This is a genomic window from Epilithonimonas sp. KH_059 (genome assembly GCF_057838485.1).
In genome coordinates this window covers 1324173-1554080 of the sequence record NZ_CM174468.1, presented here as the reverse complement: position 1 = coordinate 1554080, position 229908 = coordinate 1324173, and the positions used below count along the sequence as shown (strand labels likewise).

The window sequence follows — 229908 nt, the reverse complement described above, 5'->3', positions numbered from 1 at the left end:
TGAACCGATCTTTTTAATGTATAACTCATTGCCATTGGTGGCATTGGCAGCGGAAAGAATTAAATACTGTTGGTCATCTGAGACCCCTACATTCATGTAGCGTCTTTTAAAATCCTCACCTCCAATAATCAGTTCGTCCTTTTTTTGCTCGGTACCTAGTTTATGAAAATAAACTTTGTGCGTGTCTGTCTTCGCTGATAGTGCACTTCCTTCAGGCTTATCATAGCTAGAGTAGAAAAATCCTTCTTCTCCAAGCCAAGAAGCTCCACTAAATTTCACATCTTGAATCGTTTGATCGATCACCTGGTTTTTATCTACATCAAGAATAATGATTTTGTTCCAATCACTACCTCCTTCCGAGATAGAATAAGCGGCAAGTTTCCCGCTCTTATTAAAGGAAAGACCTGCAAGTGAAGTCGTTCCGTCTTTCGAAAACGTATTCGGGTCTAGAAAGACCTCGGTCTTCCCATTCTTATCGGTACGATAAATCACGGACTGCGCTTGAAGTCCATCATTTTTTGAAAAGTAAGTGTAATCACCCTCCTTATACGGAGCTCCTACCCTTTCATAGTTCCAAATTTCTTTTAATTGGTTTTTTATTTCCTGGCGGAAAGGTATTTTCGATAAATAATTATCGGTATACGCAGCCTGAGATTTCACCCAAGCTTGGGTGTCAGTAGCCATATCATCTTCTAACCATCGGTAGGGATCGGCAACGTTTTGCCCAAAATAAACGTCTACCACATCGGTTTTCTTAGTTTCTGGATACATACTCGTGTTTTCTCCTGATGAAGTTTGTGCTGTACAGGAAGCAAGGAATGCAACTCCTGAAGTCATAAACAGTGATTTTAAGTTCATTATTATACAATTTGACCAAAAATACATTTTTTTTAACAAATTTTATACGTTCCATGGAATAGAAAGGAACATAATTTGCAAGTTAGTCAAGAGATAAATCTCACGAAAATGAAAATCGAAACAAAAGTATTAATTGCAAGCACACTAGGATTAGCCGCTGTATTCGGAATTACCTTCTTTAAAAAGTTATTTACAACGGAGATGGAATCGAATTGCTATTACGACGAATTTCATAAACAGTTTTCGAAAACAGAACCTAAAGAAGAACTCCAACACGGTGTGGAGTATCTCTCCGTGCGTTAGTTCGAAGTGGAATTAGATCACTTCAACCCCTACCCTTTTAAAGTCCAATAATCACTCCAACCGTGGGCGAAAACCCACTGGAGAACACAGAACTATTCTTCTTGTAGAGCACGTTATACATTCCTCCGATTTGAAGGTAGGAACCTCTTGCTATGGGCTGAGCATACCCTAATCCAAACCAAAGGGAGGGCTCAGAGTCCGATATTTTTTGAGAAGTCGCTTTGTCCTTCTGACTCACAAAATAATGTTCGTACTTGGACGAAAGATAAAAATTAGGAAGCACAAAATAATTTAAAAAGGGTCCAACGCCGGCAATCGAGGTTGAGAAATACTTTGAGTTCTGCCACATAAAATTCGTACCTAATCCACCCTGCAATGCGGGGGTTAGCCAATACCCAACTTTGGGGGAAAGGGATAATGCCGTGCTGGAGCTTCCGCTTCCAAAGGATCCCCCGAGACCCACAGATCCACCAAGTGTCCATCGAGAAGGAGCTTGCTCCTGCTCTTGGGAGTAAGACTCTTGGGCAAGGCTGTACGCAAACAGATGCACCAAAACCAAAAGAGATATTTTCTGTAAATTTTTCATTTGTTGTTTTTTAAATTGTCTATTCCTGTCTTTCGTTCCATGAATCACAAAACCGACCTTTTGAATAATTAAGTCGTAAATTTGCAAAAATATTTTTTAGTATTCACATGAAAATAGTAGTTGGACTTTCTGGAGGTGTAGACTCATCCGTTGCCGCTTACCTGCTTCAGCAGCAAGGGCACGACGTGGTGGGGTTATTCATGCGCAATTGGAACGATGCTTCCGTTACCTTAGAGGATGAATGTCCTTGGATTGAGGACAGCAATGACGCTCTGCTTGTAGCACAAAAACTAGGAATTCCATTCCAAGTGATTGACATGAGTGACTTGTACAAAGAGCGCATCGTGGACTACATGTTTGAAGAATACCAAAAAGGTCGTACTCCCAACCCAGACATTCTGTGCAACCGTGAAGTAAAATTCGATGTCTTTCTAGATACCGCTTTGTCTCTTGGTGCAGACAAAGTCGCGACGGGCCATTATGCACGGTTAGACTTCACAAAGGATGCGGAAGGAAATGAAATTTACAGACTTTTAGAAGGAATAGACGCCAACAAGGACCAAAGCTATTTCTTATGCCAGCTTAACCAAGACCAGCTTTCTAAAGCCGTTTTTCCCATTGGAGAATTGACCAAACCTCAAGTGCGTGAAATTGCTAAAAAATTAGATTTGGTCACTGCAGAAAAAAAAGATTCACAAGGTTTGTGTTTCATTGGCAAAGTGAGCCTACCTGAATTTTTAAAGCAGCAGCTAGAGCCAAAAGAAGGGGAGATCGTGGAGATTTTCAAAGACCATCCCATTTTTCAGAAAGAACTTCCTTCGTTTGAAAAGAAAACGCAGGAGCTCGAATATTTATCCGAGAAAATCACCTATCAGAAACCGGAAGGGAAAGTCATTGGAAAACACCAAGGTGCTCAGTACTATACGATCGGACAAAGCAAAGGTTTAGGGATTGGCGGACACAAAGAAAGTTGTTTTATCCTCTCTCGCGATATGGAAAACAACATACTCTATGTGGGAGAAGGAAAAGACTTCCCTGGCCTATTTCAAAAAGTGATTAAAGTGACTCCTCAAGAAATTCACTGGATTCGTCCAGACTTAAGTTTAAATGTAGGAGAATCTATGGAGGTAATGGCTAGAATCCGATACCGTCAACCCTTAAGTAAAGCCACGCTTTACCAAGAGGAGTCAGGACTGTATGTTGAATTTGAAACCCCTCAATCTGCTGTAGCGGAAGGTCAATTCGTGGCATGGTATCAAGGAGAGGAGCTTATTGGAAGTGGTGTTATAAATTAAAAAGCTTACGCTTCCAGCCAAGCTTTAAAATCCTTTACCCGTTCCCTACTCACAATGATTTCTTCATGCGATTGAGCCTGCATTTCTACTTTGAATTGGGGTGAGGTATGAATGTTTTGAATCGCTTCCAATCGAATGATTGTTTGTCTATTGACCCGAAAAAAAACGGCGGGATCTAAATTCTCTTGCAGTTCCTCAAGTGTAAAATCAGTAGGAAAAGTCCTCTCTAACGTTTGGGCATAGACCGTCTTATTTTCGCTATAAAAATAACCTATCTCTTCCACAGGGATGACCTTTAAATTGTATCCTATTTTTACTAAAATTCTGGAGAGTGAGGCTCTTGGAGTACTAATTAATTCGCGGAAATTTAAATCCGCATAATGCTGCTCTTGGGGTGCAAATTTTCGATACTTTTCAATAGCACATTCTAATTCGAGTTTTCCAATGGGTTTAAGCAAATAATCAATCGAATTGAGTTTGAATGCTCGTAAGGTATAATTATCAAAGGCGGTCGTGTAAATAATAAAACTCTGGGTGGGTATTTGATCAAAGATGTCAAACGAGACGCCATCTCCCAGTACAATGTCTGAAAAGATCAGATCGGGATGTGGGTTATTTTTAAAATAATCCACTCCCTCCTCCACAGAGTGCAGCACTGCAACCAGCTCCAAATCAGGAAACAAGCTAATAAGTCTTTCTAGCTTTCGTGCGGCTGGTTTTTCGTCTTCAATAATGAGCGTTTTGGTCTTACGTTGCATCTTTCCTAGCTTTTTCCTTTCGTATCAATTCTTCAATTTTCCTCTCCTCCCATTTGCTTCCCAGGATAAATTTAGGAATAAATACGGAACAGCCATGGGCAAGCAGGCCAATTCCCCAAAATCCTAGTCCCCAAAAGGCACTGAAATCTTCCTCACCCTCATGAATCAAATAAGGAAGAAGGGTCAAAAACACCAAAACGGTTAAATAGACCTGCAAATGAATGTAGAAGCCTTTTATTTTCCGTACTTGTCTTTTCGCAGTTTGGTAGCTTTGATCTGAACTCATCATCCTTGTTTGTTTTTAGTAGTGTATTTCTCTATTCGTTTTAGTTCCTTTTCTAGCTGCCTATCTTCCCAATGACGGAAAAAAGGAATGTAAAGAAAAAGTCCAAACAAAATCAAAAATAGTCCCCATACGGTCAGAAGCCAACCGTTTAAAAAGGGGCCCAGTGTAAAAAAGGGTTCACCATTTCTATTGAAAAGGTACACTAAAACGATAATCACGTACCCTAAGAGCATAAAATAGTAAGTCTTTAGATTCTTTACTCGCGTCTTTGCTTTGCGGTATTCGAGCGACTTCTGCGGTTGTTGATTCGTTATTTCCATTGGTTCGTATTTTCATTATCTTTTTTCATATACTTTTTAATCTGTCGCTCTTCCCAATCGCGTCCAATCCAAAAAATGTGGATCGCATGGGATACCACGCCGATTCCCCACCCTAGCATGGGCCAAAATGCCCACCAGTAGTTAGGCGAGGTTCTCCAATTGATAAAAAACAAAAAAGGAATGAAAATGCAGTAGGATATTAGATTTCCATAGAACCCTTTCAGTTCTTCCACTCGTTTTTTAGCTTGTTTGTAGGAAGTATCTTCCGTATATTCATAGGTTTGCATTGCTGTAATTTTTTTAGTTAATAAGGGTATTTTTACTTTAAACTTTTCTTCCGATTTTTCAATGTATACATTCCGTGAGGTTAAAAGTGCGTAGCGCTGGACTATATTGCTCAGCCCGATTCCTTGGCGCTCTTTCGATTGTTCTCTAGGCTGATAATTATTCTCGACGCATAAGAACCCCTCCTCTGAATAGATTCTTATACGTAGCGGTCGAGTTTCCGTTGCAAAATTGTGCTTGATGCTATTCTCTAACAAAAGTTGCAAAGAGAGTGGGACTACAAAGGCTTCTAAAGTTTTTTCGTTCACGTCAAATTCAAATTGCACACTGTCTTCAAAACGCGTTTTAAGAAGCTCACAATACGTTTTCGCAAATTCAATTTCCTCCTGTGTGCTTACTAATTCTTTGTCCTTTTGCTCCAAAACATACCGGTATACTTTCGACATCGAATCCGTGAACTTTTGTGCCGATTCAGCGTTTTCTTCAATAAGGGCGCTCAATACATTTAGAGAATTGAAAAGAAAATGAGGATCTAACTGGTTTTTCAAACTCTCAAATTGTGCATTGGCCGCTGAGGCAATGATTTTTTGCTCCACAACCTCACTCCGAGTATTTCTTTTGAGGGCCTTGACAAATCCATTAATATGCAATACGGCGGTAACTAGCAGTGCTATATTGATGATAAACCAGTGTCGAACATTCATTTCCCCATTGAAAAAATGGGAAGGATCCTCTCCTTGAATCACAATGAAATTCAGATAATTGCAAAGCAGAACAAGGACTATATTAACCACAAGGGTCAAAAGTATACCAAGGGTTACTCGCTTCCCTGTATTTTTTGCCCATGAAAACTTCTGATTCAAAAACGTATTTAAAACAGCGTTACTTACGCCAAGTATTACGGTATACATTAAACATACGCCAAGGGTAAGTCCAAGATTCGCAACGGTCCTGTCAGGAGTAAGAAACCCAAACAAGAGGCTCGAGAGTATCAGAGTAATAAGGAGTATGTTACGAAGGGTTTTAGACATTTTAAATAGCGTTTAAGTAAAGATACATTTTAATTGGAATTGGTTTTTAGGGTATCGTTGGATTGTAACCAGGGTTTTAGACTCGCGTGATAGAACAAATGAAAAATCACAAAATGTCCGTAGACGGTGAGAAGGTAGACCGAGATGAGAAATTTTTCTTGTGAGGGCTCATGCGTTCTGCAGAGCAGAATCAGAAGCACAAGTACGACACTGTGAACCCATACCCTACTCGAGAATCTCCGAGTCCATGTATTTGCTTTCCTAATAATGACTTGTTCTAGCATACAATATAGGTTTTGGTTCGTACTTCGCTACTTTAAGGTTTCGAATTTAAGAAATGCTGAGCCTCAGACTTACCCCAATTTGGAGCGTTCTTTCCTTTTGCCTGATAGGAATCAAACTGTTCTATGGATTTTGCAAAGAGCTCAAGTCCTTTTGATTTGCTGCCCCCATACTCCTCTGGAGTATAATACAAATCTTCGGCACGCAAGAGCGTAATCCTAGGATTGGTCGGATCGATTTTTTCTGCCTTTTCTAAAGACTGGTCACCGAGCATACTCTCGCTTGCATATCTCTCCATGGGATTAACCATTAACCTAAGTCCATGAATCATCTTTTTCAAAATATAGAGTTCAGGATTTTCAGGCTGTAGGTCCATTGCTTTCGTTACATAGCTCTCTGCTTTGTCTGCATAGGGGTCTAATTCTCCAATCTTACCCTCCATCATAAGGCTTCTACCCATACGTATTTGTGCCAAGGCGGCATAATAGTTGGGAAGCCAATTCGAATGGTCTTGGTTAGCCAGAGAAGCAAACTCACTGGATAACTTCTGTAAGTCCTCAAAGGAAGGACGCTGCTCTAATTGTTCGATTTTCTCTTGCATATTGATTTGTTCTCCTTGTTGAGCAGAAACAAAATTTAGAGAAAATAAAATTCCGGTAATAAGTAGTACATTTTTCATATTCGTCATATTTATAGAACAAAGGTATTCGCTCGAAGCTTTTTATCAAAAGCGAACCGACCGAACCGTATATTTTGTATTCTGAACCGTAAAAAATTTGTACCTGTTTTGGAAAAAGAACGCAAAGGGAGCATTTTTATATGGAAAAACCTTGTTTCCATCTGGATTTCAAACTTCTTTGAAATGGCAAAACCTCCTTTTCCCAGTATACCCCACTTACATTTATTCAAAAAACCCTTCTAAAATATCGACATCTTACTACTACTTCGCTTAATAATCAGTAAATTTAGGCTCGAGTTAATCTAATCTTAAATTTGATATTATGAAAAATTCTTCATTCCTCTTAATCGGTGCTGTACTAGCCACTGCCGTTTCTTGCGGGACGACAAAGACCTATGCAATTCAGTCTAAAAGCGATACGAATACGCAAGGTACCGTAAGCTTTACACAAAAAGCAGGCGAAGTAGAGCTAGATATGAATGTCTATAATTTGAATCCGAACAGTACGCACGCGGCTCATATTCACGAAACAGGGGATTGTTCTGCTGCGGACGGAAGCTCTGCAGGTGGACACTGGAATCCTCTTGCTAAGGACCATGGGAAATGGGGTGATTCCGATCATCATGCAGGCGATATAGGAAATTTAAACACCAATCAGGACGGGACCGCCCGTTTGGTCATGAAAACCGACAAATGGTGTGTGGGATGTGACGATCCAAGTAAAAATGTAATTGGAAAAGCGATCATTATTCACGCGAAAGCAGATGACTTCAAAACGCAACCGACTGGAAATGCAGGAGGTAGAGTTGGATGTGTCGAAATTAAATAAGACAAAGCACTTCAGGGGAACATTAGACAAAATCTGTGTTCCTCTTTTTTTTATAAGAACTCAATCTTGCATTTGGAATCGACCTTGAGTTTCACTTCGGACCCAATAATTAACGGTCTGTTATCGAAAATATGTCCGTTTGGAAAACCAAAGAGCATAGGAATGTCATAAGATTCTAATCTGCTTGCGATGAGCTCGTAGGAATATGGATCGTAGAACGATTCGTAATTCTTGTTTTGATCTTTCTTCCCCATGCTGGTCATCCCTCCTACAATCAGTCCTTTAATTTGACCAAATGCACCGGCAAGTTCTAAGCTCGTAATCATACGATCTAAAGCATAGTACTCCTCTCCTATTTCCTCTAAAAAGAGAATCTTATCTTGAAAATCAAAACTATAAGGGCTTCCAAGCAAAGCATAAACCAAGGCTAAATTACCTCCAACGATTACTCCTTCGACTTCTCCCTTTTTATTGAGTTCATGTCCTTCAACTAAATAATTAGGTTTAATGCCTTTGAAGACATCAAATATGAGCTGGTAGGACTTAGGATCTACTTGGAAACTTGAGGTCTTAATCGTTTGTCCATTGATGGAATTCCATCCCTTTTTTAGCAAATAGCTATGAATCGCGGTATTGTCAGAATACCCTACATACCATTTTGGTGTTCTAAGCGATGGGTCCAACTGAATTCCTTTGAGCAAATGCTGACAACCGTATCCTCCTCGAGTAGCCCATACCGCATCAATCGACTCCTCATTTAACGCCCAATTCAGGTCTTCTAATCGATTTTTAATGCTACCAGAATATAAGTAGCCCTCTTCATGCTCACCGAGCGCATATTGACCCAGAACAGGCTCAAACCCTTCCTCTCTTAGTAAATCTAACGTTCCTTCTAAATCCGAGGCTTTAACAGCTCCAGCGGGAGATATAATTGCGATTCGACTATTTTTACCAAGCGGCTTGTGAGCTAATTTTGACTTCATAATTTTCATTTGATTTCTCTTCCCTCCTTCCAATTTTCTCGTCTTATTTAGGGCTGCTGTTTTTGTAGCTTAATTTCCTTTTTTTGTGCTTCTTCAATCTGAGTGTCTAAACGATTAAACTTCTTGAAACTTTGTAGGAATACAACCAGACTAAAGAGTAATAATATGATTCCAACGACACGTCGTATCGTATTTGCAATGTTTTGATTTAGTTTATAGTGAAATTGCTTTGCTAGGAATATTTTCACCATATCCACACACAAATACGTTATAATGACGAGTGAAAGATAGAGTATAAAATTGTTTTGTTCAGGATATTGATTGCGTACAGAGACCACGGTGACCAACCAAAAAAGAATGACTCCAATGTTTAATAGATTGAAAATAAACCCATTAATAAAGGTCTTAAAATAATTTTGAGAAATTAAGTTTCCCTCTCCTTTGATGTGCATCTTTGTTTTGGTCAGCATCATGAAAAGACCATAGATGAATAATAGCAGCGCTGTTATTCGATAAAAACTAGGGTGTTTATCAATGAGATGGACTATATCTGAACTGGCGAAATAGGCGGCGACAATACATAGTATATCTGCGGCAATCACGCCCAAATCTAACGCTAACGCATGCCTTGGTCCTCGTAAAAAACTAGTTTCAATTAATAGAAAGAAAATAGGTCCTATGAAAACTAAACTTAGCATTATACCAAGTCCAACCGCTGATAGTATGAGTTCTATCATGAAGTAAGTCTTATATTATCAAAAGATTCTGGATGTTAATCTACAATTTTAAAATCAAGTTGTTTTCGAACTAAATTGGCTTTCATTACTTTGATTTTCACTTTATCTCCCAATTGAAATTGACGTCCATGTCTAGACCCATGAACGGAATGCGTTTTCGCATCGTATTGGTAGCTATCGTCCGTCAAATCTCTAAGTTTAATGAGTCCTTCCGCACCATTTTCTGGTATTTGAACCCAAAATCCAAAGTCTGCAACTCCAGAGATCACACCTTCGAACACTTGCCCGACATGTTTATCCATGAATTTCACTTGCATATATTTGATGCTATCACGTTCTGCATCAGCCGCTAATCGCTCTCTTGCGGAACAGTGTTTCGCTTTCTCTTCAATCTCTTCGCTATTCACAGATTTCCCGCCATCTAAATAATGCTGCAATAATCGATGGGCAATCAAATCAGGATAGCGTCGAATAGGAGACGTAAAATGAGAATAATAGGAAAAACCTAACCCGTAATGCCCAATCGGATCGGTTGAGTATATTGCCTTGCTCATGGAGCGCATGGCCAAGGTTTCGATCATATTTTCCTCCGGTTTCCCTTTCACATCTTGCAAAAGAGTATTCATACTTTCGGTGGTTTGCTTCGAATTCGAAATGTTCATTTTGTAACCAAAAGTTGAAACAAAATCACGCAAAGCTTCCAGCTTCGTAGGATCAGGATCGTCATGGATCCTGTATATAAAGGTCTTATTCGATATTTCTCCTTTCGAATTGAGTGAAATAAATTCCGATACTTTACGATTGGCAAGTAGCATGAATTCTTCAATTAAATGGTTACTATCCTTGCTTACCTTAAAGTAAACCCCAATTGGTTCGTTATTCTCATCTAAATTAAATCGCACTTCGCTTCGATCAAAGGTAATTGCACCGTTTTTAATACGCGCATCCCTTAAAATTTTAGCAAGCCTATTTAAGGTGTTGATTTCTTCATGTAAATCACCCTCTCCACTTTCAATTCGTTCTTGGGCTTCTTCATAGGAGAATCTACGGTCTGAATGGGTTACCGTTCGACCAAACCACTGGCTTTGTATTTTCGACTGATCGTCTAGCTCGAAAACAGCCGAAAAGGTATATTTATCTTCATTAGGACGAAGGGAGCAAACATCGTTGCTGAGCACCTCGGGTAGCATGGGAACGACCCGGTCAACTAAGTAGACTGAAGTGGCACGTTCATAAGCTTCCTGGTCAATTATCCCCTCGGGTTGTACATAATGGGATACATCCGCAATATGCACGCCTATTTCCCAATTTCCATTTTCTAATTTTTGAATCGAAAGTGCATCATCAAAATCCTTTGCATCTTTCGGGTCAATGGTAAAGGTCAAAACAGAGCGCATATCTCTACGCTTTGCAACTTCTTCATTTCGAATTTCTCGATCTATATGATCTGCTGCGTTTTGGACTTCAGGCGGAAACTCATAAGGGAGTCCATATTCCGCTAAGATGGAGTGGATTTCGGTCTCGTGTTCCCCAGGTGCCCCTAGAATCTGAATTACTTCTCCTTGAGGGTTTTTGTCCCCTTTGTTCCAACCTAGCATTCGAACGACCACCTTATCTCCGGAGGTCGCACCGCCAAAGTGCTCTTTCTTAATAAAAATATCGGTATTAATCACCTTTCGATCGGCGACCACAAAAGCAAAATCCTTAAGTGGGATATGTTCGAAAGTTCCAACAAACTCGGTCTTGTTCCTTTCAAGTACTTCCAGTACAGAGCCCTCAAGCTTTTTGCCTTTGTAATTGTAGGTGACAATCATTACTTTATCTCCTTGAAACGCATCTTTTACATTCTTGGAATGGATGAAGATATCGTCTTCAAACCCCTCCACTTTCACAAATGCATTTCCGGCTTGATTGAAATCAATGATACCTGTTAGCGTTCCTTGGATCTTAAGATTGACAATGTATTTTCCCTTTTCAACCTCCTTTATTCTATCTTGAGAAAGAAGTTGATGCAGAGCTTGTATTACGAGTTCTCTCTGTCTAGGGTTTTTATAGTCAATACCGTCTGAAATCTGTTTGTAATTGTAGATTTTAGAGGTTTCCCTATTCATGAATTCGAGAACTTTTTTACCAATATCTCGTAATTTCTGATTGTTCTTTTGACTAATGTATTTTGATTTTTTTGCCATTGACACGGTGGGTTATTTGCTTAACAAGAAATTTTATTGACGCGGGTTTGGTGTCTTCCGCCTTCGAATTCCGTTGTTAAAAAGGTTTCTGCGATTTCTAGAGCAAGCTCTTTTGCAATAAAACGAGCTGGAATAGCTACCATATTGCAATTATTATGCTGCTTTGCTAAACTTCCTAATGCGGGCATCCAGCAAAGAGCACATCGCACTCCTTTATGTTTGTTTGCTGTAAGTTGAACTCCTTGTCCACTTCCACAGATTAAAATACCCATTTCATTGATGCCATCTTCTACAGAACTGGCAGCGGGATGGACAAAGTCAGGATAGTCTACACTCTCCAAACCGTCTGTACCATAATCTGTAATCTGGTAACGATCTTTAAGCATCGTTTTTAAATATTCTTTGTATTCAAAACCGGCATGGTCACAAGCAATGGCAATTTTCTTCATTGTTTTCTTTTTTAATCTTCCAAATTTACAATTTTATATTCAGTCCGATATTTATCCCCACTCTAAAATTGGGCTCAATACTTTTACTAAAATATAACTATTTGATTAAATATAAGTTAAAAATCAAGGATAGATTATAAACCCCTGATAGAAACCCTTTTAACATTTTATTAGGAACTGTGTTAATAAATCATAAGAAACGTGTGAATAACTATCCAAAACTTGCTCTTGTTTTATTAGTCTAAATTGTCTACGACAGAATTAAAAAAGGATAAAGGCAATTACTTTTCCAAAATTTGACAGGAGTTATACAACGTTTGTCCATACAGATATTATCCATAGAATAAAGGACTGAAAAATTCGAGTAAATTGTGTATAACCTCGTATTTATCTAATTTTTAGATATATAAATTGTGAATTACTTGCTAGTTAGTTCCCTATAGTACGAGGTAAACTTTTTCTATAAAACTTATCCCCACAACTAACAAGACATAACAACATACAACACTTTTCTTTTTATATAAATAAAAAAATAGTGAAATACTGTTAGGTAATGTGAAGAAAGGTCTGTGATTAATTTTAGTGAGTTTGATTTTTTTTAAGACGGTGAATTGATTAGATTTGTTTTCAATTAAGCAATGAATAAAAAGCAATATGAAAACAATTAAAGATTTTGATTTTAATAACAAAAGAGCTCTAGTCCGAGTGGATTTTAACGTTCCACAGAGTGCCGATTTAAAAGTAACCGATTTAAGCCGAATTGAGGCTGCAAAACCTACGATTGATAAAATACTTAGCGATGGGGGTTCGGTTGTGCTTATGACGCATTTGGGGCGACCTAAAGGAAAGGTGAGTGAAGAGTTTTCGCTTAAAAATATTGTAAAAGATATTGAAGGAGTTTTAGGGCATAAAGTTGAATTTTGCCCCGATTGCCTTGGAGACCAAGCTGTAGAAATGACTTCGGGCTTAAAGGCCGGCGAGATTCTATTGCTTGAAAATTTAAGGTTTTATACGGAAGAAGAAAAGGGCGATGAAAATTTTGCTGAAAAGCTTTCTAAGTATGGAGACGCCTACGTAAATGATGCCTTTGGAACAGCACATCGTAACCATGCATCTACGGCTGTAATTGCGAAGTTTTTTCCTAAAACTAAATTTTTCGGTTTATTAATGGCAAAAGAATTAGAAGCTATTGATCAAGTACTCGGAAAAGGGGAAAGACCGGTGACAGCAGTTATTGGGGGATCTAAAGTTTCTTCTAAAATTACTATCATTGAAAATATGCTTGGTGCAATAGACAATCTCATTATTGGAGGAGGAATGGCCTTCACCTTTATTAAGGCTTTGGGAGGTACTATTGGAAATTCCTTAGTAGAAGAGGATAAGATGGATTTGGCTTTAGATATTTTGAAAAAGGCTAGGGCTAATAACGTTGAAGTTTGTCTTCCCATGGATGTAGTGATTGCGGATGATTTCAATAACGATGCAAACACGAAAGTGGTCGATATATATGATATTCCAGAAGGATGGATGGGACTTGATTCCGGACCTAAATCTCGAGTATTAGTACATGACACGATTGTGAATTCTAGAACCATCCTTTGGAATGGCCCACTGGGTGTTTTTGAAATGCCTTCCTTTGCAGAAGGAACGATTGCGCTAGGGGACAGTATTGCTGAAGCAACAAAGCTTGGTGCTTTTTCTCTCGTGGGAGGAGGGGATAGTGTAGCGTTTGTTAAGCAAAATAACTACGAGGATAAAGTTTCTTATGTTTCAACAGGTGGAGGAGCGATGCTAGAAAGTTTGGAAGGTTTAGAATTGCCTGGAGTAGCTGCGATCATGCATTAAAAAATTTTACATAGAAAAGGTAAGGCCGGAGACATTTAAATAATCTCCGGCCTTCTTTTTTTCTTTTTTCTTAAAAATTCACTAAAAATTCGCTTTCAGAAATAGGTCAAATTTAAACGTTCTCTGTTTTTTCGATAATATATATCAGACTGGAATAATCGTTTGTTTTTAAGGCTTTAAAATTAGAAATTACTCCAATAAGACCTCCCGAAAGGATTGCAAATGGATTTTTTTTGTATTTTTCACTCAGAATCGAAATATAAATGGAATCGAGTAGGAGAGGTTTGATTTGTTTTAGTTTCCAAGAGTTTGAATTAAATTTGGATTCGATCCCAGTTTTTGAAAAATGGTAAAGATGTCTTGGTACATCGTATGCAGCCCAATAGGATTTGTAATGCTGCGCATCGTACGATTTGTAATTGGGAAGTGCTAAGATTAGTAAACCGTTTGGTTTCAGTTTGTTATACAATTTATTTATTATATCCTCCTGATTTTCAATATGTTCTAGTACATGCCATAAAGTAATGACATCCAAAGAAGAATTTGGTAAATCTTCGAGGTCTGTAACGAGATGGGTTTTCTTAAGTTTATTTTTCGCTGCTTCACTTGCTACTTTCGAGGGTTCATAGCCATACGTTATAAAATCCTCTTCAATGGTTTTTAGAAACTCACCTGCACCGCATCCATAATCGAGTACACTTGCATTTTTAAAACTAAGCGAGGCAACTATATTTCGCTTGTAATTGAGATTAAAGGATTGAACGAATTTGTAGATTCTTTCTTTTAAGCTTCCGTTATCTTGGTGATGCGATATGTATTTTGGACTTTGGTAATATCTATTTAATTGAGAGGGGATAGGCCACGTCTTTTTGATACCACAGGTATCCGTATCTTTTATTTCAAATTCCTCTTGAGTAAGAAAATGATCTTTAACCTGCATTTGTTTTGTTTTTCAATTTCAAATGAATTGTTTCACGTGAAACAATTTAATTATCTTCCTAAATAAATAAGCAGCACATTAATGTCGGCAGGGGAGACTCCACTGATTCTAGAAGCTTGAGCAATGGTACGGGGTTGTACCGCTTGTAGCTTAATTTTTGCTTCTGCAGAGAGAGAGGCTATTTTAGTATAGTCGAAGTCTTCATGGATTTTGATGTTTTCCATTCGGGAAAGCTTCGCTACATTTTCGCGTTCCTTGTCTATATACCCTTTGTATTTTATATTGATTTCTGCTTGCTCACGAACTTCCTGCTGAAAGTCTCTTGAGAACTCTTGAATGAAATCGATTTCATCAAGTTTTTCTAAACTCATATTGGGTCTCGTAAGGATCTGTGCAGCCTTGTAGGCTTGATCCACAGGAGACGATTCGATCGATTCTAAAATAGGGTTGATCACACCTGGTTTAAGGGATGTTTCCCGTAAAAAGGCTTCTAGTTCTTGGGATTTCTCTATTTTTTCTTGAACTCTTTCGAGACGCTCTTGTGAAGCTAATCCAAAGTCAAATGATTTTTGTGTTAGTCTAATATCTGCGTTGTCTTGACGAAGCAGAAGTCTGTATTCTGCTCTCGAAGTAAACATTCTGTAGGGTTCTTCTGTTCCTTTTGTGATAAGGTCGTCGATAAGTACACCTATGTAGGCCTCGTTTCTGTTAAGAATTACTTCTGGTTTACCATGCACCTTGTTGTGTGCATTGATTCCAGCCATTAGTCCTTGTCCCGCGGCTTCTTCGTAGCCTGTGGTTCCGTTGATTTGACCTGCAAAATAGAGGTTTTCTACTAATTTGGTTTCTAAGGTATGCTGGAGTTGAGTAGGAGGGAAGTAATCGTATTCGATGGCATATCCGGGACGGAATACTTTTACGTTTTCAAAACCTGGAATGTGCTTCATTGCCTTCACTTGAATGTCTTCGGGGAGAGAGGAACTGAATCCATTTACATACACTTCAACCGTTTTCCAACCTTCAGGTTCTACGAATAGTTGATGCCTTGTACGTTCGGCAAATCTGTTGATTTTATCTTCAATACTCGGACAATATCTTGGGCCAATGCTTTGGATGGTTCCGTTAAACATGGGACTTCTATCAAAGCCTTCACGTAGTATTTCATGTACTTTTTCGTTGGTATACGTAATGTGGCAGCTTCTTTGGGTTGTCAAAGGATCACTAGGCAAGTAGGAGAATTTCTGTGGATTTGGATCTCCCGGCTGTTCTTCCATTTTGCTATAATCTAGACTTCTTCCGTCTACTCGAGGAGGAGTTCCGGTTTTCATTCGACCGCTTGTAAAGCCTAAGGATACGAGCTGTTCTGTGATACCAAATGCTTTGGGTTCACCCATACGTCCACCTCCGAGCTGTTTATCCCCTACGTGGATAAGTCCGTTTAGGAAGGTACCGTTGGTAAGTACAACCGATTTTGATTTGATTTCAATACCAAGAGATGTAATGACTCCAGATACTTTGTTATTTTCTATCAAGAGGCTTTTCACCATGTCTTGAAAGAAGTCTAGGTTCGGCGTATTCTCCAAAGCCAGTCTCCATTCCTGGGCAAAAAGCATGCGGTCATTCTGGGTTCTAGGAGACCACATTGCAGGACCCTTTGATAGGTTTAGCATCTTAAATTGGATGGCAGACTTATCCGCTATGATACCGGAGTAACCACCCATGGCATCGATTTCACGTACGATTTGTCCTTTTGCAATACCTCCCATTGCTGGGTTGCAGCTCATTTGACCTATCGTTTGCATATTCATGGTAACCAGTAGCGTTTTGGACCCCATGTTTGCTGCAGCCGCTGCCGCTTCGCATCCAGCATGACCTCCGCCCACTACTATTACATCGTATATTTCACTAATCATAATTTCCAATCTATTGGATTAAATATCTAATGTTTCACGTGAAACATTAGATTCTAACTTTGAGAAGTGCAGGTATAAATGCAGAGATTCAGGAGTACAAAATTTCCTAAATATAAATACAATCCTTATCGCTTCTCAAGATAGAAGTTTTCTTTAGCGCGCATTTGAGCTTCCTCTTCTTCGGTTTTGTCCTTATATCCACAAAGGTGGAGTAGGCCGTGAGCAAGCACTCTGTGCAATTCTTGGTCGTAAGTTGTTGATAATGACTTTGAATTTTCTAAAACGCGGGGCAAAGATACGAAAATATCTGCGTTTATAAGGCTACCCTTTACATAGTCAAAGGTTATGATATCCGTGTAATAATCGTGTTGCAAATAGGTTTTGTTAATAGAGAGTAGGTATTCATCGTCACAGAATATGTACGATATTTCGCCAACTTTTTTGCCTTCTTGCTCAACTAATGACGTTAACCACTCAGTTGTGGAGTTCTCGATATCCAAAGAAGGGATCTGTTCAAAAAAATAGTTTATCATATTAAAACCAGTGTCCTAGGATTACGGTGAATAACCCTTCATTATTAATTGTAAGTGATTTGCTGTAATTTAGTTTTATCTGTCCAAAGGGAGAGCGATAGCCTGCGGTTAACCCTACAGAGGAGTGCATGATATCAAAAAATTGGGTATCTTCCAAAGAATCGAAAGCAGTGGCAACGGAGACACTCGGAGTTAGAAATAGATTTTTATTTACCTTGAATTGGAAATCATTGGAAACCATAAGCACATTGTTTCCGCCTTCTTGTCCCAGCTCGTATCCATTAAAAGGTATCAAATTACCCATGTTTTGTCCAAAAATCCCACCGAGCTTATATTCATAGAAAGGATTAAGCTGTTCTCCGAGAGAAAGGCCCACCATCATTTGGAGTCTATTGGTGTAATAGGAGGTTATAGGAATGTTGATTTTAACATTTGCCTTTGCTTGGAAGATAGAATTATCCGTCTCCTTATCTAGTACGTCTATTAATTTTCCCTCGACGGATAAATAGATGCCTCTCGTTGCAAAATCTCGATCGTCCTGGGTGTCGCTTTTAATAAAGGCATAGGGGTTCAAAAACTGGTCTTTCGTCGAAACTGTGGCACTCGGAATTTGGGATTCAAAATGATCATGACTAAGTCCGCCACCAATTGCGTAACGGTCTTGCCAAACCGACTGGATGAATATATCATTTCGATACCAGGTCTGTTTTTGGTACGTAATTGAATTTTTATCTTTTAAATCGTAAGACATGCGTGAGGAATAGAGTCCAAATCCGGGGATATACCCATTGTCAATAAAATAATTGAAGTAATACCGCGGCGCATCGCCTATAATGATATCCGCAGAAATGGTCGAGTTCCGAAATAACAATCTTTTGGCTGTAAAGTTAATCAGTAAACCCGTTTTAAAGATCTCGTCATAATGGAGCCCAAATTTCAAAAAGAACCGAGTTTCATCCTCATTTACAGTTAGTTTCAAATAGGTTTTGTCCTCTTCTTGGACCAGATCGTAATTGATTAGTTTGTAGTGATTCGTAGCGTACAATTTATCAATCATCTTGTTGATGGATGTGTAGCTCTGAAGAGAGGGTAGAGTCAAATTCATTTTCCCTTGTACGTAATCACTACTAAAGATTTTGTTATTCTCAAGTTTAATTCCTTCAATTTTGTAAAGGTTGTTAAATACGGGGTTTGTTGGGGCCCGTAATAGACTTTCGGTTGATTTTGGAAGTGAATCCAATACGGAACTGTACTTTAGCGCTTCTTGATAGCCTTTCGATAGAATGTTTTGTTTATCTCCATAACTGGTAGCACTAAGTCCCTCCAGATTCGGATGGATATTGATATCTGTATATTGGTATTGATTCTTGGTCTCTTTTTGAATCGAGTAGTCGGTTACTTGGTTAAGGATCGCGATTAAGCTATTTAACTGCTCTCTAGTGGCCAAACCCTGACTTAAATCTACTCCAATGACAATGTCAATCCCTTTGTCTTTCAAAGGTTTTGAAGGATAGTTCACCGTCATCGCTCCGTCAATGTAAAGAGAATCCCCAATCTGTACAGGGTCCATTAAGGAGGGGAACGCGGAACTTGCCATAATTGCATTGACGAGATCTCCTTTTTCGAAGAGTTCCATTTTACCGGTCTCTAAATTGGTAGCCACACACATAAAGGGAATCGGAAGCTTAGAAAAATCATTTACGTTGGATACGTTCTTAAATAATTCTTTTAGCATGTATATGTTCTTCTGACCTGATGAAATCGCAGTTGGCAGGACATTTACCTTTCCATCTTTAATGGGAATATTGAGCAAGTATTTATCCACTGATTTGTTGAAGAACGAAGTTTCTTGCCGCGTCTTTTCATTTGCGATGAGCGTATAGAAATCCGTTTTTAAGACGATCTGCTCAATGTCAGCCGCACGATAGCCTGAGGCGTATAGGCCTCCTACTATGGCGCCCATACTGGTCCCTGAAATGTAATCGATTTTAACTCCTAAAGAGTCTATTACTTTAAGTACTCCAATGTGGGCAAACCCTTTGGCTCCTCCTCCGGATAGAGAGAGCCCAACTTTTGCATTTTTAGGGATGACAAGGTCTTTTTTAACCTGGGCTTGAATGCTTAGGCACAGAGAGAAGACGAGTAGGAGACTTAGTAACTTCTTCATTAGGTTTTAATATAAATTCGTTTAACGCGATGTGAAATGGAAGTAAGAACCTCATAAGGAATCGTTTCGCAATACACGGCAAACTCTTCAAGTGAAGGACTACCGTTAAAAATAGTGACGGAATCTCCTTCCTGCACATTTAAAGTTCCAATATCAAGCATGAGCATATCCATACAAATGTTCCCAACAACAGGCACTAAAGTCCCTTTTACGCTTACAAATGCTTTCTTATTACCAATGCGTCGAGGAATACCATCTGCATATCCCACAGGTAGGGTTGCAATGCGAGTATCATGGGAGGCAATATAGCTGCGGTTATACCCAACAGAATCACCCTCTTTAATCTCAGAGATTTGAGAAATGACGGTTTTGAAACGGACTGCGTTTTGTAGAGAGTCCTTAATGGGCTGGGAAGAACTGACGCCCACCATACCAATTCCGATACGCACCATGTCAAATTGATATTCGGGATAATTTGCAATTCCCGATGAGTTTAAGATATGACGTAGGGGCGAGTACCCTAGTAGAGTGGTAAAGGAAGTCGTAATCCGATCAAAGGTTTCTACTTGGCTTATTACGTAGGATTTTTCTTCGGGTATATCGGAGGTAGATAAGTGAGAGAAAATGGATTTTACATTCACATTTAGCTGCTTAATTTTTAGCGCAAGGGCCTTCATCTCCGATTCTTTAAATCCGAGTCTGTGCATACCCGTTTCGACCTTAATATGAATGGGATAAGATCCCAAATACCCTTTTTGCTCTAGTTGCTCGCAAAAAAGCGCGAGAACTCGAAAGCTATAGATTTCAGGCTCTAGATTGTAGTCAATGATTGTAGCATAACTATGCTGTTCCGGATTCATGACCATAATGGGAGTGGTAATTCCATTTTTTCGAAGTTCCACCCCTTCATCTGCATAAGCAACCCCCAAGTAATCAATATGGTGGTGCTGTAAAAATTCGGCTATCTCGTACCCTCCTAAGCCATAGGCGTAGGCCTTTACCATGGCCATCATTTTCGTTTGTGGCTTGAGTAGAGATTTATGCACATTAATATTATGCAGAATGGAATTGAGGTCTATTTCTAGTACAGTGTCGTGCTTTTGCAGCTCTAGTTGGTTTTTTAAGCGCTCGATTTCAAATCGACGAGCTCCTTTCAACAAGATTAGAGAATCTTCTATTCGTTGAAGAATAGGACTGGACATAAGCTGTTGCGTATGCTCAAAAGTGTAAGTTTTCGAATCAAATAGAGAGGCATATTGCGATATTTCTTCCCCGACTAGAAAAACGGTATCGAATTCTTGTTCATTGGTTAGCTTTGCCACTCTCTCATAGAGCTCTTTCGAGTTTTGTCCTTCGAAAAAATCGGTGAGAACTAAGTTTTTTTCTTGTTTTTGGTATTCTTTTATAAACTGGAACGCCGTAATCAATGAATCGAGATCTAAATTGAAAGAATCATTGATAATTAGGTTTCCTTTTTGACCGTTCACACTCTCAAGTCGCATTTCGACCCCTTTTAGCGCATTGATTTTTGCGATAGCTTCCGAAGCGGAATATCCTAAATAGGTAAGTGTCGTTAAAACACAGAGCGCATTGTTTAATGTAGCGTGATCCCGTTGTTGGACCGGAAGCTGAATTTGCTCTCCCTTAAGTTGAATCTGAACGTCTTTTTGAACGTTTTGCCAATCGCCTATAATGTGTACATCATTATGCGATTTAAAACCAAAACTGAGCAGTTCTCGATCTGCATACTCAGAATTTATCTTTCTGTAAACCTCTAGGTTGTCTCCAGAAAAAATAACCGTATGAGAATGCTTGAAGAGTTTAAGTTTCTCTTCGATTAATTGACTTTCTTCCTTAAAATGATATAAATGTGCAGATCCAATATGGGTCAAGATGCCTATTTCTGGTGAAAGAATGGCTTCCAGCCTCTCCATTTCGCCAGGTTTTGAAATCCCCACTTCAAAAAGACCTAAACGATCCTCGGGTCCAAGTTGTAGGATGGATAGAGGTAAGCCAATTTGAGAATTAAAGCTCTTTGGACTTTTTACCGTCTTTTGACGGTCCCAAAGGCTTTGGTATAGCCATTCTTTAACGACCGTTTTTCCATTACTTCCGGTGATTCCAATGGTTTTTAAGTTCTCAATCTGTCGCAAGTGATAGGAAGCAAGTTGTTGTAAAAAATCTTGCGCATCCTTCACAATTATCCAGGTAAGATCCTCATAATTGGGTAAATATTGCTCTGCAATAATCACATCAATGCCTTTCTCCTTTGCTTCACTAATGTATTTAATCCCACTACTTTTAGGCGTGGTTATCGCGATAAAAGCCGTGTCTTCGGTGGAATAGATGATTCGACTGTCAAACGCGATTTTTTGTACGCGGCGATTTTTGTCACCAATCAGCTCGGAGTTGGTAATATCTGCAATCTGTTGAGCAGTGTAATTCATTGGTTTTTTAATTATGAAACTATCGTTTACGATTGGAGAGCTCTTCCACAAATACGTTGCGGCTCACCGCCTCGTAGCTTTGGGTTTCTCCGAGCTCAACCAAATCTTTACTTTCGGTAATACGTAGGGAGTAGTTGGCTAGATTCCCTGTTCTTTTGCAAATCGCATGTACTTTGGTCACGTATTCTGCGGTCGCCATCAAATCGGGCATCGGACCAAAAGGACGTCCTAAGAAGTCCATATCAAGACCTGCAATAACCACACGAACTCCGTTGTTGGCCAGTGTATTGGCAACTTCAACGATCCCGTGATCAAAAAATTGAGCCTCGTCAATTCCCACGACCGCACAATTAGAGCCTAGCAATAAAATTTCACTTGAACTCTCCACGGGTGTACTACGGATCTTATTGTCGTTATGCGAAACAACTTGCGTTTCGTCATAACGTATGTCTAATTTTGGCTTGAAGATCTCCACGGCTTGCCCTGCCATTTCTGCACGTCGAAGCCTACGAATTAATTCCTCTGTTTTCCCTGAAAACATAGATCCGCAAATGACTTCCATCCATCCACTCTGCTTGGCGTGATTAATTGTATTTTCTAAAAACATTTGTTAAATTAGCCGTAGTTTTGAAGCATCAAAAATAACGAAAATTTAATAAGGTTAGCTATGACTACGATCGAAGATTTAAGATTACAGTATTTTGAGGATTGCAAGGAGATTATCGCAGATTTACAAGAGATTGATAGCGAAATGGAATTGATCGATCAGAAAGCGAATCTTGATATATTGGTGGAGAAAATAGCTTTTTTAAAACATTGTGAGGAAAATTCGCTTTATTTTTCTGCACCAGAACCTGTTTTAGAAGAGGAGGAGACGGAAAGTGAGCAAGAACTAGAAGAGGAGATCGAAGAGGAAAAACCGGCCTTCAATTTTGAAATTGCAGGACCGAGTATTGAAGAGGAATCAGAAACTCCAAATTTAGAGCCTGAGCCCAATCCAGAGCCAGAGGTAGGAGAAAGCATTGAAGCCGAACTCGCGGAAGAGACTACTGAGAATAGAATAGAAAGCGAAGATTTACAAACAGATTTTGAACTTGCAGAGGACTTTGAAGCGCCTACAGCTTGGGAAGAAACGCAGGAAACCATTGCGGAAAGTATACCCGTAACAGCGGAACTAGAAGTAGAGGTGGAAAATCAAACCGAAGAGCTTTTGGAGTCCACTGCAGAGGAAATTGAAATGGAAGAATCGGTGGAAGCTCAAAAGGTTGAAAGTAAGGAGGTAGAAGAGCTAGAAGTTCTAAACCCAACCCAAACCCAGCAGCAAGCACAAGCGCATCGAAACGAGAAAAAGATTAAACTTGCGCATATCAAAGGCTTATCGGGATCCGTCCGGTCTTTATTTGATGAGGAAGTCCTCGAAACCACGGCTTCTTCTCTTCAAAGTCACGTGCCAAGCAAAGATTTTTCAGATACAGAGAGCCAAAACAAGTCCAAGGAACGAACTCATTTTAAATTGGATTTGAACGATCGAATTGCGTTTTCTAAAATCTTATTCGACGGAAGTCAATCGGAATTAAACCACACAGTCAATGAACTTAATGAGTTTCGGGATTTAGCGGAGGCAAAAGACTATTTAAGCCAGGTATACCACAAAAGAGATTGGAAAAAAGTGGATGAGTATGCCCAGAGGCTATGGATGCTAGTAGAGAATAAATTTCAATAGCCGAACCTATTTCCAAAACAAAATATAGAATTTAAAAGCGTATGATTAAAGATATTTCCCAGTTCAATACTGTTTTTTTTATCGGAGTTGCTGGAGTGGGCATGAGTGCTATCGCTCAGTATCTTAGCGGAGTAGGGAAACAGGTTGCAGGCAGCGATCGGTTTTTTAATTCCCTAGAGTACAATCGAACCAAAGAACAACTTGAAGAGGAAGGTATTCAATGTTTTGCGCAGGACGGATCTGGAATTTCTGCTGCAACCGAGCTAATCGTAGTTTCAAGTGCCATTGAAGACACAGTTGCAGAAGTAAAAAAGGCAAAGGAATTAGGAATTCCTATTATCAAAAGAAGTGAGCTTTTAGCCCTGATCGCTAAAAGTAAGCGAACAGTAGCGGTTGCGGGCACTTCCGGAAAAAGTACCACCGCTGCCATGCTTTTCCAAATCCTAAGGGATGGGAACATGGACCCAAGCATTATTACAGGTGCAGGGTTAACAAGTATAATTAAAGAAGGTAAGCTTGGGAATGCCTACGTCGGAAAAGGCGAATGGCTCATTATTGAAGCAGATGAGAGTGATGGGTCCGTGATACAATACACACCCGAGATTGGGCTACTACTCAATATTGACAAAGACCATCAAGAAATTGAGGAATTGATTTCTCTTTTTCAACAATTTAAATCCAATACAACGGGTAGCTTCGTGGTGAACTTGGGTCATGAACTCACACAGAAGCTTTCTGACCATAAAAATGAAGATTTTGGATTCGAAACTCCAGAAGCTCATTACAATGTAACGAATTATGTTCAGAATGAATTTGAGATTCGTTTTGAGCTGCTTGCGCAAGGATTTGAAATGAATGCCCTAGGACAGCATAGTGCAGAGAATGCAGCGGCGGCCGTAGCCGTAGCCCATAAAATTGGAGTCGATTTAAAAACCTGCGCAGAGAGCTTAAAATCTTACGAAGGGATTTTTCGACGCCACCAGATCGTAGGAGAAAAAAACGGAATATGGGTAATTGATGATTACGCTCACAATCCTGCAAAGTGTGCCGCGTCTATCCGTGCAGTTCAAGCTGTAAGACCTAAGGTGATTGCCTGGTTTCAGCCCCATGGATTTGGTCCCACACGCTTTTTAAAAGACGATTTCATTCAAGAAATTTCATCAGCTCTACGTGAGAAGGATGAGATATGGATGAGCGAGATTTACTACGCTGGCGGGAGCGCCACAAAGGATATTTCTGCAAACGATTTAGTAAAAGGAATTCAGAATGCAGGAAAGCAAGCTTTTTTTGTAGAGGATCGAAAAGATCTTTTGAAAAGCATGCGTTCTCATTTAGATTCTCAAAGCGTGCTCTTGTTAATGGGGGCGCGAGATCCTAGTCTAGAATCCTTTGCAAATGAATTTTTTGAAGAGTTATGAGTGGAATCTTGTATTTTGTACCCACGCCCATCGGGAATCTTGAAGACATGAGTTTTCGAGCGGTTCGTATTTTAAAAGAAGTCGATTATATCCTGTGCGAAGACACTCGGACTTCAGGTATCTTACTCAAACATTATGAGATAAGTAAACCTACACGATCCTACCATCTTCATAACGAGCATCATGCGACGGACAAAATCGTGGAAGACCTGCAAAACGGTTCAAACATCGCAATTATCACTGACGCAGGAACGCCTGGGATTTCAGATCCTGGATATTTACTTGCACGCGCCTGTAGTGATGCAAATATAGAGATGATCTGTTTGCCCGGTGCCACCGCTTTTGTACCGGCATTGGTAGTCTCAGGGATTCCGAACAATGAGTTTTTCTTCGCAGGCTTTCTACCCGCCAAGAAAGGGAGACAAACGAAATTAAAGGAACTTGCCGCCTTAGGAAAAACCATAATATTGTACGAGAGTCCGCACAAAATCAATACTGCACTTGAACAGATTTTAGAATTTTTTGGTCCGGAAACTCGCGTGAGTTTAAGTCGGGAAATATCAAAAAAATTCGAAGAAACAAAGCGCGGAAGCATTCTGGAATTGATTGCGTTTTCAAAAAGCAAAACCTTAAAAGGAGAAATCGTTCTCATTATAAACAATACAAAGAATTAACCAACGAAAAAGGAGAGCGTCCTTTTTTACTTATTTGATATATATGAAATTACTAGAAGGAAAAGTGGCCCTTGTTACGGGCGGCACAAGAGGAATTGGGAAAGGAATTGTAGAAGGATTTGTCGCACAAGGTGCACAAGTAGCTTTTACCTATGCAGGATCCGTGGAGAAAGCAAAAGAACTTGAAACGACACTAGGTTCCGATACAAAAGTAAAAGCGTATCAATCAGACGCTTCTGATTTTGATGCGGCCCAGCAACTGATCGACGAAGTAATGGCTGAGTTTGGAAAAATTGACATTCTAGTCAATAACGCCGGGATTACAAAAGACAACCTAATGCTTCGTATGTCAAAGGAGGATTGGGATACGATTATTCGTGTGAATTTAGATTCCGTCTTTAATCTTACCAAAGCGGTCATTAAGCCGATGATGAAAGCAAAATCTGGATCGATCATCAATATGACTTCTGTTGTCGGGGTTAAGGGAAATGCAGGACAAGCAAATTACGCAGCTTCGAAGGCGGGTGTGATTGGCTTTACAAAATCCATTGCACTTGAGCTAGGTTCCCGAAATATCCGTTGCAACGCAATTGCTCCAGGGTTTATCGAAACGGAAATGACCGGTGCACTCGATCAAAAGACAGTTCAAGGGTGGAGAGAAGCCATTCCTTTGAAACGTGGAGGACAACCTAAAGACGTAGCAAATGCCTGTGTATTTCTAGGAAGTGAGTTATCAGGGTACGTTACAGGACAAGTTCTTAACGTGGACGGTGGAATGCTAACGTAGGTCATGGCAATTTGTATTGACGGCACGACGTATCATCAACCGCTTCTGGTTTTTGCTATGGAAGCAGAAGCAGGACAAGAATTCAAAGAATTTGAAACCCTTTTTACGGGTGTTGGCAAAGTGAACGCAGCGTACCATTTGACAAAACGGTTAATGAGTGGACCCAAACCCGATCTCGTTTTGAATCTAGGCACGGCAGGAAGTAGCTTTTTTAACCGAGGTGAAATTGTGGTCAGTGAAGCTTTTGTTCAAAGAGATATGGATGTGAGTGGACTTGGACTTCCCAAGTACAAAACCCCCTTTATCGACGAGCCTGAAGTTTTAGCTTATGGTCTGGTTCCAAATGGGTTTGAGAAGGGAATATGCGGTTCAGGGGACAATTTTGAAACCACGATGAAGAAAGATATTTTTAACTTAATCGATATGGAGGCTTATGCGTTTGCCTTTCTATGCAAACGCGAAGATTTACCTTTCGTTTGCTTAAAGTATGTTTCAGACGGTGCAGATGAGTCCGCGGCAGAGGACTGGAGCACGCAATTAAAAGTAGCTGCAAATGCTCTTAGGGGCGCAGTGAAAAGATTGGAGCTATAGTCGATTAAGAATTCGTTCGACAAAAACCCTTCAGGGGATTTTTAAGTACTATAAAAAAACGGGAGGCTAATTAAAGGCCCTCCCGTTTTGGTTATTAGTAGTGATAGAGTCTACCCTTGATTTTTTAATTAGGTGTTTAGCACCTCTCCGAGATCTTTAATGTACTCGTGAGCAGTTAGGTCGAATTTGACGGGAACCACAGAGATATATCCTTCAGAGAGAGCTACTTCATCTGCATCTTTCCCTTCATCCATATTGTTGAAATATCCGCTTAACCAATAGTATTTTTTACCGTGTGGGTTTACTCTTTCGTCAAAACTTTCTTCCCATTTTGCATCTGCTTGTCGACAGACACGAATTCCTTTAAGCTCCTCTTTTTCTAACTTAGGAATGTTTACATTTAAGACGATCCCTTTCGGAAGAGGGTTGGCTAATGTTTTTCTTACGATTTGTTGAATGTACTCCTTTGCTTGTTTGAAGTCAGCCTCCCAGCTGAAATCAAGAAGTGAAAAGCCTATGGCTTGTAGGCCTTCAACGCCTGCTTCCACTGCAGCGGACATGGTCCCTGAGTAAATGACATTAATTGAAGAGTTAGCTCCATGGTTTATACCTGAAACCACTAAATCGGGTTTTCGAGTGAGAATCTGGTTCAATGCGAATTTTATGCAGTCTACAGGCGTACCGCTAAGAGAATAGTCCTTTTGCGGCCCTTCGAGATTTATTTCTTCAAAGGTAAGCGTAGAGTTTATCGTGATGGCGTGACCTTTGCCACTTTGAGGAGAATTGGGTGCGACCACCACCACTTCTCCAATTTCGTTCATAAATTCAACCAGGTTACGAATTCCGGGTGCTGTAATGCCGTCATCATTGGTTACCAAAATGAGCGGTTTTTGAGTTGTCGTATTCATTTTCACAAAATTAATCAAAAATTAGATGACATTTTGTAAATAAGGTATTAAATTTGATTCCTTGTTTCGGTCATGTAACAAATGACAAGGCCATTCAACCAATTATACAAACGAACGTTCAATATGTTTAAAAATTTCAAGTTCAATACTTTACTTCTTTTTATCCCTTTGACTTCTTTGGTGTTTTGTTTTAACTCACCCAAGAATGACGATGAAAAGATGCAAACGATAATGGTAAGTGTAAAAAATACACTTAGCTATTTACACTATACCCCAACGCCGATTAACGATGCGTATTCCCAAAACGTTTACGATACCTACATAGGTATGATTGACCCTGCAAAACGTTACTTTTTGAAGTCGGATACGGAAGAGTTCGCAAAGCATAGAACGCTACTCGATGACTATTTGAATCAAGGGGATCTTACTTTCTATAATTTGACTTATAATCGATTGTTTCAACGAATCGACAAAATTGATCAAGCGACGCAGGAAATCTTCAAGAACCCGATCAACCTGAAAGAAGATGAGGTTCTGATCCTTGAACCTGAAAAGAAAGAGTTTCCAGAAACAGAAAAAGATCTCTATAACGAATGGAAAAAGTACATCAAGTACAATATTTTACAAGAAATAGAATCTCTTAATGCAAAAGAGGAGTCTCAGAAAAAGAAGAAAGATTCGGTGATCAAACACAAATTAGTGGATACGATCAAAGTTGAGATTTTAACTCCAGAACAAAAGCAGGTAAAAGCGACTGAGGAGGTAAAAGACCTAGTGACGGAATCCTTTAAGCGATTTAAGAAAAGGAAAAAAATGGATTGGTTTACGGTGTATATGAATGCATATACAGAAGTATTTGATCCTCATACGAACTATTACTCTCCAAAGGACAAAGACGATTTTGATCTGATGTTTAAAGGAAAAGTGATTGGAATTGGAGCTCTAATTCAAGAAAAGAAAGGCTATTTATACCTTGGACAATTAACCATAGGGGCACCGGCGTGGAAATCGAAACAACTAAGCGACGGAGATAAAATTCTTAAAGTTAGATCCAAACCAAGCGAAGAGCCTGTTAATGTAGTTGGAATGCTTGCAGATGAAGCGGTACGCCTAATTCGCGGGGAGAAAGGAACAAAAGTGACCCTTACCGTGGAGAAGAAGGACAAAACCATTAAAGAAGTAACCATGGTTCGGGAAGAAGTAGCTATTGAAGATACCTTTGCTCGTAGTATTGTTGTGGATGCACCGGACGGTAAGAAATATGGATTTATAAACTTACCTAGTTTCAATGCAGATTTCGAGGATGCAAAAGGACGAAATGCTTCAGACGACATCAAGAACGAGATCCTAAAACTTAAAGCCCAAGGCATCTCGGGGATCATTCTTGATTTAAGAAATAACGGGGGTGGATCGCTTACAGAAGTAGGGGATATCATGAGCTTGTTTATGAAGGAGGGAGCCTATGTTCAGGTGAAAAATGGAAATGGAAAGATTCAAACGCTAACCACCAAAGCAAACGATCCCATTTGGACCGGTCCGCTAGTAATCATGCAAAATGAACTATCCGCTTCCGCTTCTGAAATTTTATCAGGTGTAATGCAGGATTACGGTAGAGCCGTACTTGTGGGTTCGCCACAAACCTATGGTAAGGGTACCGTACAGACCTTTGTCGATCTCAACCGATTTTTAAGTACGAACGATGATTTTGGATCTTTAAAGCTGACCATTCAGAAGTTTTATAGAGTAACAGGAGAGTCCACGCAGAAGAAAGGGATTGAATCCGACATCGTAATGAACGATTTCTTTACCCACGCTGAAATTGGGGAACGGTATGAAGATTTTGTTCTCGCCTGGGATAAGATTCCAGCGGCCCAAAACATTAAACAAGAGAATCGATTTGACCTTGTAAAATTGAAGCAAAATAGTGCTTCGCGTTTAGCGAAGGATGACATATACCAACTCGTTCAAGAGTCTGCGAAATGGAAGGAAAAATTAGACAAGGAGGATACAATTACCTTGAATATTGATAAGTTCAGCGCCCTTATGCAAGAGCGAAAAGCTCAGATTAAGCGTTTTGAAGCCCTTGATAAAAGCGAAAATGGATTGAAATTCATTCGCTATGAAGACGAGTTAAAACGTGAAAAAACAGATGATGCGTTTCAGAAGAAATCAGAAAACTGGATTAAGAACTTGCAACGTGATATTTATTTAAAAGAAGCAGTTCATGTAATCTCTGAACTCCCGTCCTAAACTACCGCACGAATTTTTAATCGTCATTAACAAAGCGACAAGCTCAGTTGATGACGATTTTTTTAATGAGATAAGGAAATGAAAACAATTTTTATAACGGGCGCAAGCTCTGGAATAGGCAAAGCAGTGGCTACTTATTTTGCACAGAAAAAGCATCGATTAATCCTCTGTGGGAGACGAGAAGAGAAGCTACGAGAATTAGAAAAACAGTTTTCTGAGTGTGAAGTGCATGTCCTTGTGTTTGACGTTAGGGATCGTGAGAGTGTTCAAAAGGCTGTAGACTCGATTCCGGAGGCGTTCCAAAAGATTGATGTTCTAGTGAACAATGCGGGAAATGCGCATGGAACAGACAGTCTACTCACGGCGAGCCTAGATGACTGGGACGCGATGCTGGATGGCAACGTGAAGGGTCTACTGTACGTTTCTAAAGTGATTCTTCCTTTATTGACAGAGAAAGGACATATTGTGAATGTAAGTTCTGTAGCGGCAAGACAAACCTATGCAGGTGGAGTCGTATACTGTGCAAGCAAACGAGCAGTGGATGTGATTTCAGAAGGTATGCGCCTTGAATTAACCCAAATGGGGATCAAAGTAACCAATATTCAGCCTGGGGCGGTAGAGACTGAATTCTCAGACGTCCGATTTAAAGGGGATAGAGATAGAGCTAGCAAAGTTTATCAGGGTTTTCAGGCCCTAAAGGCCGAAGATGTCGCGGATGCGATTGGGTATTGCGTGGAAGCTCCCGCGCATGTCACCATTTCTGATCTCACGATCTATCCCTCCGCACAGAGTGAACCAAGGACTATCCACAAAAATGAGTAATTTTGCAGCATGACGATTTTACACATTGAATCTTCTTCAAAAAATTGTTCCGTGGCCGTTTCCAAAGGCGAGGAGCTCTTATGTTTATGTGAAGAGCGATCTGAGAATTATAAGCAAAGTGAAAATTTGCACCCATTCGTTTCGTGGGCGCTTGAAGGAGCGGGTCTTACACTAGAGGATATAGAGGCAGTTTGTTTGGGTATGGGACCGGGATCCTACACAGGTCTAAGAATTGGTGCTTCCAGTGCAAAAGGATTTTGCTTTGCACTTAACATTCCGCTAATTGCTATCAATTCGATGGATACCCTCGTAGAACCCTTTTTAAACAGCGGTTACGAGGTTATTATACCTCTAATTGATGCAAGACGAATGGAAGTATATACCGCAGCGTATGACGGTGCTACAGGAGAACTGCTCGAGGAGAGTCAGAATCTTATTTTAGAAGAGGACAGCTTTTCAAAATACGAAGGAAAGAAGGTTCTTTTTGTAGGAGACGGTGCACTTAAAGCCCAGTCTCTCCTGACGCTATCCAATGCCAATTACAAGAATGAAATTCTTCCTTCTGCGCAGTACCTAATTCGGAAAGCAAAAGCAAAATTTGAAGCAAAAATGTTTGAAGACATTGCCTATTTTGAACCGCTTTATCTGAAAGACTTCCAGGGAGTTAAAAAATCAGACATAAAAAAATAGCCTTCAGGAATTGAAGGCTATAGGATCGTTTGTAAAAAAGGATTCTTATTTTTTCGAGACTCTAAAGAGTTTTCCACTATCGGTCACCGCATAAAGATGGCCGTCTTGTCCACTAAGGACATCTCTAAATCTTTCACCGTACTCCGTGAGTAGCCATTCTTCTCCAATTACCTTATTATTTTCAATCACTAATCGGATGATTTTTTGTCCGCTTAAGCTTCCAATAAACAGATTGTTTTTCCATTCATCAATCGAACCCGTGTAGAAATCAATTCCACTGGGAGAAATTGAGGGATCCCAATAATAGACAGGCTGCTCATACCCTTCTTTTTGCCCAATTCCTTCTCCAATGACAGCGCCACTGTATTCTCTTCCGTAGGTAATAATGGGCCAGCCGTAATTAATTCCCGGTTTTATTAAATTGACTTCATCTCCCCCTCGAGGTCCGAATTCCGTTTCCCAAAGCTCTTTTGTTTCAGGATGAAACACGAGGCCTTGTGGATTCCGATGCCCGATGGAATAGATCTCAGGTTTCCAGCCCAAGGTATTCGTGGAGGCTGCTTTCCCCTCTTTCGTTAGTTTAAGAATTTTGCCAAGATAGGCATTGCCGTCTTGTGCGAGTGGCCGTGTAGGTAGATCAGATCGTTCCCCGGTCGTCACATAAAGAGATCCGCTTGCGTCAAAGGCAAGACGACTCCCATAATGCAGTTTGCCATCGTATACAGGAGTAGCCCTGAAAATGACTTGTATGTTTTCAATTGATTTTTCATCCGTGGAGAGGACTCCTTTAGCCACCGAGGTATGGTTTCCGCCTTTAACGGGTTCCGAATAAGACCAGTATAATGTTTTGTTGTTTTTGAAATCTGGATCCAGTGCCACATCTAAAAGACCGCCTTGTGCTTTAGAATCCACAGCCGGAAGTCCCTGAATTTTATGACTAGATTTACCATCTTTACTCACGAGATTCATCCATCCGTTCTTATCTGTGGTTAAAAACCGAGAGTCAGGTAGTTGAATTACTGCCCAAGGGCTACCTAGGTTTTCATTGAGAATTTCAACGGAATAAGGAGTGGAAGTATGGACACCTTTGATTCGGGTTTGACCTTCAAAAGCAGCTGCAATATCTGTGTTGGGCTTTTCCGTTTCCGGATTCGCGCCCTCAGTTGTGGTTGCATTTGAATTACTCGAAGTTGTTGAAGTGCCGTTTTGGCAGGAAAATAGAAGTGTACCCAATAGAGGTAAACACAAAATTGCTAACTTTTTCATAGGATTGGAGATTAAACACTCTAAATTTAAGAAAAAATAAATTAGCAAATTACATTCACCTAGAGACTTGTAAAAAGGGTATGGGACTACATTTTACACGAGAACTCCACGGGCAATTCTTCGTTTAAAAGCTTCCTATTTCTTGAGTCGGATCAAAAGGATTACTTTTCGATTAATTGAAAGGGAACCTCCTTGAAAATTTCGGTAGAGTCCTTTTGGAACAGAATACCGTTGGGCTTTTCGACCGTTTTAGGCCTAAATCCTAACAATGTACGGGATTCTGCTAAGATTCTAAGGTGGTAAACAAGACCTTTTTTATCGCTCGGAAGCACTTGGTGCTGTAGACGATTAATGACCACTGCACTGGGCAATGCGTTCTCGTTAGATAATTCAAAATCAACAAGATATCCCTTCTCGTTTCCTTCGTTAAAAGATTGGTACGTCGGGTTTTTCACCTCTGGAATATCTGAGGTTTTACAAGCGATGCTCACGAGTGATAGAATAATTAGTAGAAAAGACTTCTTTATTTTAGTTATTTTCATATTTTTACGATCTAGCTTTTGACATTTCACAAAACTAGTAAAAATAAGATATGAAAACTATGAAATTTAGAAAAATTGCATTAACCTCCTTAACAGCGCTTGCTCTCTTAGCAAGTTGCTCAAGAGATGAAGATCCAGCGCCTAAACCAGATCCTAAACCAGAACCCCCGGTAACCAATATCACGCCCGATAAAGTAAATGACTTTGTATGGAAGGCGATGAACTCATGGTATTACTGGCAGAAAGAGGCCCCTAATTTGGGCGATACTAAATTTGCGACTCCAAACGAATATGCCACTTTCATTAATGGAAAAAGTCCAGACAAATTATTTTACGAGTTGTTGTTTGAATATGAGGTAACAGACTTTTTCTCTTGGATTGAAAACGACAATGCGATTGTTTCAAAAGCGCAATATGTGGCAGAAGAGCAGTCTACGACAGGATTGGAACTTGCTGTCTTAGGAAAAGGGGATAACACCGGAAGATATGTGGCATTAGTGAATTATATCGTTCCAAACTCAAGTGCCGATAAGGCGGGACTTAAAAGGGGGGACGTCATCACAAAGGTGAATGGGCAGTACCTTATGGGTTCTAATTATTCGCAGCTATTCGGAGGCTCGTTTAACCTCACAAGAGCGAATACAGCCTCTTACAATGACGAAACGGGTGTGATTTCCACGACCGACAAGGACGAATCCATTGCGATCGCTAAAACCATGGTGGAAGAAAACCCGATTGCGCACTATGAAGTGTTTAAAGAAGGTGGAAGAACGATTGGATACCTTGTGTTCAACGGGTTTAAAATTGATTATAATGACGAGTTAAACGCACAGTTTGCTCAAATGAAAGCAGACGGAGTAAACGAACTTATTTTAGATTTACGTTACAATGGAGGAGGCTCTCTTGACACAGCTGTAGGACTTGCACAGATGATTAATGGCTCGTTTACGGGAGGAGATTATGTCTACCTAGATTTTAACGACAAACACAATCAATACGATGAGTTTGATAAACTTAGTGACAAGATCGAAATCTACAACATAGTAGACGGTCATCAAGAAAAAACAGGAGAAGTACAGCAAATTAATAGCTTAACCCTACCGAAAATTTATGCTCTGGTTTCTTTCCAAACCGCATCCGCAAGTGAGCTTACGGTCACGAGTTTAAAGAAGTACATCGATGTGGAGGTAATTGGATATCTAACCGTAGGGAAGTTTGTGGGATCGCATACTCTTTATGATTCTCCTACTTCTGACTTCTTAAACTACGACAACCGAAACAAAGATCACAAATGGCAATTGCAACCGATCACCTTTGCTTATTACAACAAAGACATGGATCCCCATCCAATGGTAAGACTAAACGACGGAAGCATTGTACCTGGAATCATTCCAAGCAAACAAGAAAATTTCATTTCTCCTTTTCAGTGGGTTGGAAAGGTTAAAGAGTTTGGGAATCCAAGCGATCCTGAATTAGGGCGCGCTTTAGATATCATCAAAGGAAATAATGTAAGTACAACGGCAACGATGAGAAATCGTGCTATTTTAAGCAATAGAGGCGGGGCTAAAATGTTGTCCAAGCCGATGAGTGCAGCAAAAGGATTGTATATCTCTGATGTGACTCAATTCCGTAAACCTTCAAATTAAGGTTAAACCTATTTTTAGCAAAGAGGAGCATCCCTATCCAGGTTTGCTCCTCTTTGCCGTTTCAAAGGGGCTTTAGGCTAGTGCAAGAGTTCCTTTTTCACTTCTCAAAAATACAAAGCAGCCGCTTTCTTTTTTCGTACTTTTGTAGGGAAGAGGGAGTATCCTCTTCTTATTAAAATCGATAGCGAACCATTATATGAACTTTCAACTACAATCCGAATTTAAACCCACGGGCGATCAGCCGCAGGCCATTGAGAAATTAACAAAGGGTTTAGAGGAGGGTGAAAAATACCAAACGCTGCTAGGGGTTACCGGTTCTGGAAAAACGTTTACCATAGCCAATCTTGTGCAGAACGTACAAAGGCCAACCATCGTTCTTGCCCATAACAAAACTTTGGCTGCACAGCTCTACATGGAGTTTAAGGAATTTTTTCCTGAAAATGCAGTCGAATACTTTGTCTCTTACTATGACTACTACCAGCCTGAGGCTTATATCGCAAGGACAGGAACCTATATTGAGAAAGATTTAAGCATAAATGAAGAAGTGGAGAAGCTTCGACTTGCGGCGACAGCCAGCCTATTGTCGGGACGAAGAGACGTGCTCATTGTGGCTTCGGTTTCGTGTATCTACGGGATTGGAAATCCAAGTGAATTTCACAAATCCTTAATTACCCTAGCCGTCGGTGAGAAATTAACCCGTACCTCACTCCTTCATTCCTTAGTGAATGCACTTTATGCCAGAACGCTTAACGAGTTTCAAAGAGGAATGTTCCGTGTAAAAGGAGATGTCGTCGATGTGTTTCCTGCGTACGCAGACAATGGAATTCGAATTCAATTTTACGGAGATGAAATTGAGAAAATTCAAGCCTTTGATCCGGTTACGGGAAGCGTGACTTCTAATTTTGAAAAAGTTCAGATTTATCCAGCCAACTTATTTGTCACCTCAAAAGAAACGCTCAATGGAGCCGTACGACAAATACAGGATGACCTTGTCGACCAAGTCAGTTTCTTTGAGAAAATTGATAAGCCCCTTGAGGCCAAAAGGCTAAAAGAAAGAACTGAACTAGATCTTGAGATGATTAAAGAACTCGGGTATTGCTCGGGTATTGAAAACTATTCTCGGTATTTAGACGGCAGGCTTCCGGGCACTCGGCCCTTCTGTTTGCTCGATTATTTCCCTGAGGACTATTTAATGGTCATTGATGAAAGTCATGCTACGATTCCCCAAGTGCATGCAATGTTTGGAGGAGATAGGAGCCGTAAAGAATCGCTTGTAGAGTTCGGTTTTCGACTTCCTGCTGCGATGGACAACAGACCTCTAAAATTTGAAGAGTTTGAAGGAATGCAGAATCAGGTGGTCTATGTCTCAGCCACACCGGCGGATTACGAACTAGAGAGAACCGGGGGAGAGTATATCGAACAAATTATTCGCCCGACGGGCCTATTAGATCCTATTATTGAAGTGAGACCTACAGAGAATCAGATTGACGATTTGATGGAGGAGATTCACAAGAGAACGGAACTAGACGAACGAGTACTAGTTACCACACTTACCAAGAAAATGGCGGAGGAGTTAAGTAAGTACTTCACGAAATTTGGAGTCCGATGCCGTTACATTCATTCCGATGTAGAAACCTTGGAGAGAATTCAAATAATGCAGGATCTACGAACAGGCGTTTTTGATGTGTTAATTGGCGTGAATTTGCTGAGAGAAGGTCTCGATCTACCTGAAGTATCGCTTGTGGCTATTTTGGACGCAGACAAAGAAGGAATGCTTCGTTCACGTCGCTCCATGATCCAAACCGTAGGAAGGGCTGCCCGAAACTTAAATGGGATGGCAATTCTCTATGCCGACAAGATGACTAAGAGTATGCAAGCTACGATTGACGAGACGAATTACCGCCGTGAAAAGCAAAGGCATTACAATGAAATCAACGGTTTAGAGCCTAAACAGATCAACAAAAAGATTTCGTCTGCACTCGTCGGTAGTGCTCGTGATTTCCCAGAGGAAAAATACACGCAACGTGAAGTGTTGAAGCAAGTCGAGAAAATCAAGACAAACTTAACGAAGGACGAACTACGTGAACTACTCGATCGCAAACAAACGGAAATGGAATCAGCAGCCAAGAATCTAGATTTCATTCTAGCCGCCTCGATTCGAGACGAGATTAAAGCTTTGAAAGGGGAATAGTACTTAAGAGAACTCGCCCGACTTCACTTTTGCCTTAATAGGAATTAATAGTTCTGAGAGGCCATTTAGCTTGATTTCATAAATGGTTGAAAGTTGCATCCCTAGTTTTCCAGGGGGCATTCCCTTGCGCTGAAACCATTCCAAATACGAGATAGGCAAATCGCAAATAAGGCTTTCTTTGTATTTACCGAAAGGCATTTTCGTATGACAAATTTCAATAAGTATAGTAGGGTCCATAAAGGTCTAAATGCTTAAATCAATTTTCTTTTCAAGCTCTTCATCGTCGTCGAGGATGAGCTCGTTGTCATCTTCGCTAAATTCATTGTGGTAAACTTGGATGAGTAATACAGTCATGGAGACTAAGATCGGTCCAAAAACAAGACCCATGAATCCAAAAAGATTCATCCCCATAATGATTCCAAATACCGTGTTAAGAGGGTGAATGTTTTCAAGTCTTCGAAGCAGAGTGAAACGCAGAATGTTATCTGTGAGACCCACTGCGATCAAACAGTACAAAAGAATTCCAATTCCTCCTGTACTATCGCCCTCCGCAATCATGAAAATACCGACCGGTACATAGATGATAGCAGCCCCAACAATCGGGATCATCGAGGCAATGGCGGTTAGTGCAAAGAGCAAAATAGGACTTGGTGCCCCGAAAATAAAATACCCTATTAGGGCCACGATCCCTTGACCTAATGCTACCACAGGAATTCCCACAGCATTGGCAACGACTAGTTTTCTGAATTTTTCTCCAATTAAATCAATGTTAGCACGCTTTAGAGGTACTGCATTTCGTACGATTTTTTCAAATCGACGTGGCTGTTCTAGCATGAAATAGAGCATGAAAAAGAGCGAAGCTACCACTGAAAGGGTGTTGAATGTACCACTTAATGCGGAGGTTGAAAACTTCGCAGCACTGGCTTTAATTCCATCCAAATTGCTGGAACTGAGTAAATCAATCTTCGTTTTGGATAAAACAAATGTGTGAATTTTGTCAACAAAGACATTGAATTTTTCCAAATATACTTCTGAATCCCCAAGCTTCGCGATCAGCATATCCCCAAGCAAGTAAATGGGAATAATAAGAATAATTAACGATAAAAAGATAATCAAAAAGGAAGACCACATCGGTTTCCAGCCTCTTTCTTCTTGAAGGTGAAAATTAAACTCTCTGCAGACGATATACAAAGTGAGTGCCCCTAATAGAGCAGGAATAAAAAGAGCAAGATTAAAAACGATGAGGGCAACTAAGGCCGTGATAAGCAGAATTAAAAATGCCTGCTTAATTTTGACTCCGCTAATGATTTGATTGCGATTCGGCATAGTAAACAATTTAAAATCCTCTTAATAGGACTGTCGAGAGTTGTGGGTTAGAAATTAATTTTCAATTAATTCTCTTGGCTTCCCTAAATAAGCACAGTAAGTGCTGTACATGACCACATAAATGAAAGGCAGCGTAATTAAAATACCTATACCACAAAAGATAACACCTGCAATGCAAATAAGTCCTCCCAGAAGAGTAGTTCCTAAGAAAGTGCCATAATTATCTTTTGCAATCGAATAGCTTTTTTTGATAGCCTGTATTGCATTTGCATTTTCAAAGAGCAAAATTGGATATCCTAGTAAAAATAGGGGTGCAACAAAAAGTCCCGGTAAAAAACAAAGTGCGAATGCAATCCCAACGATTAGGGAAGAAAGGATTGAGTATAAAAATATGTTTAGGAAATTCTGTCTGTACGCAATGAAAAGATCGCTGAAGCGAAGAGGTTTTTGGTTGTCGTACCGGCTGGTGATGTAGATGAGTCCTACAAAGAGGGGCGCCGCAAGCCAGCTAAAAATTCCTGAGAAAGCATAGTAGGACTTTACTCCTTCCATTTCAAATAGGTCTTGGGCCCTAAAATCATCGCCTGCCTCCACCATTTGTGTATAAATCGCTTGGGAATCAAAACTAAAAAGGGCTTCAAGTAATAGATTTCCTGCAATATATACCGCCATGGCGAGCAAGGCAAACCAAAATACGCCCTTATACATGTCAAATGCGTGGGAGATAAGGCTACTTGTGTTCTTTTCGGGAGGTGTAGAATTTCTGAATTCGCTTAGATTTTCCATAGTTTAATGTATAAATCAAAAATAGCCTATTTCACCGAAACTATCATTAATTTATCGATAAATTTAATGAACTTCATTAAAAACTCTACGATATAGGGCATAAATCATTGCATTCCAAAATGGATATGTGAAAACCGCTCCGACGATCGTAAAAAGGCCTATGTACTTAAAAAGGAGGGCCACTATGCAGCATACAAAGATCTCGAGGGGGTATCGCTTTAATCCCTTAAAATTCAAAGGGATGGTTTCAAAGAGCTTTCGGCTCATGAAAAACATCAGTGGTGCGGTAAACAGTGTTAGTAGTACCCAAGCAAACCCTAAGATCACGGTTGGAATTGTATAGAGATAGATTAGAATCCAAAAAAGGAAATAACTCGTGAAAATAAAGAAATTGATTCCCTGGTAGCCTGCGAATAAATCTTGCAGTACAGGTTTTTCTCCTAAGTCCATTTTTCGGTACATTTTGAAAAATCCGAGGTTTAAGGGATATAAGAAAACAGCCGTGGCAATCATGATCCAATAAAAAGTCATGAAATTCGGAAGTAAAATCATTTCTTGAACCCCCTGTTGATAGGACTCCATGCTTTCTGAAAGTCGGGCAGAAAGAGACAAGTAATGATCCATAATGCCATACTTAACGGCAAAATAATATCCAACAACAATATAGACACTAAACGTAATCAAACTGAAAAGCACCTGGTATAAAAGAGTGCGACTCCAGTAGGAAAATGCTTGCTTTAAGATCGATTCAATCCCTGGTTTTTGAGGGTACAATTCGGGCATTTAAAATGTTTTTGCAAAAATAGGGTTAAATAATTTACTTTTGTGCGATGAGTCAAAATTTCGAAGCGAAATTTAATTGGATGGATACTCTATCTCTACGAAAGGAGCCTTTTTTCTTTATGGTCGATTTCGAAGGGACAGAGATTGTGGTGCATCCTTTAGAGGAAGTTGTAGAGAATGGGATTTTCTTTGATTTCCCCACTTTGAAATTGGAGAAAGTTCAAAAAGAGGCTTTAAAAGATCTCACCCTCAAAGCGATGCCAGAATCGATTCAGTCCTACAAAGTAGGTTTCGATCTTGTTCACGAAAATTTGATGCTTGGAAACTCATACTTAGCTAATTACACCTGTAAAACCCCCGTAGAAAGCACTTCGAATTTGGAGGATTTCTACTACGGATCGAAAGCGAAATATAAAGTGTATTACCAGAATCAGTTTTGCTCGTTCTCCCCCGAAACCTTTGTTGAGATCTCGGGAGATAAAATGTACACCTATCCCATGAAGGGGACCATTGAAGCCTCGGTAGAGAATGCTGAGGAAATACTTAGAGAAGATCCGAAGGAAAAAGCAGAGCATTACACGGTAGTCGATCTACTTCGCAATGACTTAAGTAGGGTTTGTGATGAAGTAGAGGTGGATGAGTTCCAAAGAATTGATTATTTAAAAACGAATCAGAAGGATTTACTGGCCATGAGTTCTCAAATATCGGGTCGGATTAAACCGGAGTTTTCCGGCAAAATTGGCAGTATAATGAAAACATTGCTACCGGCAGGCTCCATTTTAGGTGCGCCTAAGGCAAAAACGATGGAAATTATTCACGAAGCGGAAAAGCAGCCTCGAGGTTGGTATACCGGGGTGGCAGGTGTCTTTGACGGTGAATCTCTCGACTCGTGCGTTTTAATTCGGTTTATCGAACAAGAGGAGAATTCACTTTTTTTCCGGAGCGGAGGTGGAATCACGCATCAAAGCGTGATGGAGCAGGAATACCAAGAAATGATAAATAAGATTTATGTCCCGATTCATTGAAAGTATAAAGGTTACGGAGAGGGGAGCCTCCCTTCTCTCTTATCATCAAAAGAGGGTAGAGGACACTTTTCAATTTTTTGGCAAAATCTGTCTTATAAATCTTGAGCAAATCGCTTCTTCGCATGGGAGAGTCGATTCAGGCGTACATAAATTGAGGGTAGTCTATGATTTAGAAGGTAAATTCGAATCGACGCTTACCCCTTACGTTTCCCCAGCCATTCCTTCCTTTCAACTGGTTGAAAGCCCAATGATTTCCTATCGTTTCAAAAAAGAAGACCGTGGAGAATTAGAGCAAACCCTTCAAAACATTCATCCTTCGCAAGCTTTAATCACACAAAACGGCCTTTTAACCGATTCCACATTTTCCAACTTAGTGTTTTTGAAAGAAGATTCCTGGTATACGCCAGAGAGCTATTTACTGAATGGAGTTCAACGCCAATCTTTGTTAGACCGCAAAAGAATACAAGAGGTTCGCATAGGGGTAAATGATCTTCAGAACTATAGTCATTTTGCACTAATCAATGCATTAAACTCCTTAGAGGATTCCACTCGATACCCGCTTGATTTTATTCAAAATCTTCCGGTTTAATTTTTAGTTTATCTACTTAAAATCACTTAGTTGTGTCGTTCTTTGGGTCACTCGCTAAGGAAGTGAAGTAATTTCTTAAGATCTGCGCATTTGCAATTTCTTTCGTGTTTACTTCTAAGATTTTAGGTTTTGTCGAAGGGGCAAAAAACAGATCTAGTACTCTTACGAGGGTTTGGTCGTCATCCACTTCCGTATAGTCCATTTCAAAATGAGCCGCAAGGTGCTCTGCGGTCTTGGTGTGGCGTGTAGAGATGAACTCCTCTAATATATCGGTGTTTGCTCTGTCGGGTCCTGGAATGATCTTGAAAATGCTCCCTTCCCCATTATTGAAAATTAGGATTCGTGTGTAGGGAGGGATGTATTGGTTCCAAAGTGCATTAATATCGTAGAAGAATCCTAAGTCTCCGGTGACAAGAAGGGTCGGGTTTTCAGACTTCATAGCATATCCCATCGCAGTAGAAGTACAGCCGTCGATCCCACTGGTTCCCCGGTTGCAATGCACACGATGCGCACTGAAATCGAACAACTGCGCATACCGAATGGCGGAACTATTGGAAAAATGAATGTCGTAATGGGTGGGCACTTTTTGCGCTAACAGCGAAAAAAGTCGAAAATCCGAGTAGCCTGTGGCAAGTTCGTAGCTCTCATGTTTAATGTCCTTCTTCCTTCTTAAATGATCCCATAGATTGTAATAGGCACTAGGCTCTAAGTTCACCACATTTAATAGTTTTTGAAGGAATTTTTCAGGGGCTACCTTCAGATACTCAGTAAGAGAGAAATAGGTGTCTGGATGCCAAAATTCATCCACGTGCCAATGGTGAGCTATGCTGGCTTGTCGAAGGAACTGTTTGACTCGTTTTGACACGACATTTTGTCCAAGCGTAATTAGTAGATCGGGTGCAAATGTTTGGTAATCTTGCGCATCAAAATTGTAAAGATAACGGTCGATATGGTGGAAGAATTTGGGGTTTTCTAGATTTGAGTTCACTTCACATAGAACCACAACCGAATGATTTTTAACCAATTGGGAAAGGCTGCTCTCAAGCGATTCACTAAAAGGTTGGGTGCCTACCAAGATCATAATTCGTTTTGAAGTGTTCCACTCGGCCACTAGGGGCGAAGACAATTCGAATTTTCGGGCAGGAGCAAGTTTCTCGACGGAAGGGAACACAGGAATTTCTCCCACGAGATCGTATAGAGGTTCGTTTAAAGGGATGTTGAGGTGTACAGGACCTTGCTTTTCAAAGCAAAGTTCAATGGCCGTTTTGATCGTGGCAAAATTTTGTTCCTCAGAACCCTCGACTTCGTCTTCAAGAAGTTGAAAGTCACCATAAGAATGGGAAGAAAACAAATCCTTTTGTCGAATGGTTTGGCCGTCAAAAAGATCCACGTAATCCGAAGGACGATCCGCAGAAAGGATGAGGAGGGGAACGTTTTGATAAAAGGCCTCCGTGACTGCAGGGTAATAATTGGCTGCTGCGGAACCCGAAGTGCATGTAATTGCTACAGGCTTTTGCTGCACTTTTGCCATGCCTAGCGCAACGAATGCAGCGCTTCGTTCGTCCACAATGCTATAGGAATTAAACTCCTCAATTTCTCCGAAATGAATCGCAAGGGGTGCGTTACGTGACCCCGGGGAGACCACGACGTCTAAAATTCCATATTCCTTTAGTAAATGGGCTAATAACTGAACACTGCGTTTCGAAGAATACTTTTTCATGGAGGCAAAGGTAGGCGTTTTTGTGAATTGAAAAAATTATTTTCCAACCGTGAGTAAGCCCTTTGGTTCTCGTTTTTATACAAATAGAGCTGCCTTTAAAAAAGACAGCTCTATACTATTCCATGGAAAAAGGATTATACTTTTTGCTTTTTCGATTTGGATTCGGGAAGCTTTTTGACTAATCCATCGCCAGTCTCGTTTAATTCTAAAACAAGCGTTTCGTTGTCTTTAATTTGCTTGTTAACCAGCAGATCCGCAAGCAAATCTTCAATATACTTTTGAATGGCTCTTTTCAGCGGTCTTGCGCCAAAGTCTTTGTCCCATCCCTTTTCGGCGATAAAATCTTTCGCTTCTTGGGTGAGTTCTACTTTGTACCCAAGTTTTTCTATTCGCACGTAAAGTTTTCCTAATTCAAGATCAATGATCTTCGCAATGTCTTCTTTTTGTAGAGAGTTGAATACTACGATGTCATCAATTCGGTTTAGGAATTCAGGGGCGAATGCTTTTTTAAGGGCGCTTTCGATTGTAGACCGAGCTCTCGCATCCGAGTTGGACTTCTTCGCAGAGGTTCCAAACCCAACACCATCCCCAAAATCTTTAAGGTCTCTTGTTCCAATGTTGGAAGTGAGAATGATAATGGTATTTCTAAAGTCTATTTTTCGTCCTAAACTGTCCGTAACGTGTCCTTCGTCTAAAATTTGAAGTAAGATGTTAAACACATCGGGATGTGCTTTTTCAATTTCATCTAGAAGCAGAACCGCATAAGGTTTACGACGAACGGCTTCGGTCAATTGACCGCCTTCTTCGTACCCTACATAGCCTGGAGGCGCTCCCACAAGTCGAGATACCGCGAATTTTTCCATGTATTCACTCATGTCAATTCGAATAAGCGCTTCGTCGGAATCAAATAATTCACGAGCCATCACTTTGGCTAGTTCCGTTTTCCCAACTCCCGTGGTACCTAAGAAAATAAAAGTTCCAATGGGTCTGTTCGGATCTTTTAGCCCGGTTCGGTTCCTTTGAATGGCTTTCACCACTTTTTGTACCGCCTCGTGCTGTCCAATCACTTTTCCATTGAGCTTCTCGTCCATATGAGCCAATTTGTCAAGCTCATTTTTTCCTACTTTGGTCACAGGAATACCGCTCATCATGGAGACTACCTCGGCTACATTTTCTTCAGTAACGACTTCTTTTTTCTCCTTGACATCTTTGTCCCATTGGTCCTGCGCAGCGGCAAGCTCCATGGTTAGGCGCTCTTCCTCGTCTTTCAATTTTCTTGCTTCAAGATAGTCCTGCGCTTGAACGGCCTTTTGTTTCAGAACTTTAATCTCTTCGATTTTTTCTTCGTTTTGAATGATGGCAGTAGGCACTTTCATGTTCTTGATGTAAACCCTTGATCCCGCTTCGTCCATTGCATCGATGGCTTTGTCCGGTAGGAAACGATCCGTGATGTAGCGCGCACTTAAATTGACACAAGCGTTAATGGCTTCGTCCGTATAGGTAACGTTATGGTGGTCTTCGTATTTGTCTTTAATCTGATTTAAGATTAAAATCGTCTCTTCAATTGAGGTCGGTTCAACCATTACTTTCTGGAATCTACGTTCCAGAGCGCCATCTTTTTCTATGTATTGACGGTACTCATCAAGTGTAGTGGCTCCAATGCATTGGATCTCTCCTCGAGCTAAGGCCGGTTTAAACATGTTCGAAGCATCCAAACTTCCTGTAGAACTACCCGCTCCTACAATGGTATGCAGCTCGTCGATGAATAAGATGACATCGCGATTCTTTTCCAGTTCGGTCATAATCGCTTTCATTCTTTCTTCAAATTGGCCACGGTATTTGGTTCCTGCAACTAAACTTGCAAGATCAAGTGTGATGACCCGTTTTCCGTAAAGAACTCGAGAAACTTTTTTCTGGTGGATCCGAAGGGCAAGTCCTTCTGCAATGGCAGATTTACCCACTCCAGGTTCACCAATTAGCAAAGGGTTGTTCTTTTTGCGTCGAGAGAGAATCTGAGAGACTCTTTCAATTTCTTTTTCCCTTCCAATCACGGGGTCTAATTTCCCGTCTCTTGCCAAGGAGGTTAAATCCCGTCCAAAGTTATCAAGAGTAGGCGTTTTGCTTTTGCCACTTCCTAGGTTTCCGGTAGGCTTACGCATTTGGCCGTATTCTTCTCTTTCTTCATCGTCTTCGTAAGCACTCATTTTGGGAGCCTGACCCGAATTTTTCAATAGGGTTTGGTACTCACGCGATACTCTTTCATAGTCGACGTCGTATGCCTGCAAAATGCTACTAGTGGGGTCTTCGAATTTATAAAGAATACCCAGCAGTAAATGCACGCTGTTGATTTCTGCACTTTTATACTGTCTACATTCAAGTTCCGCTCTTTTAAGAGCTTGATCTGCCATTTTTGTAAACGATATTTGCTTAACCTCTTCTGCAAGTGGACTTACAGAGGCTAGGTTCATTGTTTCGATTTTCCTTCTAATTTGAGCTAAATCGGCATCCAAATTCTGAAGAATTTGTCTCGCAGAACTATCTGTTTTTAGAATGCCAAGTAAAAGATGCTCGGTGTTGAGGAATTCACTTTTCAGTCTTCGTGTTTCACTTTTGCTCTGTTTGAACACTTTATCCAAACCGGCTGAAAATTTATAATCCATAATTTGGTCTCGTATTAATTAAAGGAGGTCTTTTCCTCCTAGGTCAAGTAAAGTTACAAATACTTTACCAAAAATGGTTTAATGACTTTCTGTCAGTGCGATAAATTTTTTACGGGGGAAAATATATACCTTTGTATACAGATTAAAAAACTATGAGCCCAGAGATTGCAACTTATATCGGCTATGCCGCGTCCGTTTTCATTGTCCTTAGTTTTGTTTTAAAAGAGCTTCGAAAGATTCGGTTTGTAAACCTATTTGGTTGCATCTGTTTTGTAATTTATGGTGTTTATAGCGGTATGCTATGGCCCATTATTATCCCGAATTTACTACTGTGTTTCATCCAAATTTACCATTTGGTTAAGAAGGACTAACCTATAGGGAAGAGAGAAAAGCATCTATTTCTCAAACTTTGCTTAATTTTGCCATATGACCATTAAAGAGAAACAACAAGAAATTGTTAATGATTTCGATTTCCTAGAGGATTGGGAACAGAAATACGAGTATATAATTGACCTGGGAAAAGAATTAAAAGGACTTCCAGAGGATAAAAAGACGCCCGATAATTTAATTAAGGGTTGTCAAAGTCAGGTTTGGATCGATGCCAGTTATAAAAATGGGATCTTAACTTTTAATGCAGACAGTGATGGTATCCTTCCTAAGGGTATTGTTTCCTTGCTTGTCTCAATTTACAGTGGGCACAGTACCCAAGAGATCTTAGATTCAGATTTTGACTTCATCTCTCAAATTGGTTTGCAAGAATTTTTGTCACCCTCTCGAGCAAACGGTTTGATGGCAATGACTAAACAAATCAAATTTTATGCGGTGGCATTTCAATTAAAATCTTGATACGAATTCTCGCATATCGATTTTCTGCCTTCGGGGATGTCGCCATGTGCGTGCCTGTGGTTAGAGAATTTCTAGAACAAAATCCAGAAGTGGAGGTCATCTTTGTTTCTAGACAAAACTTTAAACCCTTGTTTTTCGATTTGCCACGTTTCACTTTTGTGGGGGTGAATTTCGAAGAGTACAAAGGCGTCTTTGGACTAAGGAAACTCGCAAAACAATTAAGACTTGACTATAGCCCAGATTTTGTCGCAGATCTTCACGATGTACTGCGAAGTAAATTACTTGATCGGTACTTTCGTGCAAAACGATATAAAATTGCGGTATTAGACAAAGGGAAGGAGGAAAAGGAACGATTAACGGATGTTTGGCAGTTAGACAAAAAACCGTTGAAACGAACCGTGGAGAGGTATGCCGATGTCTTTAGAGCCTTAGGTTTCCCCCTTACGCTTTCCCATAAGTACCGAGGTATAAATCACCCTAGAGAAGGCATTGGAATTGCCCCCTTTGCTCAGCATCATGGAAAGATGCTCCCGCTAGAGAAATGCTATGAACTTGCACGCCTTTTGTCGGCTCACCATAAAGTTTATTTTTTTGGAGGAGGAAAGAAAGAGGTAGAGATATTGGAACAGTGGGAATCCAAGATTCCCAATTCTAAATCCCTAGCCGGTAAATTTTCTCTTGAACAGGAGCTTGAGGCGATTTCAGGTCTTTCTGTCATGGTTTCGATGGATTCGGCAAACATGCACCTCGCAAGTCTAATGGGAACACGCTGCGTTTCAATTTGGGGATCTACTCATCCCTATGCGGGCTTTTTAGGCTATGGACAAAGTCCATTGGATGTAGTTCAAGTCGACGATCTTACTTGCAGACCTTGTTCTGTCTTTGGAGACAAAACCTGTTATCGCGGAGATTACGCCTGTCTAGAAGAATTGCAAATTCAAAAGGTGTATGATAAAGTGATGGAGGTATTTGATAATGCGTAATCGAAATTCACTTTTTTATAAAAAACGAAAAACTTCTCAATTCCTTGAGAAGTTTTTTAGTGGGCGGTACTGGGCTCGAACCAGCGACCTCTGCGATGTCAACGCAACGCTCTGAACCAACTGAGCTAACCGCCCAAAAAAAAACTTCAACATTTGTTGAAGTTTTGTGGGTCCTGAGGGATTCGAACCCCCGACCCTCTGGGTGTAAACCAGATGCTCTGAACCAACTGAGCTAAGAACCCTTATTTTTGGTTCGGCAAATATACGACCTTTTTTTATTTCTCCAAATTTATTTCTAAAAATTCTCCCACTACAAAGTTGCTACCGCCGATGAATACAATATCAGAATTTTTAACATTTTGTTTTGCAGCGAGATATCCCTCTTGAACGGAGTTAAAAATTTTGTAATTTATTTTCGCTTTTTTTAGCAAGGGCTCGTATTCTTCGGGGTTTCGACCTCTTTCGATGGCGGGCTTTACAAAATAGTACTGGGCATTCGAAGGAAGGATTTCCATGACCTGTTCGATCTTTTTATCCTTGACAAAGCCAAGCACGATATGCTTATAGGGCGCTAAGGATTCAAGTTGGGCAAATACTTCGATTAAACCTGCATGATTATGCGCTGTATCGCACAAAACGAGTGGATCGTGAGAAAACTCATACCAGCGGCCTAGAAACTGCGTATTTTCTTGGACCTTGAGTAGGCCTTGTTCTATTTGGTCAGCAGAAATCTGAACGCCTATTTTTAGCAGCTCATTTAGAACGCTAAGCGCGACTTTGCTATTCTTTTTTTGATAGTTTCCTTTTAAGTCTGAAGCTAGGTTTGTTTTAAGTTCCGTAGCGTTTATAAAAGGGGAATTTAATTCGATCGCTTTGTTCCGAAGGACTGAGACGATGGCGGGGTTTTCTTCTCCGGATACAATCGGAACCCCAGGTTTTATGATGCCCGCTTTTTCCCCGGCAATTTCTTCTAGGGTCTCGCCTAGAAGATCGGTATGATCCAGGGCGATGTTGGTGATGGCGCTCACTAGAGGGGTGATCGTATTTGTCGAATCTAGCCTTCCTCCTAAACCTACTTCAATCAGAGCATAGTCCACTTTGGAATGTGCAAAATAGCAATAGGCTAAAAGTGTGGTATATTCAAAGAAAGAGGGCTGAAAATCAAGGGGTAAGGTTTGTATTTTTTTCAGGAATTGAAAGACAAAGCCTTTGTCAACATTTTCCCCATTGAGTTTAATTCGCTCTGTAAAATCAATAAGATGAGGGGAGGTGTAAAGCCCTACTTTGTACCCCGCTTCTTGCAAAACGGAGGCGATCATACTGCTTGTAGATCCTTTTCCGTTTGTGCCTCCCACGTGGATGCATTTTAATTTTTTCTCAGGGTTTCCAAATAGTTGAGTGAGTGTTTTGATGGACTCTAGCCCAGGTTTGTACGCGCTCTTGCCCTGTTTCTGATAGTTCGGAATTTGACTAAATAGCCATTGAAGTAAATCCTCATACTCCTCCTTGTTAAAATTAGCTTGGTCTGAGGAAGAAAAGTTTGTTTCCATTAGAAGGTGATGCGATAGGTTCCCGTGGATGAGCTTGTGCTTTTTTCGGCCTTAACATACTTTTTGACCCAAGACACTGAAGTCGAACTAACACAAGGGTCAGAAACGCCTCCTGTGCGTCGTGCGCTCGTTACGTTACCCGATTTGTCTACGGAATAACTGATGGTGATGGTTCCTGAGGCACTGCACTGATGCGAGGGCTGGTTTCCGCCTCGTCCCATGGTGCCTGGAATGTAGGCGATTAACTTACGATCCACCCCGATTTTGCTATCTCCATTTGAGCTGCCTCCCAGTGGGTCGCCTTGGTTCCCAGAACCGGTTGTGCTTCCTTGAGAGCCGTTTGCGGTACCGCGTCCTCGGATTAAATTTCCAATGGCAGCGGTTCCTTTTGCATCTCCTTTTGCATTTGTGGCCGCTTTCTTCTTCGGCGTGGAACTGGATTTAGTTGGCGTTGTCTTTGCCGGTGTTTTTGATTTGGTCGCTGTGTTTTTCTCCACTTTTGCCACCGCCACATTTTTATTGGTTCCCACAATTACTTTTTGTTCTACAGGAATTGCAGGCTCTACTTTAGGCTGAGGATCTTCCGTTGGCTCTTGAATGCTGCTAGACTCTGACCCGTCTTGTGTTGCAGGTTCCTCTAGAGATTCTCCTGTGGTGTTGTCCCCAAAATTCATAAGCATTGTGGTAAAGACCTGTTCGTGGGGAATAAGTTTCGAGAATTTGTAGAAATAAAGCGCAATGAGTGTTCCTACGGAAAGAAGTACCGTAAGAATTATACTTTTAAGTCTGTCTTGCTTTTCTTTATTACTATGTTCTAGCGTCCTGTTCATTATTCTTTTTGAAGCGTGGCAATGGCCAAATTAAATTTATGTTTTTCTGCAATCTCCATGGCATATACCACGTCTCCATGCTTTGTGTTTTGATCTGCTCTAATGGTAAACGTAGGATTTTCTTGTCCTTTTAATGCGTTTACAAGAAGAGGCTCTAGTTCTTCTTTTTGAATGACCTTGTCATTTACATAATAGTTTCCATCCGCGTTAATGGTGACCGTGGTGGGGTCTTGAGCAGAGGTATTCTGGGTAGAGGCCTGCGGCAGTTTTACCTCGATCGAACTCTGGGCAATGGCCGAGCTGGTGATCATAAAAAATATGAGCAAAAGGAAAATGATGTCCGTCATCGAGGCCATGCTGAATTCGGCACTGACACGATTTCTTCTTTTTAGTTCCATTAGATCGGTTGGTTTAAGGTGTCAAGAAAATCATTGACATGCGTTTGAATTTTTAATACCATACGGTCAACTTGCGTGACTAAAAAATTGTAGAAAAAGTAGGCGGGTATTCCTATGAATAAACCGGCTGCTGTGGTTGCCATTGCGGTATAAATACCTGAGGCAAGTAGTTTTGGACTTACGGCTCCAGTCACGGTTGATATTTCAAAGAATGCCATAATCATTCCAATTACAGTTCCAAGGAATCCTAGCATTGGGGCGGCCCCCGCAGCTGAAGCAAGCAGGTTTAAATTCTTTTCAAATTTAGAAACCTCTAGTTGTCCTTGATTTTGCATTGCATTGGAAATGTCAGAAATGGGTCTTCCCACACGGGCAAGTCCTTTTTCAATCATGCGAGACTCAGGCGAGTCAATGGATTTGCAATAGTCGATTGCCGTTTGAATCTTACCTTCCTGAACAAAGTCCTTGATGTTCTCAAGAAAATTGGGTGTCGTTTTGGAAGATCTTTTCAAAAAGAAGTATCTCTCTAAAAAGATATAAAGAGCAAGAACCCCTAGTAGGAAGATCAGAACCATAATTAAGTTTCCGATAAACCCTCCTGAGGTTAATATCTCCCATAATGAAAACACGTGTACTTCGCTTGGAGCGGGTTGAATCAACTGGGTGGTAGGCTCTACGGGAGCGCTGGTGACGGTTTGTACAAGGGTAGTGCTGTCCTGCATGTTATTTTTCTTTTAATTACCACCTGAATTTCTGTATTCACGGGTGGAAAGGGTGTAAGTTAATAAATTAAAAAAAGACCTATGGTTCCTCGATGAACTCAGGTTCGAGTTCTTCAAAATGACATTTGAGTTTAAAGGGAATAGGTTCGCCTGAGTCCGTATAAAAATCATCAATTTCTCCTGACCATATGAGTTCCATGCGCTCGGCGGGATCCGAGGTGAATTCGAGACGATTTTTATAAAGGAAAGCGTCCTGATCTGTATATAGATCTACTTCACTATAAACAAGTTCCTCATTTTCTTCTATTTCAAACGTTTGTCCTGAAAGTTCATTCTGCTCTAAAGGGTAATCAAAAATACGAAGTGCAATCTGAGGAAATGGGTATTGAAGGGAATCATCCTCCACATGATCTTGGTTCTCGTCTGTAATGATTTCAACTTCTAAGAAATGTTCATTGTTGAGGTAGACCGCTTTGGAATAGGAATTTTTAATATGGTACTTTAAGGTCTCCTCCGGATGGTAAATTTTTAGAACCCCTTTCATGGCTTTGATGTCACAATTAATTTGTTAAAGATTATTTTTATACGATTGACAAAGATAGAAAATTGATTGAAAGACCGAAGTGTTTTGTTTTAATATTTAAAAGGTAAAAAATCCTAATCTGGTATCGGTTAGCAATCGATTTCAAGTAAATAATTGTTAAATTAGCCTCTCGAAATTGACTTATGAAAACTCTATATCTAAAAATCTTCGTGTCGTTCCTTTTCCTCGTCTTTATGGGAAGTTGCAAGAAGAAAGACATGCCATTAACCAAAAGCACTCCTGTGGAAATTGATTCCATTGCGGCGCATTATTATGAGCAGTACCTTAAAATGTACCCACTAGAGGCTACCCTGCAAGGAGACTCGAGGTACAACGATCTTCTACCGATTGACATCGACAAAGATTTTATTTCAGGGGAGGTTGCATTCTATAACGATGTGCAAATGCAGCTTGATCAGGTTTCGTATGAAGACCTTTCGGAGGAAAAGAAAGTCATATTTGATGTACTGGATACGCTTTTGAAAGATAAGATTGAACGCTATGCCTACCATCCGGAATACATTCCCTTTACACAGTTTTCAGGTCTTCCTTTGGATTTTCCTATGCTAGGAAGCGGGCAGGGCGCTCAGCCCTTTGAAACGCAAAAAGATTACGAAAACTGGTTAAAAAGAATGAATCAGTTTCCCAATTGGATGGACGCTGCAGAGGAGAACTTTAGATTGGGAATGAAGTCGGGAATGGTTTTGCCAAAAGTTCTGGTTTTAAGAATGATTCCACAGCTCCGTGCCGCAGAGATCACCTCTACGGACTTCTCCACCAATATTTTCTATGGTCCACTGCGCGATATGCCTAAGTCGTTCTCCGAAAAGGAGGCTGCCAAATGGCGCAAGGCCTACAAAAGCGTGATCAATGGAAAAATAATTCCTGCTTATATCCGTATGGCTGAGTTCTTAGAAAAAGAGTATCTTCCAAAAGCAAGACTCACCGATGGATACAATTCCCTTGCGAAAGGAAATGACATTTACTCCTATTATGTAAAGAGCTGGACTACGACCGACAAGACTCCGAATGAAATTCATGAGATTGGACTTAAAGAAGTAAGCAGACTTCGCTCTGAGATGGAAAAAGTGAAAGCAAGCGTGGGATTCGAAGGAAGTTTAGAGGAGTTTTTGACGTTTGTGAAAACGGATAAGAAAGCAATGCCTTACACCAGCGCAGAGGAAATTCTAAAAGGGTTTAATTCCATTTTGGAGAAAATCACTCCTAAATTAGGTACGATGTTTCATCACACGCCCAAGACCCCTTTCGAGATTCGTCAAACGGAAAAGTATCGAGAGGCATCCGCGAGTGCTGAATATAGACAAGGAACCCCGGACGGAGAAAGACCTGGAATCTTTTATATTCCTATTCCCGATCCCACTCGATTTAATGTGACCTCAGGGATGGAGTCCCTCTTTTTGCACGAAGCGATTCCAGGGCACCACTACCAGGTTTCTCTACAGCAAGAAAACGAATCCCTTCCAAAATTCATGCGCTTTGGATGGTTGGGTGCGTACGGAGAAGGTTGGGCCCTCTATACAGAGTCTTTAGGTCCTGAGTTGGGACTTTATACGGACCCCTATCAAAAGTTAGGTTCATTAAGCGATGAGATGCTTCGGGCCGTACGACTTGTCATTGATACGGGGCTGCATACAGGGACCTTGAATCGGGAAGAGGCGATCAAATACTTCTTAAGCAATGTGGCTTACGATGCTGCCGGCGCGACGGCAGAAGTGGAGCGCTACATGGCAATGCCAGGTCAAGCACTCAGTTATAAAATGGGATCTATGAAGATTCAAGAACTACGTGCCCGTTTTGAAAAAGAGTTAGGAGCCAAATTCAATCTGGCCGATTTCCATGATCAGATTTTGAATCAAGGTTGTCTCCCTTTGAATGTATTAGAAAGAAAACTAGAATCGTATTATTCGAATCTTTAACGAGAAAGTGTAGCCACTAGGCAGTTTTTTCAACATGAATATATTTCGGTTCAATTCCAGATATATTTTTTGATTGACATCCATAATAAATAAATCTTTAGTTATATATAATTATTTCAATCATTCGTAAAAAAGTGTAAATTTGTAATCTTAACACTATTGCGGGAATTTTGCCGGCAAGTTGTAAAAACAAATGAGAAAATGAGTATAATTGTCGTAGATGATAACGTAGAGATTTGTTCGATGATAGAGGAAGTTCTACGTGAGGAAGGGCATAAGGTTAGAAGCTGCACCAATCCAATGATCGTCTTTGAGATGATTAAACAAATGAAACCTAAGTTAATTGTCACCGATATGCTAATGTCGGGAATCGACGGTCGTGAGATCTGCCGACAACTTAAATCGAATCCAGAAACGAGATCGATAAAAATCCTTTTAATGTCTGCTCATCCGAATTCCTTTGCGCTAAGTGAGGCGGTAGAGGCAGATGCGCACATTTCCAAACCTTTTGAAATTGACGAATTTGCCGCACTCGTGAAGCAAATGCTCGCTTAAGATTCGAACAGCAATTTCGTTAAAAAATCTTTTTCTAAACTTCCTCTTGCAGGGGAATATTCTCTGCCGTAATAAATGATTTGAAGGTGCAGTTTGTTCCAAGTGTGCTTTGGGAAGAGACTTTTTGCATCTTTCTCCGTTTGAACGACATTGATTCCTGAACTTAATTTCCAACGGAATAAGAGACGGTGAATGTGCGTATCTACTGGAAAAGCAGGGACGCCAAAAGCTTGACTCATCACCACAGAAGCGGTTTTATGACCTACGCCAGCTAAAGCTTCTAATGCCTCGAAGGAGTCGGGAACCGTACCCTCATGACGTTCGAGGAGCTGCTCTGCCATTAAGCGCAGATTTTTTGCTTTCGTATTGGAGAGTCCGATTTGTTTTATGTATTCTTTGATTTCCCAAACCTCTAATTGAGCCATTTTCTCTGGCGTGTCTGCGACCTCAAATAAGGCGGGAGTAATTTGATTTACTTTTTTATCTGTACTCTGTGCGGATAGGGCTACCGCAACAAGCAATGTATAGGGGTCTTTGTGGTCTAATGCGATGGGTGGATTTGGGTAGAGCTTTTCCAATTCTTGCTGGATCAGAAGTGCTCTTTGCTTTTTTGTCATAATAGCGCTAAATTTGAACAAATTTAAGAATTATGCTGCAAGTAGGAGATAAGTTTCCTTTATTAGAAGGGAAAAACCAAGAAGGGGAAATCGTAAAATTGAAAAACTTTTTAGGCGGGCCGTTTGTGGTGTTCTTTTATCCTCGAGCAAGCACACCGACGTGTACCGTGGAGGCGAAAAACCTTCGGGATGGATATAGTGATTTGAAAGCCCATGGGTACGAAGTGATTGGTGTTTCCGCCGACAGCGTGGCAAAGCAAAAGAACTTCCATTCAAAAAATGAATTGCCCTACGATTTGATTGCCGACGAAAATAAGGAGTTTGTCGAGGCCTTTGGTGTTTGGAAAGAGAAAAAGAATTTTGGAAAAACCTACATGGGCATTGTTCGTACGACTTTTGTTTTCGATAAATCGGGCGTGTGTATTCGGGTGATCGAAAAAGTGAAAAGTCAGGAAGCAGCAGCTCAAATACTTGAAAATTCTTAACTCTCGTAATACAGAAGTTCTTCCTCTTCGTCAGGTAAGACGACAATCTTTTTGAATTTTAATCCCAGTTTTTGAATTAACTTCTGAGAAGGTAGATTGGTTTTTGACGTGATGGCAGAGACTTTTTCGATATCAAACTCCTGAGAAAGTTTTTCAATTAAGTACTTTGCGGATTCGTATCCAAAACCTTGATTTTCGTAAGACTCAAAAAGAGCAAAACCAATATCGGGAACCTCTAACCCCGGACGAACATACAGTCCACAGGTGCCTATTTTTTCCTGTGTATCCTTTTCAATTAACGTATAATTACCGAAACCGTATTGACTGTATTGCGGCTCTATTCTCTCGCGTATATAGCGCACCGCTTCTTCACGGGTCTTTACACCCCGATCCCCAATGTTCTGAATGAACTTAGGTGAGTTCAATAGGTTAAGCATCATATCGGCATCGTCAATGCTTGTGGGGCGCAGGATGAGTCGCTCTGTTGTGTATTCTTTCATACTTTCATTTCCTATTTGGCCTTAGGGCCAGTTGCAATCTTTCGCTCTAAATCCTTAGAAAAAGACAATAGCCGACTCTAGGAGGCGGCTATTGTGGTTTTAGTAAGGCGTAGAAAAACTCTACGTTTCTATTTTACAATCGTCATTTCCTTAATAAGGTGACCTGCACCTGCATATTTGTCAATGATCCAAAGTACGTAACGTACGTCAACGCTAATGGTTTTTTGCCATTCTTTCTCGAAAACGATGTCCCCAGAAAGGGCTTCTGAGTTTCCGTCAAAGGCAAGTCCAATTAACTCTCCGTTCCCGTTTAGCACAGGTGAACCTGAATTCCCCCCTGTGATGTCATGGTCAGATAGGAAGTTCACAGGTAAGTATCCTGCAGGATCTGCATACTGCCCGTAATCTTTTTGTGCATTTAGATCAATCAGTCTTTGTGGAAGATCGAACTCTTCATCTCCTTTTTTGTATTTCGCAACGGTACCGTCAAGATCTGTATAGAAGTTGTTCGTGATTCCGTTGTAGTTACGATCGTCTCTCATAGGAAGAGTTGAGATTTTACCAAAGGTAATTCTCATGGTCGAGTTTGCATCAGGATAGAATTCTTTTCCTGGGTGCGATTTTCTAAGACCATCAAAATAAAGTCGGTTGCTGTCTGCAAACTTATCGTCTTGTTCTGTGTATTTTGCGGCACTTTCTCTTGAACTTTCAAGATAAGCGTTTACCAATCGGTAAACCGGATCTTGATCTAATCTAGGGCCGTATGCGAATGTAAGGAAGTGCATAGCGGATTCTTTAGAAGCAAAAATTGAATTCTTTGCAAGCTCGTCTAGGATCGAAGTGTTTAGGTTTCTAAATACAGGAGAAGAAGCTGCGAAAGGAACTTTTTTCTTGTAAAGGGTAATCATGTCTTCAAACATTTGTTGTTCAAGTTCAGGATTAAATTTCTCGTACATAGATTCAATACGCTCAGCAGTCGTTTTCTTAATTTCTGCTTTCTTTGCAGGATCGGTTTCTGCAAGATAAGCTTTGTACATAGAACCTAAGGTTACGGCATAACGGAAGTATTTCGCATTACGAGTCATTTGCGAGGCATAGTTTCTTTCAATACCACGGGCAGCCGTTGCATTGTAATAACTTTGCATGTTGCTTAGGACATCTCCATAAAGAGCCTTGTTTGCTTCTTGGTTAGCCCAAGTTTGGAACACTTGCTCTACTTTTTGTTTGTCTTCAATGGTACCGTTCTTTTTTACAGACTCAATGGTACCTTGTCTGTTTTTCCAGTAGTTCGCTACGCTCGCGTACTGAGATGCGTAGTTCAGTTTGGTTGCTTGGTCTTTGTCCATGTATGATTTCATTACATCCATGGCAACTTTGGAAGCATCCACCCAGGCTGGATAGTCTTTGTTAACCAATTGGTCAATCCCGTAAGAGGTCATGTAACGATTAGTACGTCCCGGATATCCAACGATCATTGAAAAATCACCGGGCTTAAAGGATTTAAGAGAAACCGGTAAGTGGTGCTTAGGTTTCAAAGGAACATTCTTTGCTGAAAAATCAGCTGGATTGTTGGTTTTATCTGCATAAACTCTGAAGACAGAAAAGTCACCGGTATGTCTTGGCCATTCCCAGTTGTCTGTGTCTCCTCCGAATTTACCGATGGAGTTTGGAGGGGTACCCACCAAACGAACGTCGTTATAGTCTTGGTAAACGAAATAGTAAAATTCATTTCCATTGTAGAAATCTTTAACAGACACGACATATTTCCCGTTTTCGGAGTTTTCCGCTTGAATAGCTTTGTATTCCGCGTTAATAATAGTCTGTCTTTCCTCTTGAGACATCTGGTTGTTTAGCTTGGAATTGATTCGTTCTGTCACGTCATCCATTCTTACTAAGAATCGAACCGAAAGTCCTTTTGCAGGAAGCTCATCGCCTCTTTTCATGGCCCAGAAACCGTTTGTGAGGTAATCGTGTTCAGGGGTCGATAGAGCTGCAATTTGTCCATATCCACAGTGGTGGTTGGTGAACAAAAGCCCTTCTTGGGAGACCATCTCTGCAGTACAACCTCCGCCGAATTGAACAATCGCATCTTTAAGGCTTGAATTGTTTACAGAGTAAATTTCCTCTGGAGTTAATTTTAGTCCTTGCTTTTGAAGATCCTGACCGTTTAATCTTTTTACAAGCATCATTAGCCACATTCCTTCGTCCGCTCTCATTTGAACGAAACTTAGAAGAAATGTACATAGTAAAAATAGTTTTTTCATTTCTAGATTTAATTTTTAATTGGACGCAATTTAAGTATTTTTTGTGGGAATCAAAATGGGATTTAAGGAGAATTATACGTTGAGAGCCTTAAAATGGATAGAATCCGTGAGAACAAAGTCCAGTTTTGAGTTCTTTTGCCTCTTAACTTCGCAAAGGAATGAAGCTGTGTCTTTTAGAATGGCAAGGGTGCAAACGAAGAGAACTAAGGTAAAAGATCCGGAAGCGCATTTTTGTTTTTTCCTCCAGTCCCATGAATTTGCTGGGGCTAGGTAGAAGGTGGATAGCGATTTGAATCAACAAATCCTAGGGACGGAATAGAGAGGCCAAAGGATTTTTCAGTAAATTTGTACTCGACGAGAATATATTATGCTTGAAAAAAAAGAACATACGTATGAACAGGCCGTTTTGGTCGGTTTAGTGACGAAAGATCAGGACGAAGAGAAGTTGGCTGAATACATGGATGAGTTAGAGTTTTTAGCGTATACCGCGGGAGCCACCATCGAAAAGCGATTCACTCAAAAACTTGCAAAGCCCGATCCGAAAACCTTTGTGGGTTCCGGAAAGGCGGAGGAGATTAAGGAATTTATCAAAGAGCATGAGATTGGAACTGTGATTTTTGATGATGAACTCTCCCCTTCCCAATTAAAAAACTTGGAAAGAGATTTAGAGGTTAAGATCTTAGATAGAACCAATCTTATCCTTGATATTTTTGCGCAACGAGCGCAGACTTCCTACGCAAGAACGCAGGTGGAATTAGCTCAGTATGAATATTTACTTCCTCGATTGACCCGAATGTGGACTCACCTCGAGAGGCAGCGTGGGGGTATTGGGATGAGAGGACCAGGGGAGACCGAAATTGAAACCGATAGAAGGATTATCCGCGATCGAATTTCCCTTTTGAAAGAGAAATTAAAAACGATCGATAAACAAATGCATACGCAACGTCAGAATCGTGGAAAAACGGTTAGAGTTGCACTTGTAGGGTACACCAATGTTGGGAAATCTACCTTAATGAACGCCCTTTCTAAATCCGAAGTTTTTGCAGAAAATAAACTTTTTGCAACGCTTGATACAACGGTACGAAAGGTGGTCATTGGAAACCTTCCTTTCTTACTAACCGATACCGTTGGGTTTATTAGAAAACTACCGACGCAACTGGTGGAGAGTTTTAAATCCACGCTCGACGAAGTACGAGAAGCGGACCTTCTTGTGCATGTGGTGGACATATCACACGAAAGTTTTGAAGACCATATTGATTCGGTCAATAAAACTCTTACCGAAATTGGAGCTAGGCAAAAGCCCACAATTATGGTGTTTAATAAAATAGATGCCTTTGCTTACGAACCGAAAGAAGGAGACGATTTAACTCCATCCTCCAGGAAAAACATTTCCCTTGAAGAATGGAAAAAGACGTGGATGGCAAAATCGGAGGTTCCTACGGTCTTTATTTCTGCGCTCAACAAAGAAAACTTCCCAGAACTTAAAAAGCTTCTTTATGACGAAGTGTACCGATTGCATATCGCTCGTTTTCCATACAATGATTTGCTCTTTGAATATTTCGAAGACGATGAGTCACTTGAGGATTAAAGTTTGAAAATGTGGAGTATACCGCTGAGGATTTGCAGGAGGGTTTAGCCCTGCTGGCACAAGAGGATCGAAGAGTACAAAATACTCGATTTTTTAAAACGGGGATAGGGGACTATGGTTTCGGTGATGAATTTTTGGGAGTGTCGGTTCCCGACCAACGAAAAGTAGCGAGCTCTCTTTATTTCCACATTTCCCTAGAGGAGCTTGAGAAGGTTCTGCACTCTCCCATTCACGAACACCGAAGCTGCACACTGTTTATTCTTGTGCTAAAATTCGAAAAAGAAAAAAAGAGTGAACAGCGAAGGGAGATCGTTAGGTTCTACTTAAAGAATCTCTCCTGGGTCAATAATTGGGATTTGGTGGATAGTTCATGCTATAAGATCTTAGGCAGACATTGTTACGATACGAACTCGCCAGAGATCCTGTTTGAGCTTGCCGATCGGAATAATCTTTGGGCTAATCGCATTGCCATTGTTTCTACTATGTATCATCTGAAGAAAGACGTGTATGCATTAACCAAAGAACTTGTGCTAAAGAATAGAAATCATTCTCATGATTTGATGCACAAAGCCAATGGATGGCTTTTGCGTGAAATGGGCAAACGTAACGAGGGTGAACTAATTGATTTTTTGAAATTGCATTCGAAGGGAATGCCTCGAACCACCCTTCGGTATGCTATTGAAAAATTGGATCCTATCTGCAGAGCAAATTTTCTTAACGCACAATTTTGATGGAAGCACTGCCAATTGTAAAGAGTTTTGTTCATTATTTCCTTCATTTTGGACTTCCCCTTCTCATCGCATTTTTCTTCTATCGTTCTGAATGGAAAAAAGCGTACATCGTATTACTTTTAAGTATGCTAGTGGATTTAGACCATCTGCTTGCCACACCTATGTTCGATCCTAACCGAAATAGCATTGGGTTTCATCTGCTTCATTCGTATCCTATGATTGTACTATATGGATTATGCGCTCTTTTTTTTAAAGGATATTATCGACTTTTCTTTTTAGGCCTTTTGCTTCATATGGGCACCGACTTTCAAGATTTTTATTTCTGGAAATAGGCCAAAAAGATTATTAGTTTTTTAGATTGAATACCGGTTTTTAATAGATTATTTGTATTTTGCAAAAAATTTCAAATGAAGCTCAAAAGACTCCTGAAATGGTATACTTTAGTCCCAATAATAGCCTCCGTATTTTATTTATGTGGAGGGATAAACGGTACTACTATAATGAATGTCATAGGGGCTGCACTCCTATTTATCTGTGTTTTAGCGGCTGTTCACCACGCTGAGGTTATCGCTCATAAAGTGGGAGAACCTTACGGTACCATCATTCTTGCTATCTGTATTACGATCTTGGAAGTGGGTCTGATTATTTCATTTATGCTCAGTGGAGGAGAAGGAGCGCTTACCTATGCAAGGGACACTGTTTTTGCAGCGGTTATGCTTATTTTAAATGGAATCTTGGGAGTCTGTATTTTGATTGGAGGAGTGAGGTTCAAAGAACAAAACTTTATGCAAAGTTCCGCGACTACCTACCTCGTGAGTTTGGTCGCAATTATTGTTCTTACTTTGATCCTACCGAACTTCACTTCCAGTGTGAGAGGTCCCTTTTATACGAACGCTCAACTTATTTTTGTAGCCATTGCTTGTCTTGTGATTTACGGTACTTTTTTGATGGTACAAACCGTACGACACAGAAACTTTTTTATTGTGGAAGGCGAAGGAGAAATCATTCATGAAGCAGATCCTCCTACCCTAGGGACTACGCTCAGAAGCCTTGTTTTGTTATTAATATGCCTATCCGTTGTGATTTTCATGGCGAAAGGACTTTCCCCTGTCATTGAATCGTTTGTTCAATCCGTAGGGGCTCCTCATGCGCTGGTCGGAGTAATTATCGCAACTGTGGTACTCCTCCCGGAATGTGTGGCGGCCATTCGTGCGGCGAAGAACAATCAAATACAGTCGTCTATTAATTTGGGATTAGGTTCTGCGCTTGCCAGTGTAGGGCTCACCATTCCTGCTGTGTCGATTGTGTGTATTCTATACGATATTCCCTTCGTACTTGGACTGGACCTCAAATCGATCATCCTACTCGCTCTTTCGTTTTGTGTGGTCATGCTCTCCCTTAGTAGAGGGAAAACAAATATCTTGTACGGAACCGTTTTGCTTGTGATCCTAGCCGCTTATGTTTTCACAGTAATCGTCCCTTAAGACTTTAACGAAGCTTTCTGGCAGTCTCCATTTTGTGGGCCATTAATCGCGCAATGTTGGTTGCCTTGTAGATGGCTTGATCTGCCATTTCACCTGCAAAGAGCCCGTTCACGGTTTCCGTCCATAATTTTAGCCAATGTTCAAAGTGATCCTTTTCGATGGCCACAATCTCATTGATTGGGAAGTGTTTAGCCATAGGATTTCCTTTGTAGGAAGCTTGTCCGAAAAGCAGAGTTTCCCAAAAACTATACATTTTGGGTAAGTGGTACTCCCAGTCTACTTTCGCAATGTCGGTGAAGAAATACCCAATGGTGGGATCCACAGCTACTTTTTTATAGAATGTATTGACGAGAAGTTCAATGTCTCCTCTGGTTTCTAGCTTGTTCATATGTGCAAAATTAGGCAATCGCAAGGAGATAGGAAATTTTGACGGTTCTATGACGAACTAAATAGGTTGACCTCTAAGTGGAATCCCATGAGAATGCCTTATTTTTGCAACTGTAGTTTACTAGTCATAATTTTCAATGGATATAGAGCAAAATCGAAAAGCCGCACTTTTAAAATCCAAGGACCATAAAAAGTTCTTGGAGGGACTTAAGCGCAAACCTCCGAAAGATTTAGACTATCAGGTTCAGGAAGTTCATGGTGAGGTCTTTTCAAAAATTGATTGCCTGAGTTGTGCAAACTGTTGCAAGACCACAGGACCACTTTTCACTTCGAAAGATGTAGAGCGCATATCCAAGCATCTGCGCATGAAAGAATCGGACTTTGAAGCCAAATACCTACGGGTTGATGAAGACGAGGACTTGGTTCTACAAAATTTGCCTTGTCATTTTCTAGCGGATGACAATACATGTTCGATCTATGAAGTTCGTCCAAAAGCGTGTCGTGAGTTTCCCCACACGGACCGAAAGAAGATCTACCAAATCAATTCTCTTACTTTGCAAAATACACTGATTTGTCCTGCGGCCTTCGCCTTTGTGGAACGGCTCAGTAGCAAATTGAAAAAATAGGTTTAGCACTTAGCATGTTTTGTTTCTTAGAAACAGGTAGAGAATTTACTACTTGATATTTGTAAAAATTGAGATAAAAAAAGGAGCGCCACGTGGGCGCTCCTACTCTTTAAAGGTTTTTTTACGTCCTGTTAGACGATTCCTTGGGCAAGCATGGCTTCTGCTACTTTTACAAAGCCAGCAATGTTTGCTCCTTTGACATAATTCACATATCCATTTTCTTCTTTCCCATAATCACGGCAAGCCTTGTGGATTCCGATCATAATTTCTTTTAATCTCGCATCGACTTCTTCTGAAGTCCAATTTAAGCGAATTGAATTTTGAGTCATCTCTAACCCGGATGTTGCGACTCCACCTGCGTTGGACGCTTTCCCTGGACTAAAGAGAATTTTATTTTCAACGAAATGGTTGATTGCCTCAAGCGTGGAAGGCATGTTTGCAGCCTCTGTAATGCATAGTACACCGTTGGAAACCAAAAGTTCCGCGTCTTCTAATAAGAGTTCATTCTGGGTGGCTGCAGGAATTGCGACATCGCATTTTACTTCCCATGGTCGTTTCCCCGCATGAAATTCAGCGGACGGAAATTGAGTAGCAAAGTCCTCTGCACGGTTCGTTCCTGAAGCTCTCATGGAGAGCATGAAATCTACTTTTTCTCCAGAAATTCCATCTTTATCGTAAATATATCCATCCGGTCCTGAAATCGTGAGTACTTTTCCGCCTAATTCATTAATCTTTTTCACGACTCCCCATGCCACGTTTCCAAATCCAGAAACAGCAAAGGTTTTTCCCGGAATGGTTTCGCCGATCGTTTTAAGCATCTGTTCACAAAAATAAACGACCCCATATCCGGTTGCTTCCGGTCTAATTAAGGAACCTCCATAGGCTAGTCCTTTTCCCGTAAGCACTCCACTAAATTCATTTCTGATTTTTTTGTATTGTCCGAATAGGTATCCAATTTCTCTTGCTCCCACTCCAATGTCTCCCGCAGGAACGTCGGTTTCTGGGCCTATGTGTTTGCACATTTCCGTCATAAAGGCCTGGCAGAATCTCATGATTTCCATGTCGGTTTTGCCTTGTGGATCAAAATCTGCACCTCCCTTGCCTCCTCCCATAGGAAGGGTTGTCAGCGAATTCTTAAAAACCTGTTCAAAGGCTAAGAATTTAAGTACGGAAAGATTTACAGTGGGATGGAAGCGAATTCCTCCTTTGTAAGGGCCAATAGCAGAATTCATTTGAATTCGATAGCCTCTGTTCACATGGATCTCCCCTTTATCGTCCATCCATGGGACCCTGAAAATTATGATGCGCTCTGCTTCCGCCATGCGCTCTAAAAGCTTTTTGCCGCTGTATTCCTTTCGGGTTTCGATAAAAGGTAGAACCGTGATGGCTACCTCTTTAACCGCCTGTAGGAATTCAGGTTCGTTCGGGTTTCTGGCTTCTATTCTCGCAATAAAGTCTTGGATTTTTTGCTCAATGTTAGGGTTCTCCATAATGATGAAAATTATAATAAACAAATTTAATTTTATTTTTAAACCTCACAAGCAATCAATTTCTATTTGCAAAAAATTCATTCAAATGAGGTTAAGGACTCGATTGTGTGCGATATTAGGCATCGGTTCCTTCTATTTATTTTGGTTTTCGCTGTAATTCGTGCAGAGTCAAAAATCGCAATCTGAAAGAAGCAGCCAAAGTAAGCCCCAAAACGTATTGCGAAAATCGCAATCTGAATCTAGATTTGAGTAAAACCTAAAATTTTCAGTCCGATTCAGCGCTTTTCGAATGAGTTCACTATTTTAATTGAATTCTTTCTTGTTGCTTTCTAAAAAGTAGCCACAAAAGCTATTTGTTGCGAAGTTCTTCTAGCCGATCCCATACAGGGTCTTTCTTTTTTTGAGGCATTTCATTAAAGTCCTCTGGATGATTTAGGATGTATTCTTGCCAGAGTCGATCGTCCTTCTCACTGTAATAATTAGGGTATTGCCATAAGAACTTCTTTTTTCTTTCGCCCGATCGTCTCATGAGGAATGCAAGAACGAGGCCCACGACCGCACCTGCTAAGTGAGATTGCCAAGAAACGCGGCTAGGAGCTTCTAGCTGTTGGAAATATTCCTCGGGAAATATTCCCCAAATAAGACTTCCGTAATAAAATGCAACGGCAAGACTCACGGCCAATAATTTTAAATCCCAACGAAAAACGCCGCTAAAAAAGAGGAAGAACGCAAGTAAATAGACAAGTCCACTCGCTCCAATAATACAGGCATAGGTTGAGCGCATTCCTGTATAAAAATCAATTGGGGGCAAGAGCCATACCACAAGACCTGTCGTAATCCATCCTATAAGCAGAGTACGGTTTGCAATTTTTGGGTAAAATTGATAGAGTAAAAAGCTGAGAATTAGAATGGGAAAAGAGTTGCTCAGCAAGTGGTCCAAGCTTCCGTGTAGCAAAGGACTAAGGAAAACTCCCTTTAAGCCTTCAGGCAAGAGAGGGATAATTGCCCCAAAACAATCCGGTACAAGATTTAAGTATTGAAATAAATAGCCCACCCACATCCCAAGGAGCAGTAACACTGGAAACACCAACGCATCGATTTGAAGGGGAGAGTTATTTTGCATGAAGGGATCTAGTCAAAAAGAGTGCTAAATTTATTTCCTGACTAATTTACGACTAAAAATCAGTTCAATTTCATTAAAATTGAGACAAAAAGGCAATATTTTTTATTTTTCTTAAGATTTTCAATAAATTGCAGGCTCAAAGTATATAATTTCTAACAACCGTACCCTTGAAGCGAATAGTTTTATTGGTGATTCTTTTCACTACCACAGGTTTTCACGCACAACGCACCGAAACACAGAAGAAATTGGATTCCATTTCCCACTCGAACTGGTTAAAGATGCAACCGAATTTAGATTCTCTCGCCAATCCCGTGCTGGAAGGCATTGAGGTCATTGAAACCGATACTCTGGTCATTCGTGATGAGATTGTTATTCCTCAAGTTTCCACAGAAATCCCAATGACTCCCTTTAATTTGATTAATTATGAGCAGGAAAAGCGCTGGTTCTTCTTTGGGCAAAACAATTTGCACTTTAACCAAGCCTCTTTTTCAAATTGGAATTCAGGAGGGAATAACAACATGGGAGTACTTGGAAAAGTGAATTATAATCTCAGTTATAAAAACAACCGACATTATTTGGAGAATTTATTTTCCTTCGGTTTCGGATTTGTCGCAACGGACGGACAAAGTACTCGCAAGACGGAAGACTTTATCAACATCGCCTCCAATTATGGATATGAATTAGGACGGAACTACTACCTTTCTGCAGGGTATCAACTACTTTCTCAATTTACACCAGGGTATAATTATTCTGCCACGCCGGATCCAAATTACGAGGATCGAATCTCTCGCTTCATGGCACCAGGCTATTTAAACCTAGGGATCGGGATCTCCTACAATCCTAGTGAAAATTTCCAAGTAATTGTAAGACCCATCAATGGCAAGTTTACGTTCGTTCTGGATCCTGATTTGCAAGTGGCTGGAAAATACGGTTTAGAGGAAGACGGCCAGAGTGTACGTAGTGAGCTTGGGACCAACGTCAACTTTCTATACCGACTTAAGATTTACAAGGACATATACCTAAACAACCAACTAAATTTCTTTGCTAATTATCTTAGTCATTTTGAGAGGGTCGATGTGAATTATTCAGGGGTACTAAATCTAAAGTTCAATCAATTCGTTTCCGCCATTGTAGGACTCGATATCCTTTACGACCATGACCAAATTCAAAAAACCCAGCTTAAACAAACCTTGGGAATTGGATTCACTTACAGTTTGGGAGAGAAAGGAGTTCCAAAGAACACAAGTAAAAAACAGATTAAGCCTTTTGTTAATTAGGAAAAGCTTTACATAAACCGATCTCCCTTTTTCAGATTTTTCAGGTCCTGAACGTAATCTTTGATTAACTGATCGTGGTCTCGAGGACATATAAGAAGGGCTTTGTCGGTATCCACCACAATGTAATTTTTTAGTCCGTCAATGATGGCAGCTTTGTTTTTGCTTTTTAGGCGTACCACATTGCCTTTGGAATTGTAGCTAAGGATATTCTTCGAATTCACCGCATTGTTTTGATCGTCCTTTGCTGCATTTTGGTAGACGGACGTCCATGTACCCAGATCACTCCATCCGAGATCGGCAGGGATCACATGCACATTTTGTGCTTTTTCTAAAATTCCATTGTCAATGGAAATTTTCGTCAGTTTTGGATAGATTTCCTCAATGCAATGTTCCTCCTTTTGTGAGTTGTACTCACAATAATTGAACTGCTGAACCATCTCGGGTAGATACTTTTCAAAGGCATTGATAATGGACTTGACGCTCCAAATAAAGATTCCCGCATTCCATAGAAAATCACCACTTTCAAGAAAAGTTTTTGCTATTTCCAAATTGGGTTTTTCTGTGAAAGTTTTTACTTTGAAAATCGATTTGTTTTCTTCGCTTAGGTATTGAATATATCCATAGCCTGTATCAGGCCGTGTTGGCTTAATTCCTAGGGTGATAAGGTAATCGTTCTGCTCCACTAGGGAAAGAGCCAGATTGATTTTTTCTTGGAAACGAGCTTCCTTTAAGATTAAGTGATCCGCTGGAAGGACTACAAGTTTAGCCTCGGGATTGATCTCTGAAATTTTGTTAGCCATGTAAAGATTACACGCGGCGGTATTTTTCATCATAGGCTCTCCCACAATATGCTCGGGGTTAATCTCCGGCAATTGAGAGTAGGTGAGCTCTAGGTATTCCTTACTGGTGACAACAAATATATTTTCTGCAGGAAATAGTTCACAAATTCGGTCATAGGTCTGTTGAATCATCGTTCGACCTGTTCCTAGAATGTCTTGAAATTGTTTTGGATATTTGGATGTACTCATAGGCCAGAATCGACTTCCGATTCCTCCTGCCATAATCACGCAGTACAAGTTTGACTTATTCATGTATTTTTAATTTTTCCACCTTGGCCAGGGCGCTGAAATTATAGAGTCGTCCCGTGCCAAGTTGTTCACAAAGATAATTCTTTTTCATCTTCTTCTTAAGAAGGTAGGTCTGACCTTTAAATTCAAACTGATCTTGAGGCTGAAGGTTTTCAATATACGTTTTTGTACTGGTAGGATCCGGGGTTTCAAAATACTTCACTAAATCGGGTGAGGCCATGAAATTTGCTCTCGGGCTCCTTGAAAAGGGAAGGAGAATCCGCTGAAGATCGAGAGGGTAGAGATCAATGGATTCCAAAATCATTTGACCAAATGTGATTTTCCATTCGATGCCGTGGGGTGCGATCCGTCGAGAATAGCGTTCAAAAGCGAGCAAGTGCGCAATTTCATGAGTGAGTACCAGAAAAAAGAGGTTCGGCTCTAGGTTCCCATTTATGGAAATTTGATGTTGTCCATTTTGAATCTTACGGTAATCTCCTAGTTTCGTTAATCGCTTTTTTGTCACTGTGAGGAGAAGCGGATATCCGTCAAGCCACTTTTGTAGAATGGGAATGGCCCCTAAAGGAAGTCTGGGTTGTAAAGTATCAAGCCACATTTCTTATTGTTTCGTTTTAACAAATTTAGGAATTGTTTTGCAGTCTCTAAATCTTTGTTTGAAACGGCATAAATACGGGTTTAGTTCTCTATTTCAAAGGGGATTAGAGAACTAAACTAGTCTTAAGGAAATAAGGTTTTATGCAACCTTCAAAGTACGAAATATGTCGAATCTTAAAGGGTGATAGGAATCCCTTGGTAGAAATTCAGAAGTTTAAGGCTAAATAAGTAATTGTATTTGGCTTGAGCTACCGATCCTTTTGCATTAGCACTGCTGTTTCTTGCATTGTTCAGATCGTAAATGGTGCTTTTCCCTGCTTCATAGCTTTTTTCTGCAAAATCCAAAGCGAGTGTAGAGCTTCTTTCCGCTTCTAAAGCTGCCAGGTAACTTTCGTAATTGCTTTCTGCATCAAATTGCGCAAGTTGCACATTTTGTTTTACCGTTTGCTTTTGTTGTAAAAGCGTGTTTTGAGCAATGCTTTCGTTTATTTTGGCTTGTTCTACTTGCAATTTGGTAATCCCTTTGTTAAAGATTGGGATGTTTGCGGAAAGGCCAATCTGTTGTCCAAAGTTTTCTGAATATTGCTTGAAGAAAGTCGTATCTCTTCCTTGGTTTAACTGATTGAAATAAAAGGTACCCACTCCCGCACTTAGACTTACAGTAGGATAGAATGCGGTTTTTGTTATTTCGGTTTGTTCCTCCGCTGCCTGGATTCTGTACTGAGCTGCTTTGATCTCAGGTTGATTTTCATAAGCCGTTTGAACAATCGTCTCTCCTGCAATCAAAGGTGCATTTAAATCGCTGTCTAAAATCACATTCTCAATGTCAAAATCTTTATAGTTTTCTAACTGTAGGAGCTGAGCCAGATTAAATAACCCGCGATCCACGTTTACTTCGGCAGTAATTACATTTTGCTTTTCCCTTGCCATGGAAGCTTGGGCTTCGGCAAGAACGATTTGCGCCGTCGTACCGACTTCCGTGGTTATTTTTGCGCGGTCGAACAAGTACGTTGCGTTCTCAAGTGCACTTTGGTTAATGGCTACAATTTCCTTGTTTAGAAGGATGGTTAAGTATTGCTCTGCGATTTGCAAAGCGATGTTGTTCTTGATGGTTTCTACATCGTAACGACTAGCATCGAGTTCATAGGAAGCTTTCTGCACGGCTTTCTCGAGTCGATTGTGATTGTACAAAAGAACATCAGCACTAAGGTTCGCACTGTTGTTAAAGTTATCATTTCTCTGCACTAAATTCACATAACGTTGCTGACCAAAACTAAGATTGTTTGAAAGCGAACCCGAAACTCCAGGAAGCTTTTGCTTTTTTGTGGTTTCTAATGTAAGCGCCTGAATATCTTGGTTGTATTGGTTGCTGAGTACTTGCAGATTATTCTCCAAGGCATACGTGACGCACTCTTGTAGAGACCATTTTTTTTGGCCAAAACTATAGGTTGCGATAAGGGCCATGGTGGCGAGGAGCAGTTTTCTCATGTTTGCTTTTATACAAATTAGACGCATAGTTCTTTTTTTTGTTACAAATTTCGTTTAAGGATTTCATTAGACTTAAAAATTTTCTATTTTTGTTACCTATGGCAACCAAGGCTTTATTCAATTCTTTAGTGAACTGGTTCATTAAACAAAGAATTGATAACATTCAAAATTTCATTAAGGATCCCATTGAAACTCAAAGTGGAGTTTTGTTTTCTCAGCTGTATTTAGCTGAGGACACGGTCTATGGAAAAGAATATGGATTTAACCGAATTGGAAGTATTGAAGATTTTCAAAAACGAGTTCCTATTGTATCCTATGAAGAAATAGAACCTTATATTGAAAGAGCAAGAAGAGGAGAAAAGAATGTGCTATGGCCCGGTGGAGTAAGGCATTTTGCCAAGTCTTCTGGGACCACCAATGCAAAGAGTAAATACATCCCTATTACAGAGGAAAGTTTAGAGCATTGCCATTTTAAAGCCGGAAAGGATTTGATTTCAATTTATGCGAATAACCATCCTGAAAACCAACTCTTTTCCAACAAAAATCTAAAACTTGGAGGAAGTGCCGAGCGGTACGAAGATTTTAACTCGAAGTACGGAGATCTTTCGGCAATCTTAATTGAGAATTTACCTATGTGGGTGGATATCACCACTGTACCGAGTCGAAAGGTTTCGTTAATGTCCGAATGGGAAACGAAATTGGAAGCGATCATTTCGGAAGTAAAACATCAAGATGTGGGTAGCCTCACAGGGGTTCCTAGTTGGATGATGGTGCTTCTAAAACGAATTTTGAAAGAAACGGGCGCACAAAACATGGCAGAGTTATGGCCCAACTTGGAAGTCTTTTTTCACGGAGGAATTAGTTTTAAACCGTATCGTGAGCAGTACAATCAGATTGTAGGGCGCCAAGTGAATTACTACGAAATATACAATGCCTCCGAAGGGTTTTTTGCTATTCAAGACCGTCCCAATAGCGACGAAATGCTCCTCATGCTCGATTACGGCATATTCTATGAGTTTATTCCCATGGAGGAGTTTGGAAAACCAGATCCGGTGGTGCTAACCCTTTCTCAGGTCGAGATCGGAAAGAATTATGCATTAGTGATTTCAACCAATGGAGGGCTTTGGCGCTATTTAATTGGAGATACGGTTCGATTCACCTCTTTAAGTCCATTTCGAATTCAAGTTTCGGGAAGAACCAAGCACTATATCAATGCCTTTGGGGAAGAGCTAATGATCGATAACGTGGAGACGGCATTAAGCCGTGTTTGCGAGGCTTGTGGAGCCCAAGTGAAGGAATTCACTGGAGCGCCCATCTATATGACAGATCAGGGGTCAGGAGCCCACGAATGGATTATTGAGTTTGCGGTAAAACCAGCAGATTTGTCTTACTTCACAGACTATTTTGATAAACAATTGCAGTCGTTAAATTCAGATTATGAAGCGAAACGCTACAAAGACATTACCCTAAAAGCTCCCGTAGTTCACGTGGCAAAGGAGGGACTCTTTTATGAGTGGATGTCCAACCGTGGCAAATTGGGAGGTCAGAACAAAGTGCCTCGTTTAAGTAATGAGAGAGAGTATATAGAAACTTTACTAGAACTCAACGTGTAGATTTCTTAAAAACAGACCTAATAAAAAGGGCGACTTTGAATAATCAAAGTCGCCTTTTTTAACTTATAGGAAGATTTACTTGTTGTAAAGTTCCTCTACTTTGTCCCAATTGATCACATTGAAGAATGCAGATACATAATCAGGTCTCTTGTTTTGGTAGTTAAGGTAATAGGCATGTTCCCAAACGTCTAATCCTAACACAGGCGTCCCTTTGCAGTCAGCTTGTGGCATTAATGGATTGTCTTGGTTCGGAGTAGAGCACACTTGAAGTGATCCGTCCTCTTTTTTGCATACCCAAGCCCAACCTGATCCGAATCTAGTTTTAGCAGCTTCTGAAAAATCAGTTTTTAATTTTTCAAATCCACCGTAAGCTTCGATTTGACTTTTTACGTTTCCAACAGGCTCACTGCTTCCACCAGGAGTAAGAACTTCCCAGAATAAAGAGTGGTTAAAATGACCACCTCCGTTATTTCTAACCGCGGTTTTATCAGATCCTGTTTTGCAAACTTCCTCTATTGTCTTTCCTTCCAAGTCGGTTCCGGCAATGGCTTTGTTTAAGTTGTCCACATACCCTTGGTGGTGTTTCGTATAGTGAATTTCCATTGTTTTTGCATCAATGGTAGGTTCTAAAGCATCGTAAGCATAGCTTAATTTTGGTAACTCGAATGACATAATTGTATTTTTTAGTTAATGGTCTAATTTATGCAAAAATTATGCAGATCCCTAATCTATGCTATGATTTTAATAAATCTTTAACATCGAAAAGATGGATAATGACAGTCAGAAAGATGGCTCGCCTTCGTCTTAACGATTCATTGACATTAAAAACTCTTCGTTCGATAGGGTGCCTTTGATGTTTTTTTCAACAAAGTCCATTGCTTCTAGAGGGTTCATATCAGACAAGTATTTTCTTAAAATCCACATACGCTGAGTGGTGGTTTCTGATAAGAGTAAATCGTCTTTTCTCGTACTAGAGGAAACCAAATCAATGGCAGGGTAAATTCTCTTGTTCGCAATTTTACGATCCAGTTGCAGTTCCATATTCCCTGTTCCTTTGAATTCCTCAAAAATAACTTCGTCCATTTTTGAACCGGTATCAATAAGTGCCGTTGCAATGATGGTTAGCGAACCGCCTCCCTCAATGTTTCTAGCCGCTCCGAAGAATCGTTTAGGTTTGTGAAGCGCATTGGCATCCACACCACCAGAGAGAACTTTACCGGAAGCAGGCGTCACCGTATTGTACGCTCTTGCAAGCCTAGTGATAGAGTCTAAAAGAATCACGACATCGTGTCCGCATTCGACTAGTCTTTGAGCTTTTGCAAGAACAAGGTTGGCTACTTTCACGTGTTTGTCTGCAGCTTCGTCAAAGGTCGAGGCAATCACTTCTGCATTGACGCTACGCTCCATGTCAGTCACTTCTTCAGGACGCTCATCAATTAAAAGAACCATCATGTAGGCCTCCGGGTGATTTGCTGAAATTGCATTTGCAATGTCCTTTAAAAGCATGGTTTTACCGGTTTTAGGTTGTGCGACAATCATCGCTCTTTGGCCTTTTCCGATCGGGGCAAAAAGGTCTACAATTCGAGTAGATATGGTCGATCCTTTTCCCGCCAAATTGAATTTCTCTTCTGGAAATAAAGGAGTTAAATATTCAAAAGCAACACGGTCTTTGATGAAATCTAGATCTCTACCGTTCACTTCTAAAGGCTTTTTCAAAGAGAAATACTTTTCTCCTTCCTTAGGAAGTCTAACAATCCCTTTCACCGTATCTCCCGTCTTTAAACCGTAGTTACGAATTTGAGTCGTAGATACGTAAACATCGTCTGGAGAAGAAATGTAGGAGAAATCTGAAGAGCGAAGGAATCCGTAGTTGTCTGGAAGAATCTCAAGAACTCCTTCAATAGTAACGAGTCCGTCGAAATTAAATTCTTTTTTAGATTCCGCCGGTTCCTGCGTGCCTCTGTTGGAATGGTTATTACTATTGTTGTTGTTGTTGTTGTTGTTGTTGGCTCTTTGAGAGTTTCCTGGGTGTGCCGGTCTTTTCTGACCTTGTTGAGTAGCAGAGTTCTGTGGTCTTCTCTCTCTAGCCTCTTCCTGGTTTTGAGGAGCGTCAGCCTTCACAGGGTTCGATTTCTCAACAGATTTCACCGTATTAGTTTCCATTGCCGTTTCTCCCTCGATCGCGGGTTCAGAGGAAGAAGTGGTCACTTCTTCTGTCTTACGCTTTGCTTTGGGTTGATTAGCCGGTTTTCTTACCGCCTTGTTTTGCTTTGCGGCGGGAATTTCTTTCGCCTCTGTCGCAGACGTTTCGTCTAGGACGGCTACAGCCTCTTGAGGGGTCTCTTCGACTTGGGCTGGTTTTTTCGCGGCCGGTGCCTTTTTCGCTGTTCTTGCCGGTGCCTTCTTTGCAGCGGGTTTTTCAGCTACGGTTTGGGTCGTATCGCTAGGTTCTTTCGCAGGTTGTGAAGGTGTAGTAGTCGTGTAATAGTCTTTTGCAATTTTAGGATTAGAAGCCTGGAAGTCAAGTATTGCAAATATTTTGTCGTTTTCGGTTGCAGCTTTGGCAATTTTAATACCGAATTCTTTTAGTATAAGAGCCAATTCCGAGTCGGATTTTGACCTTAACATTTCAATGTTGAACATAAAGTGTTGAGTAAAATGTGTTTGTAAGTGGGTTTGTGTATAAAAGAATAAAGCCAGGATGGCTTAGAAATAGAATCAATTATTGTGCAAATCTACATTTTTTTTTAAAAAATGCAAAAAAAATTACTATTTTTGCCATATGTTACAGCGAATTCAATCGGTTTGGATGGTACTCTCGGTACTTGGCAGCGTGTTTTTATACGTAACTAGCCAAGATTTGAATACTTTGTTATTTGAGGGGTTTGTTAGTGGGGCTGCCATTGTGCTAGTTCTTCTAGGAGCATTTTCAATCTTTAATTTTAAGTCGAGATTAAGACAATTGCTGCTGAATTATATCAGCGTCATTATAAACGTTTTGTTGATCGGTGTACTTGTGTACGGTTTACTCAATTTATCTGGAGGAATTTCATTTCCTGAGAAAGGTATTGAGCCTATTTTCCCTTTACTGAGTTTAATTTGTTTGCTTATTGCAAACCATTACATCCGTAAAGACGAGAAGCTCGTAAAATCTGTAGATCGACTTAGGTAGCCAAACAACGATTTTTTTTAGAGTGTAAGAAGCTGTCTCCAATGTGGAGGCAGCTTTTTTCATTGCAATTTGTGGGGACTTTCTCCTTTTTCTTTGTGAGAAACTAAACTCCTTAGAATTGTGTATTTTTGTAGCTTAATTTCAAGTATGAAGCCACTCCAAAGAATCTTGTATTTCGCAGGTCCGCATAAGCGTTTTCTATACCTAAGTATCTTCTTTAACATCCTTTATTCGGTTCTGAATATTTTTTCGGTGGCCACGATGCTTCCTATTTTAGGCCTTATGTTTGGCACAATGGACCGTGTGGATGTGAGTACAAAGCCTGTATACAGCGGAGAATTTGGAGATTACTTCAGTTATTTAAAAGATCTAGCGTATTACCATATTCAAGTGCAGATCGACCAAAATGGAGCCGTCCAAGTGCTAGCCATTCTTTGCGCCGTAACCGCATTTGCATTTTTACTTCGTAATATTTTCCGCTACTTAGGGGCTTTTTTACTAGTAAATTATAGGGTAGGGATCACGAAAGATTTGCGCTCAGCGATGTATCGTAAATTTTTGAAACTTCCTGTTTCTTTCTTTACGGAAAAAAGAAGAGGGGATATGATGTCCCGAATATCGAATGACATTGGAGCTGTAGAGAGTGGAGTGATGGGTAGTTTAGTAGACGTGGTGAACGCTCCTTTTATGATCATTACTTCCCTTATCACCTTGTTTTTACTTTCTCCCAATTTGACCCTGTTCTCTCTTTTGGTTTTTCCAATCATGGGCTGGATTATCTCTAGTGTGGGAAAAAGTTTGAAAAGGAAGGCGACCGCAGCTCAAGAAGAGCTGGGAAATCTGTTTTCTTTGGTCGATGAGACGCTCAAATCTTCCAAAGTGATTAAAATTTTCAATGCGGATAAAATTTTAAATCGACGCTTTGATAAAACGACACTCAACTGGCAGACGCATACCATTGGAATGAGTCGAAGAAGAGAACTTGCCTCTCCGATGAGTGAATTTTTAGGCTCGGTAACCATCTTACTTATTACCTGGTTTGCAGGGTATCAAATTCTAAATCAGGACTCAATGGATCCGGAAACCTTTTTGGTTTTCATTGCGATTTTTTTCCAGATTTTAGAACCTGCTAAAAAGCTTTCGAATGCGTATTCTAACATCCAAGGGGGAATGGCCAGTTTGGATCGTGTCTCGGAGGTTCTCGATTACGATTTGAGAGTGGAAGAGTCTGTGAATGCACAACCTATTGAGGAGTTGAAAGACAAAATTGAGTTTCAAAATGTATCCTTTTATTACGATTCAATTCATCCCATCTTAGAAGACTTTAACTTAGTACTAGAAAAAGGGAGTACTGTAGCCCTTGTGGGGCAGTCCGGAAGCGGGAAAACGACCGTTGCGAATCTACTTGCGCGTTTCTACGACGTGCAAGAAGGCTCTATTCTAGTGGATGGAGTGAATGTGAAGGAACTTCAGTTAGAACCCTTCCGCAACTTGCTAGGAATGGTCACTCAAGAATCGGTTCTTTTCAATGATAGCGTGTACAATAATATTCTAATGGGAAAACCGGAGGCAAGTGAGCAGGAGGTTATTGCGGCGGCAAAAATTGCCAATGCGGATTCTTTCATTACTCAATTTGCCGACGGCTATCAAACCAATATTGGAGACGACGGATCGAAACTCTCTGGAGGGCAGAAGCAAAGAGTATCCATTGCTAGGGCTGTGCTGAAAAATCCACCAATTATGATCCTTGATGAGGCAACCAGTGCACTAGATACCGAAAGCGAGCGTATGGTTCAAGATGCGCTTGACAAAATGATGGAGAACAGAACCTCGCTTATTATTGCCCATCGACTTTCCACCATCCAAAAAGCAGACTCCATTGTGGTAATGGAAAAAGGCCGGATTGTGGAAACAGGGACTCACCAGGAATTACTAGAAAAGAAAGGGGTTTATTACAAACTGGTAGAATTGCAGAATTTTACGAGTTAAAAATGCTTTACTTAAATAGTTTTCCAATCAAATTCCCAATCTCACTATAATCTTCTAAATTGTTATGGCTTCTACGATTCGTGTACGATCGAAGTGTAGTGGGCTGATCGGATTCCGTGGAAGGGTAAAGCACGAGGTAATTCGTCTTCGTGAAGTTCTCATGAAGAAAGTTTGGTACCTTGGCCATTTCCTTGATATAAGAAGCCTGTCCTCTTTTGCTCATCATTAGAATAAGTCCTTCGTCCGCCTTCATTTTTTCTGCTATTTTAGGCAGGTCATTCCAATTGGTAAAGATGATAAACTCGGATTCAATCGTTGCTTTTTTCTGAATCTTTTCTAGAAGTTTGATCGTGCTCTCACTGGTGTAGAAAACCACTTGTGCACCAGAATGTCGAGCTAAGTTCCATATTTTGAGCAAAGATTTGAAAAAGCCGGGTTCCTTGGGAGCTTGGTCTGGAATCACCGTGTGGTACGTATGAATGGTGGCAGTAGGCTGCGCACTATGGTACACCAAAACATTGGTGGTGGAATTGCTTAAATACCCGTTGTAAAGATTGTAAACGAAAGACGAACTAAATCCTTTCGCCTTGTCCACACCGATTAGTAGATCCGTAATCTTATGCTCTTTTATTTCATTGTTAATCCCATTGATTACATCCGAGTCGTGCCTCTTTAAAGTGGTAATTAGAATCTCTGCCCCGGCTGCAATGTTTGCCGCTGTATGCAAAAGCTTGTCTGCATTTTTGTCAGAGGATTCATTCATACCTTCATTAATCACATTAAGTGCATAGAGATGGTCTTTGTTAGAGCTCGATTTTACGAGCAGAGCTAGGTTGGTCATAGGTTCAACCGTTTCTGGATAATTAAGCGCGAGGAGAATTCTCTCTTCGCCTGCATTTTCATCTGAAATGTTTTCCTCGCTTTCGCGTTCAAAGATATTGGTGGCGCTTTTAAGCGACACAAAAGAAGAAACGGTACAAGAAATTAGAATCAGTAGAATACTTCCGTTCAGTATGCTTTCGTTCAAAAGTCGAATTGGTTCCCCAGAATCCGTTTCGCCTAAGATTACATTGTATCCTACCATGACGGCGGCCAGTGTTGCCGCTGCAGAGGCCGTGGAAAGGCCGAAAACCAATTTTCCCTCATCGTCGGTCATCTTGAACGTTTTTTTCGTAGCCATTGCAGCTAGGTATTTTCCACCGATGGCAAGTATGGTCATAACCAGAGCGACTTTTATCGTTTCAAAGTCTTTAATAAAGGCTTGGAAATCGATAATCATACCCACAGAAATAAGGAAAAAAGGAATAAATAAAGCGTTTCCGACAAAGTCGATACGATTCATAAGGGTTGAGGTATGTGGAATCAAGCGATTTAGTGCGAGTCCAGCCAAGAAAGCACCAATGATCGCTTCTACCCCGGCTAGTTCAGCGAACAGCCCTGCTAGATAAATCATCACCATGACGAAAATGAAATGGGAGACCTTGTCATCTACTTTTTTGAAGAACCAACGGCCGATAATCGGGAATCCAATTAGAACCACGGCACCGAACACGGCGATCGAGATTCCGAGTCGCATCCAAAAGGCGTTGTTTACTTCGCCTTGAGACATGCCTACAATAACCGCAAGCACTAAGAGGGCAAGCACGTCCGTAATCATCGTTCCACCAACGGTAATGTTGACGGCTTTGTTTTTTGTAATCCCTAATTTACTGACAATAGGATAGGATATAAGGGTATGAGAGGAGAATATACTCGCAAATAAGATGGAAGTAATCCAATCAAAACCAAGAAAATAATGGCCAGCAATCATTCCAAGAGTAAGAGGGATGACGAATGTGTATCCACCAAACCCTAGACTTTTCCATTTGTTTTTTTTGAATTCTGTGAGGTCGATTTCAAGACCGGCCATAAACATAATAAATAGAAGACCTGTGGTTCCTATTACCACGACGCTAGCGTCCCGGGGTAGCACCCCAAATCCATTGGGACCTATGAGAGCTCCCGCTATAATAAGTCCTATTAAATGGGGCACCTTGATCTTATTTAAAAGAAGAGGCGCAGCCAATATAATGACAAGAATTACTAAAAACTTGAGTAGTGGGTCCTCAATGGGAATACTGAAGTGTCCTGCACTTAAAATTGTGAGCATAAAAAATCAGCTTATCGTGAAAGTTCAATGGTGTATATACTTTGGCATTTCCCGTCGATTTGAACGCTGCGAGAACCCGAAAGTTTGTTTGCGGAAAGATCCGGAAATACGATTCCTATGTTTAAGACCTTAGTCGCATGTGCAGGACTGTTGTAATAGAGTTTTAATTGGTTGTTTTCGATGGCTCCTTTATAAACCCGAATAAAGCCCGATTTATTCAAGTTCTTAGCCGTCACAATTCCGGCAACGACCTCTAGTTGCCAATCGTCAATTCGCGTGTCTCCCACAACGTACTCAGGACAGCTGCTTTCGGTACAAACAATCTTACCTTTCCATTTTCCTGCAATGAGTTCTAATTTAGGGTGAATGTCAAGAGAATCCACGGAGCTCACAATAGAGTCTCTCATTTTGGAAAGGAGTTGGTAATCCGCTTGTTTTAAAGCAAATGCGCTTTCTTTTTCCTGCAAAGCAGCTTCGCGCTTTTGAAGCTCGATTTTTTGCTGGTTAATATCCTGTGTACAGGAAACAAGTAGAAAAAGAAGGGCGGCGCTGAAGCCAAAAAGTCGTAGCAAGGTCATAAAGGAAGAATTTTGGTTTAAAAGGTACAAAAAAAAACTAAAATAATTTTTTGCAAAGCCAAAATTTGACTTTTAGGTGGGTAGACTTTTGTCGAGATTAAAAAGGAGCTTGGGGCAAAGACCCAAGAAATTGTCTAGTTAGAGTCGGATTTGGATAGTTGTGCAATTAGATCCACCCCGCCTTTGGTTTTGTCTCCAATTTTACAGAGGATTTCCGAGTCTAAGGGTAAAAATACGTCCATTCTTGATCCGAATTTGATGAACCCAAATTCTTCTCCCGCTTTCGCCTCGTCACCGGGCTGACAATAGAAGACAATTCTTCGAGCTACATACCCTGCAATTTGTCGAAATACAATCTGATGCTTTGCCGGAGTTTCCACTGCAACGGTGGTTCTTTCGTTTTCGGTCGATGATTTCTCATGCCATGCGACGAGGTATTTTCCAGGATGGTACTTTTTATAAATCACCTTTCCAGAAACAGGATAGCGGCATATATGCACATTAAGAGGAGACATGAAAATGGAGATTTGAATCGCTTTTTGCTTCAAAAACTCGGATTCGTCCACTTCTTTAATCATGACCACTTTTCCATCGACAGGAGCTACAATGGATAGTTCCTGCTCCGATAAAATACGATGGGGTACTCGGAAGAACCAAAACACCAGCCCATAGAGAATGAGAAGGGGAATGATAATAAGCAGGGACCACTGCTTTAGAAAATAAATCGCGAGGATCGCGACGATCACGAAAAGTAACGTGGCAACAAGCAGAGTGCCTTTAGATTCTTTATGCAGTTTCATAGTCGATTTTATAAAAGTTGATTGAATAGGAAGTAAAGATACACAACGGGAGCACAAATAATAAAGCTATCGAGCCTATCGAGCACTCCTCCATGCCCTGGAATAAGGAATCCACTATCCTTGACATTGAAATTTCGTTTTAATTGGCTTTCTACGAGATCCCCTAAAGGGGCGAAGATAGAAACCAAAAGACCGACTATAATCCAGTTTCCTCTTAGTTGAGGCAAATTAGATTCAATGAAGTAGGCTAAAATCAAAGTAAGAAGGACTCCTCCTGCAAACCCCTCCCAGGTCTTCTTAGGAGAGATCGTGGGAGCCATTTTATGTTTACCAAAGAGTTTACCTGAAAAGTAAGCAAAGGAATCGCTAGACCAAATCAGTACAAAAAGCCAAAACGCCTCCCATGTAAACGGATCGTTTTCGAATTGAACGAGACCCAAAGCAAACCCAAAGGGAAGTGCCGTGTAAAGAACGGTAAAAACTAATTTTCCAGAATTGTTGCTAAGTTCTTTCTTGAAAAAGAACAGGGTAAGACAAGCGACTAGGATCAGAAAGAGAGCCATCCATTCCGAGGAATTCGCCTCATAAGAGAACCCTTGTTCAAAATATCTTTTTGCAAAGATGTAAAAGACCGCTAAGCTTAACGGAAGGGCAAAAATTCGTTGCCATCCTTCTGTGATTTTGAGAATTCGGATGCATTCCCAAACACTGGCTAATAAAAGAAAGGCAATAAGACCAAAATACAAATGATGTTGACGAGTTTTAGGGGCGATGGGCTCTAATAGACTCTGCCCAAGAGAGGTTGTGCAGAGTATGATTATTAAGCCGTATACGAGTCCTGAGATTAGCCTTTGAATTAAATTTTTATCCAATTTTGTTCTGATTAGAGAGTAAACATTAAAAGGTTTTAATCTTCGAGTAAAAGTAAGAAAAGTTTTGTATTGTCTTTTCCTGTATGATCTAGTTTCGAGTGCCCGCCACTAATAGAGGTAAGATTCTTAAGGGTGCCTCTTCTTTTTACCTTCATCATGGCATCTCCTAAATTGGTCACAATTTGCGAGACGTTTGCCATAATAATAATCTTTTCCGGAAGTCGAGAGGAATGGTAATGAAGAATGTTGTTGTGTGAGAGCATAATTCGACCGTCGTAAGCAATGAGATACTCACAAGTGATAAAGGCCGCATCGTGGAACGATTCCAGCGTTTTGTCATAAGGGATCTTTACAACATCCAAAAAATTCTTTAGGTCCTGATCACAGCAAAAAACGGATTGGATATCCTCAAGTTTTAAAATCTGGTTGAGAACTTGCAAGGCTTCCGCTTCGTCTTGGCAATAATTAAAGTAGCCTCCCGAGTGCGTGAAAAGCTGGGCGAACTTGTAATCCAAATCCGCATGCTTTAACTGGTCTCCTAATTTTACCAGATCGTTCTCGTCATCAACTTCAGGCTGATTAAGAATTTTTCCTACAAATTTCCTAAATAAGCTCACGTATACAGTATGGATTTATCAATTATAGAATACAAAAATAGAAATTATATTTTATTGAATCGCATAAATAGCAAAATCCTGACCGAAAGTAAATTCTTAGGTCAGGATTTTGTATTTAATTAAGAGGGCAGCTCCGAGGAGGGAGCCTCTGGTTGCAGCGGCTCTGGTTCGCTAGGAGGGGTAGATACGGGCTCTACATCCTCTTTCTTATTTTCTTCTGCAACCTGCAGGGGTTGTTCCGTGAGTTCTGGATCCCAGGCTCTTTTGCCAAAAATCTCTTCTAAATCTTCGCGGAAAATAACCTCCTTCTCTAACAGCTTTCCAGCAAGTGCATCTAGCTTATCGCGGTTGTCAGTTAAGATCTGGAGTGCACGGGTGTACTGAAGTTCAATGATTTTAGAAATTTCTTCGTCAATGGTTTTTGCGGTGTGTTCTGAGTAAGGTTTCCCAAGGGAATATTCACTCTGTCCTGAACTATCGTAATAAGAGATGTTTCCTACTCTATCGTTAAGACCATATACCGTTACCATTGCTTGTGCTTGCTTGGTTACTCTTTCTAGGTCGGAGAGGGCTCCGGTAGAAATGTTTCCAAACACGGTTTGCTCTGCAGCTCTACCCCCCAGGGTTGCACAAATCTCGTCGTACATCTGCTCGGTTGTGGTAAGGGAACGTTCTTCAGGCAAGTACCATGCAGCTCCTAAGGATCTACCTCTTGGTACAATAGTCACTTTAAGAAGAGGCGCTGCGTGCTCTACGAGCCATGAAATGGCAGCATGTCCTGCTTCGTGGAAGGCCACTCGCTTCTTTTCGGAAGGTTTAATGGCTTTGTTTTTCTTTTCTAGTCCTCCAATAATTCGGTCTACTGCATCAAGGAAGTCTTGTTTGGTTACGGTATCGTGGTTGTTTCTCGCAGCAATTAGGGCCGCTTCGTTACAAACGTTTGCAATGTCTGCACCGCTAAACCCAGGGGTTTGTTTTGCTAAGAAATCACGATCTACGTTCGGGTCCAGTTTGATTTTCGCTAAATGGACATCAAAGATTTGTCTTCTTTCGTGAAGTTCGGGAAGGTCTACATAGATGGAACGGTCAAAACGTCCCGCTCTCATAAGCGCTTTGTCTAGAATGTCCGCACGGTTGGTTGCCGCCATCACGATTACGTTTGTGTCGGTTCCAAAACCATCCATCTCCGTAAGGAGTTGGTTCAGGGTGTTTTCCCTTTCGTCGTTTCCTCCTGTAATGTTTCCTTTTCCTCTCGCACGTCCAATCGCATCAATTTCATCAATGAAGATAATGGCGGGTGATTTTGCTTTGGCTTGCGCAAACAGGTCTCTCACTCTAGAGGCTCCTACTCCTACAAACATCTCGACAAAGTCAGAACCTGATAGGGAGAAAAAAGGAACTTTTGCTTCGCCAGCCACGGCTTTTGCAAGAAGGGTTTTCCCTGTTCCTGGAGGACCTACTAAAAGGACTCCTTTTGGGATTTTCCCACCTAATCTTGTGTATTTATCAGAGTTCTTTAAGAAGTCTACAACTTCTTGAACTTCTTCTTTTGCTCCCTCTAATCCGGCTACGTCTTTAAAGGTAACTTGCACTTTGTCTTTTTCGTCGAAAAGCTTGGCTTTCGATTTGCCAATGGAGAAGATCTGACCCCCAGGTCCTCCGCCTCCGCCTCCCATTCTTCTGAAGAGGAAGAAGTAGAACAAACCAAGTACGGCAACCCAAATTAGGATGGTTACAAATAAATCCGAAATCGGGTTTTTAGCGGTGGTGTAATCCATTGTGGTAGCAATGGCAGGGTTGGTCTTTTTAAGGTCTCGGTACGTTTCTAAAAGAATCGTTTTGTCCCCGTACGCAAATGTATAGTCGGGTCCTGTTTGAGGACTTAGCATTTCAAAAGGGCTCGGAGTCTGTTCTTTGCCGTTTTTTGCCAATTCTGCTTTGGCCTCTTTGGTTAAAAAGACATCGGCTTTGCTGATGTCCGTGTAGACTAAGACATCTTTTACCTTGCCTTGTTCTACGAGCTCATAAAATCGCTCTTCGTCTAGTTTCGATCCTTCGCTAGAGCTAAACATGGGCTGCAAAAAGAGAAACAGCACCACCGCTATGGCGATCGGAAAAAACCAGTTAAATCCTTTATTTTTCATTTTTAATGGTCTTCTATGTAGGAAACGAATTCCTTTTTAATAATTAATCTTCGATGCTTGTAATCTTTGCATCCCCCCATAGTTCTTCTATTTCATAGTATTCACGGGTTTGTCTTTGGAATACATGCACGACAACAGAGACATAGTCCATAAGCACCCACAGTGCATTGTCGGTTCCTTCCACGTGCCATGGACGTTCGCCTAGCTCGTTTCGAACTTTCTTTTCTACATTGCCAGAAATGGCGTTCACTTGGGTATTGGAATTCGCACTACAGAGAATGAAGGTTTCTGCGACAGAGTTTTCGATGCCCGTAAGGTCAAAGATTTTGATATCTTCCCCTTTGGTATCTTGAATCGCCTCGACGATTTTGTCTATAAGTTGTTGCTTTTGTGTATTTTTACTCATTCAAAAATTGGTCTAATTTGCAAATTTATTGTTTTTTGTTTACTTTCTGCGCTCCAAGGAGGGTTTTAATCTCATAAAGTTTCATAAATGTTTCCTCTCTACTACTTGACTTCCTGCCTTTCTACGAATGATGCCATCGTAAATTTCCTTTCGGAGCCTTCTCGCTCCCTCTGTGTTTATACCTTTAATCAAACTAAGGGGCGCGGTCAGTACGGCAATTCGTGGGAAACTCAAGAGAACCAAAACCTGGCGTTTTCTCTCGCACTTCCCGAGGAGATGCTCGCACTTAGTGAAAATTTGCTCAATTATCATACCGCGGAAACCTTTCGAGAGTTTCTTGCCAAATTGACCCAATCGGAAGCTTTAATCAAATGGCCGAACGACTTAATCCTCCACAAGAAAAAAGTAGGGGGAATGCTCATTGAAAAGCGGCGAATTGGTAAGAATTGGTATTATATACTGGGTGTGGGAATCAATGTTCGCCAAAGAGATTTTGCGGCCTTGCCGTCGGCAGGCTCCTTATGGACGCAATCTGGGCAAGAGTTCGACTTGCATGAGACCGCGCAATTGCTAAATGAGTACCTTTTTCAGAACTTACGAAAGTGGCCCAGTAACGAGGCCATTCTTGAGTCGTACAATGCTCATTTGTTCAAAAAAGAGGAGGTTAGTGTTTTTGAAATTCAAGGCTTGCGCCAAAATGGCATAATCAAAGAGGCAGACCTCGAGGGAGGGCTCCTAGTGGATTTAGAAAAGGACGGAAGGAAGCGGTTTTACCACAAAGAAATCAAAATGCTTTATTGATTTGCTCTTCTAAAATAGAGGATAAGGGCCATCGGGCCAAAGAGTAGGTTCGGAAGCCACATGGCAACCACGGGAGGAAGCACATTGTTTTGAGAAACGACCTTCAACGCTTCAAAGGAGAACACAAAAGCAAATGCCAAGGAGATTCCAATAGCTAGATTGACACCAAGGCCTCCTCTTTTCTTCTGCGAGGAGAGTGAAAGAGCAAGAATCGTCAGAATGATAATAGAAACGGGCATGGAAGTTCTTAGGTAGAGTTCGTTTAGAAAGTAATTTAAATTTTTGTTTCCTTTGTTTTTCTCCTGCTCAATTAGTTTTAAAAGTTTGGGCGTGGTTTTGGTTTGCCCTAAGTATTCGTCCGGAAACAATTCTTCCGGAGGATAGCCGAAATTCAGGTCTTTCAAATCCCCGTTCGCTATTTTTTCGGTCTGGTTTGCACCGCTTTTCCTCTGCAGATAACTCGTAATCGTGAATTTGTTCTTTTTGGCATCCCAATAGATCTCATTCGCTGAAATTTCTTCAATCAATTTGCGGTTTTTATCAAATTTTTGATACAAAAAGCTAGACCCTCGTTTTTCTTTCCGGTTGTAATTGTGAATAAAGATAAAGGTGGTCGGGGAGAGCTGAGTAGCGATTTCCACGTTGCCAAGGATTTTCTCTTTAGAAGTGTCCCCCATGGTATACACTTCCAATTTGTTTTTTTGAATGTTTGCCCAAGGCAAAACAAAATGGTTTGTCGCTAAGGAAAAAATGGCAATCACCCCTGAGGCAATAAAGTAAGGACGAGCAAACCGGTGGAAACTTGCACCACTGCTTATGATCGCTACGATTTCGGTGTTGTTGGCCAGTCGAGAGGTAAAGTAAATTACGGAGATGAACACGAGAATGGACATGAACGTAATGACCAAATAGATCATCCAAAATGGATAGAAATTAAGTAGAAAGTATCCTACGGTAAATCCATTTCCTTCGATTCTTGGAGATTTAGATTGCACATCGATTACCACTACAATTAAGGAGAGTAGTAAAAGCATGAACCCTAACGTCCCTAAGTACTTTTTGATGATATATTTGTCTAGTATGGTCATAAATAAACTAGAGTCTTTGTTTTAAATTAGGAAGTACGGAATCTTTCCACGAATAAAAGTCTCCTTTCACAATGTGTTCTCTTGCCACACGAACGAGATCAAGGTAGAATGCGAGGTTGTGAATCGAAGCAATCTGTTTGCCTAAGTATTCTTTCGAAACAAAGAGATGTCTTACGTAGGCTTTAGAGTATTCCTTATCGACAAAGCTAGTTCCAAAAGCATCAAGGGGTGAAAAATCGTCCTTCCATTTTTGGTTTTTCATGTTCATCACACCGTTCCACGTAAAGAGCATAGCGTTTCGAGCATTCCGAGTCGGCATGACGCAGTCCATCATGTCAATTCCTAGGCCGATGGCCTCAAGAATGTTCCATGGTGTGCCTACACCCATTAGGTAGCGGGGTTTCTCTATAGGAAGGATGTCCGTCACTTCGTTTGTAATGCGGTACATTTCCTCCTCAGGTTCCCCAACGGAGAGTCCTCCGATGGCATTTCCTTCGGCTCCCTGCTCTGAAATAAATTCGGCTGAAGCTTTTCTTAGGTCTGAGTAGGTAGATCCCTGAACAATTGGGAAAAGTCTTTGTTTGTGGTCGTAAATTTCTTTGTTTTGATCCACCCATTGGATGCATCGCTTTAACCAGCGGTGGGTCATTTCCATCGATTCCTTCGCTTGGTTATACTCGCAAGGATACGGAGTACACTCATCAAAGGCCATAAAGATATCTCCTCCAATTTGTCGCTGGATTTCCATTGATTTTTCAGGGGATATGAAATGAAGGCTTCCGTCAATATGCGATTTAAATTGCACCCCTTCTTCCGTCATTTTTCTACTTTTGGACAAAGAAAAAACTTGATAGCCTCCGGAATCGGTAAGAATGGGACCTTGCCAATTCATAAACTGATGCAGACCTCCTGCTTTTTGCATGATGTCCATCGTAGGACGAAGGTATAAATGGTAGGTATTGCCCAGGATGATCTGCGCTTTAATGTCGTCTTTAAGTTCTCTTTGGTGCACCGTCTTCACGGAGGCCACTGTGCCTACAGGCATGAATATAGGCGTTTGGATTTCGCCATGGTCTGTGGAAAGAAGGCCCGCTCGAGCTTTGCTTTCTGATTTTTTCTCAATTTGAAAAAAAGGTTTTCCCATAATTTATCTTGCAAAAATAGGCACTGAGCCTACTTCTTTTAATTTTTTCTCAATATAGCTTTTCGCTTTGGGGTCTTTTTCCGCCACGATTTGCTGCGCTTGCACTAGGATTTTTTCAAGTACCCTAGGGGAAGCAATATAATAATTATAACTTTCTTGAAATTCTGTGGCCGTTACTTTTTGAGAAGCCAGCACATAGCGTGAGGTGGTTTCTAAATCCCCACCTTTGCTTTGGTAATTTACTTGTTCGCTGACCGCAAACTCGGCAATAATTGTGGCCATCTGATCCGGTTCAATCAGATTCTTTGGCTTATCGACGGCGCCCGATTTTTGACAAGAAACGGCAAACAGCAGTATGAAAAGGAGTCCTAGTTTTTTCATAACCTTCCTAAAATTGATTTCCAACGCAAATTAAGAATTCCGAAAATAGCCTCTCCAATAATCCCTCCGTTCATTTTGCTTTCCCCGAGAAGTCGATTGGTGAATATAATAGGGACTTCTTTAATTTTAAGTCCTTTTTTAAAAACACGGTATTTCATTTCCACTTGAAAACCGTAGCCTTTTAATTTAATACGGTCTAAATCAATTGCACGAAGTGTGCTTTCTTTAAAGCATACAAACCCAGCCGTTGTATCGTGCACAGGAATACCCAGAACGATTTGAACGTACTTGGAGGCGAAATAAGAAAGAAGAACTCGTCCCATCGGCCAATTCACTACGTTTACCCCTTGAGAATACCGACTGCCCACACTCATGTCCGCATTTTTACATCCTTCCCATAGGGGAATGAGGTCGTTTGGATTGTGCGAAAAATCAGCATCCATTTCAAAGATATAGGAATACTTCCTTTCTAGAGCCCATCTAAATCCGTGGATGTAGGCTTTTCCAAGTCCGTCTTTTACCTTTCGAACGGTTAAATGGAGCGTAAGAGGAAATTCCTTTTGCAAGGATTCCACAATTTGAGCGGTTCCATCGGGAGAGGAATCGTCTACCACTAAAACGTCAAACTTCTCTTCCAAAGCAAAGACGGCGCGAACGATGGATTCGATGTTTTCCTTCTCATTGTAAGTCGGAATAATGACTAGTTTTTCCATATTAATTTGCAAAGATAATGTATTTTTCAAATGCGTTTTTTCGGATTTAAAAATAGTCTTACTTTTGCAAAAACAATGTGGGCTTGGTAAGAATTATAGAAAACAGGGACTGGGTAGTCGGGGTTCTTTTAGCCTCTGTGCTTGTGATGATTGTCGTGTTGCAGTATTTGCAACGCGAACGCGGTCTCAAAGGGTTTTTTACCGCGGCGTACAGTGATTCTGGAAATATATTTCCCACCTGGATTCTAATCTCCGTTGTGTACGTCCTCTTGTTATCCACATTGTTTACTTCTTACGTTCCCATGGTGCCCCTCGAAATCGAGCGGCTCTCTCTTTTTGGGTTTTCTTTGAATCGATTTGGCTATACACTTCTTGTTTTTAGTTTGTTTTATTTCTCGCGGTTTTTTCTCACCTTCTTTTTTTACAGTAGCGTAGGTCAGGATCGCAAATGGGGTCGCTTGTACTTTGTAACTTCCAAATTTTATATGGCGCTTTGTTTTGTGCTGATTGGAGCGGTGGTCTTGAACTATTACTTTCCAGTAGAGCGATTGGAGTTTCTCCAAGTGACACTTTTGGTGGCGGTTGGACTGTTTTTATTTAAAATTTTGTTCTACGCCTTCAACCCTAACTACATTCTTCCAAAAGAGTGGTATTATAAAATTTTGTATATTTGCACGCTGCAATTTATACCCATACTTGCCCTATGGAAGTTGCTTTTTTTATAAACGAAAATCAATGATGAAAGTAAAGTCTATATTGGTGTCGCAACCAGAACCAAACGAATCTTCTCCTTATTTGGAAATCGCCAAAAAAGAGAAAATTAAAATCGACTTCAAACCCTTTATTTTGGTGGAAGGTGTGGATGCAAAAGAGCTCCGGACACAAAAAATTGATTTGAGTCAGTATACAGGGATTGTATTTACGAGCAAGAATGCAATTGATCATTATTTTAGATTGGCAGAAGAAATGCGTTTTTCCGTACCGGATACCATGCGCTACATCTGTCAAAGTGAAGCGGTAGCCAATTACTTGCAAAAGCACATTGTCTATAGAAAACGAAAAATCAGTTTTGGGGAAAAACTCTTTTCGGATCTAGCTCCACTGTTCAAAAAATACCCAAATGAGAAATATCTCCTTCCGTCCTCTGATGTTTTGAACGCAGACGTTCCTAGCACCCTAGACAAGGCAGGAGTGGATTGGACTAGAGCAATTATGTACCGTACCGTGTATGCGGATCTATCGGAGACTCCCGTAAACGACTACGATATGCTTGTCTTTTTCTCCCCACAAGGAATTCGTTCTTTGTTTGAAAACTATAAAGATTTTAAGCAAAATAACACGCACATTGCCGTGTTTGGAACTACGACGCAACTGGCGGCTGAAGAATTAGGCCTCGTGGTCAACTTAATGGCGCCTTCTAAGGAAACCCCGTCCATGACCATGGCCATCGAAAAATACATTCGTAGCGGAAAGTAGAGTCCTTAAAACCCAAAAATAAAATAAGCCGTCTTTTCCCTTTGGATAAGATGGTTTTTTGTTACTTTTAGACCATAAATAAGATGATGGCACCTAGGGCCCAAAGAATAGAGAAAAATTTGAAGAAGCATGGCGATTTACGAATCGATGCCTATTATTGGATGAACGATCGGGATTCTAAAGAGGTAAAGGCCTATTTAGAACAGGAGAATGCCTATTGTGAAAAGGTGATGTCCTCAACGGAAGACTTACAAAATGAGCTTTACGAGGAGATGAAGAGTCGCTACAAAAAGGACGATGAATCGGTGCCTTATTTTTTCAATGGATACTGGTACATCGTTCATTACTTTGAGGGAAAGGAGCATCCCGTTTTTGTTCGCAGAAAAGGATCTCTTGAGTCGGAGAGTGAAACGATCGTAGATGTGAACTCTCTTGCTCTTGGATATGAGTTCTTTGAGATAGGAAGCGTCGCAGTAAGTCCTGACAACGAGCTAGTAAGCTATGCTTGGGATACAGCCGGAGACCGTAGTTATTCCATTTCTATTAAGAACTTACGTACGGGGGAAGTCCTTAAGGAGGAGTTTTTGAGCACCACCGGAAAACTCGTGTGGGCCGAGGACAATACCCATGTTTTTTATGTGAAACTGGACGAGCAGCTTCGTGCAAGTCGAGTGTATCGACATCAGTTAGGTACAGATCCCTCTGAGGATGTACTGGTATTCCTGGAAGAGGATGAAGCCTTTGATGTGCATGTGCAAAAATCCAAATCGCAAGAATATATTTTATTAGGGATTTCAAGTACCCTTTCGGATGAGTGTTGGTTTTTAAGATCCGATGAGCCTCTTGGCCATTGGAACTTAATTCAGCCGCGTGAAGACGGTTTAGAGTACTGCGTTGAACCTTATAAGCAGGAGTGGATTATTTTAACCAATGAAGGAGGGGCTACCAACTTTAAGTTAATGAAAACAAGTGTTTTAACTCCCACGAAAGAACATTGGCAAGAGTTACTTCCCTACGATTCTGATGCGCTTTTAGAAGGGTTTGAAGTGTTTGAAAACTACCTCGTGGTGGAAGAACGGCGCAGAGGGCTTCTTTTCATACGAATTGTGGATAGAAGAACGGGCGAGTCTCATTATCTTCCTTTTCAAGATCCTACCTACAGTGCTTATATAGGTCTTAATTTAGATTTTGAGACCGACCAACTTCAGTACGGGTACAGTTCTCTTACCCATCCGAACCGAGTCTGCAATTACGATATGGCTCTTCGAGAGAGCACAGTGCTGAAGGAGCAGCAAATCATGGATCCTACGTTTAAGATTGAAAACTATACGTCTAGTCGACTTTGGGTAAAGGCACGAGATGGAAAAGAAATTCCAGTTTCGTTGGTGCACCATAAGAATACAGAGATTTCTCCCAAAACTCCCTTACTTTTGTATGCCTATGGCAGTTATGGGAGTACGGTCGATGCGCACTTTTCAAGTGTAAGACTTTCCCTATTAGACCGAGGATTTGTCTATGCCATTGCCCATGTACGTGGAGGAGAATATCTAGGTAGGGAATGGTATTTAGACGGAATGATGCTCAACAAGAAGAACACCTTCTACGATTTCATTGACGTAAGCAAGGAATTGATTGCACGTGAAATGACCTCTTCAAGTCATTTGTACGCGATGGGCGGCAGCGCGGGAGGTCTTTTGATGGGAGTCGTGATGAATTTAGAACCGACGCTTTATCATGGAATTGTTGCTCAAGTGCCGTTTGTCGATGTTGTGACTACGATGCTAGACTCTTCTATTCCACTGACCACAGGGGAATATGACGAGTGGGGGAATCCAAACGATAAGGAGTATTATGAGTATATGAAATCTTATTCCCCTTACGACAATGTGACGGATCTTCCTTATCCAAACCTTTTGGTGACCACGGGATTTAATGATTCTCAAGTGCAATACTGGGAACCCGCGAAATGGGTTGCGAAGCTAAGAGAACACACTCAATCTGAGAATCTAATTTTGCTAAAAACAGACATGGATTCTGGACATGGAGGTGCTGCAGGACGCTTTGAGTCCTTAAAAGAAGAAGCTTTAGAATTTGCTTTTTTATTAAAATTAGAACAAACCACATGAAAGAAAACGAATTATGGAGCGAAGTAGAACGCTTCTTTGAAACCAATTTTGATACAGAACCGCATGTAGCCATTGAAACGGTCCTGTTTTTAATAGGAGTCCAGGAACTAGGCAGCGGCAAACAAAAATACACCAAGGAGGACAAACTAAATTTGATTCACATTGCCGTGTGTCGACTGCTTCAGCCTTATGGATTTTACGAGTTCTCGCACTATGATGATGAGGGCTATCCCCATTTTAATGTAAAAGAAGAAATGCCTGAGCTTAAGCCAAATGAACAAACAATTTTGATGAAAAAGGCAGTCGTTCAGTATTTTATAGATGAAAATCTCTTTTCTCAGGAAGTTCTTGAGGCTATTTCCAAGTCATAATTGAAACAATTGTGTTAAAAGCCAATGTTTTAAGAGTGTTTGCTTAATTTACTGGCCTATTTTTTGTATTTATATTGTTAAATGGTTTAATTTTAACAATTGAAACTTAAAAAGAGCTCATGAATCAACGGTTTATTCCTATCATCTCCATCTTGATGTCAATTTCTGTGGTGGTTTTTGTGACGCTTCAAATTAAATGGCTGAAAGAATACTACGGTGCGTTAGATCAGGATTTTTCGAACAAAGTTGAAGCCTCCCTTGTGAGTTCTGTCAGAGAGCTTAATGATTTGGAGGTAGATAAATATTTGAACGAGACGAATAAAAATTTCGGGAATACAGTGGTTGCGAATAGCAAGCAGCCCAGCTCTACCATTATACAACAAACAGAAGATTCTGCAACAAGGAGAACCATCACGTATCAACAAAGTATTATTGAGCGGGAAAATTTACCGATTGCCAATACAGGCGATAGTTTAAACCGTATCAAGATGTGGACTGACGAGGTTCTCGTCAAGCAAACCAAAGATTCCTCGCATGCCGAGCCTTTAACTGCGGCGCTGAATAGTTCCATTAATTCAGGAGAATACAATCTAAAAGAATTTTATCGCATTGTTGGGAATAACCGTCCTATCGAAAAAAGGGTAGAACCCAGGGCGATCGATTCGCTCGTTCGAAAGTCTTTAAAAAACCACGGAATCGGAACCGATTTTGGCTATGGAATTTTTGATAAAAACGGAAACGTGACGAGCATAGCCAATGTAAACTATGAAACGCAAACGCAAAATGCAAAGTACGAAGAAGTGCTTTTCCGCGATGCGGATGACCAACCTTTATATACACTTTCCCTTGTGTTTCCTAGGCAGAACTTTTCGCTAGTGAAAAACAATCTTCCTATGCTTTTAGGTACCTTTTTGTCCCTTCTGACCATCTTAGGAATCTATATAACCTCCATCAATTATATGATGCAGCAAAAGAAGATTGCGGACATTAAAACGGATTTCATTAACAATATGTCGCATGAGTTTAAAACTCCACTTGCGACGATTTCTGTGGCCACAGACTCTCTAGCAAATGATAAAATTGCAAGTGTTCCCGAGAAAGTAAAATACTATTCGCAGCTTATAAAGCAGGAGAATTTGCGCATGAAAAAGCAGGTGGAAAACGTGCTAAATATGTCTAAATTAGAACGTAACGAAGTTCAATTGTTCCTTAAGGAAACCAACGTAAGAAGTCTAATCCAAAAGATCACTCAATCGTTTGAACTCATTGTGCATGAAAGAGGAGGAGAGCTGATTCAGGAATTTGAAGCCACCGAATATACTTTTAAAATTGATGAGTTTCACCTTTCGAACATGCTCGTGAATTTACTTGACAATGCAAATAAATATTCTCCCGAGGCCCCTAAAATTAAAGTTCGGACCCGAAACGAAGGCTCCTTTTATGTCATAGAAATCCAAGACAAAGGAATGGGCATGGAAACAGTGAATAGAGTAAAAATCTTTGAAAAGTTCTTCCGCGAAGAAACGGGAAACATTCATAATGTCAAAGGGCAGGGACTAGGGCTTTCGTATGTAAAGAAAATTGTAGAGCTTCACAAAGGAAGTATTCACGTGGAATCCACGATCGGAAAAGGATCTAGCTTTACGGTAAAGCTGCCCATGGTTTAATAGAAAATCAATTTATAATCAAACAATCACAAAATAGTAAGAATATGAGCAATAGAATTTTATTAGTAGAAGACGACCAAAGTTTTGGTGCCGTACTAAAGGATTACCTGACGATTAATAACTTCGAAGTTACGCTCGCTACGGACGGAGAGCAGGGGTTAAAAGAGTTCACGGAGAATGAATTTGACATTTGCATATTTGATGTCATGATGCCAAAGAAAGATGGATTTAGTTTAGCGGAAGACGTCAAGAAAATTGATAAGTCTACGCCCATTATTTTTCTGACCGCAAGAAATTTAAGAGAAGATATTTTAAAAGGATACCAAATCGGCGCAGACGATTACATTACAAAGCCTTTCGATACCGAACTGCTTCTTTACAAGATTAAAGCGATCTTACAACGTTCTTCTACCATTGAGAATGAAGAACAGGAGCAGTTTAAAATTAGCAATACGTACTTCGACTCAATGCTAAGACAATTGAAAGTAGGAGATTTAGAATATAAGTTGTCCCCTAAGGAAAATGACTTATTGAAGCTTTTGTGTATTCATAGAAATGACTTTATGCCGAGAGACTTGGCGCTTCGAAAAATCTGGAAAAAGGAAAACTATTTCACAGCCCGAAGTATGGACGTCTACATTGCAAAACTGAGAAAGTTACTGCGCGATGATGAAGGCTTAGAAATCATTAACGTACACGGAGAAGGGTTCCGTTTGCTTGTGAAAAATTAAATTTTGAATAAATTTGTAATTCATCCTGTCTTCCAAAGAAGACAGGATATTTTTTGCTTTATTTTAAATGAGTTTAAATCTAGATTAATAGGTTACTATACCAAACTATTCTTATCCGCGTAATTCAATTTAAAAAAGATAGCCGTCATAATGGAAAAGGCGAGTAGTGAACTGCCTCCATAACTAAAGTAAGGAAGCGGAATCCCCACAGTCGGAAAGAGTCCCATCACCATACCGATGTTGATTGCGTAGTGAATTAATAGGATGGAAGCAAAGCTATATCCAAAGATTCGGTTAAAGTGGTTTTTTTGTCTCTCTGAGAGGTAGTAGATCCTAGCAATGTAGATGGCGTATGCGATGAGCAAAAGTGCACTTCCAAAGAATCCCCATTCTTCTCCAACCGTACAAAAAATATAATCGGTTTCTTGTTCCGGTACAAATTTGCCTTGCGTGACTGACCCTTGCTTGTAGCCTTTCCCCCAAAATCCGCCCGACCCAATGGCTGTTTTTGAATAGAGTAAGTTGTACCCTGAAGTATCGCGAAACGCTCTTTCCCCTTTGTAGAGTACTTCAATTCTTTCCCGTTGGTGCTTCGGTAGTTTTTCTAAAACGGTAGGTGTGGCGAAGGCCAAACCGCAAAGAACCGCAAGAGAGCCGCCAATGTTTGCAAAGGTGTAAATGTTCCACCGAATTTTACCGTAGTAGCGCATGATTAAAATGGCTGTTAATAGGAATAGACCTAAAACCACATAGAGAGGATTAACCGCGATAGAAACTAAAAAGACGGCCGCTAGAATACCAACAACACCAAAGAGCCAACCGCTTAGCCCTTCTCGATAGAGCGCGATGAAAAAGGCGCCAAAGACGAGAAGTGAACCGACGTCTGGTATTGCGAGTACAACAAGGGCTGGTATTGCCACAATCGCAATGGCGGTTCGAAGGCTTTTGCCGTACTTGATATTGAAATTGGGTCCAGAAACGTAATGAGCAAGCATAAGGGCGGTGCCTATCTTTGAAAATTCGACAGGCTGCATGGTAAAGCTTCCGAATCGATACCAGTTTTTCTGTCCAAGAATCTCGGTTCCAAAAGGGAAAAGTCCTACGAGCAGAACAAGTCCAAGCAGGTAGAAAACACTTGACATATTTTCGAAGAACTTGGTTCGGGTAATGAAAATCAAGATTCCCACAAAAAGGGAAATGCAAAAGAAAAAGAACTGCTTTTTACCTAATGCGGGATCCACGCTGTAGATATTCGCAATGGCAAAGGAGCTGATTAAAAGATACAGCGTAATTCCGAGTTTGTCTAATCCTTGAGTCCACTTCATAACCTACTTTTTAGAAGTTTTGCGTTCGTTGAATCGGGTGAGTAGGGAATCTCGACGGTAGAGTAGTCTCTCACGATGCGCTTTGTTTTTGATAAAACGAAGACTGTCCTGAATCTGGACAATTTGCAGAGAGTCTTTGCTCGGTTCTTTGTAGAGACCTTTGCGCTTTTGCTCTTCAACCCATTGTCTTCGGTATTCCCCCATAAAGCTCGCGTTGATCATGCGGTCGTAGAGGTATTCTCTTTTAATGGTACCTGTCAAATATTTTTCTGCAATGATCGTACTGGCAGGACCTGCCCACGTGGAGCCAAAGCCCGCATGTTCTATAAGAGCAATCACCACAATTTGCGGCTTTTCTTTGGGAGCAATTAACACGTATACGGAATTGTCTTTCCCTTGTGGTACTTGGGCCGTTCCCGTTTTTGCGAGCTGAGTAAATTCATTTGTCTTTAGTCCTCGTCCGGTACCGGCTAAAACCACTTGTTCCATTCCTTTTAAAATCGGATCGTAATGTTTGGGATCCACTAGGGTCTTATGTTTTACCTTAAATCGGGGATCCGGATTTGGTTTGCCGTCAATGGACTTGACGATATGGGGCGTGTAATAGAATCCCTTGTTCGCAATCGCTGCAATTCCGTTGGCCAATTGAAGGGGAGTAAGCATGACATCGCCCTGTCCCATTCCATTAAAGACGGCTCCTGTGGAAAGAGGACTCCAAACTTTCGTTTTTGCTCGTTTTTCGTAAAATTCACCGCTAGGAATTTGTCCCTTGGCTCCTGTGGCTAAATCGTTGTTAAGGTATTGTCCAAAACCAAAACTTTCCATTATTTTCTTCCATTCGTTTACGCCTTTTGAAGGGTTGCCAGGGTATTTGTTGATAATGGCGAGATAAGCATAAGAAAAATAGCAGTTGCTGGAGACCTGAATGGAGGGGATTAAGGGATCGGCTCCCCCGTGACCTCGAATTCGAAGACCTTTGTAATTGAATCCTCCCCCGCATGGAAAAATTGTATTTTCATCCATTACTCCCATTTGCATAGCAGCGAGCGCGGTAAACATTTTGAAAGTAGAGCCGGGCATGTGGGCAGACTGGGTGGAGCGGTCAAACATGGGCTTGTTAAACGTGTCGTTTAGTAGCGCATTAATCTGTTTGGATTTGCCAGGTCCAGTGAAAGAATTCGGGTTGATATCCGGACCCGTTGCAAGGGCTAAAATCTCTCCAGTGTTTGGATCTAAGGCCACAATGGCCCCTCTTTTATTGACCAGCATTTCTTCTGCAATTCGTTGCAAGTCGTAATCGATGGTGAGAGTTAAGTCTTTTCCGGTCACGACATCGACATCTAGATCTCCGTCTTTGTAGGGACCGATGTTTCGAAGTCGAATGTCTTTTTGAATGTAGTGGATCCCTTTGGTTCCTCTGAGTTCCTTTTCATACGATTTTTCAACCCCTGATTTTCCGATATTGTCTCCGGGCAAATAATAAAGAGAGTCTTTCTTAATGTCATTGTCATTAACCTCGTTGGTGTACCCTAACAAGTTTCCGGAAGTACCCACTTCATACTGTCTCTGAGGCCTTTCTATAATGCTAAAGGCAGGGTATTTAAAAATGATTTCTTGAATTCTAGCAATTTCGTCCCGACTAATGTTTTTCTTAAAGGTGATAGGAGTCATTCGAGAATAGTAGCGCTCTTTTTTGACTGAATCTAGAATTGAAATAAATCGAGGCTTACTGATTTTCATTAGCTGGCAGAACCCAAGGGTATCAAAATCAGGTTTTAAAAGAGCTTGAGTAAAGGAGATTTCGTAAGAAGGTTGATTGCCCACGAGTATTTTCCCATTGCGATCAAAAATAACCCCCCTTTGAGGAATAATGTATTCCTTTTTAATCGAAGTATTGGCCGCATTTAGGGCGTAACGATCGGTGAAAAGTTGTAAGTACGCGAGCCTCGCTATAAAGGCAATAACGAGAAAAAGGAGAAAAAGAGAAATTTTTAAATACTGGGACCTCACACTTTTTGTTTGATTCTAAAAGCCAAAGCGTATATCAATATAAAGACAAACGAAATGCAGCTACTTGCTAAAATGTTTAATAAAATTTCTATCGTTCGAGAGAATTTAAAGAATTCAATAGTTTGAACGGTAAATTGATGAACAAAGATACTTGAAAAAATAAAGAAGAGGAATTGACTCCATTGCAAGGTTTGAAAGGAGAAGAAATCTGTTGAGGTATCTGTTGAGGTTCGAAAGATGATTGTCCTAAAATAGGCGATCAGCGTGGTGGCAAAGGCATTAATTCCCCAAGTGCCTAAAAAGGCGTCAATGCAAAGACCTAGGATAAAACTTGAAACCAGAAAAAGGTACTTGTTTCGAAAGAAAGGATAAAACATGACAAAGACCGGATATAGGACAGGGGTATATTTTCCGGCCAGCGTAATTCGGTTTAGCACGAAGATTTGAAGTGCGACGAGCACCACAATGGAAAGAATGTCGGTGAAAATACTTCTACTAATCATCTCTTGACATTTGTACTTTTAGTGTGTCCTGAATTTTTGCAACTTCTACTTTCTTTAAATTTTCAACGACATAGATCTTATTTAGATTCCCCATGGTTTCGCTGAGTTCCACGGCGATGTCCCAAAACCCTGTCTTGCGATCTACTTGGTAACCGGCCACGGTGCCAATCATAACCCCTTGAGGGAAGATCGCGGATTTTCCGTCGGTTACTACGGTATCTCCCACGAGCAAAGGAACGTATTTCGGGACGTCTTGCAAATGCATGATTCTAGAATCTTCACCTCTCCAGGTAAGGGTTCCGAAATACTGTGAGTTTTTCAGTGCCGCATTAATTTTGATCTTGTTTGTGCTTAAAACAGATTGAACCAAAGCGTAGTGATCTGTCGTATTCACGACGATCCCTGCAATCCCTTTGGGAGCAATGACTCCCATTTTAGGTTTAACCCCATGAAGTTTGCCTCGGTTGATCGTGAAATAGTTATCCTGTCGATTGATGCTATTGTATACGATATCCCCGTCCACAATGGTGTATGCTTGGGCAATTCCAGTCGTATCTCGGATCGTTTTGAGAATCGCAGGGTCGGCGTTTTGGTTCCCATAAAGCTCTTGGAGTAGGGACTTGTTCTGCGCGACAAGGCGATCGTTAATTTGCTTTAGTTTCAAATAGGAAGTCCCTTCGTCGACAAATCCAGAGACCGTCGAATTGAATGCTGTGGTTTGACCGGCAATCCAGCTTTGTTGCATAGAATTGCGGGTAAACACTAGGACAAGTGCGATTACTTGCAAGACCAGAAAAAAGAAGAACAGTGCATTCTTCGAAATTAATCTTAACAAAAATCCCATCCCCAAAAAGTCAAATTAGTATGATTAGCGAATCAAAAAGTTGAATTTATCCATGTTTTTCAGTGCAATCCCAGTTCCTCTTACTACGGCTCTTAAAGGATCTTCTGCTACGAAAACAGGCAGGCCTGTTTTGCGGTGCAAACGGTCTGCAAGGCCTCTTAAGAGAGCACCTCCTCCTGCAAGATAAATACCTGTTTTGTAAATATCGGCTGCAAGTTCTGGTGGCGTTAAGGAAAGCGTTTCCATCACGGCATCTTCAATACGAACAATAGATTTGTCAAGCGCTCTTGCAATTTCTTTGTACCCGACCATGATTTCTTTTGGTTTCCCTGTAATAAGGTCACGCCCTTGAACTGGAATATCATCGATGTCTACATCAAGTTCTTCCACGGCAGATCCTACCTCGATTTTAACACGTTCAGCCGTTCTTTCTCCAATGTAAAGATTATGGTGTGTTCTAAGATAGTAAGCAATGTCACTAGTAAAGACATCTCCTGCGATTTTTACGGATTTATCACAAACAATCCCTCCTAAGGCGACTACTGCGATTTCCGTCGTTCCACCGCCTATGTCGATAATCATGTTTCCTTCCGGCTTTTGAACATCAATTCCTACACCGATGGCGGCAGCCATGGGTTCGTAAATCAAACGAACTTCTTTTGCATTTACTTTTTGCGCAGAATCTCGTACGGCTCTTTTCTCTACCTCTGTAATCCCTGAAGGAATACAAATTACAATTTTAAGCGCAGGTTGTATAAGCTTGCCTTTGATGGCAGGAATTTTTTTAATGAATTCTTTTATCATATGCTCAGAGGCATGGAAGTCTGCAATAACCCCGTCCTTTAGTGGACGAATCGTGCGGATGTCCTCGTGCGTTTTCCCCTGCATGTGTTTGGCCTGTTCCCCTACGGCAATTGGCTTCCCGGATTGACGCTCGATAGCGACAATCGAAGGTTGGTCCACAACAATTTTGTTGTTATGGATAATCAGTGTGTTAGCTGTTCCTAAATCGATTGCGATTTCTTGTGTGAACATATCAAATAAACCCATCTTCTTCGATAAAAATATTAAGGTTACAAAGATATAAATTTAGACCCATTATAAGAATCGATACAATCAATATTTGGTTAAAGTTTTATTAAAGTTTACTCAGGGCAAAGAGTCCTAGCAATATCCACGAATCGGAATTTCGGAGTGACTTTCGTCATGGGTTTATTAATTAAAAAAGCCCTAAATTTGCCTTTGTTTACTATGCCACAAAATAATAACATACATCAGACCTCTAATTTTGCGGTGTTAAGTGTCAGTTTTGAAAAAGCCGATGCGAAAACCAGGGGTAAATTTGCTTTTTTTGACCAGCATGTCAAAGAATTTGTTGACCGAATTCATTCGGAAAACCTTGGCGATGCTTTCGTGGTATCTACCTGCAACCGAACCGAAATCTATACCACCACTCCTAACTACCTTTTAATTGCGGAGCAATATTGCAAATCAGTCGACGTAGAATTGACGGATTTTATGAAATATGCAGAAGTTCTAAAAGAGAAGCATGCGCTCAACCACCTCTTTCGTGTAGCGGCGGGTCTAGAAAGTCAGATTCTGGGAGACTTTGAGATTATTGGTCAAATCAAAAACGCATACAACCGATTCAAAAAAGAGAAATCGAAATCAAATCCGTATCTTGAACGAGCGATTAATTCGGCGATTCAGATTTCGAAGCGAATAAAAAACGAAACCGGAATTTCCAATGGTGCCGCAAGTGTATCCTACGCAGCGGTCCATTATATTTTGAATTCCCAAACCCAGCTCTCTGGAAAAAACATCCTTTTGCTAGGGGTTGGAGAGATTGGACAGAATACCGTAGAGAATTTGGTAAAGCACATTTACCAACCTAAAGTAAAGATTGCCAACCGTACCAACGAGATTGCAGAGAAAATAGCGCAAAAATACCAGATTCCTTATGTGGAATTTGAGGATTTTTCCAAAGAGCTTCTTGAAACAGACATTTTAATTGTCGCCACGAGCGCAAAAACGCCGATTATTAAGAAGTCTCATTTTTCTGGAAACAAACCTATGCTCGTGATCGATCTTTCGATTCCAAACAATGTGGATTCGGAAGTCAAAGAAATTAAGGGAGTAGAACTTGTGGATGTGGATATTCTTTCAAACCATATACAAGAAACCATGGAGCAGCGAAAGAAAGAAATTCCAAAGGCTGAAGAAATTATTAAAGGAATGACGAGTGATTTCATTGATTGGGAGAAGAAGCGGACGCTTGCTCCCACCATTCATGACTTTAAAGCCATGTTGAAAAACATGGAACGCCATGAGATGCACAGCATCCATAAAAAGCATCGGTACATTGCCGTAGACGATATGGAGCTCACAGATAAGATGATTCAAAAGATCACGAATCGTTTTGCAAAGTACATCATAGACAACCCGTCTCGGGCGAGCGAAGTAAGTGATCTTATGCACGAAATGTTTGTGGAACAACCAAATAAAGAATTCAATGAAAAGCATTAAAATTGGCACACGTAAATCTCCACTGGCTCTTTGGCAAGCGAGAGAAGTGGCGAGGCATTTGCAGAATCGGAATTTTAAAACAGACATTACTCCGATTCTCTCGAAGGGCGATAAGCAATTAACTCAACCTCTGTATCAAATGGGCATTACAGGCGTGTTTACACGCGATCTTGATACCGCCCTTTTGAATAAAGAAATTGATATTGCGGTGCACTCTTTAAAAGATGTACCCACTTTACTTCCAGAGGGACTAGAGCTTGTAGCTTTCTTAAAGAGAGATTATCATCAAGATGTTTTGGTGAGGAGTCAAAATGCAAAAAGCAAACGGTTGGAAGAGTTGACCCTTGCCACGAGCAGTCTTAGAAGACGAGCCTTTTGGTTGGCAGAATTCTCCGACACGAGCTTTGTTGATATTCGCGGAAATGTTCAGACACGACTGGATAAAATTGAAGGCGGTCTGGCGGATGCCACGCTTTTCTCAAAAGCCGGTCTCGCAAGGCTGGATCTAAAAGTAGAATTTGAAGAGCTGCCTTTCATGCTAAGCGCACCCTCACAAGGTGTAGTCGTAGTCACTGCTCGCAAGGAGGATTTAGAAATAAAAGAAATTCTACAGGGAATAAACGATCCCGACACCCAAATTTGCGTTGAAATAGAAAGAGCCTTTCTTCAAACTTTAGAAGGTGGGTGTACAGCACCGATTGGTGCGTACGCAGAGATCATTGAAGAAGACGTTCGTTTTCAAGGGAGAATATGCACCCTTAACGGACGCAATTGCATCGATATCGAAGAGACCTTGTCCAAGGAAAACCCAAGAGAGCAGGGGGTTAAGCTGGCGCAAACCTTCCTTAATGCGGGTGCAAAAGAAATTATGGAAGAAGTGAAACCAAGATTGGGTGGAACTTTATAAATAGGGATAAGGAGTTTTTAGAATGAACATACTTTTTACAAAAAAAAATCTAGATCGAAAACTGATCGCCAAGTCTCTTGGGGATCAGTTTTCCTATGATTTTGTAGAAGTAATTAAAACGACGCCTCTTAAAGTCGAACCCTTTGACTTGAAAGATTACTCCCTAATATTTACGAGTGTGAACGGCGTAGATTCCTTTTTTGAAAATGGTTTTAAACCCAATGAAGTGTTCACAAATCGTTGGTACAATCGTATTTACACCGTAGGTCCTAAGACGAAAAATGCACTTCGCAAATATGGATTTGGTACCTACAAAGTAAAGCGCCATGCGCAAGAACTTCGAGAGTTTCTAGTCGAGAACGCTCAAGGGGAAAAGTTTTTGCATTTTTGCGGAACCTTATCCCTAACGATTTTAGATTCCTCATTACCCCTACAAAATTTTAGCTACCGACAAATTCCGGTGTACCAAACCGAACTCCTACATCCAAAAGTAGAAAAGGAGTACCAAGTGCTAGTCTTTTTTTCACCCAGTGGGGTGCGAAGTTTTGTGGAGCACAATAGTCTTGAAAACAAGAAATTGTTTTCAATCGGTCTCACCACCGAAAAAGAATTAAGAAAATATACTCAAAACAAGATAAATACAAGTATGGAAAGCAATTTCGAAGACCTGATGAAGGTTTTAGTTCGAGAACTTTCGCATACGAAATAAGCCCATTATGATTAAAAATGATTTGTTCCTTAAGGCCCTAAGGGGTGAACAGGTGGAGAGACCGCCGGTTTGGATGATGAGACAGGCAGGACGCTATTTGCCTGAGTTCATTGCGCTACGGGAGAAATACGATTTCTTTACACGCTGTCAACGTCCAGAGCTTGCCTCTGAAATTACGGTTCAACCGATTCGTAGGTTTCCACTTGATGCTGCGATTTTGTTTTCCGATATTTTGGTTGTGCCTCAAGCGATGGGGATTAATTTTGAAATGAAAGAATCAGTGGGTCCTTGGTTAGAGAACCCGATTCGCACGATGGCACAAGTAGAAGCGGTTCAAGTACCCGATGTGGATGAAAGCTTAGGGTATGTCTTTGATGCGATCGAGATGACCTTAGAGAAATTAGACAATGAAGTTCCACTGATTGGATTTGCGGGATCGCCTTGGACTATTTTATGCTACTGTGTGGAAGGAAAAGGTTCCAAAGCCTTTGATATTGCAAAATCTTTTTGTTTTCAACACCCTGAGGCAGCTCACCTATTGTTAGAGAAAATTACGCAAACAACGATTAAGTATCTCAAGAGAAAAGTAGAGAAAGGAGTTTCTGCGGTTCAAATTTTTGATTCTTGGGGAGGGATGTTGTCGCCGACTGATTATCAGGAGTTTTCATGGAAATACATCAACCGTATTGTAGAGGCACTTAGTGAGGTGACCCAGGTGATTGTTTTTGGAAAAGGATGTTGGTTCGCCCTAGAAGAAATGGCGCTTTCAAAAGCTTCTGCCCTAGGTGTCGATTGGACGCTAACTCCTGAGCACGCTAGAGCTTTGGTGGGCCCAAATATGACGCTCCAAGGGAACTTTGATCCTGCTAGACTTCACTCCTCACCTGAGATGATCCGAAAAATGGTTCATGAAATGATTGATCGCTTCGGAACACAGAGGTATATCGCGAATCTAGGTCATGGTATTCTGCCAAATATTCCAGTGGAAAATGCAGAAGCTTTCATACGTGCAGTAGTAGAGTACGAAAAGAAATAGAATCCTTTTCTTGAAGATAAAAAAGCGGCCTCTTGTTTAAAGAAGCCGCTTTTTATATGGAGTTTCTGAATCTGATTACTTAATGTCAAATGTAGCAATGACCGGAAAGTGATCCGAGATGTGAACACTTCGATCCACCTTATAACTTCTTGCTTTTACAGAGTTCGAGTGAAATAGATAATCGATTCGAATTGGAAATTTATAATCGTGAAAACTGGTGGCACTTCCATGTCCTACTTCTAAGAAGGGATCGAGCAGGCCTTCGACCAAATGATAGTATTCCCATGAATTTGGAACGGAGTTGAAATCTCCTCCTATAATGACAGGGTAGGGAGACTCATCAATCGCTCGACGAATTTGCTGTACTTGGCTTTGGTGCGCTTTAAAGGTAGGGACGAGGCGGAAAATGAGTTTTTTTGCCTTCGCTTGATCTACAGCTGCATCCCCCGAGGGTTTTACCATCGATTTTTGAAGTTGAAAGGGTTGAAGATAAACATTAACAATACGTACGATTTTCCCCTCTATATCAAGGTCAGCGTAAAAAGCGTGAGAATTTGATCCGTCTGTAATTAAGGTTTCCTGATTTACAATTTTGTACTTAGAAAATAGTTGAGTACCTCCTTGAGTGATTAGGTTTTCTGAATCGAATTTCGTGTGATCTTCCTGCACGATGACAATGTCTGCATTTTGACTATTCAGATAGTCTTTGACGCTTGTTTTGGGGTTGTCCGTGGCTTCTATTCCATTTTTAGTGTTAAAGGTGATAATCTTGATTTCTCCTTCAGCAGAAACCGACGGGTTGTAATTTACAATACGCTGAGCCGGTTTTAGAAAGAATAGCGAAAGAAGAATAAAAACAACCGCCCTTTTTTTCCAGAGTACGATCCAAAAGAGCGTGAGCACTACATGGAAAATCAAAAGAATAGGGAAGGACAGAGATAACAAGTTTAAATAGCCTAACGTTTTAGGAGCTATATAGTCATTTAATAGCGTACCTAGCATCAAAACGACAATGCAGAAATGGACAAAGGTGAGGGCCGCTCGAATTAATGCCATCTTTGAATGTGGTTTTTTCTAAAGTACAAGGCAAGCAAGAATCCGACGATTGCACCTCCAATGTGAGCAAAATGGGCAACTCCTCCCATGGATCCACTAAATCCTAAATAGAGTGAAACGACTAAGATAATGGGGAATAAATATTTTGCTTTTATAGGAAAAGGGATAAACAAGAAGACCAATTTCGCATCCGGAAACATGGTCGAAAATGCAGCGACTACGCCAAAAATAGCACCGGATGCACCAAGCATTTTCCCATTCAGCATTTGGCCTAGAAGCAGGGCGTCAGGATTGTTAAACACACTCATATCTCCACGATACCCTTGGGCGCTTTTTCGAAACACCTCAGCTACGTCGACTCCCTGTGTTTGCAATTGGGTTACTACTGTGTTTACTTCATAAAAATTCCATACGTTGAAGAGAATAAAAGCACCTAGTCCACTTACGAAGTAAAGGATTAGGAATTTTTTCTCTCCCAAGACTTGTTCTAATACGGGACCAAAGCTCCAAAGAGTGAACATGTTAAAGAGAATGTGGGTAAGGCCAATTCCTTCTCCCATGGGTGCGTGCATGAACATGTGGGTTACGATTTGCCACGAATGGAAATTAGGAGAAAAAGGATAGTAGGCCGAGAGTAAGTCGTAAAGTTTTCCGCCGAAAAGTAAATTACTAAGGAGATAAACAACGATATTGATTATAATGATGCTTCTTGTAAGGGGCGGGATGTTTTTAAACATGCTTTAAAATTTAGTTTTTAACTCATCAAGAGGGAGCTCAATGTAACATTTTTTACCTCCTGGAGTATAGGTTGGGAATCCAATCGCAATGTATTCCTTGATTAGTGCTTCTGCTTCGTATTTATATAGGAAATCAAAACGAGATTTGGAATGGATCTTATCCCATTGGTATTGGTACTGAGAGAGGAACTCTTCCTCACTTTTGTATTCCAATTTTTCAAATAAGTTTTCTAGAAATTTGATGACCATACTTTCTTTTAAACCCTCTGGCACAGCATCAATTCGAAGCGTGTTTTCATGGGCAAGGGTCATCTCAAATCCTAAGGAAGGCAAATGCTTTTTAAAGGATTTGTATTTGAGTTTCTCAATCTCATTCATCAAATATTCTAAGGAAAATAACAGCGGTTGACTGACCGAGCTTCTTTTTTTGCCTTGGTTTTTGTGAGCAATAAGAATTCGATGCATTCTTCCAAGGTCTAGCATCAAGGTTTTGTCTCCTTGATTGAAAAGCCAGTACCCATTAGGAAGTCGCATTAAGTCTTCATCAAATTCTTCGTCCTCGAATAAGTTGATTTTTGAAGGTTTTGCCTCCAGAGGTGTGTCGTACATTTCTTGCAGATTGACGATCTCGCCGGAAGTAGCAGCATCTGTTGTACGGAATGGATTGAAATCGCGAGGTACCGAAATGTGACCTGGCTTTTCGTTCATAGCACTAGCAGACGATCCATTAGAGCCTCCCTTATTTTGGAAATCAAGAAATGTATCTAGGTTGGGGTCTCGGTCAAAATCTAGGCTAGGGGCAATGTTGTAAATGCCAAGAGCTTTTTTGATTGTGGAACGAATTAAAGCAAAGATGAGGTTTTCATCTTCAAATTTGACCTCTGTTTTTTGAGGGTGAATGTTAATGTCAATCTTCTCAGGATCAATTTCCAGGAAGAGAAAAAAGGAGGGAAGGTAACCAGGCATTAATAACCCTTCAAAAGCATCTTGTACTGCCCGATTAAGATAAGGGCTCTTGAAAAACCGATGGTTAACAAAAAGAAACTGTTCTCCTCTTACCTTTTTTGCACCTTCAGGTTTCGAAACGAACCCACTAAGCTTGATCCAATCTAAATCTTCTTTGATGGGAATCAAAACGGGCTGTAATTTTCGACCAAAAATCTCAATGATCCGTTGAAGCATGGTGCCCTTACGCAATCTGAAAATAATTTCGTCGTTGTGATACAGTTCGAATTCTATGTCTTGATGGGCAAGTGCAACCCGTTGAAATTCGTCAATAATATGACGAAGTTCAATGTTGTTATTTTTTAAGAATTTGCGTCTTGCCGGAATGTTGAAGAATAAATTCTTAACCGCAAAACTAGATCCTTCGTGCGTTTGGATGGGTTCTTGAAATTTAAATCCGCCCCCTTCAATATATAGGTTGGTGCCTGTTTCTGCCTGTCTTTGCTTTGTTTTTAGCTCCACTTGAGCCACCGCTGCAATTGAAGCTAATGCTTCTCCACGAAACCCCTTCGAACTGATTTTAAAAAGATCTTCAGAACTCTTTATTTTCGAAGTTGCATGGCGTTCAAAAGCGAGTCTAGCATCGGAATCCGACATGCCGAGTCCGTCGTCAACCACTTGTACTAAATTCTTCCCTGCTTCTCGTACAATAAGCTCAACTTTAGTGGCTTGTGCGTCGATTGCGTTTTCCAAAAGTTCTTTTACAATGGATGCAGGACGTTGCACGACTTCACCCGCCGCAATTTGGTTGGCGACGTGATCGGGTAAAAGTTGTATGATATCAGACATGCACGAATTTATTAAGGCAAAAATACGGATTTGATTCGGTAATAAAAATATGTAAACGAGTGAACAGCGAAAATAAGGCCATACCTAGATTTGAATTTACAGGGCTCTTTAAAACCTTTAGAAAAAAGTGCAAAGCGTGGCTATTGCTTCAGTGATTATTTCTGTTTTCTTCAAAAATCACTTGTCTTCCTAATACACCAAAAGAGGGCGATAACACGCTCATTTTGGGAATGGAAATGTGCGTTTTCCGCTCGCTTCGCTCCGTAATCAGGTGAAAGTACTAGAAAGAAAGCAGACTTACTTGTTTCGTCACTTCAAGAATCCTCTTTTCTCGAGGTCCGGTAAAATACATTTTGTTTTTTGTTAAATACAAGCGTTTTCTGTAGAATACTAGACTGAATTTAAGGAACTTCACAAAAATAAAGAAAACGTGAAGAAAAAGAGAATTGATTTTGAAACGAAGATTTGGGAGGGAGTAGAACTGGACTCTTGGTTGTCTGTGATGCGAGCCTTTTTTCGTGTGGAGGACCTAGTGACGCTTAAAGAACAACGAAATGAAATGCTTCGTTTTGCATTTTCTTCGAGCTGTGCTCCGATTACGATTGGGTACAACGTCTTTTGGAACTATCTCTGCATGCGATCCTTTCTTAAAGCGTGCTTTGTTTTAAGTAAGCAAACTTATAAATGGAGACTCTCTGAGCCTCTAATTCCTTCCTCTAATTTAATGTTTGCGTCGCTTTCGAAACAGGAGTACCATGATCCGTTTTCAATCTTTCGAGACGCGTTTGAAAAATACAGCCTTAAGGATTTTGAATGCTTTAATAGTCAAGTAGTTCACTTGTCAATGGAAGCGTTTTCTGAAGTGCTCGAGGTAGATTTGCTCGTTTTGCAACACTTTTTGGTTAAAATGCTTGATGGAGCACAACTTATTCTCGAGCGTGATCCACAAAGGATTTAGCCCTAAAATAGGGCTTTTGAGACGGATTTACGGATTTTTAAATTAGGATTTTTCAATTAATTAGCAATTTATTACATTAACCTCAACTAAAACTTAACTATGGAATCGAAAAATCGCTTTAACACACGGTATATAACTAACGTAGAGGACGCTAGAAGATCTTTAGAAGCTCTGCTTGGAGAAAATGTAAAAGGTGCAATAGAAAAAAGTGTTTTTGATCTGAGTTCAAGCCTGAACATTCCAATTCTTGAGACGCATGTGAAAGAATTTCCAAAAATATTACAACGGTATCGATTTGACCAATTAATCTCTGATGAACTCGAAATCAAAGGGATGGAGGCAATTGATATTAGACGCTTAGGTTATTTGACAAGTATACTGTCGCTCGCTTCCTTTGGGAGTGGCTTACTTGATGAGAATAATAAGTTAATCCCTTTACCAAATATTAAAGGTAACAATGCTTGCTTTGGAATGATACAGTATCTAACGAATTTCATTTCATTGGATGATTACTTTGATATTTTGTATCTGATGGTATTTACTGCGGTTGGCAAAGAGTATTATGATGTGATTAACTCAAAAATACAACATGGTGAACTTAGGGCAGAAAATTTGGAGATTATTTACACTGACCCAGACCTAGAAGTTCACCGTAATTTGATTCTTGCTTTTTCTATGATACGTCTGTTCTTAGAGTCTATCTATGTCTACTTTGATTTAGAAAGTCATTATGCTGAAAACTAATTCTGAATAGAATTCTTGGAGAATTGATTTTCTAAAATAAGCGAACATAAGGATTATCTGGATTTTCCACAAAAAAATATCTCTCTGAAATTCCCAAGATAAAATCCTTGGAGAATTTCCAGATTTCTTGGAGAATTGATTTTTCTAGAGAATCAAGAAATAATTTTGTAAAACAAACTTACATCAGAATTATAGGGCTTTCTGTAAAATTAATTTCTCCGGAAATTTTCCCGGGATAAAATTCTTGGAGAATTTTTAGATTTCTTGGAGAATTGAATTTATGATTTTAATCTTAAATCTTCAATTACTGTATTTACCAATAGTAATTGAAAAAATTAAATCTTGTTAAAAAGAAAACATCAGAAAAAGTCTAAATAGAAAGATAAGTTTTGTTCTTGATCCATAAGTATTTTTAAAACCACCCTTTCAGCCACCCCCAATAACAAAAAAGACTGTTAATCATTGATTAACAGTCTTTTTGTGTACCCCAGACGGGACTTGAACCCGTACGTCCTTGCGGACACAGGATTTTAAGTCCTGCGTGTCTACCAATTCCACCACCAGGGCAAAGTAGAAGTTGAGCGAAAAACGGGACTCGAACCCGCGACCCCAACCTTGGCAAGGTTGTGCTCTACCAGCTGAGCTATTTTCGCAAAAAAAATTTCTAAGTGATTAGAAATTTTTAAAATAGTGCGGATGAAGGGACTCGAACCCCCACGCCTCGCGGCACCAGATCCTAAGTCTGGCGTGGCTACCAATTACACCACATCCGCAGTTATTATAAGATCTTCTTTTCTTTTTTGTGAGTGCAAATATAGCTTATTTTTAAATTGTAAAACAAATTTTTTTTCATTTTTTTTATTTGCAAAATACTAGGTATTGAATTCATTTTTTTAAGTTTGTTTTTGCTATTTTTACCGAATTAAGTTTTTAGATTATGGAATTACAAGGCACAGTGAAGAAACTTTCTGAAACCCAAACTTTTAACAGTGGATTTCAGAAGAGAGAATTAATCCTTTTAACGCAGGAGCAGTACCCGCAGCCTATTAGTATTGAGTTCTTGCAAGATAAGATCTCATTGCTAGATACAGTGAGCGAGGGTGACCAAGTGAAAATTGGAATTAACCTTAGAGGAAGAGAGTGGACAAGCCCTCAGAATGAAGTTAAGTACTTTAACTCGATTGTTGGCTGGAGAATTGAAAAATTGGCTTCTGACAATTTTAATGAACCCACTCAAGCTGCACCACTTGAAGAAGGAGTGAAGAGTGAATCGCAAAATGCAAATCCTTTCGAAGAAGAGGATGATGATTTACCTTTCTAAAAAGTAGAAAATAATTGATTTGAATCCCACTATCTTTGGTGGGATTTTTTTATTCTATGGTTTCATTAAAGAAAGATGAAATAGGATTTCCGGATCCAAGAGAGTACCACCCTTTAGGGGGTCTTATTGCTATGGGAGGTGATTTGTCTTCTGAAAGGCTTTGGCTTGGGTATAATCTTGGACTGTTTCCGTGGTTTAATCCTGGCGAAGAGATCTTATGGTGGTGTCCAGATCCTCGATTCGTACTTTTTCCAAAGAATTTGTATGTATCTAAATCCATGAAGAAAGTTATTAGTTCGAACCAATTTACCTTTACGAAGGACCAGGCTTTTGAAGAGGTTATGCGGGCTTGCATGGAGGTCTCTAGAGTGGATCAAGACGGAACTTGGATTAGTGAAGAACTGATCTGTGGTTTCTTAGAACTGCATCGAGAGGGCAAAGCTTCGAGTGTTGAAGTTTGGCAGGATGAGGAGCTTGTTGGTGGATTTTATGGCGTAGTCGTGGGTAAAGTGTTTTGTGGAGAAAGTATGTTTTCAAAAGTAAGCAACGCATCCAAGGCCGCATTTATCACCTTTGTACAATCTAACCACGACAGATACGATTTGATTGACTGTCAAATTCACTCCAATCATTTGGAGACCTTTGGAGCCGAAATGATTTCAAAAAATGAGTACCTTGAAATTCTCTTTGAGTCGAATGGGCTCTAAATTCGATTAAAACTTAAACGACACATTTGCGAAGAACGTACGACCGCGGTCATACCAGAATTTGGTTCCAAAGAGAGGTTCTGATCTCTGTGAATCTATTTGGGACTCTGGATAGTTTGTGTTTCTAATTTGTTCATAGCCTCCAGAAATATAGTCTCTGTTATTGAATACGTTGATTACGCTTAAACTTAACCCTAAGGTATAGCGGCCCACACTAAAAGATTTTCCTGCATCCAAATTAAATAGCCACTGATCTTCCATTTTGACTTGGGAAAGTAGAGGTGAGATGGAAGAGGGACGCGCTGCTGGAATTACAAGTCCTGTATTTTTGTCTGTGCTTTGCTCGTAATGACTTCCTGTTTGAGGATTGGTGTAAAAATCGGAAGTTCGGTTGGCTGCATAAAAGTCCATGTAATGGTCTGCGAAAAAATTGGCCGAACCGCCTAGCCACCAAAGTTTTTTATTGCTATATCTAAATCCTAGCGTAGCTGCTGTTTGTGGGGAACCTGCTAATTTATAATCTTTAATTTGGGCTGGGCCTAAGTCTTGATATCCTTGGGCAGAGGTTTCGTTTTCGGTGGTTAGAAGCACGGTGGGATTGTTCTCAATGGTATACTCTCCTAAACTGGAGATGGCAAAGAGTTTTAAATTTGGAATAATCCTCGCCTCGATTCCCACCTCGATTCCCTTGTAGCGCTTTTCAACTCCGGATAAGATCTCGGTTACATAGGATTCTGTGTTGTTTTTTGTGCCTTGCGAGTAAAGATCCGTGTAGAATCTTGAAACTTCGGTGCCATTTTTTACATCACTCCAAAATCCTGACACACGAATTCTTAGGGCTTGGCTACTATAGTTATAGCGAAGTTCGTTGGAACTCACTACTTGGTTTCTTATTTCAGGCGTTTCTAGGTTGCTTAAGCGGGGGTTGACAAACAGGTCTGTAAGGGTAGGGGCAGCGCTGTAAAGCATCGCATTGTATGAGAGTTGGCTTCTAGGATTTAGTTTGTAGCTAACTCTTGCTTTCACACCCGCATCTAGATTTTCAATTCGCTTGCTTAATCCTTTTGAGTTACTGTAATAGGGGTTTAAGTAATTGCCTTTTCTTTGAGAGGATGTATAGTTTATGAAAACGGAGGCCATTACATTCCATTTGTTTAGTTCAGCGTCTGTGGACAGGTTGAAGCTAGCTTTGTTCTTAAAAAACAAATAATCGTATTTGTAATGATCCCCTACGGTAAGTCTCGTGTTTTGATTAGAGGAATCGTAGTTTTCATGACCATTCGAAGCGTAATGGTTTAGCGCAAATTCTGCCCCCAGCAAATCGTTTATTTCTTGGTAATGCTTCGAAGCGAAATTTTGGTAATTTAAGTTCAAATTTAAATTCCAGAAATCGGTTAGTTTTGTGTCGAAATGCGATGCGAAATTAAAGTTTTTGATGTCACGAACATCCTCTACTACCATATACTGAGCACCTTCTTCCAAATGGTTTTGATTTTGGGTTCGTAAAGCTTGCCAATTGATTTGATTAAAGGAATTGTCTTCGTTCCATCTCTGTTCTAGCAGGTCTAAATCTCCTGGGGGTGCATTTATAGTTCGGTAATAACTGGGTAGGTTTGTATAGTATGTAGGGTAGGGATTGGGTGCATTTCTCCAGGAAAGACGGCTTTGGGCGTCTCTTCCGTATTGATACGATAAGGTATTGTTCCAATTGCTGCTCTCGCCGACCCCATTGTAAAATTGCAATTGGAAGACAGGCATGAAGGAATTTCTAGTACGCGCACTCCGATTTTTCCCTCCATCAAATCCCCAGTATGCATTGTAATTTTTACCCATCAAATCGTACACTTCTTTTGTATTAGCGCTGTACGTATCTCTTTGAGTGGGAGCTCCAAAGGCTGTAAAGTTAATTGAAAAACGGTCTGACAATTTCTTTTCAACCGATCCGAAATAAGCGTAGGAATCTTGTTCAATTCCTTGAATCACACCATCGCTACCTGATCTTTTGCTGACAGAAAGAGCAAAGGCCCATCCGCTAGGGAAAAGTCCACTAGCATAAGAAGCTAGAAGTCTGTTTTTATAATTGCGATTGAGGTAGGAATATGTGATCGAAGCCTCTTTGTTGAAATTAGAAGCTTTCGTGTCGTAGTAAAGGGAACCCGCAAGATTTGCAAAGCTGTATTTTGAAAAGGATAAATAGTCAGAGACTTCAGAAGGACGCCTCGTGATGTCACTTAATCCTCCCCATTGAATAGGATCTACTACGCCGTCTATGGGATCCGACATGGATACTCCATTAAAGGAAATGTCTTCGTAGCGATTGTCCACCCCTCTTGGAACAAAATTATACATGCCTTGTTCAAGCATGGCATTTTTTTGATACACATCACGTCTTGCACTTAGTAGTGAGGTCATGGGTTGTACTAAGGATCCGTCACTATCGGCAATGGCATCGTCCAGAACTAAAATTCCTAAGTCAGTGCTGTGGTTGGCTGAGCGCATGCTGATCACCCCCAGGTCTTTTCTTTTTTCACCTTGTTCAATGGTAAAGGTGATTCGTCGGGGTTCTAGTCCGGCCTTGGAAATGTTTACTTGGTAGGTGCCGGGATCTAATCTTACAAATTGAAAATAGCCAATTTTGTCGGCCACCAGGTCATTGGAGGACTGGCTTAGATCTACCTCCGCTCGTTCTACTGCGTTCCCATGCTCATCTTTAATGTAGGCAAAAGCTGTCGTTTGAGATTGAAATAGTGCAAAAGTAAATAGAGTAAGCACGATTGAAAAGAGAATCCTAATTTGCAAAGTTTGATTTTTGCGTGTCTTTTGCAGTCCCATACCCACGTCTTGCCTTCTTGCAGGAGTGCAACAAAGATTTGACTTGAAAAATGATTTTAGAACTAAGGAAATCATTCGGATTCTAGTGGTTTAGTCCAAAGTTTTCCCTTGGAATTTTTGGATTCAGAAGGAGGCACTTTGTGTGGTGGTTTTCGTACAATATTTTGCTAAAATTTTGCAACAATAACCGTTCCAATCTTTCTTATTGAGGGCTCAATGAGCAAAGTTGATTGGATTCTTTAGACGTAGTTCCAGTTTGGCGTTTAATTTGCTGCCTTTCTACCATATACAACGGTCATGAAAACAACCTTCTATCTCGTTTTGCTCATGGGAGCTTTAAGCTTCGTCACGAATTGCAGTAGTTTGCGCTCACTGAGTAAGGACGACTCTACTGTGATGAAGCCAGAAAAGAATGAAGAGGGAGAGTGGGAATTGATTGTAATGGACACGCAATTCGATTATTTCCTTTCTGCGATTGCAAGACCACAAAGTATGTATACCGAAAGCAGTCTAAAAGCACGCAACGCAAGTTTGGTATCGGAATGGAATAGCTATTACTATTCAGGACGTTACCGAAATGTAATTGAGTCAGGGATTGATTACGATCCCAATGAAAACTACGGAATGGCTTTCGAATATAAATTGTACCAAGTCTTTGCCTATGTCCAATGGAAATACGGTCTGAGACTTCGAGGTCTTGGCGGGGCTGAGGTTCGCTAATTTCTTCTAGCCTAGCATTCTTTGAGCCTTACGGACTCCCTCTACCAGTGCGTCTATTTCCTCTAGTGTATTATAAATTGCAAAACTCGCACGAATGGTACCTGCAATTCCGTAAAAGTCCATAATGGGTTGAGTGCAGTGATGTCCTGTGCGAACGGCAATACCTAGTTTATCTAAGATCATTCCCGCATCGGATGCAATTCCCGCATTATTCAATGTGAAAGAAACTACGCCTGCACGGTGTGCATTTTCGGCATAGATATGCAAACCGTCGAGCTGCTGAAGTTCTTTTTGGGCGTATTCAAGTAGTGCATGTTCGTGACTTTGTAAATTGTCATGTCCGATGGATTCCATGAAATCTACTGCGGCCCCTAGGGCGATATTTCCTCCTACATTTGGGGTGCCTGCTTCAAATTTGAATGGGAGTCCCGCATAGGTGGTTTTCTCAAAACTACAGGTAGAAATCATTTCTCCTCCGCCGTGGAAAGGGGGAAGTTTTTCAAGTAGCTCTTCTTTTCCATAAAGGATCCCAACTCCCATGGGAGCGTACATTTTATGGCCAGAGAAGACGAAAAAGTCACAATCCATTTCTTGCACATCAATTTTTAAATGAGGTACAGACTGAGCGCCATCAATGATGATTTTAGCACTAGAATTTTTACGGGTCATGGAAATAATTTCCTTCAAGGGATTGACGACACCTAGCGCATTGGATATTTGATTCACCGAAACGATTTTCGTTTTCTCACTTAAATTCTTTTCAAGAAAAGTAAGATCGAGCTCGCCTTCCATGTTCATAGGGATTACCCTTAGCTTTGCGCCTGTTCTTTCGCAAAGCATCTGCCAAGGCACTATGTTGGAATGATGTTCCAAGTAAGAGATTATGATCTCATCACCAGCCTTAATCTCGCTCGTGTGCGCATAAGCTAGTAAGTTGAGCCCTTCTGTCGTTCCTTTTGTAAAAATGATTTCATAATCCTGTTTTGCTCCAATGAATTTTTGAATTTTCTTACGCGAATCTTCCATAGCCTCCGTTGCAATTTGACTTAGGGTATGAATTCCGCGATGCACGTTTGCATTGTATTCAAGATAGTACCGATCCCAGGTTTCTAGTACCGAGAGGGGTTTCTGCGAGCTTGCTGCATTGTCCAGGTATACTAAAGGTTTTGAATTCACTTCTTGCGAAAGAATTGGAAATTGGGATCGTATGGCTTGTATAGAAAACATGTGTCTTATTTAGAATGGTTCAAATTTACGGAATTTAAAAGGAATCAAACCGTTTAAACCTCGAAGAAATTAACAGAAAATTCAAATGGCCTAATGCAATTAGACCATTTGAATTTTCTTTATTTCGTTGAAAAATTTAAAGCTTAGACAAAAGGGTTCTAAAGTTTGTTTTTTCATCAATGATTCTTCGTAGGTCTGCTACCTTGACTCTCTCTTGGACCATGGTGTCACGATCCCGTAGCGTCACGGTGTGTTCTGTTAAGGATTCATGGTCCACGGTGATGCAATACGGAGTTCCAAGTGCATCGTTTCTACGGTATCGTTTTCCAATGCTGTCTTTTTCCTCATAATTCAAGTTGAAGTCGAATTTTAAATCGTTGTATATCGATTCTGCATATTCTCCTAACCCATCTTTTTTCATAAGCGGAAGTATCGCCGCTTTAATAGGGGACAAGGCTGGAGGTAGAGAAAGAACCGTTCTTTCAGACCCATCTTCAAGCACTTCATCTTTTAAGCAATGTGACAATAAGGCAAGGAACAATCGGTCGAGTCCAATGGAGGTTTCGACTACGTATGGAACGTAGTTCTCGTTTTTCTCAGGATCAAAATATTGAATTTTGCGACCGGAAAACTCTTCGTGCGCCGAAAGGTCAAAATTGGTTCTGGAGTGAATTCCTTCTAGTTCCTTAAATCCGAACGGAAATTTAAATTCAATGTCCGTCGCGGCATTTGCGTAATGGGCTAACTTTTCGTGGTCATGAAATTTATAATTTTCTGCTCCGAGTCCTAACGCCAAGTGCCAGTTAAGTCTTTTTTGTTTCCATTGTTCAAAATGAGAAAGTTCGGTGTTCGGTTGTACGAAAAACTGCATTTCCATCTGCTCGAATTCTCGCATTCTGAAAATAAACTGTCTTGCTACGATTTCGTTTCGAAAGGCTTTACCAATTTGAGCAATTCCAAACGGTAATTTATGACGAGATGTTTTTTGTACGTTTAAATAGTTGACAAAAATTCCTTGAGCAGTTTCGGGTCTTAAATAGAGATCGGTCGCGTTTTCAGCAGAGGCTCCTAGTTTGGTTCCAAACATTAGGTTGAATTGTCGAACGTCCGTCCAGTTTTTGCTTCCTGAATCGGGATCTGCAATCTCGAGTTCTTCAATTAGCGATTTAACATCCGCTAAATCATTGTTTTCTAGTGATCTCGCCATTCTAGAAAGAATGGTTTTTTGACGTTCGCGATAATCTAAGACTCTCGCATTTGTAGATTCAAATGTAGGGAGGTCAAAGGATTCTCCGAATCGCTTTGCCGCTTTGTCAATTTCTTTCTGTGCTTTGTCTTCTAGCTTTGCACAATAATCTTCAATTAAAACATCGGCACGGAAGCGTTTTTTACTGTCCTTGTTATCAATTAACGGGTCGTTAAAGGCGTCTACGTGGCCGGAAGCTTTCCAGATCGTAGGGTGCATAAGAATCGCGGAATCAATCCCGACGATATTTTCGTTTAACTGTACCATGGCTTTCCACCAGTACTGCTTAATATTGTTTTTCAGTTCCGCGCCGTTTTGTCCATAGTCGTAAACGGCGGAGAGCCCGTCGTAAATTTCAGAACTTTGAAAAATAAACCCATACTCTTTTGCATGGGAAACTACTTTTTTAAACGCATCTTCCTGTTTTGCCATAATTGTCTTGATAATTTGGACAAAATTAGTGAAATAAAACTGAATTACGTCGGATTTAACTCGTTTCGAGACTTATTTTGCCCTACAAGGCGGATCGCATTTTACTACATTTGAATATGGTTTTGAAAAAGAGAAATTCCTAAATTATGGGGTAGGACCCTAGAAAAAGCTTTAAATTTGTCGTATCCATCTTTTTACTATGTACAAAACTATTTTACGTCCGCTTCTATTTAAGTTAGATCCTGAAAAAGCTCACCACCTTACGTTCTGGATGCTACGGAATTTCGGGTTCTTGGCTCCTTGGTTTTTAGGGAAACCCCTAGAGGATCCCAAGCTTGAACGAGAGGTTTTTGGTTTAAAGTTTAAAAATCCAGTGGGTCTTGCAGCGGGATTAGACAAAGATGCGAAACTTTATAAGCAGCTAGGAGCCCTGGGATTTGGTTTTGTAGAAATTGGAACCTTGACGCCTAAGGCGCAAAGTGGCAATGAAAAGAAGCGACTTTTTCGGTTGGTGGAAGATTCTGGAATAATTAACCGAATGGGGTTTAACAATGAAGGAGTGGATAAAGCGGTTGAACGATTGAAGTCGAATACGAATGTATTAATAGGCGGAAATATTGGAAAAAATAAAATAACGCCGAATGAAAAGGCAAGTGACGACTACAAACTGGCTTTTGAGGCTTTGTTTGAGGTCGTTGATTATTTTGTCGTCAATGTAAGTTCCCCGAATACTCCAAACCTTAGAGCACTTCAAGATAGAGGTCCTTTGACAGAGCTCTTAAATGAACTGCAGCAACAAAACAAAGCCAAAACGAAGTCAAAGCCTATTCTTTTAAAGATCGCGCCCGATTTGTCCGAGGATCAACTACTCGATATCATTCAAATTGTTAAGGAAACTGGTATTTCTGGGGTAATTGCCACCAATACAACTCTTTCACGTCAGAATTTAACGTCTGTGAATCAAAAAGAGTCTGGAGGGTTATCGGGAAAACCTTTAAAGGAACGATCCACCGAAGTCATTCGTTTTCTTCATGAGAAGAGTGAGGGAGCGTTTCCTATCATAGGTGTAGGTGGAATCCACTCAGCAACAGATGCACTTGAGAAATTGGAGGCCGGTGCTTCCCTTGTTCAACTGTATACGGGCTTTATTTACGAAGGGCCTCAGCTGATTACAGAGATTAACGAAGCCCTTTTGAAACAGGCTAAATGAAAAAATTAGCAATCGTATAGAGGATTAGACCCACGAGTCCTCCGACGAGAGTTCCATTCACACGAATAAATTGAAGGTCCTTTCCGACTTCCAATTCCAATTTTTCACTAAGCATTTGTCCGTCCCAGTTTTCAACTGTGCTCGAGATTAGCTCACTAACTCGGTGCGTGTTTCGTAAGAAATATCGAAAGGCCGTAAGTCGAACCCATTTGTCAATTTTACTTTTTAAGTTCGGGTCCTCAGTAAGGTCCAAAGCGAAGTTATGGATGGATTTTTGCAGATAGACCTTTAGTGGAGAATCACTTTGAGAGAGTTCTTTTAAAAGAAGGGTTTTTATGGAATGCCAAATGTCCTTTGCGTAGCTCTGTACCCTTTCTTCCGTGAGAAAATAGGATTTCATCGACTGAATTTTCTCTTTCCATTCTTCTTTCGTTTTTAGGTCCATTGACAACTCTTTTATTTTTTCTGTCAGGACTGCTCGAACCGGATGGGACAAGTCCGATTCAATTTCTTCAAAGTAAGAGACAATTCCTTTTGAGATCTTATGTGCAATGGCTTTGTCCACAAAATTGGGAATAATCGAATAACTCTGTTTTTTTACTCGCTCTCTAATTTCCTCCTCGTTTTCAAGAATATACGTTTTTATGTGAGAAGCGATCGAACTTACTACAAGTTGGTGTTGATCTTTTTCAACCAAATATTCAATCGTACTGCCTAGTGTGGAGGCTAAATTAAGATTCTCTGTAAGTTCGTTCGTTTTTTGAACTAAAAAGGATTCTATGGAACGGTCCTCCAACTTTGATATAAGATCGTGCAGAATAAGGGACCCCTCGGATATTAAAAGTTGCTGGTTGGTGGGCTTTAAAAGCCAAGATCCTATGTAATCCGATAGGTTTAGTTTTGAAATGTAGGGACGAATCGTCTCCGCAGATAAAAAATTGCCTACGACGAACGAACCTAAGTTGTCTCCGATTTGGTCTTTTTTATTTTGAATTAAGTTTGTATGTGGAATCTTTAGCCCTAAAGGATAATGAAATAGGGCGCTGACCGCAAACCAGTCTGCAAGTGCTCCCACCATTGCCGCTTCTGAAAACGCATGCAGATATCCAATCCAATGCGAATCGGACTGCTTTTGCATGGCGGTAGTGACTATGAAAATAACCGCCATTAAAACAAAGAGTCCCGTCGCAAATAGCTTATGATTTCGTAATTGTCTTTTTTTTTGTGTTTCTGTCATTTAGTATTATTTCACTAATTTTGAACTAAATAAATAAGTTTTAAAGGGCTTTTTAAGCCTTAAGAAACTAATCAAATGAGAAAATTTCTATTAATATTGGGAGGTATACTACTTCTGCAAGCGTGCTCGCAGAGTTATTCTCCTATTAAGTCCAACGTTATGCAAGATTCTACATCAAAAAACAATCCATACTTTTCTCCGAATGACTCTACAGCAGTAAGCAAAAGCAATGAAGAGTGGAAAGAAGTGCTCGCACCTGAGCTCTATTATATTGCGCGAGAAAAAGGAACCGAGCGTCCTTTTAGTGGTAAATACAACGAATTCGACCAGCACGGCGACTATTATTGTGCAGTTTGTGGTAACCATTTGTTTAGGAGCGACCAAAAATTTGCTTCCACTTGCGGTTGGCCTAGTTTCTTTGAGGCCGATAAGAATGGAGTCTCCTACATGCGAGATTCTACCCACGGAATGGAAAGGATTGAGGTTCTTTGCAAGAAATGCAGTTCGCACCTTGGACATGTTTTTAACGACGGTCCCAAACCTACGGGCGTTCGTTACTGCATGAATTCGGTGAGTCTTACTTTTGTTGCTGACACTCAAAAAGAGGCAGAGTAATAAGAATTCCAGCTGTTAACGTTGTTATAAAGTTCTGTTAAAGTGTTTCATAATAACGCTCTGATTGTTATGATTTTATAAATTTGCAATCGCAAATCTATTTAACATAATATTCATGACAAAGAAAATACTGCTCTCTCTCGTTTCTGTTTTGGCCTTAAGTACGTCTTATAAATCATCAGACTCAGCTAACTCAACGGGCACAAAAGAAGCTAAATCAGATACTTCTGCCTACGTGGCCTTACCTGAAGCAAGCGTAGAGAAGAGTTCAATGTCCCAGATCGTATTGAGTTCATACAACCGACTTGATTTTTCAAATATGAACGAGCTAAGTTTTGAGGTGTTTGAAAAAGCAATGTCGGGATTCGAAAATCTCAAAAAAGCAGGGGAAATTAAGGAAGAGACCGTTTTATTGACCGTTTTAGATTTTTCCAAATCTTCGAATGAAAAACGTCTGTGGGTGATTAATACAGAAACAGGAGAGATCCTGTTTAATGCACTAGTTGCACATGGGAAAAACACCGGGGAGGAATTCGCTCAGAACTTCTCGAATACCGAAAGTTCTCTTCAAAGCAGCCTTGGCTTCTACCGTACGGATTTAACCTATCAAGGGGGTAACGGATACTCTTTAAAATTGCACGGGCTCGACAAAGGATATAACGACGCTGCATTTCGTCGTGCTATTGTAATGCACGGTGCAAACTATGTAAACGAAAATTTCGCAAAACAACATCAGCGTATTGGCCGAAGCTGGGGATGTCCCGCTGTTTCTTCTGAACTAGCGAAACCTATTATTAATACCATTAAGGACGGAAGCGTTTTGTTTATATACTATCCAGATCAGTCCTACTTAAATGAAACGAAATGGCTCAAAAGCTAAGAGCTCTGAACATCGAAAATAAAATGAACCTGATTCTTGAGAGAGTCAGGTTCATTTTGTTTTAAAGTGGAATGCATTCTATTCCAGTATTTAAATCTGTTGGCACGTTAAAATTTTACATCAATTCCAATGTAAAAATTAGCAGGCATGATGGGCGCATAGATCATTCCGCCATCGAAATAATTTCCAAAAGGATTCTGCGCATCGATAATGGCAAGGTCCTGCGTATAAGACGTTAAGTTTTCACCCCCAAGATAAACTCGGAATTTTGAGGAGAAATCTCGTGCGATCTGCGCGTTTAGGGTACTGTACGATGGGGAGTAAGAAGCAAGCCTAAATTCCGCTGGGTTTTGCTCTGTAAGAGGTAGTCTTTGCTTTCCAACATAATTTAGGGTCGTGTCAAAACTCCAAAAGGCACCCTTGTCATTCTTTGTTGTGGCATAGGCTATATTGAGGAAGCCTCGGTGCTTTGCCATAAATGGAGCTTGTTTTTCGCCACTGTGGTACTCTGCCTTTACATCGTAATATTTGTAGGCTAAGCGAACGTCAAAGTTTCTTATTGGACTTAGGTCAAATTGAGTTTGAAAACTGTTCGCGTAAGATTTATTCTTAAGATTGTAGAAAAGAATTTTATGTGTGGATTCGTCCAAATCTAAAATGACCTGGTTTTGGAAATCGGTACGGAAAAAATCGACAAGTACTGCGGCACTGCGACCAAATAGTTTTAATTGTTGGTTAAAGCTAACACCATAATTCCAGGCGATTTCGGGATCTAAGCCATAAAGATCGTCTCTTGATTTTTCCACTTCAATTTGACGATTTGAAGCAAGGTAAGCTTGGCTTTCTGCAAAAATATTGGCAGTTCTAAAGCCTCTTCCTGCGGAAAGGCGAAGGGTAGTAGAAGGCGAAAGATCGTAACGGAAATTTAAGCGTGGAGTGAATTGTGTTCCGGCTAAATTATGGAAATCCGCTCTTGCCCCTGCTACTAAAGCATAGTTAAGTCCAGTTAGAGTGTATTCAAAAAATACACCTGGGACCGTTTCTGTCCTTTCGATTGGGTCCTCTCGATATACTTCATCAAATCGGTCGTAAAGGAAGCTTATCCCCGTTTTGTACTTATGGTTTGTGTTTCCAATAATGCTTTCAAAGACCAAGTTAGAGTAAAAGGTTTGTTGCTCTCCCAAGTAATTTCGAAGCCCAAAGAAACTATCCTGCTCATGGTAGGTGTATTGGTTCATCAGGCCAAGGCTTTGATAGGGTTTGCCCTTGAAGATGTATCCTGTTTTATTCCATACTTGAAATCTTGAGATATCAATGCCTACACCGTAAGCACTTTGCTCTGAGGCGGCCTTGTGTTTATCAAAGAGAGTCTGTCCACCAATGCGGGAATCTCGTACTAAGTTAATTCCAAAGTGGCTCCCCCAACCTGAGTGGTCCAGGTCATTGAAATTTAAGAGATACGCTAAGTTCATTTGTTCTCCTGTCGGTTGGTCCAAAAACCCATCCTGGTTGTGGTCTTCTTTCCCAAGGGTTGCATTTCCATGCAGAAGGATGCTTTGGTTCCAATGTTCATTTAGACTTGAGGTATGCGTAAGGTTCATCTCGGTTCTTGCATTTTGATCGACGAACAAATTGAGCTGGGTCTCATTTTCCCCTGAAAATTTACGCAGCTCCGTGTTGATTTGCCCCGTGATGCTTTCATAGCCACTCGTCACGGTACTTCCCCCTTTGGTGAGTTGAATTCCTCCTATCCACCTTCCAGGGATGAAATTAAGACCGTATGCGGTGGCTAGACCACGGATCTCAGGCAAGAGTTCCTTTGTAAGGGCGGTGTATTTTTGATCCAGCCCTAGCATTTTAAGCTGCTTGGTTCCGGTCACTGCATTGCTATAGGATACATCGACTGTTGCATTCGTTTCAAAGCTTTCTGCAAGATTGCAGCAGGCTGCTTTTAGAAGTTCTTTTTCCCCAATGTTGAAAACAAGCCCTGCGCTCTTTCTGTCAAGTGCCGTTGCCGCTTTGGTCTTTACAAGGGAAACCGTTTCTAAGTTGGTTTCTCGACCTTCAGGAGTAGTGGTGTCGGACGCGTCCTTGTCAAAATGAACAAGCTTGCTAATTTGCCCTAATGGAAGATTACGATCATACAAACAGCAATCCGGTAAATTTTTATACACCTTATCTTCTGCCGTGAAAAGTTCATTGTCGTGCCCAACCTTTGCGATTTCTTTGAGAATGGCTTCGGCTGAGGTTCTCGACTCGTCAAATTCAAGAGTTAGTTTCTGCGTTAAGGGGGTCCATTTTGCCTCAGTGGCACCCGCTTTTTTCGCGGTTGATTCGATGCGCAATTGACAGGATTCGCAGTTTCCTCTTACGAAATATTCGTTTGAATGCTTATGATAAGTAGAATCTACTTCTAAGAAAGAAGGCTCACGTTCGTACATACAGCAGGCGGGAAGCTTTTTATAGGCTGCTTCCGATGCTTGCATGTATTGATTGTCATGTCCTGCCTCTGCAATCTTCGTGAAAATAGCGGGTATGGAGGTCTTTTGGGAATCATACTGCACGGATAGAGTTTGACTGCTAACGTCCCATGCTGCAGTCGCCGCGCCTGCTGCTTTCGCACTTGATTCAATTCGCTCTTTGCAGAGCTCACAATTTCCTTTGACTAAGGCGCTATGTTCATGCGTTGTTTGCGCCTGAAAACTACTGCTGATAAGCAGTTGGCTCAAAAATAGGAAGAATTTTATAGTAAATTTCATTAGACTAGTTCGTTGTATAATTTTTAGTTCATCCTTCCGTAGGTATTAGAAAAGTTCCCTTTATTGAAAATGGAGCTTTCGGGGTCCTCTTAAGGAAGTCTCGCAGCCGGAATGCCGTAAACTCCTTGCTTAGGCTAGGATGAATTTGGTGTGTAATAATGGGGAAGAGATTGGAAAGGAGCGTGCGTCCTACATCCAATAAGGGGTCTAGCCTATTTTAGGAGGCTGCCATATGTCCTTGTTGCTGTTTAAAACGAAAGGAGATAAGTAACTATAAGTACTTGTTCTAAATTTTCGATCCGAACGAAGGCTGGTGTCTGTGGAGCTCGAATTGAGTAGGGGAGTTCCGACATGCAGACATAAACCACAGTGCTGTGCACAATGTGAGTCGCAATTTTGATCCGAAGAGGAATTTGAGTTATCCGCACCCGAATCTGATGGTTGCATGGGATTATGGCATGGATCTGAGCTTTGGGTCTCGCAGCAATTGAGCGCCATGATTTGCGCAGAAAAATTTTGCTGTGGAAGTAATAGAACTCCCAAGGATAAAAGGATTAAAAAAAGCTCGAGTTTGCGTTTCATTGCGAATGCAAAATTAGGAAATACTTCTGAGGGCAAAAAAAATAAACCGCTAGAAAATTTCTAGCGGTTGATATTTTTCAATTAATTAATCTTACTATTATTCTGTGCTAAATTTTGCGCATCCATAAAGCCGTCGTTTATAACGCGTTTGGCGAATCTGAATTTTGGACCCCAATAACGATCGCTAAGTGGGGAAATCATTACACCTCTAGAGGTTGCTGCATGAATGAAGTGAATTTCTCCGTTGCTATCCACATCGTGAACAATTCCTACGTGCGATATTCTACCTCCTCTAGAGAAGAACACTAAATCTCCTTTGCGGATGTCTTCTTTAGCGATTTGTTCTCCTTCTTTTGCTTGGGAAGCGGCTACTCTTGGTAAGTTAAGTCCCATAGTAGCTCCAAAAACAGAAAGTACGAAAGCACTGCAGTCAATTCCGTTTCTTGTGTTGCCACCGTAACGGTAAGGAACTCCAAGATAAGATTCTGCTTCTGCTAAGAGACCGTCCATTTTTTTCTCAAACTGAATGGTCTTCTCAATTTCCGCCGCTTTGTTAGCCGTTTCGACAGAAGCTAGAGCCATGTCGATTTGTTGAGAAGGGGTTAAATCTTTCTTTAAAAAGTTGAGAGTCTTAGGACTTACAGCTGCCAGTTTGGCATCTGTTTTGTATAATATGGGTTGAGTAACAACGTAGTTCGAAACGCAAGATTGTAATGTGAATACAGAAGTAATTACAGTCACATAAAATAGAACTCTTTTCTTCATATATATTTGATTATCTGTGTTATAGATATTATTTACTTTGATTTTGACTAGACAAATGTAGATAATAGAGCCAAAAGATGCTGTTTTTCAAAATTGAAAACACCCTTTTTTAACACATTTTAACATTATCATGCGATATGTTAAAGAAAGACGGTCCGCAATCCCTTTATTTGGGGGTTGCGGCTTTTTATTTTGTTAAGGTTTATTAACATTTATTGTTTCGGTCTATTTATTATATAAATCTATCCTATAATTCCATAAAAGTGGAGGGGCGGAAGTGCTCTATATTTGTCATATTGTAAGGTCTGTCTTGTAATGAATTATAGATCTTGAAATCTGTACTTTTTAACGCTGATCTTAAGTTTTAGGAAGCAAGAAAGAAATGAGTTGAGGATCTAGTATCTTAAGCAGCGCATTGCGCTTTTAATTTATTTCCTTTGTGGGAATCTTTCAACCTAGATTGAAAAGGATACGGAAGGAAACCAGAAGGAAAGAAGAAGAGCGCAAATTCAAGGAGATTCCCTGGGTTTGCGCTCTTCTTTAAATAAAGCTTTTGTAGCCGCTTTTTTCTATCTTGTAAATAGAAGTTCGCGGTACTTTGTCATAGGCCAAAGTTCATCGTCTACAAGCATTTCGAGTGTATCGCATGCCTCTCGAATTTTATCAAATCGGGGTCTTACATCGTCGCAGTATTTTTCGGCTTGCTTTTGTCCGTGCTCTTTTTCGGCTTTGTCTTTTGCTTCTAAGAGTTCATCTACCCCCACTTTGATTTGAGATACATTATGGGAAATGCTTCGAATTAAATCCATTTGCTCTTTAGCAAGCGTTTGAAATTCTTTATCTGTGAAAATTTCTTTTAGGCCTTTTACATTGTCTATCAATCGGTTTTGATAAGATAAAGCGGCAGGCACAATGTGATTTCTTGCAATGTCTGAAAGGACTTTGGCTTCAATGTCAATCTCCGTTGCATATTTCTCTAACTTGATTTCGTTACGAGCTTCAAATTCTCTATGATTATAGATTCCGAGTCCTTCATACAGTTGAATGAATTTTTCGTCAAGTTCACTTTTCAGAGCTTCGGGAGTGGTTCTAAGGTTGTTGAGGCCTCTTTTTTTGGCTTCTTTAGGCCAGTCATCAGAATAGCCATCCCCTTCAAACATGATTTGCTTGCAGTCCTTAATGTATTCTCTTAAGACGTTGAACAAAGCTTCGTCTTTCTTGAGTTTTTTTTCTGCAATCAATCCATCGACTTGGAGTTTAAACTCTTTCAATTGTTGAGCTACGATTGCGTTAAGTACGGTCATCGGTTCTGCGCAGTTCGCGGAAGAACCTACAGCTCGGAATTCAAATTTATTTCCTGTGAATGCAAAAGGAGACGTTCGGTTACGATCCGTATTGTCCAAAAGGATTTCTGGAATCTTACCCACCACGTTTAATTTAAGTTCCGTTTTTTCTTCAGGGGAAAGTTTTCCGTCGGTTACTTTCTCAAGTTCTTCCAGGACACCAAATAGCTGGGTGCCTATAAAGGCCGATATAATAGCAGGGGGAGCTTCGTTTGCCCCAAGGCGGTGATCGTTGCTTGCTGTCGCAATTGAGGCGCGAAGTAGATCTGCATATACGTGTACAGCTTTAAGGGTATTGACAAAGAAGGTAAGGAACTGAAGGTTTTTCTTTGGGTTTTTACCTGGACTCAATAGATTCTCTCCTGTATCCGTTGCCAGTGACCAGTTGTTATGCTTTCCGCTTCCGTTTACTCCTTGAAAAGGTTTCTCATGAAATAGAATGTGAAAGTGGTGTTTGTGTGCCACTCTGGCCATGATGTCCATTAGTAAGGAGTTGTGATCGACCGCTACATTCGTCTCTTCAAACATTGGAGCAAGCTCAAACTGGTTGGGAGCAACTTCGTTATGACGAGTCGTGACTGGGATTCCAAGTTTCATGCTTTCGATTTCCAATTCTTTCATGAAGTTCATGACTCGCGTTGGAATCGATCCGAAATAATGGTCGTCTAATTGTTGGCCTTTGGCCGGGGAATGGCCTAGCAAAGTACGACCTGTAAAGATTAGATCGGGTCTTGATTGGTAAAGAGCGCTGTCAATTAGAAAATACTCTTGTTCCCAACCTAAGGTAGGGGTTACTTTGGTGATGTTTTTGTCAAAGTAAGCTTTGCATACTTCGGTCGCAGCATCGTCTACGGCTGACAAAGCTCTTAATAGTGGCGTTTTATAATCTAGTGTTTCTCCCGTATACGAAATGAAGATGGAGGGGATGCAAAGGGTAGTACCCATGATGAAGGCAGGAGATGTCGGGTCCCACGCTGTGTACCCACGGGCTTCGAACGTATTTCGAATTCCACCATTAGGGAAAGAGGAGGCGTCAGGTTCCTGTTGGATCAGCATGGCTCCGCTAAAGCGTTCAATGGCTCGGTCGCTTTCGAAAGGAGTGAAGAAACTGTCATGTTTTTCCGCAGTGGTTCCCGTTAGAGGTTGAAACCAGTGAGTGTAATGCGTTGCTCCTTTCGAAAGAGCCCAATCTTTCATGGCAACAGCAATTTGATCCGCAATTAATCGAGGGGTTTTCGTTCCTTTTTTAATGGCGTCTTGGATAAAGGTGAAAGCTTCCTTTGTTAAATAACTACGCATGGTCTCTTCCGAGAATACGTTTTCACAAAAGAGTTCCGATAATTTTTTAGGAACTTCGATCGCGTTGTTTTTTCTGTAATCGCGAAAGGGAAGTTGCGACAGGGCGTTGAATCTTAGTGTTGGCATAGTGAAGTGTTTAGACTGCAAATTTAAATAAAAAACCAATTCAAAATAAAAAAATAGAAAAAAATAGGGGGTCTAGTTTGAAATTAATATCATTTAGACATTTGTACCTTGTGTATTTAGGGGTGTTTGTGGTTAATTGTGGATTTTTCTTAGAAATTGTTTTTTACCAGTATGTCTTTCTATGACCCGAATCCATGTGGATTGCCTACCTACTTAGACGTGATTTTTGTCGAACGGATCATTTCATAGGATGAACTCATAGATTCACAAAAGATTAATTTAATTTTCATTAACTTTGTGCGTCATTAATTGTAAATTTAACAATCTAAATATAATTTATGGCGACCAATTTAAAAGCACGCGAAACGACAGAAGCTATTGAAAGGCTCTATGTCACGATGCGTCACTTATTCTATAGAGGTTTCTTCAAGCCGGGCGGCATATCGGGAGAAACAATTCGAAACCTTTTAATGACTATTTCACCTGAGATCTATGGATCGATGGGAATCAAAAACAAAGTGGAACTAGACGGTTTGCTTTATGTTCTTGATCGTTTGCCAGCAGGAATTGAAGAAACGGCATTTGTTCATTTGACTTCAGACGAAGGATTTGAGAAGGGAAGCTTCGAGCTTATCGTTCCAAAGAAACGAAGACGGAATTGCTACCGTATTGATTCTCATCAAATGAATATTGAAGTCCTTTTAGGACGCTCTGAGATTTACGACATCTTAACTCACTTAACCTTCTTATATATAGAGGCGGATAAAATTCGAGAAATCGCTTTCCATCAAGGAGAAAACTATGCGCCTACAAGAACCTGGCGAATTATTGAAGAAGTAGCCCTAGGGGAGAAAAAATTAAGCCGCAAAGAGAAGGAAGTGGCATTAATTCACTTGTCTTCACTTTTAGGAAGAACCTTTGAGGAAGTCCTTCAGGCTTATCATAACTTTGGAGACGATCAGAATCCCGATCGCCTTTTCAAAATCATTTACCATTTAGGAAACAATTCCTTAAATGATTTAAAAGGAATTAGAGAAAGAGAAATTTTCTTCAGTGCTATTCTAAGGGAAAGGGTAGGTCACCACCTTTTCGGAGAACGCTGGGCCAATCAATTAAAAGAGGAACTCGTCAGTCGAGGACTTCAAATGAAACCTCTCCATATCATCTCGGCGAACATGCACTCCGTTAAAAATATGCTGTTTGCAGACAATGCTTTAGGACAGAAATCCGCTTCAAGTGATGTGGATTATACGCTGTACGAAGAGATTAGTAATAAAAGAACATTGCAAGAAAAGATTTTAACTTATTCTGTGAAGCATGGACTTACGTACGTAAAAGATCACAGTGGAAGTAATATCGATGTTCAAATTATTGACCTCTCAAAAGTAAATCTTAAAAATACACCATTTGGATCCTTAGGATTTAAGGGAGACGATGTGGTACTCGTGTTTGACTATGCGTTCGGGGAACAAGCTTTTGAAGTAATGGACGAGTTATTACGACCTTATCAGTCCAATGAAGAGGTATATACGATGAAAGTGAAGTCCATTTCCATTATGGGAAAAGCCGGAATTTTAACGGGACAGAAAGGAGATATCATGATTCCGAACTCGCATATATTTGAAGGAACGGCCGACAACTATGTGTTTGAGAACGCCTTGAATATAGAAGATTTTAAAGACGATGAAATTAGTGCTTATGAAGGCTCAATGCTTACAGTTCTTGGAACTTCTCTTCAGAACAAAGACATCCTTTCTTACTTTATGAATTCTACATGGAACACAGTGGGACTAGAAATGGAAGGAGCGCACTACCACAAAGCCATTCAAGTGGCCTCCAAGATTAGACACCACATTTCACCGGATTTATTTGTTTGCTATGGCTATTACGCCTCAGACAATCCCCTTGAAACAGGCAGTACTCTTTCGTCAGGAGGATTAGGACTCACCGGAGTGAAACCCACTTATATGATTACTAGACGAATTCTAGAAAAGATTCTTCTGTCTTCCCAATCATAAGATATACTATATACTACAGGTCGCCCTTGGGCGACCTGTAGTTGCTTTAGGCCTGAGGGCTACAGAGTTCCTTATTAAGCGCTTGAATCGCTTTGTTGTAATGTTCGCGTTTAATAATAAACTGTAGGTTTACTTGCATAAGGGACTGTCCGTAGCATTCAATGTTTATCTCGTTTTCATAAAAGGCCTTCGCGGCTCTATATAAAAAGCCGGGGCCTTTAATGTTTGTACCCATTGCACAGACAATGGCTGCCTCGATAGTTGAGACCCGATAAAAGGTAGCTGTAAGCTCCTCAATGAGCTTATGAGCCTTTTCTTGGTCCCACACCACCATTGTAATCGAGTTTGCATTCGTGGATTTGAATACATAACTGACTTCGTGCTTTTGGAAATAGCTCATAATGCGCGCATCAAAACCCACCTCACTCACCATAAGCGGATCATGAATTTCAATAGCAATCATTTGGTTGGATCCTGAAACGATTTCTACGCGCGCCTCCTTTGAGATGTAATTCTTTGAAATGAGAGTTCCCTCGTGTAGAGGCTCAAAGGTGTTTTTGATTCGGATGTTAATTCCCGCAAGTTCAAGCGGTTTTGCAGCCTTTGGATGGATTGCCTCCATGCCTATGTCTGCCAGTTGGTCAGCTACGATGTAATTGGTTTGCCCTACAGGCGCGCAGATCTCGACCCCCACAATGGCTGGATCTGCGCTCGAAAGGTGGTACTCTTTGTAAATGATGGCTTCTTTCGCCTTTAATTCCACTGCAATTTTGCTAAAAGTAACCTCCGAGTATCCTCGGTCAAATGCTCTCATGATACCTTCTGTCCCCTTGGTATAGCCTGTACAGATACAAACTGTTTTTGATAGATCAAGGTCCTTAAATTCGCGTTTAATTCTCCCATCAATCGTAAGAGGTTCATTGTCATTGAATCCACATAGATCGATGAATTTTGCATTAAACCCTTTGCTTTGTACAATATTAACGGAGTTCCATGCTGAATGTGCCTCTCCAATGGAGGCGAGTATTTCTCTGGCTGCAAGTCGAATGTCGTTTGGGTTTACATATCCCGAAGCCATGACTTGACTTAGACTTACAAGCATAGTTTTAGCCTGCTCAATGCGACCCGAAATAAACTGAGCTGCCTTTTTGGGATCAAGGCCTAATGGGACGTACTTTTCATTGATTTCTAAAAGTTTCTCTAACAGTTCGTCTAAAGCCTCACTGTAATTTTTATTTTCGACAAAACGGCCATAGACTCCCTTCTCTCCTGTTTTTTTATGCTCTAAGAGCCAGTTTGTCACATGACTGTAGGCGGAGACTACAAACACTCTCTCATAAGGATTTGTGTTCGCCGACGTTGTGCGAAGGATAATGTTTTCTAGGACGTCTCCAAATTGACTCATGGAGGTTCCTCCAATTTTCTCTACCGTGACCATCGATTTTCATTTTGCTTGCAAAAGTAGTAAAGTTTCTTTTTGAAATTGAGGAAAAATCTAAAAAGTACGTGTGAAGGCAGTCTCTTTCATACGCTCGATTTTGAAATTTGCGAAATTTCCGTAACTTTCCCTCAAATTTAAGTGTTTCATGAAAAAAACTATGTTTCTAGCGCTAAGTCTTTTAAGCGCTTTTTTATTTGGTCAAAAAGAGGCGTACTATCAGCAGCATGCGAAGTACAAAATGGAAATTGATGTAGATGCGGAGCATTTTACCTACAAAGGAAAACAGACTCTTACCTACACAAACAATTCTCCAGACGAATTAAAAATAGTTTATTTTCATCTGTATTGGAACGCGTTTAAGCCGGGTTCAATGATGGATCAAAACGTTTCGAATCAAGGCATAAATGGAGATAGCCGTTTGCAAGTGGGAGGCGTTTCTCGTCTTGCTAGCATTCCTATCGAAGAAGAAGGGGTTCAAAACATACGTTCTATTAAGCAGAATGGGGCCGACCTGCGTTTTGAGATCCAAGAAACCATTATGAAAGTGGTTTTAAATGAGCCGATAAAACCAAATTCCTCAACAGTATTCACTTTAGATTGGGATGCAGTTGTACCCTATCAAATCCGTCGTGCGGGTAGAAACAATAGAGAAGGCATTGATATGACCATGACCCAGTGGTATCCGAAAATCGCGGAGTACGATTACGATGGTTGGGCGACGTTCGATTACATTGGACGTGAATTTCATGCTCCCTTCAGTGATTACGATGTGACAATTAAAATTGACAAAGACTATGTACTTGGTGCAGGAGGTATACTTCAAAACCCGGGAGAAGTCAAAGGATATGAGGACAATGCACAAGTAAAAACGGACAAAGAGGGCAAGGCTACTTGGCGCTGGAAAGCAAGCAATATTCTTGATTTTGCTTGGGCTGCAGACCGTGACTACACGGTGGAGAGTTTTACTGTTTTGGATGGACCTAAAGTATATTACGTTTATCAGAAAAACGAAAAAACAGCTCTTTGGCAGGAAAGTAAGCCTCTTATTACAAAATATTTTCAAATTATGAACGCCGATTTTGGGCGTTACGCCTACCCAAGTTATTCGTTTATTCAAGGCGGTGACGGAGGTATGGAGTATGGAATGGCTACAATGGTCTTAGGAGAGCACAGAACTCTTGAGCGACTTGTAGGATTGATGGTTCATGAGGGTTCGCATATGTGGTTCCAACAAATGCTTGCTACGAATGAAAGTATGAAACCGTGGATGGATGAAGGGTTTACAAGCTATGCTTCTACCAAAGTGATGAGTCAGCTTTTTCCTCCTGCAGAACCACAAAGCAATCCTTTTGTGGGAACTTTAAGAAGCTATGCAAATTTCACGAAGACAGGAAAAGAAGAACCTGCTTCTTGGTTAGGAGATCACCATGATGATGGAAGAGCTTATAGTGTGGCAAGTTATACAAAGGGAGAAACCTTCCTTGTTCAATTAGGTTATATCGTAGGGGAAAAAAATCTTTCTCTTATTATGAAAGAATACTTTACACAGTGGAGTTTAAAACATCCTTCTGATCGTGATTTCATGCATATTGCACAGAAAATATCAGGCATGGACCTGAAATGGTTTTACCACTACTGGATCAATACGGTAAAAACAATTGATTATGCGATTAAAAATGTAGAGTATTCCGAAGGAGTAACAAAAATTACTTTATTGAACAAAGGAGGAGTTCCTATGCCGATTGATTTTAGTGTTCTGACTGCAGACCAAAAGATTGTGAATTACCAAATTCCCATGAACATGACTAGAGAATGGAAGAAAAGTGATTTGTATGGATCCTTTACAACTCTGCATTATTGGCCATGGACGCAAAAAGAATATACGTTTGTGATTCCTTATGGGAAAGAGCAAATTAAGGCTCTTGGAATTGATTTTTCAGGTCGTTTGGCAGACGTGAATTTAGAAGATAATTATACAGAAGTGCAATAAGTTCAATCTGGATTAAACTAGAAATTGAAGATGAATGCAATAGTAGTCAATATCGGGAATACCAATATTCGTTTTGGTCTCTTTATAGAGGATGAGTGTCAAAAATCATGGATTATTAATACCAAACCTTATCGCACGAGAGATGAGCTTTATATGCAGTTTCTAATGCTGTACCAAACTTATTCTGTAAAGATAGAAGACATCGAACTTCTAGTCATTGGGTCTGTTGTTCCTCAACAGACCCATGACATTGTTCGGGCCCTAGAAAAAATTCATCAAAGTAAAGGCTTAAGAGCGGTTTTGGTCGATCGAAATACTCCCTCGGCTGTGCATGCGAAAAGCAAGCAAATGGGGACGGACATCTATGCCAACCTAGTGGCTGCTCATAATTTGTATCCTGAACGAAAAAAAATCATTTTAGATTTCGGAACTGCCCTTACGGCAAGTTGCGTGGATGAAATTGGGGAAACCTTAGGCGTAATCATTGCACCGGGTATTATTACGGCCTTGAACTCCCTTGTAGGACAAACGGCCCAGCTTCCTGAGATTGAACTTGTAAAGCCTAAAAGCGTTCTTGGACTAGATACCGTCTCATGCATGCAGAGCGGAATGGTCTATGGATATTTAGGGATGGTTGAAGGGTTTATCGATCGCATAAATGAAGAAGTAAAAGATCAGTGCATGGTAATTGCGACCGGCGGTGTATCGCATGTGTACAAACCGCTCACGACAAAAATTGACATTGGCGATAAGCTCCATACTCTAAAAGGGCTTTATTATTTAGGGAAACACAACTAAGTTACTTTCTTTTCGATTGGAAAAACTCTAAAAGTAGGGATTTACATTCGTCTTCAAGAACCCCGGTAAGCACTTTGGTTTTCGGGTGTAATTTGAGGCTATGTTTTAAATAGCCCTTTGCAGGATCAGGAGCCCCGATCACCACATTTGAAATTTGACTCCAATTTAGAGCTCCTGCGCACATCACGCAAGGTTCTAAGGTTACGTAGAGTGTACAGTCTAGGAGATACTTCCCTCCAAGATAATTAGCCGTACTGGTGATTGCTTGCATTTCTGCATGAGCGGTGACGTCATTTAGAGTTTGAGTCAAATTGTGACTACGTGCTAAGATTCGATCTTTGGCCACGACAATGCAGCCTACAGGTACCTCGTCTTTTTCAAAGGCAGCCTTCGCTTCGTTTAGCGCTAAGCGCATATAATAATCGTGAGTGAATTCCATAGGTTTTTATGAGTTCGCTTATTTCTGAAAATAGAAAAAGGCTTAACGAGATCGTATAGCCTTTTAGTAGTCGTTTGAATTTTTACGTTTAAAATGCAACCTGATTGGTTTCTCTTCCTCGCGTGAAGTTCATTGTTTTTTGTTGTCCTTTGTAGGCAACGTTTACAACATTGAACTGTTTCGGATACGTTTCAAGTAAGATCGAATTTCGAATTTTTAATTCGCTGATTTCACTTACGCCTTTCGCTTCAAAATATACCCAAACAGACTCTCCATTTACTTGGCTGCCTGTAAAGGTTAGTGTTTTTGCGCTACCATTCACATGGACATCTACATTTTTATTGACATAGCGCTTCACCTCCGCTTCAAATCCAGCTGTTTCCGGCCTAATTTTAATGGCATTAGAAATGTGCTCCGTGTTTAATTTGGTGGTAAACTTAAGTGTTTTAGTACCCTCGACATAATCCACTTTGGTCATTGAGGAGTAAAAGTCTGCACTAGTGGAACTCCTCATTAAGAAAAAGGCCAAAAGTGCAAATATGTATAATTTAATATTCATTATAATTTAAATCTAATTGCAAATATAAGATTTATGATATAATCTCAAATAATATGCCATTACTAGAAATTAACATCAATCGTGTATTTGTCATAGAAAGCTTTAATATGAGCAGCTGCTTCTTCAGCGCTATCTACGACTCGGTAAAGTGATAGATCCTGCTCTGAAATAAGCCCGTTTTCTAAAAGAGTATTTTTGAACCAATCCAGTAGTCCACCCCAAAACTTAGAGCCTACAAGTACAATAGGAAAGCGTGCCACTTTTTGGGTCTGGATTAGGGTTATAGCTTCGGAAAGTTCATCGAGGGTCCCAAATCCTCCAGGCATAACGACAAACCCTTGGGAATACTTCATAAACATCACTTTGCGAACAAAGAAATAATTGAAGTCCATCGAGTAGTGCTTGTCGATATAAGGATTGAAATGCTGTTCAAATGGAAGTTCAATGTTGAGTCCAATTGATTTTCCACCTGCCATATGTGCTCCCTTGTTTCCTGCTTCCATGATACCTGGGCCTCCTCCTGTAATAATTCCAAAACCGATTTCGGTGATTAGGCGAGAGATTTCCACAGCCATTTCGTAGTAAGGATCGTCCTCACTGAGCCTAGCAGATCCAAAGATGGAGACACAAGGACCAATTTTCGCCATTTTTTCATAGCCATCCACAAATTCGGACATCACTTTGAAAACCATCCAGCTGTCTTTGGTGACCGTTTCATCCCAGGTTTTTTCTTTGAAACTCATTTGAACGCGTTGGTCAATTTCTTGCTCGGGGCCTGCAACCATTTTGGTTAGACCTTTATCTCTTTTTATTTTTTTCATAATTTAATTAAAGTGTTTTTCTGCTTCGATCACGGATTCGGGACGTCCTACGTCTACGAACATCGCTTTGTGTTCAAAGCCCTGTATGATCCCTTCCCGCATATGGTCAAGATACTCGTCCATGATGGAAAATTTCCCTGTTCTTTTCATTTTTTTGAAAAAACCAGAATTCATACAGTGAATTCCACTAAATGCAAGTGCGTGAAGAGTGCTTGCGGGTGCGGCAAGGCGCTCTTCGCCTGTACTTGTGTTTCTCCATCCTTTCAATTGGTTTTGATCCGTGAAAAGGAGTTTTCTTGAACTGGTTCTATTTGAAACTGCTAAAGTCACGAGACTTTCTCTGCTTGCATGAAAGTCTATGAGACTTTTAAGATTTAAATCCGTTAATATGTCTGAATTCATAATGATGAAGTCCTTCTCGTCTTCAAGAAATTCTTTTGCGAAGAGTAGACCTCCCCCGGTCTCAAGAAGTAGTTCAGACTCATCAGAGAATTCAATATTCGCGCCGAAATTAGAATTAAGGTCTAGAAATTCTCGGATTTGATCACCGAAATGGTGAAGGTTGATTACAAACGAGTTAATTCCGTAGGATTGAAGGTATCGGATGTTTCGTTCCAAAAGAGGAACTCCATTAACAGGCATTAAAGCCTTTGGGTGGGAATCAGTAAAAGGGCGAAGCCGTGTGCCTTTACCTGCTGCAAATAAAAGGGCCTTCATAGACTTAAACGTTTAAGTGCGGCTGTTCATCATGATGGACTGAAATTTCAAGCTCAGGATATTTTTGCTTTAAGTACTGGGCAGTAGTAATGGTCGCATAAACCGAGCGATGCTGGCCTCCTGTACATCCAAAATTAATTTGTAGGTGCTTGAAATCCCTGCTGAGATAATCTTCAATTGTAATGGACACCGCATTATGTATGGCCGTCAGAAATTCTGGCATTCTCGTTTGAGTTTCTAGAAACTCCGCGACTGGCAACTGTGCCCCGGTCATGGATTTGTATTCGTCGATTCGTCCAGGGTTTAGAATTCCTCTGCAGTCGAATGCAAACCCTCCGCCGTTTCCAGTTGGGTCCTTTGGAATACCACCCTTTTTATATGAAAAGCTATGAAGTTCAACGTGTAATACACTCATTTTTAATCGTTCTATTTGTTAATGCCCGTTTGTAATAGGGACTTGATTTTAGTTTGCGTTTTTGGCTCTTTAAGAGCCGTAATAACAGAAAGTAATTCTGGGAAGTGCCGCATTTCTTTCCATTGGGTAGATAGTGCCACCGCGTTTTTTATGCCCAGTTCAAGACTGCTTAAAAAATGGGCTTTTCGTTGTACAAGTCCTCGCATTCCATATGCTCCAAGTACCTGTAAGGAGCGAATGAAGCGCAATGGCATAACAGCTTGTCGAAGGGCTTGTCGATCAGTAGAAGCCTCAAACAAATTAATATAATAGTCAAGCATTTCTTTTCGAAATTTCGCTGAAAAAGGCGCCTTGGCTTGGTAAAGGAAGGACACGACATCGTAAAGAAGAGGTCCTTGCATGGCGGATTGATAATCAATGAAATAGGGTTTTTTATCAGAATCTAAAATGATATTCCTTGACTGAAAATCTCGAATCATTAGACCTTTAGGACTTAAGTTCTCTATGAGGTGTGTGAGTTGCTTAAACTCTAGAAGTAATTTAGTTTTGTGGTAAGATACCTCCAATAAATCAACGAGCAAAAATTTAAAGTAGTACAGGTCATGTAAGATCGGAAGCTCATTGTACGTTTCATACTCAAAGACCATTGAATAGTCGATACCATTTTGGGTCCTCATCTGCAGCTGATACAGATCCTCTAAGACACTTTGAACGATTGGTTTGATGTCGGGTGCGTTCGGATCTGCGAGAAGGTATTCAAAGAGGGTTTGCTCACCTAAATATTCTTGCAAATACATTTTTCGATCTGAAGAAATTTCTAGTATTTTTGGAGTATTCAGCTGAAGCGATTCGAACACTTTGGAAAAATACAGAAAACTTTCATTTTCTCGAACGTCTTCATTCGTCGTTAAAATGTAGCGATTCCCGTTTCCTTCCGCAATGTAATTCTTTCGAGCAGATCCACTTTGGGGGAGCTCAGTCAGAGTTCCTGTGGAATCTAAATAGCGGTCAAAAAAATCAGTTACTTCCTTCACGGGTTTGGTATATTTGAACTTAAGCAAATGTAAGGATTTGAAATCAAACTCGTAGGGTGATGCTTAGCGTTTGACGGGATGCAGTCGTAGGAAGTAAGGTGCTAATCATGCACTATTAACCGTGTGCTTATCAGGCTGCGTAATAGTTTTTAAGGTCCAAGGAATTTCTTTTTCAAATGCAAATTCGCGAACTGGACATGTGTCTAGATTACAGATTTTACAAGAGAAGGGTTTGCAGTCGTCCATATGAAAATTGAACTCTATTGGTCGCGAACTTTTAGAAGCGATTGTTTTTAAAACGGATTCCATTTCATCATGGGCTTCACGAAGCGAAAGGTAGTAGGGAAGTGTTAAGTGTGCGTCGATATGGAGTTTACTTCCATGCTGTTGAATTCGTACATTATGCAGATCCACCCACTGTTTTTCTCGAACCTCTTGCAATTCATTTGCAAGTCTTGCAATCATTGCAAGGTCGGCTTCATCCATGATGCCACTTAAAGCCTTTCGAATAATTTTATAGCCGACAATAATAATGTACCCCCCAATGAGTAGGGCGACTACCGAATCAATCCAGTTGATCCCAGTAAAATAAACTATTAGCAGGCTTAAAACGACCCCTCCAGTGGTTAATGTGTCACTTTGGAGGTGTTTTCCTGAACTTTGCAGAACGAGAGAATTCTCTTTAATTCCTTGTTTAATGGAATAGTAGCCCATTAGATAGTTGATAAGAGCTGTAGCTGCTATGATATATATCCCGGAATCGAGTTTTTGAAGGATGTTCCCATGGAGCAGAGAATCAATTGCTTCGATAATAATCATCACTCCAGCAAATATAATAAGGGCACCTTCAACGCCTGATGTTACAAACTCAACCTTTCCGTGGCCATATGGGTGGTCGTGATCCACCGGTTTGGCAGCGAGATATAGGGAATATAAACCCATAAAGGCTGCAATGATATTTACTATACTTTCAAGGGCATCAGAGAAGACCGCATCTGAGTTGGTTAAATGCCATGCTAGTACCTTTGCTATAAATAACAGAATACCAACTAACGCAACGGTTCGCTGAAAATTAAAATTCTTATTTACACCTTGAATTTGAGGTTTCACAGGCTTTGGTTTTAAAGTTAAAGTCATCTAACAAAACATCCCGCATGATGCAGGATGGAATTAAACTAAGTCTTTATGGACTAAATATTCGGCAATTTGCACCGTATTGGTTGCTGCTCCTTTTCGAAGATTGTCAGCAACAATCCATAGATTAATTGTTTTGGGCTGGGAAGGGTCTTTGCGAATACGTCCGACAAACACTTCATCTTTGCCTTCACTATAAAGTGGCATCGGATAACTGTTCGAATTTGGATCGTCCAGAAGAATAACGCCTGGTGTGGAGGCTAAAAGTTCTCTGATTTCTTCGAGTTCGAAGTCCTCTTCAAATTCAATATTCACACTTTCAGAGTGTCCTCCTTGAACTGGAACCCTTACTGCTGTTGCACTGAGTGAGAAGCTTTCATCATTTAAGATTTTTTTCGGCTCGGTCATCAGTTTTAGTTCTTCCTTGGTATACCCACTTTCTGTAAATACATCACAATGTGGTAATGCATTTTTAAAGATTTGGTATGGATATACTTTCTCAGGGGTTTCACCCTTAATTTCACTGGTTAATTGATCAACAGCTGCTTTTCCAGTACCAGTTACCGACTGATAAGTGGATACAATAACCCGCTTTAAATTAAACCGTTGGTTAAGTGGATGAAGGACCATAACAAGTTGAATCGTTGAACAATTCGGATTTGCAATGATTTTATCCTCGGAAGTTAGTACGGCGGCATTGATTTCTGGTACAATCAATTTCTTATTCGGATCCATTCTCCATGCGGAGGAATTGTCAATGACGAAGGTTCCCACCTCAGCAAACTTTGGTGCCCATTGCAAAGAAGTTTCCCCACCTGCGGAAAATAGGGCAATATCTGGCTGTTTGGAGAGTCCTTCTTCCAATGATACAACAAGATGTTCCTTTCCCTGATATAGAACGGTTTTTCCAACGGACCTACTCGAGGCAACGGGAATTAGCTCGGTGACTGGAAATTCACGCTCTTCTAAAACCTTCAACATAATTTGGCCCACCATACCAGTGGCACCAACAACTGCTACTTTCATTTTCTAGTATAGTATTTTTAAGCTCCGAATAGACGGCTCCATTGGAATGCCCATAGCATAAGGACAACTGCGATTAAAGCCATAATGAATGCTCCCATTGAAAGTTTTTCATTACTCTTAATACGCTTATTTGCTATGGTTAGAAGGATTGCCGCTAAAATCATTGCGGTTGGATGTTCAACATAAGTGTTCCGAGCCACTGCGTCACTCATCAGAGTACCTGCTTCCTTAGCCTGTTTGAATCCAGGAGAAAAGAAAAATAGCATTACTAGACCTAGTAAGGCTTGCAAGTGGAAAAAAATCATCGTAAAAAGAGAAGTCTTTCTAAGGAACTTGGTGATCGTTCCTGAATAGCCAAACATCACCATTACAAGCGATATGACCAGCAGGGCAATTAATAGAAGTAAAAGGTATGCAAATCCTCTATGCGCCTGTAGCATGATAAAAAACGTATCCATTGAATTGGGTTTAAATTAATGACAAAGATAAAAAAAATCCCGACTCGAAAGCCGGGATTTCATTAAGATATGCTCTAAATATTAGAACGTATAAGCTACAGAAGCATTCCAAGTTCTACCGAACCCGAAGTAAACTTCGTTATTCTTATTGATTCCGTTCCAGTTGTTAGCAGCGTTAGAATCGGCTGCAATGCTGGTTCTAGATTCAGCGATGTAGGTCGTGTCGAATAAGTTGTTCACATTTACTCTGAATTTCAGACCTTGAGCTTTTCCAAAGTTCCATTTTAATGTGGCACCTAGGTCAACAAGTCCGTAAGAAGGAAGTTCAACCGCTTTCCCTCGGTCATCTCTTCCATCAAGTACAGTTTGTGGATCGAATGCAGAGTATAATTTATCAGCATAACGGTATTGTGCATCTGCATTTAACCATTTTGTGATTTTAAAGTCCGCACCTAGAGCAGCAGTAAACTGCGCAGCATCTCCTACTTTAAGCCCATCAAGTGGTAATGATTTCGTATCGACTATTTCGTTATTTGCATCATCGATAAAGTGAGCAGTTGGGTTTGCGCTGTAGTTCCAATCTCCGATAGAAAGCATACCGAACACATTCATGAAGTGAAGCGGTTTCGCATTGAAGTCGAATTCAATTCCTTTATGGATTTCTGCCATTCCGATCATGTTTACAACAAGCGTTTCTCCACTAGTTGTATTTCTTGTTGTCGTTCTTTTATAGATGTCGTCCCAAGATGTTGAATAAACATTTAAGTTTGCATCAAAGAATGCTGATCTAAATCCGTAACCAATTTCAAATGAAGTAATTTTTTCATTTGTAAGATCTGGATTCACATCATTTCTATTGTTCAAGAAAACGGCACCAAAGAATGGTTGTCTTTCGTAGTATCCTGCATTCGCAAAAATATTGTGATTTTCATTGATGTTATAGTTAGCTCCCCCTTTTACGTTGAAACCTACTAGATTCACTTTTTCACTTTTTTGTTCTGCTGGTTCATAAAGCATATGGTCTACTCTCTGGAATCCTTGGTTCGAAACTGACCCCTGAACGAAGGCCGATAATACATCATTCGTGTATTCAACTTGTCCAAATCCACCGATCCAGTTTACAATCCCATCATTACTGTAAGCCATACGATCATTCACATCATTAACTTTTCCTCCAAATGGATTCCAGCTTGCGGATGCATCGAATGTATTCGTTATTCTGTTTGGTCTGTTATTGATATTTGAATTATCGGTATACCCTCTGTTTCCTAGTAAATCAGAAACGATTCTGTAGTGCATACCATCGTATTTTCTTGCATCAACACCAACAGTTGCGTTTAAGTTCTCGCTAAATTTGTGGTTCAAGCTAGAGATGATTCCAAACCAGTTGTGAGAGTTGATTGATGCTCTTCTAATGATACCATTTCTTCTGTTTCCGTCCGCTTCAAATGGATTTGCATCCGGTGCTCCGAAGTCGGCAACAGTGCCACCTTGGTTCCATTTTACAATATCGTCGAAACGAATTAGACCATCTGCAGTTCTAGGAAGTCTTGTGTAAGAATTGTTATCGATACCTCCAGCATCTCCAGATCCACCACCTCTACCGAAAGATGCGTAAGCAACAGAGTTTAATTTAGTCGTTTCATTGAATTTCCAATCCCAGTTCAAAGACATTACCGGTTTGTGGTAATAGTTACGAGTCATTGAATATTCCTCACCGTTCAAATATCCCCAGTTTTGGTTGTATTTTCTGTTTGGCTTGTCTTCGGATCCTCCGTATTGAATATGGTCAGAAATTTTAGATTGGAAAGATCTTTGGTTGTGCCATTGTGGTGCACCAGTGATTGTGAATTGGAAGTCGTGCTTAGCGTTAGGGTTGAAACCTAAAGCGAAGTAGTAGTTGTATCCTTCGAATTCTGTACCGTCGGCATACATGGAACCTGCAGTTCTACTCATTAAGATAGAAGAAGACCAACCAGATTCGTATTTACCTGTGTTGTAAGAGAATAAGGTTTTGTGGTATCCGTCGTTTCCAACACCTACCATAATGTTCCCTTGTTTCTTTTTGTCTGCTGCTCTAGTAAGAACGTTAATCGTTCCCCCAACGGAAGCAATCGCTAATTTAGAAGAACCTAGTCCTCTTTGAACTTGCATTGCAGAAGTTACGTCAGAAAGACCTGCCCAGTTAGACCAGTAAACAGCTCCGTTTTCCATGTCGTTCACAGGAACTCCATTGATCATTACCGCTGTGTTTCTTTGGTCAAATCCTCTTACGTTGATTCGAGAGTCTCCAAATCCACCTCCACCTTTAGTGGCGTATACGGAAGGAGTCGTGTTAAGGATTTCAGGAAATTCTTGGTTTCCCAGTCTTTCCACAATTACAGTTTCTCTAATAGTAGAAACAGCAACTGGTGTTTTTCTGTCTTTCGCGATGTCAGCGACTCCAGAAAGTACAACCTGCTCAATGTCTCTTTCTCTTTGAAGAGTGTCAGAGTTCTGAGCGAAATAAAAACTTGCAGTAGATAAAGTGACTACCGTCGCAAGCATTGATCTTTTGAATGGATTAAAATTCATAATGGTTTAATTAGGTAAAATTAATTTTCACGTGGCAAAAATACTATTAAAATTCAGATTACACATTAACGAATTGTTAATATTTGAAATCTCCGACTATTCCTCTTTATAATTGTTGATTACTAGGGGCTTGCGAGGATATTCGAAAATGAATTATATTTTTATCTTTTGATAATTTAACAAAAAAAACGCATTATTTTCCAAATCAAACAATTATTTATCGTTTGGTACGGCTTTTAGACTGATGTCTATGTTGCTTGCCGAGTGCGTAATGGCTCCTGCGGAAATGAAATCCACGCCGCAAGCCGCCACGCTTTGTAGTCGATCGCGAGTGATTCCACCTGAGGCTTCGCTCTCGCAGCGCCCTGCAATTAATTCTATGGCTTTGCTCATCGTGTCATTGTCCATATTGTCAAGCATGATGCGGTCAACTTTTGCGTCGATCGCTTCTTTTACCTCCGCTAGGTTTCTCGTTTCTACCTCGATCTTCAACTTTTTTTTGTTTGTCTTGAGGTATTCTTTACATCTTTTTACAGCGTCCGTAATGCTTCCGTTGAAATCAATGTGATTGTCTTTCAGCATAATCATATCGTAAAGACCATATCGGTGATTGGTGCCTCCGCCAATTGCGACTGCCCATTTTTCACACACCCGGAAATTCGGGGTGGTTTTTCGGGTGTCTAATAATTTGGTTTTTGTTCCCAAAAGGCGAGAGTCCCAGTCGTGCGTCAGGGTTGCAATTCCACTCATGCGCTGCATGCAGTTCAGGACCAATCTTTCCGTTTGCAAAATAGATTGGGCTTTTCCTGTGACGATAAAAGCAATGGCTCCTTTTTTCACAAAGGTCCCGTCTTGGATTAGCACCTCGATTTCCATGGTTTTGTCAAACGTGGTAAAAATCTTTTCAGCCAGTTCAACGCCTGCTAGGATGCAATCCTCTTTAATAATGCATTGGGCTTTTTGAATAAGATCTTTTGGAATCGTGGAAAGCGTAGAGTGGTCTCCGTTTCCTAGGTCTTCTTCAAGAGCCGATTTAATGAATTGGGTTAGTACTTTGTCTGTGGCGTATGAGGGTCTTGTCATGCGTAGGGTTCTTGGATTAGCTTTAGGCTATAGTTAAGGGTTTGTCAGCGAGGTCTTTGTTGTAAAAGGATCCCTTGTTCTCTGTCATTTCTAGGGACTGCTTTATAATAAGATAAGAAATGTTTACTAGGTTTCTTAATTCCGAAAGTTGAGGAGAAAGAATCGAGTAGTTATAGAGCTCGGTGACGGCTAAGTAAATTTCGTTTTGTTTTCGTTTTGCAAGTTCTAATCGAGAATGACTTCTTACAATTGCGACGAGGTCACTCATCAGTTCCTGCAATTGTTTACGAAGGTAACTAATAATGATCATTTCATCGATGGTTTTCATTCCATCGTCATCCCAAGTAGGGACTAGGGAAAGATCCTCGTAATTAAAGGAATCTTCGTTTAAGAGCTCTACGCTTCGTAGAGCCGCATTGTGTCCAAAGACAAGTCCTTCGAGTAGGGAGTTGGAGGCGAGGCGGTTTGCGCCGTGCAGTCCAGAGTTTGTGCATTCTCCACAAGCAAACAAGTTTTGGATGGAACTTTGTCCATCGCGGTCCACTTCGATTCCTCCCATAAGATAATGGCAGGCTGGTACCACGGGAATTAGTTGTTTGAAAGGGTCAATTCCTTCGCTCATGCATTTTTGGTAGATATTCGGAAAGTGCTCCATGAATTTCTTTTGGTCCATTTCACGGCAATCTAAACCGACGTAATTGTCTCCACTTTTAAGAAGTTCGTTATCGATTGCGCGCGCGACTATATCCCGAGAAGCGAGTTCTTCTCTTGGGTCGTAAAGATGCATGAACGGCTGTCCACTTTTCGTTCTTAATTTTGCGCCATCCCCTCTGAGCGCTTCGGATATGAGAAAGAGCATTCCTTCACGCTGTGAATAGAGCGCCGTGGGGTGAAACTGATAGTACTGCATGTTGGATACCTTTCCTTTTGCTCGATGCACAAAGGCAATCCCGTCGCCAGTGGCGATAATGGGGTTGGTGGTGTTTTTATAAACGTGTCCTGCACCGCCGGTGGCGACAAGTGTAATTTTTGCAGCAATTTTTGTAACCCGTTTCGTTTTTTGATCTAGGACATAGGCGCCATAGCAAGTAATGTTCTCTAAATCGAGGGTTCTCTCTGGAATCTGGTGTTGAGTGATGAGATCGACTACATAGTGGTAATCAAGGATGGTAATGTTTGGGGATTGGTTCGCGGTCTCTAAGAGTGCACGTTCAATTTCAAAGCCTGTGATGTCTTTGTGGTGCACGATGCGGTTCTCCGTATGTCCACCTTCCCGTCCAAGTTTGTAGTCTCCGTTTTTTGCTTTGTCGAAATGAGTTCCCCAATCCACAAGTTCTTGAAAACGTGCAGGTCCCTCTTTAATGACCATTTCCACAACTTCACGCTTGTTTTCGCCATCTCCGGCTCGCATGGTATCTTCGATATGTTTTTCAAAGTTGTCTTGATCAAAGTCGGTGACCACAGCAAGTCCTCCCTGCGCGTATTTTGTGTTGCTTTCGTCTTCGTCCGCCTTGGTGACAATGGTGATTTTTGTGTCGGGTCTTTTTTCCGCAATTTTGATTGCATAGGAAAGACCGGAAATTCCAGAACCTATTACAAGCACATCTGTGTCAATCATCTTTTGTGTTTAAGAATTCAGCTTTACAACCAAAGGTAAAAAAAGGTTTGTTATAAATAGGTAAGGAGCTTTTCATTTGGTTTTCTTACTTTCTTTAGTGTACTGAAAACATCATCCTGTGCTCGGTATCCTAGTGCGAGGGTGACGGCCGGCCGCTCGATGGTCGTATCAATTCCTAAAGCCTCAGCAAGAATGTCTGAATTAAATCCTTCCATAGGACTGGAGTCTACCTCTTCTAATGCTGCTGCCATAATAAGGTGACCTAAAACGATATAGCCTTGTTTTTCCGACCAATGAATTAGGTTCTCAGGGCCCACTTTTTCGCGGTGTCCTTGAATGCTTGTTTTAAATCCATCTAGGCTTTCCATCGGGATTTCTCTCACCTCTGAAATATGCCGAAAATACCCCTCAATATAGGAGTCTTCTATGTTCGTTTTGGCCGTGATGAGAATTAAATGGGAACAAGTAGAAATCTGAGATTTATTGTAAAAAGCGTCAGACGCTTTTTCAAGACTTTCGCTAGATTCTAAAATATAAATTTTATAGGGTTGAAGTCCTAAAGAAGAGGCAGAAAGCTGTCCTGCCTTAAGGATGCGCTCAAGCGCGTCCTTTGGTACTTTCTGATCGCTAAATTTCTTGACAGAATATCGTTTCTCTAAAGGGGTAATGTAATTCATATCACAAAATTAAGGAATTTACTCTAGCTCTCAGAGGTAAAAAAAACATTCCTTTTAATTGAGGCTTAAAATAGAGAATCAGCCTGCTGCGCTTCAAATCCCTTGTCAATCTCAAGAATCCCTTCTTTATAGGCTTTTACAGCAAGCTGGTCACAGATTTCGTTTTCACGATGACCCGCATGGCCTTTCACCCAATGAAAAGTGGGCTTATGCTTTTCGTAAAGAGGAATGAATCGTTTCCAGAGGTCTGGATTCTTGACGTTTTTGAAGGCTCTTTTCTGCCAATTGCTAAGCCAATTTTTGTTAATCGCATCCGAAACGTACTTGCTATCGGTATACAAATGAATGGTATGGCCGTCCGTTTTTAACTCCTCCAAGGCCGCAATCACGGCAAGAAGTTCCATTCGGTTGTTGGTGGTTTTGCGAAATCCTTTGGAATAGAATTTCTCATGGCCTTTGCCTTCAATGCGCATCACGATTCCATAGCCTCCTTTTCCAGGATTCTTGCTGCAGGCGCCGTCGGTAAATATACTAATGGTAAACCCCAAAATTATGAGTTAAAATGGTAAGTCTTCGTCGCTTGAGTCGTCGAAATCGTTCATCGAGGAACCGGAAAGTCCAGAGTAGCTAGCGTTGTCTGGGGCATCAAATGCACTGGCAGGATCAATTCCTTTGCGGATGTGGTCGAGTCCACTCGTGGAATCTTGATTGGTAAACTGCGCCCCTCCATATCCTTGGCCAAAGCCGTCGCCATACAAATCTAAATCGGCAAATTTCCCGAGGTTTTTGATAAACGAAAGTCGAACGTCTTCGGTCGCTCCATTTCGGTGCTTCGCGATGATCAGTTCTGCCTGGTTTTCGGTCGTGGATTCCATTCCTTCCTCGTCATTATCCCAGACTGCAATTTTGTAGTATTCAGGTCGAAAGATAAACGAAACAATATCCGCATCTTGTTCAATCGCACCCGATTCCCGAAGGTCGGAAAGTTGAGGGCGCTTCCCTGGTCTGCTCTCCACACTTCTAGACAACTGAGAAAGTGCTATTACAGGCACGTTTAGTTCCTTTGCAATGGCTTTAAGGGATCTCGAAATGGTAGCGATTTCCTGTTCTCTGTTTCCTCCATTTTTCCCTCCACTATTGGCCGTCATCAGCTGAAGGTAATCTACCATGATGATTTTCACTCCGTGCTGCATAACCAGACGTCGGCATTTTGCACGGAAGTCAAAGACGGAAAGCGAGGGGGTTTCGTCAATAAACAAAGGTGCATTTTCAAGTTCCGAAACATTCGAATAGAGTCTCTGCCATTCATCGTCGGCCATTTGACCTTTTCGTAATTTTTCAGAAGAAATTCCAGTCTCCGAAGAAATCATTCTAGTGATTAATTGGACGGAGGCCATTTCTAAGGAAAATAAAGCGAGGGGTATTTTGTGTCCCACAGCAATGTTTCTAGCCATGGACAGCAAAAAAGCGGTCTTACCCATGGCGGGTCTTGCCGCAATAATCACGAGATCCGAATTTTGCCAGCCTCCGGTTGCATTGTCAAGCGCCGTGAAGCCTGAGGGAATTCCCGAAAGACCTTCCTTGTCTTTTAAGGATTTAATGGTTTCGACCGCTTGTTTCACTAGCGTATTGGCCGTGTCAAACCCTTTTTTAATGGTCCCATTGGTGATTTCAAAAAAGCTTTGCTCCGCTTTGTCAAGCAGTTCAAAAACATCCGTGGATTCCTTGTAGGAATTGTCTATTACGTTTGCAGAAACGTTAATAAGACTTCGTAAAATGTATTTTTCTAAGATGATACGCACATGGTATTCTATGTGCGCGGAAGAACTTACCCCAAGGGTTAGTTCAATTATATAATGATCTCCTCCAGCCAATGGAAGTTTTTCTTGGCGCTTCAGTTCTTGAATCACCGTCATTAGATCGACCGGGTGGTTGTCTTGAAATAATTTTAAGATGGCCTCAAAAATGACTTGGTGTCTCGGGTCGTAAAAGACCTCAGGTTGCAGTAGGTCAATGGTGTAATCGAGACCCTTTTTGTCAATGAGGAACGTGCCTAAGACTAATTTCTCGAAATCAATCGCATTGGGAGGCATTTTGCCTTGAGAAATAGACAATTCCTGTGCAAAGTTCCCATGAATTAAGGACGATAAAGTTTCGTTTTGTGCCATTTAGCAAAGATAGTTTTTTTGAAGATGGAATAAAAAAAAGTAATTCACAATGCTTTTTTATTTTTCCTAAGATATTTGTAAACAGGAGGTAACGATGTGGATAACTTGTCTTTAGAGAAAAGTTAAAAAGAGCATTCTCTTTAATACTGCATCTTTCTAAGTTTAGGGATTTTCCTTGCTACAAACAGAGCGATAAAAAGGGTCATCGTTCCACCAAAAACAACCGATCGTGCGACCCCTAGTAGTTTGGCTGCAAGTCCACTTTCAAATTGACCGAGTTCATTGCTTGACATAATGAAAATGGAGTTGACGCTCAGCACGCGTCCCCGAATGTGTTCAGGGGTTTTAAGTTGCACAATGGTTCCCCGAATGACGACCGAAATTCCGTCCAAGATTCCACTAAGTACTAGGAAGAAGAACGAAAGCCAATACCATTTTGAGAGTCCAAACCCGATGATACAAAGCCCAAATCCAGCCACGGCAAATAAGAGCAGCTTACCTTGGTTCTTCCGTAAGGGAACAAAGGCTAGTGTAATAATAACAACCATAGCGCCTATGTCTGCTGCAGCATTTAAGAAGCCAAAACCTTGAGAACCGACATGCAAAAGGTCTTTTGCAAAGACGGGGATCATGGCTACAGCACCCCCAAAGAGGACGGCAAACATATCAAGCAGTAAGGCTCCTAGGATTTCTTTTGTGCGGTAGATATAGGAGAGCCCTTCTTTCATGCTTTCCATCACTTTCACGCCTTTGTTTACGGCTTCACTTGGATGCAGAGGCAAACGCCAGAAAAACAGGGAAGCCAGCGTCATGAGACCTACCACACAAAAAAGAGTGCCTGGAATCCCAAACCAATGGATGAAAAAACCTCCCAGTGCGTGCCCCGTGACCGAAGCTGTTAAAAAGGTTGCTTGATTGACGGTAATGGCTGCAGGCAAACGAATCGTCCCTACAATTTTAGGGATCATGGACGGAACGATAGGGCCTAAAAAGGCGCGGCAAAAGCCCGTAAGAAATATAGTTCCGTAGATGAAGTAGGAAAGTTCTTTTCCATTAAATCGATGGAGATCACTTTGGAAGTAAGCGACAAGCGCGAGCATTCCAATTAAAACCACGTATAAATAATTGCATATAAGGAGGAGCCTTTTTTTCTCCGTATTGTCAATCACGTGTCCTGCATACAGAGCGGAGCTGACCGCAGGGATGACCTCCGAGAGTCCAATGAGTCCAATGGCGAACGGGTCTTTGGTTAAATCGTAAACCCACCAGCCAAGTAAGGTGGCTAGCATCCGGAAAGCCAAGACTAAAAAAAATCGCCCCACAATTAAATCACGAAATTGGGGGATTAAAAGGGTCTTGATCGGCTCTCTAGAAATCATGGCTCAAATGTATTAAAAGCAGAGTTACAAATGTGAAAAGTATTCTCACTTTTTTTTGTGAATTGCAACCTAGGAGCGATTTGCTTATTTTTGCCCCATGAACTGGATTATTTTAATTGTCGCTGGACTTTTTGAAACGGGATTTGCGACCTGCTTAGGGAAAGCGCAAGAGTCCCAAGGGAAAGAAAGCCTTTATTGGTGGATTGGATTTGGACTCTGTCTTTTTATTTCCATGTTTATGATGTATAAATCGATTTCCTGGGGAGCAAACCCAATTCCAATTGGAACGGCCTATGCCGTTTGGACAGGGATTGGAGCGGTAGGTGGAGTGCTTGCGGGTATTTTCATTTTTCACGAACCCGCCACCCTGTGGCGCCTGTTTTTTGCTAGCACACTGATTGCCTCTGTGGTGGGTCTTAAACTCGTGAGCAGTTAAAGGTTCTCAATCGCGTACTTAGAAAGTTCATCTCCAATTTTACGGTCGTTTGCTAGGCGCGGAATTTTGTTTTGCCCGCCCAGTTTTCCATTTGATTTTGCATACTTAAGAAAAGCTCCTTTTTCAAGAGAGCAAATTTTTAAGGCGCGAAGAACTCGACCTTGCACTAGGTCTTTGTAATACGAGTTTTGATCTTGAAGAGCCGTATCAAGCTCGCTAGCAAATAAATCTATATCTTCAGGCTGTCTCTCGAATTCAATAAACCACTCGTGGTAGGGAAGTCCCTCTTTAGGGCCTACTTGCGGGGCCAAATGAAATTCAGTGACTTGAGCCTGCACGGATTTTAGTGCCGTTTCCATCGCATTTTCCACTTCAATGGCAATGACATGTTCGCCAAAGGCGGACGTGAAATGCTTCGTTCTTCCACTGACTAGAATTCGGTAGGGCTCTTTGGAGATGAACCGAACCACATCCCCAATGGAGTAACTCCAAAGGCCTGAATTCGTAGTTAAAATAAGGGCGTAATCGGTGTGAAGTTCAATGTCCTTAAGAGTCAATCGGGGAGCGCCTGGTTTTCCGTACTGCTCCAAAGGAATAAATTCATAAAAGATGCCGTGGTGGGTTAGAAGAAGGAGTCCTTCTTTTTGGTAATCGTCCTGAAAGGCAAAAAAACCTTCACTAGCCGGAAAGGTCTGAATTGTATCCACAGGCCTTCCTAAAAGCTCGTTCATTTTTTCACGGTAAGGTTCGTAATTCACCCCACCCGTAATTAAGAGTTGAAGATTAGGAAACATTTCTGTGATTTTCTTTCCACTTCTTGCGGTCAGTTTCTCAAAGTACATGACCAGCCAAGGAGGAATCCCAGAAATGAGCGTCATGTTTTGTTTTTCCGTCTCTAAAACAATTTGATCTACTTTTTGTTCCCAGTCTTCAATTAAGTTTGTCTCTAAACTAGGTAGACGGTTTTTTTGCAAATAGGCGGGAATATGGTGCGCTACAATTCCTGAGAGCCTACCCACATGAATTCCGTTTTGCTCTTCTAGCTCGGGTGAGCCTTGTAAAAAAATCATTTTCCCATTTACAAAATCAGCAGAGTCCTTTTTGTCAATGTAATGGAGGATCGCGCTTTGCGCAGCCTGAAGCTGAAATGGCATGCCTTGCTTGGAAATCGGAATGTATTTTGAACCGGAGGTTGTCCCCGAGGTCTTCGCAAAATACAGGGGGATGCCAGGCCATAGAATATTGGCCTCGCCCCTTTTGGTTTTGTCAATATAGCGCTTTAAACTCTCGTAGTCGCTTACAGGAGTTTTATTTTGGTATTGCTCAATCGTTTGAACCGTATTAAACTCATGGTCGAGACCAAATAGAGTCTTTTCTGCAGTCTTTACAAGTTCTAAAAGTAAGGTTTCTTGGTCTTCGATCGCCCTGTTTTTAAACGCCTGTGATTGTTTCACATGGCGTTTGGCCCAGAGTCTTGCAAAGGTTTTCTTGATAAAAGGAATCATAAAGCAAATTTAGCAAAAATTATGGGCGCAAAACTGTTTTTTTCAAAAACACTACCTTTGCACAAATAACGGTTTCAGGAGTCCTGAAATCGCTTTTCTGCTTTAAGTACTTTTATTTATGCCATTAAAAAGCCTCCGAGATACTCTTTTGCCACAGATTCTTTTAAAAGAGTTTGGGAAACAAATTATTGAGTCTCTTTCTCAGCCTGCCCCGATCAGCGTCAAAGGGTTTGTGGGAAGCTCCCATTCTCTTTTTGTTGCGGAGCTTGCGCTAACGCAAAAGAAAACCCTACTTTATCTGGTAGCAGATAAGGAAGACGGTCTTTATGCGAGTGCGGAACTAGAAGAAATCTTAGGCAAAGAAAACGTTCTCTACTTTCCGCCCTCCCATATGGAGCCCTATCAAGTAGAGAAAATCCAAAATGCGAATCTAGTTCTACGTACCGATGTACTCAATGAGCTATTGGCTGACAAATCTGCCAAGGTGATTGTAGCTCCCTATAGAGCTCTCAGTGAGAAGGTGCTTAAAAAGGAAGATTTTTCTCGCATCTCTCAGACCATCCAGGTGGGGGAGTCCCTCCCTTCAAATTTTGAAGAGGAATTAGCAGAGAATTACCACTTTACGCGATGTGATTTTGTGTCGGAACCTGGAGAGTTTTCCGTTCGAGGAGGAATCGTGGACATCTTTTCCTATTCTAATGAGCAGCCTTATAGGTTAAGTCTTTTTGGAAGTGAAGTAGAGTCCATCAAGACCTTTGATTTAGAATCGCAGCTTTCTGTAGAGAAAGTAAGCTCTTTCCAATTGGTTTCTAATATGAGCTATTCGGTGAGCTCGACTCGCACAGGATTCCTAGAGCTTTTTCCAAAGGATTCAATTGTAGTAAGTAAAAATTTAGAACTCGGAGCTACACAAATAGAGGTCTTTTTCGAAAAAGCAGAACTTAATTTTACGAACTTAAGCAAAGATATAAAACACCAACGCCCAGGAGAGTTGTTCATCTCAAGAGTGGATTTTGAGCATAGCCTGCAAAGGTTTAAACAAATTGATTTTTCTTCTCAGCTGCGGAAAGGCGCCATGCTTATTGAATATCCAATGCAACCGCAGCCCACTTTTCATAAGAATTTTGAATTTCTAGCGGAAGATTTGAATTTGAAGAGAAAGGCAGGGTATGATACCTGGATTTCCTTTAGCTCTCCAAAGCAAAAGGAGAGGCTCGAAAGTATCCTCGAAGAAATGAACCACGATTTAAGCTTTCAAAGCTTTAAATCTGAACTTCACGAAGGGTTTGTGGATCCAAACCTAAAAATTTCGGTATACACCGATCACCAGATCTTCGATCGTTTTCAACGCTACAAAGCAAAGAACGAATTTGCAAAATCGGAGCAGCTTACGTTAAAGGACTTAATGTCCTTGCAAGTAGGAGATTACATCACCCATATTGACCATGGTATTGGGAAATTCATGGGTCTTGTCAAGGTGAATAACAATGGTAGAATTCAAGAGTGTTTTAAACTTTCCTACAAGAATCAAGATTTGCTTTATGTAAGCATTCACTCGCTGCATAAGATTTCAAAATATACAGGGCCGGAAGGCAAAGCAATTGTCCTTTCCAAACTGGGATCCCCCGCATGGAAATCCTTAAAGGCAAAAACCAAAGCGAAGGTCAAACAAATAGCCTTTGATTTAATTGAACTTTACGCCAAGCGTAAAAGCGCAAGAGGGTTCGCTTTTACCCCTGATACGTATCTTCAAAATGAGCTGGAAGCTAGTTTTATTTATGAAGACACGCCCGATCAAGAGAAAGCCACGCAAGATGTGAAAAAAGACATGGAAGCTGTGGGTGTGATGGACCGATTGGTGTGTGGAGATGTAGGGTTTGGAAAAACCGAGGTAGCAATTAGAGCGGCTTTCAAAGCAGCAACCGATGGGAAGCAAGTAGCGATTCTAGTACCCACTACCATCCTTGCCTTTCAACATTACCGCAGTTTTCAAGAGCGTTTGAAGGACTTTCCAGTGACGGTTTCCTATTTAAACCGGTTTCGAACTGGGAAGCAAAAAGCTGAAACGAAGGAAGGACTTAAAAATGGAAAGATTGACATTGTCATTGGAACGCATCAGCTGGTGGGGAAAGACATTGTTTTCAAAGATTTAGGTCTTTTAATAATCGATGAAGAACACAAGTTTGGAGTCGGGGTTAAAGACAAATTAAAGACTTTGAAAAGCAATGTGGATACTTTAACTCTCACAGCCACGCCGATTCCAAGGACACTTCAGTTTTCACTCATGGCCGCCCGGGATTTATCGGTGATTAAAACCCCACCGCCCAACCGTCAGCCCGTGCAAACCGAGTCCATTGCATTCGATGAAGAAATTATTCGAGATGCGGTCTCTTATGAGCTACAACGAGATGGTCAGGTCTATTTTATCAACAATCGAATTGAAAACTTAAAAGAAATTGCGGGTCTGATACAAAGGCTTGTGCCGGATGCAAGGGTCATTACGGGACACGGTCAAATGGATGGAAAAACCTTAGAGAGAAACGTGCTTGACTTTATGGAAGGGAAGTACGATGTTCTTGTCTCCACTACAATTGTAGAGAGTGGTGTAGACGTTCCCAATGCAAACACGATGTTCATCAACGATGCCCAGCGTTTTGGAATGGCGGATCTCCACCAAATGCGAGGGAGAGTGGGGCGAAGCAATCGAAAAGCGTTTTGCTATCTTATTACGCCATCTTACGATTTAATCTCTTCACAAGCGAGAAAGAGACTCGAAGCCATCGAGCAATTCTCAGACTTAGGTAGTGGATTCCAAATTGCCATGAAAGATCTAGAGATTCGGGGAGCAGGAGATTTGCTGGGAGCAGAGCAAAGTGGATTTATCAACGAAATGGGATTTGAAACCTACCAAAAGATCATGCAGGAAGCTCTAGAGGAGCTTCAAAACGACGAATCCTTTGAGGATTTGTTTGAAAACGAAGAGCAGAGAAGTAAGCTGGTTCAAACCAAACGCGATGTGAACATCGATACCGATTTAGAATTAATGCTTCCGGATTACTACGTGCAAAGCACGGAGGAAAGGCTCTCTCTGTACCAGAAGCTTGCTGAGGTTGGAGATGCCATTGGACTGCTTCGTTTTGAACATGAGCTAATCGACCGTTTTGGACCGATTCCAAAAGAGGGAGCGAACCTTTTAAAATCGGTAGAGCTCAAATGGCTTGCCCAGTCTATTGGTTTTGAAAAGGTAATTATAAAAAGCGGTGTGTTTTTAGGATATTTTCCTGGAAATCCCCAAGATAAATTTTATACCACACCTCAATTTAGCCATTTGATTTCCTATCTTTCGGCCAATCCTGAGGAAGCTATTTTAAAGGAAAAGCACACCAAAGAGGGAAGCCAGTTAATCTTCCGAAAGGAACAGGTAGACTCTGTAGATGAGGTGACTCATCTCTTAGAGCGTATCCTGGGATCCGCCCCTAAAAAGTAACGTATTAATTCTTTAATCGACGGAGTAAGAAACTATGAAATATCTAATTGTAGGCCTTGGAAACAAAGGCGAAGAGTACGAAGAGACAAGGCATAATGTAGGGTTTAAAGTGGTTGATCAAATTGCAAAAACCTTGGAAGTCCCCTTTGCTACTACGAATTTTGGTTGGATGGCTGAAGGAAAATACAAAGGCCGCAAGGTTTTGCTTTTAAAGCCGGATACCTATATGAATTTGTCGGGCAAAGCTGTGAAGTATTGGATGGCAAAAGAGAACATACCGCTTTCTAATTTGCTTGTCGTAACCGACGATCTTGTTCTTCCTTTTGGAACTTTGCGTATGAAAGCAAAAGGATCAAGCGCGGGCCACAACGGGTTAAAAAGTATGGAGCAAGAATTGGCCTCTCAGAACTACGCAAGACTTCGTTTTGGAATTTCTGCCGAGTTCTCAGAAGGAAAACAGGTGGATTATGTGCTAGGCACGTGGAATGAAGAAGAGAGAAATGACTTAGAGACCCGGATCGAGCAGTTTTCTCGAGCTTGCCTCAGTTTTGTCTTTGCAGGGATTCAAAATACGATGTCCGCATTTAACGGAAAGTAGAAACAGGAGACGAATCTATTTCCCTTTTTTGTTCATGACCCAACTTGAATTCGTAAGGTCATAAACCTTCTGGATGTCCTTCAGGATTTCTTCAAAATCAATGTCTAAATCAATAAGGCGACCCGTAGCCATGTCAAACACGAGACCGTGGACAATCGGGTAGTCTTCCGTGATGTACCTTTCTTGTACGCTAGCCATTTTAATCACATTGATGCACTGTTCTATCACATTTAACTCAACGAGTCGATTGTAGCGTTCTTTATCGCATTCAATTTCATCGAGTTCTTGCTGGTAAGTTCTGTACACATCGCGAATGGTTCTTAGCCAAGGATTTAGAAGTCCCAAATCCTCAGGGGTCATCGCGGCTTTCACCCCTCCACATCCGTAATGTCCACAAACTAAAATGTGCTTCACTTTAAGGTGTTGTACGGCATATTGAATCACTGCCGTGGAGCTCATATCCAGTGTGTTTACCACGTTCGCGATGTTACGATGGACAAAAAGCTCTCCAGGTTTCAGTCCTAACAACTCTTCTGCGGTTGCTCTTGAGTCGCTACACCCAATATAGAGATATTCGGGCTTTTGACCTGCCGCTAGGTTTTGAAAGAATTCCGGATCTTCTTCTAGTTTTGAATCAATCCATTTTTGGTTGTTTTGAAAAAGGGCTTCGTAAGACTTACTCATAGCGGAGGTTTTAAGGGTTAATTTAGGACCAAAAGGGTCTGAAATCGAAAGTTATATAGGGGGGGAGGTTAATTTCCTCTCGGGTCAATTGTTTTTCGTCCAATGCTTTTGTAGTAGAATTGATGTTGCGAGGGTCTTTCCAAAGGATAGAGGTTTCTTCCGTCAAAAATTACCTTTTGGTTCATTTTCTCAGCCATCAATTGGAAGTTTGGGTTTTTGAATTCCGGCCATTCGGTTGCGATTAAAAGTGCATCTGCCCCTTCGAGTGCATCGTACATGGTACTGGCGTACTTTATTTTTGATCCCAATAATTTTTTCACATTTGCCTCTGCGACGGAGTCGTAGGCTGTGACTTCAGCTCCTTTTTCAAGTAACAATTCAATGTTGTCTAAGGAGGAAGCTTCTCGAATGTCGTCCGTATTGGCTTTGAACGCAAGTCCCCATAAAGCAATTTTTTTACCTTTTAGATCGCTGAAATAAGCCTCCATATCTTCCAGTAGAATCACCTTTTGTTTTTGATTTACATCCTCGGTGGATTCTAAGATTTTGAAATCAAAATCTTCATCCTTTCCAGAGCGAATTAATGCTTTTACGTCTTTTGGAAAACAGCTCCCTCCGTATCCAATGCCTGGGAATAGGAATCGCTGTCCTATTCTATCATCCGACCCCATTCCTAATCTTACCATGTCTACGTCCGCACCTACCTTTTCGCAATAATTTGCAATCTCATTCATAAAGGTAATCTTCACTGCCAAAAAGGAATTTGCAGCATATTTGGTGAGTTCCGAAGATTTTTCATCCATGAAAATAATAGGAACGCCTGTGTTGGTAAAAGGCTGGTAGATTTTGGACATGATTTCTTTTGCTTTGGCACTTTGAGTGCCCACAATCACGCGCGCAGGATTCATGGAATCTTCGACGGCAAATCCTTCTCGTAAAAACTCAGGATTCGAAACGACATCAAAAGGATGGTCCGTTTTGGAAGCAATCAGCTCACTTACTTTCTGCGCGGTTCCTACGGGAACGGTGGATTTGTTAACCACCATTTTGTAGCGATCCATAAGTTCTCCGATTTGTCCCGCTACGCTTAGTACATAGGACAGGTCCGCAGAGCCGTCTTCTCCTGGCGGAGTAGGCAGGGCCAGGTAGATCACCTCACATTGTGAGAGCGCTTCCTTAAGATCCGTTGTGAAATGCAGGCGCTGCGCCTGAATGTTACGAAGGAACATTTCTTCTAAATTCGGCTCGTAAATGGGGATTTGTCCGCTTTGCATTTGCTTTACTTTGGACTCGTCGACGTCGACACAGTAAACAGAGTTTCCAAGTTCGGCAAGAGTGGTTCCTGTGACCAGACCTACATAGCCGGTTCCTACGATTGTAATATTCATAACGTTTTATTGCTCCTGCAAATTTAGAAAAAAAACGCCGGTCCTTGCTCTCTCTAGAAACTTGCTCAGATATTTCTTATATTTAATTCAGTTTTCAAGTTTGTTCGGTTTCTATTATATTGAATATAAGTGAATTAGTGGCGCACGTGACAAAGCATTGTCTTTTTCAAGATTTACTTCGTTTTCTTCCCGTGGATACGCCTAGCGCATGGGTTAATCCATTAATTTTGAAGTTACTATTTATTTATGTATCTTTGCCGAAGATTTAGAGAACAGATGAAAAGGCCTTCGCGTAGAAAGCCTTTTTTCGTTCGAAATATTTTGAACATGGAATTTAAAAAGCAGATTGAGCAGTTATTGAATGATTTTCTAGAGCAAAGAGAAGATTTGTTTCTGATAGATTTGAAAATTTCAACCTCTGATGAGGTAAACGTCGTGTTAGACGGAGACAATGGCGTAACTCTGCAAGATTGTCTGGACGCTAGTAGGGCGATCGAATTCAATCTAGACCGCGAAGAGCGAGACTTTAGTTTGCAGGTAGGTTCCGCAGGACTTAGCGAACCGCTAACGAGACCAAGACAATTTCGTAAAAACATTGGACGTGACTTAAGCGTGGTTCTTCAAGATTCAACGGAAGTTGAGGGAGAACTTAGCCGTGTGGAAGAGGATAAAATAGCCTTAATCCTACGCTACCGAAAACCCAAAGAAATTGGAAAAGGAAAAGTGGACGTGGAAGAAGAACGTGAGATTTTACTCACAGACATCAAGAAAGCCACCGTCGCACTTAAATTTTAAAACGGACTGCTTTAAAAAAGCAGAGAAAAGAAAAGGCAACATGAAACTTTTAATAAGAACAAAGTAATGGATAATTTAGCTTTAATTGAAGCGTTTGGCGATTTTAAAGATGAGAAAAGTATCAGTAAAATTGACCTGATGGCCATCATCGAAGATTCCCTAAAAACGCTACTAAGAAAGAGATACGACTCAGACGATCATTTTGATGTGATTGTAAACCCAGATAAGGGAGACTTTCAAATCTTCCTAAATAAAAAGATTGTCGAGGATGAAATGTCTGAAGACGACGATTTGGAAATTGAGATTTCGCAAGCGAAAAAAATAGATCCTACGTTTGAGGTTGGAGAAGATTTCACCATGGAAATTCCCGTGGCGCAGTTAGGTAGAAGAAATATCTTAACTTTGAAGCAGATTTTGGCTACCAAATTGCAAGAACATAACAATGCGCTTCTTTATGAGCAGTTCCACGATCGAATCGGAGAAATTGTGGTGGGAGAAGTTCACCACATTCGCCACAAACATGTGATTCTTTTAGATGACGATGGAAATGAGTTTATTCTTCCAAAAGAAAACCAAATTCCTTCAGACTTTTTTAAGAAAGGAGAAAACGTAAGAGCCATTGTAGAGAGTGTTGATTTTAAGGGGGCCAAACCTCAAATTATTGTCTCTCGTACCGCTCCTAAGTTTCTTGAGAAACTTCTTGAATTGGAGATTCCAGAAATTCAAGACGGAACGATTATTTTGAAGAAAGTAGTTCGTATCCCGGGTGAGAAAGCGAAAATCGCTGTAGATGCATACGACGATAGAATTGATCCAGTAGGTGCCTGTGTAGGGGTGAGAGGATCTAGAATTCACGGAGTAGTTCGTGAATTAAGAAATGAAAATATAGACGTGATCCAATGGTCTAAGAATCCTGAAATAATGGTAAAAAGAGCCCTTGGGAATGTCACTGTCAATAAAATAGAAATTAATCCAGACTCGGGATACGCCCTTGTGTATACACCGGTTGAGGAAATTTCGAAAGTGATCGGTAAGCATGGACAAAACATTCGTCTTGCTTCCTGGTTAAGTGATTTTGAGATTGATGTGTACCGTGAGACCGTTGAAGAAGACGACGTTGAATTAAGCGAGTTCTCTGATGACATCGAACTTTGGATCTTAAATGAATTTAAAAAAGTGGGTCTTAACACTGCAAAAAGTGTCTTGGACAAAGACACGGACAGTTTGATAAACATGACTGACCTTGAAGAGGAGACCATAGAAGAAGTGAAGCAAATTCTTAAAGAAGAATTTGAGGATTAAGAAGCGATAAACTCTAGTTCACTTCGAAGCCCCATTAAAAACAAAAGTTAAAAGTATAAATGCCAAAAATTAGATTAAATAAAGCGGTTAAGGAGTTTAATATCTCGATGTCAAGGATGGTGGAATTTCTACAGTCTAAAGGTTTCGAGGTCGAAAGCAACCCGAACGCTCAATTAGAAGAAGCGGCATATTCTGCATTGGAAGCTGAGTTCGCCAAAGACGGGGAACAAAGAAAAGCATCCCATGAGGTTGTCATCTCTAAGGTTCCAGAAGAGAAGCTAGAACTAGAGGAGACGAAGCCTGAGGTCATAAGAGCCAAAGCTAGTCTAAAGCCAGAAACGAGAATTCTTGGTAAAATTGATTTGGAAGCAGCTTCAGGTACTCCCGTGGAAGCACCTGCTCCAAAAGCAGAAGAAAAGCCCGAGGCACCCGTGGAAAAAGAGCCAGAGGTGATCAAAGCGGCCAAAACCGAATTCAATGTGCTTGGAAAAATCGATCTCTCTAAGATTGATAGTTCTTCTAAGCCAAAGCCGAAGACTCAACCCAAAGAGGCAAAACCAACCCAAGAGGTGAAAGAAGTGAAAGAGCCCGTAGAATCGAAAGTGGAAAAAGTGGAGGCGCACGCTGAGCCGGCGAAACCTGAAGCGAAAGAGCCCGTGAAAGAAGTGGTAAAAGAGCCCGCTACACCGGCAAAAGACACAGTGGATTCTCCGGAAGGACATGAGTCTGAAATGCTTAAGACACAATATAAGAAATTAGACGGTCCGAAAATTCTTCAACAAAAAGTCGATCTTACTCAATTCCAATCGAAGAGTAAAGATGCTGCAAATAAGAAGAAGAAAAGAAAGAGGATTGAAAAACCGGCTACGCCAGGAACACAAGCTTCAGGCGGCACCGGAAATCAAAACCGTCCGAACCAAGGAGGAGGAAATCGCCCGAACCAAGGGGGAGGTCAGAATCGTCCGAATCAAGGGGGAGCCAAAAAAGGCACAGGTCGTCGCGGAGAGCGCGTGATGCCGGTTGAGCTTACCGACGAGCAAGTTAAAAACCAAATTCGTGAAACTCTAGAAAAGCTTACCAACAAAGGAGGTAAGAGCAAAGGAGCAAAACACAGAAGAGATAAAAGATCCGTTCGACGTGAGCAAGACGAGCTACAGCAAGAGATTGACGCGCAAGACAGAACCTTAAAAGTAACCGAATACATTACCGTAGGAGAACTTGCTTCTCTTATGGATGTAAGCCCAACGGAAGTGATTTCCACTTGCTTCTCTCTAGGAGTAATGGTAACCATGAACCAAAGGTTAGAAGCGGATACGCTTCAATTGGTTGCGGATGAATTTGGATACAATATTGAATTCTCGGATGCAGACCTTGAAGAGGCTGCGGAAGAAGAAGTACCAGACAGAGAAGAAGATCTTTTACCTAGAGCACCAATTGTGACCGTAATGGGGCACGTTGACCACGGTAAAACTTCCCTTCTGGATTACATTAGAAAGGCCAATGTAATTGCGGGAGAATCCGGAGGGATTACCCAGCATATTGGAGCGTACAATGTAAAATTAGAAAACGGTCAAAGAATTACATTCTTAGATACGCCAGGTCACGAGGCCTTTACAGCGATGAGAGCTAGAGGGGCGCAAGTCACCGACATTGTAATCGTTGTAATTGCCGCGGATGATGACGTGATGCCTCAAACCAAGGAAGCGATTGCTCACGCACAGGCAGCAGGTGTACCGATGATTATTGCAATCAACAAGGTTGATAAGCAAACCTCCAATGCGGATCGTATTCGTGAACAACTTTCGGCCATGAATATCTTGGTAGAAGATTGGGGAGGGAATGTTCAAGCTCAGGAGATTTCTGCAAAATTTGGTACCAATGTAGACCAACTCTTAGAAAAAGTTCTATTGCAGGCGGAAATGCTTGAACTAAAAGCAAATCCAGATAAAAATGCACAAGGGGTCGTGATTGAAGCTTCCCTAGACAAAGGTAGAGGTTACATTTCTACGGTATTAATTCAATCGGGAACTCTGAAATTAGGAGATTATGTACTCGCGGGGAAAAACCACGGGAAAGTAAAAGCCATGTTGGACGAACGAGGGAAAACCATGGAGGGTGCCGGACCTTCAATTCCAGTCACTATTTTAGGACTTGATGGAGCGCCTACTGCAGGGGATAAATTCCGTGTTTTTGCAGATGAAAAAGAAGCGAAATCAATTGCAAACAAACGAGAGCAGCTTCAAAGAGAACAATCGATACGAACCAAGAAACACCTTACATTAGATGAAATTGGAAGACGTATTGCTCTTGGAGACTTTAAAGAACTTAACATTATCCTGAAAGGGGACGTGGACGGTTCAGTAGAAGCGCTTTCGGATCAGTTGCAAAGACTATCGACAGAGGAAATTCAAATCAATATCCTTCACAAAGGAGTAGGTCAGATCACAGAATCCGACGTGCTTCTCGCTACAGCATCAGATGCCATCATGATCGGATTTAACGTTCGTGCAGGAGTCAGTGCAAAAGAGATTGCGGACAGAGAAGAGATTGAGATTAGAACCTATTCTGTTATCTACGATGCGATTGATGATGTGAAAGAAGCGATGGAAGGGATGTTATCTCCTGAAATACGTGAACAAGTCATTGGAAACGTCGAAATCCGTGAAGTCTTTAAAATATCGAAAGTGGGCACCATCGCAGGATGTATGGTCCTTACTGGAAAAGTCACTCGTAACTCGAAAATCAGACTTCTTCGTGACGGTATCGTGAAACACGACGGTCATCTCGAGAGTTTGAAACGATTTAAAGATGACGTCAAAGAAGTAACGAAAGGTTACGAATGTGGACTTAATATAAAGGGATACAACGACATAGAAGTTGGCGATGTACTAGAAGTTTACGAAGAAATTGCAGTCAAGAAGAAACTTAAATAGTTTTCTTTATGATACTATTAAGAAACCAGTTGAGAAATCAGCTGGTTTTTTTTGCTTTACATGTGAAGTACTATTGTCGTAAGGTTCTGAAAAATAGCCATATGCGATTATTTGTAATCAATATAAATAAGAAATAGTATTGTAAATTTCAAATATTTGCATATCGCAAAAACCGCTAGTAAACTGACATAAAATGAGGGTTAATATTCAATTTTCCGTAAAAAGGTAGGAGCTTTCCTATCAATGAAATATGTTAATATTAGAAAAGTTTGCGTGTGTTAAAATTTTTTAACATATTTGCGGAAATATAATATTAAATTTTGTTAATATGAATGTAAAACTACAGGTGTTAACCGCAGGTGCGCTATTCTTTTTGGGTAGTCAAACGGTATTAGCACAAAAAGATTCTCTTAGAACACAGAATGTTGAAGAAGTAGTGGTTGTTGCTTTTGGTAGTCAAAAAAAGGAGGCGATCGTCGGTTCCGTTGCGACTGTTGATAAGAAGACCATCGAAAGCCAGCAAGCGACTAGTGTACTAAGTGCCTTGCAAGGGACTGTTGCTGGGGTAAATGTAATTTCTACTGGTGGTATGCCAGGAGATAATCCAACTATTTACATTAGAGGTATTTCGTCTATCAACGCAAGCGCTGAACCTCTTATTATTGTAGATGGATCCCCTTACGGTGGAAACTTAAATTCAATTCCACAAGATCAAGTTGAATCATTAAGTGTATTGAAGGATGCTTCTGCAACTGCACTTTATGGATCAAGAGCTGCAAATGGGGTTGTGATTATTACTACTAAAAAAGGTAGACTAAACTCAAAACCAAGAGTTAGTGTAACATCGCTTGTAGGTGTGTCTACATCTGCAGTTAAGTTTCACGAAACTTTAGGGGCAGGAGATTTCTTGAAGGGTACATGGGAAGCCTTGAAGAACAATGAAATGTATAACAACGGTGCAGATGCTGCAACAGCAGGTCAATTTGCATCAAATCAGTTAATCAATAGACTAGGATACAATCCATATGATGTTGCAAATCCGGTAGATGCAAATGGAAATATCGTAAACGGGGCTAATCTTCTTTGGGATACGGACTGGAAAAAAGCGATTATAAATGAAGCTGCTATCAAGCAAGAACATCGTTTTAATCTATCTGGAGGTAGTGAAAACACAACTTACTTTTTAGGAGCTGACTACTTAGACATGTATGGTAACGTGAAAACTTCAAGATTCGAAAGACTTGGATTTAGAGCGAATGTAGAATCCAAAGTGAACAACTGGTTGAAAGTTGGATTGAATTCTTCATTTACATCTTCTTCACAAAACTATCCTACACAGTCAGGTAGCACGTACCAAAGTGCTGTTCAGTGGATTTATACAATGCCTAATATTTTCCCTCTCTATATGAGAGACGAAAGTGGTTCATTTATCTATGATACATTTGGTAATAAGCAGTATGATTACGGAAATAACGCTTCTTCTGGAAGATTACTTAATGCGCAAAGAGGTACATTAAATAATGAAAATGCTGTAGGTGCACTTTATAACTACCAAGTAAGAAATAATCGCTATGACGTTTTTGCAAATGGATTTGCAGAAGTAACATTTACTGATTATTTAAAATTAAGATCTCAGGGGTCTTTCCAATTGTATACATACGACAGCTATGAATATAGCCACTATGCATATGGAAACGCTGAGAGTGTAGGTGGTCGTGTTTCTCAGGGAAGAGACCTTGCGAAAACAATTAACTGGACAAACAGTTTAAACTTCAATAAGAAATTTGGTTTACATACTGTAGATGCTCAAGCAATTTTTGAAATCATGGATTATCGCTATGATGCTTTAAGTGCACAAGGTACAGGTTACTTACCAGAAGTATATGTACTTAATGGTTCTACAGTTCCAGAAGGAGTGGGAGGTTACATCAACCAAGAAAGACTTGTTGGTTATTTAGGAAGAGCTGCTTACAACTATGCTAATAAATATTTTGTTGAAGGTTCAATACGTACAGATGGTTCAACAAGATTTGCTCCAGAAACTAGATGGGGAACCTTCTATTCTGTTGGAGGTGCATGGGTAGTCAGCAACGAGAATTTCTTCCAAAATGACGTAATGAATCATTTAAAACTAAAAGCATCTTATGGTGAGCTTGGTAACAATGCGACATCAAGCTACTTCCCTTATTTATCTGTGTACAATACGGGATGGAATCAATTAGATCAAACGGGTATCCTTTTAGGAGGTGCAAGAGATTACTTCTTAACCTGGGAGAAAACAGCGTCATTTAATGCAGGAGCAGAGCTTGGATTCTTCAACAACAGAATTACTGCTGACGTGGATTACTTTAACAAGGAGTCTATTGACCTTATCTACGCGAAGCCACTTCCTGGTTCAACAGGTAACACTTCCATCACAACAAACGTAGGAGCATTAAGAAACTACGGATGGGAATTTAGTATCAACTCACTAAACTTTGATACAGATAAATTCACTTGGAGAACTAACCTAAACATGACTTTCGAGAAAAATGAAATTACTGAGTTAACTCAAGATTCATTCATCAACGGAACTAAGAGATGGGAAGTTGGACGTTCTCTTTACGATTTCTTCCTTGCAGAATGGGCTGGTGTTGATCCTCAGACGGGAATGGGAACATGGTATCATACTGTAACCGATGCGAATGGTAATGAAACGAGAGAAGTTACTTCAGATTATAATTTAGCAAACCTAGAAGAAAGTCGTATTTACACAGGTACTTCTTTACCTAAATTCCGAGGAGGTTTAACAAATAACTTCCGTGTAAGTAATTTCGAACTAAACACATTGTTTAACTTTGCATTCGGAGGTTCAATTTATGACTCTACGTATGCAGGATTAATGAGTGGATTCTCAAGTGATGGTAGACAGCAGCATGCGGATACTAAAAATTCTTGGAAAAACCCAGGAGATATTACGAATGTACCGATGAATATTGCGTCCAACAATCAGAATACGTCACAATCAACAAGATTCTTGTTTGACAATGATTATATCAGATTAAAGGCTGTAACTTTAGGGTACAACGTAAACAAAGATCTAATAGAAGGAATGGGACTTAACAACCTTAAGATTTTCTTGCAAGGAGATAATCTATGGACTTGGCAGTCGCATGAAGGTATTGATCCAGAACAAGGTTTATCAGGAACGACAAACAGTAGATCCTACAACCTACGAACTATTTCGCTTGGTGTCAATTTTGGATTTTAATAAAAAAAGAAGTTAAAACAATGAAAAATATAAAATTAATTTTACTAGTACTTTTGATTGGTTTTGTTCAATCATGCCGTGAAGAATACTTAAATGAACCTGCGCCGACAGACACGGTTACTCCTGATGTGGCATACGGTTCTTATGAAGGAGCAAAAGCACACATCGCTGGTATTCTTAGAAGAACACGTGGGCAGTTTACCTCGACCGACTCAGGTAATTTAGGTGCGATGTATTTTGCACGTGAAAATAAAGGGAACACTACAATAAACAATGGAAGCTGGTTCGCTTTCGACTATGAAAACGATAACAGAGAACCTAACTATAGACGTACTGTTTTTACTTGGAATTTCCCTTATTCGTTAATTAATCAAGTAAATGCTTTTATTCAAGGAGTGGAAGAAAGTACAGCGATTAGTGATACAGAGAAAAATGAGTTATTAGGACAGGCGTATACAATGCGTGCTTACTTTTATTTTGAATTGAGCTTAGAGTTCCAGCATACTTATTCTTTTGATCCTTCACTGCCAGCTCCTCCGATCTATACGGATGCAGGTGCATTAGAAGGTAATCCAATGAGTACAATGCAGGAAATGTACAAATTCATCACTGATGATTTAGAAAAAGCAATTTCAATTGGTACTAACGCAAGAGATAATAAATCTTATTTCAACAAAGCAGTAAGCTACGCTGTTGCAGCAAGAGTGTATCAGGTGATGGGTGACTGGACAAAAGCAGGGAGTTATGCAAAATTAGCATACGGTGGTAGCGCTGCAGCTGCACTAAGCCCAAGTTTCTATCAGTCAGGATTTGATAGCATGGATGAAGGTGTGGAATGGTTATTAGCAGATCCACAGACTGCAGACCAATCTACATATTATTATTTAGCACCTCATGGTTTCTACACAAGAACAGAAAGTGCTTATAATAATACGTTTATAAACAAATCGTTTGTTGCCTTATTTTCAGCAACTGATGTTCGTAACCAATTTGCAAAAACGCAAGCAGGTATTACCGATTATAGAGAATGGTACACAAAGAAGTTTAGATTCGCATTTGATGCCGATTTAGCCCTTATCAGAACTCCTGAAATGATCTTAATTGAAGCGGAAGCGCTTTATCATACAAGCCCATCTGCAGCACACGATTTGCTTTATACATTGCAAAAGAACAGAGATCCACTGGCTGTAAAATCTAGCAGTACTGGACCCGCTTTGTTAGAAGAAATTTTAACAGAAAGGAAAAAGGAATTGTATGGAGAAATTGGTGTAGAGTGGTATGATGCTAAAAGACTTAGAAGAGGTATACCAAGAGATTCTTGGCACCGTGTGAATTTAGCAAACAATCCTATGATGCCAGATGATAAGAGATTCTTCTTAAAGATTCCTCAGGCAGAACTTGATGCAAATCCAAACATTGATCCTGCAATTAATGCGAATCGTTAAGATTTGAGATATAATATTTGTAATTTGCAAATGATATGCGCCCTATTTAAAAGTAGGGCGCTTTTTTCTCAGCGGCGCATGGAACTTACGGGGAGGTGAAAGTTCACGTTGGGGATGTATTTGCTAGCGGTTAGCTCAAAATATTTTTATGTTTTTTAGCAATCCTGTCCTAAGTAAAATTTGCACATAGCAAATCTGACCATTTCATTGAGTTTAGGCTATGAAATGGTCTTTTTTTAAAATAGAACCCCTTGTATTGATTTTGGAGGTGGTTCTATATACTCCTCGAAGGGCTTGTCTAGCCATTTTTGCAAGTCAATTTTAACAAAGAGATTCAATCGTATAAAGGCTACTAAATTGGATAAATACCAATCAAATTCAGAACTTGCTTTTAAGACTTTTAGGATCAGAATGGTAATTAATGCCGTCCAAATTTGAATCATCACTGCATTCTCTGATGTGCCTATAAATGATTTGATATGAAGCAATTGTTTTATGTCTCTGAAAAATATTTCTACTTGCCATCTGCTATTATACAATTCGCTAATCGTGTTGGGAGACCAAGAAAATTGATTGGTAATAAGCTTAATAACTTGTTCATTAGCTTCATCCCAAACCGATACTCGTCTTAATTGGTTTGGATATTTAATTTTTGAAGACTCATTTTTCAACTCAATTAATTCATCTTTTAAGATGTGGTGATGGCGATTTTCGGGCAGTTCATTTTCCTTTTTCGTGGTAAATTGCAAATTCTCCTTGTGCCTAATTACAAAAAACACTCCGCTGCTGTCCCAGACGTTTAGAAGAGAAAAATCATTGTAAAATCGATCTGCAACAATGACACTACCTTTTAAAAGGGGAATCTCGTAAGCTCCTTTGTTGTCGGCTGTTTTTCCGTTCGTGATATTAATGTAAGCGGGTAAATTGCCATCAAAATCAAGCAGTGTGTGCATTTTGACTGCACCTTTAGCGGTCTTATATTTTGCCCAATCAAACAAGCTTAAGCACAAACTGATCGTCGAGGAGTCTAATAAAAAATCTTTGACTTAATTCTGAATTTGACTTGTTTAAAATTAGGATGCTGTCCTAAACTTTGGAGCAGTTGAAAATATTACTCTTTAAAGAGTTCATGCGAACGATTTTTATTTTGATAACTAATTGAAGATTTTGATGGTGCTTTGTTGATTCCAAGATGATTTAAGTTTCCTGTAGCACTGCGAAGTCCGTTGCTAATATCACGAACAGACTGGCTCTTGGCAAATTGGCAGAAGAGCATTGAAACCAAATGATTCCAACTACTGAATCCTTTGTTGTGTTTGTCCGTTTCTTTCTTGGCAACTAATTGGTTGAATTTTGATCGGTCTAATTTTGAAATTATTTGAGAAAACAGTGTTATATTTGCCATAAGAGGGTGGTTTTTTGTTGTGCAACTCAAAGATAACTGAGATACAAAACTTAACCCTCTTTTTTTCTCTTTTTTTAAACGTTTAGGACGCTATTGTTTTTTAGTCCAAATACGATATCACTGAATGTACTGCCGGCCAATCATAGTTGCTGGATTTGGTTAATTCCACAAACCGAAATCAACAATTCAAAAGGTGTGGTCACCCAGAATGATTTGTAAAAAAATGGATCATTAAATTTTTTCAATGAACCTTTTAGACCTCGTCAAATGACGGGGTCTTTTTATTTGATTTGATTTCTTAAATTTGCAGTAGATTCCCATTTGATGAAATACATAATTTGCTTTCTATTTCTAGCGGTTGGTCTTAATGCACAGGTTGTAAACAAGACAGACCGTACAATAAACAATTCCGATACGCTGGTAGTGGACAACGGTGAAAAGGATTCCATGAAGATCTTTAAACCTACCATTGAGGATTATCGTTTTAGGACGCAATATGGGGAGACCAAGGTCTTCGATACTACCTTTACGGCAGATCGAACCTTTAAATTTTCACAATACAATAACCAGGATAATTTCGGTAAGATTCAATTTGCCAATATTGGATCTGGGTTTCAGGATTTGGTCTTAACAAGAAAGAAAGAGCAGGCTCTGACCTTACTACCAAGTAATAAGTCTCATTTTTATTTGTCAGAAGAACAAATCAAATACTACGATGTAAAAACACCAACGACTTCTTTTATTTACCATACCGCAATGCGTAACGGTGCTGCACTGCAATCCACCTATACACAGAATGTGGGAAAGAATTTCAATTTTGCTATCGAGTACATGGGGCTCCGATCCCAAGGGTTTTACACCAATAGTTTAGCCGCAAATAACAATACGCTATTCTCGGCGCATTATCGATCGGAAAACGGCAAATACGAAGCATTTGCGCATTACATCCATCAAAATGTAAATAACGAGGAGTACGGTGGAATTCGAGATTTAGATTTGTTTTTAGGAGGCGATTCAAGATTTAACAACCGCGAGAACCTAGAGGTGAATTTGAACAATTCGGATTCCCGGTTTTCAGCAAGACGGTATTATTTGAGTCAAAGTTTCACACCTTTTAACCCAGAAAAATACCCCTTTAAGCTTCGTCATACAATCATGCACCAAGGAAATAAGCAGTATTTTAATCTAGGTGCAAACGATATCACTTACTTTGAGATGCTTCAATCCGGAAGAGATCTGGGCAGTAAGACCTATTCCAACAATTTAAGCAACACGGTCAGCCTTGTTTTTGATAACGAAAAATTCAAATTAGATGCTGGGGTCAGACATCAGAATTTAACCTTGGGAAGTCTAAACGAAATTTCAGAAACAGGACTTTTCGCAGGAGAGGAGTGGAGTGAGAGCCGATTAGGAGCAGTAGGAAACTTGCAGATGGATCTTTGGGATAAATTTCACTTGCGATCGGGTGTAGAGTTCTCCAATGGAAAAGTGTTTGGCAATTACCTCAGAGTGGACAACAATTTGAGTTTTGAGCCTATTAAAGAGTATATCGTGGATGCTCACGTGAATTTCCAAAGTGCGGCTCCAAGTTTTAATTATCTGCTAAAGGCTTCCCCGATTGTCAATTACAATTACGCCTTGAAAGGTTTCAATAATGAAAGCGTACTAGAAGTTGGAGGTGTAGTGGGTCTTAAGTGGTTTGATGCCAAAGCGCTCGTAAATTATTTAAGGATTGATAATTACACCTATTTTAGTTCCGTCGGACAACCTAACCAAGCTGAAAGTTCACTGGATGTGACGCAAATCGGAGGAGAAGCCACTTTTTCTGCAGGTAAATTCCACCTCAATGCCAAGCTTTTATTTCAAAGCGCGCTTGGGAATAAGGACTTGTTTCCAATGCCGGATTTTATAGGAAGAGCGAATGTGTACTACAAAGCTCCCGCGTTCAAAAATGCAGCGCAGGTAATGACAGGACTTAAAGTTTACTATTTCTCAAAGTTTAATTCTAGAGAATATTCGCCTGTGGTTAGTGAATTTATTTTGCCAGGTGCATCCGGCTATGCCATCGGAGGAGAACCCATAGTGGATGTTTATTTTAATATGAAAGTAAAAACGATGCAATTTTTCATTGAAGGTCAGAATTTAACCGCTACTTTTATGCAGAATAAATCTTACACAGCTCCTTTTTATCCTCTATACGATTTTAGATTAAACATAGGAATCGTATGGAATTTATTTCATTAATATTTTGAAAAACATCACCCACATACCTTTTACGCAGATCGACAGCATTCCAAAGTTAATTAAGGATTATTTGGAGGGCGATTTAGAGGCTTATAGTGCGCAGCGCTTTAGCCTCGAGAATTTTGCAAAGCAAATCGAAAAGAAGAAAAATTCCTTTTCGAATTCAAGCAGAGAAATTCTTTCTGAGGTTCTATTTGACCAGCACAAAGAGCTTGAACTTAGCGAGAAGCAAACGACGAATCTTGAGCTGATCAAGGGAGAGAATACATTTACGGTCGTTACAGGGCATCAACTAAATTTGTTTACAGGTCCCGTCTTTTTTGTTTATAAAATTTTGCAAACCCTAAAAACGGCTGAGTTTTTAAAAGTAAATTTTCCGCAGTATAATTTTGTTCCCCTATTTTGGCTTGCCAGTGAGGATCATGATTTTGAAGAAATAAATCATTTCAAAACAAGAGATGAGTATTATGAACTAAAGGCGAAATCGGGAGGGGCTGTAGGACGAATTGAAGTAGAGGAGCCGTTTTTTATTCATGAATTTCAAAAGCAGTTTGAACATTCTATTTACGGAACGGAATTAATTCGTTGGATGAAAGAGGCGTATGAGAACGGTACGAGTCTAACCGATGCGACCAAGACCCTTGTAAACCGCTTATTCTCTGTTTATGGACTTCTCATGGTGGACGGAGATGAACACCGCCTTAAAAAAGCCATGATTTCCACGTTTAAAGAAGAGTTGGAGAGCGAAGCTCTATTCCAGCATTCGAAGAAAGAGGTAGAAACGATTGTAGATACCTACGGCAAAGCGCAGGTTAACCCAAGAGAAATCAACCTTTTTTACCTTTCAAGTACTCGCAATCGGATTCAGAGTAGTTTAGAGGGGTTTGAGATCGTGGATACAGAGCTTAAATTCACGAAGGAGGAACTTTTTAACGAATTGGAAAAGCATCCTGAACGATTTAGCCCGAATGCACTCATGAGACCTGTATATCAAGAAACGGTCCTTCCGAATCTGGCTTATATTGGTGGAAATGCAGAAATCATGTACTGGATGGAGCTTAAATCCTATTTTCAGCATTTAAATTTAGATTTTCCCCTTTTGATTCCGCGCAACTCGTTTTTAATGATATCGGAAAAGACGCTCGGCAAAATTGAGCGTATGGATTTGCATGTGTCTGATTTCTATAAGAATTTTGCCCAGGTTGTAAATCGTAAATTCCTCGTGGAATCCCAAGTTCATCCTACGCTTACCGAGCAAAAAGAACTGCTTATAAGAGGGTTTGAGACCCTTAAATCTAGAGCCTTTGAAACTGACAAAACCTTTTTGAATTTGGTTCTTGCGGAAGAGAAAAGACAGCTTCGTTCTTTCGATAAAATGGAGAAAAGACTTCTGCGCGCAGAGAAAATTAAGCACCATGAAAAATTAGATAGACTTGAGCAGTTGTTTTTGGAGGTTCATCCGGGTGAAAACTGGCAGGAGAGGGTCTTTAATTTCAGTGTCTTCTACTCTGAATTTGGCAGAGATTGGCTCCAAAATTGTTACCTTCAGATGGAAGTTGAAAAATCGGGTGTGAATATCCTGATGATTTAATTTGAAAGCGTTATTTTTGCAAGCAAGAGACACCGATATGATAAAAAGATTCCTACTATTATCTGCCTTTGTGTTAGGTTTTGGGGCGAGTGCCCAAGACACGCACATCGTCATAAAAGGGGACACGCCATATAATATTTCAAAAAAATACGGCCTGTCTATTAATGAATTGTACCGATTGAACCCTTCCGTTGTTGAAGGGACTATCAAACTTGGTGATGTACTTACCGTGACTCGCGGTAGCAGTCAAAATTCTGTACAAAGTAGCACGGGAGCCTCTACAGGTGTCATTGTTCTTCAGCCGAAGCAAACCATTTACGGAATCACAAAAACCTATCGTATTTCTGAAGCGGATTTAAGAAAACTAAATCCAGAGCTCGACTCTCATATGAAAATTGGAGATAAGGTCGTACTTCCTCTTGAAAACATTAGAAAATACGGTACGGAATCTGCCGTAGTCGTTAGCGCGTCTAATGTAAATACACAACAACCTAGTGCACCTGAAGAAGTAAGCGATCTTTTGCAAGGCCAAGAGCGTTACGAAGTGCAGCCTCGAGACAATTATTATCGAATTACCCGAAAGTTTAAGCTGACACAAGCCGAACTTTTCTCTCTTAATCCTGGGCTTGAATCCAAAGGACTTCAACCTGGAGATTTTCTGGTCGTGAGTACAAGCTCGAAATCCTCTGGCGATTCCGTTCCGATGACCAAGATTGAGCCTGCCGTTACTGAAAGCGTACCGGTTACGACTGTTAATAGAGAAGATGCCCTCGAAGAGTCGGGTGATTATCTAACCTATACAGTACGTAGTGGAGACACTGTTTTTGGGATTTTGAATGAATTCAAAATTACACTAGATCAATTGCTTTCCTTAAATCCCTCTTTAAGCGGTGGACTAAAGGCAGGAATGGTTCTAAAAATTAAATCTATAGATCCACAATACGTCAAAAAAGCAGGCGACCAATTAAATGTGGTCCTAATGCTTCCGTTTGGATTTGATGCAGGGGATAGCAAATACCGTAGTTTAGCAAGTGACTTTTTAAGCGGTGCAAAACTTGCCATTGAGCGCAGTGCTGCCGGTGGGCAAAAGTTGAACATTAATGTAGTGGACTCTGGAAATGATGCCAGTTTCAAAAATAGTTTGAGCCAAATTCAGAAGGAAAACACTGATTTGATCATCGGACCCTTCTTTAAATCAGGAATTGTAGAGGTGCTAGATTATGTGAGCTCTTCAAAGATCCCAGTAGTGGCACCCTTTGCGAATACAGAAGATTTGTATGGGCACAGCAATTTAATTATTGTAGAAACGAAAGAAGACATATATGCCGATCGCATTGTGGAGGAAGCTGTAAAAGTATACAGCAACCAAAAGGTGTATATCGTTGCAGACTCTGACAAAACACAGGCGAACCGAGTAAAAGCTGGTCTAGAGAAATCCCTTAGAAATGCTTCCATTTCAATCGTGACTTCGGTCGCCGATATTGTAAGCGAAACCAATATGATGACCGGGCAGCCTACACCTGTAATTGCCATTCTAGCCTCCAATAATGATTCTCTTGGAAAAGCATTTGGTGAGCGCATGATTCAAATGTCTAAGGAGATCAAAGGCAATCGTGCCTTTAGCCTTTACTACAATAGTATCTTCGAATCTCAAATGGACGCTTTAAGCCAAGCCAATCTTGTGTATTTGATGGATAGAAAGGTCAATATGGAGGGGAAATTTGAAAAAGAAATTTTAGCGGCCTACGAAACGAAGTATTGTAAGAGTCCATCGAGATATGCAATTATCGGGTTCGACGTGGTCAACGATATTCTAAGCAGAGAAAATAAAAACGGGGAAGTTTTTAAACAGATAGACAAAGTGCAGACTCAACTTGCAACCAAGTTCGAATACGTCCGTGCAAAACGAAATGGGGCCTATATCAACACCGGATACCGTGTGGTACGATTGGTGCCTTAGGAGCAAAAAAACATAACCCTTGATTTACTAAATTAATTATGAAGAAAGCATTAGTGTTTCCCGGACAAGGGTCACAATTTGTCGGCATGGGAAAGGAATTGTATGATTCTAGAAAAGACATCAAAGATTTGATGGAGTATGCAAATGAGATTCTAGGGTTTAATATTCTATCCACGATGTTTAGTGGAACGCAAGAAGACTTGACCAAAACAAGCATTACGCAGCCGGCAATTTTTATTCATTCTGTGGCGGCTGTAAAAGCGATAAACGCATTAGGAGCAGAGATGGTGGCCGGGCATTCGCTTGGAGAATTCTCCGCTTTGGTGGCTAATGGTGTCTTGTCTTTTGAAGACGGACTAAAATTAGTTTCGGAACGAGCTCAAGCCATGCAGGACGCTTGCGATAGCAATCCAGGTTCTATGGCTGCTATTTTAGGTCTTGACGATACCCTTGTCGAAGAAATTTGTGAACAAATTGACGGAATCGTGGTCCCTGCCAATTACAATTGTCCAGGACAATTAGTGATTTCGGGAGAAACTGCGGCAGTTGAATTAGCGTGTGAGAAGCTAAAGGAAGCGGGCGCCAAAAGAGCACTTATGTTGAGCGTCAATGGAGCCTTCCATTCTCCGCTTATGCAACCTGCTCAAGACCGTTTAGCCTCAGCGATTCAAGCGACTAAATTTAGAAAGGCTACCCTTCCTATTTATCAAAATATATCGACTTTGCCGGTAACGGATGAGAAGCAGATTAAAGAGAATTTAATTTCGCAATTAACGGGTCCCGTAAAATGGACGCAAAGCGTTCAGAACATGGTGAAGGACGGTGCTACCTTATTTATGGAAGTAGGACCGGGTAAAACGTTGCAAGGCTTAATTCGTAAAATTGATTCTGAAGCGCAAGTGACTTCCGCAATTTAATTTTGTCCCATGGAGTCTTTTTTCTCACCAGGAAAGCTCTTACTTACCAGCGAATATGTTGTACTCGACGGCGCACTGGCCTTAGCCGTTCCTACAAAATGGGGACAAGAACTTTGGTCAGAAGAGGAGTCTGATTCAAAATCACGCATTTATTGGGAAGCGTATCACCAAGATACCTTGTGGCTTCGCTGTGAGATTGAATATGCCACATGGCAAGTGGTAAGTACCAATAATCCCGAGGCCTCTCTATTCGTGGTGAGCGTTCTACAATCGGTTCAAAAAGCATCCTCAAAGGTACTGCAAGATACGCGCTCTTACCGTTTAAAAACTAATTTGCAGTTCCCTTCTGATTATGGACTTGGAAGCAGCTCCACACTCATGACTAACCTTGCGAATTGGGCTAAAATCAATGCGTTCACTTTAAACGATCGGGCTTTAGGGGGAAGTGGATACGATATTGCAGTAGCTCAAGAGAAGCATTCGCTTCTTTTTCAGATTCAAGAATCGAAAAGAGTCGTGCAGCCAATCGATCTCGATTTTAAGTTCAAAAATGAGCTTCTTTTTATTCATTTGAATCAAAAACAAAATTCAAGAGAAGGGATAAAGCATTATCGAAATAAACCGATTAGCACGAACCTGGTGTCAAAATTTACAGATATCACAAAAAAGATTACCGTTTCTCAAACTCTTGAGGAGTTTTCTATGGTCCTAAATTTGCATGAAGATTTGCTTTCCTCCCATTTAGAGCTTGATACAGCCCGAAATCTGCACTTTGCGGACTGCCCTACCTTTGTAAAAAGTCTGGGTGCTTGGGGGGGCGATTTTGTATTAAGTGCCAAATTTGAGGGTTATCAGAGCTATTTTCAGCACAAGGGTTTTCCAACTTATTTCGAGTGGTCAGAATTAATCAATTGATAATAAGAAAGTTACAGTAAATTTGTAATTTTGTAATATCTGATTAATATCATTACCTTCCCCATGTGAAAAGTTTTCAATAAGTGTAAATTTGGATTCTTGAAAGAAAATCGAAAAAAAAAGTAATTTTATGAAAAACAATCAAATCATTCAGCAGCTGCATGATATGGGAATCAAGGGTTATGAAGAGATTATTTACAATCCGTCCTATGAAACTCTATTTAAAGACGAAGTCTCTAGTGAGAACCAAGGTTTTGAAAAAGGAGTTTTGACGGAATCAGGAGCTATTTCGGTGCAAACTGGAGAGTTTACGGGACGTAGTCCGAAGGATCGCTATATTGTTCTAGATGACGTAACAAAAGACACTATTTTTTGGGATGGAAAAGTAAACATTCCAACCACAAGTGCGCTTTTCGGACACTGTAAAGATTTGGTTGTAGAGCAACTTTCTAAAGCAAAAAAACTATACGTGGTGGATACCTTCTGTGGTACCAATCCAGACACGAGACTAAAAGTAAGATTTATAATGGAAGTGGCTTGGCAAGCTCACTTCGTAACCAATATGTTTATCCGTCCTTCCTCGTTTGAGCTTGAGAAGTATGGAGAGCCTGATTTTGTAGTAATCAATGGATCGAAGACAACAAATCCAAATTGGGAAGAGCAAGGATTAAATTCTGAGAATTTTGTCATGTTCGATTTAACGGAGAAAATACAAATTATTGGAGGTACATGGTACGGTGGAGAAATGAAGAAAGGAATGTTCTCTATTATGAATTACTATTTGCCTTTAAACGGAATTGCTTCTATGCACTGTTCGGCTAACGTAGGGGAGGAAGGAGACGTTGCTTTATTCTTCGGTCTTTCAGGGACAGGGAAAACCACACTTTCTGCAGATCCAAAACGTTACTTGATCGGAGACGATGAGCACGGTTGGGACGACAACGGTGTCTTTAATTTTGAAGGGGGGTGCTATGCAAAAGTTATTGACCTTTCTGAAGAGAAGGAGCCGGATATTTTCAAAGCGATACGCCGCGACTCCCTGCTGGAAAATGTGGTAGTGGATGAAAACGGAGTTTGTGATTTCACGGACAAAAGTATCACGGAGAACACAAGAGTATCCTACCCAGTTCATCATATTTCAAAAATAGTTCTTCCTTCAAAAGCAGGACATGCTAAAAAAGTGGTTTACCTTTCTGCAGATGCATTTGGAGTACTTCCTCCGGTATCCATTCTAAATGAAGAGCAGGCTCAATACCACTTCCTTTGTGGATATACCTCTAAATTAGCAGGTACGGAAAGAGGAATTACGGAGCCTAAACCTTCCTTCTCACCGGCATTTGGAGAAGCTTTCCTTACGCTACACCCTACGATATACTCTAAAACCCTAATTGGGAAGATGCATGAACATGGAGCAAAAGCTTATCTTGTGAATACAGGATGGAACGGAACAGGAAAACGTATTTCCCTTAAAGATACAAGAGCGATTATTGATTCCATCATTGACGGATCGATTGATTCGGCAGCGAAAGATGTAATCCCAGTAATGAATCTTGAGATTCCTAAAGCGCTCCCTAATGTATCCGAAGGTATCCTAGATCCTCGCTCTACGTACGCAACTGCTGGGCAGTGGGAAGAGAAGGCAAAAGATTTAGCAGCACGCTACATTAAGAATTTTGAAAAATACACGGATACAGAAGAAGGTAAGAGACTGGTTGCAGCAGGTCCGACCCTGTAATCCTGTTGATCATAAAAAAATCCTCCGTCTTACTAAAGATGGAGGATTTTTTGTTTAGGCCTTGTCTTGTAAGCTGAGCACGGCCAATCGGTAGCCTTGCATACCAAAGCCAGATATAAGTCCTTTCACATAGGGAGCTGTAACCGATTTGTGTCGGAACTCTTCCCTTGTGTATATATTGCTTATATGCACTTCGATTTTGGTTTTTTGACAATTCTTTAGGCAATCCGCCAGCGCGTAGGAATAATGAGTGAAAGCGCCTGGGTTCATAATCAAGGCATCAAAATCCTCTTTTTGGATCCGATCAATTAATTCCCCTTCCGAATTGGACTGAAAATACTGAAATTCATACTGAGAGAATTCAGTTTCTAGCTCACTTAAAGTACTCTCCATGCTTTGGGTTCCATAGATGCTGGGCTCCCTAGTGCCTAGTAGATTTAAGTTGGGTCCGTTAACTACTAATATTTTCATATTCAAATTTAAGGAAATATTGATAAGAATTAGTAAAAGAGGATGGATTTGACCTACGAATGAGTTTCTTCCGATAAAGAAGGGGGCATCTGGTAGGTATATACGTTATAAGGAAAGATCCATTTTGAAAAATAATTTGCACTGACAGAGCCTACAAGGATAGGAAGTGCCAACGTGAATCCATTTGGAACAAGGTTGCAAATTAAAAACAGGGCGGTTAGGGGTGCGTATATACTGGCAGAAAGCATAGCCGCGGCGCCTACAAGCATGAAATTTAAAGGGATAAGTGTGGTTCCAAAGAATGTGTTGCAGAACAGCGCGAACGCTAATCCTAGAAAGCCTCCTGCGACAATGCTAGGTGCAAATACTCCCCCATCTCCACCAGCGCCTAGTGTTAGAGCTGCTGCTAAGGGTTTAATAAAGGCGAGTATCACTAAGGTAACGATGGCGTAGGTTTCTGGATTTACAGCCAATTCATTTAGCCCATGGTAGCTATCTCCATATAAAATTGGAAAAAGAAAGAGCATGCTCCCAACGCTGAGAGCTCCTAAGTTCACTCGAATGAAATTGTTGTTGATTCCAGAGAAAAATTGTTTAAGTCTTGTGACTAGGAATGTAAAATAGATTGACATGAGAGCGCCAAGAACTCCTAAGATTGCCATAAAAGGAATCGCTCCCCATTTCCAATCGCTCACACTTACAGGAATGATAGGCGCACTTTCGAGAATGTTTAGAAGACCCCATGAGACTAAGGCTGCTGCGGTACAACTTAGAATAATTGTTTTGTTGAGTCGACGCGCAATGACCTCCACTGCAAATAGCCAACCTGCAATAGGACTATTGAATAGAATTGCTACCCCCGCACATACTCCGGCGCAAACAAGTTCGCGTTTGTACATTTTGGCAGAGAATTGCCATTTATAGATTCCATTCCCAATGGTTGCGGAGGCGACCACAGTAGAAACTTCGACTCCTGTAGACCCACCAAAGATCACAGTAAGAAAACCGTTAATGTAATGAGAAGGAACTTTGAACCAAGGCAAGTGCTCTTTTCGAAGGTCTAAGGTTTTGTAAATTTCTTGAATTCCTTTGTTTCGTCGATTCTTGAATACGTATTTCCTCAGAAAGTAGATTGCGGTAATCCCCACCGAAGGAATTATAATAAAAAGCAGATAGCTTTGTAATTTTATGAAATGAAAAATATGTTCTTGAAAATATTCCGTAATTATCTTCAGAGAATAAGCCATAAAAGAAGCTAAGACTGCGATTAATGCGGCTGCAAAAATTAATCGGAAGTAATACTGTCTTTGAATGGTGACTCTGTTCATGATTATCTGAGAATTAAGCTGCAAAGTTACATTATCTATTTCCGAATCGGAAATTATCAGATATTCAATTCTAGGAGAATATACTGGACTTTGTGCTGCTTAGCGAAATTTGACTAGCTTTATGAAAAAGCAATAAGTATGAAAAATCGAAAACAGAGATTGCGCACATTTACCGTTGCCCAGAAGAGAAAATCTTCAGAAGATTCACCAAAGTTGACCACATCTACCAAAGTAGAGCAGAAACCATTGTTTCTAATTCTGCAAACGATTTACTTTGACCCGATCATTGCAGGTGAAAAAACCATTGAATACAGAGAAGCCAGCCAGCACAATATTTCAAGGTTGTGCACGAAAGACAGAATCGGGCGGATAACCGGATTTAGAAACTATGAAAAGGTGATTTTTCAAGCGGGTTACAAAAAGGAAGCAAAACGGTTGACAGTTGAGGTCGTTAAAATGGAATATTACGGTGGAATCATTGAAATTCACTTGGGCAATGTTTTAGAAAAGAATTACGTGGATCAGACCTCAGTACTCAAATAAGAAATATAGTCGCTAAAGTAGTCCTCCAAGAAGATATCTAAGAACTTATTCTCTTCAGACGACGCAAAAGATTTAACGATCAGACAGTCACGATCCATTGTGCGCAAAGGAAAGAATAAGTAGAGTGAGTATTTTTACTGGAAGATAGGGTCGCTTATGAACTGCTCTCAGATCTTATGGATTGACCCATCATGGTCGAAACTAGGAGAGTTTCTTAAAATTTTTTTCTGCTCCGTTTCTCCTTTTACTACCTCGATTGACTTCATCTTCAGTGCTATACTGTTTAAAATTTGGCTGCATTCTTGCATTTTTTATTAAAATATATTATCACTTTTAAAATAATCATACGATGAAGTTTCAAACCATTGACCAAACGGTCCAAATCAATGCCCCCGCACAAAAAGTGTGGTAAGTAATGTGGGATAAGAACCATTACAAAACATGGGCTGCAGCGTTTACACCAGGTTCTCACTATGTAGGCGATCTGAAAACAGGAGGTCGCATCCAATTTCTAGATCCCAATCAAAACGGAATGGAAAGTAGGATAGACTCAATAATCGAGAACAAAGAGATTACCTTTCTTCACCAAAACGAGCTAATGGCAGGTAAGGAAGGGCGTAGCCTCGGAAACATGAGTGAGAGTTACACGCTAGATGAACAGGATGGTATTACTACCTTAAACGTAAAAGTCGAGATGCCTGAGGAATATTGTACTGAAATGGAAGGAGCTACTAAAAAAGCATTTCAACTGCTTAAACAACTTGTCGAGAGTGAGGGGTAGGGACTAATGCCTAAATTATTTTGCACCAGTTGGCGTATAAGAACCAGCAAAGGCATGTTTTTGAACATAAAAAAAGCGGATTAAAAATAATCCACATTTTTAATTGTCGCCTTAGCGGAATAATCATTTAGTATTAAGCGGATAATTTCAATGTTGTGTTAGGGTAACTCTCGGAGTGCCCACCGGATTACTAATCTTTAGTATAATGCAAATATTTATATATTAAATAAGAAGGAGTCAAAGTAGCGGTACTATTCAACGGAAAACCGCTAAAATGACTGGGATCTTCTGCTGTGCAGTTCATCTGGTGATTCGGCCGTTTAACTGTCAAGTAGGATATAACTACATGGGGTTTTATATCGATAATTTACTTCGGGGTTTCATAACACACCTCTCTACCATTCTCCCAATAACAATAAGGTTTGCTTTTTTCCTGAGATGCCACTGGGTCAGCACGTTCACATGAATACATGCTTAATATAATGAGACAAAGGACTGTTGAAAACGGTTTCCATTTTTTGAAGGCTATACAACTAAAGATGTTTTGATGTTTTCTAATTGATTTTTTCATGTTAGTGTAGATTTATGGTGAATATCTGACGAGATTTTAGTTAATCGTTTGTCTGTTCTTGTGCGTCACAAAGTTTTCGTGGTTGTTGAAATGATATGTCGAATTGTGTGCTTTTATCATTTTCATAAGTCGCAAACGGAAAGGCCTTAAAACGCAAATCAACTTTACCAGAGTGAATTTTCATTTTAAAAAATCAAGCATTCTTCTGAAAAATTCTATTCGAGCGGTGTCGATACGGTTTTGGTCTGCTTTCATAAAACATTACGAATGTGCTGAATACTGAGATTGGTTTACTTTAGTTCTGAACTGACAAGCTTTCCCATTTTCCAAAGCTGCACTATTTCTAATTTTCCCTTATCATCATATAAGATTACTTCACCATCTAATACAGACTCTTTATTCGAATTTATTTCATATCGAGCGGTGACGGATAAAATGCCATTTTCGTAATATTCTTTCCAGTCGCCAGTTTGTTTGCCATCACGGAAACTGCCTACAAATTCCAGTGTTCCGTTTTCATGATATATTTTCCACTCACCTTGTTGCTCTTCTCCTAAACCGATTCTGCCGGTTCCTCCGTAAGCTCCAGAAGCTTGCAAATTTCCATTTTCATGAAAGTATTTCCACAAACCTCTTTTATAACCGACTTCATAGCTTCCTTTCGCTTTCAATTGACTGTTTTTATAGTAGGATAGCCACTCTCCGATATATAATATAGGTTTTCCAAAAGTTCCCTTTTCCACCTCCCCAATTTTTTCAATCTGCCCATTATCATAATAAAATGTCCAAATACCTACTGGGTTTTCGTTAGTATCATAATACAATATACTTGCTATTTGGCCATTTTCATGAGAGCTGATTACTTTTCTCGGAGGCTGAGCTTTAACAGAGCTATAACACATAAGTGCAATTATTGTAAGCACATATAGGATTTTCCGCGAGATATAAATTTTCATTTTATTTATCGTTTTTTTTTAATTGGATGTCAAGTTTTTTCAGTGGCCAAATGCACTCTCGTTTACTGATTTCCGATCGATGTGCAAGCGCCAAAGGTGCGGGTAATGTGGCTGCTTATGCAAACCTTTCCATTTATTGCTTGTGAGTGTATTCTTCACCCAGCAATGGACAAATTTAAATGGAACTAATATTTGGCTGCGAATAGAAGCCGTATTTCTGCCCTAATTAAACAGGTTAAATGCACCGGATTAATAATTACTAATACTAAACGCCATATATCGAACAGAAAAAATATAGATGAATCTAATTCCCATGTCAAAGGACCATAATTATCCCATATAAAAAAATACCTCGAACGAGGTATTTTTTAGGTAAAGGACTTGCATAACATGGTTCCTTTTTGATTATGTATTCACCATTTGTGGAACTAAGTATATACACATAGATACTTGTTACGTGAATTAAATTGAAAGTATGCAGATATAATAATCGTGAAAAGAAGGTTTTGAACACAAAAAAAGCGGATTAAAAATAATCCACTTTGTTAATTGTAGCCCGTAGGGGACTAAAATAGATGAAATTCTATAAAATTGGATGAAATGTATTTTTTGCTAAATGTCCTGATAAAAGCACTTTGCAAATATAAATAATTTCAAACAATAAAATATAGCCTCAAAAAATAATACAAAAAAATACAAATAGCCAAAATAAATATTATCTTTGAAGTGTTAAAAGTATAATATTATGGCTTCAGTCAATTTTCTTAGTAGATCCTCAAAGCAAAATGAGTGTTTCACTGCAAGACTTCAGTTTTTCCAGAATGATGTTTTAACATTTGTAGAAGCAAAGACAGAAATCTATGTTTTCAGTCCTGAAGAGGTTTTAGAAAATCCTATGCTTAACGGCAAAAAGTTTTGGACTAAATACAAAAAATACAAAGGCACTGATCTGCATATTAAAAACATTATTGTAAGAACTCTAAACGATCAGGATAATATTAGAAAGCACATTCTAAATAAATATGATGCTGGAAAGTTTTTTGATCTGGAAGGCTCTAAGAAAATACCTTCAGAAATTCCTACAAAAATCTGGCTTCAGTCAGTAGTCAAAGAGTATTATAATGATCTGAAAAAAAGAGAGGATCTGGCAGCCTTAGCAGATACGCCTTTAGAGATCTTATGGCACTTTGATAACTATATCAAACTGAAGGGCAAAAGGCTGGCAGATAGAACTATCTTAAAGCTGAAGGATACTAAGAAAATCCTAAAGGAGTTTGAGGCTTTTCAAAGCTCTATCAAGGGATATGATGTTAAATATTCTGTTAAAGATGTGAATCCAGAATTTCAGTATGATCTGGAGAAATATCTATCTGAAAACAAAAACTATTCTCACAATACAATAGCTAAAACTATTAAGATCCTCAGAACTATCTGTATCTATTCCAGAAATTACGGTATTATGTTGGATGCCAGATTTGAATTAGTGAAATTAGCCTATGAGGAAACTGATATAGTTTATCTCTCATTCTCAGAGCTGGAGAAAATCAAAAATAAAGAGATGCCAGCACATTTAGAGGATGCAAGAGACTGGCTCTATATTTCGTGCTTTTTAGGGCAAAGGATCAGCGACTTTATGAAGTTTAATTCTAAGATGCTTAGAAAAGAGAATGAGGATTATTTTATAGACTTCATTCAGGAAAAGACAAATAAGAAAATAGCTTTATTGCTGCATCCAGCAGTTATAGAGATCCTAAAAAAGAGAAAACTGGAGTTTCCTAACTTCATTCTGGATCAGGAATATAACGAACAAATAAAAGAGGTTTGCGAGATAGCAGAAATAGATGAGAATACTGAAGGCTCTATTTTGACTGAAGTTAAAGAGAGTGTATGGAGAAAAGTCAAAGGCATTTATCCAAAATTTAAACTCATAGGCAGCCACATAGGAAGGAAATCATATTGCACTAACTTTTACTCTAAAATTCCTACTTCCTTAATACTGGAGGTTTCAGGACATTCAGAGGAAAGAACTTTGCTTGCTTATATCGGCAAAAAGGATAACACAAACGCCAAAATGATCAAAAATTATTATACAAATATTGACATAACTAAAGATTAAAATGAAAGTAGATCACAAAAAATATTCTTTGTTTGAGTATGAGAGCAAAGATATAGACAGAAATCCCTTTCAGCTGGGAGATGTAGTAATTAATGACAGAAATGAGATAGGAGTAGTAATACAGCTCTATGACATTTCTGAAGGAGATTTAAGAGCTGATATGTTTGGGAACTTTCCAGCTGATCAGTTAAGACTTGCAACGGATCAGGAAATAAAGAAATTCAGACCTGAATTATTTAGGTATTATGTTTTTTGTGATATGACTTCAGAGACATATTACACTAACTCACTGCCTGAAGCAAAAGCAAAGGCACTAAATGTAGAGGCTAATGTATTTGATTAGGAAACTAAAAAAGTAATTTTTCAAAGTTTATAGGCTGCGAAATGTGCGAAATGTGCGAAATGCAGTATTCATAGGCTTTAGCACTCGCAAAAGTGATTTTTCCACTTTGCGAAATGTGCGAAATGTATAGTTAAAAGTATAAAAATGAGTGATTTTTTAGATTTTGTTAGTACTCATAAGGCTGAAGCCTATGAGATTGATATGGGAAAAGAGTTTGGCAATGTCTGGCATATTCTGAGAAAATGGCAGCGAAAACTATCTAATGCAGAAAGTCCTGAAGAGATTCAGGAAGTGAGGCAATCTGCAAAAAAAGCGTATTTGAGCACTAAAGAGGATCTACTGAGACTCTTAGAATTTCAAACTCTAACAAAGAGACATCTGGCAGAAATACGGATCTATTTTGAGTATAAAGATTTGTATGAAAAGACTAAAGAGCCGAAAAAGCAAAGGCAGCCGAAAAAACTACCTGAATTTCATGAGTTTTTTGATAAGGGAAAAGTTCCACCAAATGAAAGGGATGAGTTTAAGCGGAAAGCCAGAAAAGAATTTATAAATGATCCTAAAGAGTTAGGCAGCAAAATAGCTGAATGCCAAAATGCTGGCACATTAAAAATCATTGATAGATCAAATTTCAGTTTAACGAATTTCCTGAAGTCAATAACAGAGCAAAGCTGGAATAAGTCAAAAGAGAACTATGTTAGAGAAGGCTATAAAAATAAATTAGAAATTTTGGAAATGATAAAAAGCCCTGATAGAGAGAAATAGCAAAGATGCTAAATGCTACAAAAATGCTGGAAGTTTGCAGCATTTTTATTGTGAAAGCATTTGATATAGTTTTGCTTCAGTAAAACAAAAAACCACCAGCGGAAAGCTGATGGAGAAATTTGTAAATTTTTTAATTACGCTTAAAGATTGAGCCCTAAAAGCATTACAAAAATACAAATTTCTCTCAGTTTCCAAAGGTGGTAATAAAAACCTATAAAATTACTACTAATGGAAAATCCTTTCATTACTATTGAAAATCAGTTAGCCAGCCTTAATGCTAAGTTAGATAAGGCACTGGCATTAATTCCCGATGCTGAAACGGATCTTTTAACGCCTCAGGAGTTTGCAAAAGTTGTTAAAAAGTCTATGCCTACTATTTGGAGGTGGGAGACTGAAGGCAAAATAAAGCCTATCATAATTGCAGGCAAAAAGTATTATAAAAATCCTAAAGCCTCTTAGAGATGAATGATTTTTCAATACTGGATCCTAAAGTATCTGTATTTGAGAGTATCAAAAATCCTAAAAATGTTACTGATAGCACTTTTGCAGGGATCTGTAAAAGAATTATGACTGATAAAAGGATAAAAGAGACTCAAACACAATACAGAAAAACTAAGGATAATAATCTAAAAAACTTGCTGCCAGCGTTTACGGCTTCAGGCACATTCACTCAAAGAAATATCAAAGGCTTTAAGACTGCCAGCGGTTTGATGGTTTTGGACTTTGACAAGTTTCCAGATCCTGAAACGCTTCAGGCTGAAAGACTGAAGTTAATCAGTGATCCTATTGTAAGAGCTGCATTTATAAGCCCTTCAGGAAACGGATTAAAGACAATTATTAATATTCCAATAGTTAGCAATGCAGCTGAATATAAAAAGATCTTTGAGGCTTTAGAAAAGCGTTTTAACTCGCAATATTTTGACAGAAGCACCTCAGATATTAGCCGCCTTTGCTTTTTGGCTTATGATCCTGAAATTTATGTAAATAATGATGCAGAAGTATTTCAGCCTGATCAGCCTTCAGGATCTGAAGAGGCTGAAGCATTTCAAAGGCTTTTAGTCTGGATGCAAAACAAAGGCAGCCACTTTGTAGAAGGCAATAGAAATAACTTTGTCAATATTTTGGCTGGTGCTTGCTGCCGATTTGGTATAGGCAAAAATGAGGCTTTTGAAATGATCCTGAATGAGATTTATGTCTCTGATGATTTTCCATTATCTGAAGTCAAAAGCTCTATCAATTCTGCATACAAAAAAAATCAGTTTGCCTCTGAGTCCTTTGATGAGGATTTTGAGACTAAAATGAGAAAGGCTGCCGATGCTGAAGCACTGGAACTCAGAAGGACAAATAAAAATGAGTTTCCTATCTCAGTAATGCCTAAGCGGATCCAGCAGATAGTTATCTCTTTGAATGAGACTTTAAATTTTCCTCCAGATTTTACGGCTGCATCTATGCTTTATGCTGCATCTGTCTGCAATGGCTTAGCGGTTAAAGTTAAGTTTCAAAATGGCTGGTTAGACATAGGAGCTATTTATATTGCTTTAGTTGGTAAGGCTGGAACTATAAAAACTCATCCTCTAAATTTTGCCCTGAAGCCGATCAAAAATAGAGACTCTGAAGCCTATAAAGAATATGAAGCAAATAGGGCTCAGTATGATCTCATTAAGTCTCTGAGCAAAAAGGAAAGAGAAGAACTGCTATTATCTGAGGATGAAATGCAGCTGCCTAAATGGGATCAGCATTTAGTATCTGATTTTACGCCTGAAGCCCTTATAGATGTAATGGCACACAATAAAAGAGGTTTAGGCGTGTATGTAGATGAGCTTGCAAGCTGGTTTAAGAATTTTAACCGATACAACAAAGGCAGTGAAGAGCAATTCTGGCTATCTGTCTGGAGTGGAAACTCAATAACACTCAATAGAAAGACCTCTATGAATATGCATATTTCAGAGCCTTTTATATCTGTTATCGGAACTATTCAGGATAGCGTATTGAGTGAGATGGCTGAAAACCGAATAGAAAACGGCTTTATGGATAGGATCCTTTATGCTTTTCCTGATGATCAGGATAAAAAGGCGTGGAACTCCAAAGAGCTGGATGAGGCTATATTTTCTGAATGGGATAAGATCCTCAGTAAGCTCTTAAAATTAGACTCTGAAGCTGGTTTAGTGTTAGAGTTTGAAGCTGAAGCAAAGAGCCGCCTGATGCAATGGCAGCAGGATGTGACAGACTTTCTAAATATGCCTGAAAATGATGTTTTGAGGAGTGTTTATGCAAAATTAGAGACTTATGCTATTAGATTTTCTTTGCTTCTGGAGTTGCTCTATTTTGCGTGCAATGAGAGCAAACTGAAGTCTATTTCTTTGAGATCTGTTGAGGCTTCACTGGAACTCATTCAATACTTTTCTAAGACTGCAATGAAGGCACATTCAGCCCTTTCAAATTCTGATCCTATCAGCAAACTGCCATTAATGAAACAAAGAGTATTTAATGCCCTTCCTGAAGAGTTTAAGACTTCAGAAGGTTATAAAATAGCCTTTCAAAATGAAATGTCTAATAGGAGTTTTGATAACTATCTGAAAGATGAAAAACTATTTACAAAATTGAAAAAAGGAGTTTATAAGAAAGTGATTTTATAGGATGCGAGACTATTACGGATCTCATTGTTAGAGTAAATTTTTGTTCATTTTTAGAGTTTCCGTAATAGCTTTTCGCACATTTCGCAAAGTGGAAAAATCACTTTTGCGAGTGCTAAAGCCTATGAATACTGCATTTCGCACATTTCGCACATTCCGCAATACTATAATTAATAAAAACTTAGATAATGAATACAAAAAGACATCAAATTGTAAAGCAAATTTTCAAAAAGAGAAATAACTCTTTTTGGCTGATAGCACTGGATAATGATCAGTATCTACTTTGCAGCAGATCAAAGATAGATCTACTTTCTGAAAGGGAAAAGGATCTTTTCAGAGATAAGAATGAGGATAAATTTTCGATGCCTTATAGCTGGATGTTAGATACTGAAACTTATTTCAAAAAGACTAAGGAGTACCAAAAGCAATTATTTGAATGGATGGGAGCACCTGAAAAGCCTATTTTCATTCAATTTGAAGCGGATAAACAAACGGAAATTTAACGGAAATGAGAAATAAGGATGGAACTTTTGCCAAAGGCAATAACATAAGCAAAGGCAGACCGAAAGGCAGTAAGAACAAACAAACCGAAAATATTAGGCAATTCTTTATTGATTTTGTGGATGAAAATAAGGAGTCACTGCAATTAGATTTTGAGATTCTGGAGCCAAAAGATAGGTTTAAATACATTTTTGAAATGGCTAAATTTTTCCTTCCAAGCCTCAAAGCTATTGAGTTTGGCAATGTGCTGGATGAGATGAGCGAGGCTGATTTTGAGACACTATTAGAAAAACTTAAAAAAGAATATGAAATCTAAAAATATTACCAAAATGAAAAATGAATTAATTTTCTTAGATCAGAAAGCACTGGATAAAGCTAACAAAGATCTGGCAGCAGCAGCCGAAAAACTAAACGGCTTTGTAAAAATGACTACAAACCTATTAGGCAGCTTAGAGCCTTCACAGATTGAAGGATTAAAGAGTAATGCTCTGAGTGTGATCTCTGATGAGGTTAAAAGTCGGTTTATGTTTCCGTATGCAAGTGAGGCATTTAATTTAGAGGCTTTAGGGCTGGATCCAGAGCCTTTGTATGAATACTTCAGAAAGCATTCAGGATTATGGAACTCATTCAAATTTAGATTTGATCCAGATTTTAAAGAGTTTCAGGCTGAAGAGAAGCAAAGCCAGATAGATGCTTGCTACTATTATGCAGATACGCCTGAAAGGATCAGACTAATGAAATTAGCCAGAAAAACAATTAGCCTCTATGAAGAGTTGATGCAGTCTAAACTAATTGTTAATCCTACAATGTTTTGGCAGTGCTTCACTTATGGACTGTTCACTCAGGATTATGACAATAAACTATCTATTTCGCCTCATAGTATTGAGTCTTTTATCCTGAAAGCAGATAGAGGAGAGTTTGAGGCAAGGAAATAGCCCTAAAAATGAGGATTAAGCATAAAGGCATTAATCCTCATTTCTTTTCTGAAGCTGCCTAAATTGCAATTTTCCAGAAAAATACCTAATGTAAAAGCCACTTGAATTGCTTCATGTGGCTTTTTGTTGTTAAAAGTATAGTATTATGATTATGTAATACTAAGGCAAAACTAAATTTAATCTTTGATACTGCCAAATAATGGTAGTGTTTCACTAACTGTGTAAGTTGAAAAGTTATTCTGAAAAATTTTGAGTCCTTAAAAACTCAAAACTTTTTCGGAAATAACTTTTTACTATTTTTAAACTTTATACAGTTATGATTGACAAAGAAGAATTATTAAACAACAAGGATTTTTACAAATCCTTCAAGAACAGCGAAGATCTTACCTCGTTCTTCAAAACAATGCACAAACGAGCCGTAGAACATATGCTCGAAGCAGAACTAGATGACCATCTAGATACTAATAAACATCAGAAAACGAAAGACGGCAACTATCGCAATGGTCATCAGAGTAAGAAGATAAAAACCTCTTTTGGCGAAGATGAAATTAAAGTTCCGCGTGATCGACAAAGTACTTTTGAGCCGATGATAGTTCCCAAAAGGCACAATATTATTGATGGTTTAGAAAATATTATAATATCATTTTACGCCAAAGGAATGAGTGTGAGTGATATTGAAGAACAAATCAAGGACATGTATGATTTTGATGTCTCAACCTCAACAATCTCCAGGATCACCAATGCTGTTTCCAGTGAAATTGTCGCTTGGCAAAATCGACCTTTAGAGGATTTATACCTTATTGTTTGGATGGATGGAATCGTTTTTAAAGTTCGTGAGAACTCTAAAGTCATCAATAAAACCATCTATCTTGCTGTGGGTCTGCGACGTGACGGAAAGAAAGAAGTTCTAGGAATGTGGCTAGGGAAGAGTGAAAGCTCCAGTTTTTGGATGAGCGTGTTAACCGATATGAAAGCACGTGGCGTGGAAGACATACTTATCACTGCAACGGATAACCTTAATGGATTCACCCAGACTATTCGCAGTGTGTTCCCCCAATCGCAAACTCAAATTTGCGTAGTTCATCAAATTAGAAATGCTTGCAAATATGTGGTTTGGAAGGACAGGAAAGCCTTTACTTCCGATATGAAACATATCTACAACGCACCCACAAAACAAGCCGCAGAAGCCGCTTTAAATGATTTTGCAGAAAAATGGGAATCTAAATATTCCTATGCAATTAAGTCCTGGAGAGATAATTGGGATGAATTAACCGTGTTTTTTGAATTCCCTGTTGAAATCCGAAAAATCATTTACACCACAAATTTAATCGAAAATCTCAATGGAAAAATAAGAAAATACACCAAAAATAAAATGTCCTTTCCTACGGATGATGCAGTTTTAAAGTCAGTTTTCCTCGCCTTAAGAGAAGCAACAAAAAAATGGACAATGCCTATTAGAGATTGGGGTATCGTACTCAATCAATTTATGCTTATATTTGAAGATAGGCTTAAATTATAAATCTCAAGCCAATACTTTTCAACTTACACACTTTTTGGGATAGTGTCCAAATAATACAGAAATGTATTATAAATTTAAGTTAACTACTGATATTGTATTGTTTATTAAGTTTAAATAGTATATTTTTGTGGGAAAATAACCCTTATTTATGTTTACACCAATTTCAGGTAAACACTCAATTAGTAAAGTTATTGCTAATATTTTTCTGCCTCAGGGCATTATTAGACCTGATAATTTATTCAATAAATTACAAGAAAAAGATGCTTTAAATTCTTACCAAAAAAAAGGTATTGCGAGGAGTCAGACAATTAATTTCAATCAAAATACACTAAATATCTCTGATAATGAAATTAGCGGATTTGTTTGTGAAGAATTTAGTCATATAGGCAAAAGCATTAATGTTTTAAAGGTTGAGAATGTAAATGGAAACTCTAAATCTCAGATTAATTTTGAATGTAGAGAATATGATAGGTGGCAGCCGTTTAAAGAAAGATTTTACAAAGATGTAAACGAAATAGCAAAAGATTATCAATTATTCGTTGAGGCTATTTCTCTAAACTATGTTGATGAATTTATTTGGAAAAGTCCTGATAATATTCCAGTAAATGAAATCTTTGATGAGAATTCTGAGTTTCTTAACTCATCCTTTAAAAAATCGCATAATGGAACTATAGTGCTTATATCCCAGTCTGCAATGACAAACGATGCGCCATTGAAAGAGCAGAAAATTGAAATACTTTTTAATAATGATATAAAAAGAGTTATTGTAAATCATACAGTTGCAATAAAGCCAAAAGATATTAAGATTTTCACTGAAGATTTTGAAGCATTATCATCATATTTTGAAGAGGCACATTCAATCAATAAAGATCTATTGAAAAACATTTTAACTTTACATACTCAAAAGCAAATAGGACTATGTTAATTACAGGTACAATATTGTTAGCAGGACTTTCTGCCGAGGTTAAGAGAAACAGTTACATTGAGAGCTTTTATGGGGCATCAATGCTTGACGGTAATACTGAGCAAGTAGATTATATTGTTGCTAAAAAAAATAGCAATCGTGATTATACACAGAACAAAGAGGATATTTTCCTAAGACAAATTCAAAGAAATTTAATTCTTGAAGGAGTAAATCCAGAAGTTTTGAGTAACACTATGAATGTTTTAAGAAATGTTTCTGCCTTTTTTCTTTCAAACTTGAATGAAGAAAATGTTTATAAATCATCATATGGAACCGCTATAATGGAGTTAGAGTTGGATGATGACTTGTTTACATTAGAAGTAGGTAAAGATAGTTTTGGTTATTTCAGTGAGGTCAATGGTAGAATTAACCACAAAGTAGAAGAAGTTTTCTTTTCTAATGGTTCTGGATATGATGAGTCTTTAGGTAGTTTAAATCAGGATATTTTGGAATTTATTACAGTAGATGCTTATTCCTAAACATATTGATGCTTCTGAGTTTTTTGTAAGATTTATTTTTGCAGACCATTTTAAGAAAGAAATAGCACTTTCAAAAATTAAAGATCAAGAGATTTTCACATACTCATTTGATTTAGGAGTTTCACTTCAAAGAGCAAAATTTACAACAGAGGATTTTTGTAGATCCCAAGCTGAGCATGTAGCAAAAATTGCAAAAAAACAATTAGCAGGATTTGTCCTTTTTAAGAAATCTGATTTTTTGAATGCTTGTGATGAATTTAGGAAGGAGAATGCTGATAAAAGAGATTTTGATGCTATTCTGGAATTCACTCCTCTCTCCATGGAAGATGGAGAACTACTTTATTTAAGAGACAGAGATGTCATAAATACTAGTGATCAGGGCAATCCATCACATTGTGATATTATCTATCTAAATCCAGGTGTAAATATTAATATGGAAAAGCCACAGATTTCTTTAAGAATTTTTTCCAGAAAACTTTTCTCTAAATCAATCCCAATAATTGAAGTAGATGAAGTTAATACGCTTCTGTCAGCTTATTTCTAACTACCTATTTCGCAGCAGCATTTGGCAAAGTGAAAAATGTACTTTTGCGAGTGCTAAAGCCTATGAATACTGCGTTTCGCACATTTAGCACATTTCGCACTACTATAATTTATAAAAATATTTGATTTGCTGCCTACATCTCTGATCCAGATCCTATATTCTGGCTCTATTTTGAGTGAGAAAATAGCCTGAAAAAATAGTAAGTGCCAAAATAATACATATTAATACAAAAATAAAAGCACCTACTATTGTAAGTGCTTTATTTAAAAGGTTTTACCCTTTTGTTGTGTAGCCCGTAGGGGAGTCGAACCCCTCTTGCAAGAATGAAAATCTTGAGTCCTAACCGATAGACGAACGGGCCTCCTATACTAATTAAGCTAGTTTGTTAACGTGCTTAGTTAATTTGCTTTTTAGGTTAGCCGCTTTGTTTTTATGGATGATGTTTTTCTTAGCTAAACGATCCACTAGCGAGATAACTTTTGACAATTGCTCAGTAGCAGCTTGTTTGTCTTCTTCGTTTCTTAGTACCTTCACAGCTGTTCTTGCAGTTTTGTGATAGTATCTGTTACGCAGTCTTTTTGCTGCGTTTTGTCTGATTCTCTTTAGAGCTGATTTATGATTTGCCATAATTGTTTCTCAATTGTGGGTGCAAAGATAATACTATTTTTAATTCCCACAAATTAATTTTTAAAATTAATGAATTTTTTCTTTTATCTGAAGTAAGGTTCTATACTTTGCTTATTTCACCTTCTTATTTTTACTTTTCTACTCTCTGATTTAGAAAGAGCGGCAAAGATACAAGAATCTCTGCTGATTTCAAAGAGTGATTTCAATTTTCCTTTCTAAAAAGTGCATTATTGCAACGGGTAAAGTTAGGATATTGTAGCCTATAAGGGAATCGAACCCCTGTTGCAAGAATGAAAATCTTGAGTCCTTACCACTAGACGAATAGGCCGGATTTGAGGATTGCAAAAATACGGAATTAAATGGAGTTAGCCAACCATTAGCCAGTTCGTCAATAAAAGTGCTAATTAATTCAGTTTTTGAATCACCGTGCCTTCAATTCCTTTTTTCTCAAGATCTCTTTGAAGTTCAACTGCCGCTTCCAGCGTTTTCACGCTTCCGTACGTGTAATAGAAGACTCCATTCTCTTTGGTTCTGGTCACTTTATCCTTAAGGGTTTTCAGTAAGTAGGAGTTGCTACTTAGTCTACTTTTTGAAACTGCTACTTCAATTGTGTAGGACCCTTTCGACAACGCTTGATTGGGTGTAAACCCTATGGAAGTTGCGTTTCGGAATCCCGCATCTTTGGCGGTTTTTAAATTTGCGTCTCTAACCGATGCAAAATTCGTGGTTGCATAATAGTACTTGTAGAGCTTTCCTTCTTTTATAGTAAGGATATACTTTAGGCCTTTAAGTGCAGGGTCGGATTCATTGTATTTTGAATTCGAACTCATAAGTAGAATTCTGAAATCATTTTTTAAAGGTTGTTCCACTGGTTTTTCAGGAACTTTTTCAACGATTGGACTAGATTTCCCACCGGACTTACGGTCGTATGCTTTTTTGTAACTAACTATGGAATTGTAGATGCTTTCTGCGGTTTCGTTTTTTCCTTTTGTAGAAGCGAGATAGTGCGCTTCGTCGTAATTGGATATAAACCCTGTTTCAATTAAAACGGAAGGCATTGCATTCATTCTAAGTACGTGAAGGTTCATTTGTTTTACTCCGCGTGAGAGTCTTTGGTCTTTTTTAGAGAAATTCTCTTCGACATACCCCCCTAGAATTAAACTTGCCTCTAAGTATCTATTTTGTTGAATTTTTAAAGCAATTAGGGATTCAGGTGTTTTGGGATCATAAGATCCAAAGGTTTCCTTGTCCTTTTCATCTAAAAAGATCACGTCGTTCTCTGCTTTTGCCACTTCCAGATTTGTTCGATTCTGATCGGGCCCCTGTACGTAGGTTTCGGTTCCGTAAGGAGATGTTCTTTGATTCGCATTGAGGTGAATTGAAATAAAGAGATCGGCCTTGGATCGGTTGGCTAGATTGGTTCGGTCCGTAAGAGAAGGATAAACATCAGTTTTACGCGTATAGATTACTTTATAGTCTTTTTCTTTTTCAAGCATTCTACCCACTTTTAGGGTAATGTCTAAAGCAATGTCTTTTTCTGCAACATATCCAATGTCCGCATACTTACGATTTGCTCCGTGGTCATGACCGCCATGACCCGCATCTAGGACGACAACGAATTTATTCTGGCCCCAAAAAAAGGCACTAAAAAGAATAAAAAATATCCCCAAAAATTTATTGGGATAATTTGTTTTGCTATTCATCAACATTATTTAATAAAAATATTTAATTTTGACCCCATTAATGATAAACATAAAGCGAATCAAAATCAGCTTCAAAAATATATTACATATTTCAATTATCCTAATTTTTAACAGTTTTTTAGCACAAGTAAGCGCTCAGAATCAGGTTAAAAAAGAGGGGGTTGATACGGTTATGGTGAAATCAGACACTCTGAATTTAAGAGAGCCTGAGCCTTTGGCCGCTCCTGTGAACTCCACGGCGGATAACATTCGTACAGACGTGCCTAAGCGCATGACCTACCTGAATCAGAATGCGGAAGTCACCTATCAGGATATGAATATCAAGGCGGACTATATTTCTATTGATTGGAATACAGGGAATGTTTTTGCTCGTGGAAAACTCAATGAGAAAGGTCGTGTGATAGAACCTGTAATTACAGAGCAGGCAGGGAAAGTTTACGAAACCGATCAGTTCAATTTTAATTACAAATCCAAGCAGGCAATTGCTTACAACACCCGAACGGAAGAGAGTGAAGGTGTGATTGTAGCAGAAAAGACGAAGAAAATCAACGACTCTATTTTTTATATGCGTCGAGGTAAATACACGACGGATGAGTATTTTCTGAGTAAAAAAGATACCATTGCAGATTATTATCTGCTTGCACCGAATATTAAGCTAATAAAAGGAAAGAACAAATCCCAGGTGATTACGGGGCCTATTCAAATGTATATTGAGCAGGTTCCTACGCCTCTCGCTTTGCCCTTTGGAATTTTGCCTTTCTCAGACAAGAGATCCGCAGGGATCTTGATTCCAAGTTTTGGTGAAAGACAGGATGTTGGGTTCTTTTTGAACGGACTCGGGTATTACCAACCCATTGGTGAGCATTTCGATATGAAAGTAATGTTAGACTTTTTCACCAAAGGAAGTTGGAATATACGTCCAGAAGTCAATTATCGAAAGAACTACCGCTACAATGGGAACTTTAATTCCGAAGTGGGAACCACGGTTCGAGGAATTAAAGGACTTGATGATTATCAGAAATCCTCGACCTATCGAATTGGCTGGAGACATCAGCAAGATTCAAAAGCGAATCCTTATTTCAATTTTTCCGCCTCGGTCAACGTGGTAAGTAGCAAGTTCTATAGCAATACGATTAACAATAACCACATTTTTGATCAGAGTGTCCTTAACACGCAACAGAATTCAACGATTTCTGCAACCAAGCGTTTTTTGACGCTTCCTATTACGATTACAGGAACCGCTTCCTATTCCCAAAACTTTGCGGACGGCAGTGTCAACTTAAGGCTGCCTCAGATGAATGTGGCCATCAATCAGTTCTATCTATTCTCTCCCAAGGACGGGGGGATACGAGAAGGACTTTTGCAAAACATTACCGTAAACACAGGTCTTAACTTCTCGAATTCCATTAGTGGGGTAAAAGAAGAGGATATGTTCCAAAAAGCGATGTGGGACAACATGCAAACGGGACTTCAGAATAATTTATCCATTGCGACCAATACCACGCTCGCAAAGTATTTCACATTTTCACTTAGTGCAAGTGCAAACAATGTACTGACGACCAAAACCCTGGATCGTTTCTACGATCCTATTGAGGATAAAGTACAAAATGTTTACGAGAAAAAAATTGCAGGGTATTCCACATTCTCCACTTCAGCGAGTTTGCAAACCACACTTTATGGGATGCTAAATTTCAAAAAAGGAAGTCTTGTCGAACGCGTTCGCCATATGGTAATCCCAAGCATTGGATTTACCTACCAGCCCGATTTTGGAACTCCCGATTGGGGCTATTTTAAAAATTATTATTCAGCTACGGGTGAGCTTACTCCTTATTCTATTTTTGACGGAGGAATGTTTGGATCTCCCTCTAGCGGTATGGTTGGAGCCATGACCTACAGTATTGGAAACAATATTGAAATGAAAGTCCGAAACAAAGAAGATTCCACGGGCGTAAAAAAAGTGAAACTTTTTGAAAGTTTGAATATTTCAGGAGGATATAATTTTGCTGCAGAAAGCCACAAATGGAGTATGGTCAATATAAACGGACAAACTTCTTTATTCGACGGCAAAGTAAATATGAATACAAGTTTGGTCATTGACCCTTACGAAACGGTTTACGATGTGAACGGTTTGGGGACGAGAACCGAAAATTTCGGAAAATTTAATTTGCAAGGGTTTAATATTCAAATGTCTGTTCCTTTAAGTGATGCGCTTTTTGCGTCGAAAGACAAGAAAAGTCCAGAAGAAATGTACAAAACCAGAGGAGAGATTCGAAATGAAAATTATTATTTTGATGAGTTTAACTATGCTCATTTTTCTCAGGCATGGACTCTGAATTTAAATGCGAATTATGCCTATACCCAAGGGGCAACTCAGTTTGGGAATAAGGTGGCGTCCGTCGGTATTGACGGCTCTATCAAGCTAACTCCGTTTTGGAACATTACGGGAAGCACGCATTATGATTTTATTACTAAGAAGCTTGCGTATACTCGAATCGGGTTCTTTCGAGACCAGCGAAGTTTCACAATCAACTTTAACTGGGTGCCTTTCGGGCAGTACAAAGTCTATGACTTCTTTATCGGAATCAAAGCGAATATACTAAGCGATGCGATTAAATACAATGATCGTAGCTTCACCGAACCGAATTCAAAATTCTAGACTTTCGAGTATTTTAATAATAATATTACCTTTGCAAAAATTCAACTATGGAAAAAAGATATATAAACACTACGAAAGCGCCTGCTGCAATAGGTCCCTATTCACAAGCTGTTCTTGCCAAGGGAGTTCTTTATATTTCAGGTCAAATCCCATTAGACCCTGCGAGCGGTAAGCTAATTGAAGGAATCGAAAAGGCGACTCATCAAGTGATGCAGAACCTTCAGGCGATTCTTGAGGAGTCAGGGATGGATTTTAGACATGTGGTCAAGTCAAGTATTTTTCTGACCAACATGGATGATTTTGCTCTTATGAACGAAGTGTATGCGTCTTATTTGAATCCTGAAAATTTACCGGCTAGGGAAACGGTTCAAGTGTCTTCTTTGCCTAAAAATGTAGAGGTCGAGATATCGATGATTGCCTACGAGAATTAATCAGATGAATTTCCTTCGTAATACAATTGCCGTCCTATTAGGGCTGGGAATCGCAGGTCTTATTATTAGCTTCGGAATTCGAATTAATCCGGATTGGATTACCTATGAGCGGTTTTCAGCATTTCAATCGTGGGAGAACTTTCTTTACTCCATGAAGGATAATGATGGCTTTTTTGTCTTCCTACTTTTCCTTTCGGGGATTGGTGCTACCATAGGAGGTGTTTTGACCGCGATTGTAGTGAAATATGCGAAGGTAGCTTATGCCATCCTTATTGGGTTCATCCTTTTGTTTATTGCAATGATGGATGTAATTGTAAATCCTTATCATCCTACTTTTTATAAGATCCTCATCTTTTTGACTTTTTTTCCTTTTTCGTGGATTGGTGGAAAAATCACCGAGGTGATTTACGATAGAAAGGAAAGACAGGCAAGGAAAAAAGAAAAGAAGTCTTTAGAAAATTAAAAAGAAATTTTTCTACAATAGAAAAAGGGCTTCGAAGAAATTCGAAGCCCTTTTTTAATCCACTATTTGAAACGAAAGTTTCTTATTGTGGCATTTTAAATCCTTGTGTGTAGATTCCGCCACGTTCATTGACATACTTCACTTGAACGTTTCCGGTAAAGCCATTTAGTATTTTGTCGACGTCTTTTTGGGAGTTTACGGGTTTGCCGTTGATCTCAATGACGATGTAGTTGTCTACAACTCCGATCTTAGCCATTTCTCCACCTTGGACAACGTTTCTGACAAGAACTCCACTATTTAGCCCGTAACGAGTCTTAAATCCTTCGTTTAGGGGTTGGAACTCCGCACCAATTTTTTCAGAGACTGTAAGATCGGCACGAGTACGGACCGAGGTGTTTCCTTTTTGGTCTTTTAAAACCACACGAACGGTGTTCTCTTTGCCATTCCGGTTGTAGGTTACATTTACTGCATCTCCAGGTCTTTTACTACCTACTGCTACTGATAGGTCAGCAAAATCGGTTATGTTTTGGTTGTCCACTTTGTTTATAATGTCTCCCGCTTTTAATCCCGCATCTTCAGCCCCGGATTTTGCTGAGACTTCTCTTACGTAGATTCCCACACCCGGCTTCAAACTCGTTTTGTATTCTCGGTTGTACAGAGCTACTTGCTGTTCGTCGGAAAGATCAATCGACATTACCCCTAAGAATCCTCTTTGAACCAGTCCGAACTTTTTAATGTCTTCGACAATCTTACGCGCAAGATTAGAAGGAACTGCAAATCCATACCCTTGGTAATATCCATTCGTAGAGGCAATGGCTGAATTGATTCCAATTAAATCCCCGCTTGTATTGACTAGGGCACCTCCTGAGTTCCCCATATTAATGGCTGCGTCCGTTTGAAGGAAACTTTCAATCGGGTTGGTTGCTGATCCTTGGGAGAGGATTCCAATTCCTCTTCCTTTCGCTGAAATAATTCCGGCAGTGGCCGTTGAGTTTAACCCTAAAGGATTCCCAACAGCAAGTACCCATTGACCTACTTCGACAAGATCAGAGTTTGCAAAGTTTAGGTAGGGCAGCCCCTTTTCTTCAATCTTTAATAAAGAGATGTCTGTGTTTGGATCCGTACCGACTAAAGTCGCGGTATAGCTTTTCTTGTTACTTAGAACTACTTCCAATTTGGAAGCTCCCGCCACCACGTGGTTATTTGAAATAATATAGCCATCCGGTGAGATGATTACTCCGGATCCCATTCCACTTGGCATATTGTCTGGACGTTGTTGTTGTCTGGGTTGAGCACGTTCCCCAAAGAACCATTCGAAAATATCTTGTTCAGAACTACGTCCTGCAGATCTTGTGGAGTAATTTTTAATGGTTACCACAGCTGGGACCGTCATTTTTGCCGCCGTGGTAAAGTCTGTTCCTGTACTGGCTCCTCCGATGGAAGCGAAATGAGCACTATCGTTTTTATTTGAACTGAAATAAGAGTAATCTTGCAAGCTTGCTTGCTGATTTTCAACTAGTTTAATACCGCCAAATACGGTAGCTCCTGAGATAACCCCTACAAGAGCGAAGGGTAGCATTTTTTTGACTTTCTCTGTCATTTTTATCTTTCTCATTATTAAGTTAATTGGTATGTATCGCAAATTTAACACTAAATAGGTATGCAGTCAAATGAGCTTGTTTCATATTTAACGGAACTTTAACAAGATTTATCACTTATTTAGAGAATTCCCTTGCGTTCTAAAGCTTCGGTGAAAGATATGGGACTATAAGAGACGGATTTAAGTCATTTTTGCACAAAATTTAAAACCATATCTTTGCAAAAATTTTAGATATCATAATGACAAATACAGGAAAAATTGAATTGATGGCTCCCGCGGGAGACTTTACGGCCATGCAAGCTGCGCTTGACAATGGTGCAGATTCTATTTATTTTGGCGTTGAGCAGCTCAACATGCGTGCTCGCGCTTCCATGAATTTTACCATCGACGACCTTCCCGAAATATCGAGACGTTGCAAAGAAAAAGGAGTACGTACCTATTTGACGCTCAACACAATTGTGTACGATCATGACCTTTCCATCATAAAAACCTTACTAGATAAAGCGAAGGCTGCCGAGCTGACTGCTGTGATAGCGATGGATCAGGCGGTTATTTCCTATGCCAGACAAATAGGACTTGAAGTACACATCTCCACTCAGATTAACATTACCAATATCGAAACTGTGAAATTTTATGCACTGTTTGCAGATACGATGGTCATGAGTAGAGAGCTCAGCATAACACAAATAAAAAAGATTTGTGAACAAGTAAAAAGAGACGAGGTTAGAGGTCCTAACGGAGAACTTGTTGAGATTGAAATCTTTGGACACGGAGCCCTTTGTATGGCGGTTTCCGGAAAATGTTATCTTAGTTTGCATTCCAGTAACTCTTCAGCAAACAGAGGGGCCTGCAAACAAAACTGTAGAAAAAAATATACGGTAATTGACCAAGAATCTGGATTTGAAATTGAATTAGACAATGAATACATGATGTCTCCTAAAGACCTATGTACGATTGGATTTTTAGATCAAGTTGTGGATGCGGGTGTAAAAGTATTGAAGATTGAAGGACGTGGACGTGCACCTGAATATGTGGCCACAGTCGTAAAATGCTACCGCGAAGCGATTGACGCTGTTGCAGACGGTACCTTTAGTCAAGAGAAAGTGAAAGGATGGATGGACCAATTAGAAACCGTTTACAATAGAGGTTTCTGGAGTGGGTACTATTTAGGACAGGAGCTTGGTGAATGGTCTGAGAATCCAGGTTCAAGTGCGACGCAGAAAAAAGTATACATTGGAAAAGGTCGTCATTTCTATCCGAAATCCAACGTAGCTGAATTTTTAATTGAAGCGTACGACTTAAGTGTAGGGGATAAAATTCTTATACAAGGGCCGACTACCGGTTCACAAGAAATGGTAGTAGAACGTATGCTCATTGATGAGAAAGGTGAAGCAGAAAAAGCAAGCAAAGCGGATGTAATTACTTTCAAAACAGAATTTAGAGTAAGACCTTCCGACAAACTTTATAAAATTGTTGAGGCTTAAGCAAGGAAGGGAACTATGGTGATTGTTACGCTACAAAGAGATAAATGCATTGGCTGCAACTACTGTGCAGAGTTTGCGCCGGAGTATTTTCGAATGTCTAAAAAAGATGGAAAATCGGTACTTTTGAAATCTACGGATAAGAAAGGATTTTTCACTTTGAAGACCCCTTTTCCAGAAGCATTAACGCCGTGTGAAAGGGCAGCTAAGGCTTGCCCCGTCAATATAATCTCTGTTAAAGAAGTGTAAAATGACAAAAAGTGAACTTCGTCAACATTATTTAGAACTTAGAAAAACCTTATCTAGCGATGAGGTTTTGTCTTATTCGACGCAAATCTTTGAGCGCTTTCTTGCAGCCTTTGATCCTTCAGCGATTGAAAAAGTGCATCTTTTCCTAAGCATTGCCAAATTTAAGGAAGTGAATACTGAGCTTTTTATTTCCTATTTTTTGGATAATGGTATTCGTGTTTTTGTACCTAAGATGGTGGGAGACACCCTTATTTCTATTGAGCTTACAAGAGAGACTCCGATGGTCCTTAACTCTTGGGGAATTCTCGAGCCAACAAGCACGGTTGATAGTGGGGAGAAAGATTTCGACCTAGTCATCACACCCCTTCTGTATTGTGATTTGCTCGGCAATAGGGTTGGGTATGGGAAAGGTTTCTACGATCGATTCTTCACTTCACTTCCTGCGAAAACGAAAAAAGTGGGAGTGGGCTTCTTTGATCCTGCACAGCCCGTACAGGATGTATACGAATCGGACGTTCCGCTCGATTACTTAGTGACTCCTAGAGAAGTACTGTCTTTTATCGGGGTTTGATAGAAATTGAGAAAGAAGAATTTAAATTCCTTTTGGAATTGTTTAGGCGTGGATACCAGAACATACTGCGCTTCACGCTGTTTTCTACCGACGGACCTATTTTGGGCTGAGAAATATTCCACATCAAATTTCGCAAAATTCAACGTGTCGTTTTCGTGAATTTTTTCATAAACGCTGAGGTTATGCACTTTTGCAGCTCTCACTTGGAAGCTATCCAGTTCTTTTAACAGCGGTTGTAGTGTAGTCGAATCCGCCTTATAGAAGTAGCCTTGCAGCTGAGAGTACATCGCGGAGTCTATCTCTGTGTCTTGTTTTCCCGAACTGTATAGGATCGAGAGGTCAATGACCTCTTGTACTTTTTGTTTTGTAATGGAATTAATCGCCTGGGCACTGTCCATATTTGCACTGGGATAGGAGGACTTGTTATTGTTGTACTTTACATTTTCAAGCGATAGTTCGTGCTTGTCTTTTTTGCAGGCTAGTACTAAAAAGGCAAGGGCAAGGAGTAAAACGTATGGATTAAAGTTCTTCATGGTTTGTAATTCTAAATTTAATTAAGACGATCTTACCTTTTTCCATTTTTGTGTCGATTACCTCCATGTTTTTTAAAGAGGTTGTGGGAGTGGTTACCAAATTGATATATCGAGATTTGTCTAGTGTTTCAATTCCATAGGTGTCGTTGTCATAGACTTGATAGATAAGGGCGTCTTGACTGATTAAAAAGTTTAAACTCTCCCGCTTTCTCTTAATGTCCTGAATAGAATTAGAGTAATAGTAGAGCATAATCGCATAATCGTTCGGCTTTAGCTCAATAATTTCACTTTCGGGGGCCGTTTTTAAGTTTCTACGTATCGTGTCGGTTCGGTAGTACGGAGACGAGACCACCATGGTAAGCGTGGAGCCTTCGGGATTGCGATACACGAACGGTTCGTTTGGTTTCGCGTTGTATAGAATAGGCGATTCATCGTTCTTCAAAATCTGCACTTGAAGTTCCGCATTGATTTTGGAATTTCGATCGGAATCTATAAAGTTATAATAATATTCCTTTGTGAAGAGTTCGTCTTTGTATAGGAAAAGCGCTGCAGCGAGTGCGATAAAGGCAAGTCCCGCAATTCCATACCACATTTTCGTGGTTCCCAGTTCTATTTTTGATTCCTGTTTTTTTTCAGGGACCGCTAATTGGGTAGAGACTTGCGAGAGAGAAGTCTCCAGTTCCACCGGTTCAGAAGGCTGAGAATCAATTTTTGTAGGAGAGGTAGGAACCTTTGGGGCTCGTTCCTCAGTGAGATTCGGTTCGGAAGAAGGATTGTAAGTAAGTGGGCTCGCTTCTTCATTTTCTAGTTCCGAGAGGATTTCATCGGCGTAAAGGTGTTTCTTTTTAAATTCATACCAAGAAGAATATCCCGCATAATCAGACAGTAAGTTTAGGATGTCGATGCGAGGTAGTTTGGTGACGGGTGAATTTTTGAAATAGGTGTAAAAGGATTTTTCACTGATGTTTCCTTTCACCTTTTGACGCAAGTCTTCTTGGAAATAAATGATGTCGATTCCTTTCCAATGGGCTATATTTTCTTCAGACGGCGTGTGTGATTCTAAGTATTTGGCCTGAATCTCCGTTTTAAGCTGTTCAAAATGCAATAAATCTAAATCGCTCAAAGTAGATGTTTAGTATTTAAGTCGTTGGTTTTCAGTTATACAAAATTGTAAATTGATTTTACAAATATAATACAATCAATTTTCATAAACAAGTTTGGTATCCGATATACCTTTGTATTGTTCAATTGAAGATGTGCTTTAGAGCAAATCCTAGATTGAATAACAAAAATAAGAAATCAAATCAAACCAAACACCTTATTATGAAAAAATCATTATTCCTAGCTGGATTTGCTGCACTTACCTTAGTAGCATGTAAAAAAACTGAAACTGTAGAAACTGCAAACGCTGCAGATTCAACTGCAAATGCACTAGCTGATTCAGCTGCTGTAATTGCCGATTCTGCTGCATCTGTTATTGACTCTGCTGCAACTGCAACGGTTGACGCTGCTAAAGATGCTGCGGCTGCAACGACTGCGGCGGGTGCTGAAGTAGCAAAAGACGCTGCGAAAGGAGCTGCTGATGCTGCGGAAGGAGCTGCGGATGCAACAGCGAAAGCTGCAAACGACGCTAAGAAAGCAGTGAAGGAAGCTACTAATTAGTAGAAAATCCTTTTTAATCCAGAAATGGATAAAAAAAAGTGCAAACGTATTAGAAAATGAATTACATTTGCACGCTTAATTAAAGAAACAATTTTTAAAACAATAATTTATTATGAAAAAGTCATTATTCGTAGCGGGTATCGCTGCTTTAGCTCTTGTAGCTTGTAAAAAAACTGAAACTGTTGACACTGCTGCTGACGTAGTAGATTCTACTGCTGCTGTTGTTGATTCAGCTGAAGCTGTAGTTGACTCTGCAAACGTTGTTGCTGATTCTGCTGCTACTGTAGCTGAAGAAGCTGCTGCAACTGCTGTTGACGCTGCTGAAGAAGCAACTAACTAGTCACTAGTTTAGAAAAGCTAAAGCCATCTTACCTTAGGGTAGGATGGCTTTTTTAGGTTTAGGCTCTAGAAGAGATTCTCTATTTTTCCAATTTTTGCCTTATAATCTCATAACAGCTAATTGCCACGGCATTGCTTAAGTTGAGTGAATCAATGGTGCCTACCATGGGAATAAGGGTGTTTTGACCTTTGTTTTCCCAAAATGAGGAGAGTCCTGAATGTTCAGTCCCGAAGAGGATGGCTGATTTTTTGGTTAGGTCTTTTGAAGGAAGTGACTTGGACGTTTGGTCCATTAAGGTCGTTAAGATCTGAAAGTTATTTTCTTGCAAAAACGAGTGCAGTTCCTCATTGTTTGAAGTGTAGACCTGAAGCCCAAACAAACAACCCACACTAGAACGAATCACGTTAGGATTGTATAAATCTACCTTGGGATCACTTATAATTAAAGCATCGATACCAAAAGCCTCGCAGCTGCGAAGAATGGCCCCTAGATTGCCGGGCTTTTCAATTCCTTCAAGAATGATAACCGAGGCATTTGTAGCGGGTTTGTAATCGGATAGTTTACTTTCTTTTGCTTTGTAGACACCTAGGATCCCTTCGGAACTTCCCCTATAGGCAATCTTCTCGTAGACCGCAGAGGAAACAAGATAAATCTTTGAGTTCGGTAGAGGCTCGTGATAGTAATCTTCGCAAATATAAAATTCGAGGGGCTCGTAGTTAAATTCAAGAGCTCTTTTATTCTCCTGTCTACCCTCTACGAAAAAGATCCCTTGTTTTTTGCGCTCTTGATTTTTGGTCAAAAGTCGAGTGAGGGTCTTTATTTTTTCATTTTGAGCACTTTCAATTCTCATTCGGTTGGTTTTCTAGGGTGGCTTCATTGCCGACTTCGGACTGTTCAATTAGGGTTTGTGAGAATTCTTTTTTGCTTTTGATTCCCAGCGCTTTCATCTTTTGGGTTTGATGAATTAAATTGTCCCTTCCCGTGTTAAGTTGTTTGTAAGCTTCGTTGTAGGTGTTTTGGGCTGCATCTATATTCTTTCCAACCTTTTCTAGGTTTTCCACGAACGAGACGAACTTGTCGTAAAGTTTAGTGCCTCTTTCCGCAATATCAATCGCATTTCGATTTTGGTATTCCCGTTTCCACAAATCTGCAATTAATTTAAGCGAAGTAATCAAATTGTTTGGACTGAGAAGTAGAATTCTTTTGTCGTAGGCGTAATCCCATAGAGTAGAGTCGTACTGCATAGCTGCAATATAGGCGGCTTCGTTCGGAACAAACATCATTACGAAGTCTAGGGATTTCCCATAATCATCGTACGCTTTTTGAGAGAGTTGGAGGATGTGATTCTTCATAGAACCTACATGCAGTTTTAGATGCGATTCGTACGTGTCGGGATCGGTTTCATCAATGAGGGCTGAGTAAGCCGTTAAAGAAACTTTGGAGTCAATGATGACGCTGCGGTCGTCTGGATATTTAACCACCGCATCCGGACGCATTTTCTTTCCTGAGAACTCGGAAAAGAGTGCTTTTTGATCTTGGTCAGTTAATTGATGCTCCATGAAGTACTCCCGTCCTTTCACTAACCCGGACTTTTCTAGTATACTCTCCAGAATCATTTCGCCCCAATTTCCTTGGGTCTTGCTTTCTCCTTTTAGGGCGCGAGTTAAGTTTTTCGCATCCTGGGAGATCTGTTGATTTAGTTCGGCTAATTCCTTTACTTTCTCCCCAAGGGAGAATCGTTCTTTAGACTCCTTTTCATACGATTCGCTTACTTTGTTTTTAAGTTCTTGAATTTTGTCTTGAAAGGGTTCGAGAATTAATTTGAGGTTGGATTGGGTAGCCTGTGAAAATTTGGTTGATTTCTCTTCAAAGATTTTATTGGCGAGATTTTCAAACTGCTCTTTGGACTGCTCATGCAGTTTTTCTACTTCCTGGACATGGGATTCGATTTTGCTGTGCAGTTGCTTGTTTTCTTCAAAGAGTTGCATTTTTTGTCCAAACAAGGATTGCTTCTCCGTACGGAAAGTTTCTAATTGAGTTAAAAGATCTTTCGTTCGCTCTTTTTCTTCTTCGTAGCGGAGCGTTTGACTTTCGAATTTAGCATGGATACCGGCCTGAGTTTCTCGGGCTAACTCTAGCGTAGCTTCTAGCTCGTTTCTTTTTTCTTTTTCCTGCTCAAGTTGCCCCTGCAACTGCTCGAGTTGTTTGTTTGCATTTTGCTGTTCTGTTCTAATTTGAATGAATTTCTCATTCACATCTTCAAAAAGGCTTCGCTTTACGCTCGAAGACTTATTTAAAAAATAGGCGATTAGGCCGCCGAGTAAAATGCCCAGTACGAGTCCAACAATCAGATAAATGGTTTCCATGGTTCAAAAGTACGAAACTATGTGAGTACAATCAAGAGCAAAGAAGGGGATTCCTTAGGGGTTTTGTTTCGTGATTTTCTTGTGGTCCTTTAAATGGGTGCCTATAGCGGCAGAGCCATACCAGGGTAAGATCTCCGCTTCAAAGATTCCAGCACTTAGCGTGGGGTCGCCCTTCAGTAGTTCTTTTGCCTCCTCTTCTGTTTTGCAATTTAAGAGAAAAATTCCGCGATACTTTAGCGCATTTGCAGTCGAAAACGGACCTGCAATCACTAGTTTTCCAGATTCTGCCAGTGCATTTATATTTGCGAAATGGCCTTTGAAAAGTTCTGCTCTTTGGGTGCGGTCGGTTAGTTCTTTATCCTTAGGTCCCGTTTTTAGAATGACCAGGATGTAAGATTTCATTCCATGGTCATCCGCGCCTAGGGAGTCCGCTAGTTTTTGGTCAAAATTCGGGTTTGTGATTTCCTTGTCTTCCTGAGCTGCTTTGTTTTGTGCATTTGCAAAGGTGAAGCTAAAGAGTAGGCCTAGAAAAAGGAGGTGAAAAGTGCGCATGGTTTAATCTTTTATTTGTAAAAATTCTTTGGCGAGCTTAATCATATTCGGATCCCCCGTGTACTTGCCATGCTCGTCGGAAAGTTTGATCGTAGGGATCCAATCTCCGTTATGGCCTTGAACCCCAATGAGCTTCATCACAATGTTCATGGGTTTTAGTCCCACGTCGTTGGTAAGATTGGTGCCAATCCCAAACGAAGTTCCGATTTTCCCTTCGCAATAATTGCGAATTTCTTCCACTTTGGTTAAGTTCAGTCCGTCGGAAAAGATGATGTATTTATAGAGTGGGTTGATTCCATTGTCTACGTAATGGGCAATGGTCATGTCTGCGAATTCCATAGGGTCTCCACTGTCGTGGCGGACTCCATCAAATAGTTTTGCAAACTTTTTGTCAAATTGCTGAAAAAATACTTCCGTAGTGTAGGTGTCTGAAAGAGCGACTCCTAGATCCCCGCGGTAGATATCCACCCAATGTTCTAAGGCGAGTTTGTTTGCCATTTTAAATCCAAACTCAGCTCCATGGAACATGAACCATTCGTGCGCATGCGTCCCAATGGGCTTTACTCCGTATTTCATTGCGAAGTGTACGTTTGAGCTTCCCGTGAATTTAGTGTTTTGGTTTTGAACTAAGGAGTTCACAACCATGTCGTGCACTTTGTAGGAGTGGCGTCTACGGGTGCCAAACTCCGCAAAGGTGACCCCAAGTTCAACCAATTTTTGTGCTTTACGGTCCGTCGTTTCAATGACCGTTTCGTTGGAATCTCTTTCCATATGATTTAGAACATAATGGAGTTCGGAGATTAGGGCTAACAAGGGAACTTCCCAAAGGATCGTTCGGTACCATAGACCCTCGACCCATACTTTCAGTTTATTTCCATCCTGTTCAATGTGAACTTCGGAAGGATCGTAATGGTAGCCTTCTAAAAAGTCTAGATACGGAAGGTCAATATAGGGACAGGTGGTTTGAAGATAGGACTTTTCTGCTTTGGTTAACTTAAGTTCTGCCATCGCATTTACGGCCTGACGGAGCTCCTGCGCAAATCCAGGAGGAAAGAAGTGTTGTCCTCGGTTGATGAATTCGTATTTTACACTTTGGGTAGGAAACAGTTTTACAACTGCATTTTGCATTGTGAATTTGTAGAAATCATTGTCTAGGATGGAGTTGAATCGAACGTCTGCCATATATTTTAAACTATGTAAATACAAATGTAACGAAACCGATCATAAAAAAATCGCCACAAGGGGCGATTTTCGAAAAACTTGAGTAAAGCTTTTATTTTCTTAAATAGGCATTATACATCCATACCTCTTTTTCTTGTTCGGTCACATAATCACTCATCTGAGAGTTGGTTCCTTCGTCTCCAGCTTTTTCGCTCACATCGAGAAGTTCTCTCTGCAAATCAATCACGATTTTAAATGAGTTTAAAATGTTTTCGACCGCTTTCACAGGATCGCTCACTTCCTTACTTTCCTTAATGGTTGAGATTTCAAGGTAGTCTGAATAGTTGTGTAGGGGCGTTCCATCGAGGGTTAGAATTCGCTCTGCGATTTCATCAATTTTTAAAACTAAGTTATTGTAAAGCTCTTCAAATTTAGGATGCAAGGTGAAAAACTGATCTCCTGTAATGTTCCAATGTGCCCCTCTTGTGTTTTGATAAAAAATCGAATAATTTGCAAGTAGAGTATTTAGTTTGGCTGCGATTTCTTCGCAGTCGGCCTTGGCCAGACCGATAATAGCATGTCTTTTCATATAGATTGTTTTAATTTTCTTGTTTGATTAAGACAAAGGTAGGAAGAATCAAGGGCGATACCTAGGGCATTGAATAGAAGGTTTCAATCTGCATGATACGCAATATAATTTGCGAAGAAGGAACTATGGTTTTATTCAAATTCACTCTCCTGTTTTTGATTAAGAAAGGGGACTTATTCTTCTGATCGCTACCCTCTACAACTTAAGTTGGGAGAAAATTGGGGTAATTCACTGACTATGAAGCGAGGCAAATGTTGAAATTATAGCCAGAGCTATTGCCAAATAAAAAATATTCACTACTTTTGCACCCTAAAATAAAAAGCAATTAAATGCCTACTATTCAACAATTAGTTAGAAAAGGAAGAGCCACGCTTGCCAAGAAGAGCAAATCGGCTGCCCTTGAATCCAGTCCACAAAGACGAGGAGTATGTACGAGAGTATATACGACTACTCCTAAGAAACCGAACTCTGCACTTAGAAAAGTTGCAAGGGTAAGACTTTCTAATGGGAAGGAAGTCAACGCTTATATCCCGGGCGAAGGACACAATCTTCAAGAGCACTCGATAGTATTGGTACGTGGAGGAAGGGTGAAAGACCTACCGGGAGTACGTTATCACATTGTTAGAGGAGCCTTAGACACCGCTGGTGTTAACGGAAGAACCCAAAGAAGATCCAAGTATGGAGCTAAGAGACCAAAACCAGGTCAAGCGGCTGCTACGGGTAAGAAAAAGTAATCATTAATTATTTAGAAACGAAACAATGAGAAAGACAAAAGCGAAAAAAAGACCGTTGTTACCGGATCCGAAGTTTAATGATCAACTGGTAACACGATTTGTAAATAACTTAATGCTCGATGGTAAGAAATCGATCGCATTTAAGATTTTCTACGATGCATTAGATTTAGTAGAAGCGAAAAAAGGAGAAACTGAAAAGACTTCTCTTGACATCTGGAAAGATGCGCTTACTAATGTAATGCCACACGTAGAAGTACGTTCAAGAAGAGTTGGGGGTGCAAACTTCCAGATTCCAATGCCGATTCGTGCAGACAGAAAAATTTCGATGGCCATGAAATGGTTAATCAAATATTCTAAAGCAAGAAACGACAAATCGATGGCTCTTAAGTTAGCGACTGAAATTATCGCGGCTGCAAAAGAAGAAGGTGCTGCTTACAAGAAGAAATCCGATACGCATAAAATGGCAGAAGCCAACAAAGCGTTCTCACACTTTAAATTCTAATCTGAAATGGCAAGAGACCTTAAATACACAAGAAATATTGGTATCGCTGCTCACATTGATGCAGGTAAAACCACCACGACAGAAAGAATTTTATTCTACACGGGTAAAACTCACAAACTGGGAGAAACTCACGAAGGTTCTTCTCAGATGGACTGGATGGAGCAGGAAGCTGAAAGAGGGATTACAATCCAATCTGCAGCGACTACTTGTAGTTGGGTGTTCCCTCGTAAAGACGGACAACCTACACCTGAGTCAAAAGATTACCACTTCAATATTATTGATACCCCGGGACACGTTGACTTTACCGTAGAGGTAAACCGCTCGTTAAGAGTACTTGACGGTCTTGTTTTCTTATTCTCTGCCGTAGACGGTGTGGAGCCTCAATCGGAAACGAACTGGAGACTTGCAGACAACTACAAAGTAGCCCGTATGGGATTCGTTAATAAGATGGACCGTCAAGGTGCAGACTTCTTGATGGTAGTGAAGCAAGTAAAAGAAATGCTTGGATCGAATGCCGTTCCAATCGTACTTCCTATTGGTGCAGAAGAAGACTTTGTTGGGGTTGTAGACCTTATCAAGAACAGAGCGATCATTTGGCATGACAATACACAAGGGGCAACCTTTGACGTAGTGCCAATTCCAGAGGATATGAAAGAAGAAGTTCACGAATATAGAGAGAAGTTAGTAGAAGCAGTAGCGGATTACGACGACACTCTAATGGAGAAATTCTTCGAAGATCCAGATTCTATTTCAGAAGACGAAATCAACGAAGCCCTAAGAAAAGCGACAATCGACATGTCGATTATCCCAATGACTTGTGGTTCTTCATTCAAAAACAAAGGAGTTCAGTTTATGCTGGATGCGGTATGTAAATACCTTCCTTCTCCAATGGATAAAGAAGCGATTGATGGAACCGATCCGAAAACAGACGAGCCTATTACAAGAAGACCTGACGTAACTGAACCTTTCGCTGCGTTAGCGTTTAAAATTGCTACGGATCCATTCGTGGGACGTTTAGCATTCTTCAGAGCTTATTCTGGAAGATTGGATGCAGGATCTTACGTTCTTAACAACCGATCAGGTAACAAAGAGAGAATCTCTAGAATCTACCAAATGCACGCAAACAAGCAAAATCCAGTGGAGTATATCGAGGCTGGAGATATTGGTGCTGCTGTTGGATTTAAAGATATCAAAACAGGAGATACACTTTCTGATGAGAAAAACCCAATTGTTTTAGAATCTATGTTGTTCCCAGATCCAGTGATCGGGATTGCAGTAGAGCCGAAAACAAAAGCGGACCAGGATAAAATGGGGAACGCTCTTGCTAAACTAGCAGAAGAAGATCCAACATTCCAAGTAAAAACAGACGAAGCTTCAGGTCAAACGATCATCTCCGGAATGGGAGAGCTTCACTTAGATATCATCGTGGACCGTTTGAGACGCGAATTCAAAGTGGAAGTAAACCAAGGTCAACCTCAAGTAGAGTATAAAGAAGCACTTACTGCGAAAGCAGCTCACCGTGAAGTTTATAAAAAGCAATCGGGTGGACGTGGTAAATTTGCAGACATTGTATTTGAAATTGGTCCTGCAGACGAAGACAAACCAGGTCTTACCTTTGTGAATGAAATTAAAGGAGGTAACATTCCAAAAGAATTCATTCCATCGGTTGAGAAAGGATTTAAGGAATCTATGAAAAACGGTCCTTTGGCTGGATTCGAAGTAGAGTCCATGAAAATTACACTGAAAGACGGATCTTTCCACGCAGTGGACTCGGATCAACTTTCTTTTGAACTTGCAGCGAAAATGGGATTCAGAGAATCCGGTAGAGCAGCGAAAGCCGTGATCATGGAACCGATCATGAAACTAGAAGTAGTGACTCCTGAAGAATACATGGGAGATATCGTAGGGGACCTTAACAGAAGAAGAGGAACCGTAAACGGTATGGACGATAGAAACAATGCGAAAGTAATTAAAGCATTCGTCCCGCTTTCTGAAATGTTTGGTTATGTGACTTCGTTAAGAACCTTGTCTTCAGGTAGAGCAACCTCTTCCATGGAGTTCGAGAAATACGAAGCAGCACCTAACAATATTGCTGAAGATGTAATCGCGAAAGCTAAAGGTTAATTTTTAAAATTAGATTAAAATGTCACAAAGAATTAGAATAAAACTTAAGTCTTACGATTACAATTTGGTAGATAAATCTGCTGAGAAAATCGTAAAAACTGTAAAAGCTACAGGGGCTGTTGTAAATGGACCAATTCCATTGCCAACCAACAAGAGAATCTTTACTGTGTTAAGATCTCCTCACGTGAACAAGAAAGCGAGAGAGCAATTCCAATTGTCCGCACACAAGCGTCTAATGGATATCTACTCTTCTTCTTCTAAGACGGTTGATGCTCTAATGAAGCTAGAACTTCCAAGTGGAGTAGACGTTGAGATCAAAGTATGATCCTTGTTTACTTACTATAACTCAAAACCGCTCTTAGGAGCGGTTTTTTTTTATGTTTCCTATTCTAAATTAAGCGCTCTTATTTAGAATGCTTCTAGATTAATTTTAAATAACTGATATTTGTCATTTCAAGTGCTTATTTAGACTAATTAAAAATTGTACTTTTGGGCATCGAAAAAAACGACGGTTACTTATGAAAAAATCAATAATTATTGCCGCAGTCCTAGGATCTATGGGGATCTTTGCCCAACAGAAGAAAGATTCTATTCCTGCTGTAACACAAATAGAAGAAGTAAACTTATTTGGAGCCAGTGCGGCACAACCGGAAGGTCTTGAGATGATCACTCGTATGCCTCTTAAAGCTAGAGATCAAATTCAAAGCATCTCTGTTCTTTCTTCCAAAGTGATTGAAGACTTAGGAGGACTAAGTGTAACGGATGTGGTAAAGAACATTCCTGGGGTTACTCAATTTGCCTCTTATGGAGGAACCAAGGAAAGTATGACGATCCGTGGATACCGCGGAGTACCGGTACTTAAAAATGGAGTCCGGATGGACAGTGATTTTAGAACGAGCTCAATGCTAACCGATATGCAAGGAGTAGAATCGATCCAAGTGATTAAAGGATCGGCCGCGATTACGCAAGGAGTCGCTAGTGGACTAGGAGATGCGGGAGGTGTAATTAATATTGTGACTAAAAAACCTCATTTCATTAACAAAGGAAGTGTGGGAGTTCGCTACGGAAGCTGGGACATGTACCGAGGCTTTCTCGACGTACAACGGGTTCTAGATCCTGCAAAGAAAGTAGGAGTTAGACTAAATGCTTCCTATCAAAATAACCAGAGCTTTAGAGACAATGTTCAGGGGGAAAGAGTTTATATTAATCCTTCGGTAGCTTACCGAATAAGCGATAGAACGGAAGTGAGTGTGGAAATGGATTATTTCAATTCCAATTTAACTCCCGACCGAGGGACCGTGAACTTAGGCCCTGGAAGTGAGAATCATATTTACGAAATGCCGAAAGGAAACTTTTTAGGTTTCAAAACGGACAATAGCAATACCACGACTATTAATTTAGCGACGAATTTGACTCATCGTCTAAGCGATAAGTTGAAGCTGCGTGCTGCTTATTACAACTCATCTTATACAAATGACAATATTTCTTCTTCGTTAGGGAAAGGATCGAGTGCAACGGGGTACGCTGTTTTGTCTCGTTCCTTAGGCCGAAGCGAAAGAGAAGACAACAACCAAACGTTGCAATTCGATTTCATTGGCCAAGATGTGTATACGGGATCTATTAAGCATACGTTCCAAACGGGGTTTGACTGGACACAGTCCAACGTGGACACCTATTCCTATGCGACCAAATCCAATGTAGATCAAATCAATGTACTGGAGAAAATTAGCAATACACTTCCCGCAGGCGTTAATCTTGATTTTGGAGCGAGACCGGACGGTGTCAATACGAAAAGCAGCACCTACGGACTTATTGCACAAGACGTGATCACCATCAATCCTTTCTTAAAAGCAGTTCTTGGACTTCGTTATAGCCATTTGAATGGACTTGATGCAGAAACTGTGAAGGACGCTTGGAACCCGACCTTCGGTCTAATGATTTCTCCAAGAGAGAATATGAATATCTTCGGATCTTATACTTCAACCACTTCACTTCGAGGCGCAAACAATCCTCTTGATGGGGGTGGAATTGTAGGGTCAGAGAGAACAGACCAAATTGAGGCCGGATTGAAATCGGATTGGTTCCAAGAGAAACTTAGATTCAATGTGACGCTCTTCCATATGAATACAGACAATCTTTCCTACACTATCTTAAATGAACAAGGACAGTCGACAGGTCTTTATGGACTGGCTGGTAAACTGGTTCGTTCTGGTGTGGATGTAGAACTGATTGGAAAGGTGATGACGAATCTTCAAGTGATGGCGGGCTACTCGTACCTCGATGCGAAGTATAAAGAATCCCCTGCCTATATGGACGACTCGGCTCCCATGAACACTCCTTCACACACCGCAAACGGATGGGTAAACTATAAGTTTAACCAAGGGGCGCTTCGAGGTCTTGATTTCGGAGTCGGTGCTTACTATGTGGGCGCTAGACCGGTAGACAATTTCACAAAGAAAACCATCCAATCCGGCCACGCAAATTCCGTGGAACCAGGAGTGAAACCGTTTGAACTTGATAGCTATGCTACACTCGAGGCGCAAGTAGGATACCAAATGGGGAATCTAGGACTGAGAGTATTCCTTAACAACCTTACCGATGTGGTGAATTATAGTTCTTATTTCCGAGGAGGCTATTTAGATCAGATTCAACCGCGCAATGCTTCTGTACAATTGACATATAAATTCTAATCTTAAAAAACTGAAAAAAATGAAATTAATCAAAACTCTGTTGTCCTTCGCTCTTGTCATGCTCGTAATGGCTTGTTCAAAAGAAGGAAAGAAAAGAATGGCTGACTATTCCATCATTCAAAAAGAATTGAATTTGGATAGTGAAACCTCTACGGCCTTTAAAGCCATCACTGACAAATACGATGAGTCTCGTAAGAGCTTCCGTGCAACCCTTGGTGAACACCCAGACCGGGTCACTCTTTTCTCTAAATACGAAGAGTTCCAAGCGAGTCAAGATGGGGAAGTGGCTCAAATCTTAACGCCTGAGCAAATGGCGAAGTACAGTAAGTTTGTAGACGAAAACACAAGAAAGAGACCAAGGTACAACAATGAGACTTTGGCCCTGATTCAATCTGAGGCGCAATTGGATGAATCCCAAATGCAAGTGGTCAATGCGGCAAACGATGCTTTTGAGAAGTCCTATTCCGATGCTCACGACTTGTATCATGGCAATCCAGAATTGGGTAAAGAATATTGGACGAAGTTCGATGCGCAAAGAAAAGCAGCGATTGAGTCGGTTTTAAGCCCAGAACAAAAAGCGGCCTATACGGAAGTCGTGAAAGATATTTCCAATAGTAGCAAGAAGTAAGTGACTTTAGGTAAGTCTATTTTCATCCCTTTAATTTAATTACGGAAAGTTGAACCTTCAAAAGGTTCAGCTTTCTGTATATAAAATCATGAGCAACGTAAAAAAGAGTTTATTTCGAAAACGTCGAAAGAAGGAGAGTCTTCTGAAGTACGTGATGTTTCTTTCTCATTTATGGCTAGGGCTACTAAGTGGAGTCGTCATTATGCTGCTGTGTATTTCAGGCTGCCTATACTCCTTTAAAACACAAATCATTGAGTCCTATAACTCGGATAAAGTTTTCGTGGAAACAAAGGGACAAGTGCCCATTAGTCCAAAGAAGCTACAGGATTTATTGGAGGCCAAGGACCATAAACTCAATAGCATTCATTTGCCAAAGGAGGCCAACCGTGCATGGAGCCTTTCCTATTTTGATCAGCAAGAAAATTTAAAAAGCACGTATTTCAATCCCTATACGCAAAAAGAGCTGGGAACAAGCGATGCCGCACTGGATTCTTTTTTTCAAGTCGTACTTGATTTTCACCGAACCTTACTCTTAGGCGATTTTGGACGCCAAATCTTAGGGGTCGGTGTTCTTCTATTTTTGTTTTTAATGCTGAGTGGTTTTATTCTATGGCTACCCAAAAAACTTAAGTACCTAAAGCAAAGTTTTACAATAAAGTTTAGAGCTAAATTTCAGAGAGTAAATTATGATTTTCATAAAGTGGTTGGGTTTTACTGCATGCTGCTACTCGCTTTTATTTCGGTAACTGGAATTTACATTACGTATCCGTGGGTAAAGAGTGGACTTATCGTAGCTCTAGGGGGAGAACCTCTAAGTCAAATTAATTCGGAAAGCGAATTAGAAGGCTCAGGGGATTTTGCTGCCCTGATGCAAGACATGCTAAAGAGACAAGATGAAAAGAAGCAAGCACCTGAGCAAAAAACAGCCACACTCGCGGAAATTGTAGATAAGGTTCAAAAAGAATTTCCTGCCAAAGCAAGCCTTGCCATAGAATTCCCGAACTCTGAAAACCCTCGCTTCATGGTGAAGAGAAGGCATAATGAGAATTCACTTCGTTTCATTGTGGAGGACGAACTTAGTTTTGATCGCAGTGGAGAACTACAAACCAAAGAGATTTTTCTAGATAAACCTCTCAACAAACAATTTTCGGCTCTAGCAAAACCACTACATACAGGCGAGATCATGGGACTCTCTAGTATTATTGTATACTTCATCGTCACTTTGATCGGAGCCTTACTCCCATTGAGCGGATTTTTGATCTGGTGGAACCGGGCTCGAAAATTAAAATAAAGCTAAAGCTCTGAACGGGAGCTCTCCCGAGTTTAAGCACTAGATTCAAAAGCTAGTTTGCGCATTCTTTGTTATTTTTCTGAAATTAATTTAACTCACTGTTTGTCAGTTAAAAAAATATCCTTAAATTTGCACACTCATTTTAGGGGAGAAGTGTGCCTAATTGAATCATAGAAATCACTTACAAACCGAAATGAAATCGTTGAAAACAGTAACTATATATTAAATAATGTCAGGTATTATTGGAAAAAAAATCGGGATGACTTCCCTGTTTGACGAAAGCGGAAAAAACATTCCGTGTACCGTTATTCAGGCGGGGCCTTGCTCGGTTTTACAGGTCAGAACCGTAGAAGCTGATGGCTATAGCGCCGTGCAGCTAGGTTTCGATGACAAGAGTGAAAAGAACGTTGGTAAAGCGTTAGCCGGCCATTTTAAAAAGGCAGGTTCTACTCCAAAAGCTAAATTGGTAGAATTCGTACACGGATCTACAGAATTAAGCGTTGGAGATGAAGTAAATGTAAAACTTTTTGGAGAAGGAGAGTACGTGGATGTAACCGGTACCTCTAAAGGTAAAGGATTCCAAGGGGTAGTAAAAAGACACAACTTTGCGGGTGTTATGCAAGCGACTCACGGTCAGCATAACCGACTTAGAGCACCAGGTTCCATTGGAGCAGGTTCTGACCCATCTAGAGTATTCAAGGGCATGAGAATGGCCGGAAGAATGGGTGGTAAGCAAGTGACGGTTCAAAACCTTCAAGTGTTAAAAGTGGATGAAGAACAAAATCTTTTAGTTGTAAAAGGTGCTGTTCCAGGGGCTAAAAATTCATATGTAATTGTAAGAAGATGGAACTAGTAGTATTAAATAATTCAGGGAAAGAAACCGGAAGAAAAGTTACTCTTGACGAATCTGTTTTCGGAATTGAGCCTAACCAACACGCGGTTTACTTAGAAGTAAAACAATACCTGGCTGCACAAAGACAGGGAACTCATAAGTCTAAAGAAAGAAGCGAAATTACCGGTTCTACTAAGAAACTTAAGAAACAAAAAGGATCTGGATCTGCACGTTACGGGGATATCAAATCACCAATCTTCAGAGGTGGAGGACGTATTTTTGGTCCAAAACCAAGAGACTACAGATTCAAATTGAACAAAGCGCTTAAGAGACTTGCTAAAAAATCTGTTCTTTCACAGAAGTTGAAAGACAACAGCATTAAAGTCCTTGAAGATTTGAGCTTGAACGCTCCTAAAACCAAAGATTTCATCAGCGTATTGAACGCATTGGAATTAAACGGTAAGAAGTCTCTGTTCATTCTTCCTGAAGCGAATAAGAATGTGTATTTATCTTCAAGAAACTTACCTAAAACAAGAGTATTGAACTATACTGAAATTAGTTCTTACGATCTTGTAAATGCAGGTGAGATTATTTTCTTCGAAGGTGCAATTGAAAAATTCCAGGAAAACTTAAAGAAATAAATCATGTCAGTTATTATTAAACCAGTTATTTCAGAGAAAGCCAACTACCTTACCGAATTAAGAGGGGCTTATTCTTTCTTAGTAGATACTAAGGCGAATAAAATCCAAATTAAAGGGGCTGTAGAAGAAGCTTACGGAGTGAAAGTAGCGGACGTTAGAACCATGATTTATGCGCCTAAAGTTTCTGCGAAACACACAAAAAAAGGTCTTCAAGTAGGAAAGACAAACAAATTGAAAAAAGCAGTAATTACCCTTCAAGAAGGGGAAGTACTAGATATTTTTTCAGTATAAATAAGTATTAATAGTATAAATAATAGTAATGTCTGTTAGAAAATTAAAACCTATCACCCCGGGACAGAGATTCAGAGTTGTAAATAACTTTGAGGAAATTACTACCAACAAACCAGAGAAGTCTCTAACTGTTGGTATTAAAAAGTCAGGCGGACGTAACCAAACTGGTAAAATGACCATGCGTTACACCGGAGGTGGACACAAAAAGAAATACAGAATTATCGACTTCAAAAGAAATAAATTTGACGTTGAAGCAACCGTTAAGTCTGTAGAGTACGATCCAAACAGAACTGCTTTTATCGCACTTCTAGAATACACAGATGGAGAGAAGAGATACATCATCGCTCCTGCAGGTATCCAAGTGGATCAAAAAGTAGTGTCTTCAGAATCAGCGGAACCTAATGTAGGGAACGTAATGAAGTTAAAGAACATACCTTTAGGTACTGTGATTTCATGTGTAGAACTTAGACCAGGACAAGGAGCAATCCTTGCGAGATCTGCAGGTTCATCCGCACAATTAACTTCAAGAGACGGAAAATACGCGATCGTGAAACTTCCTTCAGGGGAGTCTAGAATGATCCTTACGGAATGTCTTGCAATGATTGGTTCTGTATCCAATCACGACCATATGCTTACCGTTTCTGGGAAAGCAGGTAGAAGTAGATGGCTTGGTAGAAGACCTAGAACGAGAGCGGTTGTAATGAACCCAGTCGATCACCCAATGGGTGGTGGTGAAGGTCGTTCTTCAGGTGGACACCCAAGATCAAGAAACGGAATGCCGGCCAAAGGGTACAAAACCAGAAAGAAAAACAAAGTTTCTAACCGTTACATCGTATCTAAAAGAAAATAATTATGGCAAGATCACTTAAAAAAGGACCATTCATTCATCATACTTTAGATAAGAAGGTTCAGGCAAATATTGAGTCTGGTAAGAAGACAGTAATCAAAACGTGGTCCAGAGCATCGATGATCTCTCCAGACTTCGTAGGACACACCATCGCAGTACACAACGGAAAATCTTTTATTCCTGTATACGTGACTGAAAACATGGTAGGTCATAAGTTAGGCGAATTTTCTCCGACAAGATCTTTTAGAGGTCACGGTGGTAACAAAAATAAAGGTAGCAGATAATCATGGGATCAAGAAAACAAGATAGCGCAATCGCTCAAAAAATAGCAAAGAAAGACGTGGTTCAAGCCCGTCTTAACGACTGCCCATCTTCTCCTAGAAAAATGAGATTAGTTGCTGATATCATCAGAGGAGAAAGCGTAGACAAAGCTCTATACATTCTTAAATTTTCTAAGAAAGAAGCGTCAAACAAATTGGAGAAACTTTTGCTTTCTGCAATGGCGAACTGGCAAACGAAAAACGAGGGAGCTGACATTGAGGAAGCAAACCTTATCGTGAAAGAAATCTACGTGGATAGTGCAAGACAATTGAAGAGACTAAGACCGGCTCCACAAGGAAGAGGTCATAGAATCAGAAAGAGATCTAACCACGTGACATTAATTTTAGGCAACAAAGAAATTTAATCAAGGTATGGGACAGAAGACAAATCCAATTGGTAACAGATTAGGTATCATCAGAGGATGGGATTCGAACTGGTATGGTGGAAAAGATTATGGAGACAGAATCGCAGAAGACTATAAAATCAGAAGATACCTTGATGCTAGATTATCTAAAGGTGGGGTTTCAAAAATCTACATCGATAGAACCTTAAAATTAGTGACTGTAACAATTACGACTGCTAGACCGGGACTTATCATCGGGAAAGGAGGACAAGAGGTTGATAAATTGAAAGAAGAATTGAAAAAACTTACCGGTAAGGAAGTTCAAATCAATATTTTCGAAATCAAGAGACCAGAACTTGACGCCGTATTAGTTGCAGATAGCATTGCAAAGCAAATTGAAAACCGTATTTCTTACAGAAGAGCGGTAAAAATGGCCATTGCAAGTAGCATGAGAATGGGAGCGGAAGGAATCAAAGTAATGGTTTCTGGACGTTTGAACGGAGCTGAAATGGCAAGAAGTGAATCTTTCAAAGACGGAAGAATTCCACTTTCTACTTTCAGAGCTGATATCGATTATCATTGGGCTGAAGCGCACACGACTTACGGAAGACTAGGCATCAAAGTCTGGATCATGAAAGGAGAAGTTTATGGAAAAAGAGACTTAACTCCACTAGTAGGTCAACAACAGAAGAAATCGGCTCCAAGAGGAGAGCGTTCGGATAGAGGTGGCGATAGAAGACCAAGAAGAAACAATAATAATTAAAATTTTAGATTAGACGTTTTTAATTTTAAATTACCGTTACTTTTTTAAAATGAGAAAATCTAAAATCTAAAATCTAAAATCTAAAATTTAGAAATTATGTTACAACCAAGAAGAACCAAATTTCGTCGTGTTCATAAGATGAAGATGAAGGGAAATGCGCAGAGAGGATCTCAATTAGCGTATGGAACTTTTGGAATCAAGGCCACAGACGGAGCTTGGATTACTGCAAGACAAATAGAGGCTGCGCGTATTGCTGCAACTCGATATATGAAAAGAGAAGGGCAACTATGGATCAAAATATTCCCAGACAAGCCAATTACCAAAAAACCTGCGGAAGTACGTATGGGGAAAGGGAAAGGTGCTGTTGAATATTGGGTAGCTGTAGTTAAGCCTGGTAAAATTATGTTTGAAGTGGGTGGAGTTCCTTATGAAGTTGCAAAAGAAGCTCTTCGTTTGGCCGCTCAAAAATTACCAATCGTCACTAAGTTCGTGGTGGCTAACGATTTTGTTAAACCTGAATAAATCTTTGAATTATGAAAAATGCGGAAATCAAAAATTTAAGCGCAGGGGATCTACAAGCTAAGCTAGCTGAAGTAAAAGCAGAATTCATTAAATTGAAACTTGCTCATAGAATCAGCCCAGTAGAAAACCCAATTCAAATCAGAGATTTGAGAAAGACGATCGCTAGATTAAATACTGAGTTAACTAACAAACAATAATTTCATTTACCAATGGAAAGAAATTTAAGAAAAGAAAGAATCGGAGTTGTTTCCAGCAACAAAATGGAAAAAACTATTGTTGTTAGTGAAACATTGAAAATGAAACACCCGATGTATGGAAAATTCGTTACTAAAACGAAGAAGTACACGGCACACGATGAAAACAACGAGTGCAACGAGGGGGACACTGTTCTTATCCAAGAAACAAGACCTCTTAGTAAAAGCAAGAATTGGAGATTAGTAAGAATCATTGAAAAAGCTAAGTAATGTTACAAACAGAATCAAGATTAAAAGTAGCTGACAATACTGGTGCAAAAGAAGTACTAGTGATCAGAGTTCTGGGAGGAACCAGAAGAAGATATGCTTCCGTTGGTGATAAGATCGTAGTGACTATCAAAGATTCTACACCACAAGGAAACGCGAAAAAAGGACAAGTATCCAAAGCGGTTGTGATACGCACAAAGAAAGCAGTGAGAAGAAAAGATGGATCTTACATCAAATTCGACGACAATGCTTGTGTGTTACTTAACGCAGCTGGAGAAATGAGAGGTACGCGTGTTTTTGGACCGGTAGCTCGTGAGTTGAGAGACAAAGAATACATGAAAGTCATTTCATTGGCTCCCGAAGTACTTTAATTTTTAAAATTTAAGAAGAATGACAAAAGTTAAAATTAAAAGAGGAGACCAGGTACTAATTACAACCGGTAAGAACAAAGGTTCTAAAGGGGAAGTACTTGAAGTGATCAAAAAAGAAGGAAAAGATCCAAGAGTAGTAGTTGCAGGAGCAAACATCGTGAAAAAACACGTAAAGCCCTCTGCTTCTAACCCTCAAGGTGGTATCGTAGAGAAGGAAGCTTCTATTCACATTTCTAACGTCGCTTTGATGGACAAAGACGGAAAAGCAACGAAAGTAGGAACGAAAGTAGAAGGTGACAAAAAAGTGAGAGTTGCTAAATCAACCGGTGAAACTTTATAATGCATAAGACAATGGAATTTATAGCAAGACCTAAAACAATATATAAAGAGAAAATTGTTCCTGCGATGATGGAAGAATTTGGGTACAAATCTGTAATGCAGGTACCTAAATTAGAAAAAATCGTAATTTCCCAAGGTTTGGGAGCTGCAACTGCGGATAAAAAAATCGTAGATTATGCAGTGGAAGAATTGACAATGATCACTGGCCAAAAAGCAGTAGGAACACTTTCAAAGAAAGACGAAGCTGCATTCAAATTAAGAAAAGGAATGCCAGTAGGTGCAAGAGTGACTTTAAGAGCGATTAGAATGTATGAATTCTTAGATCGTCTTACGTCTTCTGCACTTCCGAGAATTAGAGATTTCAACGGCATCAAAGCAGACGGTTTTGATGGTAGAGGAAACTATAACTTAGGAATTACCGAACAAATCATTTTCCCTGAAATCGTAATTGACAAAGTGAAAAAGATCCAAGGGATGGACATTACGTTTGTAACTTCTGCGAAAACAGACAAAGAAGCAAAAGCGTTATTAACTCATTTCGGTTTACCTTTCAAAAAGAACTAAGAATGGCTAAAGAATCAATGAAAGCGCGTGAGCGCAAAAGAGAAGCAATGGTTGCGAAATATGCTGAGAAAAGAAAGGCTTTGAAAGAGGCTGGAGATTACGAAGCATTACAAAAACTTCCTAAAAACGCTTCCCCTGTAAGACTTCACAACAGATGTAAACTTACAGGAAGACCTAGAGGATATATGAGAACTTTTGGTTTGTCTAGAGTAACATTTAGAGAAATGGCCAATCAAGGACTTATCCCAGGGGTTAAGAAAGCAAGTTGGTAACAATTTATTTTAAATCAAGATAATTAAGTTTAAGTCCTAGTCGAAAGTTATTTGAGATAACTTAACTCGAAATTAGCCTTCGACGGATTTAAATACTGATTATTCTCAACCAATAACAACAAAAACGAAAAATGGTAACAGATCCAATTTCAGATTTCCTAACTAGAGTAAGGAACGCACAAAGCGCAGGCCACAAGGTGGTGGAAATTCCTGCATCGAAAATCAAAAAGGAGATTACGAAGATTCTATTTGACCAAGGGTACATCTCAAACTACAAGTTTGAAGAGAGCTCGGTTCAAGGGAACATCAAAATCGCTTTGAAGTACGACAAACTATCCGGTAAACCGGCAATTAAATCTATCCAGAGAGCTTCCAGACCTGGACTTAGATATTATGCAGGTTCTACTGAACTTCCAAGAGTTCTTAACGGATTAGGAATCGCTATTATCTCAACTTCGAAAGGAGTTATGACAGGTAAACAAGCGAAGAGCGACAAAGTAGGCGGTGAAGTAATCTGCTATGTTTATTAATTTTTTAAAATAAGGAAAATGTCAAGAATTGGTAAAGCAATTATAAATATTCCTTCTGGAGTGACGGTAACAGAGTCTAATGGCGTTGTTACTGTGAAAGGCCCGAAAGGGGAACTTTCACAAACTCTTACGGATGGAATCGCTTTAGAGCAAAAGGACGGAGTTCTTACAGTAACTCGCCCTTCTGAATCTAAGCAGCACAAAGCGCTTCACGGTTTATACAGAGCGCTTATTAACAACATGATCATTGGAACCAACGAAGGTTTCACCAACAAGCTGGAGCTTGTAGGGGTAGGATATAGAGCTTCTAATTCAGGTCAAAAACTTGAATTGGCTTTAGGTTTCTCCCACGGGATCGTTCTAGAACTTCCAAGCGAAGTGAAACTAGAAACATTAACTGAAAAGGGTAAAAACCCAATTATTACTTTGTCTTCACACGACAAGCAGCTATTAGGAATGGTATCTGCTAAAATCAGATCTTTCAGAAAGCCTGAGCCGTACAAAGGTAAAGGGGTGAGATTCGTAGGTGAAATCGTGAGAAGAAAAGCTGGTAAATCTGCTTAATAAATTTTAAGAAAATGGCACTGAATAAATTACAGAAAAGAAACAGGATCAAAAGAAGAGTAAGAGGAAAAATCTCTGGCTCTGCTGAACTGCCAAGATTATCCGTATACAAAAGTAATAAGGAAATTTACGCACAGTTGATCGACGACAAAGAGGGAAAAACCCTTGCTTACGCGTCTTCAAGAGCGTTAAAAGCGACAGGAAATAAAGTGGAAGTTTCAACGCAAGTGGGGAAAGCCATTGCAGAGGTTGCGAAAGCAGCTGGAATTGAAACTATAGTGTTCGACAGAAACGGTTTCGTATACCATGGTAGAGTGAAAGCTTTAGCGGAGGGTGCGAGAGAAGGCGGACTTAAATTCTAATCATATAATTTCGGAAACAATGTTTGGACAAGATAATATCGAAAAAGTAAAACCGGGAGGATTAGAACTTAAAGATCGCCTCGTATCGGTGAACAGAGTAACTAAGGTAACCAAAGGGGGACGTGCATTTGGATTCTCTGCTATTGTAGTAGTAGGAGACGAAGCCGGAATCGTAGGTTACGGTTTAGGGAAATCAAAAGAAGTTGCTACTGCAATTTCTAAAGCAGTCGAAGACGCGAAAAAGAATTTGGTGAAAATTCCGGTAACTAAAGAAGGAACTATCTACCACGAGTCAAAAGCTCGTTTTGGTGGGGCAGACATCTTTATGAAGCCAGCTTCGCATGGTACAGGGGTTATCGCAGGTAACACCGTTCGTATCGTAGTGGAATCGGCTGGTATTAAAGACATTCTTACAAAATCTAAAGGATCTTCTAATCCACATAACATGGTAAAAGCAACTTTCAAGGCGCTTTTAGACATTAGAACTCCAGAAGAAATCGCAAGAATGCGTGGTGTATCTCTCGATAAAGTATTTAAACACTAAAAGTTTTAAAAAATGGCAACAATTAAAGTAAAGCAAGTAAGAAGTGCTATTGGTAGAACAAAATCTCAAAAGAGAACTCTTGAGGCTTTGGGTTTAAAGAAATTACACCAAGTAGTAGAACACGAAGCAACCCCTTCTATCTTAGGAATGGTAGCTGCCGTGAGACATTTAGTAGAAGTTCAGGAAAACTAATCAAATTTAATTACAATGAAATTAAATACTATACAACCGGCTAGCGGAGCTACTCACAATTCCAAAAGAATTGGTAGAGGTCAGGGAAGCGGAAAAGGCGGTACTTCAACCAAAGGACATAAGGGTCAGAAGTCAAGATCTGGGTATTCTCAGAAGATTGGTTTCGAAGGAGGGCAGATGCCACTTCAAAGAAGACTTCCTAAGTTCGGTTTCAACAACGTGAATAGAAAAGAGTTTAGAGGAATCAATTTAGATTCAATTC

At 40.1% G+C, this 229908-nt stretch carries 218 protein-coding genes, 7 tRNA genes and 1 pseudogene (2 of these 226 running past the window's edge); 116 read left to right on the top strand and 110 right to left on the bottom strand.

The genetic code is table 11. The features are described 5' to 3' along the window. A protein-coding gene (locus AC3IRX_RS07325; protein WP_489209327.1) for a prolyl oligopeptidase family serine peptidase crosses the window boundary here: on the bottom strand, positions 1-858 show its start. The gene continues 1263 nt to the left of window position 1, outside the view; the window shows 858 of its 2121 coding nt (coding positions 1-858); its start codon is at positions 856-858; its stop codon lies off the left edge, out of view. 108 nt (positions 859-966) lie between these two features. On the opposite strand from AC3IRX_RS07325, the gene AC3IRX_RS07320 reads away from it, so the two are divergent. Continuing rightward, positions 967-1161, top strand: coding sequence for a hypothetical protein (locus AC3IRX_RS07320; protein ID WP_489209325.1), 195 nt, complete (start codon positions 967-969; stop codon positions 1159-1161). 37 nt (positions 1162-1198) lie between these two features. On the opposite strand, the gene AC3IRX_RS07315 is transcribed toward AC3IRX_RS07320, so the two are convergent. Further along, entirely contained in the window at positions 1199-1747 is a 549-nt protein-coding gene (locus AC3IRX_RS07315) for a hypothetical protein (protein ID WP_489209324.1), read from the bottom strand. 107 nt (positions 1748-1854) lie between these two features. On the opposite strand from AC3IRX_RS07315, the gene mnmA reads away from it, so the two are divergent. Beyond that, entirely contained in the window at positions 1855-3042 is a 1188-nt protein-coding gene (mnmA, locus tag AC3IRX_RS07310; protein ID WP_489209322.1) for a tRNA 2-thiouridine(34) synthase MnmA, read from the top strand. A gap of 5 nt (positions 3043-3047) precedes the next feature. On the opposite strand, the gene AC3IRX_RS07305 is transcribed toward mnmA, so the two are convergent. From AC3IRX_RS07305 to AC3IRX_RS07285, 5 genes are all read right to left on the bottom strand, one after another. Next, positions 3048-3800, bottom strand: a complete 753-nt coding sequence (locus AC3IRX_RS07305; RefSeq protein ID WP_489209320.1) for a LytR/AlgR family response regulator transcription factor — start codon at positions 3798-3800, stop codon at positions 3048-3050. Further along, positions 3790-4089, bottom strand: coding sequence for a 2TM domain-containing protein (locus AC3IRX_RS07300; RefSeq protein WP_489209318.1), 300 nt, complete (start codon positions 4087-4089; stop codon positions 3790-3792). Before AC3IRX_RS07300 ends, AC3IRX_RS07305 begins: the two co-directional genes overlap by 11 nt. Further along, positions 4086-4406, bottom strand: coding sequence for a 2TM domain-containing protein (locus tag AC3IRX_RS07295; protein ID WP_489209316.1), 321 nt, complete (start codon positions 4404-4406; stop codon positions 4086-4088). The genes AC3IRX_RS07300 and AC3IRX_RS07295 overlap by 4 nt, the downstream gene beginning before the upstream one ends. Next, the gene (locus AC3IRX_RS07290; protein WP_489209315.1) at positions 4397-5722 is read right to left on the bottom strand and encodes a 2TM domain-containing protein; all 1326 of its coding nucleotides are present in this window, start codon (positions 5720-5722) and stop codon (positions 4397-4399) included. The genes AC3IRX_RS07295 and AC3IRX_RS07290 overlap by 10 nt, the downstream gene beginning before the upstream one ends. Positions 5723-6038: 316 nt before the next feature. Further along, a complete protein-coding gene (locus AC3IRX_RS07285) occupies positions 6039-6683 on the bottom strand; it encodes a tetratricopeptide repeat protein (RefSeq protein ID WP_489209313.1) in 645 nt (214 codons plus the stop codon). Between the two features lie 322 nt (positions 6684-7005). Between AC3IRX_RS07285 and AC3IRX_RS07280 the strand changes: the two genes are divergently transcribed. After that, the gene (locus AC3IRX_RS07280) at positions 7006-7512 is read left to right on the top strand and encodes a superoxide dismutase family protein (RefSeq protein WP_489209311.1); all 507 of its coding nucleotides are present in this window, start codon (positions 7006-7008) and stop codon (positions 7510-7512) included. A gap of 50 nt (positions 7513-7562) precedes the next feature. On the opposite strand, the gene AC3IRX_RS07275 is transcribed toward AC3IRX_RS07280, so the two are convergent. The 4 genes from AC3IRX_RS07275 to AC3IRX_RS07260 are packed head-to-tail and all read right to left on the bottom strand — an operon-like array spanning position 7563 to position 11870. Further along, a complete protein-coding gene (locus AC3IRX_RS07275; protein WP_489209310.1) occupies positions 7563-8495 on the bottom strand; it encodes a S66 peptidase family protein in 933 nt (310 codons plus the stop codon). 47 nt (positions 8496-8542) lie between these two features. Further along, positions 8543-9232, bottom strand: coding sequence for a LysE family translocator (locus tag AC3IRX_RS07270; RefSeq protein WP_489209308.1), 690 nt, complete (start codon positions 9230-9232; stop codon positions 8543-8545). 35 nt (positions 9233-9267) lie between these two features. Beyond that, positions 9268-11421 (bottom strand): ribonuclease R, encoded by a 2154-nt coding sequence (gene rnr / locus AC3IRX_RS07265; protein WP_489209306.1) that lies wholly within the window; start codon positions 11419-11421, stop codon positions 9268-9270. Positions 11422-11441: 20 nt separating this feature from the next. Continuing rightward, complete coding sequence (locus tag AC3IRX_RS07260) at positions 11442-11870, bottom strand: RpiB/LacA/LacB family sugar-phosphate isomerase (protein WP_489209305.1); 429 nt, start codon at positions 11868-11870, stop codon at positions 11442-11444. Positions 11871-12524: 654 nt separating this feature from the next. Here AC3IRX_RS07260 and AC3IRX_RS07255 point away from each other — a divergent pair. Continuing rightward, positions 12525-13715, top strand: a complete 1191-nt coding sequence (locus AC3IRX_RS07255) for a phosphoglycerate kinase (RefSeq protein ID WP_489209303.1) — start codon at positions 12525-12527, stop codon at positions 13713-13715. Positions 13716-13827: 112 nt separating this feature from the next. Here AC3IRX_RS07255 and AC3IRX_RS07250 read toward each other — a convergent pair whose 3' ends face one another. The 6 genes from AC3IRX_RS07250 to AC3IRX_RS07225 all read right to left on the bottom strand — a co-directional run bounded on the left by AC3IRX_RS07250 (position 13828) and on the right by AC3IRX_RS07225 (position 22322). Beyond that, the gene (locus AC3IRX_RS07250; RefSeq protein ID WP_489209301.1) at positions 13828-14655 is read right to left on the bottom strand and encodes a class I SAM-dependent methyltransferase; all 828 of its coding nucleotides are present in this window, start codon (positions 14653-14655) and stop codon (positions 13828-13830) included. 50 nt (positions 14656-14705) lie between these two features. Further along, positions 14706-16568: a tRNA uridine-5-carboxymethylaminomethyl(34) synthesis enzyme MnmG gene (gene mnmG / locus AC3IRX_RS07245; protein ID WP_489209299.1), complete on the bottom strand. Its 1863-nt coding sequence runs from the start codon at positions 16566-16568 to the stop codon at positions 14706-14708. 125 nt (positions 16569-16693) lie between these two features. Continuing rightward, positions 16694-17101: an rRNA maturation RNase YbeY gene (gene ybeY, locus AC3IRX_RS07240; protein ID WP_489209297.1), complete on the bottom strand. Its 408-nt coding sequence runs from the start codon at positions 17099-17101 to the stop codon at positions 16694-16696. 1 nt (position 17102) lies between these two features. Then, positions 17103-19268: a patatin-like phospholipase family protein gene (locus AC3IRX_RS07235; protein WP_489209296.1), complete on the bottom strand. Its 2166-nt coding sequence runs from the start codon at positions 19266-19268 to the stop codon at positions 17103-17105. Next, the gene (locus AC3IRX_RS07230) at positions 19268-21715 is read right to left on the bottom strand and encodes a bifunctional UDP-N-acetylmuramoyl-tripeptide:D-alanyl-D-alanine ligase/alanine racemase (protein ID WP_489209294.1); all 2448 of its coding nucleotides are present in this window, start codon (positions 21713-21715) and stop codon (positions 19268-19270) included. Before AC3IRX_RS07230 ends, AC3IRX_RS07235 begins: the two co-directional genes overlap by 1 nt. A 19-nt stretch (positions 21716-21734) precedes the next feature. Beyond that, the gene (locus AC3IRX_RS07225; RefSeq protein ID WP_489209293.1) at positions 21735-22322 is read right to left on the bottom strand and encodes a thymidine kinase; all 588 of its coding nucleotides are present in this window, start codon (positions 22320-22322) and stop codon (positions 21735-21737) included. Positions 22323-22382: 60 nt separating this feature from the next. Here AC3IRX_RS07225 and AC3IRX_RS07220 point away from each other — a divergent pair, with 60 nt between their 5' ends. The 5 genes from AC3IRX_RS07220 to AC3IRX_RS07200 are packed head-to-tail and all read left to right on the top strand — an operon-like array spanning position 22383 to position 26908. Then, positions 22383-23438 carry a DUF8457 domain-containing protein gene (locus tag AC3IRX_RS07220; protein WP_489209291.1) on the top strand — a complete coding sequence of 352 codons (1056 nt, stop codon included), beginning with the start codon at positions 22383-22385 and terminating at the stop codon, positions 23436-23438. Positions 23439-23479: 41 nt separating this feature from the next. Beyond that, positions 23480-24856, top strand: a complete 1377-nt coding sequence (locus AC3IRX_RS07215) for a UDP-N-acetylmuramate--L-alanine ligase (protein WP_489209290.1) — start codon at positions 23480-23482, stop codon at positions 24854-24856. Further along, complete coding sequence (gene rsmI, locus AC3IRX_RS07210) at positions 24853-25530, top strand: 16S rRNA (cytidine(1402)-2'-O)-methyltransferase (protein ID WP_489209288.1); 678 nt, start codon at positions 24853-24855, stop codon at positions 25528-25530. The genes AC3IRX_RS07215 and rsmI overlap by 4 nt, the downstream gene beginning before the upstream one ends. Before the next feature lie 43 nt (positions 25531-25573). Next, positions 25574-26317, top strand: a complete 744-nt coding sequence (fabG, locus tag AC3IRX_RS07205) for a 3-oxoacyl-[acyl-carrier-protein] reductase (protein ID WP_489209286.1) — start codon at positions 25574-25576, stop codon at positions 26315-26317. A 3-nt stretch (positions 26318-26320) separates the two neighbouring features. After that, complete coding sequence (locus AC3IRX_RS07200) at positions 26321-26908, top strand: phosphorylase family protein (protein WP_489209284.1); 588 nt, start codon at positions 26321-26323, stop codon at positions 26906-26908. A gap of 128 nt (positions 26909-27036) precedes the next feature. On the opposite strand, the gene surE is transcribed toward AC3IRX_RS07200, so the two are convergent. Next, on the bottom strand, positions 27037-27816 hold the full coding sequence (gene surE, locus AC3IRX_RS07195) for a 5'/3'-nucleotidase SurE (protein WP_489209282.1): 780 nt from the start codon (positions 27814-27816) through the stop codon (positions 27037-27039). A gap of 123 nt (positions 27817-27939) precedes the next feature. Here surE and AC3IRX_RS07190 point away from each other — a divergent pair, with 123 nt between their 5' ends. From AC3IRX_RS07190 to tsaB, 3 genes are all read left to right on the top strand, one after another. Then, positions 27940-30066: a carboxy terminal-processing peptidase gene (locus tag AC3IRX_RS07190; RefSeq protein ID WP_489209280.1), complete on the top strand. Its 2127-nt coding sequence runs from the start codon at positions 27940-27942 to the stop codon at positions 30064-30066. Between the two features lie 78 nt (positions 30067-30144). After that, complete coding sequence (locus AC3IRX_RS07185) at positions 30145-30888, top strand: SDR family NAD(P)-dependent oxidoreductase (protein WP_489209278.1); 744 nt, start codon at positions 30145-30147, stop codon at positions 30886-30888. Between the two features lie 9 nt (positions 30889-30897). Further along, the gene (gene tsaB, locus AC3IRX_RS07180; RefSeq protein WP_489209276.1) at positions 30898-31578 is read left to right on the top strand and encodes a tRNA (adenosine(37)-N6)-threonylcarbamoyltransferase complex dimerization subunit type 1 TsaB; all 681 of its coding nucleotides are present in this window, start codon (positions 30898-30900) and stop codon (positions 31576-31578) included. A 45-nt stretch (positions 31579-31623) separates the two neighbouring features. On the opposite strand, the gene AC3IRX_RS07175 is transcribed toward tsaB, so the two are convergent. Both AC3IRX_RS07175 and AC3IRX_RS07170 read right to left on the bottom strand, forming a co-directional pair. Continuing rightward, the gene (locus AC3IRX_RS07175; RefSeq protein ID WP_489209275.1) at positions 31624-32844 is read right to left on the bottom strand and encodes a PQQ-dependent sugar dehydrogenase; all 1221 of its coding nucleotides are present in this window, start codon (positions 32842-32844) and stop codon (positions 31624-31626) included. 161 nt (positions 32845-33005) lie between these two features. Next, positions 33006-33386 (bottom strand): hypothetical protein, encoded by a 381-nt coding sequence (locus tag AC3IRX_RS07170; protein WP_489209273.1) that lies wholly within the window; start codon positions 33384-33386, stop codon positions 33006-33008. A gap of 59 nt (positions 33387-33445) precedes the next feature. Between AC3IRX_RS07170 and AC3IRX_RS07165 the strand changes: the two genes are divergently transcribed. Together AC3IRX_RS07165 and uvrB are read left to right on the top strand one after the other, a co-directional pair. Continuing rightward, positions 33446-35032 carry a S41 family peptidase gene (locus AC3IRX_RS07165; protein ID WP_489209271.1) on the top strand — a complete coding sequence of 529 codons (1587 nt, stop codon included), beginning with the start codon at positions 33446-33448 and terminating at the stop codon, positions 35030-35032. Between the two features lie 196 nt (positions 35033-35228). After that, the gene (uvrB, locus tag AC3IRX_RS07160) at positions 35229-37223 is read left to right on the top strand and encodes an excinuclease ABC subunit UvrB (RefSeq protein ID WP_489209269.1); all 1995 of its coding nucleotides are present in this window, start codon (positions 35229-35231) and stop codon (positions 37221-37223) included. Between the two features lie 3 nt (positions 37224-37226). On the opposite strand, the gene AC3IRX_RS07155 is transcribed toward uvrB, so the two are convergent. From AC3IRX_RS07155 to AC3IRX_RS07140, 4 genes are all read right to left on the bottom strand, one after another. After that, the gene (locus tag AC3IRX_RS07155) at positions 37227-37460 is read right to left on the bottom strand and encodes a DUF3820 family protein (RefSeq protein WP_489209267.1); all 234 of its coding nucleotides are present in this window, start codon (positions 37458-37460) and stop codon (positions 37227-37229) included. Between the two features lie 6 nt (positions 37461-37466). After that, the gene (locus AC3IRX_RS07150; RefSeq protein WP_489209265.1) at positions 37467-38549 is read right to left on the bottom strand and encodes an AI-2E family transporter; all 1083 of its coding nucleotides are present in this window, start codon (positions 38547-38549) and stop codon (positions 37467-37469) included. Between the two features lie 54 nt (positions 38550-38603). Further along, complete coding sequence (locus AC3IRX_RS07145; protein ID WP_489209263.1) at positions 38604-39335, bottom strand: beta-carotene 15,15'-monooxygenase; 732 nt, start codon at positions 39333-39335, stop codon at positions 38604-38606. A gap of 63 nt (positions 39336-39398) precedes the next feature. Further along, positions 39399-40118 carry a hypothetical protein gene (locus AC3IRX_RS07140; RefSeq protein ID WP_489209261.1) on the bottom strand — a complete coding sequence of 240 codons (720 nt, stop codon included), beginning with the start codon at positions 40116-40118 and terminating at the stop codon, positions 39399-39401. Between the two features lie 47 nt (positions 40119-40165). Between AC3IRX_RS07140 and AC3IRX_RS07135 the strand changes: the two genes are divergently transcribed. Continuing rightward, positions 40166-41143, top strand: a complete 978-nt coding sequence (locus tag AC3IRX_RS07135) for an aminodeoxychorismate synthase component I (protein ID WP_489209259.1) — start codon at positions 40166-40168, stop codon at positions 41141-41143. Next, the gene (locus AC3IRX_RS07130; protein ID WP_489209257.1) at positions 41127-41732 is read left to right on the top strand and encodes an aminotransferase class IV; all 606 of its coding nucleotides are present in this window, start codon (positions 41127-41129) and stop codon (positions 41730-41732) included. Before AC3IRX_RS07135 ends, AC3IRX_RS07130 begins: the two co-directional genes overlap by 17 nt. Before the next feature lie 22 nt (positions 41733-41754). On the opposite strand, the gene menD is transcribed toward AC3IRX_RS07130, so the two are convergent. Together menD and AC3IRX_RS07120 are read right to left on the bottom strand one after the other, a co-directional pair. Further along, on the bottom strand, positions 41755-43452 hold the full coding sequence (gene menD / locus AC3IRX_RS07125) for a 2-succinyl-5-enolpyruvyl-6-hydroxy-3-cyclohexene-1-carboxylic-acid synthase (protein ID WP_489209255.1): 1698 nt from the start codon (positions 43450-43452) through the stop codon (positions 41755-41757). 134 nt (positions 43453-43586) lie between these two features. Continuing rightward, on the bottom strand, positions 43587-46112 hold the full coding sequence (locus tag AC3IRX_RS07120) for an ATP-dependent Clp protease ATP-binding subunit (RefSeq protein ID WP_489209254.1): 2526 nt from the start codon (positions 46110-46112) through the stop codon (positions 43587-43589). Between the two features lie 152 nt (positions 46113-46264). Between AC3IRX_RS07120 and AC3IRX_RS07115 the strand changes: the two genes are divergently transcribed. The 3 genes from AC3IRX_RS07115 to AC3IRX_RS07105 are packed head-to-tail and all read left to right on the top strand — an operon-like array spanning position 46265 to position 47941. Next, positions 46265-46483 (top strand): uroporphyrinogen decarboxylase, encoded by a 219-nt coding sequence (locus AC3IRX_RS07115; RefSeq protein ID WP_489209252.1) that lies wholly within the window; start codon positions 46265-46267, stop codon positions 46481-46483. A gap of 55 nt (positions 46484-46538) precedes the next feature. Further along, positions 46539-46958 (top strand): SufE family protein, encoded by a 420-nt coding sequence (locus AC3IRX_RS07110; RefSeq protein WP_489209250.1) that lies wholly within the window; start codon positions 46539-46541, stop codon positions 46956-46958. Further along, positions 46958-47941, top strand: a complete 984-nt coding sequence (locus AC3IRX_RS07105) for a glycosyltransferase family 9 protein (RefSeq protein ID WP_489211479.1) — start codon at positions 46958-46960, stop codon at positions 47939-47941. The genes AC3IRX_RS07110 and AC3IRX_RS07105 overlap by 1 nt, the downstream gene beginning before the upstream one ends. A 60-nt stretch (positions 47942-48001) precedes the next feature. On the opposite strand, the gene AC3IRX_RS07100 is transcribed toward AC3IRX_RS07105, so the two are convergent. The 7 genes from AC3IRX_RS07100 to AC3IRX_RS07070 all read right to left on the bottom strand — a co-directional run bounded on the left by AC3IRX_RS07100 (position 48002) and on the right by AC3IRX_RS07070 (position 51985). Continuing rightward, positions 48002-48076, bottom strand: a tRNA-Val gene (locus AC3IRX_RS07100). 32 nt (positions 48077-48108) lie between these two features. Then, positions 48109-48183: transfer RNA gene (locus tag AC3IRX_RS07095), tRNA-Val, on the bottom strand. A 33-nt stretch (positions 48184-48216) separates the two neighbouring features. Further along, positions 48217-49491: a bifunctional folylpolyglutamate synthase/dihydrofolate synthase gene (locus AC3IRX_RS07090; RefSeq protein ID WP_489209248.1), complete on the bottom strand. Its 1275-nt coding sequence runs from the start codon at positions 49489-49491 to the stop codon at positions 48217-48219. Continuing rightward, complete coding sequence (locus tag AC3IRX_RS07085; protein WP_489209246.1) at positions 49491-50321, bottom strand: ferric siderophore ABC transporter substrate-binding protein; 831 nt, start codon at positions 50319-50321, stop codon at positions 49491-49493. The genes AC3IRX_RS07090 and AC3IRX_RS07085 overlap by 1 nt, the downstream gene beginning before the upstream one ends. Then, positions 50321-50719, bottom strand: coding sequence for an ExbD/TolR family protein (locus tag AC3IRX_RS07080; protein ID WP_489209244.1), 399 nt, complete (start codon positions 50717-50719; stop codon positions 50321-50323). Before AC3IRX_RS07080 ends, AC3IRX_RS07085 begins: the two co-directional genes overlap by 1 nt. Next, positions 50719-51441 (bottom strand): MotA/TolQ/ExbB proton channel family protein, encoded by a 723-nt coding sequence (locus AC3IRX_RS07075; RefSeq protein WP_489209242.1) that lies wholly within the window; start codon positions 51439-51441, stop codon positions 50719-50721. Before AC3IRX_RS07075 ends, AC3IRX_RS07080 begins: the two co-directional genes overlap by 1 nt. Before the next feature lie 79 nt (positions 51442-51520). After that, positions 51521-51985 (bottom strand): hypothetical protein, encoded by a 465-nt coding sequence (locus tag AC3IRX_RS07070; protein WP_489209240.1) that lies wholly within the window; start codon positions 51983-51985, stop codon positions 51521-51523. A gap of 182 nt (positions 51986-52167) precedes the next feature. Between AC3IRX_RS07070 and AC3IRX_RS07065 the strand changes: the two genes are divergently transcribed. Both AC3IRX_RS07065 and AC3IRX_RS07060 read left to right on the top strand, forming a co-directional pair. After that, complete coding sequence (locus AC3IRX_RS07065; protein ID WP_489209238.1) at positions 52168-53961, top strand: DUF885 domain-containing protein; 1794 nt, start codon at positions 52168-52170, stop codon at positions 53959-53961. 201 nt (positions 53962-54162) lie between these two features. Next, on the top strand, positions 54163-54516 hold the full coding sequence (locus AC3IRX_RS07060) for a response regulator (protein WP_489209235.1): 354 nt from the start codon (positions 54163-54165) through the stop codon (positions 54514-54516). Here the strand turns inward: AC3IRX_RS07060 and nth are convergent. After that, on the bottom strand, positions 54513-55133 hold the full coding sequence (nth, locus tag AC3IRX_RS07055) for an endonuclease III (RefSeq protein ID WP_489209234.1): 621 nt from the start codon (positions 55131-55133) through the stop codon (positions 54513-54515). The genes AC3IRX_RS07060 and nth overlap by 4 nt on opposite strands. Positions 55134-55165: 32 nt before the next feature. On the opposite strand from nth, the gene bcp reads away from it, so the two are divergent. Continuing rightward, on the top strand, positions 55166-55618 hold the full coding sequence (bcp, locus tag AC3IRX_RS07050) for a thioredoxin-dependent thiol peroxidase (protein WP_489209232.1): 453 nt from the start codon (positions 55166-55168) through the stop codon (positions 55616-55618). On the opposite strand, the gene AC3IRX_RS07045 is transcribed toward bcp, so the two are convergent. Next, positions 55615-56118, bottom strand: coding sequence for a GNAT family N-acetyltransferase (locus AC3IRX_RS07045; protein ID WP_489209230.1), 504 nt, complete (start codon positions 56116-56118; stop codon positions 55615-55617). The genes bcp and AC3IRX_RS07045 overlap by 4 nt on opposite strands. A gap of 128 nt (positions 56119-56246) precedes the next feature. After that, entirely contained in the window at positions 56247-58382 is a 2136-nt protein-coding gene (locus tag AC3IRX_RS07040; RefSeq protein ID WP_489209227.1) for a S46 family peptidase, read from the bottom strand. A gap of 367 nt (positions 58383-58749) precedes the next feature. Between AC3IRX_RS07040 and hflX the strand changes: the two genes are divergently transcribed. The 4 genes from hflX (at position 58750) to AC3IRX_RS07020 (ending at position 62185) form a co-directional block, all read left to right on the top strand. Further along, on the top strand, positions 58750-59970 hold the full coding sequence (hflX, locus tag AC3IRX_RS07035; protein WP_489209225.1) for a GTPase HflX: 1221 nt from the start codon (positions 58750-58752) through the stop codon (positions 59968-59970). Between the two features lie 11 nt (positions 59971-59981). Continuing rightward, positions 59982-60701 (top strand): DNA alkylation repair protein, encoded by a 720-nt coding sequence (locus AC3IRX_RS07030; RefSeq protein ID WP_489209223.1) that lies wholly within the window; start codon positions 59982-59984, stop codon positions 60699-60701. Beyond that, positions 60701-61033, top strand: coding sequence for a DUF6122 family protein (locus tag AC3IRX_RS07025; RefSeq protein WP_489209221.1), 333 nt, complete (start codon positions 60701-60703; stop codon positions 61031-61033). Before AC3IRX_RS07030 ends, AC3IRX_RS07025 begins: the two co-directional genes overlap by 1 nt. Positions 61034-61108: 75 nt before the next feature. Beyond that, positions 61109-62185 carry a calcium:cation antiporter gene (locus AC3IRX_RS07020; RefSeq protein WP_489209219.1) on the top strand — a complete coding sequence of 359 codons (1077 nt, stop codon included), beginning with the start codon at positions 61109-61111 and terminating at the stop codon, positions 62183-62185. Positions 62186-62189: 4 nt separating this feature from the next. Here AC3IRX_RS07020 and AC3IRX_RS07015 read toward each other — a convergent pair whose 3' ends face one another. Further along, positions 62190-62573: a group III truncated hemoglobin gene (locus tag AC3IRX_RS07015; RefSeq protein ID WP_489209217.1), complete on the bottom strand. Its 384-nt coding sequence runs from the start codon at positions 62571-62573 to the stop codon at positions 62190-62192. Positions 62574-62709: 136 nt separating this feature from the next. Here AC3IRX_RS07015 and AC3IRX_RS07010 point away from each other — a divergent pair, with 136 nt between their 5' ends. Continuing rightward, on the top strand, positions 62710-63198 hold the full coding sequence (locus AC3IRX_RS07010) for a YkgJ family cysteine cluster protein (protein ID WP_489209215.1): 489 nt from the start codon (positions 62710-62712) through the stop codon (positions 63196-63198). A 131-nt stretch (positions 63199-63329) separates the two neighbouring features. Here the strand turns inward: AC3IRX_RS07010 and gdhA are convergent, their stop codons facing one another. Both gdhA and AC3IRX_RS07000 read right to left on the bottom strand, forming a co-directional pair. Continuing rightward, complete coding sequence (gdhA, locus tag AC3IRX_RS07005; RefSeq protein WP_489209213.1) at positions 63330-64688, bottom strand: NADP-specific glutamate dehydrogenase; 1359 nt, start codon at positions 64686-64688, stop codon at positions 63330-63332. A 349-nt stretch (positions 64689-65037) separates the two neighbouring features. Next, positions 65038-65811: a rhomboid family intramembrane serine protease gene (locus tag AC3IRX_RS07000; RefSeq protein ID WP_489209211.1), complete on the bottom strand. Its 774-nt coding sequence runs from the start codon at positions 65809-65811 to the stop codon at positions 65038-65040. A gap of 167 nt (positions 65812-65978) precedes the next feature. Between AC3IRX_RS07000 and AC3IRX_RS06995 the strand changes: the two genes are divergently transcribed. Then, positions 65979-67088, top strand: a complete 1110-nt coding sequence (locus AC3IRX_RS06995) for a DUF3078 domain-containing protein (protein WP_489209209.1) — start codon at positions 65979-65981, stop codon at positions 67086-67088. An 8-nt stretch (positions 67089-67096) separates the two neighbouring features. On the opposite strand, the gene AC3IRX_RS06990 is transcribed toward AC3IRX_RS06995, so the two are convergent. The 3 genes from AC3IRX_RS06990 to AC3IRX_RS06980 form a co-directional block, all read right to left on the bottom strand. Continuing rightward, on the bottom strand, positions 67097-68179 hold the full coding sequence (locus tag AC3IRX_RS06990) for a mannose-1-phosphate guanylyltransferase (RefSeq protein ID WP_489209207.1): 1083 nt from the start codon (positions 68177-68179) through the stop codon (positions 67097-67099). After that, complete coding sequence (locus tag AC3IRX_RS06985; protein ID WP_489209206.1) at positions 68172-68771, bottom strand: SprT-like domain-containing protein; 600 nt, start codon at positions 68769-68771, stop codon at positions 68172-68174. Before AC3IRX_RS06985 ends, AC3IRX_RS06990 begins: the two co-directional genes overlap by 8 nt. Positions 68772-68944: 173 nt before the next feature. Beyond that, entirely contained in the window at positions 68945-70258 is a 1314-nt protein-coding gene (locus AC3IRX_RS06980; protein ID WP_489209204.1) for a TolC family protein, read from the bottom strand. A gap of 98 nt (positions 70259-70356) precedes the next feature. Between AC3IRX_RS06980 and AC3IRX_RS06975 the strand changes: the two genes are divergently transcribed. Continuing rightward, the gene (locus AC3IRX_RS06975) at positions 70357-71871 is read left to right on the top strand and encodes a GH3 auxin-responsive promoter family protein (protein WP_489209202.1); all 1515 of its coding nucleotides are present in this window, start codon (positions 70357-70359) and stop codon (positions 71869-71871) included. A gap of 75 nt (positions 71872-71946) precedes the next feature. Here the strand turns inward: AC3IRX_RS06975 and AC3IRX_RS06970 are convergent, their stop codons facing one another. Both AC3IRX_RS06970 and rho read right to left on the bottom strand, forming a co-directional pair. After that, positions 71947-72543 (bottom strand): superoxide dismutase, encoded by a 597-nt coding sequence (locus AC3IRX_RS06970; protein ID WP_489209200.1) that lies wholly within the window; start codon positions 72541-72543, stop codon positions 71947-71949. A gap of 132 nt (positions 72544-72675) precedes the next feature. Continuing rightward, the gene (rho, locus tag AC3IRX_RS06965) at positions 72676-74514 is read right to left on the bottom strand and encodes a transcription termination factor Rho (RefSeq protein ID WP_489209198.1); all 1839 of its coding nucleotides are present in this window, start codon (positions 74512-74514) and stop codon (positions 72676-72678) included. Positions 74515-74653: 139 nt separating this feature from the next. Here rho and AC3IRX_RS06960 point away from each other — a divergent pair, with 139 nt between their 5' ends. Together AC3IRX_RS06960 and AC3IRX_RS06955 are read left to right on the top strand one after the other, a co-directional pair. Then, positions 74654-75043, top strand: a complete 390-nt coding sequence (locus AC3IRX_RS06960; protein WP_489209197.1) for a DUF4293 family protein — start codon at positions 74654-74656, stop codon at positions 75041-75043. Between the two features lie 147 nt (positions 75044-75190). Beyond that, entirely contained in the window at positions 75191-77032 is a 1842-nt protein-coding gene (locus AC3IRX_RS06955) for an ABC transporter ATP-binding protein (protein ID WP_489209195.1), read from the top strand. 7 nt (positions 77033-77039) lie between these two features. Here the strand turns inward: AC3IRX_RS06955 and AC3IRX_RS06950 are convergent, their stop codons facing one another. From AC3IRX_RS06950 to rsfS, 7 genes are all read right to left on the bottom strand, one after another. Next, positions 77040-79181, bottom strand: a complete 2142-nt coding sequence (locus AC3IRX_RS06950; protein WP_489209193.1) for a cation:proton antiporter — start codon at positions 79179-79181, stop codon at positions 77040-77042. An 11-nt stretch (positions 79182-79192) separates the two neighbouring features. Further along, entirely contained in the window at positions 79193-79759 is a 567-nt protein-coding gene (locus tag AC3IRX_RS06945) for a hypothetical protein (RefSeq protein WP_489209191.1), read from the bottom strand. Between the two features lie 134 nt (positions 79760-79893). Beyond that, complete coding sequence (locus AC3IRX_RS06940) at positions 79894-80559, bottom strand: phosphatidylserine decarboxylase family protein (protein WP_489209190.1); 666 nt, start codon at positions 80557-80559, stop codon at positions 79894-79896. A gap of 8 nt (positions 80560-80567) precedes the next feature. Beyond that, positions 80568-81431 carry a phosphatidate cytidylyltransferase gene (locus AC3IRX_RS06935; protein WP_489209188.1) on the bottom strand — a complete coding sequence of 288 codons (864 nt, stop codon included), beginning with the start codon at positions 81429-81431 and terminating at the stop codon, positions 80568-80570. Positions 81432-81466: 35 nt separating this feature from the next. Continuing rightward, the gene (locus tag AC3IRX_RS06930; RefSeq protein WP_489209186.1) at positions 81467-82048 is read right to left on the bottom strand and encodes an LUD domain-containing protein; all 582 of its coding nucleotides are present in this window, start codon (positions 82046-82048) and stop codon (positions 81467-81469) included. Between the two features lie 119 nt (positions 82049-82167). Next, the gene (gene ftsH / locus AC3IRX_RS06925; protein WP_489209184.1) at positions 82168-84192 is read right to left on the bottom strand and encodes an ATP-dependent zinc metalloprotease FtsH; all 2025 of its coding nucleotides are present in this window, start codon (positions 84190-84192) and stop codon (positions 82168-82170) included. 43 nt (positions 84193-84235) lie between these two features. Continuing rightward, positions 84236-84598, bottom strand: a complete 363-nt coding sequence (rsfS, locus tag AC3IRX_RS06920; protein ID WP_459083098.1) for a ribosome silencing factor — start codon at positions 84596-84598, stop codon at positions 84236-84238. A gap of 87 nt (positions 84599-84685) precedes the next feature. Here rsfS and AC3IRX_RS06915 point away from each other — a divergent pair, with 87 nt between their 5' ends. Next, the gene (locus tag AC3IRX_RS06915; RefSeq protein ID WP_489209181.1) at positions 84686-85399 is read left to right on the top strand and encodes a biotin--[acetyl-CoA-carboxylase] ligase; all 714 of its coding nucleotides are present in this window, start codon (positions 84686-84688) and stop codon (positions 85397-85399) included. Here AC3IRX_RS06915 and AC3IRX_RS06910 read toward each other — a convergent pair. The 4 genes from AC3IRX_RS06910 to AC3IRX_RS06895 are packed head-to-tail and all read right to left on the bottom strand — an operon-like array spanning position 85393 to position 88725. Further along, positions 85393-86487, bottom strand: coding sequence for an LptF/LptG family permease (locus tag AC3IRX_RS06910; RefSeq protein ID WP_489209179.1), 1095 nt, complete (start codon positions 86485-86487; stop codon positions 85393-85395). The genes AC3IRX_RS06915 and AC3IRX_RS06910 overlap by 7 nt on opposite strands. Positions 86488-86494: 7 nt before the next feature. Beyond that, complete coding sequence (gene tgt / locus AC3IRX_RS06905) at positions 86495-87631, bottom strand: tRNA guanosine(34) transglycosylase Tgt (RefSeq protein WP_489209177.1); 1137 nt, start codon at positions 87629-87631, stop codon at positions 86495-86497. Between the two features lie 3 nt (positions 87632-87634). Next, positions 87635-88012: a DUF4296 domain-containing protein gene (locus tag AC3IRX_RS06900; protein WP_489209175.1), complete on the bottom strand. Its 378-nt coding sequence runs from the start codon at positions 88010-88012 to the stop codon at positions 87635-87637. Beyond that, positions 88009-88725 carry a polyprenol monophosphomannose synthase gene (locus AC3IRX_RS06895; protein ID WP_489209174.1) on the bottom strand — a complete coding sequence of 239 codons (717 nt, stop codon included), beginning with the start codon at positions 88723-88725 and terminating at the stop codon, positions 88009-88011. Before AC3IRX_RS06895 ends, AC3IRX_RS06900 begins: the two co-directional genes overlap by 4 nt. An 83-nt stretch (positions 88726-88808) precedes the next feature. Between AC3IRX_RS06895 and AC3IRX_RS06890 the strand changes: the two genes are divergently transcribed. From AC3IRX_RS06890 to AC3IRX_RS06865, 6 genes are all read left to right on the top strand, one after another. Next, positions 88809-89450, top strand: a complete 642-nt coding sequence (locus AC3IRX_RS06890) for a DUF4271 domain-containing protein (protein ID WP_489209172.1) — start codon at positions 88809-88811, stop codon at positions 89448-89450. Between the two features lie 13 nt (positions 89451-89463). Then, the gene (locus AC3IRX_RS06885; RefSeq protein ID WP_489211478.1) at positions 89464-90201 is read left to right on the top strand and encodes a uroporphyrinogen-III synthase; all 738 of its coding nucleotides are present in this window, start codon (positions 89464-89466) and stop codon (positions 90199-90201) included. A gap of 83 nt (positions 90202-90284) precedes the next feature. Beyond that, on the top strand, positions 90285-92327 hold the full coding sequence (locus AC3IRX_RS06880) for a S9 family peptidase (protein WP_489209171.1): 2043 nt from the start codon (positions 90285-90287) through the stop codon (positions 92325-92327). Continuing rightward, a complete protein-coding gene (locus AC3IRX_RS06875; protein ID WP_489209169.1) occupies positions 92324-92698 on the top strand; it encodes a hypothetical protein in 375 nt (124 codons plus the stop codon). Before AC3IRX_RS06880 ends, AC3IRX_RS06875 begins: the two co-directional genes overlap by 4 nt. Before the next feature lie 119 nt (positions 92699-92817). After that, positions 92818-94365, top strand: coding sequence for a sensor histidine kinase (locus tag AC3IRX_RS06870; protein WP_489209167.1), 1548 nt, complete (start codon positions 92818-92820; stop codon positions 94363-94365). Positions 94366-94409: 44 nt separating this feature from the next. Beyond that, positions 94410-95096, top strand: a complete 687-nt coding sequence (locus AC3IRX_RS06865) for a response regulator transcription factor (protein WP_459111965.1) — start codon at positions 94410-94412, stop codon at positions 95094-95096. 95 nt (positions 95097-95191) lie between these two features. Here AC3IRX_RS06865 and rodA read toward each other — a convergent pair whose 3' ends face one another. Genes rodA through AC3IRX_RS06840 form a run of 5 tightly spaced genes read right to left on the bottom strand, consistent with a single transcriptional unit; the run spans position 95192 to position 100828 of the window. Beyond that, entirely contained in the window at positions 95192-96421 is a 1230-nt protein-coding gene (gene rodA, locus AC3IRX_RS06860; protein WP_489209164.1) for a rod shape-determining protein RodA, read from the bottom strand. 3 nt (positions 96422-96424) lie between these two features. Continuing rightward, positions 96425-98431, bottom strand: coding sequence for a peptidoglycan D,D-transpeptidase FtsI family protein (locus tag AC3IRX_RS06855; protein ID WP_489209163.1), 2007 nt, complete (start codon positions 98429-98431; stop codon positions 96425-96427). Further along, on the bottom strand, positions 98428-98934 hold the full coding sequence (mreD, locus tag AC3IRX_RS06850) for a rod shape-determining protein MreD (RefSeq protein WP_459083126.1): 507 nt from the start codon (positions 98932-98934) through the stop codon (positions 98428-98430). The genes AC3IRX_RS06855 and mreD overlap by 4 nt, the downstream gene beginning before the upstream one ends. Further along, the gene (mreC, locus tag AC3IRX_RS06845; protein WP_489209162.1) at positions 98927-99778 is read right to left on the bottom strand and encodes a rod shape-determining protein MreC; all 852 of its coding nucleotides are present in this window, start codon (positions 99776-99778) and stop codon (positions 98927-98929) included. The genes mreD and mreC overlap by 8 nt, the downstream gene beginning before the upstream one ends. A gap of 24 nt (positions 99779-99802) precedes the next feature. Beyond that, on the bottom strand, positions 99803-100828 hold the full coding sequence (locus tag AC3IRX_RS06840; protein WP_459083130.1) for a rod shape-determining protein: 1026 nt from the start codon (positions 100826-100828) through the stop codon (positions 99803-99805). Between the two features lie 201 nt (positions 100829-101029). Between AC3IRX_RS06840 and hemA the strand changes: the two genes are divergently transcribed. Genes hemA through hemE form a run of 4 tightly spaced genes read left to right on the top strand, consistent with a single transcriptional unit; the run spans position 101030 to position 104956 of the window. Further along, positions 101030-102304, top strand: a complete 1275-nt coding sequence (gene hemA / locus AC3IRX_RS06835) for a glutamyl-tRNA reductase (protein ID WP_489209160.1) — start codon at positions 101030-101032, stop codon at positions 102302-102304. Further along, complete coding sequence (hemC, locus tag AC3IRX_RS06830; RefSeq protein ID WP_489209158.1) at positions 102291-103211, top strand: hydroxymethylbilane synthase; 921 nt, start codon at positions 102291-102293, stop codon at positions 103209-103211. Before hemA ends, hemC begins: the two co-directional genes overlap by 14 nt. 22 nt (positions 103212-103233) lie before the next feature. Then, on the top strand, positions 103234-103920 hold the full coding sequence (locus AC3IRX_RS06825; RefSeq protein ID WP_489209156.1) for a uroporphyrinogen-III synthase: 687 nt from the start codon (positions 103234-103236) through the stop codon (positions 103918-103920). A 7-nt stretch (positions 103921-103927) separates the two neighbouring features. Continuing rightward, positions 103928-104956 carry a uroporphyrinogen decarboxylase gene (gene hemE, locus AC3IRX_RS06820; protein ID WP_489209154.1) on the top strand — a complete coding sequence of 343 codons (1029 nt, stop codon included), beginning with the start codon at positions 103928-103930 and terminating at the stop codon, positions 104954-104956. A 75-nt stretch (positions 104957-105031) separates the two neighbouring features. On the opposite strand, the gene AC3IRX_RS06815 is transcribed toward hemE, so the two are convergent. Genes AC3IRX_RS06815 through mutL form a run of 3 tightly spaced genes read right to left on the bottom strand, consistent with a single transcriptional unit; the run spans position 105032 to position 108543 of the window. Further along, positions 105032-106012, bottom strand: a complete 981-nt coding sequence (locus tag AC3IRX_RS06815) for an endonuclease/exonuclease/phosphatase family protein (RefSeq protein WP_489209152.1) — start codon at positions 106010-106012, stop codon at positions 105032-105034. After that, a complete protein-coding gene (locus tag AC3IRX_RS06810; protein ID WP_489209150.1) occupies positions 106003-106749 on the bottom strand; it encodes a rhomboid family intramembrane serine protease in 747 nt (248 codons plus the stop codon). Before AC3IRX_RS06810 ends, AC3IRX_RS06815 begins: the two co-directional genes overlap by 10 nt. 3 nt (positions 106750-106752) lie before the next feature. Beyond that, the gene (gene mutL / locus AC3IRX_RS06805) at positions 106753-108543 is read right to left on the bottom strand and encodes a DNA mismatch repair endonuclease MutL (RefSeq protein WP_489209148.1); all 1791 of its coding nucleotides are present in this window, start codon (positions 108541-108543) and stop codon (positions 106753-106755) included. Between the two features lie 430 nt (positions 108544-108973). Here mutL and AC3IRX_RS06800 point away from each other — a divergent pair, with 430 nt between their 5' ends. Both AC3IRX_RS06800 and AC3IRX_RS06795 read left to right on the top strand, forming a co-directional pair. Continuing rightward, on the top strand, positions 108974-109501 hold the full coding sequence (locus tag AC3IRX_RS06800; RefSeq protein ID WP_489209147.1) for a hypothetical protein: 528 nt from the start codon (positions 108974-108976) through the stop codon (positions 109499-109501). A gap of 99 nt (positions 109502-109600) precedes the next feature. Further along, entirely contained in the window at positions 109601-110245 is a 645-nt protein-coding gene (locus tag AC3IRX_RS06795) for a hypothetical protein (protein ID WP_489209146.1), read from the top strand. Between the two features lie 483 nt (positions 110246-110728). On the opposite strand, the gene AC3IRX_RS06790 is transcribed toward AC3IRX_RS06795, so the two are convergent. From AC3IRX_RS06790 to AC3IRX_RS06780, 3 genes are all read right to left on the bottom strand, one after another. After that, positions 110729-110812 (bottom strand) — tRNA-Leu (locus AC3IRX_RS06790). A 13-nt stretch (positions 110813-110825) separates the two neighbouring features. Then, positions 110826-110898 (bottom strand) — tRNA-Gly (locus AC3IRX_RS06785). A gap of 38 nt (positions 110899-110936) precedes the next feature. Beyond that, positions 110937-111018, bottom strand: a tRNA-Leu gene (locus AC3IRX_RS06780). 164 nt (positions 111019-111182) lie between these two features. Here AC3IRX_RS06780 and AC3IRX_RS06775 point away from each other — a divergent pair. Beyond that, complete coding sequence (locus AC3IRX_RS06775; RefSeq protein WP_489209145.1) at positions 111183-111566, top strand: DUF3127 domain-containing protein; 384 nt, start codon at positions 111183-111185, stop codon at positions 111564-111566. A 56-nt stretch (positions 111567-111622) separates the two neighbouring features. Beyond that, positions 111623-112273, top strand: coding sequence for a leucyl/phenylalanyl-tRNA--protein transferase (gene aat / locus AC3IRX_RS06770; protein ID WP_489209144.1), 651 nt, complete (start codon positions 111623-111625; stop codon positions 112271-112273). A gap of 6 nt (positions 112274-112279) precedes the next feature. Here aat and AC3IRX_RS06765 read toward each other — a convergent pair whose 3' ends face one another. Then, positions 112280-115072 carry a carboxypeptidase regulatory-like domain-containing protein gene (locus AC3IRX_RS06765; protein ID WP_489209143.1) on the bottom strand — a complete coding sequence of 931 codons (2793 nt, stop codon included), beginning with the start codon at positions 115070-115072 and terminating at the stop codon, positions 112280-112282. Positions 115073-115402: 330 nt separating this feature from the next. On the opposite strand from AC3IRX_RS06765, the gene AC3IRX_RS06760 reads away from it, so the two are divergent. Beyond that, positions 115403-115825: a DUF6146 family protein gene (locus AC3IRX_RS06760; RefSeq protein ID WP_489209141.1), complete on the top strand. Its 423-nt coding sequence runs from the start codon at positions 115403-115405 to the stop codon at positions 115823-115825. Positions 115826-115831: 6 nt separating this feature from the next. Here the strand turns inward: AC3IRX_RS06760 and AC3IRX_RS06755 are convergent, their stop codons facing one another. Next, a complete protein-coding gene (locus AC3IRX_RS06755; protein WP_489209139.1) occupies positions 115832-117052 on the bottom strand; it encodes an aminotransferase class V-fold PLP-dependent enzyme in 1221 nt (406 codons plus the stop codon). Positions 117053-117188: 136 nt separating this feature from the next. Then, entirely contained in the window at positions 117189-118730 is a 1542-nt protein-coding gene (locus AC3IRX_RS06750) for a glycine--tRNA ligase (protein ID WP_489209137.1), read from the bottom strand. Between the two features lie 199 nt (positions 118731-118929). On the opposite strand from AC3IRX_RS06750, the gene AC3IRX_RS06745 reads away from it, so the two are divergent. Then, positions 118930-119940, top strand: coding sequence for a quinone-dependent dihydroorotate dehydrogenase (locus tag AC3IRX_RS06745; RefSeq protein WP_489209135.1), 1011 nt, complete (start codon positions 118930-118932; stop codon positions 119938-119940). On the opposite strand, the gene AC3IRX_RS06740 is transcribed toward AC3IRX_RS06745, so the two are convergent. Beyond that, on the bottom strand, positions 119933-121177 hold the full coding sequence (locus tag AC3IRX_RS06740; RefSeq protein ID WP_489209133.1) for a DUF445 domain-containing protein: 1245 nt from the start codon (positions 121175-121177) through the stop codon (positions 119933-119935). The genes AC3IRX_RS06745 and AC3IRX_RS06740 overlap by 8 nt on opposite strands. Before the next feature lie 75 nt (positions 121178-121252). Between AC3IRX_RS06740 and msrB the strand changes: the two genes are divergently transcribed. Further along, entirely contained in the window at positions 121253-121792 is a 540-nt protein-coding gene (gene msrB, locus AC3IRX_RS06735) for a peptide-methionine (R)-S-oxide reductase MsrB (protein WP_489209131.1), read from the top strand. Between the two features lie 115 nt (positions 121793-121907). Further along, on the top strand, positions 121908-122672 hold the full coding sequence (locus AC3IRX_RS06730) for a murein L,D-transpeptidase catalytic domain family protein (protein ID WP_489209129.1): 765 nt from the start codon (positions 121908-121910) through the stop codon (positions 122670-122672). A 107-nt stretch (positions 122673-122779) separates the two neighbouring features. On the opposite strand, the gene AC3IRX_RS06725 is transcribed toward AC3IRX_RS06730, so the two are convergent. The 4 genes from AC3IRX_RS06725 to AC3IRX_RS06710 form a co-directional block, all read right to left on the bottom strand. Next, the gene (locus tag AC3IRX_RS06725; RefSeq protein ID WP_489209127.1) at positions 122780-125431 is read right to left on the bottom strand and encodes a TonB-dependent receptor domain-containing protein; all 2652 of its coding nucleotides are present in this window, start codon (positions 125429-125431) and stop codon (positions 122780-122782) included. A 207-nt stretch (positions 125432-125638) separates the two neighbouring features. Continuing rightward, positions 125639-126013: a hypothetical protein gene (locus AC3IRX_RS06720; RefSeq protein ID WP_489209125.1), complete on the bottom strand. Its 375-nt coding sequence runs from the start codon at positions 126011-126013 to the stop codon at positions 125639-125641. An 81-nt stretch (positions 126014-126094) separates the two neighbouring features. Then, the gene (locus AC3IRX_RS06715) at positions 126095-126778 is read right to left on the bottom strand and encodes a C40 family peptidase (RefSeq protein ID WP_459083172.1); all 684 of its coding nucleotides are present in this window, start codon (positions 126776-126778) and stop codon (positions 126095-126097) included. A gap of 569 nt (positions 126779-127347) precedes the next feature. Next, a complete protein-coding gene (locus AC3IRX_RS06710; protein ID WP_489209123.1) occupies positions 127348-129546 on the bottom strand; it encodes a glutamine synthetase III family protein in 2199 nt (732 codons plus the stop codon). Positions 129547-129884: 338 nt separating this feature from the next. Between AC3IRX_RS06710 and AC3IRX_RS06705 the strand changes: the two genes are divergently transcribed. After that, the gene (locus AC3IRX_RS06705; protein WP_489209121.1) at positions 129885-131564 is read left to right on the top strand and encodes a DUF6909 family protein; all 1680 of its coding nucleotides are present in this window, start codon (positions 129885-129887) and stop codon (positions 131562-131564) included. Positions 131565-131610: 46 nt separating this feature from the next. Here the strand turns inward: AC3IRX_RS06705 and AC3IRX_RS06700 are convergent, their stop codons facing one another. Continuing rightward, on the bottom strand, positions 131611-133002 hold the full coding sequence (locus tag AC3IRX_RS06700) for an aspartate kinase (protein ID WP_489209119.1): 1392 nt from the start codon (positions 133000-133002) through the stop codon (positions 131611-131613). A gap of 148 nt (positions 133003-133150) precedes the next feature. Here AC3IRX_RS06700 and AC3IRX_RS06695 point away from each other — a divergent pair, with 148 nt between their 5' ends. Continuing rightward, the gene (locus AC3IRX_RS06695) at positions 133151-134995 is read left to right on the top strand and encodes a M1 family metallopeptidase (RefSeq protein ID WP_489209118.1); all 1845 of its coding nucleotides are present in this window, start codon (positions 133151-133153) and stop codon (positions 134993-134995) included. A gap of 30 nt (positions 134996-135025) precedes the next feature. Then, on the top strand, positions 135026-135793 hold the full coding sequence (locus AC3IRX_RS06690) for a type III pantothenate kinase (protein WP_489209116.1): 768 nt from the start codon (positions 135026-135028) through the stop codon (positions 135791-135793). 1 nt (position 135794) lies between these two features. Here the strand turns inward: AC3IRX_RS06690 and AC3IRX_RS06685 are convergent, their stop codons facing one another. The 16 genes from AC3IRX_RS06685 to AC3IRX_RS06610 all read right to left on the bottom strand — a co-directional run bounded on the left by AC3IRX_RS06685 (position 135795) and on the right by AC3IRX_RS06610 (position 151895). Beyond that, positions 135795-136232, bottom strand: a complete 438-nt coding sequence (locus tag AC3IRX_RS06685) for a nucleoside deaminase (protein ID WP_489209114.1) — start codon at positions 136230-136232, stop codon at positions 135795-135797. An 88-nt stretch (positions 136233-136320) separates the two neighbouring features. After that, positions 136321-136791 (bottom strand): DUF6702 family protein, encoded by a 471-nt coding sequence (locus AC3IRX_RS06680; protein ID WP_489209112.1) that lies wholly within the window; start codon positions 136789-136791, stop codon positions 136321-136323. A gap of 62 nt (positions 136792-136853) precedes the next feature. Beyond that, positions 136854-137576: an LOG family protein gene (locus tag AC3IRX_RS06675; protein WP_489211477.1), complete on the bottom strand. Its 723-nt coding sequence runs from the start codon at positions 137574-137576 to the stop codon at positions 136854-136856. Positions 137577-137615: 39 nt separating this feature from the next. After that, positions 137616-138329 carry a nucleotidyltransferase family protein gene (locus AC3IRX_RS06670; protein WP_489209110.1) on the bottom strand — a complete coding sequence of 238 codons (714 nt, stop codon included), beginning with the start codon at positions 138327-138329 and terminating at the stop codon, positions 137616-137618. 4 nt (positions 138330-138333) lie between these two features. After that, positions 138334-138744, bottom strand: a complete 411-nt coding sequence (locus tag AC3IRX_RS06665) for a RapZ C-terminal domain-containing protein (protein WP_489209108.1) — start codon at positions 138742-138744, stop codon at positions 138334-138336. 11 nt (positions 138745-138755) lie between these two features. Beyond that, positions 138756-139778 (bottom strand): aminoglycoside phosphotransferase family protein, encoded by a 1023-nt coding sequence (locus tag AC3IRX_RS06660; RefSeq protein WP_489209107.1) that lies wholly within the window; start codon positions 139776-139778, stop codon positions 138756-138758. Positions 139779-139883: 105 nt separating this feature from the next. Then, positions 139884-140888 carry a cation diffusion facilitator family transporter gene (locus AC3IRX_RS06655; RefSeq protein WP_489209106.1) on the bottom strand — a complete coding sequence of 335 codons (1005 nt, stop codon included), beginning with the start codon at positions 140886-140888 and terminating at the stop codon, positions 139884-139886. Positions 140889-140948: 60 nt separating this feature from the next. Beyond that, the gene (locus AC3IRX_RS06650; protein WP_489209105.1) at positions 140949-141938 is read right to left on the bottom strand and encodes an aspartate-semialdehyde dehydrogenase; all 990 of its coding nucleotides are present in this window, start codon (positions 141936-141938) and stop codon (positions 140949-140951) included. A 17-nt stretch (positions 141939-141955) separates the two neighbouring features. After that, the gene (locus AC3IRX_RS06645; RefSeq protein WP_489209104.1) at positions 141956-142396 is read right to left on the bottom strand and encodes a hypothetical protein; all 441 of its coding nucleotides are present in this window, start codon (positions 142394-142396) and stop codon (positions 141956-141958) included. An 81-nt stretch (positions 142397-142477) separates the two neighbouring features. Next, positions 142478-144970: a TonB-dependent receptor gene (locus AC3IRX_RS06640; RefSeq protein ID WP_489209103.1), complete on the bottom strand. Its 2493-nt coding sequence runs from the start codon at positions 144968-144970 to the stop codon at positions 142478-142480. A 213-nt stretch (positions 144971-145183) separates the two neighbouring features. Next, positions 145184-146053: a carboxylating nicotinate-nucleotide diphosphorylase gene (nadC, locus tag AC3IRX_RS06635; RefSeq protein WP_489209102.1), complete on the bottom strand. Its 870-nt coding sequence runs from the start codon at positions 146051-146053 to the stop codon at positions 145184-145186. Between the two features lie 22 nt (positions 146054-146075). Further along, the gene (gene nadB / locus AC3IRX_RS06630; protein WP_489209100.1) at positions 146076-147671 is read right to left on the bottom strand and encodes an L-aspartate oxidase; all 1596 of its coding nucleotides are present in this window, start codon (positions 147669-147671) and stop codon (positions 146076-146078) included. Between the two features lie 50 nt (positions 147672-147721). Continuing rightward, positions 147722-148348, bottom strand: a complete 627-nt coding sequence (locus tag AC3IRX_RS06625) for a nitroreductase family protein (RefSeq protein WP_489209099.1) — start codon at positions 148346-148348, stop codon at positions 147722-147724. A 65-nt stretch (positions 148349-148413) separates the two neighbouring features. Continuing rightward, entirely contained in the window at positions 148414-148896 is a 483-nt protein-coding gene (gene rnhA / locus AC3IRX_RS06620) for a ribonuclease HI (RefSeq protein WP_459083191.1), read from the bottom strand. Between the two features lie 9 nt (positions 148897-148905). Further along, complete coding sequence (gene dnaB, locus AC3IRX_RS06615) at positions 148906-150516, bottom strand: replicative DNA helicase (protein WP_489209097.1); 1611 nt, start codon at positions 150514-150516, stop codon at positions 148906-148908. Positions 150517-150656: 140 nt separating this feature from the next. Beyond that, positions 150657-151895 (bottom strand): MFS transporter, encoded by a 1239-nt coding sequence (locus tag AC3IRX_RS06610; protein WP_489209095.1) that lies wholly within the window; start codon positions 151893-151895, stop codon positions 150657-150659. A 97-nt stretch (positions 151896-151992) separates the two neighbouring features. Here AC3IRX_RS06610 and AC3IRX_RS06605 point away from each other — a divergent pair, with 97 nt between their 5' ends. Continuing rightward, a complete protein-coding gene (locus AC3IRX_RS06605) occupies positions 151993-152331 on the top strand; it encodes a DMT family transporter (RefSeq protein WP_489209094.1) in 339 nt (112 codons plus the stop codon). Here the strand turns inward: AC3IRX_RS06605 and AC3IRX_RS06600 are convergent. After that, positions 152328-153836, bottom strand: a complete 1509-nt coding sequence (locus AC3IRX_RS06600) for a GH3 family acyl-acid amido synthetase (protein WP_489209092.1) — start codon at positions 153834-153836, stop codon at positions 152328-152330. The two genes, AC3IRX_RS06605 and AC3IRX_RS06600, sit on opposite strands and share 4 nt — an antisense overlap. 118 nt (positions 153837-153954) lie before the next feature. Here AC3IRX_RS06600 and mfd point away from each other — a divergent pair, with 118 nt between their 5' ends. Both mfd and pth read left to right on the top strand, forming a co-directional pair. Then, positions 153955-157323, top strand: coding sequence for a transcription-repair coupling factor (mfd, locus tag AC3IRX_RS06595; RefSeq protein ID WP_489209091.1), 3369 nt, complete (start codon positions 153955-153957; stop codon positions 157321-157323). A 34-nt stretch (positions 157324-157357) separates the two neighbouring features. Continuing rightward, entirely contained in the window at positions 157358-157921 is a 564-nt protein-coding gene (gene pth, locus AC3IRX_RS06590) for an aminoacyl-tRNA hydrolase (RefSeq protein WP_489209089.1), read from the top strand. Between the two features lie 15 nt (positions 157922-157936). On the opposite strand, the gene AC3IRX_RS06585 is transcribed toward pth, so the two are convergent. Further along, a complete protein-coding gene (locus tag AC3IRX_RS06585) occupies positions 157937-158605 on the bottom strand; it encodes a carbonic anhydrase (RefSeq protein WP_489209087.1) in 669 nt (222 codons plus the stop codon). A 68-nt stretch (positions 158606-158673) separates the two neighbouring features. After that, the gene (locus tag AC3IRX_RS06580) at positions 158674-159993 is read right to left on the bottom strand and encodes a UDP-glucose dehydrogenase family protein (protein ID WP_489209085.1); all 1320 of its coding nucleotides are present in this window, start codon (positions 159991-159993) and stop codon (positions 158674-158676) included. A 327-nt stretch (positions 159994-160320) separates the two neighbouring features. Between AC3IRX_RS06580 and rimP the strand changes: the two genes are divergently transcribed. From rimP to AC3IRX_RS06555, 5 genes are all read left to right on the top strand, one after another. Next, positions 160321-160788 (top strand): ribosome assembly cofactor RimP, encoded by a 468-nt coding sequence (gene rimP / locus AC3IRX_RS06575; protein ID WP_489209083.1) that lies wholly within the window; start codon positions 160321-160323, stop codon positions 160786-160788. Between the two features lie 66 nt (positions 160789-160854). Continuing rightward, on the top strand, positions 160855-162090 hold the full coding sequence (gene nusA, locus AC3IRX_RS06570) for a transcription termination factor NusA (protein ID WP_489209082.1): 1236 nt from the start codon (positions 160855-160857) through the stop codon (positions 162088-162090). A gap of 59 nt (positions 162091-162149) precedes the next feature. Then, entirely contained in the window at positions 162150-165023 is a 2874-nt protein-coding gene (gene infB, locus AC3IRX_RS06565; RefSeq protein ID WP_489209080.1) for a translation initiation factor IF-2, read from the top strand. 328 nt (positions 165024-165351) lie between these two features. After that, on the top strand, positions 165352-168273 hold the full coding sequence (locus tag AC3IRX_RS06560; protein WP_489209078.1) for a SusC/RagA family TonB-linked outer membrane protein: 2922 nt from the start codon (positions 165352-165354) through the stop codon (positions 168271-168273). 20 nt (positions 168274-168293) lie between these two features. Further along, positions 168294-169718, top strand: coding sequence for a RagB/SusD family nutrient uptake outer membrane protein (locus AC3IRX_RS06555; protein WP_489209077.1), 1425 nt, complete (start codon positions 168294-168296; stop codon positions 169716-169718). Between the two features lie 236 nt (positions 169719-169954). On the opposite strand, the pseudogene AC3IRX_RS06550 reads toward AC3IRX_RS06555, so the two are convergent. Further along, a pseudogene (locus tag AC3IRX_RS06550) lies at positions 169955-171123 on the bottom strand (IS4 family transposase). Between the two features lie 324 nt (positions 171124-171447). On the opposite strand from AC3IRX_RS06550, the gene AC3IRX_RS06545 reads away from it, so the two are divergent. From AC3IRX_RS06545 to pckA, 6 genes are all read left to right on the top strand, one after another. After that, positions 171448-173367, top strand: a complete 1920-nt coding sequence (locus AC3IRX_RS06545) for a putative porin (RefSeq protein ID WP_489209075.1) — start codon at positions 171448-171450, stop codon at positions 173365-173367. Positions 173368-173371: 4 nt separating this feature from the next. Beyond that, on the top strand, positions 173372-174958 hold the full coding sequence (gene bshC, locus AC3IRX_RS06540; protein WP_489209074.1) for a bacillithiol biosynthesis cysteine-adding enzyme BshC: 1587 nt from the start codon (positions 173372-173374) through the stop codon (positions 174956-174958). A 37-nt stretch (positions 174959-174995) separates the two neighbouring features. Continuing rightward, positions 174996-176918, top strand: coding sequence for a LysM peptidoglycan-binding domain-containing protein (locus tag AC3IRX_RS06535; RefSeq protein ID WP_489209072.1), 1923 nt, complete (start codon positions 174996-174998; stop codon positions 176916-176918). A 38-nt stretch (positions 176919-176956) separates the two neighbouring features. After that, a complete protein-coding gene (fabD, locus tag AC3IRX_RS06530; RefSeq protein WP_489209071.1) occupies positions 176957-177835 on the top strand; it encodes an ACP S-malonyltransferase in 879 nt (292 codons plus the stop codon). Between the two features lie 9 nt (positions 177836-177844). Beyond that, positions 177845-178750 carry a GYDIA family GHMP kinase gene (locus AC3IRX_RS06525; protein WP_489209069.1) on the top strand — a complete coding sequence of 302 codons (906 nt, stop codon included), beginning with the start codon at positions 177845-177847 and terminating at the stop codon, positions 178748-178750. 130 nt (positions 178751-178880) lie between these two features. Then, positions 178881-180485, top strand: a complete 1605-nt coding sequence (gene pckA, locus AC3IRX_RS06520) for a phosphoenolpyruvate carboxykinase (ATP) (RefSeq protein ID WP_489209067.1) — start codon at positions 178881-178883, stop codon at positions 180483-180485. 54 nt (positions 180486-180539) lie between these two features. Here pckA and aroQ read toward each other — a convergent pair whose 3' ends face one another. Then, positions 180540-180956, bottom strand: coding sequence for a type II 3-dehydroquinate dehydratase (gene aroQ, locus AC3IRX_RS06515; RefSeq protein WP_489209066.1), 417 nt, complete (start codon positions 180954-180956; stop codon positions 180540-180542). 53 nt (positions 180957-181009) lie between these two features. Next, entirely contained in the window at positions 181010-182284 is a 1275-nt protein-coding gene (locus AC3IRX_RS06510; RefSeq protein ID WP_489209065.1) for a chloride channel protein, read from the bottom strand. A gap of 138 nt (positions 182285-182422) precedes the next feature. Here AC3IRX_RS06510 and AC3IRX_RS06505 point away from each other — a divergent pair, with 138 nt between their 5' ends. After that, entirely contained in the window at positions 182423-182827 is a 405-nt protein-coding gene (locus AC3IRX_RS06505) for a hypothetical protein (protein WP_489209063.1), read from the top strand. A gap of 415 nt (positions 182828-183242) precedes the next feature. Further along, on the top strand, positions 183243-183608 hold the full coding sequence (locus AC3IRX_RS06500) for an SRPBCC domain-containing protein (RefSeq protein ID WP_489209062.1): 366 nt from the start codon (positions 183243-183245) through the stop codon (positions 183606-183608). Between the two features lie 861 nt (positions 183609-184469). Here AC3IRX_RS06500 and AC3IRX_RS06495 read toward each other — a convergent pair. Further along, on the bottom strand, positions 184470-185135 hold the full coding sequence (locus AC3IRX_RS06495; protein WP_489209061.1) for a toxin-antitoxin system YwqK family antitoxin: 666 nt from the start codon (positions 185133-185135) through the stop codon (positions 184470-184472). Positions 185136-185880: 745 nt separating this feature from the next. On the opposite strand from AC3IRX_RS06495, the gene AC3IRX_RS06490 reads away from it, so the two are divergent. The 12 genes from AC3IRX_RS06490 (at position 185881) to AC3IRX_RS06435 (ending at position 195934) form a co-directional block, all read left to right on the top strand. Further along, positions 185881-187251 (top strand): phage integrase SAM-like domain-containing protein, encoded by a 1371-nt coding sequence (locus AC3IRX_RS06490; RefSeq protein WP_489209060.1) that lies wholly within the window; start codon positions 185881-185883, stop codon positions 187249-187251. Position 187252: 1 nt separating this feature from the next. Then, positions 187253-187594: a hypothetical protein gene (locus AC3IRX_RS06485; protein WP_489209059.1), complete on the top strand. Its 342-nt coding sequence runs from the start codon at positions 187253-187255 to the stop codon at positions 187592-187594. A gap of 144 nt (positions 187595-187738) precedes the next feature. Next, the gene (locus tag AC3IRX_RS06480) at positions 187739-188359 is read left to right on the top strand and encodes a hypothetical protein (protein WP_489209058.1); all 621 of its coding nucleotides are present in this window, start codon (positions 187739-187741) and stop codon (positions 188357-188359) included. A gap of 228 nt (positions 188360-188587) precedes the next feature. Next, positions 188588-188818, top strand: coding sequence for a hypothetical protein (locus AC3IRX_RS06475; RefSeq protein ID WP_489209057.1), 231 nt, complete (start codon positions 188588-188590; stop codon positions 188816-188818). A gap of 2 nt (positions 188819-188820) precedes the next feature. Further along, positions 188821-190995 (top strand): DUF3987 domain-containing protein, encoded by a 2175-nt coding sequence (locus tag AC3IRX_RS06470; protein ID WP_489209056.1) that lies wholly within the window; start codon positions 188821-188823, stop codon positions 190993-190995. A 185-nt stretch (positions 190996-191180) separates the two neighbouring features. Beyond that, complete coding sequence (locus tag AC3IRX_RS06465; RefSeq protein WP_489209055.1) at positions 191181-191495, top strand: hypothetical protein; 315 nt, start codon at positions 191181-191183, stop codon at positions 191493-191495. 5 nt (positions 191496-191500) lie between these two features. Next, positions 191501-191809, top strand: a complete 309-nt coding sequence (locus AC3IRX_RS06460; protein ID WP_489209054.1) for a hypothetical protein — start codon at positions 191501-191503, stop codon at positions 191807-191809. Between the two features lie 13 nt (positions 191810-191822). Continuing rightward, entirely contained in the window at positions 191823-192428 is a 606-nt protein-coding gene (locus AC3IRX_RS06455) for a hypothetical protein (RefSeq protein WP_489209052.1), read from the top strand. 316 nt (positions 192429-192744) lie between these two features. Next, on the top strand, positions 192745-193947 hold the full coding sequence (locus AC3IRX_RS06450) for an IS256 family transposase (protein WP_489208805.1): 1203 nt from the start codon (positions 192745-192747) through the stop codon (positions 193945-193947). Positions 193948-194095: 148 nt separating this feature from the next. After that, positions 194096-194872, top strand: coding sequence for a TIGR04255 family protein (locus AC3IRX_RS06445; protein WP_489209051.1), 777 nt, complete (start codon positions 194096-194098; stop codon positions 194870-194872). Continuing rightward, entirely contained in the window at positions 194866-195390 is a 525-nt protein-coding gene (locus tag AC3IRX_RS06440; RefSeq protein WP_489209049.1) for a hypothetical protein, read from the top strand. Before AC3IRX_RS06445 ends, AC3IRX_RS06440 begins: the two co-directional genes overlap by 7 nt. After that, positions 195377-195934, top strand: coding sequence for a hypothetical protein (locus tag AC3IRX_RS06435; protein ID WP_489209047.1), 558 nt, complete (start codon positions 195377-195379; stop codon positions 195932-195934). Before AC3IRX_RS06440 ends, AC3IRX_RS06435 begins: the two co-directional genes overlap by 14 nt. A 289-nt stretch (positions 195935-196223) precedes the next feature. On the opposite strand, the gene AC3IRX_RS06430 is transcribed toward AC3IRX_RS06435, so the two are convergent. From AC3IRX_RS06430 to AC3IRX_RS06415, 4 genes are all read right to left on the bottom strand, one after another. Next, positions 196224-196295, bottom strand: a tRNA-Glu gene (locus AC3IRX_RS06430). A gap of 11 nt (positions 196296-196306) precedes the next feature. After that, positions 196307-196561, bottom strand: a complete 255-nt coding sequence (rpsT, locus tag AC3IRX_RS06425) for a 30S ribosomal protein S20 (RefSeq protein WP_459083213.1) — start codon at positions 196559-196561, stop codon at positions 196307-196309. 256 nt (positions 196562-196817) lie between these two features. Further along, positions 196818-196889: transfer RNA gene (locus AC3IRX_RS06420), tRNA-Glu, on the bottom strand. Positions 196890-196965: 76 nt separating this feature from the next. Continuing rightward, on the bottom strand, positions 196966-198270 hold the full coding sequence (locus tag AC3IRX_RS06415) for an N-acetylmuramoyl-L-alanine amidase family protein (RefSeq protein WP_489209045.1): 1305 nt from the start codon (positions 198268-198270) through the stop codon (positions 196966-196968). A 34-nt stretch (positions 198271-198304) separates the two neighbouring features. Between AC3IRX_RS06415 and AC3IRX_RS06410 the strand changes: the two genes are divergently transcribed. Genes AC3IRX_RS06410 through AC3IRX_RS06400 form a run of 3 tightly spaced genes read left to right on the top strand, consistent with a single transcriptional unit; the run spans position 198305 to position 201814 of the window. Further along, the gene (locus AC3IRX_RS06410; protein WP_489209043.1) at positions 198305-200920 is read left to right on the top strand and encodes a putative LPS assembly protein LptD; all 2616 of its coding nucleotides are present in this window, start codon (positions 198305-198307) and stop codon (positions 200918-200920) included. 47 nt (positions 200921-200967) lie between these two features. Next, complete coding sequence (locus tag AC3IRX_RS06405; protein ID WP_489209041.1) at positions 200968-201351, top strand: RidA family protein; 384 nt, start codon at positions 200968-200970, stop codon at positions 201349-201351. Positions 201352-201355: 4 nt separating this feature from the next. After that, on the top strand, positions 201356-201814 hold the full coding sequence (locus tag AC3IRX_RS06400; protein WP_489209039.1) for a hypothetical protein: 459 nt from the start codon (positions 201356-201358) through the stop codon (positions 201812-201814). Between the two features lie 82 nt (positions 201815-201896). Here AC3IRX_RS06400 and AC3IRX_RS06395 read toward each other — a convergent pair whose 3' ends face one another. Next, on the bottom strand, positions 201897-203414 hold the full coding sequence (locus AC3IRX_RS06395) for a trypsin-like peptidase domain-containing protein (RefSeq protein WP_489211476.1): 1518 nt from the start codon (positions 203412-203414) through the stop codon (positions 201897-201899). Between the two features lie 239 nt (positions 203415-203653). On the opposite strand from AC3IRX_RS06395, the gene AC3IRX_RS06390 reads away from it, so the two are divergent. The 3 genes from AC3IRX_RS06390 to AC3IRX_RS06380 are packed head-to-tail and all read left to right on the top strand — an operon-like array spanning position 203654 to position 205715. Beyond that, positions 203654-204898 (top strand): peptidase U32 family protein, encoded by a 1245-nt coding sequence (locus tag AC3IRX_RS06390; protein ID WP_489209038.1) that lies wholly within the window; start codon positions 203654-203656, stop codon positions 204896-204898. A 15-nt stretch (positions 204899-204913) separates the two neighbouring features. Then, positions 204914-205144, top strand: a complete 231-nt coding sequence (locus tag AC3IRX_RS06385) for a ferredoxin (protein ID WP_459083219.1) — start codon at positions 204914-204916, stop codon at positions 205142-205144. A gap of 1 nt (position 205145) precedes the next feature. Further along, entirely contained in the window at positions 205146-205715 is a 570-nt protein-coding gene (locus tag AC3IRX_RS06380; RefSeq protein WP_489209037.1) for a 5-formyltetrahydrofolate cyclo-ligase, read from the top strand. On the opposite strand, the gene AC3IRX_RS06375 is transcribed toward AC3IRX_RS06380, so the two are convergent. Further along, positions 205670-206248: a hypothetical protein gene (locus tag AC3IRX_RS06375; protein ID WP_489209035.1), complete on the bottom strand. Its 579-nt coding sequence runs from the start codon at positions 206246-206248 to the stop codon at positions 205670-205672. The two genes, AC3IRX_RS06380 and AC3IRX_RS06375, sit on opposite strands and share 46 nt — an antisense overlap. Further along, positions 206235-207371: a hypothetical protein gene (locus tag AC3IRX_RS06370; protein WP_489209034.1), complete on the bottom strand. Its 1137-nt coding sequence runs from the start codon at positions 207369-207371 to the stop codon at positions 206235-206237. Before AC3IRX_RS06370 ends, AC3IRX_RS06375 begins: the two co-directional genes overlap by 14 nt. A gap of 155 nt (positions 207372-207526) precedes the next feature. Between AC3IRX_RS06370 and AC3IRX_RS06365 the strand changes: the two genes are divergently transcribed. Together AC3IRX_RS06365 and AC3IRX_RS06360 are read left to right on the top strand one after the other, a co-directional pair. Further along, on the top strand, positions 207527-207910 hold the full coding sequence (locus AC3IRX_RS06365) for a hypothetical protein (protein ID WP_489209032.1): 384 nt from the start codon (positions 207527-207529) through the stop codon (positions 207908-207910). A gap of 112 nt (positions 207911-208022) precedes the next feature. Then, positions 208023-208250, top strand: a complete 228-nt coding sequence (locus AC3IRX_RS06360; RefSeq protein ID WP_489209031.1) for a hypothetical protein — start codon at positions 208023-208025, stop codon at positions 208248-208250. 79 nt (positions 208251-208329) lie between these two features. On the opposite strand, the gene AC3IRX_RS06355 is transcribed toward AC3IRX_RS06360, so the two are convergent. The 5 genes from AC3IRX_RS06355 to AC3IRX_RS06335 form a co-directional block, all read right to left on the bottom strand. Then, complete coding sequence (locus AC3IRX_RS06355) at positions 208330-209100, bottom strand: TrmH family RNA methyltransferase (RefSeq protein ID WP_489209029.1); 771 nt, start codon at positions 209098-209100, stop codon at positions 208330-208332. Next, positions 209090-210616: a DNA recombination protein RmuC gene (locus tag AC3IRX_RS06350; RefSeq protein WP_489209027.1), complete on the bottom strand. Its 1527-nt coding sequence runs from the start codon at positions 210614-210616 to the stop codon at positions 209090-209092. Before AC3IRX_RS06350 ends, AC3IRX_RS06355 begins: the two co-directional genes overlap by 11 nt. A 54-nt stretch (positions 210617-210670) precedes the next feature. Then, a complete protein-coding gene (locus AC3IRX_RS06345; protein ID WP_489209025.1) occupies positions 210671-211168 on the bottom strand; it encodes a YciI family protein in 498 nt (165 codons plus the stop codon). Positions 211169-211171: 3 nt separating this feature from the next. Then, positions 211172-212350, bottom strand: coding sequence for a nicotinate phosphoribosyltransferase (gene pncB, locus AC3IRX_RS06340; RefSeq protein ID WP_489209024.1), 1179 nt, complete (start codon positions 212348-212350; stop codon positions 211172-211174). Between the two features lie 91 nt (positions 212351-212441). Then, positions 212442-212918, bottom strand: a complete 477-nt coding sequence (locus tag AC3IRX_RS06335; RefSeq protein ID WP_489209022.1) for a Dps family protein — start codon at positions 212916-212918, stop codon at positions 212442-212444. A 329-nt stretch (positions 212919-213247) separates the two neighbouring features. Here AC3IRX_RS06335 and rpsL point away from each other — a divergent pair, with 329 nt between their 5' ends. From rpsL to rplO, 27 genes are all read left to right on the top strand, one after another. Beyond that, positions 213248-213652: a 30S ribosomal protein S12 gene (rpsL, locus tag AC3IRX_RS06330; protein WP_459083230.1), complete on the top strand. Its 405-nt coding sequence runs from the start codon at positions 213248-213250 to the stop codon at positions 213650-213652. 25 nt (positions 213653-213677) lie between these two features. Beyond that, positions 213678-214154, top strand: a complete 477-nt coding sequence (rpsG, locus tag AC3IRX_RS06325; protein WP_459083231.1) for a 30S ribosomal protein S7 — start codon at positions 213678-213680, stop codon at positions 214152-214154. Positions 214155-214160: 6 nt separating this feature from the next. After that, complete coding sequence (gene fusA, locus AC3IRX_RS06320) at positions 214161-216278, top strand: elongation factor G (protein WP_489209019.1); 2118 nt, start codon at positions 214161-214163, stop codon at positions 216276-216278. A 19-nt stretch (positions 216279-216297) separates the two neighbouring features. Beyond that, on the top strand, positions 216298-216603 hold the full coding sequence (gene rpsJ, locus AC3IRX_RS06315; protein WP_002661363.1) for a 30S ribosomal protein S10: 306 nt from the start codon (positions 216298-216300) through the stop codon (positions 216601-216603). A 193-nt stretch (positions 216604-216796) separates the two neighbouring features. Continuing rightward, positions 216797-218968: a TonB-dependent siderophore receptor gene (locus AC3IRX_RS06310; RefSeq protein WP_489209016.1), complete on the top strand. Its 2172-nt coding sequence runs from the start codon at positions 216797-216799 to the stop codon at positions 218966-218968. A gap of 19 nt (positions 218969-218987) precedes the next feature. After that, a complete protein-coding gene (locus AC3IRX_RS06305) occupies positions 218988-219596 on the top strand; it encodes a hypothetical protein (protein ID WP_489209014.1) in 609 nt (202 codons plus the stop codon). An 88-nt stretch (positions 219597-219684) separates the two neighbouring features. Further along, positions 219685-220887, top strand: a complete 1203-nt coding sequence (locus AC3IRX_RS06300; protein WP_489209012.1) for a PepSY-associated TM helix domain-containing protein — start codon at positions 219685-219687, stop codon at positions 220885-220887. 229 nt (positions 220888-221116) lie between these two features. Then, complete coding sequence (gene rplC / locus AC3IRX_RS06295) at positions 221117-221740, top strand: 50S ribosomal protein L3 (protein WP_459083236.1); 624 nt, start codon at positions 221117-221119, stop codon at positions 221738-221740. Next, positions 221731-222360, top strand: a complete 630-nt coding sequence (gene rplD / locus AC3IRX_RS06290; protein ID WP_489209010.1) for a 50S ribosomal protein L4 — start codon at positions 221731-221733, stop codon at positions 222358-222360. The genes rplC and rplD overlap by 10 nt, the downstream gene beginning before the upstream one ends. Positions 222361-222363: 3 nt before the next feature. Next, on the top strand, positions 222364-222651 hold the full coding sequence (rplW, locus tag AC3IRX_RS06285) for a 50S ribosomal protein L23 (protein WP_459083238.1): 288 nt from the start codon (positions 222364-222366) through the stop codon (positions 222649-222651). A gap of 28 nt (positions 222652-222679) precedes the next feature. Further along, complete coding sequence (gene rplB, locus AC3IRX_RS06280; protein ID WP_489209007.1) at positions 222680-223501, top strand: 50S ribosomal protein L2; 822 nt, start codon at positions 222680-222682, stop codon at positions 223499-223501. 2 nt (positions 223502-223503) lie between these two features. After that, positions 223504-223782 (top strand): 30S ribosomal protein S19, encoded by a 279-nt coding sequence (gene rpsS / locus AC3IRX_RS06275; protein ID WP_459083240.1) that lies wholly within the window; start codon positions 223504-223506, stop codon positions 223780-223782. Positions 223783-223784: 2 nt separating this feature from the next. Continuing rightward, complete coding sequence (gene rplV, locus AC3IRX_RS06270; RefSeq protein WP_459083241.1) at positions 223785-224183, top strand: 50S ribosomal protein L22; 399 nt, start codon at positions 223785-223787, stop codon at positions 224181-224183. A gap of 7 nt (positions 224184-224190) precedes the next feature. After that, a complete protein-coding gene (gene rpsC, locus AC3IRX_RS06265) occupies positions 224191-224925 on the top strand; it encodes a 30S ribosomal protein S3 (RefSeq protein ID WP_459083242.1) in 735 nt (244 codons plus the stop codon). Between the two features lie 96 nt (positions 224926-225021). Beyond that, entirely contained in the window at positions 225022-225447 is a 426-nt protein-coding gene (gene rplP, locus AC3IRX_RS06260) for a 50S ribosomal protein L16 (protein WP_489209004.1), read from the top strand. Between the two features lie 11 nt (positions 225448-225458). Further along, positions 225459-225644: a 50S ribosomal protein L29 gene (rpmC, locus tag AC3IRX_RS06255; protein WP_489209002.1), complete on the top strand. Its 186-nt coding sequence runs from the start codon at positions 225459-225461 to the stop codon at positions 225642-225644. 12 nt (positions 225645-225656) lie between these two features. Beyond that, positions 225657-225911: a 30S ribosomal protein S17 gene (gene rpsQ, locus AC3IRX_RS06250; protein ID WP_459083245.1), complete on the top strand. Its 255-nt coding sequence runs from the start codon at positions 225657-225659 to the stop codon at positions 225909-225911. Then, on the top strand, positions 225911-226279 hold the full coding sequence (gene rplN / locus AC3IRX_RS06245; protein ID WP_459083246.1) for a 50S ribosomal protein L14: 369 nt from the start codon (positions 225911-225913) through the stop codon (positions 226277-226279). The genes rpsQ and rplN overlap by 1 nt, the downstream gene beginning before the upstream one ends. A gap of 19 nt (positions 226280-226298) precedes the next feature. After that, positions 226299-226619 (top strand): 50S ribosomal protein L24, encoded by a 321-nt coding sequence (gene rplX, locus AC3IRX_RS06240; RefSeq protein ID WP_459083247.1) that lies wholly within the window; start codon positions 226299-226301, stop codon positions 226617-226619. Positions 226620-226630: 11 nt separating this feature from the next. After that, entirely contained in the window at positions 226631-227182 is a 552-nt protein-coding gene (gene rplE / locus AC3IRX_RS06235) for a 50S ribosomal protein L5 (protein ID WP_459083248.1), read from the top strand. A 2-nt stretch (positions 227183-227184) separates the two neighbouring features. Further along, entirely contained in the window at positions 227185-227454 is a 270-nt protein-coding gene (gene rpsN, locus AC3IRX_RS06230) for a 30S ribosomal protein S14 (RefSeq protein ID WP_194738719.1), read from the top strand. 131 nt (positions 227455-227585) lie between these two features. Then, the gene (rpsH, locus tag AC3IRX_RS06225; RefSeq protein WP_459083249.1) at positions 227586-227984 is read left to right on the top strand and encodes a 30S ribosomal protein S8; all 399 of its coding nucleotides are present in this window, start codon (positions 227586-227588) and stop codon (positions 227982-227984) included. 18 nt (positions 227985-228002) lie between these two features. Continuing rightward, positions 228003-228548, top strand: a complete 546-nt coding sequence (rplF, locus tag AC3IRX_RS06220; RefSeq protein WP_489208999.1) for a 50S ribosomal protein L6 — start codon at positions 228003-228005, stop codon at positions 228546-228548. Between the two features lie 14 nt (positions 228549-228562). Then, positions 228563-228910, top strand: a complete 348-nt coding sequence (rplR, locus tag AC3IRX_RS06215; protein ID WP_489208997.1) for a 50S ribosomal protein L18 — start codon at positions 228563-228565, stop codon at positions 228908-228910. A 19-nt stretch (positions 228911-228929) separates the two neighbouring features. Continuing rightward, the gene (rpsE, locus tag AC3IRX_RS06210; protein WP_489208995.1) at positions 228930-229454 is read left to right on the top strand and encodes a 30S ribosomal protein S5; all 525 of its coding nucleotides are present in this window, start codon (positions 228930-228932) and stop codon (positions 229452-229454) included. A gap of 12 nt (positions 229455-229466) precedes the next feature. Further along, positions 229467-229646, top strand: coding sequence for a 50S ribosomal protein L30 (rpmD, locus tag AC3IRX_RS06205; protein WP_459083253.1), 180 nt, complete (start codon positions 229467-229469; stop codon positions 229644-229646). Positions 229647-229661: 15 nt separating this feature from the next. Beyond that, positions 229662-229908: the 5' portion of a 50S ribosomal protein L15 gene (rplO, locus tag AC3IRX_RS06200; RefSeq protein ID WP_459083254.1), read on the top strand. 203 nt of this gene lie beyond the right edge of the window; 247 of the gene's 450 nt are visible here — the first part of the coding sequence; its start codon is at positions 229662-229664; its stop codon lies beyond the right edge, outside the window.

What these genes read in the sequence shown, in the direction of transcription:
- AC3IRX_RS06940 (WP_489209190.1), bottom strand. Translation starts at nt 80,559, where the DNA reads ATGAAACTGCATAAAGAATCTAAAGGCACTCTGCTTGTTGCCACGTTA.
- AC3IRX_RS06885 (WP_489211478.1), top strand. Translation starts at nt 89,464, where the DNA reads ATGAAAGTAAAGTCTATATTGGTGTCGCAACCAGAACCAAACGAATCT.
- AC3IRX_RS06705 (WP_489209121.1), top strand. Translation starts at nt 129,885, where the DNA reads ATGGCGACCAATTTAAAAGCACGCGAAACGACAGAAGCTATTGAAAGG.
- AC3IRX_RS07115 (WP_489209252.1), top strand. Translation starts at nt 46,265, where the DNA reads ATGAGCCCAGAGATTGCAACTTATATCGGCTATGCCGCGTCCGTTTTC.
- rpsQ (WP_459083245.1), top strand. Translation starts at nt 225,657, where the DNA reads ATGGAAAGAAATTTAAGAAAAGAAAGAATCGGAGTTGTTTCCAGCAAC.
- rpsJ (WP_002661363.1), top strand. Translation starts at nt 216,298, where the DNA reads ATGTCACAAAGAATTAGAATAAAACTTAAGTCTTACGATTACAATTTG.
- AC3IRX_RS07220 (WP_489209291.1), top strand. Translation starts at nt 22,383, where the DNA reads ATGACTACGATCGAAGATTTAAGATTACAGTATTTTGAGGATTGCAAG.
- mutL (WP_489209148.1), bottom strand. Translation starts at nt 108,543, where the DNA reads ATGTCTGATATCATACAACTTTTACCCGATCACGTCGCCAACCAAATT.
- AC3IRX_RS07085 (WP_489209246.1), bottom strand. Translation starts at nt 50,321, where the DNA reads ATGAACAGGACGCTAGAACATAGTAATAAAGAAAAGCAAGACAGACTT.
- AC3IRX_RS06695 (WP_489209118.1), top strand. Translation starts at nt 133,151, where the DNA reads ATGAAAAAAACTATGTTTCTAGCGCTAAGTCTTTTAAGCGCTTTTTTA.
- AC3IRX_RS07070 (WP_489209240.1), bottom strand. Translation starts at nt 51,985, where the DNA reads ATGAAAGGGGTTCTAAAAATTTACCATCCGGAGGAGACCTTAAAGTAC.
- AC3IRX_RS06795 (WP_489209146.1), top strand. Translation starts at nt 109,601, where the DNA reads ATGGAATCGAAAAATCGCTTTAACACACGGTATATAACTAACGTAGAG.
- fusA (WP_489209019.1), top strand. Translation starts at nt 214,161, where the DNA reads ATGGCAAGAGACCTTAAATACACAAGAAATATTGGTATCGCTGCTCAC.
- ftsH (WP_489209184.1), bottom strand. Translation starts at nt 84,192, where the DNA reads ATGAAAAATAAAGGATTTAACTGGTTTTTTCCGATCGCCATAGCGGTG.
- hflX (WP_489209225.1), top strand. Translation starts at nt 58,750, where the DNA reads ATGCTTGAAAAAAAAGAACATACGTATGAACAGGCCGTTTTGGTCGGT.
- AC3IRX_RS06675 (WP_489211477.1), bottom strand. Translation starts at nt 137,576, where the DNA reads ATGGTTGCAGGCCCCGAGCAAGAAATTGACCAACGCGTTCAAATGAGT.
- rplF (WP_489208999.1), top strand. Translation starts at nt 228,003, where the DNA reads ATGTCAAGAATTGGTAAAGCAATTATAAATATTCCTTCTGGAGTGACG.
- rho (WP_489209198.1), bottom strand. Translation starts at nt 74,514, where the DNA reads ATGTTCAACATTGAAATGTTAAGGTCAAAATCCGACTCGGAATTGGCT.
- AC3IRX_RS07020 (WP_489209219.1), top strand. Translation starts at nt 61,109, where the DNA reads ATGAAGCTCAAAAGACTCCTGAAATGGTATACTTTAGTCCCAATAATA.
- AC3IRX_RS07225 (WP_489209293.1), bottom strand. Translation starts at nt 22,322, where the DNA reads ATGTTTTTAGAAAATACAATTAATCACGCCAAGCAGAGTGGATGGATG.
- AC3IRX_RS06535 (WP_489209072.1), top strand. Translation starts at nt 174,996, where the DNA reads ATGATAAAAAGATTCCTACTATTATCTGCCTTTGTGTTAGGTTTTGGG.
- rodA (WP_489209164.1), bottom strand. Translation starts at nt 96,421, where the DNA reads ATGAAGTGGACTCAAGGATTAGACAAACTCGGAATTACGCTGTATCTT.
- fabD (WP_489209071.1), top strand. Translation starts at nt 176,957, where the DNA reads ATGAAGAAAGCATTAGTGTTTCCCGGACAAGGGTCACAATTTGTCGGC.
- AC3IRX_RS06665 (WP_489209108.1), bottom strand. Translation starts at nt 138,744, where the DNA reads ATGAGTGTATTACACGTTGAACTTCATAGCTTTTCATATAAAAAGGGT.
- mnmA (WP_489209322.1), top strand. Translation starts at nt 1,855, where the DNA reads ATGAAAATAGTAGTTGGACTTTCTGGAGGTGTAGACTCATCCGTTGCC.
- AC3IRX_RS07025 (WP_489209221.1), top strand. Translation starts at nt 60,701, where the DNA reads ATGGAAGCACTGCCAATTGTAAAGAGTTTTGTTCATTATTTCCTTCAT.
- AC3IRX_RS06475 (WP_489209057.1), top strand. Translation starts at nt 188,588, where the DNA reads ATGGAAAATCCTTTCATTACTATTGAAAATCAGTTAGCCAGCCTTAAT.
- AC3IRX_RS06970 (WP_489209200.1), bottom strand. Translation starts at nt 72,543, where the DNA reads ATGTCATTCGAGTTACCAAAATTAAGCTATGCTTACGATGCTTTAGAA.
- AC3IRX_RS06305 (WP_489209014.1), top strand. Translation starts at nt 218,988, where the DNA reads ATGAAATTAATCAAAACTCTGTTGTCCTTCGCTCTTGTCATGCTCGTA.
- mnmG (WP_489209299.1), bottom strand. Translation starts at nt 16,568, where the DNA reads ATGATTAGTGAAATATACGATGTAATAGTAGTGGGCGGAGGTCATGCT.
- AC3IRX_RS06495 (WP_489209061.1), bottom strand. Translation starts at nt 185,135, where the DNA reads ATGAAAATTTATATCTCGCGGAAAATCCTATATGTGCTTACAATAATT.
- AC3IRX_RS07255 (WP_489209303.1), top strand. Translation starts at nt 12,525, where the DNA reads ATGAAAACAATTAAAGATTTTGATTTTAATAACAAAAGAGCTCTAGTC.
- rsfS (WP_459083098.1), bottom strand. Translation starts at nt 84,598, where the DNA reads ATGAGTAAAAATACACAAAAGCAACAACTTATAGACAAAATCGTCGAG.
- tsaB (WP_489209276.1), top strand. Translation starts at nt 30,898, where the DNA reads ATGACGATTTTACACATTGAATCTTCTTCAAAAAATTGTTCCGTGGCC.
- AC3IRX_RS07145 (WP_489209263.1), bottom strand. Translation starts at nt 39,335, where the DNA reads ATGGAAAATCTAAGCGAATTCAGAAATTCTACACCTCCCGAAAAGAAC.
- infB (WP_489209080.1), top strand. Translation starts at nt 162,150, where the DNA reads ATGCCAAAAATTAGATTAAATAAAGCGGTTAAGGAGTTTAATATCTCG.
- rplD (WP_489209010.1), top strand. Translation starts at nt 221,731, where the DNA reads ATGGAACTAGTAGTATTAAATAATTCAGGGAAAGAAACCGGAAGAAAA.
- AC3IRX_RS06470 (WP_489209056.1), top strand. Translation starts at nt 188,821, where the DNA reads ATGAATGATTTTTCAATACTGGATCCTAAAGTATCTGTATTTGAGAGT.
- AC3IRX_RS07230 (WP_489209294.1), bottom strand. Translation starts at nt 21,715, where the DNA reads ATGAATTACACTGCTCAACAGATTGCAGATATTACCAACTCCGAGCTG.
- AC3IRX_RS07045 (WP_489209230.1), bottom strand. Translation starts at nt 56,118, where the DNA reads ATGAAAGAATACACAACAGAGCGACTCATCCTGCGCCCCACAAGCATT.
- AC3IRX_RS06755 (WP_489209139.1), bottom strand. Translation starts at nt 117,052, where the DNA reads ATGTTTTCTATACAAGCCATACGATCCCAATTTCCAATTCTTTCGCAA.
- AC3IRX_RS06865 (WP_459111965.1), top strand. Translation starts at nt 94,410, where the DNA reads ATGAGCAATAGAATTTTATTAGTAGAAGACGACCAAAGTTTTGGTGCC.
- AC3IRX_RS06975 (WP_489209202.1), top strand. Translation starts at nt 70,357, where the DNA reads ATGGCAACCAAGGCTTTATTCAATTCTTTAGTGAACTGGTTCATTAAA.
- AC3IRX_RS06745 (WP_489209135.1), top strand. Translation starts at nt 118,930, where the DNA reads ATGTACAAAACTATTTTACGTCCGCTTCTATTTAAGTTAGATCCTGAA.
- AC3IRX_RS06690 (WP_489209116.1), top strand. Translation starts at nt 135,026, where the DNA reads ATGAATGCAATAGTAGTCAATATCGGGAATACCAATATTCGTTTTGGT.
- AC3IRX_RS06730 (WP_489209129.1), top strand. Translation starts at nt 121,908, where the DNA reads ATGACAAAGAAAATACTGCTCTCTCTCGTTTCTGTTTTGGCCTTAAGT.
- rplV (WP_459083241.1), top strand. Translation starts at nt 223,785, where the DNA reads ATGGGATCAAGAAAACAAGATAGCGCAATCGCTCAAAAAATAGCAAAG.
- AC3IRX_RS07285 (WP_489209313.1), bottom strand. Translation starts at nt 6,683, where the DNA reads ATGAAAAATGTACTACTTATTACCGGAATTTTATTTTCTCTAAATTTT.
- AC3IRX_RS06555 (WP_489209077.1), top strand. Translation starts at nt 168,294, where the DNA reads ATGAAAAATATAAAATTAATTTTACTAGTACTTTTGATTGGTTTTGTT.
- AC3IRX_RS07110 (WP_489209250.1), top strand. Translation starts at nt 46,539, where the DNA reads ATGACCATTAAAGAGAAACAACAAGAAATTGTTAATGATTTCGATTTC.
- AC3IRX_RS06485 (WP_489209059.1), top strand. Translation starts at nt 187,253, where the DNA reads ATGAAAGTAGATCACAAAAAATATTCTTTGTTTGAGTATGAGAGCAAA.
- AC3IRX_RS06955 (WP_489209195.1), top strand. Translation starts at nt 75,191, where the DNA reads ATGAAGCCACTCCAAAGAATCTTGTATTTCGCAGGTCCGCATAAGCGT.
- AC3IRX_RS06410 (WP_489209043.1), top strand. Translation starts at nt 198,305, where the DNA reads ATGATAAACATAAAGCGAATCAAAATCAGCTTCAAAAATATATTACAT.
- gdhA (WP_489209213.1), bottom strand. Translation starts at nt 64,688, where the DNA reads ATGGAGAACCCTAACATTGAGCAAAAAATCCAAGACTTTATTGCGAGA.
- AC3IRX_RS06580 (WP_489209085.1), bottom strand. Translation starts at nt 159,993, where the DNA reads ATGAATATTACAATCGTAGGAACCGGCTATGTAGGTCTGGTCACAGGA.
- rpmC (WP_489209002.1), top strand. Translation starts at nt 225,459, where the DNA reads ATGAAAAATGCGGAAATCAAAAATTTAAGCGCAGGGGATCTACAAGCT.
- AC3IRX_RS06985 (WP_489209206.1), bottom strand. Translation starts at nt 68,771, where the DNA reads ATGTGGCTTGATACTTTACAACCCAGACTTCCTTTAGGGGCCATTCCC.
- AC3IRX_RS07165 (WP_489209271.1), top strand. Translation starts at nt 33,446, where the DNA reads ATGAAATTTAGAAAAATTGCATTAACCTCCTTAACAGCGCTTGCTCTC.
- AC3IRX_RS06440 (WP_489209049.1), top strand. Translation starts at nt 194,866, where the DNA reads ATGTTAATTACAGGTACAATATTGTTAGCAGGACTTTCTGCCGAGGTT.
- AC3IRX_RS07130 (WP_489209257.1), top strand. Translation starts at nt 41,127, where the DNA reads ATGTCCCGATTCATTGAAAGTATAAAGGTTACGGAGAGGGGAGCCTCC.
- mreC (WP_489209162.1), bottom strand. Translation starts at nt 99,778, where the DNA reads ATGGGATTTTTGTTAAGATTAATTTCGAAGAATGCACTGTTCTTCTTT.
- nadC (WP_489209102.1), bottom strand. Translation starts at nt 146,053, where the DNA reads ATGACAAGACCCTCATACGCCACAGACAAAGTACTAACCCAATTCATT.
- nth (WP_489209234.1), bottom strand. Translation starts at nt 55,133, where the DNA reads ATGACAAAAAAGCAAAGAGCACTTCTGATCCAGCAAGAATTGGAAAAG.
- AC3IRX_RS07295 (WP_489209316.1), bottom strand. Translation starts at nt 4,406, where the DNA reads ATGGAAATAACGAATCAACAACCGCAGAAGTCGCTCGAATACCGCAAA.
- rpsN (WP_194738719.1), top strand. Translation starts at nt 227,185, where the DNA reads ATGGCTAAAGAATCAATGAAAGCGCGTGAGCGCAAAAGAGAAGCAATG.
- AC3IRX_RS07305 (WP_489209320.1), bottom strand. Translation starts at nt 3,800, where the DNA reads ATGCAACGTAAGACCAAAACGCTCATTATTGAAGACGAAAAACCAGCC.
- AC3IRX_RS06335 (WP_489209022.1), bottom strand. Translation starts at nt 212,918, where the DNA reads ATGAAAAGACATGCTATTATCGGTCTGGCCAAGGCCGACTGCGAAGAA.
- rplP (WP_489209004.1), top strand. Translation starts at nt 225,022, where the DNA reads ATGTTACAACCAAGAAGAACCAAATTTCGTCGTGTTCATAAGATGAAG.
- AC3IRX_RS06390 (WP_489209038.1), top strand. Translation starts at nt 203,654, where the DNA reads ATGACAAATACAGGAAAAATTGAATTGATGGCTCCCGCGGGAGACTTT.
- rpsT (WP_459083213.1), bottom strand. Translation starts at nt 196,561, where the DNA reads ATGGCAAATCATAAATCAGCTCTAAAGAGAATCAGACAAAACGCAGCA.
- AC3IRX_RS06360 (WP_489209031.1), top strand. Translation starts at nt 208,023, where the DNA reads ATGAAAAAGTCATTATTCGTAGCGGGTATCGCTGCTTTAGCTCTTGTA.
- AC3IRX_RS07270 (WP_489209308.1), bottom strand. Translation starts at nt 9,232, where the DNA reads ATGATAGAACTCATACTATCAGCGGTTGGACTTGGTATAATGCTAAGT.
- AC3IRX_RS06490 (WP_489209060.1), top strand. Translation starts at nt 185,881, where the DNA reads ATGGCTTCAGTCAATTTTCTTAGTAGATCCTCAAAGCAAAATGAGTGT.
- rpsH (WP_459083249.1), top strand. Translation starts at nt 227,586, where the DNA reads ATGGTAACAGATCCAATTTCAGATTTCCTAACTAGAGTAAGGAACGCA.
- AC3IRX_RS06545 (WP_489209075.1), top strand. Translation starts at nt 171,448, where the DNA reads ATGAAATACATAATTTGCTTTCTATTTCTAGCGGTTGGTCTTAATGCA.
- AC3IRX_RS06685 (WP_489209114.1), bottom strand. Translation starts at nt 136,232, where the DNA reads ATGGAATTCACTCACGATTATTATATGCGCTTAGCGCTAAACGAAGCG.
- AC3IRX_RS06465 (WP_489209055.1), top strand. Translation starts at nt 191,181, where the DNA reads ATGAATACAAAAAGACATCAAATTGTAAAGCAAATTTTCAAAAAGAGA.
- AC3IRX_RS07260 (WP_489209305.1), bottom strand. Translation starts at nt 11,870, where the DNA reads ATGAAGAAAATTGCCATTGCTTGTGACCATGCCGGTTTTGAATACAAA.
- AC3IRX_RS06840 (WP_459083130.1), bottom strand. Translation starts at nt 100,828, where the DNA reads ATGGGTTTATTTGATATGTTCACACAAGAAATCGCAATCGATTTAGGA.
- AC3IRX_RS06560 (WP_489209078.1), top strand. Translation starts at nt 165,352, where the DNA reads ATGAATGTAAAACTACAGGTGTTAACCGCAGGTGCGCTATTCTTTTTG.
- AC3IRX_RS06450 (WP_489208805.1), top strand. Translation starts at nt 192,745, where the DNA reads ATGATTGACAAAGAAGAATTATTAAACAACAAGGATTTTTACAAATCC.
- AC3IRX_RS06435 (WP_489209047.1), top strand. Translation starts at nt 195,377, where the DNA reads ATGCTTATTCCTAAACATATTGATGCTTCTGAGTTTTTTGTAAGATTT.
- AC3IRX_RS06605 (WP_489209094.1), top strand. Translation starts at nt 151,993, where the DNA reads ATGAACTGGATTATTTTAATTGTCGCTGGACTTTTTGAAACGGGATTT.
- AC3IRX_RS07120 (WP_489209254.1), bottom strand. Translation starts at nt 46,112, where the DNA reads ATGGATTATAAATTTTCAGCCGGTTTGGATAAAGTGTTCAAACAGAGC.
- rplX (WP_459083247.1), top strand. Translation starts at nt 226,299, where the DNA reads ATGACAAAAGTTAAAATTAAAAGAGGAGACCAGGTACTAATTACAACC.
- surE (WP_489209282.1), bottom strand. Translation starts at nt 27,816, where the DNA reads ATGAATACGACAACTCAAAAACCGCTCATTTTGGTAACCAATGATGAC.
- AC3IRX_RS07060 (WP_489209235.1), top strand. Translation starts at nt 54,163, where the DNA reads ATGAGTATAATTGTCGTAGATGATAACGTAGAGATTTGTTCGATGATA.
- AC3IRX_RS07075 (WP_489209242.1), bottom strand. Translation starts at nt 51,441, where the DNA reads ATGCAGGACAGCACTACCCTTGTACAAACCGTCACCAGCGCTCCCGTA.
- AC3IRX_RS07200 (WP_489209284.1), top strand. Translation starts at nt 26,321, where the DNA reads ATGGCAATTTGTATTGACGGCACGACGTATCATCAACCGCTTCTGGTT.
- pckA (WP_489209067.1), top strand. Translation starts at nt 178,881, where the DNA reads ATGAAAAACAATCAAATCATTCAGCAGCTGCATGATATGGGAATCAAG.
- AC3IRX_RS06945 (WP_489209191.1), bottom strand. Translation starts at nt 79,759, where the DNA reads ATGACCTTGCTACGACTTTTTGGCTTCAGCGCCGCCCTTCTTTTTCTA.
- rsmI (WP_489209288.1), top strand. Translation starts at nt 24,853, where the DNA reads ATGAGTGGAATCTTGTATTTTGTACCCACGCCCATCGGGAATCTTGAA.
- AC3IRX_RS06815 (WP_489209152.1), bottom strand. Translation starts at nt 106,012, where the DNA reads ATGGCATTAATTCGAGCGGCCCTCACCTTTGTCCATTTCTGCATTGTC.
- hemE (WP_489209154.1), top strand. Translation starts at nt 103,928, where the DNA reads ATGATTAAAAATGATTTGTTCCTTAAGGCCCTAAGGGGTGAACAGGTG.
- dnaB (WP_489209097.1), bottom strand. Translation starts at nt 150,516, where the DNA reads ATGGCACAAAACGAAACTTTATCGTCCTTAATTCATGGGAACTTTGCA.
- AC3IRX_RS06525 (WP_489209069.1), top strand. Translation starts at nt 177,845, where the DNA reads ATGGAGTCTTTTTTCTCACCAGGAAAGCTCTTACTTACCAGCGAATAT.
- AC3IRX_RS06445 (WP_489209051.1), top strand. Translation starts at nt 194,096, where the DNA reads ATGTTTACACCAATTTCAGGTAAACACTCAATTAGTAAAGTTATTGCT.
- AC3IRX_RS07000 (WP_489209211.1), bottom strand. Translation starts at nt 65,811, where the DNA reads ATGCAAAATAACTCTCCCCTTCAAATCGATGCGTTGGTGTTTCCAGTG.
- rplB (WP_489209007.1), top strand. Translation starts at nt 222,680, where the DNA reads ATGTCTGTTAGAAAATTAAAACCTATCACCCCGGGACAGAGATTCAGA.
- AC3IRX_RS06980 (WP_489209204.1), bottom strand. Translation starts at nt 70,258, where the DNA reads ATGAGAAAACTGCTCCTCGCCACCATGGCCCTTATCGCAACCTATAGT.
- AC3IRX_RS07300 (WP_489209318.1), bottom strand. Translation starts at nt 4,089, where the DNA reads ATGATGAGTTCAGATCAAAGCTACCAAACTGCGAAAAGACAAGTACGG.
- rpsC (WP_459083242.1), top strand. Translation starts at nt 224,191, where the DNA reads ATGGGACAGAAGACAAATCCAATTGGTAACAGATTAGGTATCATCAGA.
- aat (WP_489209144.1), top strand. Translation starts at nt 111,623, where the DNA reads ATGGTTTCATTAAAGAAAGATGAAATAGGATTTCCGGATCCAAGAGAG.
- menD (WP_489209255.1), bottom strand. Translation starts at nt 43,452, where the DNA reads ATGAAAAAGTATTCTTCGAAACGCAGTGTTCAGTTATTAGCCCATTTA.
- rplW (WP_459083238.1), top strand. Translation starts at nt 222,364, where the DNA reads ATGTCAGTTATTATTAAACCAGTTATTTCAGAGAAAGCCAACTACCTT.
- AC3IRX_RS07135 (WP_489209259.1), top strand. Translation starts at nt 40,166, where the DNA reads ATGAGTCAAAATTTCGAAGCGAAATTTAATTGGATGGATACTCTATCT.
- AC3IRX_RS06875 (WP_489209169.1), top strand. Translation starts at nt 92,324, where the DNA reads ATGAAAGAAAACGAATTATGGAGCGAAGTAGAACGCTTCTTTGAAACC.
- AC3IRX_RS06400 (WP_489209039.1), top strand. Translation starts at nt 201,356, where the DNA reads ATGAATTTCCTTCGTAATACAATTGCCGTCCTATTAGGGCTGGGAATC.
- pth (WP_489209089.1), top strand. Translation starts at nt 157,358, where the DNA reads ATGAAATATCTAATTGTAGGCCTTGGAAACAAAGGCGAAGAGTACGAA.
- AC3IRX_RS07320 (WP_489209325.1), top strand. Translation starts at nt 967, where the DNA reads ATGAAAATCGAAACAAAAGTATTAATTGCAAGCACACTAGGATTAGCC.
- AC3IRX_RS07290 (WP_489209315.1), bottom strand. Translation starts at nt 5,722, where the DNA reads ATGTCTAAAACCCTTCGTAACATACTCCTTATTACTCTGATACTCTCG.
- rpmD (WP_459083253.1), top strand. Translation starts at nt 229,467, where the DNA reads ATGGCAACAATTAAAGTAAAGCAAGTAAGAAGTGCTATTGGTAGAACA.
- AC3IRX_RS06415 (WP_489209045.1), bottom strand. Translation starts at nt 198,270, where the DNA reads ATGTTGATGAATAGCAAAACAAATTATCCCAATAAATTTTTGGGGATA.
- rplE (WP_459083248.1), top strand. Translation starts at nt 226,631, where the DNA reads ATGGAATTTATAGCAAGACCTAAAACAATATATAAAGAGAAAATTGTT.
- AC3IRX_RS07090 (WP_489209248.1), bottom strand. Translation starts at nt 49,491, where the DNA reads ATGGAAACAAACTTTTCTTCCTCAGACCAAGCTAATTTTAACAAGGAG.
- AC3IRX_RS07250 (WP_489209301.1), bottom strand. Translation starts at nt 14,655, where the DNA reads ATGCAGGTTAAAGATCATTTTCTTACTCAAGAGGAATTTGAAATAAAA.
- hemA (WP_489209160.1), top strand. Translation starts at nt 101,030, where the DNA reads ATGCCACAAAATAATAACATACATCAGACCTCTAATTTTGCGGTGTTA.
- AC3IRX_RS07155 (WP_489209267.1), bottom strand. Translation starts at nt 37,460, where the DNA reads ATGGACCCTACTATACTTATTGAAATTTGTCATACGAAAATGCCTTTC.
- AC3IRX_RS06870 (WP_489209167.1), top strand. Translation starts at nt 92,818, where the DNA reads ATGAATCAACGGTTTATTCCTATCATCTCCATCTTGATGTCAATTTCT.
- rpsS (WP_459083240.1), top strand. Translation starts at nt 223,504, where the DNA reads ATGGCAAGATCACTTAAAAAAGGACCATTCATTCATCATACTTTAGAT.
- AC3IRX_RS06725 (WP_489209127.1), bottom strand. Translation starts at nt 125,431, where the DNA reads ATGAAATTTACTATAAAATTCTTCCTATTTTTGAGCCAACTGCTTATC.
- AC3IRX_RS07170 (WP_489209273.1), bottom strand. Translation starts at nt 33,386, where the DNA reads ATGAAAATAACTAAAATAAAGAAGTCTTTTCTACTAATTATTCTATCA.
- AC3IRX_RS06345 (WP_489209025.1), bottom strand. Translation starts at nt 211,168, where the DNA reads ATGCGCACTTTTCACCTCCTTTTTCTAGGCCTACTCTTTAGCTTCACC.
- AC3IRX_RS06455 (WP_489209052.1), top strand. Translation starts at nt 191,823, where the DNA reads ATGAAAAATGAATTAATTTTCTTAGATCAGAAAGCACTGGATAAAGCT.
- fabG (WP_489209286.1), top strand. Translation starts at nt 25,574, where the DNA reads ATGAAATTACTAGAAGGAAAAGTGGCCCTTGTTACGGGCGGCACAAGA.
- AC3IRX_RS06350 (WP_489209027.1), bottom strand. Translation starts at nt 210,616, where the DNA reads ATGGAAACCATTTATCTGATTGTTGGACTCGTACTGGGCATTTTACTC.
- AC3IRX_RS06585 (WP_489209087.1), bottom strand. Translation starts at nt 158,605, where the DNA reads ATGAGTAAGTCTTACGAAGCCCTTTTTCAAAACAACCAAAAATGGATT.
- rplR (WP_489208997.1), top strand. Translation starts at nt 228,563, where the DNA reads ATGGCACTGAATAAATTACAGAAAAGAAACAGGATCAAAAGAAGAGTA.
- AC3IRX_RS06880 (WP_489209171.1), top strand. Translation starts at nt 90,285, where the DNA reads ATGATGGCACCTAGGGCCCAAAGAATAGAGAAAAATTTGAAGAAGCAT.
- AC3IRX_RS07140 (WP_489209261.1), bottom strand. Translation starts at nt 40,118, where the DNA reads ATGCCCGAATTGTACCCTCAAAAACCAGGGATTGAATCGATCTTAAAG.
- AC3IRX_RS06395 (WP_489211476.1), bottom strand. Translation starts at nt 203,414, where the DNA reads ATGACAGAGAAAGTCAAAAAAATGCTACCCTTCGCTCTTGTAGGGGTT.
- rpsL (WP_459083230.1), top strand. Translation starts at nt 213,248, where the DNA reads ATGCCTACTATTCAACAATTAGTTAGAAAAGGAAGAGCCACGCTTGCC.
- pncB (WP_489209024.1), bottom strand. Translation starts at nt 212,350, where the DNA reads ATGGCAGACGTTCGATTCAACTCCATCCTAGACAATGATTTCTACAAA.
- AC3IRX_RS06680 (WP_489209112.1), bottom strand. Translation starts at nt 136,791, where the DNA reads ATGAATATTAAATTATACATATTTGCACTTTTGGCCTTTTTCTTAATG.
- AC3IRX_RS06950 (WP_489209193.1), bottom strand. Translation starts at nt 79,181, where the DNA reads ATGCTCACAATTTTAAGTGCAGGACACTTCAGTATTCCCATTGAGGAC.
- AC3IRX_RS06700 (WP_489209119.1), bottom strand. Translation starts at nt 133,002, where the DNA reads ATGGTCACGGTAGAGAAAATTGGAGGAACCTCCATGAGTCAATTTGGA.
- hemC (WP_489209158.1), top strand. Translation starts at nt 102,291, where the DNA reads ATGAAAAGCATTAAAATTGGCACACGTAAATCTCCACTGGCTCTTTGG.
- AC3IRX_RS06645 (WP_489209104.1), bottom strand. Translation starts at nt 142,396, where the DNA reads ATGGATACGTTTTTTATCATGCTACAGGCGCATAGAGGATTTGCATAC.
- AC3IRX_RS07040 (WP_489209227.1), bottom strand. Translation starts at nt 58,382, where the DNA reads ATGAAAAAACTATTTTTACTATGTACATTTCTTCTAAGTTTCGTTCAA.
- AC3IRX_RS06670 (WP_489209110.1), bottom strand. Translation starts at nt 138,329, where the DNA reads ATGAAGGCCCTTTTATTTGCAGCAGGTAAAGGCACACGGCTTCGCCCT.
- AC3IRX_RS07080 (WP_489209244.1), bottom strand. Translation starts at nt 50,719, where the DNA reads ATGGAACTAAAAAGAAGAAATCGTGTCAGTGCCGAATTCAGCATGGCC.
- AC3IRX_RS06355 (WP_489209029.1), bottom strand. Translation starts at nt 209,100, where the DNA reads ATGAGAATTGAAAGTGCTCAAAATGAAAAAATAAAGACCCTCACTCGA.
- AC3IRX_RS06380 (WP_489209037.1), top strand. Translation starts at nt 205,146, where the DNA reads ATGACAAAAAGTGAACTTCGTCAACATTATTTAGAACTTAGAAAAACC.
- AC3IRX_RS06625 (WP_489209099.1), bottom strand. Translation starts at nt 148,348, where the DNA reads ATGAATTACATTACCCCTTTAGAGAAACGATATTCTGTCAAGAAATTT.
- AC3IRX_RS06610 (WP_489209095.1), bottom strand. Translation starts at nt 151,895, where the DNA reads ATGATTTCTAGAGAGCCGATCAAGACCCTTTTAATCCCCCAATTTCGT.
- nusA (WP_489209082.1), top strand. Translation starts at nt 160,855, where the DNA reads ATGGATAATTTAGCTTTAATTGAAGCGTTTGGCGATTTTAAAGATGAG.
- rimP (WP_489209083.1), top strand. Translation starts at nt 160,321, where the DNA reads ATGGAATTTAAAAAGCAGATTGAGCAGTTATTGAATGATTTTCTAGAG.
- AC3IRX_RS07315 (WP_489209324.1), bottom strand. Translation starts at nt 1,747, where the DNA reads ATGAAAAATTTACAGAAAATATCTCTTTTGGTTTTGGTGCATCTGTTT.
- AC3IRX_RS07280 (WP_489209311.1), top strand. Translation starts at nt 7,006, where the DNA reads ATGAAAAATTCTTCATTCCTCTTAATCGGTGCTGTACTAGCCACTGCC.
- AC3IRX_RS06720 (WP_489209125.1), bottom strand. Translation starts at nt 126,013, where the DNA reads ATGAAACGCAAACTCGAGCTTTTTTTAATCCTTTTATCCTTGGGAGTT.
- AC3IRX_RS06910 (WP_489209179.1), bottom strand. Translation starts at nt 86,487, where the DNA reads ATGACCATACTAGACAAATATATCATCAAAAAGTACTTAGGGACGTTA.
- mreD (WP_459083126.1), bottom strand. Translation starts at nt 98,934, where the DNA reads ATGATTAGTAGAAGTATTTTCACCGACATTCTTTCCATTGTGGTGCTC.
- AC3IRX_RS06300 (WP_489209012.1), top strand. Translation starts at nt 219,685, where the DNA reads ATGAGCAACGTAAAAAAGAGTTTATTTCGAAAACGTCGAAAGAAGGAG.
- AC3IRX_RS06810 (WP_489209150.1), bottom strand. Translation starts at nt 106,749, where the DNA reads ATGTTTAAAAACATCCCGCCCCTTACAAGAAGCATCATTATAATCAAT.
- msrB (WP_489209131.1), top strand. Translation starts at nt 121,253, where the DNA reads ATGAGAAAATTTCTATTAATATTGGGAGGTATACTACTTCTGCAAGCG.
- mfd (WP_489209091.1), top strand. Translation starts at nt 153,955, where the DNA reads ATGCCATTAAAAAGCCTCCGAGATACTCTTTTGCCACAGATTCTTTTA.
- AC3IRX_RS07215 (WP_489209290.1), top strand. Translation starts at nt 23,480, where the DNA reads ATGATTAAAGATATTTCCCAGTTCAATACTGTTTTTTTTATCGGAGTT.
- AC3IRX_RS06375 (WP_489209035.1), bottom strand. Translation starts at nt 206,248, where the DNA reads ATGAAGAACTTTAATCCATACGTTTTACTCCTTGCCCTTGCCTTTTTA.
- AC3IRX_RS06760 (WP_489209141.1), top strand. Translation starts at nt 115,403, where the DNA reads ATGAAAACAACCTTCTATCTCGTTTTGCTCATGGGAGCTTTAAGCTTC.
- nadB (WP_489209100.1), bottom strand. Translation starts at nt 147,671, where the DNA reads ATGATTGACACAGATGTGCTTGTAATAGGTTCTGGAATTTCCGGTCTT.
- AC3IRX_RS06750 (WP_489209137.1), bottom strand. Translation starts at nt 118,730, where the DNA reads ATGGCAAAACAGGAAGATGCGTTTAAAAAAGTAGTTTCCCATGCAAAA.
- AC3IRX_RS06960 (WP_489209197.1), top strand. Translation starts at nt 74,654, where the DNA reads ATGTTACAGCGAATTCAATCGGTTTGGATGGTACTCTCGGTACTTGGC.
- AC3IRX_RS06460 (WP_489209054.1), top strand. Translation starts at nt 191,501, where the DNA reads ATGAGAAATAAGGATGGAACTTTTGCCAAAGGCAATAACATAAGCAAA.
- AC3IRX_RS06505 (WP_489209063.1), top strand. Translation starts at nt 182,423, where the DNA reads ATGAAAAATCGAAAACAGAGATTGCGCACATTTACCGTTGCCCAGAAG.
- AC3IRX_RS07235 (WP_489209296.1), bottom strand. Translation starts at nt 19,268, where the DNA reads ATGAAGAAGTTACTAAGTCTCCTACTCGTCTTCTCTCTGTGCCTAAGC.
- rpsG (WP_459083231.1), top strand. Translation starts at nt 213,678, where the DNA reads ATGAGAAAGACAAAAGCGAAAAAAAGACCGTTGTTACCGGATCCGAAG.
- AC3IRX_RS07175 (WP_489209275.1), bottom strand. Translation starts at nt 32,844, where the DNA reads ATGAAAAAGTTAGCAATTTTGTGTTTACCTCTATTGGGTACACTTCTA.
- AC3IRX_RS06895 (WP_489209174.1), bottom strand. Translation starts at nt 88,725, where the DNA reads ATGGAAAAACTAGTCATTATTCCGACTTACAATGAGAAGGAAAACATC.
- AC3IRX_RS06385 (WP_459083219.1), top strand. Translation starts at nt 204,914, where the DNA reads ATGGTGATTGTTACGCTACAAAGAGATAAATGCATTGGCTGCAACTAC.
- ybeY (WP_489209297.1), bottom strand. Translation starts at nt 17,101, where the DNA reads ATGATAAACTATTTTTTTGAACAGATCCCTTCTTTGGATATCGAGAAC.
- AC3IRX_RS06480 (WP_489209058.1), top strand. Translation starts at nt 187,739, where the DNA reads ATGAGTGATTTTTTAGATTTTGTTAGTACTCATAAGGCTGAAGCCTAT.
- rnr (WP_489209306.1), bottom strand. Translation starts at nt 11,421, where the DNA reads ATGGCAAAAAAATCAAAATACATTAGTCAAAAGAACAATCAGAAATTA.
- AC3IRX_RS06825 (WP_489209156.1), top strand. Translation starts at nt 103,234, where the DNA reads ATGAACATACTTTTTACAAAAAAAAATCTAGATCGAAAACTGATCGCC.
- AC3IRX_RS06775 (WP_489209145.1), top strand. Translation starts at nt 111,183, where the DNA reads ATGGAATTACAAGGCACAGTGAAGAAACTTTCTGAAACCCAAACTTTT.
- AC3IRX_RS06640 (WP_489209103.1), bottom strand. Translation starts at nt 144,970, where the DNA reads ATGAATTTTAATCCATTCAAAAGATCAATGCTTGCGACGGTAGTCACT.
- rplN (WP_459083246.1), top strand. Translation starts at nt 225,911, where the DNA reads ATGTTACAAACAGAATCAAGATTAAAAGTAGCTGACAATACTGGTGCA.
- tgt (WP_489209177.1), bottom strand. Translation starts at nt 87,631, where the DNA reads ATGGGAAAACCTTTTTTTCAAATTGAGAAAAAATCAGAAAGCAAAGCT.
- AC3IRX_RS06600 (WP_489209092.1), bottom strand. Translation starts at nt 153,836, where the DNA reads ATGATTCCTTTTATCAAGAAAACCTTTGCAAGACTCTGGGCCAAACGC.
- AC3IRX_RS06310 (WP_489209016.1), top strand. Translation starts at nt 216,797, where the DNA reads ATGAAAAAATCAATAATTATTGCCGCAGTCCTAGGATCTATGGGGATC.
- AC3IRX_RS07150 (WP_489209265.1), bottom strand. Translation starts at nt 38,549, where the DNA reads ATGCCGAATCGCAATCAAATCATTAGCGGAGTCAAAATTAAGCAGGCA.
- AC3IRX_RS07275 (WP_489209310.1), bottom strand. Translation starts at nt 8,495, where the DNA reads ATGAAGTCAAAATTAGCTCACAAGCCGCTTGGTAAAAATAGTCGAATC.
- AC3IRX_RS07190 (WP_489209280.1), top strand. Translation starts at nt 27,940, where the DNA reads ATGTTTAAAAATTTCAAGTTCAATACTTTACTTCTTTTTATCCCTTTG.
- AC3IRX_RS07010 (WP_489209215.1), top strand. Translation starts at nt 62,710, where the DNA reads ATGGATATAGAGCAAAATCGAAAAGCCGCACTTTTAAAATCCAAGGAC.
- AC3IRX_RS07185 (WP_489209278.1), top strand. Translation starts at nt 30,145, where the DNA reads ATGAAAACAATTTTTATAACGGGCGCAAGCTCTGGAATAGGCAAAGCA.
- AC3IRX_RS07065 (WP_489209238.1), top strand. Translation starts at nt 52,168, where the DNA reads ATGAAAACTCTATATCTAAAAATCTTCGTGTCGTTCCTTTTCCTCGTC.
- rpsE (WP_489208995.1), top strand. Translation starts at nt 228,930, where the DNA reads ATGTTTGGACAAGATAATATCGAAAAAGTAAAACCGGGAGGATTAGAA.
- uvrB (WP_489209269.1), top strand. Translation starts at nt 35,229, where the DNA reads ATGAACTTTCAACTACAATCCGAATTTAAACCCACGGGCGATCAGCCG.
- AC3IRX_RS06650 (WP_489209105.1), bottom strand. Translation starts at nt 141,938, where the DNA reads ATGAAAGTAGCAGTTGTTGGTGCCACTGGTATGGTGGGCCAAATTATG.
- AC3IRX_RS06510 (WP_489209065.1), bottom strand. Translation starts at nt 182,284, where the DNA reads ATGAACAGAGTCACCATTCAAAGACAGTATTACTTCCGATTAATTTTT.
- AC3IRX_RS06740 (WP_489209133.1), bottom strand. Translation starts at nt 121,177, where the DNA reads ATGACAGAAACACAAAAAAAAAGACAATTACGAAATCATAAGCTATTT.
- AC3IRX_RS06710 (WP_489209123.1), bottom strand. Translation starts at nt 129,546, where the DNA reads ATGCCAACACTAAGATTCAACGCCCTGTCGCAACTTCCCTTTCGCGAT.
- aroQ (WP_489209066.1), bottom strand. Translation starts at nt 180,956, where the DNA reads ATGAAAATATTAGTAGTTAACGGACCCAACTTAAATCTACTAGGCACT.
- AC3IRX_RS06990 (WP_489209207.1), bottom strand. Translation starts at nt 68,179, where the DNA reads ATGAATAAGTCAAACTTGTACTGCGTGATTATGGCAGGAGGAATCGGA.
- AC3IRX_RS06915 (WP_489209181.1), top strand. Translation starts at nt 84,686, where the DNA reads ATGTTTCCTCTCTACTACTTGACTTCCTGCCTTTCTACGAATGATGCC.
- bcp (WP_489209232.1), top strand. Translation starts at nt 55,166, where the DNA reads ATGCTGCAAGTAGGAGATAAGTTTCCTTTATTAGAAGGGAAAAACCAA.
- AC3IRX_RS06715 (WP_459083172.1), bottom strand. Translation starts at nt 126,778, where the DNA reads ATGAAGAAAAGAGTTCTATTTTATGTGACTGTAATTACTTCTGTATTC.
- AC3IRX_RS06405 (WP_489209041.1), top strand. Translation starts at nt 200,968, where the DNA reads ATGGAAAAAAGATATATAAACACTACGAAAGCGCCTGCTGCAATAGGT.
- AC3IRX_RS07015 (WP_489209217.1), bottom strand. Translation starts at nt 62,573, where the DNA reads ATGAACAAGCTAGAAACCAGAGGAGACATTGAACTTCTCGTCAATACA.
- AC3IRX_RS06500 (WP_489209062.1), top strand. Translation starts at nt 183,243, where the DNA reads ATGTGGGATAAGAACCATTACAAAACATGGGCTGCAGCGTTTACACCA.
- AC3IRX_RS06900 (WP_489209175.1), bottom strand. Translation starts at nt 88,012, where the DNA reads ATGAAAAAACTAGGACTCCTTTTCATACTGCTGTTTGCCGTTTCTTGT.
- rplC (WP_459083236.1), top strand. Translation starts at nt 221,117, where the DNA reads ATGTCAGGTATTATTGGAAAAAAAATCGGGATGACTTCCCTGTTTGAC.